Source organism: Vibrio olivae (genome assembly GCF_042428525.1).
Taxonomy (GTDB): Bacteria; Pseudomonadota; Gammaproteobacteria; order Enterobacterales; family Vibrionaceae; genus Vibrio; species Vibrio olivae.
The window spans coordinates 1,851,356-2,082,041 of sequence record NZ_JBHMEP010000001.1 but is presented as its reverse complement, the minus strand read 5'-3'; the positions used below and the strand labels follow the sequence as shown (position 1 = coordinate 2,082,041).

Annotated in this window: 190 protein-coding genes, 2 other RNA genes and 7 pseudogenes (2 of these 199 cut by a window edge); 126 read left to right on the top strand and 73 right to left on the bottom strand. The window is 45.0% G+C overall.

All coding sequences use genetic code 11. From position 1 onward, the window contains the following. The 3 genes from ACFFUV_RS09620 to hldE all read left to right on the top strand — a co-directional run. Positions 1-85, top strand: the 3' portion of a protein-coding gene (locus ACFFUV_RS09620) for a methyl-accepting chemotaxis protein (protein ID WP_390191652.1). Its footprint begins 1,175 nt before the window's first position; 85 of the gene's 1,260 nt are visible here — the last part of the coding sequence; the start codon falls outside the window, past its left edge; it ends in the stop codon at positions 83-85. Positions 86-228: 143 nt separating this feature from the next. Continuing rightward, complete coding sequence (gene glnE / locus ACFFUV_RS09615; RefSeq protein WP_390191649.1) at positions 229-3,066, top strand: bifunctional [glutamate--ammonia ligase]-adenylyl-L-tyrosine phosphorylase/[glutamate--ammonia-ligase] adenylyltransferase; 2,838 nt, start codon at positions 229-231, stop codon at positions 3,064-3,066. 73 nt (positions 3,067-3,139) lie between these two features. Then, a complete protein-coding gene (gene hldE / locus ACFFUV_RS09610; RefSeq protein WP_390191646.1) occupies positions 3,140-4,570 on the top strand; it encodes a bifunctional D-glycero-beta-D-manno-heptose-7-phosphate kinase/D-glycero-beta-D-manno-heptose 1-phosphate adenylyltransferase HldE in 1,431 nt (476 codons plus the stop codon). 72 nt (positions 4,571-4,642) lie between these two features. Here hldE and tolC read toward each other — a convergent pair whose 3' ends face one another. Continuing rightward, complete coding sequence (gene tolC / locus ACFFUV_RS09605) at positions 4,643-5,974, bottom strand: outer membrane channel protein TolC (protein WP_390191643.1); 1,332 nt, start codon at positions 5,972-5,974, stop codon at positions 4,643-4,645. 256 nt (positions 5,975-6,230) lie between these two features. Here tolC and nudF point away from each other — a divergent pair, with 256 nt between their 5' ends. The 6 genes from nudF to parC all read left to right on the top strand — a co-directional run bounded on the left by nudF (position 6,231) and on the right by parC (position 13,093). Continuing rightward, positions 6,231-6,860: an ADP-ribose diphosphatase gene (gene nudF, locus ACFFUV_RS09600; protein ID WP_390191641.1), complete on the top strand. Its 630-nt coding sequence runs from the start codon at positions 6,231-6,233 to the stop codon at positions 6,858-6,860. Beyond that, positions 6,848-7,288: a DUF1249 family protein gene (locus tag ACFFUV_RS09595; RefSeq protein WP_390191639.1), complete on the top strand. Its 441-nt coding sequence runs from the start codon at positions 6,848-6,850 to the stop codon at positions 7,286-7,288. Before nudF ends, ACFFUV_RS09595 begins: the two co-directional genes overlap by 13 nt. Before the next feature lie 14 nt (positions 7,289-7,302). Beyond that, entirely contained in the window at positions 7,303-8,124 is an 822-nt protein-coding gene (cpdA, locus tag ACFFUV_RS09590) for a 3',5'-cyclic-AMP phosphodiesterase (RefSeq protein ID WP_390191637.1), read from the top strand. A 2-nt stretch (positions 8,125-8,126) separates the two neighbouring features. Further along, a complete protein-coding gene (yqiA, locus tag ACFFUV_RS09585; RefSeq protein ID WP_390191634.1) occupies positions 8,127-8,711 on the top strand; it encodes an esterase YqiA in 585 nt (194 codons plus the stop codon). Positions 8,712-8,926: 215 nt separating this feature from the next. Further along, positions 8,927-10,810 carry a DNA topoisomerase IV subunit B gene (parE, locus tag ACFFUV_RS09580; RefSeq protein ID WP_390191632.1) on the top strand — a complete coding sequence of 628 codons (1,884 nt, stop codon included), beginning with the start codon at positions 8,927-8,929 and terminating at the stop codon, positions 10,808-10,810. A 3-nt stretch (positions 10,811-10,813) separates the two neighbouring features. Continuing rightward, positions 10,814-13,093: a DNA topoisomerase IV subunit A gene (gene parC / locus ACFFUV_RS09575; RefSeq protein WP_390191631.1), complete on the top strand. Its 2,280-nt coding sequence runs from the start codon at positions 10,814-10,816 to the stop codon at positions 13,091-13,093. A gap of 69 nt (positions 13,094-13,162) precedes the next feature. Here the strand turns inward: parC and degS are convergent, their stop codons facing one another. The 3 genes from degS to zapG form a co-directional block, all read right to left on the bottom strand. Next, positions 13,163-14,227 (bottom strand): outer membrane-stress sensor serine endopeptidase DegS, encoded by a 1,065-nt coding sequence (gene degS / locus ACFFUV_RS09570; RefSeq protein WP_390191628.1) that lies wholly within the window; start codon positions 14,225-14,227, stop codon positions 13,163-13,165. A gap of 138 nt (positions 14,228-14,365) precedes the next feature. Continuing rightward, positions 14,366-15,733: a Do family serine endopeptidase gene (locus tag ACFFUV_RS09565; protein WP_390191625.1), complete on the bottom strand. Its 1,368-nt coding sequence runs from the start codon at positions 15,731-15,733 to the stop codon at positions 14,366-14,368. A 127-nt stretch (positions 15,734-15,860) separates the two neighbouring features. Further along, positions 15,861-16,328, bottom strand: coding sequence for a Z-ring associated protein ZapG (zapG, locus tag ACFFUV_RS09560; RefSeq protein ID WP_390191623.1), 468 nt, complete (start codon positions 16,326-16,328; stop codon positions 15,861-15,863). A gap of 152 nt (positions 16,329-16,480) precedes the next feature. Here zapG and zapE point away from each other — a divergent pair, with 152 nt between their 5' ends. The 8 genes from zapE to sspB all read left to right on the top strand — a co-directional run bounded on the left by zapE (position 16,481) and on the right by sspB (position 22,814). Beyond that, the gene (gene zapE, locus ACFFUV_RS09555; RefSeq protein WP_390191621.1) at positions 16,481-17,584 is read left to right on the top strand and encodes a cell division protein ZapE; all 1,104 of its coding nucleotides are present in this window, start codon (positions 16,481-16,483) and stop codon (positions 17,582-17,584) included. Positions 17,585-17,813: 229 nt separating this feature from the next. Continuing rightward, entirely contained in the window at positions 17,814-18,242 is a 429-nt protein-coding gene (rplM, locus tag ACFFUV_RS09550) for a 50S ribosomal protein L13 (RefSeq protein ID WP_390191618.1), read from the top strand. 15 nt (positions 18,243-18,257) lie between these two features. After that, positions 18,258-18,650 (top strand): 30S ribosomal protein S9, encoded by a 393-nt coding sequence (gene rpsI, locus ACFFUV_RS09545; RefSeq protein WP_136483334.1) that lies wholly within the window; start codon positions 18,258-18,260, stop codon positions 18,648-18,650. Positions 18,651-18,987: 337 nt separating this feature from the next. Continuing rightward, positions 18,988-19,581: a ubiquinol-cytochrome c reductase iron-sulfur subunit gene (gene petA / locus ACFFUV_RS09540; RefSeq protein ID WP_390191615.1), complete on the top strand. Its 594-nt coding sequence runs from the start codon at positions 18,988-18,990 to the stop codon at positions 19,579-19,581. After that, positions 19,581-20,846: a cytochrome b gene (locus tag ACFFUV_RS09535; RefSeq protein ID WP_390191613.1), complete on the top strand. Its 1,266-nt coding sequence runs from the start codon at positions 19,581-19,583 to the stop codon at positions 20,844-20,846. Before petA ends, ACFFUV_RS09535 begins: the two co-directional genes overlap by 1 nt. Beyond that, on the top strand, positions 20,843-21,580 hold the full coding sequence (locus ACFFUV_RS09530) for a cytochrome c1 (RefSeq protein ID WP_390191610.1): 738 nt from the start codon (positions 20,843-20,845) through the stop codon (positions 21,578-21,580). Before ACFFUV_RS09535 ends, ACFFUV_RS09530 begins: the two co-directional genes overlap by 4 nt. A 94-nt stretch (positions 21,581-21,674) precedes the next feature. Further along, a complete protein-coding gene (gene sspA / locus ACFFUV_RS09525) occupies positions 21,675-22,310 on the top strand; it encodes a stringent starvation protein SspA (protein ID WP_390191608.1) in 636 nt (211 codons plus the stop codon). 12 nt (positions 22,311-22,322) lie between these two features. Beyond that, entirely contained in the window at positions 22,323-22,814 is a 492-nt protein-coding gene (sspB, locus tag ACFFUV_RS09520; protein ID WP_390191606.1) for a ClpXP protease specificity-enhancing factor, read from the top strand. A 58-nt stretch (positions 22,815-22,872) separates the two neighbouring features. Here the strand turns inward: sspB and ACFFUV_RS09515 are convergent, their stop codons facing one another. The 4 genes from ACFFUV_RS09515 to ACFFUV_RS09500 are packed head-to-tail and all read right to left on the bottom strand — an operon-like array spanning position 22,873 to position 26,207. Further along, positions 22,873-23,448 (bottom strand): BON domain-containing protein, encoded by a 576-nt coding sequence (locus ACFFUV_RS09515; RefSeq protein WP_390191605.1) that lies wholly within the window; start codon positions 23,446-23,448, stop codon positions 22,873-22,875. Positions 23,449-23,452: 4 nt separating this feature from the next. Further along, positions 23,453-24,043: a phosphoheptose isomerase gene (locus tag ACFFUV_RS09510; RefSeq protein ID WP_390191602.1), complete on the bottom strand. Its 591-nt coding sequence runs from the start codon at positions 24,041-24,043 to the stop codon at positions 23,453-23,455. A 3-nt stretch (positions 24,044-24,046) separates the two neighbouring features. Next, positions 24,047-24,415, bottom strand: coding sequence for a YraN family protein (locus ACFFUV_RS09505; protein ID WP_390191600.1), 369 nt, complete (start codon positions 24,413-24,415; stop codon positions 24,047-24,049). Further along, positions 24,402-26,207 (bottom strand): penicillin-binding protein activator, encoded by a 1,806-nt coding sequence (locus tag ACFFUV_RS09500; RefSeq protein WP_390191598.1) that lies wholly within the window; start codon positions 26,205-26,207, stop codon positions 24,402-24,404. Before ACFFUV_RS09500 ends, ACFFUV_RS09505 begins: the two co-directional genes overlap by 14 nt. 69 nt (positions 26,208-26,276) lie before the next feature. On the opposite strand from ACFFUV_RS09500, the gene rsmI reads away from it, so the two are divergent. The 16 genes from rsmI (at position 26,277) to lpxC (ending at position 44,486) form a co-directional block, all read left to right on the top strand. Next, positions 26,277-27,140, top strand: coding sequence for a 16S rRNA (cytidine(1402)-2'-O)-methyltransferase (rsmI, locus tag ACFFUV_RS09495; RefSeq protein ID WP_390191596.1), 864 nt, complete (start codon positions 26,277-26,279; stop codon positions 27,138-27,140). A gap of 128 nt (positions 27,141-27,268) precedes the next feature. Further along, positions 27,269-27,660: RNase P RNA component class A (gene rnpB / locus ACFFUV_RS09490), an RNA gene on the top strand. Between the two features lie 189 nt (positions 27,661-27,849). After that, positions 27,850-28,800, top strand: a complete 951-nt coding sequence (gene rsmH / locus ACFFUV_RS09485; protein ID WP_390191594.1) for a 16S rRNA (cytosine(1402)-N(4))-methyltransferase RsmH — start codon at positions 27,850-27,852, stop codon at positions 28,798-28,800. Between the two features lie 3 nt (positions 28,801-28,803). Then, positions 28,804-29,121 carry a cell division protein FtsL gene (ftsL, locus tag ACFFUV_RS09480; RefSeq protein WP_390191591.1) on the top strand — a complete coding sequence of 106 codons (318 nt, stop codon included), beginning with the start codon at positions 28,804-28,806 and terminating at the stop codon, positions 29,119-29,121. Next, positions 29,118-30,872 (top strand): penicillin-binding transpeptidase domain-containing protein, encoded by a 1,755-nt coding sequence (locus ACFFUV_RS09475; protein ID WP_390191590.1) that lies wholly within the window; start codon positions 29,118-29,120, stop codon positions 30,870-30,872. The genes ftsL and ACFFUV_RS09475 overlap by 4 nt, the downstream gene beginning before the upstream one ends. Before the next feature lie 11 nt (positions 30,873-30,883). Beyond that, positions 30,884-32,383 carry a UDP-N-acetylmuramoyl-L-alanyl-D-glutamate--2,6-diaminopimelate ligase gene (gene murE, locus ACFFUV_RS09470; RefSeq protein WP_390191586.1) on the top strand — a complete coding sequence of 500 codons (1,500 nt, stop codon included), beginning with the start codon at positions 30,884-30,886 and terminating at the stop codon, positions 32,381-32,383. Then, on the top strand, positions 32,380-33,744 hold the full coding sequence (locus ACFFUV_RS09465; RefSeq protein ID WP_390191583.1) for a UDP-N-acetylmuramoyl-tripeptide--D-alanyl-D-alanine ligase: 1,365 nt from the start codon (positions 32,380-32,382) through the stop codon (positions 33,742-33,744). The genes murE and ACFFUV_RS09465 overlap by 4 nt, the downstream gene beginning before the upstream one ends. After that, the gene (gene mraY / locus ACFFUV_RS09460) at positions 33,741-34,823 is read left to right on the top strand and encodes a phospho-N-acetylmuramoyl-pentapeptide-transferase (protein ID WP_390191581.1); all 1,083 of its coding nucleotides are present in this window, start codon (positions 33,741-33,743) and stop codon (positions 34,821-34,823) included. The genes ACFFUV_RS09465 and mraY overlap by 4 nt, the downstream gene beginning before the upstream one ends. A 79-nt stretch (positions 34,824-34,902) precedes the next feature. Further along, positions 34,903-36,219: a UDP-N-acetylmuramoyl-L-alanine--D-glutamate ligase gene (gene murD, locus ACFFUV_RS09455; protein ID WP_390191927.1), complete on the top strand. Its 1,317-nt coding sequence runs from the start codon at positions 34,903-34,905 to the stop codon at positions 36,217-36,219. Between the two features lie 22 nt (positions 36,220-36,241). Continuing rightward, complete coding sequence (ftsW, locus tag ACFFUV_RS09450) at positions 36,242-37,456, top strand: cell division protein FtsW (RefSeq protein ID WP_390191579.1); 1,215 nt, start codon at positions 36,242-36,244, stop codon at positions 37,454-37,456. Next, complete coding sequence (gene murG, locus ACFFUV_RS09445; RefSeq protein ID WP_390191577.1) at positions 37,443-38,516, top strand: undecaprenyldiphospho-muramoylpentapeptide beta-N-acetylglucosaminyltransferase; 1,074 nt, start codon at positions 37,443-37,445, stop codon at positions 38,514-38,516. The genes ftsW and murG overlap by 14 nt, the downstream gene beginning before the upstream one ends. Further along, positions 38,516-39,976, top strand: coding sequence for a UDP-N-acetylmuramate--L-alanine ligase (murC, locus tag ACFFUV_RS09440; protein WP_390191574.1), 1,461 nt, complete (start codon positions 38,516-38,518; stop codon positions 39,974-39,976). Before murG ends, murC begins: the two co-directional genes overlap by 1 nt. A gap of 183 nt (positions 39,977-40,159) precedes the next feature. Then, positions 40,160-40,951 (top strand): cell division protein FtsQ/DivIB, encoded by a 792-nt coding sequence (locus ACFFUV_RS09435; protein WP_390191571.1) that lies wholly within the window; start codon positions 40,160-40,162, stop codon positions 40,949-40,951. Continuing rightward, positions 40,935-42,197, top strand: coding sequence for a cell division protein FtsA (ftsA, locus tag ACFFUV_RS09430; RefSeq protein WP_390191568.1), 1,263 nt, complete (start codon positions 40,935-40,937; stop codon positions 42,195-42,197). Before ACFFUV_RS09435 ends, ftsA begins: the two co-directional genes overlap by 17 nt. A 30-nt stretch (positions 42,198-42,227) precedes the next feature. After that, on the top strand, positions 42,228-43,469 hold the full coding sequence (gene ftsZ / locus ACFFUV_RS09425; RefSeq protein WP_390191565.1) for a cell division protein FtsZ: 1,242 nt from the start codon (positions 42,228-42,230) through the stop codon (positions 43,467-43,469). Between the two features lie 99 nt (positions 43,470-43,568). Then, positions 43,569-44,486, top strand: coding sequence for a UDP-3-O-acyl-N-acetylglucosamine deacetylase (gene lpxC, locus ACFFUV_RS09420; RefSeq protein WP_390191562.1), 918 nt, complete (start codon positions 43,569-43,571; stop codon positions 44,484-44,486). A gap of 48 nt (positions 44,487-44,534) precedes the next feature. On the opposite strand, the gene ACFFUV_RS09415 is transcribed toward lpxC, so the two are convergent. Continuing rightward, on the bottom strand, positions 44,535-45,002 hold the full coding sequence (locus tag ACFFUV_RS09415) for a DUF721 domain-containing protein (protein ID WP_390191560.1): 468 nt from the start codon (positions 45,000-45,002) through the stop codon (positions 44,535-44,537). A gap of 317 nt (positions 45,003-45,319) precedes the next feature. On the opposite strand from ACFFUV_RS09415, the gene secA reads away from it, so the two are divergent. From secA to ACFFUV_RS09385, 6 genes are all read left to right on the top strand, one after another. After that, positions 45,320-48,049, top strand: a complete 2,730-nt coding sequence (gene secA / locus ACFFUV_RS09410; RefSeq protein WP_390191925.1) for a preprotein translocase subunit SecA — start codon at positions 45,320-45,322, stop codon at positions 48,047-48,049. 98 nt (positions 48,050-48,147) lie between these two features. Next, on the top strand, positions 48,148-48,546 hold the full coding sequence (gene mutT / locus ACFFUV_RS09405) for an 8-oxo-dGTP diphosphatase MutT (protein ID WP_390191557.1): 399 nt from the start codon (positions 48,148-48,150) through the stop codon (positions 48,544-48,546). A 96-nt stretch (positions 48,547-48,642) separates the two neighbouring features. Beyond that, positions 48,643-49,452 carry a 4-hydroxy-tetrahydrodipicolinate reductase gene (gene dapB, locus ACFFUV_RS09400; protein WP_390191554.1) on the top strand — a complete coding sequence of 270 codons (810 nt, stop codon included), beginning with the start codon at positions 48,643-48,645 and terminating at the stop codon, positions 49,450-49,452. A gap of 483 nt (positions 49,453-49,935) precedes the next feature. Further along, positions 49,936-51,075, top strand: a complete 1,140-nt coding sequence (carA, locus tag ACFFUV_RS09395) for a glutamine-hydrolyzing carbamoyl-phosphate synthase small subunit (protein WP_390191551.1) — start codon at positions 49,936-49,938, stop codon at positions 51,073-51,075. A gap of 16 nt (positions 51,076-51,091) precedes the next feature. Then, complete coding sequence (carB, locus tag ACFFUV_RS09390; RefSeq protein WP_390191548.1) at positions 51,092-54,322, top strand: carbamoyl-phosphate synthase large subunit; 3,231 nt, start codon at positions 51,092-51,094, stop codon at positions 54,320-54,322. A gap of 207 nt (positions 54,323-54,529) precedes the next feature. Beyond that, positions 54,530-55,309: a TSUP family transporter gene (locus ACFFUV_RS09385; RefSeq protein ID WP_390191546.1), complete on the top strand. Its 780-nt coding sequence runs from the start codon at positions 54,530-54,532 to the stop codon at positions 55,307-55,309. On the opposite strand, the gene ACFFUV_RS09380 is transcribed toward ACFFUV_RS09385, so the two are convergent. From ACFFUV_RS09380 to grcA, 4 genes are all read right to left on the bottom strand, one after another. Further along, positions 55,239-56,105, bottom strand: coding sequence for a LysR family transcriptional regulator (locus ACFFUV_RS09380; protein WP_390191543.1), 867 nt, complete (start codon positions 56,103-56,105; stop codon positions 55,239-55,241). The genes ACFFUV_RS09385 and ACFFUV_RS09380 overlap by 71 nt on opposite strands. A gap of 66 nt (positions 56,106-56,171) precedes the next feature. Next, positions 56,172-56,732 carry a flavodoxin family protein gene (locus ACFFUV_RS09375; protein ID WP_390191541.1) on the bottom strand — a complete coding sequence of 187 codons (561 nt, stop codon included), beginning with the start codon at positions 56,730-56,732 and terminating at the stop codon, positions 56,172-56,174. Next, complete coding sequence (locus ACFFUV_RS09370) at positions 56,719-57,138, bottom strand: VOC family protein (protein ID WP_390191538.1); 420 nt, start codon at positions 57,136-57,138, stop codon at positions 56,719-56,721. Before ACFFUV_RS09370 ends, ACFFUV_RS09375 begins: the two co-directional genes overlap by 14 nt. A gap of 269 nt (positions 57,139-57,407) precedes the next feature. Then, the gene (gene grcA / locus ACFFUV_RS09365; RefSeq protein WP_390191535.1) at positions 57,408-57,785 is read right to left on the bottom strand and encodes an autonomous glycyl radical cofactor GrcA; all 378 of its coding nucleotides are present in this window, start codon (positions 57,783-57,785) and stop codon (positions 57,408-57,410) included. Between the two features lie 321 nt (positions 57,786-58,106). On the opposite strand from grcA, the gene nfo reads away from it, so the two are divergent. The 3 genes from nfo (at position 58,107) to ACFFUV_RS09350 (ending at position 60,559) form a co-directional block, all read left to right on the top strand. Next, complete coding sequence (gene nfo / locus ACFFUV_RS09360; protein ID WP_390191533.1) at positions 58,107-58,979, top strand: deoxyribonuclease IV; 873 nt, start codon at positions 58,107-58,109, stop codon at positions 58,977-58,979. 252 nt (positions 58,980-59,231) lie between these two features. After that, the gene (ung, locus tag ACFFUV_RS09355) at positions 59,232-59,924 is read left to right on the top strand and encodes a uracil-DNA glycosylase (RefSeq protein ID WP_390191530.1); all 693 of its coding nucleotides are present in this window, start codon (positions 59,232-59,234) and stop codon (positions 59,922-59,924) included. Positions 59,925-60,007: 83 nt separating this feature from the next. Further along, on the top strand, positions 60,008-60,559 hold the full coding sequence (locus tag ACFFUV_RS09350; protein WP_390191529.1) for a hemerythrin domain-containing protein: 552 nt from the start codon (positions 60,008-60,010) through the stop codon (positions 60,557-60,559). Between the two features lie 69 nt (positions 60,560-60,628). Here ACFFUV_RS09350 and ACFFUV_RS09345 read toward each other — a convergent pair whose 3' ends face one another. Beyond that, the gene (locus ACFFUV_RS09345; protein ID WP_390191526.1) at positions 60,629-60,811 is read right to left on the bottom strand and encodes a DUF3545 family protein; all 183 of its coding nucleotides are present in this window, start codon (positions 60,809-60,811) and stop codon (positions 60,629-60,631) included. A gap of 702 nt (positions 60,812-61,513) precedes the next feature. On the opposite strand from ACFFUV_RS09345, the gene ACFFUV_RS09340 reads away from it, so the two are divergent. The 4 genes from ACFFUV_RS09340 (at position 61,514) to ACFFUV_RS09325 (ending at position 64,755) form a co-directional block, all read left to right on the top strand. Then, positions 61,514-62,944: an alanine/glycine:cation symporter family protein gene (locus tag ACFFUV_RS09340; protein WP_390191523.1), complete on the top strand. Its 1,431-nt coding sequence runs from the start codon at positions 61,514-61,516 to the stop codon at positions 62,942-62,944. 103 nt (positions 62,945-63,047) lie between these two features. Then, the gene (gene yaaA, locus ACFFUV_RS09335) at positions 63,048-63,824 is read left to right on the top strand and encodes a peroxide stress protein YaaA (RefSeq protein ID WP_390191520.1); all 777 of its coding nucleotides are present in this window, start codon (positions 63,048-63,050) and stop codon (positions 63,822-63,824) included. Between the two features lie 9 nt (positions 63,825-63,833). After that, positions 63,834-63,974: a DUF5363 family protein gene (locus tag ACFFUV_RS09330; RefSeq protein WP_390191518.1), complete on the top strand. Its 141-nt coding sequence runs from the start codon at positions 63,834-63,836 to the stop codon at positions 63,972-63,974. Position 63,975: 1 nt separating this feature from the next. After that, positions 63,976-64,755, top strand: a complete 780-nt coding sequence (locus tag ACFFUV_RS09325; protein ID WP_390191517.1) for a TatD family hydrolase — start codon at positions 63,976-63,978, stop codon at positions 64,753-64,755. A 52-nt stretch (positions 64,756-64,807) separates the two neighbouring features. On the opposite strand, the gene ACFFUV_RS09320 is transcribed toward ACFFUV_RS09325, so the two are convergent. The 4 genes from ACFFUV_RS09320 to ACFFUV_RS09305 all read right to left on the bottom strand — a co-directional run bounded on the left by ACFFUV_RS09320 (position 64,808) and on the right by ACFFUV_RS09305 (position 69,614). Further along, positions 64,808-65,773 carry an ABC transporter permease gene (locus ACFFUV_RS09320; protein ID WP_390191516.1) on the bottom strand — a complete coding sequence of 322 codons (966 nt, stop codon included), beginning with the start codon at positions 65,771-65,773 and terminating at the stop codon, positions 64,808-64,810. A gap of 1 nt (position 65,774) precedes the next feature. Next, positions 65,775-66,899 carry an ABC transporter permease gene (locus tag ACFFUV_RS09315; protein ID WP_390191514.1) on the bottom strand — a complete coding sequence of 375 codons (1,125 nt, stop codon included), beginning with the start codon at positions 66,897-66,899 and terminating at the stop codon, positions 65,775-65,777. Further along, a complete protein-coding gene (locus ACFFUV_RS09310) occupies positions 66,896-68,464 on the bottom strand; it encodes an ABC transporter ATP-binding protein (protein WP_390191511.1) in 1,569 nt (522 codons plus the stop codon). Before ACFFUV_RS09310 ends, ACFFUV_RS09315 begins: the two co-directional genes overlap by 4 nt. 154 nt (positions 68,465-68,618) lie before the next feature. After that, on the bottom strand, positions 68,619-69,614 hold the full coding sequence (locus ACFFUV_RS09305) for a BMP family lipoprotein (protein ID WP_390191508.1): 996 nt from the start codon (positions 69,612-69,614) through the stop codon (positions 68,619-68,621). Between the two features lie 767 nt (positions 69,615-70,381). Between ACFFUV_RS09305 and ACFFUV_RS09300 the strand changes: the two genes are divergently transcribed. The 5 genes from ACFFUV_RS09300 to deoD all read left to right on the top strand — a co-directional run bounded on the left by ACFFUV_RS09300 (position 70,382) and on the right by deoD (position 76,417). Further along, the gene (locus ACFFUV_RS09300) at positions 70,382-71,665 is read left to right on the top strand and encodes a NupC/NupG family nucleoside CNT transporter (protein WP_390191505.1); all 1,284 of its coding nucleotides are present in this window, start codon (positions 70,382-70,384) and stop codon (positions 71,663-71,665) included. A gap of 496 nt (positions 71,666-72,161) precedes the next feature. After that, positions 72,162-72,938 carry a deoxyribose-phosphate aldolase gene (gene deoC, locus ACFFUV_RS09295; protein ID WP_390191504.1) on the top strand — a complete coding sequence of 259 codons (777 nt, stop codon included), beginning with the start codon at positions 72,162-72,164 and terminating at the stop codon, positions 72,936-72,938. A gap of 85 nt (positions 72,939-73,023) precedes the next feature. After that, positions 73,024-74,352 carry a thymidine phosphorylase gene (gene deoA / locus ACFFUV_RS09290; protein WP_390191503.1) on the top strand — a complete coding sequence of 443 codons (1,329 nt, stop codon included), beginning with the start codon at positions 73,024-73,026 and terminating at the stop codon, positions 74,350-74,352. Between the two features lie 49 nt (positions 74,353-74,401). After that, complete coding sequence (locus tag ACFFUV_RS09285; protein ID WP_390191499.1) at positions 74,402-75,622, top strand: phosphopentomutase; 1,221 nt, start codon at positions 74,402-74,404, stop codon at positions 75,620-75,622. Positions 75,623-75,700: 78 nt separating this feature from the next. Next, on the top strand, positions 75,701-76,417 hold the full coding sequence (deoD, locus tag ACFFUV_RS09280; protein ID WP_390191496.1) for a purine-nucleoside phosphorylase: 717 nt from the start codon (positions 75,701-75,703) through the stop codon (positions 76,415-76,417). A 63-nt stretch (positions 76,418-76,480) separates the two neighbouring features. Here the strand turns inward: deoD and ACFFUV_RS09275 are convergent, their stop codons facing one another. After that, positions 76,481-77,095 carry a YtjB family periplasmic protein gene (locus ACFFUV_RS09275; RefSeq protein WP_390191495.1) on the bottom strand — a complete coding sequence of 205 codons (615 nt, stop codon included), beginning with the start codon at positions 77,093-77,095 and terminating at the stop codon, positions 76,481-76,483. 103 nt (positions 77,096-77,198) lie between these two features. Between ACFFUV_RS09275 and serB the strand changes: the two genes are divergently transcribed. Continuing rightward, positions 77,199-78,179, top strand: a complete 981-nt coding sequence (gene serB / locus ACFFUV_RS09270; protein WP_390191492.1) for a phosphoserine phosphatase — start codon at positions 77,199-77,201, stop codon at positions 78,177-78,179. Between the two features lie 50 nt (positions 78,180-78,229). Here the strand turns inward: serB and ACFFUV_RS09265 are convergent, their stop codons facing one another. Next, entirely contained in the window at positions 78,230-80,572 is a 2,343-nt protein-coding gene (locus ACFFUV_RS09265; protein WP_390191490.1) for a PilZ domain-containing protein, read from the bottom strand. Between the two features lie 185 nt (positions 80,573-80,757). Here ACFFUV_RS09265 and radA point away from each other — a divergent pair, with 185 nt between their 5' ends. Further along, positions 80,758-82,140 (top strand): DNA repair protein RadA, encoded by a 1,383-nt coding sequence (gene radA / locus ACFFUV_RS09260; RefSeq protein ID WP_390191487.1) that lies wholly within the window; start codon positions 80,758-80,760, stop codon positions 82,138-82,140. Between the two features lie 198 nt (positions 82,141-82,338). Then, positions 82,339-84,426, top strand: a complete 2,088-nt coding sequence (gene fusA, locus ACFFUV_RS09255; protein ID WP_390191485.1) for an elongation factor G — start codon at positions 82,339-82,341, stop codon at positions 84,424-84,426. 80 nt (positions 84,427-84,506) lie between these two features. Here fusA and ACFFUV_RS09250 read toward each other — a convergent pair whose 3' ends face one another. Continuing rightward, positions 84,507-85,451, bottom strand: coding sequence for a LysR substrate-binding domain-containing protein (locus ACFFUV_RS09250; RefSeq protein ID WP_390191482.1), 945 nt, complete (start codon positions 85,449-85,451; stop codon positions 84,507-84,509). 98 nt (positions 85,452-85,549) lie between these two features. Between ACFFUV_RS09250 and ACFFUV_RS09245 the strand changes: the two genes are divergently transcribed. Beyond that, on the top strand, positions 85,550-85,756 hold the full coding sequence (locus tag ACFFUV_RS09245) for a DUF1127 domain-containing protein (protein ID WP_390191479.1): 207 nt from the start codon (positions 85,550-85,552) through the stop codon (positions 85,754-85,756). Positions 85,757-85,957: 201 nt separating this feature from the next. On the opposite strand, the gene ACFFUV_RS09240 is transcribed toward ACFFUV_RS09245, so the two are convergent. Next, on the bottom strand, positions 85,958-87,643 hold the full coding sequence (locus tag ACFFUV_RS09240; protein ID WP_390191475.1) for an AMP-binding protein: 1,686 nt from the start codon (positions 87,641-87,643) through the stop codon (positions 85,958-85,960). A 122-nt stretch (positions 87,644-87,765) separates the two neighbouring features. Next, positions 87,766-88,494, bottom strand: coding sequence for a helix-turn-helix domain-containing protein (locus ACFFUV_RS09235; RefSeq protein WP_390191470.1), 729 nt, complete (start codon positions 88,492-88,494; stop codon positions 87,766-87,768). Positions 88,495-88,919: 425 nt separating this feature from the next. On the opposite strand from ACFFUV_RS09235, the gene ACFFUV_RS09230 reads away from it, so the two are divergent. From ACFFUV_RS09230 to ACFFUV_RS09165, 14 genes and pseudogenes are all read left to right on the top strand, one after another. Beyond that, entirely contained in the window at positions 88,920-89,129 is a 210-nt protein-coding gene (locus ACFFUV_RS09230; protein WP_390191467.1) for a Flp family type IVb pilin, read from the top strand. 92 nt (positions 89,130-89,221) lie between these two features. Next, the gene (locus ACFFUV_RS09225) at positions 89,222-89,731 is read left to right on the top strand and encodes a prepilin peptidase (RefSeq protein WP_390191466.1); all 510 of its coding nucleotides are present in this window, start codon (positions 89,222-89,224) and stop codon (positions 89,729-89,731) included. 27 nt (positions 89,732-89,758) lie between these two features. Beyond that, on the top strand, positions 89,759-91,105 hold the full coding sequence (locus ACFFUV_RS09220; protein ID WP_390191463.1) for an ATP-binding protein: 1,347 nt from the start codon (positions 89,759-89,761) through the stop codon (positions 91,103-91,105). Beyond that, the gene (cpaB, locus tag ACFFUV_RS09215; RefSeq protein ID WP_390191460.1) at positions 91,102-91,848 is read left to right on the top strand and encodes a Flp pilus assembly protein CpaB; all 747 of its coding nucleotides are present in this window, start codon (positions 91,102-91,104) and stop codon (positions 91,846-91,848) included. The genes ACFFUV_RS09220 and cpaB overlap by 4 nt, the downstream gene beginning before the upstream one ends. Before the next feature lie 8 nt (positions 91,849-91,856). After that, on the top strand, positions 91,857-93,329 hold the full coding sequence (locus tag ACFFUV_RS09210) for a type II and III secretion system protein family protein (RefSeq protein ID WP_390191458.1): 1,473 nt from the start codon (positions 91,857-91,859) through the stop codon (positions 93,327-93,329). A 9-nt stretch (positions 93,330-93,338) separates the two neighbouring features. Further along, positions 93,339-93,608: a hypothetical protein gene (locus tag ACFFUV_RS09205; protein WP_390191455.1), complete on the top strand. Its 270-nt coding sequence runs from the start codon at positions 93,339-93,341 to the stop codon at positions 93,606-93,608. Between the two features lie 17 nt (positions 93,609-93,625). Then, on the top strand, positions 93,626-94,900 hold the full coding sequence (locus tag ACFFUV_RS09200) for a pilus assembly protein TadG-related protein (RefSeq protein WP_390191453.1): 1,275 nt from the start codon (positions 93,626-93,628) through the stop codon (positions 94,898-94,900). Next, positions 94,897-95,328 (top strand): TadE/TadG family type IV pilus assembly protein, encoded by a 432-nt coding sequence (locus ACFFUV_RS09195; RefSeq protein ID WP_390191451.1) that lies wholly within the window; start codon positions 94,897-94,899, stop codon positions 95,326-95,328. Before ACFFUV_RS09200 ends, ACFFUV_RS09195 begins: the two co-directional genes overlap by 4 nt. After that, positions 95,325-95,831 carry a TadE family protein gene (locus tag ACFFUV_RS09190; RefSeq protein WP_390191449.1) on the top strand — a complete coding sequence of 169 codons (507 nt, stop codon included), beginning with the start codon at positions 95,325-95,327 and terminating at the stop codon, positions 95,829-95,831. Before ACFFUV_RS09195 ends, ACFFUV_RS09190 begins: the two co-directional genes overlap by 4 nt. A gap of 9 nt (positions 95,832-95,840) precedes the next feature. Then, positions 95,841-97,064 (top strand): CpaE/TadZ family protein, encoded by a 1,224-nt coding sequence (locus ACFFUV_RS09185; RefSeq protein WP_390191447.1) that lies wholly within the window; start codon positions 95,841-95,843, stop codon positions 97,062-97,064. A 17-nt stretch (positions 97,065-97,081) separates the two neighbouring features. Next, entirely contained in the window at positions 97,082-98,551 is a 1,470-nt protein-coding gene (locus tag ACFFUV_RS09180) for a TadA family conjugal transfer-associated ATPase (RefSeq protein WP_390191445.1), read from the top strand. A gap of 11 nt (positions 98,552-98,562) precedes the next feature. Further along, positions 98,563-99,530: pseudogene (locus ACFFUV_RS09175) on the top strand (type II secretion system F family protein). Between the two features lies 1 nt (position 99,531). Then, positions 99,532-100,479: a type II secretion system F family protein gene (locus ACFFUV_RS09170; protein ID WP_390191443.1), complete on the top strand. Its 948-nt coding sequence runs from the start codon at positions 99,532-99,534 to the stop codon at positions 100,477-100,479. A 9-nt stretch (positions 100,480-100,488) separates the two neighbouring features. Next, positions 100,489-101,499, top strand: a complete 1,011-nt coding sequence (locus tag ACFFUV_RS09165) for a tetratricopeptide repeat protein (RefSeq protein WP_390191441.1) — start codon at positions 100,489-100,491, stop codon at positions 101,497-101,499. 32 nt (positions 101,500-101,531) lie between these two features. Here the strand turns inward: ACFFUV_RS09165 and chrA are convergent, their stop codons facing one another. The 4 genes from chrA to ACFFUV_RS09145 all read right to left on the bottom strand — a co-directional run bounded on the left by chrA (position 101,532) and on the right by ACFFUV_RS09145 (position 105,602). Next, on the bottom strand, positions 101,532-102,677 hold the full coding sequence (chrA, locus tag ACFFUV_RS09160) for a chromate efflux transporter (RefSeq protein WP_390191440.1): 1,146 nt from the start codon (positions 102,675-102,677) through the stop codon (positions 101,532-101,534). A 291-nt stretch (positions 102,678-102,968) separates the two neighbouring features. Further along, a complete protein-coding gene (locus ACFFUV_RS09155) occupies positions 102,969-103,526 on the bottom strand; it encodes a gamma-glutamylcyclotransferase family protein (protein ID WP_390191438.1) in 558 nt (185 codons plus the stop codon). A gap of 121 nt (positions 103,527-103,647) precedes the next feature. Continuing rightward, entirely contained in the window at positions 103,648-104,679 is a 1,032-nt protein-coding gene (gene dapD, locus ACFFUV_RS09150) for a 2,3,4,5-tetrahydropyridine-2,6-dicarboxylate N-succinyltransferase (RefSeq protein ID WP_390191436.1), read from the bottom strand. Between the two features lie 308 nt (positions 104,680-104,987). Beyond that, positions 104,988-105,602 (bottom strand): peroxiredoxin, encoded by a 615-nt coding sequence (locus ACFFUV_RS09145; RefSeq protein ID WP_390191434.1) that lies wholly within the window; start codon positions 105,600-105,602, stop codon positions 104,988-104,990. A 202-nt stretch (positions 105,603-105,804) separates the two neighbouring features. On the opposite strand from ACFFUV_RS09145, the gene ACFFUV_RS09140 reads away from it, so the two are divergent. From ACFFUV_RS09140 to aceA, 3 genes are all read left to right on the top strand, one after another. Next, a complete protein-coding gene (locus tag ACFFUV_RS09140; protein ID WP_390191432.1) occupies positions 105,805-106,710 on the top strand; it encodes a hydrogen peroxide-inducible genes activator in 906 nt (301 codons plus the stop codon). 646 nt (positions 106,711-107,356) lie between these two features. Then, on the top strand, positions 107,357-108,949 hold the full coding sequence (aceB, locus tag ACFFUV_RS09135) for a malate synthase A (RefSeq protein ID WP_390191923.1): 1,593 nt from the start codon (positions 107,357-107,359) through the stop codon (positions 108,947-108,949). Between the two features lie 110 nt (positions 108,950-109,059). Continuing rightward, positions 109,060-110,370 carry an isocitrate lyase gene (aceA, locus tag ACFFUV_RS09130; protein WP_390191429.1) on the top strand — a complete coding sequence of 437 codons (1,311 nt, stop codon included), beginning with the start codon at positions 109,060-109,062 and terminating at the stop codon, positions 110,368-110,370. Between the two features lie 38 nt (positions 110,371-110,408). Here the strand turns inward: aceA and ACFFUV_RS09125 are convergent, their stop codons facing one another. From ACFFUV_RS09125 to ACFFUV_RS09100, 6 genes are all read right to left on the bottom strand, one after another. Next, entirely contained in the window at positions 110,409-111,179 is a 771-nt protein-coding gene (locus ACFFUV_RS09125) for a GGDEF domain-containing protein (RefSeq protein ID WP_390191427.1), read from the bottom strand. Next, positions 111,115-111,786, bottom strand: a complete 672-nt coding sequence (locus ACFFUV_RS09120) for a PDC sensor domain-containing protein (protein ID WP_390191426.1) — start codon at positions 111,784-111,786, stop codon at positions 111,115-111,117. The genes ACFFUV_RS09125 and ACFFUV_RS09120 overlap by 65 nt, the downstream gene beginning before the upstream one ends. 9 nt (positions 111,787-111,795) lie before the next feature. Further along, the gene (locus ACFFUV_RS09115; RefSeq protein WP_390191423.1) at positions 111,796-112,956 is read right to left on the bottom strand and encodes an EAL domain-containing response regulator; all 1,161 of its coding nucleotides are present in this window, start codon (positions 112,954-112,956) and stop codon (positions 111,796-111,798) included. Between the two features lie 95 nt (positions 112,957-113,051). After that, a complete protein-coding gene (locus ACFFUV_RS09110) occupies positions 113,052-113,957 on the bottom strand; it encodes a methyl-accepting chemotaxis protein (protein ID WP_390191421.1) in 906 nt (301 codons plus the stop codon). Between the two features lie 13 nt (positions 113,958-113,970). After that, a complete protein-coding gene (locus ACFFUV_RS09105) occupies positions 113,971-115,011 on the bottom strand; it encodes a hypothetical protein (protein WP_390191418.1) in 1,041 nt (346 codons plus the stop codon). A gap of 241 nt (positions 115,012-115,252) precedes the next feature. Then, entirely contained in the window at positions 115,253-115,702 is a 450-nt protein-coding gene (locus ACFFUV_RS09100) for a CBS domain-containing protein (protein ID WP_390191416.1), read from the bottom strand. A gap of 277 nt (positions 115,703-115,979) precedes the next feature. Here ACFFUV_RS09100 and queA point away from each other — a divergent pair, with 277 nt between their 5' ends. The 7 genes from queA to mepA all read left to right on the top strand — a co-directional run bounded on the left by queA (position 115,980) and on the right by mepA (position 122,938). Beyond that, positions 115,980-117,038, top strand: a complete 1,059-nt coding sequence (queA, locus tag ACFFUV_RS09095) for a tRNA preQ1(34) S-adenosylmethionine ribosyltransferase-isomerase QueA (RefSeq protein ID WP_390191413.1) — start codon at positions 115,980-115,982, stop codon at positions 117,036-117,038. A gap of 146 nt (positions 117,039-117,184) precedes the next feature. Beyond that, entirely contained in the window at positions 117,185-118,315 is a 1,131-nt protein-coding gene (gene tgt, locus ACFFUV_RS09090; protein ID WP_390191410.1) for a tRNA guanosine(34) transglycosylase Tgt, read from the top strand. Positions 118,316-118,432: 117 nt separating this feature from the next. Continuing rightward, positions 118,433-118,762, top strand: coding sequence for a preprotein translocase subunit YajC (yajC, locus tag ACFFUV_RS09085; protein WP_390191407.1), 330 nt, complete (start codon positions 118,433-118,435; stop codon positions 118,760-118,762). Between the two features lie 21 nt (positions 118,763-118,783). Next, positions 118,784-120,640: a protein translocase subunit SecD gene (secD, locus tag ACFFUV_RS09080; RefSeq protein ID WP_390191406.1), complete on the top strand. Its 1,857-nt coding sequence runs from the start codon at positions 118,784-118,786 to the stop codon at positions 120,638-120,640. Positions 120,641-120,655: 15 nt separating this feature from the next. Next, positions 120,656-121,603, top strand: a complete 948-nt coding sequence (secF, locus tag ACFFUV_RS09075) for a protein translocase subunit SecF (RefSeq protein WP_390191404.1) — start codon at positions 120,656-120,658, stop codon at positions 121,601-121,603. A 123-nt stretch (positions 121,604-121,726) separates the two neighbouring features. Next, positions 121,727-122,065 (top strand): tautomerase family protein, encoded by a 339-nt coding sequence (locus ACFFUV_RS09070; protein ID WP_390191401.1) that lies wholly within the window; start codon positions 121,727-121,729, stop codon positions 122,063-122,065. Between the two features lie 9 nt (positions 122,066-122,074). Beyond that, positions 122,075-122,938 carry a penicillin-insensitive murein endopeptidase gene (gene mepA / locus ACFFUV_RS09065; protein WP_390191400.1) on the top strand — a complete coding sequence of 288 codons (864 nt, stop codon included), beginning with the start codon at positions 122,075-122,077 and terminating at the stop codon, positions 122,936-122,938. A 52-nt stretch (positions 122,939-122,990) separates the two neighbouring features. On the opposite strand, the gene ACFFUV_RS09060 is transcribed toward mepA, so the two are convergent. The 3 genes from ACFFUV_RS09060 to rdgC form a co-directional block, all read right to left on the bottom strand. Next, positions 122,991-123,245: a YfhL family 4Fe-4S dicluster ferredoxin gene (locus ACFFUV_RS09060; RefSeq protein ID WP_390191398.1), complete on the bottom strand. Its 255-nt coding sequence runs from the start codon at positions 123,243-123,245 to the stop codon at positions 122,991-122,993. A 2-nt stretch (positions 123,246-123,247) separates the two neighbouring features. Next, positions 123,248-124,648, bottom strand: coding sequence for a prephenate-dependent tRNA uridine(34) hydroxylase TrhP (trhP, locus tag ACFFUV_RS09055; RefSeq protein WP_390191396.1), 1,401 nt, complete (start codon positions 124,646-124,648; stop codon positions 123,248-123,250). Positions 124,649-124,826: 178 nt separating this feature from the next. Next, positions 124,827-125,741 carry a recombination-associated protein RdgC gene (rdgC, locus tag ACFFUV_RS09050; protein ID WP_390191395.1) on the bottom strand — a complete coding sequence of 305 codons (915 nt, stop codon included), beginning with the start codon at positions 125,739-125,741 and terminating at the stop codon, positions 124,827-124,829. 291 nt (positions 125,742-126,032) lie between these two features. Here rdgC and phoB point away from each other — a divergent pair, with 291 nt between their 5' ends. The 3 genes from phoB to ACFFUV_RS09035 are packed head-to-tail and all read left to right on the top strand — an operon-like array spanning position 126,033 to position 129,011. After that, the gene (gene phoB / locus ACFFUV_RS09045) at positions 126,033-126,722 is read left to right on the top strand and encodes a phosphate regulon transcriptional regulator PhoB (protein ID WP_390191394.1); all 690 of its coding nucleotides are present in this window, start codon (positions 126,033-126,035) and stop codon (positions 126,720-126,722) included. A gap of 18 nt (positions 126,723-126,740) precedes the next feature. Further along, the gene (gene phoR, locus ACFFUV_RS09040) at positions 126,741-128,042 is read left to right on the top strand and encodes a phosphate regulon sensor histidine kinase PhoR (protein WP_390191391.1); all 1,302 of its coding nucleotides are present in this window, start codon (positions 126,741-126,743) and stop codon (positions 128,040-128,042) included. Between the two features lie 48 nt (positions 128,043-128,090). Further along, a complete protein-coding gene (locus ACFFUV_RS09035) occupies positions 128,091-129,011 on the top strand; it encodes a PstS family phosphate ABC transporter substrate-binding protein (RefSeq protein WP_390191921.1) in 921 nt (306 codons plus the stop codon). A gap of 12 nt (positions 129,012-129,023) precedes the next feature. Here ACFFUV_RS09035 and ppx read toward each other — a convergent pair whose 3' ends face one another. Together ppx and ppk1 are read right to left on the bottom strand one after the other, a co-directional pair. Beyond that, entirely contained in the window at positions 129,024-130,523 is a 1,500-nt protein-coding gene (gene ppx / locus ACFFUV_RS09030) for an exopolyphosphatase (RefSeq protein WP_390191388.1), read from the bottom strand. Continuing rightward, complete coding sequence (gene ppk1 / locus ACFFUV_RS09025) at positions 130,513-132,609, bottom strand: polyphosphate kinase 1 (RefSeq protein WP_390191385.1); 2,097 nt, start codon at positions 132,607-132,609, stop codon at positions 130,513-130,515. The genes ppx and ppk1 overlap by 11 nt, the downstream gene beginning before the upstream one ends. Before the next feature lie 361 nt (positions 132,610-132,970). Here ppk1 and ACFFUV_RS09020 point away from each other — a divergent pair, with 361 nt between their 5' ends. From ACFFUV_RS09020 to phoU, 4 genes are read left to right on the top strand one after another with little or no spacing between them, the layout of a single operon-like run. Further along, positions 132,971-135,166, top strand: a complete 2,196-nt coding sequence (locus tag ACFFUV_RS09020) for an ABC transporter permease subunit (RefSeq protein WP_390191383.1) — start codon at positions 132,971-132,973, stop codon at positions 135,164-135,166. A 29-nt stretch (positions 135,167-135,195) separates the two neighbouring features. Then, positions 135,196-136,842, top strand: coding sequence for a phosphate ABC transporter permease PstA (gene pstA / locus ACFFUV_RS09015; RefSeq protein WP_390191381.1), 1,647 nt, complete (start codon positions 135,196-135,198; stop codon positions 136,840-136,842). Positions 136,843-136,844: 2 nt separating this feature from the next. After that, a complete protein-coding gene (pstB, locus tag ACFFUV_RS09010; RefSeq protein ID WP_390191379.1) occupies positions 136,845-137,663 on the top strand; it encodes a phosphate ABC transporter ATP-binding protein PstB in 819 nt (272 codons plus the stop codon). A gap of 50 nt (positions 137,664-137,713) precedes the next feature. Then, complete coding sequence (gene phoU / locus ACFFUV_RS09005; protein ID WP_390191377.1) at positions 137,714-138,415, top strand: phosphate signaling complex protein PhoU; 702 nt, start codon at positions 137,714-137,716, stop codon at positions 138,413-138,415. 54 nt (positions 138,416-138,469) lie between these two features. On the opposite strand, the gene ACFFUV_RS09000 is transcribed toward phoU, so the two are convergent. From ACFFUV_RS09000 to ACFFUV_RS08990, 3 genes are all read right to left on the bottom strand, one after another. After that, the gene (locus ACFFUV_RS09000) at positions 138,470-139,219 is read right to left on the bottom strand and encodes a copper homeostasis protein CutC (protein ID WP_390191375.1); all 750 of its coding nucleotides are present in this window, start codon (positions 139,217-139,219) and stop codon (positions 138,470-138,472) included. Between the two features lie 87 nt (positions 139,220-139,306). Then, positions 139,307-139,603, bottom strand: a complete 297-nt coding sequence (locus ACFFUV_RS08995) for a YebG family protein (RefSeq protein ID WP_390191374.1) — start codon at positions 139,601-139,603, stop codon at positions 139,307-139,309. Between the two features lie 105 nt (positions 139,604-139,708). Further along, positions 139,709-140,599 carry a LysR family transcriptional regulator gene (locus ACFFUV_RS08990; protein WP_390191919.1) on the bottom strand — a complete coding sequence of 297 codons (891 nt, stop codon included), beginning with the start codon at positions 140,597-140,599 and terminating at the stop codon, positions 139,709-139,711. Between the two features lie 243 nt (positions 140,600-140,842). On the opposite strand from ACFFUV_RS08990, the gene recC reads away from it, so the two are divergent. From recC to recD, 3 genes are all read left to right on the top strand, one after another. After that, positions 140,843-144,304: an exodeoxyribonuclease V subunit gamma gene (recC, locus tag ACFFUV_RS08985; protein WP_390191373.1), complete on the top strand. Its 3,462-nt coding sequence runs from the start codon at positions 140,843-140,845 to the stop codon at positions 144,302-144,304. Between the two features lie 248 nt (positions 144,305-144,552). Further along, positions 144,553-148,170 (top strand): exodeoxyribonuclease V subunit beta, encoded by a 3,618-nt coding sequence (gene recB, locus ACFFUV_RS08980; protein ID WP_390191372.1) that lies wholly within the window; start codon positions 144,553-144,555, stop codon positions 148,168-148,170. Then, complete coding sequence (gene recD / locus ACFFUV_RS08975) at positions 148,167-150,281, top strand: exodeoxyribonuclease V subunit alpha (RefSeq protein WP_390191370.1); 2,115 nt, start codon at positions 148,167-148,169, stop codon at positions 150,279-150,281. The genes recB and recD overlap by 4 nt, the downstream gene beginning before the upstream one ends. 24 nt (positions 150,282-150,305) lie before the next feature. Here recD and ACFFUV_RS08970 read toward each other — a convergent pair whose 3' ends face one another. Next, entirely contained in the window at positions 150,306-150,494 is a 189-nt protein-coding gene (locus ACFFUV_RS08970) for a hypothetical protein (RefSeq protein ID WP_390191368.1), read from the bottom strand. Between the two features lie 198 nt (positions 150,495-150,692). Beyond that, positions 150,693-152,030 (bottom strand): amino-acid N-acetyltransferase, encoded by a 1,338-nt coding sequence (gene argA, locus ACFFUV_RS08965; protein ID WP_390191365.1) that lies wholly within the window; start codon positions 152,028-152,030, stop codon positions 150,693-150,695. A 176-nt stretch (positions 152,031-152,206) separates the two neighbouring features. Between argA and ACFFUV_RS08960 the strand changes: the two genes are divergently transcribed. From ACFFUV_RS08960 to ACFFUV_RS08900, 13 genes are all read left to right on the top strand, one after another. Then, positions 152,207-152,638 (top strand): DUF2850 domain-containing protein, encoded by a 432-nt coding sequence (locus ACFFUV_RS08960; protein ID WP_390191363.1) that lies wholly within the window; start codon positions 152,207-152,209, stop codon positions 152,636-152,638. 72 nt (positions 152,639-152,710) lie between these two features. Next, complete coding sequence (gene mltA, locus ACFFUV_RS08955; protein WP_390191362.1) at positions 152,711-153,829, top strand: murein transglycosylase A; 1,119 nt, start codon at positions 152,711-152,713, stop codon at positions 153,827-153,829. 79 nt (positions 153,830-153,908) lie between these two features. Further along, positions 153,909-154,721 carry a tRNA cyclic N6-threonylcarbamoyladenosine(37) synthase TcdA gene (tcdA, locus tag ACFFUV_RS08950; RefSeq protein WP_390191360.1) on the top strand — a complete coding sequence of 271 codons (813 nt, stop codon included), beginning with the start codon at positions 153,909-153,911 and terminating at the stop codon, positions 154,719-154,721. A gap of 10 nt (positions 154,722-154,731) precedes the next feature. Beyond that, a complete protein-coding gene (gene csdE, locus ACFFUV_RS08945; protein ID WP_390191358.1) occupies positions 154,732-155,163 on the top strand; it encodes a cysteine desulfurase sulfur acceptor subunit CsdE in 432 nt (143 codons plus the stop codon). 167 nt (positions 155,164-155,330) lie between these two features. Then, entirely contained in the window at positions 155,331-156,458 is a 1,128-nt protein-coding gene (rlmN, locus tag ACFFUV_RS08940) for a dual-specificity RNA methyltransferase RlmN (RefSeq protein ID WP_390191356.1), read from the top strand. Positions 156,459-156,777: 319 nt separating this feature from the next. Beyond that, positions 156,778-157,713, top strand: a complete 936-nt coding sequence (gene rodZ / locus ACFFUV_RS08935; RefSeq protein ID WP_390191354.1) for a cytoskeleton protein RodZ — start codon at positions 156,778-156,780, stop codon at positions 157,711-157,713. Between the two features lie 8 nt (positions 157,714-157,721). Continuing rightward, positions 157,722-158,840 (top strand): flavodoxin-dependent (E)-4-hydroxy-3-methylbut-2-enyl-diphosphate synthase, encoded by a 1,119-nt coding sequence (gene ispG, locus ACFFUV_RS08930; RefSeq protein WP_390191353.1) that lies wholly within the window; start codon positions 157,722-157,724, stop codon positions 158,838-158,840. Positions 158,841-158,869: 29 nt separating this feature from the next. Continuing rightward, positions 158,870-160,138 carry a histidine--tRNA ligase gene (gene hisS, locus ACFFUV_RS08925; RefSeq protein ID WP_390191351.1) on the top strand — a complete coding sequence of 423 codons (1,269 nt, stop codon included), beginning with the start codon at positions 158,870-158,872 and terminating at the stop codon, positions 160,136-160,138. 66 nt (positions 160,139-160,204) lie between these two features. After that, positions 160,205-160,819 carry a YfgM family protein gene (locus ACFFUV_RS08920; RefSeq protein WP_390191350.1) on the top strand — a complete coding sequence of 205 codons (615 nt, stop codon included), beginning with the start codon at positions 160,205-160,207 and terminating at the stop codon, positions 160,817-160,819. A 13-nt stretch (positions 160,820-160,832) separates the two neighbouring features. Beyond that, the gene (bamB, locus tag ACFFUV_RS08915) at positions 160,833-161,993 is read left to right on the top strand and encodes an outer membrane protein assembly factor BamB (protein WP_390191348.1); all 1,161 of its coding nucleotides are present in this window, start codon (positions 160,833-160,835) and stop codon (positions 161,991-161,993) included. A gap of 155 nt (positions 161,994-162,148) precedes the next feature. Continuing rightward, positions 162,149-163,633, top strand: a complete 1,485-nt coding sequence (gene der / locus ACFFUV_RS08910; protein ID WP_390191345.1) for a ribosome biogenesis GTPase Der — start codon at positions 162,149-162,151, stop codon at positions 163,631-163,633. An 88-nt stretch (positions 163,634-163,721) separates the two neighbouring features. Further along, positions 163,722-164,600: an alanyl-tRNA editing protein gene (locus tag ACFFUV_RS08905; RefSeq protein WP_390191343.1), complete on the top strand. Its 879-nt coding sequence runs from the start codon at positions 163,722-163,724 to the stop codon at positions 164,598-164,600. Positions 164,601-164,953: 353 nt separating this feature from the next. Further along, positions 164,954-165,181 (top strand): zinc ribbon domain-containing protein, encoded by a 228-nt coding sequence (locus tag ACFFUV_RS08900; RefSeq protein ID WP_390191917.1) that lies wholly within the window; start codon positions 164,954-164,956, stop codon positions 165,179-165,181. On the opposite strand, the gene xseA is transcribed toward ACFFUV_RS08900, so the two are convergent. Next, positions 165,178-166,500 carry an exodeoxyribonuclease VII large subunit gene (xseA, locus tag ACFFUV_RS08895; RefSeq protein ID WP_390191340.1) on the bottom strand — a complete coding sequence of 441 codons (1,323 nt, stop codon included), beginning with the start codon at positions 166,498-166,500 and terminating at the stop codon, positions 165,178-165,180. The two genes, ACFFUV_RS08900 and xseA, sit on opposite strands and share 4 nt — an antisense overlap. Before the next feature lie 216 nt (positions 166,501-166,716). Here xseA and guaB point away from each other — a divergent pair, with 216 nt between their 5' ends. Continuing rightward, positions 166,717-168,180 carry an IMP dehydrogenase gene (guaB, locus tag ACFFUV_RS08890; RefSeq protein ID WP_390191337.1) on the top strand — a complete coding sequence of 488 codons (1,464 nt, stop codon included), beginning with the start codon at positions 166,717-166,719 and terminating at the stop codon, positions 168,178-168,180. Positions 168,181-168,282: 102 nt separating this feature from the next. Further along, complete coding sequence (guaA, locus tag ACFFUV_RS08885; RefSeq protein WP_390191335.1) at positions 168,283-169,833, top strand: glutamine-hydrolyzing GMP synthase; 1,551 nt, start codon at positions 168,283-168,285, stop codon at positions 169,831-169,833. Between the two features lie 70 nt (positions 169,834-169,903). Here the strand turns inward: guaA and cls are convergent, their stop codons facing one another. After that, on the bottom strand, positions 169,904-171,313 hold the full coding sequence (gene cls, locus ACFFUV_RS08880; RefSeq protein ID WP_390191332.1) for a cardiolipin synthase: 1,410 nt from the start codon (positions 171,311-171,313) through the stop codon (positions 169,904-169,906). A gap of 647 nt (positions 171,314-171,960) precedes the next feature. On the opposite strand from cls, the gene ACFFUV_RS08875 reads away from it, so the two are divergent. From ACFFUV_RS08875 to ACFFUV_RS08865, 3 genes are all read left to right on the top strand, one after another. Next, complete coding sequence (locus ACFFUV_RS08875; RefSeq protein WP_390191330.1) at positions 171,961-172,686, top strand: outer membrane protein OmpK; 726 nt, start codon at positions 171,961-171,963, stop codon at positions 172,684-172,686. A 250-nt stretch (positions 172,687-172,936) separates the two neighbouring features. Continuing rightward, positions 172,937-173,530 carry an acetate uptake transporter gene (locus tag ACFFUV_RS08870; protein ID WP_390191327.1) on the top strand — a complete coding sequence of 198 codons (594 nt, stop codon included), beginning with the start codon at positions 172,937-172,939 and terminating at the stop codon, positions 173,528-173,530. Between the two features lie 192 nt (positions 173,531-173,722). Continuing rightward, positions 173,723-174,721, top strand: a complete 999-nt coding sequence (locus ACFFUV_RS08865) for an HAD family hydrolase (protein ID WP_390191325.1) — start codon at positions 173,723-173,725, stop codon at positions 174,719-174,721. Between the two features lie 70 nt (positions 174,722-174,791). Here ACFFUV_RS08865 and ACFFUV_RS08860 read toward each other — a convergent pair whose 3' ends face one another. The 4 genes from ACFFUV_RS08860 to ACFFUV_RS08845 form a co-directional block, all read right to left on the bottom strand. Next, positions 174,792-176,336 carry an alanine/glycine:cation symporter family protein gene (locus ACFFUV_RS08860; protein WP_390191324.1) on the bottom strand — a complete coding sequence of 515 codons (1,545 nt, stop codon included), beginning with the start codon at positions 176,334-176,336 and terminating at the stop codon, positions 174,792-174,794. Positions 176,337-176,729: 393 nt separating this feature from the next. Then, positions 176,730-177,839, bottom strand: a complete 1,110-nt coding sequence (locus ACFFUV_RS08855) for an AI-2E family transporter (RefSeq protein WP_390191322.1) — start codon at positions 177,837-177,839, stop codon at positions 176,730-176,732. Further along, positions 177,832-178,533 carry a potassium channel family protein gene (locus tag ACFFUV_RS08850; RefSeq protein ID WP_390191321.1) on the bottom strand — a complete coding sequence of 234 codons (702 nt, stop codon included), beginning with the start codon at positions 178,531-178,533 and terminating at the stop codon, positions 177,832-177,834. The genes ACFFUV_RS08855 and ACFFUV_RS08850 overlap by 8 nt, the downstream gene beginning before the upstream one ends. Positions 178,534-178,864: 331 nt before the next feature. After that, entirely contained in the window at positions 178,865-179,185 is a 321-nt protein-coding gene (locus tag ACFFUV_RS08845; RefSeq protein ID WP_390191319.1) for a hypothetical protein, read from the bottom strand. Between the two features lie 517 nt (positions 179,186-179,702). On the opposite strand from ACFFUV_RS08845, the gene ACFFUV_RS08840 reads away from it, so the two are divergent. The 3 genes from ACFFUV_RS08840 (at position 179,703) to ACFFUV_RS08830 (ending at position 184,887) form a co-directional block, all read left to right on the top strand. Then, on the top strand, positions 179,703-180,488 hold the full coding sequence (locus ACFFUV_RS08840) for an ABC transporter ATP-binding protein (protein WP_390191318.1): 786 nt from the start codon (positions 179,703-179,705) through the stop codon (positions 180,486-180,488). Positions 180,489-180,549: 61 nt separating this feature from the next. Continuing rightward, positions 180,550-182,538: a Fe(3+)-hydroxamate ABC transporter permease FhuB gene (gene fhuB, locus ACFFUV_RS08835; RefSeq protein ID WP_390191913.1), complete on the top strand. Its 1,989-nt coding sequence runs from the start codon at positions 180,550-180,552 to the stop codon at positions 182,536-182,538. Between the two features lie 129 nt (positions 182,539-182,667). Further along, complete coding sequence (locus ACFFUV_RS08830) at positions 182,668-184,887, top strand: TonB-dependent receptor (RefSeq protein WP_390191317.1); 2,220 nt, start codon at positions 182,668-182,670, stop codon at positions 184,885-184,887. A gap of 88 nt (positions 184,888-184,975) precedes the next feature. Here ACFFUV_RS08830 and ehuR read toward each other — a convergent pair whose 3' ends face one another. Next, a complete protein-coding gene (ehuR, locus tag ACFFUV_RS08825) occupies positions 184,976-186,409 on the bottom strand; it encodes a MocR-like ectoine utilization transcription factor EhuR (protein WP_390191314.1) in 1,434 nt (477 codons plus the stop codon). A 272-nt stretch (positions 186,410-186,681) separates the two neighbouring features. On the opposite strand from ehuR, the gene doeA reads away from it, so the two are divergent. From doeA to ACFFUV_RS08790, 7 genes are all read left to right on the top strand, one after another. Continuing rightward, positions 186,682-187,869 carry an ectoine hydrolase DoeA gene (doeA, locus tag ACFFUV_RS08820; protein WP_390191313.1) on the top strand — a complete coding sequence of 396 codons (1,188 nt, stop codon included), beginning with the start codon at positions 186,682-186,684 and terminating at the stop codon, positions 187,867-187,869. 8 nt (positions 187,870-187,877) lie between these two features. Continuing rightward, the gene (doeB, locus tag ACFFUV_RS08815; protein WP_390191310.1) at positions 187,878-188,885 is read left to right on the top strand and encodes a N(2)-acetyl-L-2,4-diaminobutanoate deacetylase DoeB; all 1,008 of its coding nucleotides are present in this window, start codon (positions 187,878-187,880) and stop codon (positions 188,883-188,885) included. Positions 188,886-188,939: 54 nt separating this feature from the next. After that, a complete protein-coding gene (locus tag ACFFUV_RS08810; protein ID WP_390191308.1) occupies positions 188,940-189,428 on the top strand; it encodes an Lrp/AsnC family transcriptional regulator in 489 nt (162 codons plus the stop codon). 215 nt (positions 189,429-189,643) lie between these two features. After that, positions 189,644-191,182 carry an NAD-dependent succinate-semialdehyde dehydrogenase gene (locus tag ACFFUV_RS08805; protein WP_390191305.1) on the top strand — a complete coding sequence of 513 codons (1,539 nt, stop codon included), beginning with the start codon at positions 189,644-189,646 and terminating at the stop codon, positions 191,180-191,182. A 37-nt stretch (positions 191,183-191,219) separates the two neighbouring features. Beyond that, positions 191,220-192,626, top strand: coding sequence for an aspartate aminotransferase family protein (locus tag ACFFUV_RS08800; protein ID WP_390191303.1), 1,407 nt, complete (start codon positions 191,220-191,222; stop codon positions 192,624-192,626). A gap of 265 nt (positions 192,627-192,891) precedes the next feature. After that, positions 192,892-195,003, top strand: a complete 2,112-nt coding sequence (locus tag ACFFUV_RS08795) for a TonB-dependent siderophore receptor (protein WP_390191300.1) — start codon at positions 192,892-192,894, stop codon at positions 195,001-195,003. A 227-nt stretch (positions 195,004-195,230) separates the two neighbouring features. Then, positions 195,231-196,148 carry an ABC transporter substrate-binding protein gene (locus ACFFUV_RS08790; RefSeq protein WP_446697910.1) on the top strand — a complete coding sequence of 306 codons (918 nt, stop codon included), beginning with the start codon at positions 195,231-195,233 and terminating at the stop codon, positions 196,146-196,148. Between the two features lie 28 nt (positions 196,149-196,176). Here the strand turns inward: ACFFUV_RS08790 and ACFFUV_RS08785 are convergent, their stop codons facing one another. From ACFFUV_RS08785 to ACFFUV_RS08735, 11 genes and pseudogenes are all read right to left on the bottom strand, one after another. Then, positions 196,177-196,515: a DUF5329 family protein gene (locus ACFFUV_RS08785; protein WP_390191297.1), complete on the bottom strand. Its 339-nt coding sequence runs from the start codon at positions 196,513-196,515 to the stop codon at positions 196,177-196,179. Then, entirely contained in the window at positions 196,512-197,567 is a 1,056-nt protein-coding gene (locus ACFFUV_RS08780) for an MBL fold metallo-hydrolase (protein WP_390191295.1), read from the bottom strand. Before ACFFUV_RS08780 ends, ACFFUV_RS08785 begins: the two co-directional genes overlap by 4 nt. A 31-nt stretch (positions 197,568-197,598) precedes the next feature. Then, positions 197,599-197,955 carry a cyclophilin-like fold protein gene (locus ACFFUV_RS08775; RefSeq protein WP_390191294.1) on the bottom strand — a complete coding sequence of 119 codons (357 nt, stop codon included), beginning with the start codon at positions 197,953-197,955 and terminating at the stop codon, positions 197,599-197,601. A gap of 228 nt (positions 197,956-198,183) precedes the next feature. Then, on the bottom strand, positions 198,184-199,680 hold the full coding sequence (locus ACFFUV_RS08770; RefSeq protein WP_390191292.1) for an alpha/beta hydrolase fold domain-containing protein: 1,497 nt from the start codon (positions 199,678-199,680) through the stop codon (positions 198,184-198,186). 263 nt (positions 199,681-199,943) lie between these two features. Continuing rightward, positions 199,944-201,248: a colanic acid biosynthesis pyruvyl transferase WcaK gene (gene wcaK, locus ACFFUV_RS08765; protein ID WP_390191291.1), complete on the bottom strand. Its 1,305-nt coding sequence runs from the start codon at positions 201,246-201,248 to the stop codon at positions 199,944-199,946. A 154-nt stretch (positions 201,249-201,402) separates the two neighbouring features. Then, a complete protein-coding gene (locus tag ACFFUV_RS08760) occupies positions 201,403-202,254 on the bottom strand; it encodes a glycosyltransferase (protein ID WP_390191290.1) in 852 nt (283 codons plus the stop codon). Between the two features lie 37 nt (positions 202,255-202,291). Continuing rightward, positions 202,292-203,524 carry a glycosyltransferase gene (locus tag ACFFUV_RS08755; RefSeq protein ID WP_390191288.1) on the bottom strand — a complete coding sequence of 411 codons (1,233 nt, stop codon included), beginning with the start codon at positions 203,522-203,524 and terminating at the stop codon, positions 202,292-202,294. 16 nt (positions 203,525-203,540) lie between these two features. Further along, positions 203,541-204,992 (bottom strand): oligosaccharide flippase family protein, encoded by a 1,452-nt coding sequence (locus tag ACFFUV_RS08750; protein ID WP_390191286.1) that lies wholly within the window; start codon positions 204,990-204,992, stop codon positions 203,541-203,543. Positions 204,993-205,795: 803 nt separating this feature from the next. Next, the gene (locus ACFFUV_RS08745; RefSeq protein WP_390191283.1) at positions 205,796-206,563 is read right to left on the bottom strand and encodes a glucose 1-dehydrogenase; all 768 of its coding nucleotides are present in this window, start codon (positions 206,561-206,563) and stop codon (positions 205,796-205,798) included. A gap of 1,411 nt (positions 206,564-207,974) precedes the next feature. Next, a pseudogene (locus ACFFUV_RS08740) lies at positions 207,975-208,337 on the bottom strand (DUF2787 domain-containing protein); the annotation flags it as partial. Next, a pseudogene (locus tag ACFFUV_RS08735) lies at positions 208,336-208,623 on the bottom strand (JAB domain-containing protein); the annotation flags it as partial. The pseudogenes ACFFUV_RS08735 and ACFFUV_RS08740, both read right to left, overlap by 2 nt. 282 nt (positions 208,624-208,905) lie before the next feature. On the opposite strand from ACFFUV_RS08735, the gene ACFFUV_RS08730 reads away from it, so the two are divergent. Together ACFFUV_RS08730 and ACFFUV_RS08725 are read left to right on the top strand one after the other, a co-directional pair. After that, a complete protein-coding gene (locus tag ACFFUV_RS08730) occupies positions 208,906-209,979 on the top strand; it encodes an HPP family protein (RefSeq protein WP_390191281.1) in 1,074 nt (357 codons plus the stop codon). A gap of 640 nt (positions 209,980-210,619) precedes the next feature. Next, a complete protein-coding gene (locus ACFFUV_RS08725; RefSeq protein WP_390191280.1) occupies positions 210,620-212,365 on the top strand; it encodes an EAL domain-containing protein in 1,746 nt (581 codons plus the stop codon). Here ACFFUV_RS08725 and ACFFUV_RS08720 read toward each other — a convergent pair. The 6 genes and pseudogenes from ACFFUV_RS08720 to norV all read right to left on the bottom strand — a co-directional run. Beyond that, the gene (locus ACFFUV_RS08720; RefSeq protein WP_390191278.1) at positions 212,352-213,326 is read right to left on the bottom strand and encodes a methyl-accepting chemotaxis protein; all 975 of its coding nucleotides are present in this window, start codon (positions 213,324-213,326) and stop codon (positions 212,352-212,354) included. The genes ACFFUV_RS08725 and ACFFUV_RS08720 overlap by 14 nt on opposite strands. Positions 213,327-213,586: 260 nt before the next feature. Continuing rightward, entirely contained in the window at positions 213,587-213,925 is a 339-nt protein-coding gene (locus ACFFUV_RS08715; RefSeq protein ID WP_390191276.1) for a TehB family protein, read from the bottom strand. Continuing rightward, a pseudogene (locus ACFFUV_RS08710) lies at positions 213,903-214,699 on the bottom strand (ferredoxin--NADP reductase). Before ACFFUV_RS08710 ends, ACFFUV_RS08715 begins: the two are co-directional and overlap by 23 nt. An 81-nt stretch (positions 214,700-214,780) precedes the next feature. Then, positions 214,781-215,924, bottom strand: a pseudogene (norW, locus tag ACFFUV_RS08705) (NADH:flavorubredoxin reductase NorW). 11 nt (positions 215,925-215,935) lie between these two features. Continuing rightward, positions 215,936-216,112, bottom strand: a pseudogene (locus ACFFUV_RS08700) (rubredoxin); the annotation flags it as partial. 78 nt (positions 216,113-216,190) lie between these two features. Beyond that, positions 216,191-217,397: pseudogene (norV, locus tag ACFFUV_RS08695) on the bottom strand (anaerobic nitric oxide reductase flavorubredoxin); the annotation flags it as partial. A gap of 188 nt (positions 217,398-217,585) precedes the next feature. On the opposite strand from norV, the gene norR reads away from it, so the two are divergent. Then, positions 217,586-219,112: a nitric oxide reductase transcriptional regulator NorR gene (gene norR / locus ACFFUV_RS08690; RefSeq protein ID WP_390191908.1), complete on the top strand. Its 1,527-nt coding sequence runs from the start codon at positions 217,586-217,588 to the stop codon at positions 219,110-219,112. Between the two features lie 383 nt (positions 219,113-219,495). Here the strand turns inward: norR and ACFFUV_RS08685 are convergent, their stop codons facing one another. From ACFFUV_RS08685 to smpB, 3 genes are all read right to left on the bottom strand, one after another. Then, entirely contained in the window at positions 219,496-220,737 is a 1,242-nt protein-coding gene (locus ACFFUV_RS08685) for an integrase domain-containing protein (protein ID WP_053037317.1), read from the bottom strand. A gap of 165 nt (positions 220,738-220,902) precedes the next feature. Continuing rightward, positions 220,903-221,269: a transfer-messenger RNA gene (gene ssrA, locus ACFFUV_RS08680) on the bottom strand. Between the two features lie 67 nt (positions 221,270-221,336). Next, positions 221,337-221,822: an SsrA-binding protein SmpB gene (gene smpB / locus ACFFUV_RS08675; RefSeq protein ID WP_390191273.1), complete on the bottom strand. Its 486-nt coding sequence runs from the start codon at positions 221,820-221,822 to the stop codon at positions 221,337-221,339. A gap of 117 nt (positions 221,823-221,939) precedes the next feature. On the opposite strand from smpB, the gene ACFFUV_RS08670 reads away from it, so the two are divergent. Both ACFFUV_RS08670 and ACFFUV_RS08665 read left to right on the top strand, forming a co-directional pair. Continuing rightward, complete coding sequence (locus ACFFUV_RS08670) at positions 221,940-222,398, top strand: SRPBCC family protein (protein ID WP_390191271.1); 459 nt, start codon at positions 221,940-221,942, stop codon at positions 222,396-222,398. Beyond that, positions 222,395-222,757: an RnfH family protein gene (locus tag ACFFUV_RS08665; protein WP_390191269.1), complete on the top strand. Its 363-nt coding sequence runs from the start codon at positions 222,395-222,397 to the stop codon at positions 222,755-222,757. Before ACFFUV_RS08670 ends, ACFFUV_RS08665 begins: the two co-directional genes overlap by 4 nt. A gap of 84 nt (positions 222,758-222,841) precedes the next feature. Here ACFFUV_RS08665 and bamE read toward each other — a convergent pair whose 3' ends face one another. From bamE to nadK, 3 genes are all read right to left on the bottom strand, one after another. Continuing rightward, positions 222,842-223,201, bottom strand: a complete 360-nt coding sequence (bamE, locus tag ACFFUV_RS08660) for an outer membrane protein assembly factor BamE (protein WP_390191267.1) — start codon at positions 223,199-223,201, stop codon at positions 222,842-222,844. A 145-nt stretch (positions 223,202-223,346) separates the two neighbouring features. Further along, on the bottom strand, positions 223,347-225,011 hold the full coding sequence (gene recN / locus ACFFUV_RS08655) for a DNA repair protein RecN (RefSeq protein WP_390191266.1): 1,665 nt from the start codon (positions 225,009-225,011) through the stop codon (positions 223,347-223,349). Between the two features lie 112 nt (positions 225,012-225,123). Then, positions 225,124-226,008, bottom strand: coding sequence for an NAD(+) kinase (gene nadK / locus ACFFUV_RS08650; protein WP_390191265.1), 885 nt, complete (start codon positions 226,006-226,008; stop codon positions 225,124-225,126). Between the two features lie 143 nt (positions 226,009-226,151). Here nadK and grpE point away from each other — a divergent pair, with 143 nt between their 5' ends. From grpE to ACFFUV_RS08630, 4 genes are all read left to right on the top strand, one after another. Beyond that, on the top strand, positions 226,152-226,757 hold the full coding sequence (gene grpE / locus ACFFUV_RS08645) for a nucleotide exchange factor GrpE (protein WP_390191263.1): 606 nt from the start codon (positions 226,152-226,154) through the stop codon (positions 226,755-226,757). A 281-nt stretch (positions 226,758-227,038) separates the two neighbouring features. After that, complete coding sequence (dnaK, locus tag ACFFUV_RS08640) at positions 227,039-228,955, top strand: molecular chaperone DnaK (protein WP_390191260.1); 1,917 nt, start codon at positions 227,039-227,041, stop codon at positions 228,953-228,955. Positions 228,956-229,179: 224 nt separating this feature from the next. Beyond that, positions 229,180-230,328, top strand: coding sequence for a molecular chaperone DnaJ (gene dnaJ / locus ACFFUV_RS08635; RefSeq protein WP_390191259.1), 1,149 nt, complete (start codon positions 229,180-229,182; stop codon positions 230,326-230,328). A 222-nt stretch (positions 230,329-230,550) separates the two neighbouring features. Next, positions 230,551-230,686 carry the start of a MurR/RpiR family transcriptional regulator gene (locus ACFFUV_RS08630; RefSeq protein WP_390191257.1) on the top strand. The gene runs 716 nt beyond the window's last position, so 136 of the gene's 852 nt are visible here — the first part of the coding sequence; its start codon is at positions 230,551-230,553; the stop codon falls past the right edge of the window.

Below are 230,686 nucleotides of genomic sequence, written 5' to 3'. Positions count from 1 at the left end.
CGGTGAATTGCTGGAAACATCAGAAATTATGCAATCCAATGCGGATGCATTAGATAAGAAAATCACTTCGTTCAAGGTGGATTAGTCCTCTCAAGCGTTTAGCTTTTGATAAAAGTGTCTAACTCTTTATATCAACGCCCACAAATCGTCAGTGGGCGTTTTTTATTTCTGCAACTTTGTATAGAGTAAATCTAATATCTACATGTCGTGCTAGCACAAGGAATCTACATGCAATTGCCCGCTTCTTTATCTTCAGTGTCGCAATCGGCGCTTGAGCCGATCCTTCAATCCGAAGAGATGCAGCATTGGCCATCTAACCGTTTGGATGAGCTAAGTTATATCGCTGGTATGAGCCAGTTTGTTACTTTAACTTTAGAAAGGGATAGTCTTCTTCGTCAGCGTCTGCCACATATGTTGGAATTTGACCGTCGCTGGGAAGAGTATCGTTTGCAGCTGAAAAACCTACTTAAGGGCTGCAAAAACGAACAGCAAGGCATGCAAGTGTTGCGACAGTTTCGTAACCGGGAAATGGTGTATATCGCGTGGCGTGATTTTCTCCATACTTGGAGTCTGGAAGAGAGCTTAAAGCATCTTTCGGAACTCGCCGAGGCGCTGATATTCGAAGCCTACTCATGGCAATATGATCTTTGCTGCCGAGAATTTGGAACACCCTGTAATAGTCAGGGAGAACCGCAGCCAATGTTGATTATTGGTATGGGGAAATTGGGTGGTGGAGAGTTAAATTTCTCTTCCGATATTGATTTGATTTTCACCTACCCTGAAAACGGAGAGACACAAGGAGCGCGCCGCAGCCTGTCAAATGCACAATTCTTTACGCGCTTAGGTCAGCGAATTATCAAAGTGCTTGATCTGCAGACCATTGATGGTTTTTGCTATCGCGTCGACATGCGCTTACGCCCGTTTGGTGATAGTGGGCCACTGGTCATGAGTTACGCAGCACTTGAAGACTATTACCAAGAGCAGGGGCGTGATTGGGAGCGTTACGCCATGATTAAAGCGCGAGTAATGGGCAGTGAAATGTACGCTCAGTATGATGAGCTCCGTCGTCTTCTGTTGCCGTTTGTTTTTCGTCGCTATATTGATTTCAGTGCGATTCAATCACTGCGACGTATGAAATCGATGATCAGCAGTGAAATCCGTCGCCGTGGTTTAACTAATAACATTAAACTCGGAGCGGGCGGGATTCGTGAAATTGAGTTTATTGCTCAGTCGTTTCAATTAATTCGTGGTGGACGTGAACCGAGCTTGCGTCGTAAAAGTTTGCTTGAAGTGCTCAAAGCCGTTCGTGACCTGAATCTTCTGCCTTACCAAGACGTTTCTCAGCTGCGCAGCTCATATTGTTTTTTACGCCAAGTGGAAAACTTGCTTCAGGCGCTGGGCGATAAACAGACTCAAACCTTACCAGAGACTGAGATTGAGCAGCTGCAATTGGCAACAGCAATGCGTTATGAGAGTTGGTCTGAGTTAACCGCCGAAATCGATCAGCATATGAGCCGAGTTCACGACATTTTCAATAACCTCGTCGGGGATGAAGATGAGTCGACTGATGACGTGGAGATCCATTTCCATGAATTGTGGGATATGGCCCAGAAAGAGGAAGTGATCGAAGTCATTTTGCAAGATCTTGAGGTGCAAGATGCCTTGCGCTGCGCGGAAAGTATTCGTCATTTTAAACGTGATCTGGCGAAGAAAACCTTAGGCCCTCGCGGGCGAGAAGTGCTCAATCATTTAATGCCGAAGATCTTTAAAGCGGTATTTGAAAATAAAGATGCGCTGTATGGATTGCCTCGCGTTCTTACCTTGATCTATCAAATCTCGACACGTACCACCTACCTTGAATTGCTTGATGAGCATAAAGGTGCGTTGTATCAATTGGTTCGTCTGTGTATCGCCAGTCCCATGATCTCCGAACAGTTAGGGCGTTTCCCTATCTTACTGGATGAGTTGATCGACCCTCAGCACCTGTATAACCCGATTCAGCTTGACGATTATCAGGTTGAGTTACGGGATTTTCTGGCACGCATTCCTGAAGATGATATGGAGCAGCAGATGGAAGGTCTGCGTCAGTTTAAGCAGATTAGCATTCTGCGCATTGCCGCGGCCGACATCGCTGGCGCTTTGCCCGTGATGAAAGTCAGCGATCATTTAACGCGTCTTGCTGAAGTTACCGTTGAATCCGTAGTTAACTTGGCCTGGCGTCAACTGAGTGAAAAATACGGTGAGCCGAGCCATCTGGATCAACGAGGCGGAAAAGGCTTTGCTGTGATCGGTTATGGCAAGTTAGGGGGATGGGAGCTCGGTTATAACTCCGATCTGGATCTGGTATTTATGCATGACTGCCCAGTTGATGTGGTAACGAATGGCGTCAAGCAGATTGATGGTCGACAGTTTTACCTGCGCCTTGCTCAACGTATTATCCATATTTTCTCGACGCGCACCCCTTCGGGCATCTTATATGAAGCGGATACGCGGCTGCGCCCGTCTGGCGCTTCAGGCTTGCTAGTGAGCCCAACCGATGCGTTTGCTGAGTATCAGTTCAATGAAGCTTGGACGTGGGAGCACCAAGCGCTGGTGCGCGCACGAATCATCTATGGTGACCAACCCTTAGTTGAGAGGTTTGAGCAAACTCGCCATCGCGTTCTTACCCAAGCGCGTGACCAAGAAACACTCAAGCAAGAAGTGGTCGATATGCGCCTTAAGATGCAGCAACACTTAGGTGGGAAAAAAAGTGGTCGCTTTATGATTAAGCAAGACAGCGGCGGCATCACTGATATTGAGTTTTTGGCCCAGTATCTGGTACTGATGTTTAGTCATGACAAGCCCAAGCTAACTCAGTGGTCGGATAATGTACGGATTTTTGAGTCGCTGATGAATGAAGGCATCATCTCTGAGTCTGACAGCCAAGGAATCACTCATGCCTATACAACGATGCGTGATCAAATCCACCATCGTAACTTACTGAACTTATCGGCGGATGTGGATGAAGAGAAGCTGGTGGCAGAACGTGATCTAGTGACAAAAGTTTGGCAACAATGGCTGGAATAACCGTATGACGGGAGTTTTGGCTTCGTATTGGCTGTGCTAAAATTCGCGCAGAACAATACTTTGGAGATCAACAATGAAACCAATTCTACCTGACTACAGCGATTCAGGCGTACTGATTGTCGGTGATGTCATGCTTGACCGCTATTGGTATGGACCGACGGGCCGAATCTCACCAGAAGCGCCTGTCCCCGTGGTTAAAGTAGAAAACAATGAAGAACGTCCAGGTGGTGCAGCGAACGTTGCGATGAACATTGCGTCACTGGGCGGACGAGCACACATTGTTGGTCTAACCGGGGTGGATGAACCCGCAGCGGTATTAAATGACACGCTATCGTCGCTCGGCGTTGAGTGTGATTTTGTTGGTTTGAGTGATTATCCCACCATCACTAAATTACGAGTGTTAAGCCGAGGCCAGCAACTGATTCGACTCGATTTTGAAGATGAGTTTGAGAACATCGATCCTCAGTTGATGTTAAGCCGTATGGACAAAGTGTTACCAACGGTTCGTGCGGTTGTGCTTTCCGATTATGGAAAAGGCGCGCTTGAGCATGTTCAGCAGTACATTCAACAAGCTCGATCAGCCAACGTTCCCGTGTTTATTGACCCGAAAGGTGCCGATTTTGAACGTTATCGTGGTGCCACACTACTCACTCCTAACATGGCGGAATTTGAACTCGTTGTTGGACGTGTCAAAACAGAACAAGAGCTAGTCGAAAAAGGGCTTGCGCTGATCGACAAATATGACTTTGAAGCCTTGCTTGTTACGCGCAGTGAACATGGCATGACGTTACTGCGTAAAGGGCAAGTACCGTTTAATCTCGCTACCCAAGCCAAAGAGGTGTTTGATGTTACGGGGGCGGGCGATACCGTAATTTCAGTGTTGGCTGCGTCTGTATCTGCGGGGAAACCGCTTGATGAAGCATGTGCATTGGCCAACGCGGCAGCCGGCGTCGTTGTCGGGAAATTGGGCACCTCGACGTTGTCGACCATTGAATTGGCAGAAGCGGTACACGGCAGTCGCGATACTGACTTTGGCGTGATTAGCGAAGACAAGCTTGTCGAAGCGGTGAAACAGGCACAAGCAAAAGGTGAGAAAGTCGTGATGACCAATGGCTGCTTTGACATTTTGCATGCCGGCCATGTTTCCTATCTCAATCATGCCGCGAAATTAGGCGACCGCTTAATTGTTGCGGTTAATACTGATGAATCGGTGAAGCGTCTTAAAGGGCCTGGTCGCCCTGTTAACCCAACCGATCGCCGTATGGCGGTGTTAGCGGGCTTAGGTGCTGTCGACTGGGTGGTTCCGTTTGGCGAAGAGACGCCTCAGCGTTTAATTGCCTCAGTCTTGCCTGATTTGCTGGTTAAAGGAGGCGACTACCAACCAGAGCAAATCGCTGGCGGGAAAGAAGTGATTGCTAATGGCGGGGAAGTGAAAGTGCTTAACTTTGAAGATGGGTGCTCCACATCTGAAATCATTAACGCGATTAAAGGTGGCAAAGGTTAAGCGCCTTAACCTTGTTTGAATAAAAAAACCGCTGCGAAAGCAGCGGTTTTTTGTTTCCGTCAGATGAAGCCCTTAGCCCGTCACAGGTTGTAGACTGCTGCTAATGTCGACAATATCTTGCTCGCTAAGTGTGCCTACAGCTTGGCGCAGTTGCAGCACACTTACAATGTAGTCGTAACGAGCGTTGGATAAACTACGGTTCGCATCGTATAAACGGCGAGTCGCATCAAGTACATCAACGATAGTACGTGTACCTACATCAAAACCTGCTTCAGTGGCTTCCAGTGCAGAGCGTGCGGAAACAACAGTTTGTTCGTACGCGCGAATGGCGCCAATCGAAGCGACGATGTTGTTGTTATAGGCACGAACATTACGTACCACGGTGCGGTAAGTGCTTTCTAACTGTTGGCTTGCGGCGACGTAGTTGTATTCGGCCTGTTTGGTCAGTGACGTCAGGTTTCCACCAGTGTATAGAGGAACGGAGAGGTTCAAGCCAACACTAAAGTCGCTGATATTCTCACCAGATAGCGAGTTATCATCGTTATTTTCAGACATATAGTTGTAACCGCCATCCAGCGTTAACTGTGGTAGGCGACCTGAACTGGCCAAGGTGATGTTATCGCGCGCAATATCTTGTTCAATACGTGCGGTTAGTAGCTCAAGGTTCTTTTGCTGCGCTTGATCGACTAGACGTTGAACGGTTTCATCTGGACGACTTGCGGCGAAACGCTTGGTGTCTAATTCGCTCAGGTTAGCGTGTGACTGACCCGTAATTTCGCGCAACCCTTCATAGCTGTTTGCCAGTTCATTTTCTGCCAAAACTTCATCAGCGAGAACAGTATCATACTGAGCTTGTGCGTCATGAACGTCTGTAATAGCAGACAGACCCACTTCAAAACGTTGTTTGGTTTGTTCTAGCTGACGCGCAACGGCGGCTTTCTCTGCGCGGACAAACTCCAAGCTTTCTTTGGCTTTTAGTACATCAAAGTATGCTTGGGCGACGCGTAGAATCAAAGATTGCTGAGCAGAAGCATAGGAAGAGTCGGCACGACGTGCAGTTTTTTCTGCAGTGTCTAAACTTATCCAACTGGAACGGTTATAAAGTTCTTGGGAAAAACTGACACCGGCAGCAAGACGATCGCTGTCACGTGTTGAGCGGCCAAGAGCTTCATAATCACTACGGGTTAAATCGTAACTTGCCGTTAAATTAATCTGAGGAAGCAATGAGCTACGACTAGAATTAATGGCTTCAAAAGCGGCATCGCGTTGGGCGGCTGAATTTAACAATGTAGGATCGTTTTCTTTCGCTTGGCTATAGATTTCTGCAAGCGTATCTGCCAAAGCAGATGTCGTGTAAAGCCCGCTTAGCGCGGCGCTAATCACGAGGGGAAGCAGTTTTTTCATGGGTCCTATTCCTGCCTAATGCTTGTAAATTATCGATTTAACGAGAGTTTACCTTATATTGACGTGAATTTACGCAAAAGTTTGTAAATTTTTACACTTTATTGTCCAGTTGTACAGTATGATTGTTGCTCGATATTATAAATTTATTGTGATGGATTTAAATATTCTTATAAAAAATATATAAAAAGTTGAGCCAATGCTTGGCAGCAAAAGCGGTAACTAAGTAGACTATAACGTTCACTCAATGAGGTATTCAATGCAACAGTCTGACAAGCAAGCTATGAGGTTCACGCCACAAGATGTGGAAGTTCTCTCAAAAGATACATTATTTAAAGGGTTCTTCCAGATGGTGAAGTACCGCTTTAAGCACAAATTGTTTGCGGGTGGCTGGAGCGATACCATTGAGCGAGAGATGTTTGTACGTGGTCACGCGGCAGCATTGCTGCCTTACGATCCGGTGCGTGACCAAGTTGTTGTGGTCGAACAGATCCGAGTAGGTGCATTAGAGCATCAAAGTCCTTGGCAAATGGAGATCGTTGCGGGCATTATTGATACTCAAGAATCGGCAGAACAAGTGGTTCGCCGTGAAGCCATGGAAGAGGCGGGTGTCGAGATCGGCCTAGTCGAAAAGGTGACGTCCTATTATCCGTCATCAGGTGGATGCTCAGAACGACTTGATGTTTTTGTGGGTCAGGTAGATTCATCATTGGCTCAAGGGATTCATGGCCTTGAAGATGAAGGTGAAGATATTCGTGTTCACGTGATGAGCCGAGACCAGGCTTATCAATGGGTGCAAGACGGGACGTTTGAAAATGGCGCGTCGATTATCGCTTTGCAATGGTTACAACTCAACCACCAACGACTGAGAGAGCAATGGCTGAAGTAGCAACTAAAAAACCTTATCACGTTGATTTCCCAGAGCTAATGCGTGTTTATGAAACAAATTACGCAAAGTTGAGTGCTCTGCTTCCTAGCCGACCAAGTGTTGGCGATATTCGTTGTTATCAAGCGGCGAGTATGGCTTATCAATTAGAAGTGGAAGAAGTCACAAAGTACACAACGCTTGTGGACATCTGTCAAAGTGATGATGTTGCTGTCTTTCCATTGCCTAAAATGTCTGTCAGGCTCTACCACGATGCACGTGTGGCAGAAGTTTGCAGCAGTGAACATCTCAAACGAGTAAAAGCTCGTTATGATTATCCCAACGAAAAAATGGTTCAAAAAGATGAAAAAGCTCAGTTAAACCGTTTTTTAGGTGATTGGCTTTCGTTTTGTTTAAGACACGGCATTAGCCGGACATCCTTAGGAATTTAGTCAGGTTTTTAGTTTTGAAAGTATCGTCAAGCACATCACAAAATAGCAGCATTAAGTTGCTGCAAATAACAGATACTCATCTTTTTGCGCCCAGTGATGGAAGCTTATTGAGCGTCAATACCTATGAAAGCTTTTTGGCGGTTGTCGACGCCATCAAGACAGAGCACGTTGAGTTTGATGCTATTCTTGCGACAGGTGATATCTCCCAAGATCATAGTGAGCAATCCTATCGAAAGTTCGAGCAGGGCATTGCTCCTCTGCAAAAGCCCTGCTTCTGGTTGCCAGGAAATCACGATTACAAGCCCAACATGGGCTCGGTGATTCCTTCTGCACAAATTGAACCGATTGACCATGTATTACTGGGCGAGCATTGGCAAATGATCTTGCTGGATTCTCAAGTTGTCGGTGTGCCCCATGGGCGATTAAGCGATCAGCAACTGGCTCTACTGGATAGTAAATTAGCGGAGTATCCAGAAAAACATACGCTGGTGTTGCTGCATCATCATCCTTTATTGGTTGGTAGCCATTGGCTGGATCAGCATTCATTAAAAGACGCCGATGATTTTTGGCAAGTGGTCGACAAGCACAACAATGTAAAAGCGGTGCTGTGTGGGCATATTCATCAAGATATGGATAAAAGCCATCATGGGGTTCGAGTATTGGCTACGCCATCAACCTGTGTTCAATTTAAACCCAACTCAGATGACTTTGCTCTCGATCATCAAGCACCTGGATGGCGAGAATTAGAGTTACTGGATAATGGCGATATCGTTACCCAAGTTAAACGCTTAAAAGCGGGTAGCTTTCAACCTGATTTTAACTCTGCAGGCTACTGAGAATGAGCAAACCCTCACTGCTCATATACATTCACGGTTTCAACAGCTCAGCTAAATCTCACAAAGCAATGGTGATGCAGGAGTACTGTCGGCAATACCGACCCGATATTAAGGTTGTGGTGCCTGATTTGCCTGCCTACCCACAAGATGCAGCAATCGCGCTCACGTCGCTGATTGAACGCTACCTTACGCAGTATCAAATTGGTTTGGTGGGCAGCTCACTCGGTGGGTATTTCTCTTTATGGCTCAACCATAAGTTTGGTTTACGTGCGGTGGTGGTTAACCCAGCCGTCAAGCCCTATGATCTATTAACTGACTATCTTGGGGTTCAAACCAATCCCTATACTCAACAGCAATATTTGCTAGAGTGGCATCATATGGATGAACTCAAAGCGCTGGATATTGCAAATATTCGAAATCCGGATACGATTTGGCTGCTGCAGCAACAAGACGATGAAGTTCTTGATTACCGTCAAGCCGTTGAAAAACTCAATGGTGTAAAACAGACAGTAGAAGCGGGAGGCGACCATAGTTTTGTCGATTTTGAACGCTATCCGGAATCCATCATCCAATTCCTTCAACTTTAATGAGCCTTGAGGGAAAAGTCATAAATTTGTGAAGTACTCGCGTCTCTCTCTTGACATAAGCCAGTCTCTTCCAGACTATGTTTCTCCTATACTTTCGCAGCGACTTGTGCTGAAACAATCAGCACTTTTGTGTCAATTTTTAATCGAAATCTTAAAAAGCTTCATAATCGCACTGCGAAGTAACCATTTTTGTTTCTACGACGATAATCCGTACTATGACTGAACAATATAATGCTGGAGCCATTGAGGTTCTTAATGGCTTGGAGCCAGTACGCCGCCGTCCTGGTATGTACACGGATACCGCAAGACCGAACCACTTAGGTCAAGAAGTCATCGATAACAGCGTCGATGAAGCGTTAGCCGGACACGCCAGTAAGGTGCAAGTAATTTTGCATGCAGACCAGTCGCTTGAAGTGATTGACGATGGTCGAGGCATGCCAGTGGATATTCACCCAGAAGAAAAAGTGTCTGGGGTTGAATTGATCCTCTGCAAATTGCACGCCGGTGGTAAATTCTCCAATAAAAACTATCAGTTCTCTGGTGGTCTTCACGGGGTGGGGATTTCCGTAGTTAATGCACTATCTAAACGTGTCGAAGTCACGGTACGCCGTGATGGGCAGGTGTATGAAATCGCTTTTGAGCATGGTGACAAGGTTCAAGACTTAACTGTTACGGGCACTTGTGGGCGTCGAAATCGCGGTACCAGCGTTCATTTTTGGCCTGAAGCCAAATACTTTGATTCGGCCAACTTTTCTGTTACTCGCCTTATTAACAATTTGCGCGCGAAAGCCGTGTTGTGTCCCGGGCTTGAAATCACCTTTAGCGATAAAGTCAACGGTAATGAGCATCGCTGGTTTTATGAAGATGGCCTTAAAGACTATCTCGCAGAAGGGGTAAAAGGCTTCCCCGTTTTACCTGAAGAACCGTTTACGGGTGAATTTTTAGCAGAAACGGAAGCGGCAACGTGGGCTGTTATCTGGCAGCCAGAAGGTGGTGAGATGATCACCGAAAGTTACGTCAACCTGATTCCGACCGCTCAGGGTGGTACCCACGTCAATGGTTTACGTCAAGGTTTGCTGGATGCAATGCGAGAGTTCTGTGAATTCCGTAATTTGCTACCTCGTGGCGTCAAACTGACCGGAGATGATGTATTTGATCGTTGTTCTTATGTTCTTTCGGTGAAAATGCAGGATCCGCAATTTGCTGGGCAAACCAAAGAGCGTTTGTCTTCGCGCCAAGCGTCGGCGTTTGTGTCTGGTGTGGTCAAAGATGCGTTTAGCTTGTGGCTCAATGAGAAGCCGCAATTATCAGAAATGCTAGCGGAAGTGTGTATTGCTAACGCGCATCGACGTATGCGTGCAGCAAAGAAAGTGGTACGGAAGAAAGTGGCCTCGGGCCCAGCACTACCGGGAAAACTGACAGATTGTTCGCAACAAGATTTGAGCCGCACAGAACTGTTCTTAGTGGAAGGGGACTCGGCGGGAGGCAGCGCGAAACAAGCGCGTGATCGCGAATTCCAAGCCATCATGCCGCTGCGCGGTAAAATCCTCAATACTTGGGAAGTCTCTGCTGACCAAGTCCTAGCCTCGCAAGAAGTTCATGATATTTCTGTGGCTCTGGGCATCGACCCTGATAGCGATAATCTTGAGTCTCTACGTTACGGTAAGGTGTGTATCCTTGCCGATGCGGACTCGGATGGCCTGCATATCGCAACCCTATTGTGTGCGCTCTTTACTAAGCATTTCCCTTCCTTGGTGGCGGCGGGTCATGTGTATGTTGCTATGCCTCCACTGTATCGTATTGATTGCGGCAAAGAAGTTTATTACGCACTGGACGATGGCGAAAAAGACGGCATTGTTGAGCGTTTAAGTAAGAAAAAAGCCAAGATCAATGTACAACGATTCAAAGGCCTTGGTGAAATGAACCCACTGCAACTGCGTGAGACAACGATGGATCCAAACACTCGTCGTTTGGTGCAATTGACCATTGACGATGGGGATGCGACCAACGAAATGATGGATATGCTGCTTGGTAAAAAACGTGCAGATGATCGTCGTAGTTGGCTACAACAGTACGGCGACATGGCAGAGGTACAATAATAGATGGCTAACGAAATTACTTACGATGGCGTTGAGCAGTTACCACTGCGAAAATTTACCGAAGACGCTTATCTCAACTACTCGATGTACGTCATCATGGACCGAGCCTTACCTTATATTGGTGATGGTCTTAAACCGGTTCAGCGACGTATTATCTACGCGATGTCGGAACTTGGGCTTTCGGCGGCCGCGAAATATAAAAAATCCGCGCGTACGGTTGGTGACGTATTGGGTAAATACCACCCACACGGCGACTCGGCTTGTTATGAAGCCATGGTATTGATGGCGCAACCGTTCTCTTATCGCTATCCGTTGGTCGATGGCCAAGGTAACTGGGGTGCTCCAGATGATCCCAAATCCTTCGCAGCAATGCGTTATACCGAAGCGAAACTGTCTAAATTCGCAGAAATTCTTCTGGGTGAATTAGGTCAGGGCACCGTTGAGTGGCAGCCTAACTTTGATGGCACTATGAAAGAGCCGCAAATGTTGCCAGCACGCTTGCCTCATATCTTACTCAACGGTGTGACAGGTATTGCGGTCGGTATGGCGACCGATATCCCGCCACATAACGTGCGTGAGGTAGCGGATGCCGCCATTCATCTAATTGAACAACCAAAAGCCGAATTGAGCGATGTGATGGACTTTATTAAAGGTCCTGACTATCCAACGGAAGCAGAAATTATCTCGCCGAAGACGGACATAGAGAAAATTTATCGCACTGGTCGTGGCAGCATCAAAATGCGCGCGGTATGGCACAAAGAGGGCAGTGATGTAGTGATCACCGCGCTGCCTCATCAAGTGTCCGGTGCGAAATTGCTTGAGCAAATTGCCGCGCAGATGCGAGCCAAGAAATTGCCAATGGTTGAAGATTTACGTGACGAATCTGACCATGAAAATCCAACACGCATTGTGATTGTGCCACGCTCAAATCGAGTGGACTGTGATTTGCTGATGAATCACCTGTTTGCCTCGACTGATCTTGAGCGTAACTATCGCGTGAACTTAAACATGATTGGCCTTGATAATCGTCCTCAAGTGAAAGGCTTGGTGCAGATCCTTAATGAATGGATTGAGTTTCGTCGCAGCACAGTACGTCGTCGCTTACAACATCGTCTAGATAAGGTGTTGGCTCGCCTACACATTCTTGAAGGTTTGTTGGTCGCCTATCTAAACTTAGATGAAGTGATTGAAATTATCCGTACCGAGGATGAGCCTAAAGCGGTTCTGATGGCACGTTTTGGTATCACGGATATTCAAGCGGACGCGATTCTCGATACACGTTTGCGCCACCTTGCCAAACTCGAAGAGATGAAGATTCGTGGTGAGCAAGATGAGCTTGAGAAAGAGCGCGAGAAGCTAGAACAATTGCTCGGTTCAGAGCGTCGTTTGAATACGCTATTGAAGAAAGAAATCAAAGCGGATGCGGATAAGTACGGTGATGATCGCCGCTCTCCTTTGGTTGAGCGTGCAGAAGCCAAAGCGATGACCGAGCGCGATTTGGTGCCAAGTGAACCGATTACAGTGGTACTGTCTGAAAAAGGTTGGATCCGCCATGCCAAAGGGCATGAGGTTGATCCGGCCAGTCTCAATTACAAATCCGGAGACAGTTATCTCTCCCACGCTCGCGGTAAGAGTAATTTACCTGCTGTTTTCCTTGGCAGTGATGGGCGCAGTTACTCACTTGAGTCTCACTCGCTACCATCTGCTCGCAGCCAAGGTGAGCCGATTACCGGGCGATTGAACCTGAATGCTGGTTCGCATATTCGCCACGTTGTTATGGGTGAAGAAGACCAACTGTGGCTGGTGGGTTCTGATGCCGGTTACGGTTTTGTGTGTAAAGGCAGTGATTTGTTGTCGAAAAACCGCAGTGGTAAGGCGTTAGTGACTTTGCCTCAAAATGCGGAAGTCATGACGCCAAACCCGATTGGCAATTTGGACAGCGATGAAATCTTAGCCATTACTAATCAAGGGCGTATGCTGTTATTCCCAATTAAAGATTTACCACAATTGGGTAAAGGCAAAGGTAACAAAATCATCAATATTCCAGCGGCAAAGGCCAAAGAGCGAGAAGAAGTTGTGTCTCATCTTATGGCGTTGCCAAGTGGTTGTTCAATAACCCTTTATGCAGGAAAGCGTAAGTTAGGATTGAAACCGTCTGACTTAGATAACTTCCGAGGTGAACGTGGTCGTCGTGGTAGCTTATTGCCAAGAGGGTTACAACGCGTGACGGCAATTGATGTTGAACCTGTTGCTAGCGAAGACGATACCAACAGTGAGTCGTAATCGATTTAACTGAGCAAAAAAAGCCCCGCGATAATCGCGGGGCTTTTTATTTCATAAAGCATGAAGACATTAATCCCGAGGATCTTCTCCGACAGTCACGGTCAGGGTTTTCTGCTTACCTTTGCGCACAACCAATACATCAATGGTGGTGCCAGGGCGTAGATCGGTGACGAGGTCCATCACACTCTGGCGACCATGAATTTTTTGCCCGTCAATTTTCAAGATGATGTCTTTTTCCATAAAGCCAGCATCGGCAGCCGGGCCGTTAGGATCAACGCCCATTACCTCGATGCCACCTAAGTGCTCATTGCCCAAAATACGTTCAGCCATCGCACTAATATCTTGCCCATCAATCCCAATGTAGCCACGGATAACGCGCCCATCGGCAATGATTTTCTCCATGATTTTGTTCGCTAACTTAAATGGAATCGCGAAAGAAATGCCGTACGTTTCCAGTTCCGTCGCTTGCTGAAACGAGGCCGTGTTAATTCCCACTAACTCGCCACGAGTATTAACTAATGCGCCGCCGGAGTTACCTTCGTTGATCGCCGCATCGGTTTGAATAAACGCCTGACGACCATCCGCGCTAATCGAGGAACGACCTGTTGCTGAAATAATCCCAAACGTCGTGGTTTGCCCTAAGTTATAAGGGTTACCAATCGCCAAGACCACATCACCGACTTTCGGGTCATAGTTAGGGTTGAGGGGAATAACGGGCAAATTGGTGCCTTCGACACGCAGTATGGCGATATCGGTACGGCGATCTTTACCGACTAAATGCGCCGCTGCTGCTCGCCCGTCTTGCAAAGCAACAATAATTTGATCGGCTTGAGCAACTACGTGGTAGTTAGTAATGATGTAGCCTTTATCGCTGACAATCACGCCAGAGCCCAATCCTTGAGTGGACAGTTTAGTGCGATCACTTTCCGTATATTTACGGCTATATATGTTAACCACGGCAGGCGCTGCGCGACGCACCGCCGTATTAAATGAAATCTGTAAGGACTCGATATTATTACTGGTTTCAGCAGTGCCTGCTGGAATGATATGCGAGCGAAGGGAAGGTACCGATATCAACAGTACGGCTGCGGTGGCCAAGCCTAATAAGACGGATCGCAGAAGAAAATTTAACATACCTTCCTCAAAATCATGGGTAATCTAATGAATGCAGAAGAATAGCATTAGTTCTTAAAATAACAAAAGAGCAGCGAATGTTTCGCTGCTCTTGATGGTAGAGATAAGATTGCGTCAATGACGCGAATTCGGTGAAAATTAACGAACGACCAAGTAAATCGTGCGATCGCCACGTTGGATGTTAAGCGCCAGAATATTCGGTTTTTGTTCGAGAATCTTACGCAGCTCCGCTAAGTTTTTAACCCGTTGGCGGTTAAGGCCAATAATAATATCGCCTTTTTTCAACTGGTAAGCTTCTGCCATTGACCCTTTTTCGACCGAAGCGACTTTCACACCTTCGATACGATCACTCGACGTCGTGTTGGTTAACTCTGCACCAGCTAAACCTTCATGAAGTTTATCCGCAGTGGTCTTCACATCGGTTTGTTCGCCTAAGGTCACATCAAATTCTTCTTTATCACCATCACGAATCACACCGAGTTTGACCTCTTTACCCGCGCCAAGAGTCGCGACTTTCGCACGCAGTTCACCGAAAGTATCAATGGATTTACCATTGACAGAAACGATGATATCGCCAGCTTCTAAGCCGGCTTTATCTGCCGCACTATCTGGAATCACTTGGCTAACGAAGGCGCCTTTACTTGATTTGTAGTTCATCGCTTTAGCGAGTTCTGCTGTTATTTCGCTACCTTGAACCCCAAGCATGCCGCGTTTAACTTCACCAAATTCATCGATTTGTTCGGTGAGGTTTTTCATCATATTAGATGGTATGGCAAAGCCAATACCAATATTTCCACCATTAGGGCCAAGAATAGCGGTGTTGATACCCACCAATTCCCCATTTAGGTTAACAAGGGCACCGCCAGAGTTACCGCTGTTAATGGCGGCATCTGTTTGGATAAAGTTTTCAAAGTTTTCGATATTTAATCCACTGCGGCCCAGCGCTGAAACGATACCGGAGGTCACTGTTTGACCTAAACCAAACGGATTACCAATCGCGACAGTAAAATCACCGACCCGCAATTTATCCGAATCTGCAATCTTGATTTGCGTGAGGTTTTCAGCTTTTTCGAGCTTGAGTAGCGCGATGTCAGACATCTGGTCGCCGCCGATCAGTTCTGCTTTGTATTCACGTCCGTCATGTAATTGAACACGAATTTTCTCCGCGCCATTAATGACATGGTAGTTGGTTACGACATAGCCTTTATCAGCATCAATCACCACGCCTGAGCCTAAGCCTTTAAACGGACGCTCTTGAAGCTGTTCGGTTGGAAAGTCTGGACCAAAAAAGAAGCGAAATTGCTCCGGGATTTGGCGTTTAGAAACTTGAGTTCCTTCAACGGCGATACTCACTACCGCTGGAGTTACTTTTTCTAGCATTGGCGCTAAGCTGGGAATTTGTTCGCCATTCACCGCTAACGGCAATGCCGCAGATGCAGGTAAGGGAGCAAGAATTGAGCTTAAACTAAGGGATAGGACGGTTAAAGCAAGCAAAGGTTTTTTCATCTGATAACTCCTATACAGTTAATGCTTTGTATCTAATATTTGCTCAAAAAATTAGATTTCAATCAGCACCGACGTGAGTTATGACTCAAAAACCTTTGCAAAGTTCACGTAAAATTTTTAACTTCGATTAAGAAGCTTTGGCAGTAACCACTTCATCCGAATGAAGAATCTGCTTTTCTTGCTCTTTGAAAAGCCCTGTAGACCCATTTGCGTAGTCTTTCGGGGCTTCATCAAGAACCTCATCTAAATAGCTGGCTTTTTCTTCCGCATTATCGGCTGAGGGAACCGTGTATTCAGCAATCTTCTTAGCGAATGGATTATCTTGCTCTGGTAGTTCTGGAAGCAGTTCTCCCGAGGTTTTAACCATATGTTGATAAAGCTTGGTGTAATCTTTACCGAGGTTATCCAGCATCTCTGCGGTTTGTGCAAAGTGATCAGCAAGCTCTTGGCGTTGCTGCTCTAGCTGAAATTTTGCAGTGTCGAGTTCTTTTTGCGTACTTTTTTGCTTTTTATAGTCTGGCGTAGTTAGACGAGAAATGACTACACCCAAAAAAGCGCCAATAACTAGACCTAAAACAGCATATATCCAAGGCATAGTTGCTCCTTATCATTGTTATTTAACATGTTTTTTACCTGTTGGTTACACATGTTGAGTTCACATGGTACTATGACAACCATAGCCAATAAAGAAAAATAGACGTGCTCTACTTAGCATATTTTTCTTTATCTACTCTAGGTACGTGACTCATGACCCCACTAGAAAAATATCAAATTGATCTAAAACAGTCAGGTTTTCAAAAAGATAAAGCGCAACAAGATGCTGTAGAAGCATTAGATCGTCTCTACCACCAATGTATTGAGTATACACAACAGCCTGTTGCATCTGTGAGTCGATGGACAAAATGGTTTACAAAAACGCCGTCAGTACCTGAAGCTCCACAAGGTCTTTACTTCTGGGGGGGCGTCGGGCGAGGCAAGACCTACTTGATGGACTGCTTTTATGAGGTTTTGCCGATTGAAAAGAAAATGCGTGTCCATTTTCACCGTTTTATGCATCGAGTCCATGAAGAGCTGAAAAAATTAAATGATGTCAGCGACCCGCTTGAACATATAGCTGATACGTTCAAAGCTGAAGCGGACATCATCTGCTTTGATGAATTTTTTGTGTCAGATATTACCGATGCCATGATCCTTGGGACGCTTTTTCAGGCCTTATTCCAACGCGGCATTATTTTAGTGGCAACCTCCAATATTCCGCCCAATGAGCTTTATCGCAATGGATTGCAAAGAGCTCGGTTTATTCCTGCCATTGAATTGATTGAAAAGCATTGCCACATTATTAATGTTGACAGTGGCATTGATTATCGCCTTCGTACTCTGGAGCAAGCCGAAATTTACCATCATCCGCATGATGAGAGCGCAAAACGAAATTTGCAGCGCTACTATCAGCAGTTAGTTGGCGAAGACAAGCCCGCGGTACAAATTATTGACATTAATCATCGCCAGATTCCGGTTATAAAATCGGCAGATGGATTACTGTTTGCGAGCTTTGCCCAGCTTTGCCAAACGCCACGTAGCCAAAATGACTACATTGAATTATCTCGTCTGTATCACACGGTGTTATTGGCCGATGTTCAACAGATGGGGCGATTGTCGGATGATGCAGCGCGGCGATTTATTGCATTGGTGGATGAGTTCTACGAGCGCCACGTGACGCTGATTATTTCTGCACAAGTGGCTCTTGAAGACTTGTATACAGAAGGTCAGCTCAACTTTGAATTTCAACGTTGTCAGTCACGTCTTATTGAGATGCAGAGCCGAGAATATTTAGCGCGAGAGCATTTGAGTTAAGCAAATCTTTATTGACGAAAAAAAAGACAAAAAACTTGCGGATTTACTCGAAAAGGGGGTGATTTTTTCATCTGACTTCTCTATAATCCTGCGACCCACCGTTACTGCAGACCAATTTAAGGTTGGTCGAGAGTGCCATCCACTCGAAGGGGTGATGACTGGGCTCTTAGTCAGTGGGAGCGTTAAGCTCCTTAAGTGTAAATTTGATTATTAACGGGTTATTATTAGCATGAAAACTTTCGTTGCTAAACCAGAAACTGTAAAACGCGACTGGTATGTTGTAGACGCTGAAGGTAAAACTCTTGGCCGTCTAGCAAGTGAAATTGCATCTCGCCTACGTGGCAAACATAAAGCTGAATACACTCCACACGTTGACACTGGTGATTACATCATCGTTGTAAACGCGGAGAAAGTTGCTGTAACAGGTAACAAGGCGAAAAACAAAGTTTACTACCGTCACTCAGAGTTCCCAGGTGGTCTTAAATCTATCACTTTTGAAAAGTTGATCGATCGTAAACCTGAAATGGCGCTTGAACTAGCGGTTAAAGGTATGCTTCCACGTGGTCCTCTAGGCCGTGCTATGTACCGTAAGCTTAAAGTTTACGCTGGCGCTGAGCACAACCATGCTGCTCAACAACCACAAGTACTAGACATCTAATCGGGGATTTCGAAAATGGCAGAGAATCAATACTACGGCACTGGCCGTCGCAAAAGCTCAGCTGCACGTGTTTTTATCAAACCAGGCAGCGGCAACATCGTAATCAACAAGCGTAGCCTTGATGAGTACTTCGGTCGTCCAACTTCTCGTATGGTTGTTAAACAACCTCTAGAGCTTGTTGAGATGGTAGAAAAACTTGACCTTTACATCACTGTTTCTGGTGGTGGTATTTCTGGTCAAGCGGGTGCAATCCGTCACGGTATCACTCGTGCTCTAATGGAATACGATGAATCTCTACGTCCTGCTCTACGTGCAGCTGGCTACGTTACTCGTGACGCTCGTCGCGTTGAACGTAAGAAAGTTGGTCTACGTAAAGCACGTCGTCGTCCACAGTTCTCTAAGCGTTAATTTTCTTTCGAGAAAATTCGCAAAGTTTGGTTCTGTTTTTCAGAACGACTTGTGGTTCCAAAGCCTGGCTCAATGCCAGGCTTTTTTGTATTTTCATTATTTATCCTTTCCTGCATCCCGCCTTTGAAATTGAGTTTACTTACAGTTATGTGCCTTTTGTGACAGCATAGGCGAATTCCTCTACAAATGTTACTAAAAAGTAGCTTTATCTTGTCAAAAAGTAGGGTTTTATTTATGCTCTTTAATCAAATAAATACAATTAAATCCGTAATTTTGTAGCCATGTTCCTTGAAGAAAAATAGGACTTTTTCGATGGGACAAATGGGAGAATGTTTGGATGAGCAATGCGCCTTTAAATAACGGCCGCAGACGTTTCTTGACAGCCACAACCGCGGTTGTGGGTGGCTTGGGAGCTGCTGCTGTTGCCGTGCCTTTTATAAAATCGTGGAACCCAAGTGCCAGAGCGAAAGCCGCTGGAGCACCGGTTGAAGTTGATGTCAGCAAACTCGAAGAAGGCCAGATGGTTCGAGTTGAATGGCGAGGAAAACCGGTGTGGATCGTTCGCCGTCCCCAAGCCATTTTGGATGGTCTGAATGATATCGGAGATCAACTTCGAGACCCTTCCTCAGAGCAGGCTCAGCAGCCTGAATACGCTCAAAATGCTTACCGTTCCATCAAACCTGAATATTTTGTTGCCGTTGGAATTTGTACTCACCTTGGTTGTTCGCCTACCTATTTACCCGACAGTTTTAGTGAACAAGTCCAAGGCGTAAAATCGGGGTTCTTCTGTCCGTGTCATGGTTCGAAGTTTGATATGGCTGGTCGTGTATTCCAAGGCGTTCCTGCACCGCTGAATCTTGTGGTGCCTAAGCATATGTACTTGAGTGATACGCGAATCATCGTCGGTGTCGACGAAGGAGGGGAGGCGTAATGCAAGCGTTACTTGATTGGGTGGAAAAACGCATTCCAGCAATGAATGCCTACAAAAAACACCTTTCTGAATACCCAATGCCGAAGAACTTTAACTTTTGGTACTTGTTTGGCTCTCTCGCCATGTTGGTGCTGGTTAACCAATTATTGACCGGGATCTGGCTAACCATGAACTACGTGCCGTCTGGCGATGGTGCTTTTGCTTCGGTTGAATACATCATGCGTGATGTAGAGTACGGTTGGTTGCTGCGTTATATGCATTCAACTGGTGCCTCAGCGTTTTTTATTGTTGTCTATTTACACATGTTCCGCGGTTTGATTTATGGCTCGTATCAAAAGCCGCGTGAACTGCTGTGGATCTTCGGAATGCTGATCTTCTTAGTGCTGATGGCTGAAGCTTTTATGGGCTACCTTTTACCTTGGGGACAAATGTCTTACTGGGGCGCGCAGGTGATTATCTCCCTATTTGGGGCGATTCCTGTGATTGGTGATGACCTGACTCTGTGGATTCGTGGTGACTATGTTATCTCCGGAGCAACGCTAAACCGTTTCTTTGCTCTGCATGTGATTGCGTTGCCTATCGTATTGTTATTGCTGATCGTTTTGCACGTATTAGCTCTGCATGAAGTTGGCTCAAACAACCCTGATGGCATCGAAACCAAACTGCCAAAAGGCACCATGGGTGACGATTACAAAACGCAGTTCAAGTTCCACGATTATTACACCAAGAAATACGACATCATCGATTCGATACCCTTCCATCCATATGGCACGGTTAAGGACCTCATCGGTGTTGCGGGCTTCTTATTCTTGTTCTGTTATGTGCTGTTTTTCAATCCAGAGATGGGAGGCTACTTCCTCGAGCCGCCTAACTTTGAGGCCGCAAACCCATTGAAAACGCCAGAACATATCGCGCCCGTTTGGTATTTCACTCCGTTCTACGCCATTTTGCGTGCGGTGCCTGATAAACTCATTGGGGTGATCGCGATGGGGCTGTCGATTGCCGTACTGTTTGTTCTCCCTTGGCTAGATCGTTGTAAAGTACGTTCATACCGTTATCGCAGTAAATTCCACTTAATTAATATTATTCAATTCACCATTTGCTTTATTGCTCTTGGTATTTTGGGGGCGTTGCCTGCAACACCTACTTATACCTTGCTCGCACGTATTTTCAGCTTGGGCTATTTCATGTTCTTTGTACTGTTGTTCTTCTACAGTAAAAATGAAAAAACCAAACCATTACCAGAGAGGGTGACATTCAAATGAAGAAGTGGATTGTAATGTTATTTGCACTGCTGCCATCTCTGGCGATGGCGGCAGGCGCTAATGTTCCGCTTGATGCTGCGAACAATGACTTGAGTGATAAGGCGTCACTACAAAATGGTGCCAAGCTGTTTATGAACTACTGCTTTGGTTGTCATTCAACTCAGTATCAGCGTTATGGTCGCGTAGCCCAAGATTTGGGTATCCCTGATGACTTAATGAAACAAAACCTGATCTTTGATCCGGCGGTAAAAATCGGCAGCTTAATGGAAAATGCGATTCCTGATGAGTCTGCAGCCAAGTGGTTTGGTGCGCCACCACCTGATTTAACCTTGGTGGCTCGTGTCCGTGGAACTGACTGGTTATATACCTATTTACGCTCGTTTTATGCCGACCCTTCTCGTCCGTTTGGTGTGAACAATATCGTCTTCCCAAGCGTTGGTATGCCTCATGTATTAGAAGAGTTGCAAGGTGTACCGCAACCTGTCTATGAAACGCACATGGTCGACGGTGAAGAACACCGTGTTGTGGTTGGTACGCAAAGTGATGGTCGTGGAGAGCTCAACCAAGAGGAATTTGATACGGCAGTACGCGACTTGGTTAATTTCCTAGAATATTCTGGTGATCCGGTGAAGCTTGAGCGTCATGCGCTAGGGTGGTGGGTCATGGCCTTCTTAGTGATATTCACTATCGTTGTGGTGTTTCTTAAGAAAGAATATTGGCGTGATGTGCACTAATTATGCTATTATACCGTGCTGATTTCTCAATATAACTTGACAATGGAGGCGTAGCCTCCATTGTTTTTTATCTGTAAGTGTGCTGGAGGGCTCCATGGCTGTAGCTGCCAATAAACGTTCTGTGATGACTCTATTTTCAAGTTCATCTGATATGTATAGCCATCAGGTTCGTATTGTTCTGGCTGAAAAAGGTGTAAGTGTTGAAGTTGAGCTTGTGGATGAAGCAAATCTACCCGCTGAACTGGTTGAGCTAAACCCTTATAAGACAGTTCCAACCCTAGTTGATCGCGAGCTCGCGCTTTACGATTCAAAAATCATCATGGAATACCTTGATGAGCGATTCCCGCATCCACCTTTGATGCCAGTATATCCTGTTGCTCGTGGTAATAGCCGTCTGATGATCTACCGTATCGAAACTAACTGGTACTCTTTGGCAGATAAAGTCGCAAATGGGACTGCCGATGAAGCAGAATCAGCACGTAATAAGCTGCGTAATGATCTTCTCACGTTGGCCCCTGTTTTTGCTGAGTATGAATACTTCATGAGTGAAGAGTTCAGCCTGATTGACTGTTATCTGGCACCGCTATTATGGCGTCTACCAGTGTTGGGTATCGAATTGGTTGGTCCGGGCTCTAAAGAGCTTAAAGTTTATATGAACCGCGTATTTGAGCGTGATTCATTCCTTGCTTCATTGACTGAAGCAGAGCGTGAAATGCGCCTTGTTCGCTAATTTTTGAGTGTCATGGATATTTCACAAATGACTCCTCGTCGTCCTTATCTGCTTCGAGCGTTTTATGATTGGTTAGTGGATAACGATCTCACGCCACATTTAGTCGTAGATGCAACATTACCGGGTGTGCGTGTTCCTCTTGAATTTGTTCAAGATGGGCAGATTATTCTTAACATTGTCCCTCGTGCTGTGGGCAATCTTGAGTTAGGAAATGAAGCGGTCACATTCAACGCGCGTTTTGGTGGAAAACCACATTCGGTCATTGTGCCTCTATATGCCGTGCAAGCGATTTATGCACGTGAGAATGGGGCAGGTACAATGTTTGAAGCTGAAGATGCTTATCAAGAACCGAGTGAGCAAGAAGACGACGTTCAAGAGACGGAGCATCTGTCACTGACTTCTGCGCCAGAAATAGATTCTAGTGAGGAAGAGACTTCAGAACCTGATGGTGATGATGAACCGCCGAGGCCGAAAGGTAAGCCTAGCCTTCGAGTGGTTAAATAGGACACTAATAAAAAGCAGCGTATCAACGCTGCTTTTTTGTATTGAACCCAATGACTTGTTATGACTCGTCACCATATTGAAACGCTTTAATCACGCGCTTTACCCCGGAGATGTTTCTGGCAATATCGACGGCTAAATCGGCGTGGCGATGAGAAACATACCCTAGCAGAAAGACTTCTTTGTCTTCAGTGATGACTTTAATTTTGATGCCTGAGAGCTCGGAATTAGCCAACAACGCTGATTTTACTTTGGTTGTCAGCCAGCTGTCGTGACTGATTTCTCCAAGCGACAAAGGTTCTTTAATATGAACTTGGTTATAGATGGTGTTCACGCCTTTGACTTTTCTCGCTCGGGCCTCAAATTCGTCAAGTAATGTTTGTTCAGACGACTGACCTATCAGTATCACCGTGCCGTTGTATGAACTTGCGGTAATGCGTGTATGTTCGGCAAACGGGGCCTTATTCGCGATACCAGCGATTTGCAGTTCGATATTGTTATCATCCCAAATCTCTTGTGTCGTTCGAGTATCGGTGACGATATTGGCTGTCGTTGCAGCCCCAGCGACTAAAAACCCAGCACAACCACTAAGTATGAGTGGGGTCAATATTATCAATAACCGTGTTACCAGTTTCATAGCGTTACTCTTCGTGAGTGGGGAACAAAACCTGATCAATCAAATCGCATAAGCAATGGAGTGTTACCATGTGTACTTCGTGAATGCGCGCAGTACGATGGGAAGGAATACGAATTTCGACATCATTTTCACCAAGCAATCCAGCCATTTCTCCGCCATCTTTACCCGTGAGGGCGATGATGGTCATATCGCGAGTCACAGCGGCTTCCATCGCTTTGATGATATTTTTGCTATTACCACTGGTTGAAATCGCAAGCAAAATATCGCCAGGTTGTCCGAGCGCCCGCACTTGCTTTGAAAAGATTTCCTGGTAGTGGTAATCATTCGCGACCGCTGTCAGTGTAGTGATATCTGCAGTGAGCGCCATCGCTGGTAAACTTGGACGCTCGGTTTCGAAGCGGTTTAGCAAACAAGAGACATATTGCTGAGCGTTTGACGATGAGCCTCCATTACCACAACAGAGTATTTTGTTGCCTTTCAATAGGCTGCTAACCATGGCTTGTGCGGCATGAGTGATGGCATCAGGGAGCGCTTCAGCCGCCGCGATTTGAATTTGAATACTTTCTTTAAAGCTATCTTTAATGCTTTCGAGCATCGGTTATCCTTGCGTAATCACATTTTTTATCCATTCAATCTGCTTACCTTGTTGGTGAATAGCGACCAGATCAAATCGAAAATCCGTAGAGTGGACTGAAAGCCCTTGTTTCATCAGCCATAGGGTGGCTGTTTTCATTAGGCGTTTTATTTTGGCGGGCGTGACCGTTTCTGCCGCATGTCCGTATTGCTGGCTATTACGATATCTGACTTCGACAAACACCGTGGTGGTGCCATCGCGCATAATTAAATCAAGCTCGCCTCCGCGTACTTGGAAGTTTCTCTCAATTATGACTAAGCCGCAACCTTGTAAATACTTTTCGGCTGCGGCTTCGTAAGCTTGTCCAGTGGCTCGGCGGCTAAAGAGCTTCATGCTCCGTCCAGCTTAACTGGCGGTTAATTACGCAGTTATCGTCAATGCTGAGGACGCCTGTCTCACCTTGAATGGTATAGCCTGATACCACTTTCATTTGTGGTAATTGTTCAAGCAAGCGGTAGGCATCAATACCAAGAGCTTGTAAACGTTTCTCGGCATTCGAGTCTTTAGGCCATAGCTCTTCCATTTGCGCTTCAAGTTCCGGTTCGGGATCAATCAAGATAGGAAGATCACTGTAGGCAACGCCGGAGAGATCTTCATACTGAGTTTCACCACTGTTGCTTCGTGAATTTGAAAACAGTTTTGGAGGTGTGGTATCTGGATTAATCGCGACTTCAATAAAGGGTTTAATTAGCGTCAGTTCAGCGCTGTTGGCTACGATGTAGACAGAATCTACGTCACGGCGACTTCGAGGCTGGCTCTCTAAATTCATGCCCAATAATGATTCCATCTGAGCAATGTGTTGCTGACTGTCTTGCAGACCAAACACTTCGTTAATGTTGCGCTGCAACTGGCGTTTATCACCGAACAAACTGACGGCGACTTTGTTGTCGCTGTACTGTTTCCACTCTTTATTGAACGCTTCGACGACACGGTTTCCTAAGTGGCCTGCAGGGGCAAGAATTAACGGGTAGCGGTAACCCTTATCAAAAAGGTGGCTCGCGGCTTGAGCTACTTCCTGCTCTGGCGAAAGCGCGACGTAGCAAGTATTAATACCTGGCTCTAGCTCTTCTGGAATATTCAGTGCCAACGTGGGAATCGGTGTTGAGAAGTGAGATTGTGCGGATTGGAGTTTCTCAACATTTTCTTTGATCAATGGCCCTACGATAAAATCGATATTTTTCTCAATGATCTTATCTTCAATATCTTGCGCGGTTGACGCATTGGTATCAATCACCGTTAAGGTGGCGTTTTCATCGCGCTGTTTATCGTTCATCATTTCAAGGATAAAACCGTCACGAATGAGTTTGGCTTGCGGTGCAAACTTACCAGAAAGTGGCAGCAATAACGCAGTGTTCATTGGTTTAACGATTTCAAGCGATAGAATGTCGTCAATCGATTTTGGTGTGTACGTCGCCGCAGGATGTTGCGGGTTCTCATCTAACCAGTTTTTCAATGAATTACGCAATTGAGGAATGTCACTGGCCAATGACTTGTTGTACAAAGCCAGTTGAATCCAACCATCAAATACCGCTTCGTCTGGGGAGACGTTTTGGCTTGATAATTGTTGCTCAGAATATTGGTTCAGGTTGTTCCAAATATTCTCTGAAAGAGATTGACGCTCAGCAACAGGCGCGTATTGCTGAAGAGAAGAAAGCTGACGTGCTGCTTCAAAATACTCTTCACGATTGGCGTAGATCGACGCTTGTAATTGGTAATATTCTTGCCACTGGGCATCGTCCAAATTCCAGGTATCATCGAAGCTTAATGCGCTCAGAGCTTGCTGCTCTTGACCTTGCTTGACGTATTGCTGTGCGCGAATCAATTGCCACTGTGCCTGTTGACGGTGGGTCATCTCTGATCGTGATAGGCGTCGAGATAAGTTATCCGCTTGGGCAAAGTCATTGGCGTCGACAGAGGCTTTGTACGCCATGATTAACCAGTCGACTTGCAAAGCGCCTTGGCTGCTGTCAGCCTGCATAAGATAGCTTTGTGCCGACTCAGTCGGAGCAAGGGTAATATCCACTGATGTGGGGGTCGAAGGACCGGTTGAACATGCCGCTAACGTAATCGCTAATGCTACAGGCGTTAAGATGCGTGGTACACTGAGTCTCTTATGGTGTTTCATGGCCATGAGTTCTATCGCTATTAAGTGTAAAATTGTCTCTATATTAATCGTTGAAGTGATGCTAAACAAATGACAGATAACAAAACATTACCTGCCGAGGTTCCAACTTTGTACATTGTACCCACTCCTATTGGCAATTTGGGGGATATAACTCAACGTGCCTTGGAAGTGTTGTCTAATGTCGACATGATTGCCGCAGAGGATACTCGCCACACAGGTAAGTTGCTCTCTCACTTCAATATTCAGACTAAAACTTTTGCATTGCATGATCACAATGAACAGCAAAAAGCTCAAGTTTTAGTGGAAAAACTTCTACAGGGCGCAACCATTGCTTTGGTTTCTGATGCTGGTACCCCGTTAATTAGTGATCCAGGGTATCACTTGGTGAGTCAATGTCGTCATGCGGGCGTCAAAGTTGTGCCATTACCTGGTGCGTGTGCGGTGATTACCGCTTTAAGTGCCTCAGGACTTCCGTCAGACAGTTTTAGTTTTGAAGGCTTTCTGCCACCGAAAAGCAAAGGGCGTAAAGATAAATTCCTCGAGATCGCCAAAGCGGCACGTACCAGTATCTTCTATGAGTCACCGCATCGAATTGTCGACTCTTTAAAAGATATGTTGGATATTCTCGGCTCTGATCGTCAAGTGGTGTTAGCCCGGGAGCTGACTAAAACTTTTGAAACCATTCAGTCCTTACCTTTAGGCGAACTCATCGATTGGGTTACCAGTGATGGCAACCAGCAACGTGGTGAAATGGTCCTGTTGATTCATGGTTATCGAGCGGCCAGTGAAGAGTTGGTGCCTGAAGAGGCGCAGCGGACTTTAGGTATTTTAATCAAAGAGCTGCCTTTAAAAAAAGCGGCAGGGTTAACGGCGGAAATTTACAACTTGAAAAAAAATGCGCTGTATAAGTGGGGTTTAGAGCATCTTGAATAAGTGAACTTGTCAAAAAAACAGCGATATAGCTCTGGCAAATGGCTAGAGTTTAAGCAGATGAGGGCAAAATAGGCGCCAATACTTAATCTACCTAGACACTGCCTGCGCTTATCTATACAATCCGCCTCGGAGCTGACCGGGTAGTCGCTGCCTTATTGATGTCCTTCGGGAGACTGATAAGGGGGAGGAAAGTCCGGGCTCCATAGAGCAGGGTGCCAGGTAACGCCTGGGGGGCGCAAGCCCACGACAAGTGCAGCAGAGAGAAAACCGCCGATGGCCTATCTTTTTCGAAAGGGGCACAGGTAAGGGTGAAAGGGTGCGGTAAGAGCGCACCGTGCGTCTGGCAACAGTTCGTAGCAAGGTAAACTCCACCCGGAGCAAGACCAAATAGGCCTCCACATTGCGTTGCTCGCGTAAGGAGGCGGGTAGGTTGCTGGAGCCAGTGAGCGATTGCTGGCCTAGAGGAATGGCTACCGCCGTGAAAGCGGAACAGAACCCGGCTTACAGGTCGGCTCCTCCACTTTTATAAAGACCCATCGTAACAAGCCGTTATGATGGGTTTTTTGCTTTTTACTGACGTAAATAATTTTGTAAGCAATAAACTTAGCGCAATGTCACGTGTTACTAGCCCCGAGAGGTGGCGATTATACTGCAAATCGGTACACTGAAGACATGAGCGCTTGCTGCGATAGTTTAGACGAGATACTCAATGACGGAATCATTCAAACATATATCGGTCCTGCTCAATGAATCTATTGACGGATTAAACATTAAGCCTGATGGCACCTACATTGATGGCACTTTTGGTCGAGGTGGTCATAGCCGAACGATTCTATCAAAATTGGGTGAAAAAGGGCGTCTTTACAGCATTGATCGTGATCCTCAAGCGATTGAAGAAGCAAGTAAAATCGATGATCCCCGCTTTACCATCATTCATGGCCCTTTCTCTGGTATTGCAGAGTATGCCGAGCAATATCAGTTGCAAGGCGAAGTGGACGGCGTGTTATTTGATTTAGGTGTTTCTTCTCCACAGTTAGACGATGCCGAACGTGGCTTCAGTTTTATGAAAGACGGCCCACTCGACATGCGAATGGATCCGACTTCTGGTATTCCTGTCTCTGAGTGGCTAGCAAAAGCCGATCTTGATGACATCACTTGGGTTATTCGCGAGTTTGGAGAAGACAAACATGCTCGACGTATTGCCCGTGCGATCGTTGAATATTGTGCCAATGAAGAAAATGAACCTCTGACACGGACTTCTCAACTCGCTAAGTTGATTTCCGATGCCGCACCGAAAAGCTTCAAAGAGAAGAAACATCCCGCGACTCGAGCGTTCCAAGCATTTCGTATTTATATCAACAGTGAACTTGAAGAAATTGATAAAGCCTTGGTTGGCGCCAGTTCTATTTTGGCACCGCAAGGACGCTTATCGGTGATCAGTTTCCACTCGCTGGAAGACCGTATGGTAAAACGCTTTATGCGCAAAGAGAGTAAAGGGCCGCAAGTTCCTCACGGTATTCCGATGACTGAAGCGCAAATTCAAGCTCTGGGGAGCGCCAATCTTAAGACCATCGGCAAAGCCATCAAACCGACAGAACAAGAAATAGAACTTAACCCGCGTTCACGCAGTTCTGTGCTTCGTATCGCCGAAAAACTGTAAGTTATGAGCCAGTCTACACCGAATCTCGCCAAACTGATTGTTCATGACCTGTTTACCACAGGTCGTGTGCCATTGATTTTACTCACTTTGATCTTTACTTCAGCCATGGGGGTCGTGTTCATGACCCATCACACACGTGAAGCGATCACTGAAAAAGATCAAGCGTTAGTCGAGCGAGACCGTTTAGATGGCGAATGGCGTAACTTACTGCTGGAAGAAACTGCGCTCTCTGAACACAGTCGTGTGCAAAACATCGCCAAAGATGAGTTGGATATGAAACGTCCAGATGCAGACAAAGAAGTGGTGATTACGCTCAAATGACAACCAAAAAAACCGCGCCGAAGAAAAATAGCGGCAAGAAAACGTCAACTAAAACACAACCAAAGCAACCCACCTCTGGACCAATACTGATTCAGTGGCGCTTCTACCTGATTCTCTTCTTCGTATTTTGTGCGTTTGCGCTGCTGGTTGGGCGTATCGCTTATATTCAAATTATTGAACCTGACAATCTTATTCGTCAGGGAGATTTACGTTCGGTTCGCGCGAAGACGCTGCACTCAGCGCGCGGGATTATCTCTGACCGGAATGATGAGCCCTTGGCGGTCAGTGTTCCTGTCGATGCGGTCTGGGCGGACCCGGTGACCATCTTTAAGCAAGGTGGCTTAAAAAACATTGACCGCTGGCATGCTCTCGCCGATGTTTTAGGGCTGAAACGTGATGATCTCATTAACAAAATCAGTGCTAACAAAAACCGTCGTTTTATCTATTTGCAACGTCAAGTCAGTGCGGCGATGTCCAAGTATGTTCATGAACTCAAACTGCCCGGCATCGGCTTGAAATCTGAGTCACGCCGTTATTATCCCGCAGGGGAAGTCAGTGCACACCTAGTCGGTGTTACAGGGATTGACGGACATGGTTTAGAAGGTGTTGAACGGAGTTATGATAAGTGGCTAACAGGTGAAGCAGGTAAGCGGATTATTCGCAAAGATCGCTACGGACGTGTGGTGGAAAATATCTCTCTTGAAGAACGCGAAGAGGGCAAATCACTCCAGCTAACCATCGACCAGCGTATTCAAGCGATCGCCTACCGAGCGATTAAGCAAGCGGTGGCCGATTATCGTGCAACATCTGGCTCTGCAGTGATTTTGGATGTCAAAACGGGTGCGGTGCTTGCCATGGTCAATGCGCCTTCCTACAACCCCAACAATCGTTCTGATTTACAGTCATTTAAGATGCGTAACCGCGTTATTACCGACGCCCTTGAGCCAGGCTCAACGGTGAAACCCTTTGTGGTTCTTGCCGCTCTCGAGAACGGTACCGCGGATGAAAACACCATTATCGATACTGGTAACGGCATTATGCGTATTGGTGGTAGCCGCGTGCGAGACTCATCAAAAGTCGGTAAAGCATCACTGACCAAAATCTTGAAAAAGTCCAGTAACATCGGGGTCGCACATTTGGCACTCGGTATGCCTCTAGACTCTTTATTAGGCATGTACAGCTCGGTCGGATTTGGTGAATTATCAGGGCTGAACTTAGTGGGAGAAACAACGGGGATTTTCCCCAACCGCCGTCGTTGGTCAAAATTTGAAATCGCCACATTGGCGTTTGGTTATGGTATTTCCGTTACGCCACTGCAACTGGTACATGCTTACGCGACACTTGGCAACTTAGGCAAATATCAACCCATTCACATTATTGAAAACAATAAAGAAGATTTATCGCGTCAGGTTTTTGATCATGATAAAGCGGAAAAAGTACTTAAGATGCTTGAAACCGTGACTCAACCCGGCGGTACAGCAACCCAAGCGGCAGTCCCTGGTTATCGCATTGCAGCCAAAACGGGGACGTCACGCAAAGCCAATGCTGGCGGTTATAGTGATGAATATGTGGCGGTTACGGCGGGCATTGCGCCAGTTAGTGACCCAAAAGTCGCGCTGGTGGTGATTGTCAATGAGCCGCAAGGGGACTTGTATTACGGTGGTTCAGTTGCAGGGCCGGTATTTTCAGAAATTATGAAAGGTACCCTGCAAATTCTGAACGTGGCACCGGACGAAAATCGGTTTAATTAGAGAGAACAAACATGACAGACACATATCCGCTTACCTTAGGTGAATTGATTGCCCCTTGGTGTGATATCTCAACGAGTGAGGCTGCGCATATCGCGGTGTGTGATTTACAGCTTGATAGCCGACAGGTCAGGCCGCAGAGCATTTTTGTCGCCATCAAAGGTCATGCCAGTGATGGGCGAGCATTTATTCCTGCCGCGGTAGAAAAAGGCGCGAGCGCGGTGCTTGCTCAAGCTGATGATAAGCATCTTCACGGCACCATCGATAGGACTTACCCTCATACTCCCATCATCTATATTGAGAAGCTTAATCGGTGTCTCTCTGCGCTGGCTTTACGCTGTTACCCTTTAACGTCAAATCAGCTTATTGCGGTGACTGGCACCAATGGCAAAACCACCATCACCCAATTGATTGCCCAATGGCTAGAATTAGTCGACAAAAAAGCCGCGGTAATGGGGACCACGGGTAATGGTTTTCTCAGCGATTTACAACCTGCAGTGAACACCACCGGAAGCGCGATTGACATTGCCCAAACGCTATCACACCTTCAAGATTGCGGAGCGCAATATACCGCGCTTGAAGTCTCTTCTCATGGCTTGGTTCAAGGGCGAGTAAGTGCTTTGCCTTTTAAAGTTGGCCTATTTTCAAATCTCAGCCGTGATCACCTCGATTATCATGGGTCGATGCAAGAGTATGCGAAAGCCAAAATGAGCTTGTTTACCGAGCACCATTGTCAGCAAGCCGTGATCAATTTAGATGATAAAGTCGGGCTCGAATGGGCGACCCACCTCAGAGAGGTTATCGGCGTATCATTAACCGAGCCACACCCTAAACTCGAGAGCCAAGTATATGCAACCTCTGTTGAGTACAGCGAGCAAGGGATCAGCCTGTCATTTTCTGGTTGTTTTGGTGACGGCACGCTGACAGCCCCGCTGATAGGTCAATTTAACGCGAGTAATCTCTTGATGGCGTTGACGAGTCTAATGGCCTTGGGGTTCAATAAGTCTCAGTTATTAGCTTGTGCCACTCAATTAAAACCCGTGATTGGTCGTATGGAGCTGTTTCAAGCGCCGAGCAAAGCCAAAGTTGTGATTGATTATGCGCATACACCCGATGCTCTCGAGAAAGCGCTATCTGCGTTGAGAGTGCATTGCCAAGGGCAGTTATGGGTTATTTTTGGCTGTGGTGGTGATCGCGATCGAGGTAAGCGACCTATGATGGCAGAGATTGCCGAGCGCCTCGCAGACCGTACGATCTTAACCGATGATAACCCACGCAGTGAATCGCCAGCGGCCATCATTGAAGACATGAAACAAGGTCTAAACGCGCCACATAAAGCCGTTGTTGAACACAACCGATTCCGCGCATTGGCTTTCGCTCTTGAACAAGCATCAGAAAACGACATCGTTTTACTTGCAGGTAAAGGTCACGAGGATTATCAAGTTATTGGGAATCAAACCGTGCACTACTCAGACCGTGAGAGTGCAGCTCAGTTGTTGGAGATAATGTTGTGATGAAATTAAAACTGAGCGAAATTGCGACCATCGTCCACGGCCAACTAATCGGTGACGATGAAGAAATCATATCGGTGTCTACGGATACGCGTGCTCTTGAACCGGGAGCGTTGTTTATTGCCCTTGTTGGGGAGCGCTTTGATGCCCATGATATGGCCGAGAAAGCCATTGATAGCGGTGCATCGGCTCTCATTGTCAGCCGTGAATTATCTGCTCTCAACATACCACAGGTTTTAGTCAGTGATACCAAACAGGCGCTGGGTTTACTGGGAGCTTATGTTCATAAAATGAGCCAAACACCCACCGTCGCGATTACCGGCAGTTGTGGCAAGACAACCGTGAAAGAGATGGTTGCGAGTATCTTAGGTCTGCAAGGTCAGGTGCTGTATACCGCCGGTAATTTTAACAATGATATTGGCGTTCCTCTCACTTTGCTTCGTTCGACGTCGCAAGATGACTTTGCAGTCTTAGAGCTTGGGGCTAACCATATTGGTGAGATTGCCTACACAACTCAATTGGTGCGCCCAAACGTGGCTATTGTCAACAATGTCGATGCCGCGCATTTGGAAGGGTTCGGCAGTCTCGATGGGGTTAAGCAAGCTAAAGGTGAGATATATCAAGGTCTCGAGCCTGGCTCTGTCGCGATCGTTAATCAAGAAAGTCACGGCGGTGTGTTTTGGAGTGATGTTTTAGCCGATAAACACGTCAAAACATTTTCTGTTGAAGATGCCAATGCTCACTACTTTGCGTCTGATATCGTGTTAAACCCGAAAGGGGAAGCCTTTTTTGTTTTGCACACGCCAGTTGGAGAAACTTCGATTCAGCTCGGTATTGTTGGTAAGCATAATGTCGCCAATGCACTAGCTGCTACGGCTTTAGCGATGGAGATGGGAGCAACGCTTCAGCAAGTGAGTGCTGGGCTAACCTCGTTAAGTAAAGTGAAAGGCAGAGTCGAAGTCCAGGCACTCAGTGAGCACGTTACGGTGATTGATGATAGCTACAATGCCAGCGTGCCAGCGATGAAAGCGGCCGTCGATTTATTGGCAAACTATCAAGGTGAACGTTGGTTAGTACTGGGTTACATGGCCGAGCTTGGCGAGGAAAGTCTTGCACTTCATCGTCAAGTCGGGGAACATGCTGCCCCATTCCACTTTGAGCATGTACTCACTTACGGTGAGGACGCGCGACAAATTAGCGCGGCGTGCCAAGGAAAACATTTTGATAACCACCAAGCCATGGTGGAATTTATTCTGCAGCAACTGAATCAATCCGATAACAAAAAGCATACTTTGCTCGTCAAAGGGGCGAATAGCGCGGGTATGAGCAAGATTGTTGCTGCTTTGAAGGAGAACTTTAAATGATTATTTGGCTTGCCGAACTGCTACAGCCATACTTTTCTTTCTTTCGTTTGTTTGAGTATTTGTCATTTCGCGCCATTGTGAGTGTTTTGACGGCGCTGGCACTCTCTTTATGGATGGGGCCGCGGTTGATCAAGCGCTTGCAACTGCTACAGATAGGCCAAGTCGTTCGTAATGACGGTCCTGAGTCGCACTATAGCAAACGAGGCACACCCACCATGGGCGGAATTATGATTCTCGCCTCAATCGTGATTACCGTGTTGCTGTGGACGGATTTATCCAACCCATACGTATGGGCTGTGCTGGCGGTACTTGTCGGTTACGGAATTGTTGGCTTTGTGGATGATTACCGTAAAGTCGTGCGCAAGAACACCGATGGACTCATTGCGCGTTGGAAGTATTTCTGGCAGTCGGCCATTGCTCTGGTTGTTGCATTCGCTATGTACGCCTACGGTAAAGATACTGCGGCAACGCAGTTAGTGGTGCCCTTTTTCAAAGATGTGATGCCGCAACTTGGCGTCATGTATATCGTGCTAAGTTACTTCGTGATCGTCGGCACCAGTAATGCCGTAAACCTCACGGATGGCCTCGATGGTCTAGCAATCATGCCCACGGTATTAGTGTCTGCGGGTTTTGCCGCCATTGCTTGGGCTACGGGGAACGTCAATTACGCCAACTACCTACACATTCCTTATGTCCCTCACGCCTCTGAACTTGTGGTGTTTTGTACCGCGATGGTGGGCGCTGGTCTTGGTTTCTTATGGTTTAATACCTACCCAGCCCAAGTATTTATGGGTGATGTCGGTTCATTAGCCCTTGGCGGTGCGTTAGGAACCATTGCAGTCTTGGTTCGTCAAGAGTTTGTCTTGGTGATCATGGGCGGCGTCTTCGTTATGGAAACCATGTCGGTCATTCTTCAGGTTGGGTCATACAAACTCCGTGGACAACGGATTTTTAGAATGGCGCCGATTCATCACCATTACGAACTGAAAGGGTGGCCAGAGCCGCGCGTTATCGTGCGTTTTTGGATTATTTCTATCATGTTGGTATTGATTGGTTTAGCCACTTTAAAAGTGCGCTAATCTCACACCTTAAGATAGATGAGTTTCCTTGGCCGAGTATTGCACTCGGCCCAACTGATTTTAGGAGCGTTCAATGTCCATTGAAGGTTGGCAACACGTAAAACAAGTGGTGGTTGTCGGTTTAGGGATCACAGGGTTGTCCGTGGTGAATTATATTCAGCGCCAGCACCCGACAGTGTCCGTTAAGGTCATTGATACGCGAGCTAACCCGCCCGGTGTCGAAAAGCTGGGTAATGACATTGAAGTGCATACGGGGGGATGGAAGCTTGAGTGGTTACTGAGTGCGGATTTGATTGTGGCTAATCCGGGGATTGCCCTAGCGACGCCGGAAATCAATACGGCACTTGAGGCTGGAGTGGCCGTAGTGGGCGACATTGAACTGTTTGCTTGGCATGTCGATAAACCGGTTATTGCGATTACAGGTTCAAACGGCAAAAGTACCGTTACCGACTTAACAGGGGTTATGGCTAAAGCCTGCGGATTGAATGTCGGCGTGGGCGGTAATATCGGTGTTCCTGCGCTGGATTTACTTGGTGCTGACCACGATCTCTATGTGCTTGAGTTATCGAGTTTCCAGCTCGAAACGACATCTAGCCTTAAACTGGTTGCGGCGGCCTTTCTGAATCTTTCTGAAGACCATATGGATCGCTACCAGGGGATGGAAGACTACCGCCAAGCTAAACTTCGTATTTTTGACCATGCACAGCACTGCGTTGTCAATCTCGACGATAAAGCTACTTATCCACCTCAAGAGATGAACCTCATCTCATTTGGGTTAACGCCTGAAGCTGACTTTGGTGTGGTTGAGCATCAGGGGCAAGAGTGGATTTCTGCGCATCAATCGCCAATTCTTCCTAGCGCTGAATTGATTCTGGTTGGCCGTCATAACCTTGCGAATGTGTTGGTGGTCTTGGCATTACTCGATGGTGCTGGAATCGCGTATCAAAACGGTTTACAGGCGTTAAGAAATTACAGTGGACTGACACATCGCTGCCAACTTGTTGCGGATAATCAAGGCATTAAGTGGATCAATGATTCAAAGGCAACCAATGTGGCGAGCACATTGGCCGCACTCTCGGGTTTAGAGTGTCAGGGCACATTATATTTGCTGGTTGGTGGTGTGGGTAAAGGCGCGGATTTCTCCGAATTAGCGCCAGCACTGGCTGCACTTAACGTTCAGTTATGTTGTTTTGGACGCGATGGTGAGCAGTTCTTACCGCTTCACTCATCGGCAACACTGTATCAAACGATGGAGCAAGTCGTCGCATCCATTGCCCCTCGTTTATCATCCGGGGACATGGTCATGCTCTCGCCAGCGTGTGCGAGTTTTGACCAGTTTAGTAATTTTATGGCTCGGGGTGACGCATTTGCGGCGCTTGCGCAGCAATATGCTTAATCCCAGAGCAGGTAGTGTTTGAATGGGCGTTCGTGATTCCATCAGTGACTTGAAATATTGGGTGACCAGACCGTCACCTCGAGCCTTATTTGATCGCCAGCTGGTGTGGATTTCACTTGGTTTGATGTTAATTGGTTTGGTGATGGTGACCTCAGCGTCTTTTCCCATTAGCTCTCGTTTAACCAATGAACCGTTCCATTTTATGTTTCGCCATGGGGTGTTTTTATTGCTGGCTTTGGCGGCTTCGTCGGTGATTTTGCAAGTCCCAACAGAGCGTTGGATGCGGCACAGCACATTGATGCTTGGTGTGTCATTCTTCTTGTTGGTGGTGGTTCTGGTTGCCGGTAAATCAGTTAATGGCGCATCACGTTGGATTCCGTTAGGGCTCTTTAACTTGCAGCCAGCGGAAGTGGCAAAATTGTCACTGTTTATTTTTATGTCCGGTTATTTAGTGCGTAAAAATGACGAAGTACGACAAACGTTCTTTGGTGGCTTTATTAAGCCCATTATGGTGTTTGGAACACTCGCCAGTTTGCTGTTAATGCAGCCCGATTTAGGGACTGTGATTGTGATGCTGGTTACGCTGTTTGGCATGCTATTCATCGCCGGTGCGAAACTGACTCAATTTTTGGCGCTGATGGTCGTTGGCATTGCTGCAGTGGTTGGGCTCATTTTGATTGAGCCTTATCGAATGCGCCGTGTGACGTCGTTCCTTGATCCTTGGGAAGACCCATTTGGTAGTGGTTACCAGCTAACCCAGTCTCTGATGGCGTTTGGGCGCGGGGAATGGTTTGGTCAAGGGCTTGGTAATTCGATTCAAAAGCTTGAGTATCTTCCTGAAGCGCATACTGACTTTGTCTTTGCTGTGGTCGCGGAAGAACTTGGCTTCGTTGGCGTAACGCTGATTTTAATGCTGATTTTTGCTTTAGTCCTAAAGGCGATTCTTATTGGTAAAAAAGCGTTTGAACATCAGATGAATTTCGGTGGGTATCTCGCTTTTGGTATTGGCATTTGGTTTGCCTTTCAAACCTTGGTTAATGTTGGAGCTGCTGCGGGCATCGTTCCGACCAAAGGTCTTACACTGCCACTCATCAGTTATGGTGGCTCGAGTTTAATTATTATGTCTGTAGCGGTGTCCATTTTGCTGCGAATCGACTTTGAGTGTCGGCTTAAGCAGCGCAGCGTCAGCGCAGATGACTCACAAATAACGACACAATCGAATAATGACCAAGAATAAACGTTTAATGGTGATGGCTGGCGGAACAGGCGGACATGTCTTTCCCGGCCTCGCGGTTGCTAAGCAGCTTCAATCCCAAGGTTGGGAGATTCGCTGGTTAGGTACAGAAGATCGTATGGAAGCGGATTTGGTGCCAAAGCATGGTATCGAGATTGATTTTATCCGTGTGAAAGGATTGCGTGGCCAAAGCGTGACCAAATTGCTGAAAGCACCTTTTCAAATTTTGAGTGCCATCGGGCAAGCTCGTCGTCATCTGAAAGCTTGGCAACCAGATGCGGTGTTGGGAATGGGCGGTTACGTCAGTGGGCCTGGGGGCATTGCTGCATGGACACTTGGCATTCCGGTCGTACTGCATGAGCAGAATGCGGTTGCTGGGTTAACCAATCGGTGGCTAGCTAAAATCGCCAAAAAGGTTTTTCAGGCTTTTCCTGGTGCTTTTAAAGACGCAGAAGTGGTTGGAAACCCGGTTAGAGAAGATGTGGTTAGCCTGCCCGAGCCACAGGTGCGTATGGCTGATCGTCAAGGTGCGCTGCGCATTCTCGTCATGGGGGGCAGTCAAGGGGCGCGTATTTTGAACCAGACGCTACCACAAACCTCAGGCTTACTCGGTGATGGGTTTGAAATTCGTCATCAAGCAGGAAAAAACAATGCCCAACAAGTCACCGCTGACTATCAATCGTCAGGTTTTGACTCCGTTGAAGTGACCGAATTTATTGATGATGTCGCACAGGCTTATGCGTGGGCGGATATCTTAGTCTGCCGCTCTGGTGCGTTAACCGTTTCGGAAGTATCGGCGGCTGGTGTTGGCGCTATTTTTGTCCCCTTTATGCATAAAGATCGTCAGCAAGCACTCAATGCTGATCATCTGGTAGAATGCGGAGCAGCTTTAATGATTGAACAGCCAGATCTCACTGCTAAAACGTTGGCTGAACAGCTACTTCAACTCGATCGAGCCAGTTTAAAAACCATGGCGATGAGTGCCAGACATGCGGCCAAGCTGCATGCTGACCAAACCGTTGCTAACGCGATTATCGACATCAGTAACCACGAGAAAAATTGATGACCATTGAACACAAACAAAACTTAGCCCAAATTCGCGCCATTGTGCCTGAAATGCGCCGTGTTAATTCCATTCATTTTGTCGGAATTGGTGGGGCGGGGATGAGTGGCATTGCTGAAGTCTTACTTAATGAAGGTTATCAGATTACTGGGTCAGATATTGCCAATAATGTTGTGACGGAACGGCTTAAAGGTAAAGGCGCTCAAATCTATATTGGTCATCATGAGCAAAATATTGAGAATGCCAGTGTGGTCGTTGTATCGACAGCAATTAATGAAGAAAACCCAGAAGTGGCAGCCGCCAGACGCGCACGTATTCCCGTGGTTCGCCGAGCGGAGATGTTAGCGGAATTGATGCGTTTTCGACATGGTATTGCCGTGGCTGGTACCCATGGTAAAACCACCACCACTGCGCTCGTGACACAAATTTACTTTGAAGCTGGGCTTGACCCGACTTTTGTCAACGGTGGGCTTGTCAAAAGTGCTGGCACCAACGCGCGATTAGGCTCAAGCCGAATTTTGATTGCTGAAGCGGATGAAAGTGACGCTTCATTTCTCCACCTTCAACCGATGGTCAGTATCGTTACAAATATTGAAGCAGACCATATGGACACCTACGGCGGTGACTTCAATACTTTGAAGCAAACGTTTATCGACTTTTTGCACAAGCTGCCGTTTTATGGCCAAGCGATTTTATGTATTGATGATCCGGTTGTGCGCGAGTTAATACCACGAGTCAGTCGACAAGTGATCACCTATGGTTTCTCGCAAGACGCCGATGTGCGTATTGAAAACTATCGCCAAATTGGCCAACAAGGCTTGTTTACCGTGGTGCGTCAAGGCCGGCCTAATCTCGACATTACGCTTAATATTCCTGGCCGTCATAATGCATTGAACGCATCGGCGGCGATTGCTGTCGCGACGGAAGATGACATCAGTGATGAAGCCATTCTAACCGCCATGGCCGGTACTCAAGGCACCGGGCGCCGGTTTGACCAACTGGGTGAATTTGAAACGGGTAAGGGCAAAGCGATGCTGGTGGACGATTATGGCCATCACCCTACTGAAGTCGATGTCACAATTAAAGCGGCGCGTAGTGGTTGGCAACAACGCCGTTTGGTCATGATTTTTCAGCCTCACCGTTACAGTCGAACTCGTGATCTTTATGATGACTTTGCCAATGTTCTGGAACAAGTCGACGTTTTACTGATGTTGGATGTTTATCCTGCCGGAGAACAGCCGATTGCCGGCGCTGATGGTCGAGCATTGTGTCGAACTATTCGAAGCCGAGGGAAGCTGGATCCGATTTTTGTGCCGGATGGAAGTGCTCTACCGGCAGTATTGGCAAATGTTTTACAAGATGGTGACTTAGTACTTACTCAAGGTGCTGGTGATGTTGGCAAAGTAGCGAAACATTTAGCTAGCCTGAAACTCAATATCGAACAAATGCAAAAGCAGTAAAAGTGCGTAAGTGAGTGGTTGGTCAAATTGATTATCTGAGTTGTGAAGACATTTCTCGCTTTCAATATTTGATACTTTTAATGACCTCAGTATAATCCGAAGGTTAAAGCAAAGGTTTTGCCTCTTTATTGAGACTAAATAAATGAGAGACAAGGTGCCCGTGGAGTGTAGGAATAACGAACTTTGATTAAAAGTGCTTTAAATGAAAGTCGTCGTATCTCTGAATCTCCAGTGATAAAACAGCACGCAGCAGGTGGTGTCTTTTTACTTGCTGTGGTGTTGTTGATAGGGTCTCTTATCTATTCAACGCTTTCTTGGATGTGGGATGACCAACGTCTTCCCTTATCAAAAATCGTGTTACAAGGTGAACTGGAATACGTGGCTGCCCCAGATATACAAAAAGTTATCGGGCGGCTTGATCATATTGGTACGTTTATGTCTCAGGATATAAATGTACTGCAAAATGCGGTTCAGCAAGTGCCTTGGGTCGAACATGCGTCAATTCGCAAACAGTGGCCTAATACGATAAAAATATTCTTAACCGAATATCACGCAGCTGCGATTTGGAACGGGAATGAATTAATTAATGAAAAAGGAGTGGTGTTTGACGGGGATATTGGCCGCTTAAAAGGCGAACACGTCAAATTATATGGTCCAGAGGGAACCAGTGAACAGGTACTCTCGGTGTGGCAGGAAATGACGCCGCGCTTTAAACAAATTGGGCTTAAAATCACTTCTTTAGTACTGAATGATCGCCGAGCATGGCAAATTATCTTAGATAATGGCATTCGTTTAGAATTAGGAAAGGAATCGCTGGATGAACGTATCGCTCGATTCTTTTCTCTTTACCGACATTTAGGTAGTGATACCGAAAAAGTCAGTTACATTGACCTCAGGTACGATACGGGAGCCGCAATTGGGTGGTTTCCTGAGCAAGAGTTAGAACAAGAGAATTCTGATGACGAAGACCGCTGATGACAACATTATAGTCGGCCTTGATATAGGTACAGCAAGCGTTTCAGCGTTGGTAGGCGAAATATTGCCAGATGGTCAAATTAACATAATTGGCGCTGGTACCAGCCCATCTCGCGGTATGGATAAAGGTGGCGTTAATGACTTAGAGTCGGTGGTAAAATCGGTTCAACGAGCCATCGACCAAGCTGAGTTAATGGCGGAATGTCAGATTAGCCGTGTGTATATGTCGTTGTCAGGTAAGCATATTGCCAGCCGAATCGAAAAAGGCATGGGAACTATTTCTGACGAAGAAGTCTCTCAAGAAGATATGGATCGAGCGATTCATACTGCGAAATCGATTAAAATTGGTGACGAACAAGGCATTCTTCACGTTATTCCCCAAGAATTTACCATCGATTATCAAGAAGGGATTAAAAATCCGCTAGGTTTATCAGGTGTACGCATGGAAGTGAGCGTGCATCTTATTTCTTGCCACAACGACATGGCGAGAAACATTATTAAGGCCGTTGAGCGTTGTGGGCTCAAAGTTAACCAACTTGTGTATTCAGGTTTAGCGGCCAGTAACGCAGTAATTACTGAAGACGAACGTGAACTGGGCGTATGTGTTGTTGATATTGGCGCTGGTACAATGGATGTTGCGATTTGGACTGGCGGGGCACTGCGTCATACCGAAGTTTTTTCCTACGCCGGTAATGCAGTTACCAGTGATATCGCGTTCGCATTTGGTACACCATTGAGTGATGCAGAAGAGATAAAAGTGAAATACGGCTGCGCACTGAGTGAGTTAGTAAGCAAGGACGATACCGTTAATGTTCCAAGTGTTGGAGGGCGTCCTTCAAGAAGTTTACAAAGACAAACCTTGTCGGAGGTCATTGAACCTCGCTACACTGAATTAATGGGTTTAGTTAATCAAACTATCGATACAGTTCAAGAAAAGCTGCGAGAAGAAGGGATTAAACATCATCTTGCCGCTGGAGTGGTTCTCACTGGAGGTGCTGCTCAAATTGAAGGTTTGGTTGAGTGTGCGGAGCGTGTGTTCCGCAATCAAGTTCGAGTCGGTAAGCCTCTTGAGGTGAGCGGGCTAACAGATTACGTTAAAGAGCCGTATCATTCTACGGCAGTTGGTTTACTCCATTATGCAAGAGACAGCCAAATCAATGATGAGGCTGAATATAGCGAACCAAAGCGCCAAGTAACGGCAAACTGGTTTGAACGCTTGCGTAATTGGATACAAAAAGAGTTTTAACCTGAGCAGCAGGAAAAACGGAGATAACACATGTTTGAACCGATGATGGAAATGTCTGACGATGCAGTAATTAAAGTCGTTGGAGTAGGTGGCGGTGGCGGTAACGCCGTAGAACACATGGTGCGTGAATCCATCGAAGGTGTGGAATTCATCAGCGTCAACACTGATGCACAAGCTTTACGTAAAACCAGTGTCAGCAGTGTCATTCAGATTGGCGGCGATATTACGAAAGGTTTAGGCGCTGGCGCGAATCCACAAGTTGGCCGTGATGCCGCTCTGGAAGATAAAGAACGCATTAAAGAATATTTGACCGGTGCCGATATGGTATTTATCGCAGCCGGAATGGGCGGTGGTACAGGTACCGGAGCAGCGCCAGTGATTGCTGAAGTTGCTAAAGAACTGGGTGTTCTTACGGTCGCTGTGGTCACCAAACCATTTAGCTTCGAAGGAAAGAAGCGTTTAGCGTTTGCTGAACAAGGTATTGAAGAGCTGTCTAAACATGTGGACTCTCTAATTACGATTCCAAATGAGAAGTTACTTAAAGTTCTGGGACGTGGTATTACCTTATTAGAAGCCTTTGCTAGCGCAAATGATGTACTAAAAAATGCCGTACAGGGTATTGCTGAGTTGATTACTCGTCCTGGCATGATCAACGTCGACTTTGCGGATGTTCGCACCGTGATGTCGGAAATGGGTCATGCAATGATGGGGAGCGGAGTGGCAAAAGGTGAGGACCGTGCAGAAGAAGCTGCAGAAATGGCGATCTCCAGTCCACTTTTAGAAGACATCGATTTAGCAGGCGCTCGTGGCGTGTTAGTAAATATTACTGCTGGTCTCGACATGCGTCTGGACGAATTCGAAACGGTGGGTAATACCGTTAAAGCTTTCGCTTCTGACAATGCGACTGTGGTAATTGGTACATCACTCGATCCGGATATGGCTGATGAAATTCGAGTCACAGTCGTTGCGACGGGTATTGGTAACGAAAGAAAACCTGATATTACCTTAGTCGCCGGCGGTAAAAGTAAAGTTGCCCCTGTTGCCCAGCAGCAACAACCGCAACCTGTTGCTACTCAGCAGCAACAGCCAGCTACGGTGAAAACGGAAGAAAAAGCGGCACACACTTTGCAAGAAAAAACTCAGACGACGGCTCAACCTTCGCCATCTACAGCGGCGTCAGGTTCTGCAGGAAATCAGAGTACAGCACCTAAAGCTGATAAAGAGAGTGGCTACTTAGATATTCCCGCATTTTTGCGCCGTCAAGCTGACTAATTTTTCATCAGAATTTGACAAGGTTCAAATTTGTGGTACGATCCGCGGTCAATAAATCTCGTTGACCGTGATTTGTAGCACTTACTAAGAGGCAAGCAGATGATCAGACAAAGAACTCTGAAGGAAATAGTGAAAACAACTGGTGTGGGTCTCCACTCTGGTCGTAAAGTCACGTTGACTCTTCGCCCTGCTGCTGCAAATACCGGTGTAATTTATCGTCGTACTGACTTAAATCCACCCGTGGATTTTCCAGCTGACCCAGCCGCAGTTCGTGACACTATGTTATGTACCGCGTTGGTGAACGATGATGGTATTCGTATTTCGACAGTAGAGCACTTGAGCTCTGCGCTGTCAGGTATGGGTATCGACAACGTGATTATCGAAGTGGACGCACCTGAAATCCCAATTATGGATGGTAGTGCCAGTCCGTTTGTCTTCCTGCTACAACAAGCAGGTATTGAAGAGCAGAACGCGCTTAAGCGTTTTATTCGCATCAAGAAACCTGTGCGTTTTGAAGATGGCGACAAATGGGCCGAGTTCAAACCGTATAACGGTTTCCGTATGGACTTCGAAATTGAGTTTAACCATCCGGCGATCGAAGCTGACGAACAGCATTTGGTTTTTGACTTCTCTTCTCAAGGTTTTGTGAAAGAGATTTCCCGTGCTCGTACGTTCGGTTTTATGCGTGATATTGAATACCTTCAATCACAAAACTTGGTGCTTGGCGGTAGTTTTGATAATGCGATTGTTCTGGATGATTACCGAATTCTTAACGAAGAAGGCCTGCGCTTTGAAAATGAGTTTGTGACTCATAAAGTGTTGGATGCCATTGGTGACTTGTACATGTGTGGTCACCCCATTCTTGGTGAATTCCGTGCCTTTAAATCAGGTCATGGTCTAAATAACCAGTTGCTACGTAAAGTACTGGCAACCCAAGATGCATGGGAATGGGCAACATTTGAAGAAGAAGTCGTTTCTCCTGTTGCATTTGCTGATCCAAATATGGTTCTCGCTTAAGATATAGATTGTATAAAACCAGGCTTCGGCCTGGTTTTTTTATGGCTGTTATTTACTGTTTTCAGGCTGGTTATCTGCCATGTTTGCCAGTTGCTCTAAGCGTTTTTTTACTTTGGGCGATGCATTGCTCGCAATCATATGGAGATAGCTCGCTGCATTTTTTGAGATCGGTGGACGTGGCGTTGATGTCTTTTCTGGGGATGACTTTTGTGCATAAAGTCGAGGATTGATGACCACAGTAACTGCAATCAGCCTTGCATAGCCGAGCGTTCTTAATTGATTCAGGATGTGCAAACGATCGTAATCGATCTTCATTTTGATCGCGGCGCTCGCCACTTCCAGGATCAATTGGCCATCGCGGATATTGGCTGCGCGGCAATGATTTTCCGTTCCGCGTGGCAAGATCTTCCGCAGATCCTTATTCAACTTCAGGATCTCTGAAGCTTGCTGTTGTAGTTCGGCAAAGCGGCTTTGAGAAATGATCTCGTTGCCAAGAGTGGGGCGATGATCTCTCATGATGAACCTTAATAAACGCTGTTGAATGGATTGTAATCGATAATGGATAGCATCACAGCCTGATTATCGCCAAACCGTAAAATATTGATAGAAAAAATTAAAAGTGGTTCAAACAAATGACTTTGTTGTTGGTCGTTAGCAAAAAAATTCCTTACACTAGTGGCCACTTGTAACCTGAAGCCTTGAAAATCTAAGTTTGAGTCACAATATCAGAGTGATAAATGACTTATCTCAGTATTCTTAGTTCAAAACTGGTAGAGACTGAAGGCATTGAGATCAGATCACAACCGATCGAAGTAAAGAGAGATTCACAACACATGATAGCTAAGCTACTGACAAAAGTGATTGGCAGTCGCAATGATCGCACATTACGCCGCCTTAGAAAGATTGTTAAAGAAATAAATAATTACGAGCCTACCTTTGAAGCGCTTTCCGATGATGAACTAAAAGCCAAAACGATTGAATTTCGTCAACGCTTGGAAAAGGGTGAAACGCTAGATCAGTTGCTTCCTGAAGCGTTCGCAACCGTCCGTGAAGCTTCAAAACGTGTGTTTGGCATGCGTCATTTTGACGTTCAGCTCATTGGTGGCATGGTGTTAAATGCTGGTCAAATTGCTGAAATGCGTACTGGTGAAGGTAAAACACTCACCGCGACTTTGCCTGCTTATTTAAATGCTCTACCAGGACACGGTGTTCATGTGGTCACCGTCAACGATTACCTTGCTGCTCGTGATGCCGAAACCAACAGACCACTGTTCGAATTCTTGGGGATGACCGTCGGTGTTAATGTACCGAACATGCCTCCACAAGAGAAAAAACAAGCTTACCTAGCTGATATTCTTTACGGTACAAACAACGAATTTGGTTTCGATTATCTGCGTGACAACATGGCATTTCGCGCGGAAGACCGCGTGCAACGAGCCCGCTTTTTTGCCATTGTCGATGAAGTTGACTCGATTTTAATTGATGAGGCACGTACGCCACTTATCATCTCTGGCCCCGCTGAAGACAGTTCTGATCTTTATACTCGTGTGAACACCTTGATTCCTCATCTTCAACAGCAAGACCAAGAAGATTCAGAAGAATATCGCGGTGACGGCCATTACACGGTTGATGAAAAATCAAAGCAAGTGTATTTGACGGAGAATGGTCAAGAATTTGTCGAAGAGCTATTGGTCAGTAATGGCCTGATGCAAGAAGGTGAAACTCTATACTCTCCCGCTAACATCAGCTTACTGCATCACGTAAACGCTGCATTACGTGCTCATGTGTTGTTTGAACGTAACGTTGACTACATTGTTACTGACGATGGTGATGTGGTTATCGTTGATGAGCATACCGGACGTACCATGCCGGGACGCCGTTGGTCAGAAGGCTTACATCAAGCGGTTGAAGCCAAAGAAGGCGTTAAGATTCAAAACGAAAACCAAACACTGGCTTCGATTACCTTCCAGAATTTCTTCCGTCTATACGACAAGCTGTCTGGTATGACAGGTACTGCTGACACGGAAGCGTTTGAGTTCCAACAAATCTACGGTCTAGAAACGGTGGTTATTCCGACTAACCGTCCGATGATCCGTAATGATATGCCGGATGTGGTGTACCGTACAGAAGCGGAAAAATTTGCCGCCATCATTGAAGATATTAAAGAGCGTGTTGAGCAAGGACAGCCAGTTTTGGTTGGTACCGTATCGATTGAAAAATCAGAACTGCTTTCTAACGCGTTGAAAAAAGCCAAAGTTAAGCACAATGTTCTGAACGCTAAATTCCATGAAAAAGAAGCTGAAATTGTCGCTGAAGCAGGTAAACCTGGCTCGGTGACGATTGCGACTAACATGGCGGGTCGTGGTACCGATATCGTGTTGGGCGGCAGCTGGCAAAGCAAAGTCGAAACACTTGAAAATCCTACTCAGCAACAAATCGATGAAATCAAAGCTGAGTGGCGTGAAGTGCACGATCAAGTATTAGCATCTGGCGGTTTGCATATTATTGGTACTGAACGCCATGAATCTCGCCGTATTGATAACCAGCTACGTGGTCGTTCTGGTCGTCAAGGGGATGCAGGTTCTTCACGTTTCTACCTTTCTATGGAAGACTCACTGCTTCGAATCTTTACCTCTGATCGTATGGCAAGCTTGATTCAAAGCGGTATGGAAGAGGGAGAAGCGATTGAAAGTAAGATGCTTTCTCGCTCTATCGAAAAAGCGCAACGTAAGGTGGAAGGCCGTAACTTTGATATTCGTAAACAGCTACTGGAATACGATGACGTCGCGAACGATCAACGTAAAGTGGTTTATGAATTGCGTGATGAGCTCATGAATGCGCCAGACATCAGTGAAATGATCGAACAAAACCGTGTTGATGTTTTGACATCGGTTATTGATGAATATGTACCGCCGCAATCTTTGGAAGACATGTGGGATGTGAAAGGGCTTGAGGATCGTCTGAAAAATGATTTCGATTTAGAGCTCCCCATTGCTCAGTGGTTGGAAGAAGACGACAAGCTGTATGAAGAAGCATTGCGTGAGAAAATCATTGATGCGGCAGTTGAAGTCTATAAAGCGAAAGAAGAAGTGGTCGGTAGCGAAGTACTGCGCAACTTTGAAAAATCCGTGATGTTGCAGACTCTAGATACGTTGTGGAAAGAGCACTTAGCCGCAATGGATCATTTACGTCAAGGTATTCATCTGCGTGGTTATGCTCAAAAGAACCCGAAACAAGAGTACAAGCGTGAGTCGTTTGAACTGTTTGAAGGACTGCTGGATTCATTGAAATCTGACGTAATTACTATCTTGTCGAAAGTACGTGTACAGCAGCAAGAAGAAGTTGAACGTATGGAAGCCCAGCGTCAAGCGCAAGCAGAAGAAGCGGCGCGCTTAGCCCAAGCCCAACATGCTTCAGCAGAAAACCCACTGGGTGAAGAGGAAGCGGCGGAGGATGCGCATGCTCAACCTATGGTTCGTGAAGAACGCAAAGTTGGCCGCAACGAGCCATGTCCTTGTGGGAGTGGTAAGAAATACAAACAGTGCCATGGTAAGATTGAATAAACCAGTGGTAAGGTAATCAATTAAAAGAGTCGCTTGGGCGACTCTTTTTTGTATCTGTAACAGCCTCGTTCCACACGAGTGATTTAAAGGGAAAAGACATGAAACGTACTCACATCGTCGCGGCGATCATTTTTAATCCAGACCAAAGCGAAGTGTTTATAACCAAGCGCCCAAGTGATAAGCACAAAGGTGGATTTTGGGAATTTCCTGGTGGCAAAGTTGAAGCGCAAGAGAGTATTGAGCAAGCCATGTGCCGAGAGTTGGATGAAGAAATCGGTATTGAAGTTACAAAGCAAAGCCTGTTTGAACACCTCGAGTATGACTATTCAGATAAATCACTGACGTTTGATTTTATTGTGGTCAGTGAATTTCGCGGGCAACCATACGGCAAAGAAGGTCAAGAAGGGCAATGGGTTAAGCTCCATCAACTGACGGATTACGCCTTTCCTGAAGCAAATGTACCGATTCTGAAGCGAGTCATAGCAGAGTTTGCTTAAACACTGGTGGTTGGTAAAGAATCTTGTTAGTTTAACTGGATGAAATGAGTAAGCAGCAATGGGAACTGCCCGTTGCCGAAAGATGGAGATAGAGCAATGGTTAGAATTGCGATAGCAGGAGCAGCTGGACGAATGGGGCGCAATTTAGTGAAAGCGACGCTTCATCATCCTCAAGCCGAATTAGGAGCAGGATCGGAACGTCCTGAATCATCATTAGTCGGTGTGGATATCGGTGAGTTATGTGGCGAACGCAAACTCAGTGTTGCTGTGGTTGATGATCTTGAAAAGCATGTCGATGACTACGACGTCATTATTGATTTCACTGCGCCTTCAAGCACCTTAGCTAACCTTGAACTGTGTAAAAACTACAACAAGAAAATCGTGATCGGCACTACTGGGTTTAGTGAGCAAGAACGTCAGCAGATCGATGAGTATGCTCAATCGGTAGCGATCGTAATGGCACCAAATTATAGCGTCGGTGTGAACTTAGTCTTTAAGTTGCTTGAGAAAGCGGCCAAAGTCATGGGGGATTATTGCGATATTGAAGTGATTGAAGCCCATCATCGCCATAAAGTCGATGCGCCGTCAGGCACTGCTATCGGTATGGGAGAGGCCATTGCTGGAGCGATGGGGAATCAGCTTAGTGACGTTGCTGTCTATGCTCGTGAGGGAATTACTGGCGAGCGTAAGCGAGAAGAGATTGGTTTTGCGACGATTCGCGCCGGCGATATTGTTGGTGAACACACCGCGATGTTTGCGGATATTGGTGAACGAGTAGAAATTACTCACAAAGCGACAGACCGCATGACTTTTGCCAATGGAGCAGTGAAAGCCGCTGTGTGGTTAGACACGCATTCCTCCGGTTTTTATACCATGACCGACGTGCTCGGATTAAATGAGCTATAAATGGATAATTATGCGCTAACTTAGGTTGGCGCTTTTTTTTTAGCCAAAAACTGGGCTGAATATTTTTAGTGGCTAAAAATAGGTGTTTTTAAGCTACTTTTCTTTTATTTATGTCGCTCTGTACTCTATTTGTTTATAACCTCATTAAAATTCAATGGAAAGTAAGTAAGCGTAACGTTTGCTTCGGTAACTAAATAAAAACTCATCTATTACGCCCCCTTATAATTCCCTTAATGATTAAAGGTGCTCTGATTTTGGCTATTTGGCCAACTTAAGTTGCCTTTTTAGGCGTTACTTTGTATTTTTTGCTCATATCCAATTAAATAAAGAATATATTTTTTATCGGTTATTGACAGAATATACTGGCGTAATTAGAATACCGCCAATTTGTCTAAACCCCCTGAATTCGATTATACTGCGAGTCATGGAAGGCAAGTTTGCAATTTAATTTATAATTTATGCATTTTTATTCCGGAGGTTGTCTTGAGTAAATCAGCACTGTTAGTCCTAGAAGATGGGACAGTGTTCCACGGAGTTTCCATTGGAGCAGATGGTATATCCGTTGGTGAAGTTGTTTTTAATACCTCGATGACGGGGTACCAAGAAATTCTCACTGACCCTTCCTATTCCCAACAAATTGTCACCCTGACTTACCCACATATTGGTAATACTGGTACCAATAATGAAGATGAAGAATCCACTTCAATTCATGCACAAGGCCTTGTGATTCGCGATCTCCCTCTTATCGCTTCTAACTTCCGCAGTGAACAAACCCTCTCTGATTACCTTAAATCGCAAAACATTGTCGGTATTGCCGATATTGATACACGTAAACTGACGCGTATTTTGCGAGAGAAAGGGGCGCAGAATGGTTGCATTATGGCCGGTGACAACCTTGACCAAGCGCTAGCGTTAACGAAAGCGCAGGAGTTTCCGGGTCTAAAAGGCATGGATTTGGCAAAAGAAGTAACGACGCAAGAGACGTATGCTTGGCAACAAGGCTCTTGGACTCTAGAAGGCGGCTTACCTGAAGCGAAAGCGGATGCTGACTTGCCTTATCACGTCGTCGCTTACGATTTCGGCGCAAAGCGCAACATTCTACGCATGCTGGTTGACCGCGGCTGCCGTTTAACGGTTGTGCCTGCACAAACGTCTGCAGAAGAGGTTCTGGCGCTCAACCCCGATGGCATTTTCTTATCTAACGGCCCTGGTGACCCAGAACCATGTACTTACGCAATTGAAGCAACCAAAACATTCTTAGATAAGAACATTCCGCTGTTTGGTATCTGCTTAGGGCATCAAATTCTTGCTCTGGCCTCAGGGGTACAAACAGTGAAGATGAAGTTTGGTCATCACGGCGCAAACCATCCAGTGAAAGATCTTGACCGTGGTGTGGTTATGATTACTTCGCAAAACCATGGGTTTGCCGCAGACGAGAAAACGCTGCCAGATAACCTTCGTGCCACTCACGTGTCATTATTCGATGGGTCACTACAAGGAATTCATCGTACCGATAAGCCTGCATTTAGTTTCCAAGGTCACCCAGAAGCGAGCCCTGGCCCTCATGATGCAGCGCCACTTTTTGACCACTTCATTGACTTGATTAAACAACACAGCGCTTAATTTCGGAGTAGTAAAGATGCCAAAACGTACTGATATTAAAAGCATTCTTATTTTAGGTGCTGGTCCGATTGTTATCGGTCAAGCCTGTGAGTTTGATTATTCAGGAGCGCAAGCGTGTAAAGCGCTGCGCGAAGAGGGTTACCGAGTTATTTTGGTCAACTCAAACCCGGCTACCATCATGACGGATCCTGAAATGGCGGATGCGACTTACATTGAGCCAATCAACTGGCAAGTCGTACGCAAAATCATTGAAAAAGAACGTCCAGATGCCGTGCTGCCAACCATGGGTGGGCAAACTGCACTGAACTGTGCATTAGAACTTGAAAAACAAGGTGTGCTGGCTGAGTTTGGCGTTGAAATGATCGGTGCAACTGCCGATGCGATAGATAAAGCTGAAGACCGTTCTCGCTTTGATAAAGCGATGAAATCGATTGGCCTTGAGTGCCCTCGCGCAGATACCGCGAAAAGCATGGAAGAAGCTTATAGCGTACTCGAAAAAGTCGGCTTCCCATGTATTATCCGTCCTTCATTTACTATGGGTGGTACCGGTGGCGGTATCGCGTATAACAAAGAAGAGTTTGATGAAATTTGTCATCGTGGCTTGGATCTTTCACCAACCAATGAACTGCTTATTGATGAATCATTGATTGGTTGGAAAGAGTATGAGATGGAAGTGGTTCGTGACAAAGCCGACAACTGTATCATCGTCTGCTCAATTGAAAACTTTGATGCGATGGGCATTCATACTGGTGATTCAATCACCGTGGCGCCAGCACAAACCCTGACAGATAAAGAGTACCAATTGATGCGTAATGCATCTTTGGCGGTTTTGCGTGAAATCGGCGTTGAAACCGGTGGCTCCAACGTACAGTTTGGTATCAACCCAGAAGATGGGCGTATGGTTATCATTGAGATGAACCCTCGTGTTTCTCGCTCTTCGGCGTTGGCGTCAAAAGCCACAGGCTTCCCTATTGCCAAAGTCGCGGCGAAGTTGGCGGTTGGCTTTACGCTTGACGAATTGATGAACGACATCACTGGCGGAGCTACGCCAGCTTCTTTTGAACCGACAATCGACTATGTCGTTACTAAGATTCCTCGCTTCAACTTTGAAAAATTTGCTGGCGCCAATGACCGTTTGACTACGCAGATGAAGTCAGTCGGTGAGGTGATGGCCATTGGTCGTAACCAACAAGAGTCTCTACAAAAAGCACTCCGTGGCTTGGAAGTTGGCTCCAACGGTTTTGATGAAATGGTTGACCTTGAAGCACCCGATGCGCTCTCTAAAATTCGTTATGAGCTTAAAGAAGCGGGCGCTGAACGCATTTGGTACATCGCTGACGCATTCCGAGCGGGTTTGTCGGTAGATGGTGTGTTCAACTTAACCAACATTGACCGTTGGTTCTTGGTTCAAATTGAAGAGTTAGTCAGACTGGAAGAGCAGGTAAAAGCGGGCGGCTTTGCCGGTTTAACCAAAGACGTACTGCGCACCATGAAGCGTAAAGGTTTCTCTGACGCACGTTTGTCGACGCTACTTGGCGTGTCAGAAAATGAAATTCGTCGTCTTCGTGACCAATTTGATATTCACCCTGTCTACAAGCGTGTTGACACCTGTGCGGCTGAATTCTCTTCAGATACTGCTTACATGTACTCATCGTACGATGAAGAGTGTGAAGCCAATCCAACGGACAAAGACAAAATCATGGTACTTGGCGGCGGTCCAAACCGTATCGGTCAAGGCATTGAATTTGACTACTGCTGTGTTCACGCTTCCCTTGCGTTACGTGAAGACGGTTACGAAACCATCATGGTTAACTGTAATCCTGAAACCGTATCTACTGACTACGATACATCAGACCGCCTCTACTTTGAGCCTGTGACTCTGGAAGATGTTCTGGCAATTGTACGTGTTGAAAAACCCAAAGGCGTGATTGTCCAATACGGTGGTCAAACGCCACTGAAATTGGCGCGAGCCCTGGAAGCTGCGGGTGTGCCAGTGATTGGTACGAGCCCTGATGCGATTGACCGTGCCGAAGACCGTGAGCGTTTCCAACAAGCGGTTGAGCGTCTTGGGCTAAAACAGCCAGAAAATGCAACGGTGACTGCGATTGAACAAGCGGTCGAGAAATCTCGTGAAATTGGTTTCCCTCTGGTTGTACGTCCTTCATACGTTCTAGGTGGACGTGCGATGGAGATTGTTTATGATGAGAGCGACCTACGCCGTTACTTCAATGAAGCAGTCAGTGTCTCAAATGAGTCTCCAGTTCTATTAGACCGTTTCCTTGATGACGCCACTGAAGTTGATATCGACGCGATTTGTGATGGTGAACGCGTGGTGATTGGCGGCATCATGGAACATATTGAACAGGCAGGTGTTCACTCTGGTGATTCAGCATGTTCACTTCCTGCTTATACGCTTAGCCAAGAGATCCAAGATGTGATGCGTGAGCAAGTGGAGAAGCTGGCGTTTGAACTTGGTGTCCGTGGCTTGATGAATACTCAGTTTGCGGTTAAAGATGATGAAGTCTACCTCATCGAAGTTAACCCTCGCGCAGCTCGTACAGTGCCGTTTGTTTCTAAAGCAACGGGGGCGCCGCTCGCAAAAATTGCAGCGCGTGTTATGGCTGGGCAAAGCCTAGAGTCTCAAGGGTTCACTAAAGAGATCATTCCACCGTACTACTCAGTAAAAGAAGTGGTCTTGCCGTTTAACAAATTCCCTGGTGTTGACCCGCTACTAGGTCCTGAAATGCGTTCTACTGGTGAAGTGATGGGCGTTGGAGCGACTTTTGCTGAAGCGTACGCAAAAGCCGAACTGGGTTCAGGCAGCGTTTACCCTGAGGGTGGACGAGCTCTGCTTTCAGTCCGTGAGGGCGATAAACAGCGCGTGGTCGACTTAGCGTCAAAATTGGTGAAACTGGGGTATCAGCTCGATGCGACTCATGGTACCGCGGTAATTCTTGGAGAGGCAGGGATTAACCCTCGTTTGGTGAATAAGGTTCATGAAGGTCGTCCTCATATTCTTGACCGTATCAAGAACAATGAATACACCTACATCGTGAATACGGCCGCTGGTCGTCAAGCGATTGAAGACTCCAAAGTGCTTCGCCGTGGTGCGCTGGCTGAGAAGGTTAACTACACCACCACGCTTAATGCAGCGTTTGCTACTTGTATGGCTCACACCTCTGATGCCACTGCGAGTGTCATGTCGGTTCAAGAGCTGCACGCTAAAGTACAACAAGGCCAAGCTTAATCACTTGGCAATATAACGACAGTAAGCGCTAAAGCTTATCTGACAACCTCATTACCCGCTCATTGAGCGGGTTTTTTTATCTCTTATTATCATCCATAGAAATGATGAATATTTGGAAAGGGTTTCAGTCTTAGCTTTCGCTAACTCAATCCGTAAGTACAGTGATAGTGTCTGTTTATTCAAGTCGTTAAAGGATGTTGTAACACCATGGAGCTCTCGGTTGAGATCATATTGATGCTGTTTTTTGTCGCTGGCGTCGCAGGGTTTATTGATGCGATGGCGGGAGGCGGTGGGTTAATTACGCTGCCTGCATTGTTAGCTGCGGGCATTCCTCCGACTCAAGCGCTGGCGACCAATAAGTTACAAAGCTCCTTTGGTAGCTTTTCAGCCAGTTGGTATTTTGTGCGCAGCGGTATTGTTAAATTGAGCGAAATGAAGCTAGCGATTGGTTGTACCTTTGTGGGGGCTGCCCTCGGCGCTGAAGCGGTGCAATTCATTGATGCTGGGGTGCTTACTAGCCTGATTCCTATACTGCTGGTCGCCATTTCACTCTATTTTTTACTCGCGCCTTCAACCCGTCAGGTCAAAGGTAAGGCTTCACTGTCTGAAGGCATGTTTGCTTTGTGCGTGGGTGGCGGCGTTGGGTTTTACGATGGCTTTTTTGGGCCTGGAACTGGTTCTATCTTTGCCGTGTGTTTTGTGGCTATTGCTCAGTTGTCTTTAGTTGAAGCCACGGCTAGAACCAAAATACTCAATTTTACCTCTAATATTGCGGCCTTACTGTTTTTCGTTCTCGCTGGGTTACCCATTTGGAAGCTCGGTTTAACCATGGCAATCGGTGGTTTTCTTGGCGCACGTCTAGGGGCAAAAGTCGTGGTTACTCAAGGACAAAAATGGATTCGACCTTTAGTGATCATTATGTCGATGGCCATGGCGCTGAAATTGCTTTGGGAACAGCATCATCAATGGCTGTTATCAAGCTTCTGATCCGTGGGTTCTTATACGAGTGTGGTCGTAAACAGATGTGAAGTGGACGGTAGAGACCGCGCAATTCTTCGAACTGAAAACAGTATTGTCTCGATATTTTTAAGGTGTTGACCATGGATAACGGCACGATGGCAGGCGCAACACCGGCTAACGCTAATTGCGCAGCAGCAGAGTAGGAGTCCATTTCCATTAACGGTGCGATACCTAATTGGTTAAGGACCAGACGTTGATAGCTATTAGCTGGATTATTGAGATCGTTGGTGATGACACAAGCTGGTAGCTGAGTAAGTGGTTGCTTACTGATGGTGTAGAAAGGTTCGTCAGTAAGATGTATCGCCTTCAAGCCATGATGGCTTGGAATGTGACCGGCACAAATTCCTAATGTTGCCTGACCGGATTGAACATTTTCTACGATGCGAGGTGTATGATTAGTGGTGATGTTAAGGTGCGGATCTTGGTGTAAATGATGACTAAAGACATCACTTAAAAAACCCGCCACTAAGGTTTCAGAGCAGTCAATGCGTAGTGGTGTACTGTCAGGCAGCGTTTGCTGATCAAAAATCAGCCCTTGCAGTTCATTAAAACTCGGACCGATATTCTCAATCAGGGCTACAGCGTCCGCAGTAAGGCGTACTTGACGGCCATCTGGTTCAATCAAACGCTTACCTAATTTCCGCTCAAGGTTCGCAATCCGTTTACTGACCGCCGACGCGCTAATATATAGCTGGCTGCCAGTTCGGCTCATGGTTTTATGTTTGCTGAGAATCAGCAGGGTTTCGATACCTTCAAGTAACACGTATTAATCATGAACATTAGGAAACAATAGGTTTAAATTAACCGATGTTTAACGAGGTGACTAGCGTCATTTCACCAACTTGGCGATACGTTGACCAAAATAGAACGCGGTCGCTAAATCATTGTCTTCGATTTGTTGATGATTGGGCAGAGGGCTCGCAACTAAGCCCAAACTCGACCCTGTACGATTAAGGTTGAGTGTGTCGGTAAACTGTGAAACATCAAGGCCTGCCCAAAGCATGCCATGCTGACAAGCTAAAGCAAACATGGCGAGTAGCGTTTGTTGTTGCTCGCCGTTGAGACTTCCGCCTGAAGTAAAGCCCGCCGCTATTTTATTTCTCCAAGCTTTCGCAACATAGCAATCACTGCTGGCATCCATAAAGGCTTTGAACTGTGCGGCAGGTGAGCCCATATAAGTTGGACTACCAAACACAATCGCATCGCAACCAACGAGCATGTCAAAGATCGCCGAGTTTTGATAACGTCCGGCGACAATATCGTTGTCTTGTATCTTGATACTCATGACGGGTATATCCTGACTTTGAATACCTTCCTCGATATGCTTAGCCAGTGAGCTTGTGTTTCCTTGTTTGGAATAAAAAACGATGCCAATCTTAGGTTGCTTCATAGTGATTTCTCTGTTGCGGATTGCGTGTTAAATATTCGATAAACTCCCACTCAATGCCATCGTCATCATAGAAGTAGATACGCTTTCGAAATGCTTCTCGACGTTCCATATTCTTACGATAACCTGCCACCGTTAACCGCTGAGCAACCTCTTCGACGTTGTCAACGACGAGCCCGATGTGATTGACCCCGACATCAAAATAAGGTGTACGAACCACATGGGGTTTGGACTTGGGTTCACGCTCTTGTATGGCAAGATAACTGCTGTCTGTGCCAATATGGCACCAGCGTTTGGTGTCGGTTCCTTGGTGGCGAACTTGGAATTCAGGCATCGCGGTAGAGATAAACAGCACCGTGCTCTCAAGGTTTTTTACTGTCAAATTGACGTGTTCAACATAAGCATTCATCTCTGCTCCTTAGTCAATTGGATTCAAGACACACGCGATGAAGCCCCCAGACTCTGGTTTTCATGCTCCATGGTGTTATTAAGTAAAGTTAATTGCTTATTAACTTAGCCGATGATCTAATTAAGTAAATAAAAAACTTTATTTAAACCGATAGGAGAGGTGAAATAGTGATCGAAATCGCTATTTTGATCGTGATGGGTCGAACGGAAAGCAAAAAAACGGTGCTTAATTAAGCACCGTTTGGTAGAAACTGAAAGTGTAATCAGCGATTATAGCGACTCAGTAAAGGTACGAGCGATAACATCGCGTTGTTGTTCTGGAGTCAGTGAGTTAAAACGCACTGCGTAACCAGAAACACGAATCGTTAGTTGTGGGTATTTATCCGGGTTTGCTACTGCATCTTCTAACGTTTCACGTTTTAGAACGTTAACGTTCAGGTGCTGACCGCCTTCAATAAGAGGTTGAGTTTGAATCTCAACAGGACGGCTCTCGTAGTCACCTAGGTCACTCAGAGTCACAACTTGGTCGGTTTCGAAGCCTTTAGTGGCGGCCACACAACGAGCTTCTTTCGCTTCATCATCAAGAAGCCAAATGGTATTAAGTAGGTCGTCGTTAGCTGCTTTTGTAATTTGAATACCTTGGATCATTACAATCTCCTAGTCCACAGAGTGGGCGTTGTGGGTGTTAACTGCTTAGAGTATTGAACTACACCAGTTACTGCGTAGCGAATAACCACTATTTTAATATTGATTTGAGTCAAAAGACAACTTAAAACATTTATTTTTTTAAGGTTATTTTGATGTTGAGTGGGTATTTTTCTTTTTAAATTAATGCTTTAAATTATTTTTTATTAATTAAAATAATTTTTAATTAAACTAATGTTGTAAATTTACAACATTATTGTGTCATTTAATCTACTCGTTTATGAACGGAGTACTCACGAATTTAGAGGATGAATGGGTAAAGCAATGCCAAAATTTGGAAATAAATACATTGGTGCGCATGTCTCTGCTGCAGGTGGCGTCGATAATGCCCCTTTGAGAGCGGCGGAAATTGGTGCTAACGCATTTGCACTGTTTACCAAAAATCAGCGTCAGTGGGCGGCTAAGCCTCTCGATCCTGAGGTCATTGCGCGCTTCAAAAACCATTGTCGGCAATATGGCTTTGGGCCTGAGCAAATATTGCCCCATGATTCGTACTTAATTAACTTAGGTGCCCCAGATGACGAAAAACTCAGTAAATCTCGTGCTGCATTTATTGATGAGTTTGAGCGTTGTTTTCAACTTGGACTTAGTTTGTTGAATTTTCATCCTGGCAGTCACTTAAAACAAATTTCCGAATCCGATTGCCTAACACGCATTGCGGAGTCAATTAATCTGGCTCATCAACGGGTTCCGGATGTGATTGCGGTGATTGAAAATACCGCTGGTCAAGGCAGTAATTTAGGTTGGCGATTTGAACAGTTGGCGGAAATTATTGATCAAGTTGAGGATAAAAACCGGGTCGGAGTTTGCCTCGATACATGCCACGCTTTTGCCGCAGGTTACGATCTTGGCAGTGAACAAGGGTGTGAGCAGGTATTTGCGGAATTTGAAAGGATCGTTGGTATGCACTATTTACGTGCAATGCATGTAAATGATTCAAAAGGCGCTCGAGGATCTCGTCTGGATCGTCATCACTCACTTGGGCAAGGAGAGATAGGTTGGCCTTGTTTCGAATATATCGCTAAAGATCCTCGATTTGATAATATTCCGTTGATTTTAGAGACGATCAACCCCGAAATATGGCCTGATGAGATCGCTCACCTAAGAACAATTCACTGTAAAACACTCGCAAATTAGATAAGTTGGCATCTTTTTTTCATGTTGTGATCTTGAGCATCAAGAAGTCTGTAGTGAAAGGAGGATGCCATGTCATACACACATTCAGTTAATACGATTCGACCTACCCGTTTTCCGGTACCTAACCGTCCTATTACTGGACGTGGGCATCACCGAACGCCGCAGACTCGTTAAGTTTTCAGACCAATAACGAGTTGTTATTGAGTGAGTTTTTGAGAAAATACCCTTATACATTTGATGAGGGTAGCAGCGATGGAACACACGCTAACATGGCACGACGTTATTGGGGATGAAAAGCGACAAAGTTACTTTGTCGACACTCTGACATTTGTTGAATCTGAGCGCAGAGCAGGGAAAGCGATTTTTCCTCCGGAAAAAGACGTGTTCAACGCCTTTCGAGCTACAGAGTTCAACCAAGTTAAAGTCGTGATGCTAGGGCAAGATCCTTACCATGGACCTAACCAAGCTCACGGCCTTTGCTTCTCGGTGTTGCCTGGGGTGAAAACGCCTCCATCGCTGGTCAATATGTATAAGGAGCTCGCTGCGGATATTGATGGCTTTGAGATTCCTCGCCATGGATATTTGCAGCACTGGGCAGAGCAAGGGGTGTTAATGCTTAATACCGTGCTGACGGTCGAGCAGGGTAAGGCCCATTCGCATGCTAAAACCGGTTGGGAAACGTTTACCGATAAAGTCATTGAGTCGATCAACCAGCATCAAGAAGGGGTGGTATTCCTACTCTGGGGATCGCATGCTCAGAAAAAAGGCCGCTTTATTAATCGTGCGAAGCACCATGTACTGGCGGCGCCACATCCGTCTCCGCTATCAGCCCACCGTGGATTCTTAGGGTGCCGACACTTTTCAAAGGCGAATGAGCTGCTTGTTCAGCAGGGAAAAACACCGATTGATTGGCGGTTACCAATGGATATTCAGCCTGTGGCATAAATGGTCAAATTTCGACCTCATTCAAAGCAAGAGTAGTGACTCTCATATACACTTAGAGAAAGTAAGTGTTAAGGAGAGGCACTATGATGATCGAGCGTATTCGAAGAGAGCATGGTTACATGGTCCGTTTACTGGCGATTTTACGCCGTAAATTGGTGCTATTGCAGCAAGAAATGCCAGTAAACTACAATTTGGTCCACGATATAGTTGATTATTTAGCAACCCATTCAGAGCGGGTGCATCATCCAAAAGAAGATATTTTGTATCTGTATTTTTTAGAAAAATATGGTCACGAAGCCAATGTCGCTAATTTGGAGTTAGAGCATCAAGAGTTGTCTGAAAAAACGCATCATTTTCTTAATACCATCGATATGGTATTGCAAGACGCGGTTGTGCCGCAGCATGTGCTGATAGAACAGCTAGAAAACTTTATCTTGCAGCAAAAACGCCATTTGGATATGGAGGAACAGTCAATCTTGCCGCTTATCCAACAATCTTTTACCGCTTCTGATTGGCAAGCCGTCGAAGGCTTATGGAACGTCGATGAAGATGATCCAGTCTTTGGTGACACCATCGCTGAGCAATATCAGCAATTGGCTCAGAGAGTTCGCCAAACAGAAGATGAGTGTGTTTAACACGCTAAATGTGCGAGTGTATAGATACAAAAAGAAAAGGCGCTCGATAAGTCGAGCGCCTTTTCTTTATTAAAACTCTAGTTTGTCGAGGTCCTCAAAGCCAATATCCATATCCATTAGCTCCTTTTGTAGCCGTTGGCGATCCTTGATAGCTTCGATTTCACGCCATTTACGTTTGACTGGTTTAGAACGAGTTGCACGTAGTTTAGGAAACTCTGTGTCCATGATTTCATCAAAATTTAAGCCTTCCATAAGCACCTCTTGTTATTTCGTCACTCCTCGAAAGGAATTTTTAAATACCACTCTACGAAGATCGTATCCTTGATTGATTTCTCATTTGTTGCATTTCCATGAAGTTTTTATGCAAAACGCGTACCTCGTTCAGCTTGCTATTGGACGGTTTGGATAAAAAGTAGTCAACTGGTGTTAACCAAAGTGTGAGTTTGGAAAAATTGTGATGTTAATGAGGTGTGGTCAAAATCACGTTTTTAGCGTGTTTCATTCTTTAAACGCCAATGAAAAATAGTATCTGTTGATGATGTGAATGGAAAAACCAGAGGGAGGAATTGACAACCTTTACCACTCAAGGGGTTAGTCGAGTACATCGATTTTACCAACTAGAGGAAATACACTCTGCTAGAGTTACAAGTTTGGGGTTATATTGTTTTGGTTATGTGCTGTTAATGTAACTTAATCTGTTAACGTTTGGTGACTTTATAGTGAAAAATAGGAATTGAAAGCATATTATTGCATATTGATTTTTGTCTTGAGTGGCTGCATTATCCGCCGGTCAAAAAACACAGACTCGTAAAATGGAAGCATGAGGCGATATTTTACAAGTTCAAACTGCCAAACCTATTAATAAAAATTGACTAAGCCTTGTTGACACTTAGTCGTGCAGTTTGAGGGAAGGCTAGGAAGCAGAGGTCAGTGTAAACTCACTATGAGGATCGTATGACAGATATTATCAATTTGATGAATAGCCTACTTTGGGGCTCTATTCTGGTTTATCTATTGGTGGGCGTGGGAATTTACTTCACGTTCCGTCTCGGATTTATTCAATTCCGCCATTTTACGCATATGTTTAAAGTGTTGAAAAACAGCCGTAAAGCGGACAATTCTGGTATTTCTTCTTTTCAAGCACTTTGTACCAGTCTTGCGGCACGTGTCGGTACCGGAAACATGGCAGGGGTGGCCGTTGCCCTGACTGCTGGTGGCCCTGGCGCTATCTTCTGGATGTGGATGATTGCGATGCTTGGTATGGCGACATCGTTTGCTGAAAGCACTTTGGCGCAGCTCTACAAGACCAAAGATGAGGATGGTAACTACCGAGGCGGTCCGGCTTACTATATTGAAAAAGGGCTTGGCATGCGCTGGATGGGCGTGCTTTTCTCTGTACTGCTGTTGATTGCTTTTGGTTTGGTGTTTAACGCAGTGCAAGCCAACTCAATCGCGAATGCAATGAACCACGCTTTTGGCTGGCAAGAGAACTATGTCGGTATCGGTGTTGTGGTACTATCAGCGATTGTTATCTTTGGTGGGATTAAGCGTATTGCAAAGACCGCAGAGATGATTGTACCTATCATGGCGCTTGCGTATCTTGCACTGGCGCTCATCATCATGTTTAGTAACATCGAAAAACTGCCAGCGGTATTAGCGCTTATCTTTAAGAGTGCATTTGGCTTCCAAGAAGCGGCGGCAGGCGGCCTAGGCTACGCAATAGCACAAGCGATGATTAACGGTGTTAAACGTGGCTTGTTCTCAAACGAAGCAGGTATGGGGTCTGCGCCGAACGCGGCGGCTTCTGCTACACCTTATCCACCACATCCAGCCTCGCAAGGTTATGTGCAGATGCTGGGCGTATTTATGGATACCATCGTCATCTGTTCATCAACGGTTGCGATTATTTTGATGTCTGGTGAATATGTACCTCATAGCGAGATCACTGGGATTGAGTTGACTCAGGCAGCGCTGAGTTCACAAGTTGGTGATTGGGGCGGCATGTTTGTCGCGGTGGCGATCTTCTTCTTTGCTTTTACGTCGATTATCGCTAACTATTCGTACGCTGAAACAAACCTGATCTTCCTTGAACGAAATCATAAAGCGGGCATCAGTCTTTTCCGTTTGGTGTTCTTGGCGATGGTCATGTTTGGCGCGGTGGCTTCTTTACCGACGGTTTGGTCATTGGCCGATGTATCGATGGGCTTGATGGCGATTGTTAACTTGGTGGCGATTCTCCTTCTTTCTGGCATCGTGATTAAACTCGCCAAAGATTACAATCAGCAATTGAAGGCTGGTAAAGTTCCCAGTTTTGACCCGGATAAATTTCCTGAACTGAAGTCGCAGTTGGAAGAGGGGATTTGGGATAAAAATTCTCGCTCATAGGTCGAAACTATCGACATGATTCTTAAAGCCATGCAGACAATGCATGGCTTTTTTTGTACTCTAGAAACATAAAGATAATCGGATTAAGTAAAGAGAAGCCAACATGTTAATTGTCGTATCACCTGCAAAAACACTGGACTACGAATCATCGTTACCGACCGATAAGCATACCTTACCTGAGTTAACGGACTACTCTAAGCAATTGATTGACGTATGTCGTAAGCTCACGCCTGCAGATGTCTCTTCGCTGATGAAAGTCAGTGATAAGATCGCCGCGCTCAATGTCGCTCGTTTCGAGCAATGGAGTGAAACCTTTACCCAAGAGAATGCTCGCCAAGCGATTTTTGCGTTTAAAGGGGACGTATATACCGGGCTAGATGCCCTATCTCTTTCTCAAGACGATTTAGACTATGCTCAGAAACATTTACGAATGCTGTCTGGATTATACGGTCTCTTGAAGCCGCTGGACTTGATGCAACCTTACCGTTTAGAGATGGGAACCAAGCTGAGCAACCCAAAAGGGAGCAACCTCTACCAATTTTGGGGCAACATCATCACTGAAAAGTTAAACCAAGCGATTCAAGCGCAAGGGGATAACGTTCTGGTGAATTTAGCGTCGAACGAATATTTTAAATCGGTCAAACCTAAAAGCTTAGATGCGCAGATTATTACGCCTATTTTCAAAGATTGTAAAAATGGCCAGTATAAAGTCATCAGCTTCTATGCCAAAAAGGCTCGCGGAATGATGGCGCGCTACATCATTGAAAATCGCATTGAAAGTGTGGCTGACTTAACTAAGTTTGATACGGCTGGCTATTACTTTTGCGAACAAGAGTCAACGCCGACCGATTTGGTGTTTAAGCGTGAAGAGCAAAAATAGGTAACGATTATGTGGCAACGTTTCAAGCAATGGCTCGCTCGCTATGATGCTTGGTGTCAGTCTATGGGGTTAACACCTGAGCAGAAGCGCAGTTGTGTGCCGTATCGAAAAGAGTGGCAAGCGGACGATCACCAAAACAAGCGACACTGACATGCAACTGTTTGATACCCATTGCCACTTGGATTTTGCCGCCTTCGGGAAGGATTTTGCAAACCAATGGCAACAGGCAAATCAAGCGGGCATTGAGCGGGTTTTACTTCCTGCGATTGGCGCTGAAAACTGGGGACGTATCGAGCAATTAAGTCAGCGTTTTTCTGGCGTTTACTATGCATTAGGCTGCCATCCTTATTTTTTGAATGGCCAACCTGGTGGTGCGTTAAACCAATTGGTCGATACGTTAGATGCGAGAAGTGAGCGTTGCGTTGCTATTGGTGAATGTGGGCTTGATGTCGCCATTGATGTGGATAGCAAGCTACAAGAGCGATTTTTTGTTCAGCAAATAGAACTCGCGCAAAGTTATCAACTGCCTTTGATTATACATAGCCGTAAAGCGGATAACCGCATTCTTCAACTTCTCAAACAGGCTCAGTATACCCAGGGGGGCGTCTGGCATGGGTTCTCAGGTAGTGAGCAACAGGCTCATAATTTTATTGAGCGTGGATTCTATCTTGGTATCGGTGGCGTGATTACTTATGAGCGCGCAAAGAAAACCCGGCAAGCGGTCACATCCCTGCCTATTGAGCGTTTAGTGTTGGAAACCGACGCACCGGATATGCCACTGAGCGGCTTTCAAGGCCAGCCTAATCACCCTAAGCGATTACCTCTGGTTCTCGAGACTCTCGCCCAACTGCGTGGGTTGCCTGAGAAACAGATGGCGGCAGAGACTTGGGCCAATAGCTCGCGATTATTTGGCTTGAATACGCATGAGTGACGAATAAAAAAGGCGACCATTGAGTCGCCTTTTTTTAACATTGTCATTGTGACTATTCGCGCTCTTTGGTGTACGGAACTCCAATGGCTTTTGGTGCAATGGCTTTACCGATAAAGCCTGCCAATAGGAATACGGTTAAAATGTATGGCATTGCCTCAATCGCTTGGACAGGAATGGCGACATCACCGATGGTGACCCCTTGCAGACGGATCGCGAGCGCATCCAAGAACCCAAACAGTAAACATGCTGCCATGGCCGTAAAGGGGCGCCATTTACCAAAAATCAGTGCAGCAAGCGCCATATAGCCTTTACCTGCGCTCATATTCGGAATGAACTGCGCGGTTTGGCCTACTGACAGGTAAACACCGCCAAGGCCGACTAAGAGTCCACAAATCACCATAGCCGAATAGCGCATGCCCACGACTGAAATCCCCGCCGTATCGACAGCTGCAGGTGATTCGCCTACAGCACGCAGTCGTAAACCAAAGCGTGTTTTGAAAAGGACATACCAAGCGACGGGGACAATAATAAAGGCGAGGTATTCAATCACCGAGTGGCCACTGAGCAGCTCAGAATACAGCAAGCCAATGACCGGAACATCTTGCACAGCGTCTGCGCCTGGGAAGTTTAGTGGAGCAAAACGTGCGTCTCCACTCAGTGCTGGCGTTTGTCCTCCTTGATGGAACCAGTAACGACCGAGGGTAATGGTTAGCCCTGCAGCCAGAATATTGATTGCCATGCCACTGACAACTTGATCACCGCGATGGGTAATGGAAGCAAACCCATGCAGTAGCGCCAATAATATCGAGACAAAACAGCCCGCAAAAACACCTAACCAAGCTGAACCTGTGACGTGTGCCGTTGCTGCGCCAGCAAAGGCGGCTGCTAATAGCTTACCTTCAAGAGCGATGTTAACCACACCGGAACGCTCACTGAACATGCCAGCTAGCGCGGCAAGAATCAGAGGTGTAGACATGCGAATAGTTGCATCAAGCATCAAAATAATGGTTTCAAACATATCAAGCCACTCCCTGTGCTTTCTGCTGTTTTTTACTGGCAAATAGTTTCAAATACAGACGTTCGATATTTGGCCTGAACATGTGCTCTAAAGCACCGGAAAACAGAATGACTAACCCTTGTAATACCACAACGATGTTGCGGTCTACGCCGTATTCAAAGCTAAGTTCTGCCCCGCCTTGATATAAGAAACCAAACAGTAAGCTTGCAAGTAAGACTCCCACAGGATGGTTGCGGCCCATTAAAGCGACGGCAATACCAGTAAAGCCAAAGCCTTCGACAAAGTTCAGTTTGATTTGATGAAGTTCACCTTGAAGGACATTGATGCCAAAGAACCCGGCTAACATGCCAGAAAGCAACATGGTCAGGATAATGATTTTTACATAGTTGATTCCAGCATATGAAGCGGCTGATGCATTAGCTCCAATCGCGCGAATTTCATAACCCCAGCGAGATTTCCAGATAAATAGCCAGACAAACACGCAGCACAAGAGCGCAAAAATAAAACTCAGGTTAAGAGGGCTCGGAGCGACATTCACGCCAAAAACAGCCAGAATTTCATGCATTTTAGGTAGCCAACTGCCAGCCGCAAAGACACGGCTTTCAGTTGCCATGGTGGTTTCCGGTTTGAGGATGTCAACGAGGAGATAGGCCATCAACGAAGCCGCGATGAAGTTAAACATAATAGTGGTGATGACGATGTGCGATCCGCGTTTGGCTTGTAGATAGGCGGGAATAAACGCCCAAGCCGCACCAAATAGACCGCCAACAATCACCGCAACAGGGAAGACCACATACCAAGGTGCGTATTCGCCGAGCGTCAAACAGATAAGGCCGACACCTAATCCGCCAATATAAGATTGTCCTTCCACCCCGATATTAAATAAACCAGCATGGTAGGCGACAGCCACTGCAAGGCCGGTAAAGACGAACCCCGTTGTGTAATAAAGGGTATAACCAAAGCCTTCTGCATAGCCAAATGCGCCGGTCCACATCACTTCAATCGCATCTAAAGGATTGATCTCAATGTATAAAAACAGCAATGCGGAGACTAAAAATGCCACAAAAACATTCACGGCTGGCAGCAGGCCAATGGTTACCCATGTTGGTACTTTTGCCTGACTCATGCGTTTTCTCCTTGGGTAATATGCGGCTTAATATGATCGGGAACGATGTTGGCCATCATCAGACCCAGCGTACGTTCATCCGCTTGGGAAGCATCCAATTCACCGACAATCGCGCCGTCAAAGACCACGATAATTCGATCCGCCAGCGTGAGGATCTCATCGAGCTCCACCGAGACTAAGAGCACCGCTTTTCCTGCATCTCGGCTGGCAATAATTTGCTGGTGGATGTATTCAATTGCCCCAATATCAACGCCGCGCGTTGGTTGACCGATGAGCAGAACATCCGGGTCTTCTTCCATTTCACGGGCGATCACTAACTTTTGCTGGTTACCACCGGAGAAATTGGCGGTTTTTAGGTCGATGTCGTTAGGGCGAACATCCCATTTGTCCATGCTGGTTTGGCACAAGGTGTCGATCGCTTGTTGATCTTGAAGAATGCCTTTGTTGTATTTTTCTAAATGGTGGTAACCAAGGATATAGGCTTCTTTCGCTGCGAACTTGTTGATCAATCCTTGCTTATGACGATCTTCGGGGATATGCCCAACCCCCATTGCCCGCACATCACGCGGATTGACCGCATTTTGCGCTGTAATGGTGCTGCCATTAAGAGTGATTGAACCTGAACTTGGCGGCAATATACCGGAAAGTAAGCTTAAAATTTCAGATTGCCCATTGCCAGATACCCCTGCAATGGCGACCAACTCACCAGCACGGACATTGAAACTGATCTCTTTGACGCGCTGTACGCCACTGGCATCAACGTAACTGAGGTTTTCTACACGAATACGCTCATTATCTGGTTTCGCCTCTTGCTTATCGATTTTTAGCCGTACCTTACGGCCAACCATGGATTCTGCCAACTGCTCTTTAGTTGCGCTACTTGTAGCTAAGTGTTCTACCATTTGTCCTTGGCGCATAACCGAGATGTTGTCTGTGATCGCCAAGACTTCACGCAGCTTGTGGGTGATGATCATGACCGTGGTGCCTTGGGCACGCAGTTTGTCCAAGATTGCGAATAGATGATCCGCTTCTTGTGGGGTAAGAACGCCTGTCGGCTCGTCAAGAATAAGAATATTCGCATTGCGGTAGAGGGCTTTGAGGATCTCTACTCGCTGCTGAAGACCAACGGGAAGATCACCAACTAATGCATCGAGAGGGACTTCTAAACCGTAATCTTGCTCGATTTGGACTAGACGGCGGCGAGCTTCAGCAAGACTGACATCAAGCTGCCAGCCGTTTTCAGCGCCGAGAATGATGTTTTCTAATACAGTGAAGGTATCGACCAACATAAAGTGTTGATGAACCATGCCAATTCCCGCGCGAATGGCATCTTGAGAGTTGTTTGGGCTGTAGCTTTTACCATCAACGAGCATAGAACCGGAATCTGGTTGGTAAAAGCCATAGATAATGCTCATTAAAGTGGATTTACCAGCGCCGTTTTCGCCAATAATTCCGTGAATAGTGCCTTTGGGAACTTGCAGATCGATGGTGTTGTTCGCGTGAACCGCTCCAAAGCGTTTATCGATTTTGCTCAGTTCTATGGCGTAGTCTTGACGTTCGGTCACGAGAATACTTCCTAGAATGACTTAGACAGAGGGCTAGGGTTGATCGTTGACTAAATGTGGTTAGGCAATTAGCAAGATCATCAATACCCCACCGCGAGATCAGTCAAATCACGCCATACCTAAGTATGACGTGATTGTGCACGATATATCGGGTTTAGTAGTTACAAGAGTTGTCTGACATATAGTCGTGTACTTTGATCTTACCGGCGATGATGTCTGCTTTAAGAGAGTCCATATAGGCTTTCATCTCTTCAGAAATCAGTGCTTTGTTGTTGTCATCTAAGGCCCAGTCGATAGCATTCTCTTTCAGACCCAGCGCCTTGATTCCTGGTTTCCAGTCGCCGTTGATATCGGCCATCCAAGATTCTTTTGCGGCTTTACCCACTAATTTAACCATTGAAGTTAGCATGGTGCCTGGTTGTAGGTGGTTTTGGTTTGAGTCAACGCCGATTGCGTATTTACCCGCATCTTTCGCCGCTTGATAGACACCAAGTCCGGTACCGCCCGCAGCCGCGTAAATTACATCGGCACCTTTCGAGAATTGAGATTTCGCGAGCTCAGAGCCTTTGGCTGGGTCAGCAAATGCAGCAGGCGTTGAGCCAGTCATGTTCTCAAGCACGGTGACATCAGCATTGGCATAGTTCGCGCCTTGCTCATAACCACACTCAAACTTACGAATAAGTGGAATATCCATACCACCAATAAACCCAATCGTGCCTGTTTTAGAGGTTTTCGCCGCAAGTGCACCGACAAGGAATGAGCCTTCTTGTTCCTTGAAGACAATCGACTGAACGTTTGGTTTATCAACCACCATGTCGAGAATGGTGAAGTGTATATCAGGGTATTCAGTGGCGACTTTTTCAACGGCAGATGCCATGTTGAAACCAACCGCGACGATTGGACTAAAGCCACGACTGGCTAGACGGCGCAATCCTTGTTCGCGTTGCGCTTCGTTTTGGGGCTCAAATTCGCGGACTTTGTAGCCGTCAGCTTGCATTGATTTCACACCATTTTGATAAACCGCTTCATTAAATGACTTGTCAAATTTGCCTGCAGTGTCGTAGATAACCGCTGGTTTTGATTCAGCAAATACGGCTGTTGAAGCCAAGGCTAGGGTGAGTGCTGATAGCTTGAGTATTGTTTTTTTCACACTTAAATCCTTTTAATAATGTGTTGTCCAAGAGCATGTATCGCCCAAAAAGAGTAGGCAATACAGAAATAAATAACGCATCAGTTTATCGATTGCGAAAGAAAAAAAATTCGTACACTTCACATCAAATCACATTTTCTGACGTTTGTTAGGGCGTGCATGAAAGTTCTGTTGAATTTTTGCTCTAATTTGTGCCGCATGTCAAATTTGTTAATTAAATAAATGTGATCTAAACAGTTAAAAAAGGTGCAAATAGAGCAAGATACGCACTTTTTTCGTTGTGTTTTTAGTCTAATGGCGATTATCTCGCGCCGATAATGTGAACTCGATCTGTTTTTTATTTGGCTTAAGCCGTTGAGAGCGTCAATTCGAACGAAATTTGTAATTCTTTGCTGAGTGAAATGTGACCACTTGCTCAGTAAATGATCTACGTTTAAAGACATGGTTTTTGCTGATAAACAGTGAAAACGCGTAAATTTGTCGCTAAAAACCGATTGCGCTGCGCTATCTTTCCATACGTAAACGGTTGCTTAGAAATTCTGGTTTTGTTTTTATTTGGTTTCCTTATGGTTGGTATTTTGTTAATAAAATAGATGGTTCCATCTATCTTTGTGACTAAATTCTCAATTAAGAATGAATCATTGATAACTCGTGCACTATTTCGTGATGTGGACATTACTTTTTGTGTACTGAATACGTATAATCGCCCCGCTTCAACAAACCAGTGTTTTACACGCCAACAAACAACTATAAGGAAATCATAAACTATGAGCCTGTTTATGAGCCTAGTCGGTATGGTTGTGCTACTTGCTATCGCATATGCACTATCCTCAAACCGCAAAGCTATCAATTTCAGAACTGTAGGTGGCGCATTTGCTATCCAATTTATTCTTGGTGCATTCGTGCTTTACGTTCCTTGGGGTCGTGACTTATTAAACGGCTTCTCTAGTGGTGTCTCTAACGTTATCAACTATGGTAACGATGGTGCCTCTTTCCTATTCGGTGGTCTTGTTTCTGACAAGATGTTTGAAGTCTTCGGCGGCGGCGGTTTTATCTTCGCGTTCAAAGTTCTTCCTACACTGATCTTCTTCTCATCACTGATTTCTGTACTTTACTACCTCGGCATAATGCAGTGGGTTATCAAGATTCTTGGTGGCGGTCTGCAAAAAGCATTGGGGACTTCACGTGCGGAATCAATGTCTGCGGCAGCTAACATTTTTGTAGGCCAAACTGAAGCACCACTTGTGGTTCGTCCGTTTGTTCCTCGCATGACTCAATCTGAGCTGTTTGCGGTAATGTGTGGTGGTCTAGCATCTGTTGCTGGTGGTGTACTTGCTGGTTACGCATCAATGGGTGTACCGCTTGAGTATCTTGTTGCGGCTTCTTTCATGGCAGCACCTGGTGGTCTTCTATTTGCTAAAATTCTTTTCCCTGAAACTGAACAGCCTCATGAAGACATCGAAGAAGCATTGGATGGTGGTGATGATAAACCGACCAATGTCATCGATGCAGCAGCAGGTGGCGCAGCTTCTGGTTTACAGCTTGCGCTTAACGTTGGTGCAATGCTTATCGCGTTTGTTGGTTTGATTGCTCTTGTCAACGGTATCCTAGGTGGTGTTGGCGGTTGGTTCGGTATGCCAGAACTAACACTTGAACTGATTCTGGGTTACGCGTTCTCTCCTCTTGCATTCTTGATTGGTGTGCCATGGGCGGAAGCCGTGACTGCAGGTTCTTTCATCGGTCAGAAGATCGTTGTGAACGAATTTGTCGCGTACCTAAACTTTACGCCATACATTGGTGACAACGCACAAATTATTGCAAGCACAGGTCAAGTCATGTCTGAGAAGACAGTGGCAATCATCTCGTTTGCTCTATGTGGTTTCGCGAACCTTTCATCTATCGCGATTCTACTTGGTGGTCTTGGCAGCCTAGCGCCAAGTCGCCGTCACGATATTGCACGCATGGGGATTAAAGCGGTACTTGCAGGTACGTTATCTAACCTTATGGCGGCAACAATTGCTGGCTTCTGTCTAAGCCTTACCGGCCTGTAATAAGGACTCGTTGTATATAGACGCCAGTTTACTCAATCTGCCCCGTAGCATGTATTTGCTGCGGGGCATTTTTGTTTTAGAGCCGAGAAAAAGTGGTTTTCTGGCTGAGCATGGTGGTGAGATGTTCACCCCGTGGGTATTTTTTGAGATACAAACCGTTTGCGCTTTGTAGCCAATGATAGTTTTGCGGTAAATACCTATACTCTATACAAGCAAAAACGCAGTGATACACCGTTGCTTCATTATTCGTTTAGGCCAAAGCATGATGCAAAGCGCCGTGAGAATAGAGGCGGGGAAACACTGATGCTTTTTAGACACCGCAATTGTGATTGTTGTGCCACAGACCAAACCGGACTGTGCGGTGACAAGGATAGCAATTGATGTAGTGCTTTCGCCTACATTGAGTCTTCAAGGAACCAAGTCCGTTCATTAATGACCGCTTAGCCATCGTTATGGTTAAGCAGTAAATGTTTATGAATATTGATCGGAGAAAGAAATGAGCGATTTAAAAGCAGCAGCGCTACGCGCCCTAAAATTGATGGATCTAACGACGTTAAATGACGACGATACAGACCAGAAAGTGGTCCAACTTTGCCATGATGCAAAGACAGCCGTTGGTAACACGGCAGCGATCTGTATTTACCCACGCTTTATTCCAATCGCTAAGAAGACACTACGCGAACAAGGAACGCCTGATGTTCGTATCGCTACCGTGACTAACTTCCCACACGGCAACGATGATATCGAGATTGCTGTTGCAGAAACGAAAGCGGCCGTTGCGTATGGTGCTGATGAAGTGGATGTCGTTTTCCCATACCGCGCATTGATTGCTGGTAACGAACAAGTGGGTTTTGACCTAGTCAAACAGTGTAAACAAGCTTGTGGTGATATTTTGCTGAAAGTCATCATTGAAACGGGTGAACTTAAAGAAGAAGCGCTGATCAAAAAGGCATCACAAATCTCGATCGAAGCGGGAGCGGACTTCATCAAAACATCAACGGGTAAAGTGCCAGTGAACGCAACACCTGAATACGCACGCATGATGCTTGAAGTGATTCGTGATTTGAACGTCGCTGAAAGCGTCGGCTTCAAACCTGCTGGAGGGGTTCGCACAGCAGAAGATGCAGCGCAATACCTCGCTATGGCTGATGACATTCTCGGTGATAACTGGGTTGATGCTCGTCACTACCGTTTTGGTGCGTCAAGCTTGTTGACCAGCCTGCTCAATACGCTTGAGGTTTCAGACCAAGTCGCGGATCCAAACGCGTACTAATCCGAACTGATAGGAAAGAGCGTTCTGCTCTTTCCTATTCCATCTCTGACATTCTACCAAGGCGTTTAGCGCTTGGGAGGCTTTCATGTTTTTAGCTCAAGAGATCATTCGCAAAAAGCGCGACGGTGAAACACTGAGTAATGAAGAAATCCAATTCTTTATTCAAGGCGTGGCTGATGACTCGATTTCCGAAGGTCAAATCGCTGCTTTTGCGATGACCATCTTTTTTAATGAAATGACCATGGACGAGCGTATCGCCTTAACTTGTGCGATGCGTGATTCCGGTATGGTTATCGATTGGAGCCAGATGAATTTTGGTGGCCCCATTGTCGACAAACATTCAACAGGCGGTGTCGGAGATGTTACCTCGTTGATGCTAGGTCCTATGGTGGCGGCTTGTGGTGGTTTTGTACCAATGATTTCTGGCCGTGGGTTAGGTCACACGGGTGGTACGCTTGATAAGCTCGAATCTATCCCTGGTTACAATATTACGCCAAATAACGAAACGTTCGGACAAGTCACGAAAGAGGCTGGCGTTGCGATTATTGGTCAAACGGGTGACCTCGCTCCTGCTGATAAACGTGTCTATGCAACGCGTGATATTACCGCTACTGTCGACAATATCTCACTGATCACGGCGTCTATATTATCGAAAAAACTCGCCGCAGGTCTCGAGTCTCTTGTGATGGACGTTAAAGTTGGTTCTGGTGCTTTTATGCCAACATTTGAAGCATCGGAAGAGCTGGCCAAGTCTATAGTGGCTGTCGCCAATGGGGCGGGGACGAAAACCACCGCTATTTTAACCGATATGAACCAAGTGTTGGCTTCTTCGGCAGGGAATGCGCTCGAAGTCCGTGAGGCGGTACAGTTCCTAACTGGTGAATATCGTAATCCACGCTTGTACGAGGTGACCATGGCGCTATGCGCGGAAATGCTCGTACTGGGTAACCTAGCATCAAACACTGCGCAAGCTCGTGAGCAATTGCAAACCGTATTAGATAACGGTAAAGCCGCACAATGCTTTGGCCAAATGGTTGCTGGGCTTGGTGGGCCGGTAGATTTTATTGAGAACTACGATGACTACCTTGAAGTTGCGCCACTGGTTCGCCCTGTATACGCCAAAGAACATGGTGTGGTTTCGGCAATGGACACTCGCGGCATCGGTATGGCGGTTGTTGGAATGGGCGGTGGTCGCCGAGTAGCTTCAGACAAAATTGATTACGCGGTAGGTTTCGAGCAGTTTATTCGTCTTGGGCAAGAGGCCGATGATAAGACGCCGTTAGCGGTGATTCACGCTCGTGATGAAGCGCAATGGCAGCAAGCCGCCAATGCCTTACAACAGGTGATCACCGTTGGTGGAGAATATCAGCCAACGCCAGAGGTTTATCGTCAAATTCGCGCAGACGATTTGTAATAATACTTTGCTCGCTGATGTATTCCTTTGGTGAGCGTGAGAGCAAGCAATGAAAAGAGCATTTATTTTAGTCCTTGACTCATTTGGGGTTGGGGCAACACAAGACGCAGTTAAATTTGGTGATGTGGGCTCTGATACACTCGGACATATCGCCGATCACTGTGTTCAAGGTTTGGCTGATAACGAGCGACGTCAAGGTGCATTGAGTTTGCCTAATCTATCCAAATTAGGGTTAGCGATGGCGCATAAAGAGTCAACAGGTCGACTCGCGCCAGGGTTAGATGAAAGCGTCGAGATCATAGGCGCCTATGCTCATGCGGCTGAATTGTCTTCAGGAAAAGATACGCCATCGGGGCACTGGGAGATTGCCGGTGTTCCTGTATTGTTCGATTGGGGCTACTTTAGTGATAAGCAAAACAGTTTTCCTAAAGTCTTGACTGATCGCATTCTTGAGCGAGCAGGACTTGAGGGCTTTCTGGGTAACTGCCACGCATCAGGAACTCAGGTATTGGATGATTTGGGCGAAGAGCATATGCGAACGGGCCTACCTATCTTCTATACATCAGCGGATTCGGTGTTCCAAATAGCGTGTCATGAAGAGACCTTTGGCTTAGATAAACTGTTGGAGCTTTGCCAAATTGCGCGTGAAGAGCTGGAAGATTACAACATTGGCCGCGTGATCGCTCGTCCATTCATTGGGCCGAGAGCGGGTGAGTTTGTCCGCACGGGTAATCGTCGAGATCTTTCGGTTGAGCCGCCATCGGCGACGGTGTTGCAAAAGTTGGTCGATGAAAAGCAAGGACGTGTGGTCTCTATTGGTAAAATTGCTGATATTTATGCTCACTGCGGAATTACCGATAAAGTCAAAGCCAACGGAATTAAAGCCCTGTTTGATGCCACTCTTGAACAGGTGAAAGCTGCAGGCGACAATACGATTGTTTTCACTAACTTTGTTGATTTCGATTCTGCGTATGGCCATCGCCGTGATGTGGCGGGTTATGCTGCGGCACTGGAATATTTCGATAAGCGTCTGCCTGAGCTTCTGAACATCATGGAGCAAGACGATGTGCTTATCCTCACGGCCGATCATGGCTGCGATCCAACTTGGGCGGGGACTGATCATACTCGTGAGCATATTCCGGTGTTGGTTTATGGGCCGCAAGTGAAAGCTGGCTCATTGGGTCGACGCGAAACGTTTGCCGACATTGGACAGAGCCTTGCGAGTTATTTTGCAACCACGCCAATGGATTTCGGTAAGAATTTTCTATAATTGAATACTAGCGCTTGGGCTTCATTGTTTTGATAAGCCCACTCTTTATTTAGCCTAAGTCACGAGAAGGAAAGTATTATGGCTACTCCTCATATTAATGCAGAAGCTGGCGCTTTTGCTGATGTCGTTTTAATGCCGGGTGATCCACTACGTGCTCAATACATTGCTGAAACCTTTCTTCAAGATGTAGAAAAAGTGTGTGATGTTCGAAATATGTTCGGCTTTACTGGGACCTATAAAGGTCGCAAAGTTTCGGTGATGGGCCACGGTATGGGGATTCCATCGTGCTCAATCTATGCAACAGAACTTATCAAAGATTACGGCGTGAAGAAGATCATTCGCGTGGGTAGCTGCGGTGCGGTAAGTGAAGATATCAAAGTCCGTGATGTTGTGATTGGGATGGGGGCATGTACCGATTCTAAAGTGAACCGCATTCGTTTTAAAGGCCATGACTTCGCTGCGATTGCCGATTACCGCATGGTAAAGGCTGCAGAAGAAGCGGCAGCAGCGCGCGGTGTCGATGTGAAAGTCGGTAACTTGTTCTCTGCTGAGCTGTTCTATACGCCAGATCCTGAAATGTTCGATGTGATGGACAAATACGGCATCGTTGGTGTGGAAATGGAAGCTGCAGGTATCTACGGTGTGGCTGCAGAATACGGCGCGAAAGCACTAACCATTTGTACCGTATCTGACCACATCAAAACCGGTGAGCAAACCACATCTGAAGAGCGTCAAACCACGTTTAACGACATGATTGAAATTGCCCTGGATTCCGTGCTGCTTGATGATAAGTAAGCGATAAATAGAAAAAAACCTCAGCCTTGGCTGAGGTTTTTTGTATCTGATGAAATCGCGGTGTTACTCGGTTTCTCCGACATTTTGTAGCAGCAGGTTCGGACCGCGTTTTTTTGGACGACGGCGAATGATGATGGTCAACAGCACTCCACCAATAAAGCTCATTGCCACCATGGTGTACATATAGCGATCACTTTTACGGTAATAGTGATCAGAGAAGGCGGTCAGAAGCCCTGTTTCAAAGGTGATTCGCACATAGCCGATAATACTGCCATCGTACATTACCGGTTCTACCAGTTGTTGCTTGCCGATTCTTGCGGTTTCAAGTGGCGTATCGAGACCAAGAATTTCCCGTACCGATTTGGCACTGTCACTAGAGGCTAAGCGAATACCTTCCGAATCGTAAATCGCGGCATCAAACACCAGTTTGTCTTGAGCAAGTTGATTGGTCAGCTTTAATAAACGTTCTTGATCTTGCTGAGCGATCATTTCACTCGCAGAGAGAGAGGCTTGAGAAATTAGGACTTTGGTCAAGGTTTCAAGCTGGTTGGCTTGAATCTCTTCATTACCTTTTGTGATTTTGACACTGTTAATGCCAATGACCACCACCATCACAGCGAGCAACAGGATGACAATGACCCTTAAAACCATGCGAAAAGAGAATAAAGAGGCGTTCATACCTTAACCTAAAAGAAGCTTATTTTAACAACGTCCATATTGATACTTGCCTAAGTAAATTGCAATAGGGTAACGTGAGGGGGATTCAGTGAGGAAGAACTACATGGATAAGTTAAAGACGTTACCAATACGCCGACATACCACCCTTTTATCTCGTCTGCCAGAGATTCTCGACACCACTCAACATCAATGCAGCCAAGCCAATTGGATTGTTTATGGAGAGTATTTATCGCCGCGTTACTTTGAAGATATCGACTTTTTCTTAGGGTATTTGAACCCCATCGTCGATGCATGGAAAGTCGGAGGCTATGAAGTCGCGCTGATGGCTGGTGAGTTGACCCCTCAGCACGAAAAGATTTTACAGAGCCTTCAACTCGATTACGCACGCCTAACGGAAGTCCCTGATCTGTCTAAACCAGGACTGATTGTTATGGATATGGATTCCACGGCAATTCAAATAGAATGTATTGATGAAATCGCCAAATTGGCGGGAGTTGGAGACGAAGTTGCAGAAGTAACCGAACGTGCGATGCAGGGTGAGCTGGATTTTGAGCAAAGCCTGAGACAACGAGTTGGCAAGCTTGCTGGCGCCGATGAAAGTATTTTAACCACCGTTCGCGACGTTTTACCCTTGATGAATGATCTTGAGGTTATGGTGGCGACACTTCAACAGTTTGGCTGGAAAACCGCGATAGCCTCTGGTGGCTTCACGTATTTTTCTGATCATTTGAAACAGATGCTGAGATTAGATTTTGCCCAGTCCAATCAACTTGAAATTATTGATGGTAAGCTCACAGGGCAAGTGAAGGGTGAGATTGTCACGGCGCAAATTAAAGCCGATATTCTGCAAGCATTAGCCGAAGAGCACGATATAGAACTCCATAATACGGTTGCGATTGGCGATGGGGCTAATGACCTGATCATGATGAATGCCGCTGGCCTTGGTATTGCGTATCATGCCAAACCGAAAGTTGAGGCGGCTTCGCAAGTTGCGATTCGTTACTCAGGGTTGGGCGGCGTTGTTTGTGTCTTGTCGGCAATGCTGGCTAAACACCAGAAATTGAGTTGGCAAAGTAAGCCTTAGATAATAAAAAAGCGCCGTATATGGCGCTTTTTTATAGCGTCGATGAGGTGTTAACGAGTGAGTTGCAAACGAACTAATACTTCTTCGGTGATATCCGTAATTTCGCTGTAACCGATGATTGACGCGATCTCTTTCTCCAATTTTTTTGCTTGCGGCATGCTGATCGTCGCCAACTCCTCAAGATCTTTTCTCAGTAGCGTTGTCATCGGGTCAAACACCGGGGTACCACAAATGCGTAGCACAAAACATTCGCCAACAGATTGAGCATTTTTGATAAAGGCAATGCGCTCTTTAATGTGCGTAAACTCTTCTCGCAGTTTGGCTTCGACTGACTGAATCCGCTTGCCAAATTTAAAAGCGCAGATATAAAGCTCATGGTATTGAGGAATGGCACCGTCAATCCGCTTCATCGGCTGAGCCAAGAGGGTATTGGTGTGCCCTTTATATATTGGTGCAAGAGAAAATTGCTCACTATTACCGAGTTGGGCGAAAAGAGCCAAGTGAGGTAATAATGGGTAATTCACGCCCATCACTTTCGGTCTTAAATTGGCGCCCGGTTTATCAACAAAAATCGGGGTACTCACCATTTTATCCAACAAAATGTCGTGGAGCCCTTCAAGCAATGCATCACTAGGCAGAATTTCTGTTTTTGGTTTGAGTTTCGCCTGATTGTGTTCAATCAACGTATTAAAGAAGGCAATGGTTTTAATGGTTTTACTGTCTTCGAGCATCACCATCTGCAGTTGTTTCCCATTGGGGCTAACGCGTATAACACGGTAAGGTACCGTATTGAGTGGTAAGTTTTTATCGTAAAGCTGTAGTTCTAGGAAGTTGATTAGGCATTCGTCGCCGCTTTTAAGTGCGCAAGGGGTTTCCAGCTTTAGGTTTAAGCCTCGCTTGGAGAAATCAAAGCTTTTCCCCGCGATTGTTTGCTGGTTGGCCGTTAATTCGACGGGAGTTTGCAGTGGATAGCGTGGCTCTTTTCTTCGCGAAACGGCATCAAAATATAAGCACCTTGGCTCGTAGGCTTGGTTTCGTGGATGACGAAAAGCGTTCAGTTCACTGCTCGCCAACTTTGGTTTTTCACTGAGCAAGTAATCATGGCTCGCTGTATCGTCGGCAATCTCTTGCAAAATGCCGCAGTGAGTTAATGTATTGGTGTCTACGGCGAGTTCTTCAGCGTGGTCGATTAATTCGCGACACTCTTCTTTGTTCAGTTCAAAAATATGCAGGCGAAAAACTTTCCAGCTTGGTTTTTTGGCTCCGATGTGCCAGAAAAACTGGCGCTGCTCTCGGGTTGCCTCCGGCATCATCATTGAAAAAAACAGTGTTTTGTCTTGGTGCTCATGAGTAAAGGTATAAAGCACATTATTGGTTGCGCGAACGCCAGGGCTGGTAAGCAGAGACAGACGTTGAGGGTTCAGTAAGCTGGTCAGCGATTGTTGATTCCGTTCATCGTGCCAATATTGCCAAATAGGCTGATTATTTTCGGTCATCAGCGCCAACTTTAGTTCACTGCCACTAAAAAACAGCGGTAACGCACAGGTATGTTTGAGATAGGCATGTTCAAAGCTTCGAGTACGTGCACGAATGACTTTATCTTGATTATCGTGTTTGGTGCGCTGAGTATCATTGCGCAGCGATTCGTCAATCAGTTGGTCTATGGTATCGTCGTTGTCGAGCTTCAGCAGACGTAAATATTTCACCGCATCATTATCATAGCTTTCATCGACCGCTAGAATTCGATAAGTCATTGGCGACTGTAGCCCTATGACTTCAGAAGTTTTTGCCAACTCACTAAACAACATGGTGAGCGTATCGCCAAGCTTGTACTCAAAGGCACTAGGGACTTTGATTTTGGCACCGGAAGGCGAAAGGTCTAACGTCAATCCATGCACCAATTGTGAACCGCGAAGCGTCATTTCAACTTGCGAGCTGACTTTGAGACGATTCTCTTTACGCTTGAGATCATAACCTAAGGTCAGCGGCTCAACGTCATACTGATTTTCTTTGGCGGTAACCTCGCGGCCGAGAGGTTTACCGCGCTGTTGCATCACGCGAAAATTATTACGAGTGTTGGACAAGGCTTCCCATACCCCTTCGGTATAGCCGCCAAACTTACGGGTGTTTTTATGGTAAGCGTTAAACGCGACGTCATCTAGCCAGTGGGTGAGTCCATCGAGTTCATATTCTCGACATTCTCCTTGCACGCGACCACGGAGATCGATGACCTTCTGACAAGGCGCCATAATACGATTTAATTCCATTTTCAGAAGGATTTTGACCGAAGGAGGCTCGTCCGCAGTAATTTGATTCAGAAGCTTTTCAAAGTCACCTGAATGGTATGCGGGGATGAGTCTTTCTGCTAAAGAGAGAATATCGGATTGCTGCATATTTTCTGTTAGAGTATCTCACTCTCAATAATTAAGGCTGGTTATCCAAGATAACGGCGATTCAATCGGTCGCTCTTGTTATCGGCTACGATGCGATAATCTTTAGATATTTGGAACGCATGATCAACTTGAATATGACTTCAAAAAGATAGCGTTGTCACAGAGTTGAATTTAATCGAGGTAGTATGGCAAAGGCAAAGCGAGCTTATGTCTGTAATGATTGTGGAGCGGATTTCCCGCGTTGGCAAGGACAATGTAATGCCTGTGGCGCATGGAATACGATAACTGAAGTCAGAATTGCTGCCTCGCCAACCGTCGCGCGCAATGAGCGTCTAAGCGGTTATGCGGGTGGGGCAACCACTGAAGCGCAAGTGCAAACACTGTCAGAGATCGATCTCCAAGAAGTGCCGCGCTTTTCTAGTGGTTTTAAAGAGCTAGATCGCGTACTGGGTGGTGGTATTGTTCCTGGAGCGGCGATTTTGATTGGCGGTAGCCCAGGCGCAGGTAAGTCAACCTTACTATTGCAAACCATGTGTTTGCTTTCGTCGCAAATGCCTGCGTTGTATGTGACCGGGGAAGAGTCTTTACAGCAAGTGGCACTTCGGGCTTCTCGATTAGGACTACCGAAAGATAACCTAAAGATGTTATCGGAAACCAATGTCGATCGCATTTGCCAAATCGCAGAAAAAGAGCAGCCACGCATTATGGTGATTGACTCGATTCAAGTGATGCATGTGTCAGATGTTCAGTCATCTCCTGGTAGTGTCGCCCAAGTCCGTGAATCGGCAACGGCGCTAACACGCTACGCCAAGCAAAATAATGTCTCGGTATTTATCGTTGGTCATGTTACCAAAGATGGAACCTTGGCTGGGCCTAAAGTTCTTGAGCACATTATTGACTGTTCGGTATTGCTTGATGGGGGAACTGACAGCCGTTTTCGTACGTTGCGCAGCCATAAGAACCGTTTTGGTGCGGTGAATGAGTTAGGTGTGTTCGCTATGACGGGGCAAGGTTTGCGTGAAGTCAGCAACCCATCGGCAATTTTCTTGTCTCGCGGCGAAGAGGAGACGTCGGGCAGTTCCGTCATGGTCGTGTGGGAGGGGACCCGCCCATTGCTGGTGGAAATTCAGGCGTTGGTTGATTATTCCCAACTGGCTAATCCTCGTCGGGTGGCGGTTGGGCTTGAACAAAACCGTTTGTCTCTATTATTAGCGGTGCTGCATAAACACGGTGGTTTACAAATGGCCGACCAAGATGTGTTTGTGAATGTCGTTGGTGGTGTTAAAGTAACCGAAACCAGCGCAGATTTAGCTTTGGTCATGGCGCTACTGTCGAGTTTTCGAGACCGTCCTTTGCCTAAAGACGTCGTCGTATTTGGCGAAGTGGGGTTGGCCGGTGAAATTCGCCCGGTACCAAGTGGACAAGAGCGTCTCAACGAAGCATTTAAGCATGGCTTTAAAAAAGCCATCGTGCCGATGGCGAATATGCCCAAAGGGGGCATTCCCGGAATGCAAATTCACGGGGTTAAAAAACTTTCCGAAGCGATTGAAGCTTTTGATGAGTTGTAATAATCATCATTAAAGTGTGTCACAATAGAGCCTAAGCTTAGGTAAATAAACGTCCTACCCTAATATCGTCTATGATTTTTTGGGGGTGGGGATGTTATCCCTAAATATTTTTTATACGAACAGCTCGCAAGGGTATCAGTCTTTTTAGATTGTGATATACTCTGCGCGCAATTTATACCTTATAAACAGAGTAAGACAATGGCAGATTTATCGAAATACAGAAACATTGGTATTTTCGCGCACGTTGACGCGGGTAAAACCACTACCACTGAGCGTATTCTAAAGCTTACTGGTAAAATCCATAAAACGGGTGAAGTTCATGACGGTGAGTCTACAACTGACTTCATGGATCAAGAAGCTGAGCGCGGTATTACTATCCAGTCAGCAGCTGTAACGTGTGAGTGGAAAAACCACCGTCTAAACGTTATCGATACTCCTGGACACGTTGACTTCACAGTAGAAGTGTACCGTTCTCTGAAAGTACTTGATGGCGGTATCGGTGTATTCTGTGGTTCTGGTGGTGTTGAGCCTCAGTCAGAAACTAACTGGCGCTACGCAAACGAATCTGAAGTTTCTCGTATCATTTTCGTGAACAAACTAGACCGTATGGGTGCAGACTTCTACAACGTTGTTGACCAAGTTAAGAACGTGCTAGCTGCTAACCCACTAGTTATGGTTCTTCCAATCGGTCGTGAAGATGACTTCGTTGGTGTTGTTGATCTACTATCTCGTAAAGCATACGTATGGGATGACACTGGTCTTCCAGAAAACTACGAAGTTCAAGACGTTCCTGCAGACATGGTTGATGATGTTGAAGCTTACCGTGAAGAGCTAATCGAAACGGCAGTTGAGCAAGACGACGATCTAATGGAAGCTTACATGGAAGGTGAAGAGCCTTCTATCGAAGACCTAAAACGTTGTATCCGTAAAGGTACTCGTGATCTAGCATTCTTCCCAACATACTGTGGTTCTGCATTTAAGAACAAAGGTGTTCAACTTGTACTAGACGCGGTTGTAGATTACCTACCTTCGCCAACTGAAGTAGACCCACAAGATCTTACTGATCCTGAAACGGGTGAGCCAACAGGCGAAAAAGCGATTGTTTCTGCTGATGAGCCACTACGTGCTCTAGCATTTAAGATCATGGATGACCGTTTTGGTGCACTAACCTTCATCCGTATTTACTCTGGTCGTCTGAAGAAGGGTGACACCATCCTTAACTCTGCGACAGGTAAAACTGAACGTATCGGCCGTATGTGTGAAATGCAAGCGGACGACCGTAACGAGATCACTGAAGCTCAAGCGGGTGACATCATCGCTGTTGTCGGTATGAAGAACGTTCAAACTGGTCACACTCTATGTGATCCGAAACACGAATGTACTCTAGAACCAATGATCTTCCCTGAGCCTGTAATCTCTATTGCAGTTACTCCAAAAGACAAAGGTTCAACTGAGAAAATGGGTATCGCGATCGGTAAAATGGTTGCAGAAGATCCATCATTCCAAGTTGAAACTGACGAAGATTCAGGTGAAACCATCCTTAAAGGTATGGGTGAACTTCACCTAGACATCAAAGTTGACATCCTAAAACGTACTTACGGTGTTGAACTTGAAGTTGGTGCACCACAAGTTGCTTACCGTGAAACTATCACTCAAGCAGTTGAAGATAGCTACACGCATAAGAAACAGTCTGGTGGTTCTGGTCAGTTCGGTAAGATTGACTACCGTATCAAACCAGGTGAGCCAAACTCTGGCTTCACGTTCAAATCAACGGTTGTTGGTGGTAACGTACCGAAAGAATTCTGGCCTGCAGTTGAAAAAGGCTTTGAATCAATGATGAATGAAGGTGTTCTAGCTGGCTTCCCAACGCTAGACGTTGAAGTTGAATTGTTCGACGGTGGTTTCCACGCAGTTGACTCATCAGCAATCGCTTACGAAATCGCAGCGAAAGGCGCATTCCGCCAATCTATGCCTAAAGCGGGTGCACAGCTTCTTGAGCCTATCATGCACGTTGATGTTTTCTCTCCAGAAGACAACGTGGGTGACGTAATCGGTGACCTTAACCGTCGTCGTGGTATGATCAAAGACCAACAAGCTGGTGCAACTGGTGTTCGTATTAAAGCTGACGTTCCTCTATCAGAAATGTTTGGCTACATCGGTCACCTACGTACTATCACTTCTGGTCGTGGTCAGTTCTCTATGGAGTTCGCACACTACGCAGCATGTCCAGCAAACGTTGCTGAGCAAGTTATTGCTGAAGTGAAAGAGCGTAACGCTAAGAAGTAATTATCACTGATAATTCTTTGATAAAAAGCCCCATATTTGGGGCTTTTTTTATGTCTAATAAGATGATTTAGTCTCTGTATTTAAGGTGATTCACGTGCGTAGCTCGCTTCCAATGTCATAAAATCACAGGGTGAAGATTGTTGGAATTGGGCAATTTCTCTTTTCATCCAGTGCATAAACTGAATCACTTTTTCGCGTTTAAAATAGCCTTTTGGTGCACATGCGTAATAGCCAAAATGAGGCTTAATCGCTACGTCACCAATGCGAACTAACTTTTCTTCCTTGAGATAACGCTGAACAATTGAGTGTTTAACCAAGGCCACTCCTTGTAATGATAGAGCCCCCTCAAGCACATACAATGAGCCGTTATAGCGCATTGTGGAGCGGTCATTATGGATAATACCGACGTTATCTAACCATGTATGCCAATCGATATCAGGCCAAATATCTTCAAGAAGATCAGCTTTAGAGAGGTCTTCTAACTCATAGATCTGCTTTTCTTTTTGATAGATCGGATGGCAAACCGGATAAAGCACCTCATCCATCAACCATTCTGACTCCAAATTATCATATTCTCCACGACCGTAACGAATACACAGATCAATACTCGAATCTTGAAATTTTACCAGTTGATCTGTGGGTTCAATGAGCATCGCAAGGTCTGGATACTGTTCGCGAAACTGGCGGATTCTGGGTACCAACCAATGCTGTGCAAAAGAGGGCACAGTAGAGATTGAGAGTTGATTGGGCGTGGGATCTTGGTTGATGAGTCGTATTCCATCCTGAATGTAGGAAAAGCCTTTTTCTGCTTGTCGATACAGTGTTTGACCTTCATGAGTGAGCCGGATCTCTCTATGATGTCGGGTGAAAAGATCGACCCCTAACCACTCCTCCAATTGACGTATCTGTTGACTCACTGCTGCGGGGGTCACGAACAGTTTGTGGGCGGCGAGCTTAAAGCTTCCTTGCTGCGCGGCCATATAAAAGTAATACACACCCTGTAATGGTGGAAGACGCTCACTCACATTAGTTTTCCTTAACTGAAGAATAGAATCTATCGTTTGTCGAATAAGTGGTATTGGTTGATTATTGCCCTAAGAACGAGATAAAACAGGAGAATAACATGGTTGAATTGGTATTACGGCAACGACATCCATCACACAATACATTTAAACGTATCATTAGGATTAGTTTAGCTAAACTTAAACAGTGGCGTCAAAATTCAAGAACACGCCATCAATTATCTCAACTTTCCGCGCAGCAGCTACGTGATATTGGTATCGAATCGAATATCGCTGAACGAGAAGCAAAGAAATGGTTCTGGCAATAAGCATTCAACCCTCTGAGCTATTGTTGCGTTGCCAGTAATAGCTCTTTTTTCAGCCACAAATTAATTTCGTTAATTCTTCAGAGACGATGTCGACCCAGCCGTTGTCAAAACGAAACACGACACGAACTTTTATCTTTACTAATAATTAAAGGAGCGCAAAGCACTCCTTTAATTAAAGACAATAATCGAAATCAGAAAAAGTTACTCTTCCCATATGACCAATTTATCTTTCGGCCATTGTTGGCCCATGTCGTGATATTTTTGCTCTAGAACATGGCGTTTGATCTTGAGCGTCGGCGTCAAAATGCCATTCTCAATACTCCAAGGATCTTTGATCATTAACACGCCTTTAATCTGCTCATGGGATTCAAGTTCTGAATTCATTCGATTTATGATCTTACGTGTGGTTTTTTCATAGCGGTTCCGATCAAAGTTTTTAAACTGGTGCGGAACAACCAACAAAATAGGAGCGGGTAATCCAAGGCCTATCAAGCACATCATTTCAACTCGGCTATATTCAAATAGCTTTTTCTCGATAGGGACAGGGGAGACAAATTTCCCTTTGGCTGTTTTAAACGTGTCTTTTTTCCGTCCTTGTATCGTGAGATAACCGTCTTGATCAAGCGAACCAATGTCACCAGTATGCAACCAACCTTCACTGTTAAAAGATTCTTTGGTGGCTTCGTCATTATGATAATAACCGGAGAACATTCCTTGGCTATGGACCAGAATTTCGCCATCGTCCGCTATTTTGACTTTTACACCAGGCCCTGCATTTCCTACGGTTCCAATCTTATCGGGATTAAATGGATAATTAATGGTGCTGTAGGCAAAGGATTCGGTCATTCCCCAAGCCTCTGTAATATTTAATCCGATAGAGTGATACCATTTTAATAATGCAGGCGAGACCGGAGCTGAACCACAACCTAAAATGCGAGCCTGACTCAGCCCTAAACCATCTGCGATTTTCTTTTTGACAAGGGTATTCACAAACGGAATTTTTAACAGAAGATTGAGCTTTCTCTGTGGCATCTTATCTTGAATGCGCTGCTGGAAAAGCGTCCATAACCTGGGTACCGAAATAAAAAATGTCGGTTGATGACGTTTTACATCCTCAATGAAGGTATCTAGGGATTCCGAAAAAGCCGTCGGCACCGCGCCCGTAATTGAGGTACCAAATACATAAACCCGTTCCGTAATGTGGGCTAATGGAAGGTAGGAAAAGAGCCGGTCGTCATCTCTCAGACCAATCAGTTCTACTAACTGTTTCACCGACCACGAAAAAGCGCCGTAGCTGAGCATTGCCCCTTTTGGTTTTCCTGACGTTCCGGATGTATAAACCAAAGACATGATCTTGTTGTCGCTGTGCTGTGGCCGCGCGTCGCTGGGTGAAGATTGAGCGATTAATTGATCAAAATTGTATTGCGCGTTAGGGGCGGAAGGGTAAGAAAAGGCGATAGAGGTAATATCACTGTTGGCTTTTAAAGCTAACTCTGTTGCCTCTTTATTATCTAACTTCCCAACAACCACGGCTCGACTTGAGCTGTGTTTCAAACAGTAGTCAATGGTGTCGTCACCCGCGGTTGGGAAGATAGGTACGCTGATATAGTCTCCCAACATCAGTGCTAGGTCGGTGACGAACCATTCAGCACAGTTTTTTGAAATCAGTGCGACCCGCTCTCCTGGTTGAATCCCTAAATCTCTTAGAGCAGTGACTAAGCGCAGTGCTTTGTCCGCAACTTCAGCAAATGTCCATTCAATAAATTCACCATTCACGCTCTGCTTTAAATACACAGAGTTTGGTTGTTCTTCTGCCCATTTCAGAATCAATTCATTTGGTGGTGGCAGGGTACAAGAGAGCTCTTGAGTTTCATTTGGCAACATCATATGCAAACTCCATTTAATATATTTTGTAATTATAATGTTAAATCAATGTTAAGTTAGCATGCTGACGTCGCTTATGAAAAGAGTTTCGCTCTAAACAGAGAGCTCAATAGCAGATATTTAGTTTATACAGAATGCCTGTAACTCGCAGGCGTGACCCCAGTTTTCTTTTTAAAGATACGAGTAAAGTAGGAAACATCCTTGTAGCCACACTGGAACGCGATAAAGGCAACTTTAGTCTTTTTATCTTCTCTTAGCAGTTGTTTGGCTAAGCCTATGCGTTTCTGGATCAGATAATCCCTAAAGGTCATCCCGATGGAATGATGAAAAATTTTGGAAAAATAACTGACAGAATAGTGGCAGTAGTCAGCGATATCCTCCTCACGAATCGTGCGAGATAGGTTGTTATCGATGTAACGTAAAATTTCGATGAGATCTTTATTGATAGCTTGATCTTGCTGTTCACCCTCTTCGAGAGAAAGGGTCGTTTCACCAAGTAAGTAGGTCAGTTGGGTCGAAAGTTTATCTAGCCAAGGAAGGATATTGTTTTCCTTGAGGTTGTAACTGGCAATGATGCTCTCATGGTTAAGTTTGTTTGAATCTAATAATCCTGTATGGATGACAACTAGGTTCTTTTTAAGAAACTCACAAATCTTGAGTGATCTATTGAGGAGTCCACTTTCACTCTCTTTTTCATGGAAGAAAAAACAGTATTGAGTGTTTGGATCGCTCAGAATGGATACATCGAATCCAAATTCATTGATTTTAAAATTGTTTTCAATGCTTAGCATTGTATCTCTAGGAATAAATGAGAGAGATTGGCCTAGCCAGTTCCCTCTGTGCCTTAAACCCATTGTTTATCCATCAATCAAAAGTTTGCTTTAAAGCTTAGATGAGCATTTGACGATTTCAATGCTCTATTCATGATTTTGTTACTTGCGCAAATGATAATGAAGGCATTAGTGAGCCTTTTTTTATGAATCGATATCACAAATATTCCATAAGTATTTTTTGTCAAGTTTCATGAATAAGAGTGACTTAATTCTGTTTTGGAAGAGCTTGTCTTTGTATTTTTGTTTTTGTTTTTCAATTATTTATTTGTAGTTCTGTTTGTGCTTCTCTTTGCAATTTTTCTTCTTTTGATGCTTTTGGAGTTGTTATGAGTTTAGATTCATAACAAGAAAGTGCTATTCATTAATACATAAATACTAACCGTTAAGGGGTTTTGGTTGTAATTTTTAATTAGGCGTTTAAACAGCCATTACCCAAGGAGAAGTTTATGGATAAGTTTTTGAAATCTGTTAAGTCCTTTATGCAAGATGAAGAGGGGTTGACAATTGTGGAGTATGTTATTGGTGGTGCGATGGTTGTCGCTGCTATTGCCACACTGTTCAGTACTTTTGGTACAGATTTGAGCACACGTTTAGCCACGTTTTTCTCTGGCGGTGCCGACGCTGCTGGTAATGCGGGTGGCGGTACTCCCGAATGAGTTTACTTGAAATCTAGACGCTATGAGTGGCTTTCATAATGGATAAGCCACTCATTACTAATGGATGGAATTGCTAATGAGTACATACTCCCATGAGCTTTATTTATTGGATTCTTTTCAGTGTCTTGGCCATTTTTGATGCTAGAGAAAATCGCATACCTAATCAGTATTTATGCCTTCTACTTTGCGCAGCGATATTAGAAATATTTCTCTCCTCTGACGTTCCAGTTGGGATGAGTTCAGCAATTTTAGGCGGTAGCTTTTTCTTCGGTTTGGGTTTGACGATGTATTTATCTAAAGCAATGTCAGCTGGGGATGTAAAGTTACTTGCTGTTGTTGGTTTTATCGTTGGCTGGGGGAGTCTGGCTCCGGTATTCGTTTCAATATGCTTTGCGACGGTAGTGGTTGGTAGTTTCTACTGTTTTCAATACTTGGCTTACAAGCCTACGTTGCTCAAACAGACATTAACTCGCTACCAATTAGCTGCTTATGGTGGACTGCAGGCTTTAAAACAATCCGGGGGGAAATCAAAAGACAAAATGAGAATGCCTTTTGCGCCTATCGTCGTTATCGGTTTAGCGTGGTATCAGTATTTCTATTAACTTTATTAAATGTCAAGGAAGCAAGTGATGGAAACAAGCTCTGAGGAAACCCAAGAAAAAGCCACAACACTTAAGCCTCAAGCTCTCGCGCCAAGCGTGCCGACGTCTATTGATCTTTTGCAGGTTCCTCGTGCGGTTTTAGAAAATTTGCTTCTTAAACAGCTTGCTGCATTCCCAAAATCCGACTTGCTTCAAGTCACCAAATTGATGGGCATCAACAGTCACTTGGTTGAAGAGTTGATTGCTACGCTGCGTAAAAAATCCCTCGTTGAAGTGTTTCAGTCAGACGCCTCTCCTTCACACACGCATGCTGGGCGAGTTGTTTATGCGCTTTCTGATATGGGAAGCCAAGAAGCAGATGTCGCGTTTAAAAAAGATGCTTACATAGGCCCTGCCCCTGTTTCTCTGCAGCAATATAACGAAATGGTCCAAGCTCAAGATGTTAGAGCAAACTTAGTAACACGAAGTGACGTCACGGCAGCACTGAATGAAGTTTATGGCGCCGAGAGACTGATCTCTTTGCTAGGTCCCGCGATTAATTCAGGAAGAGCGCTTTTACTGTATGGTGATGCGGGCACAGGTAAAACCTTTGTCGCCACGCGGCTTTTAAACTCTTTGAATACATCTGTTTACATACCCTACGCCGTGTATGCCGCTGGAAATATTATCAAGGTCTATTCCCCACAGCACCATCGAAAAGTACATCAAGAACAAAGTCAAAGTATCATTTTTAAAGGACAGTATGACCAGCGATGGGCACTATGTGAGCGCCCTAGTATTCAAGTCGGTGGCGAATTAACAATGGATATGCTTGAAGTTAACCACTCTGAGCATAACCGGGTGTGGATGGCACCTCTGCAAATGATGGCAAACAATGGCATCTTTATTATTGATGACTTGGGGCGTCAGCCCATGCCTGTCGCAACATTGCTTAACCGTTGGATTGTGCCCATGGAGTACTTCTTTGACCATCTTAATCTCCCTAACGGTCAACAGATTACGATCCCCTTCATTCTGACACTTGCATTTTCAACCAATCTCGATCCCGAAAAAATCAGTGATCCGGCCTTCCTAAGACGACTAGGTTATAAGATTCAGTTTCAACCTTTGCTTGAACAGGAATATACGGCTCTCTGGGATAAATTAGCACAAGGACGTCAATTGGAAATCGCATCGACTTCATTTGACACTCTTCTTTCTTTACATCGCCAACATGAAGTCGGTTTTTATCCGTGCTTACCTAAAGATATTGTTGGCATCAGCCGCGATATTATTGCTTTTGAACAGACTGAGCCGGTAATTACTTCCGAGATTTTATCTCGGGCATGGGAAGTGTATTTTACTGCCGATGGAAAAGGCGGAGGTAAACGATGAGCCGCAACCAGATTATTTTATTGTTTTTCCTTTCTATTCTATTTGGCTTAGGAGCGGTATTTTTTTCTAAGCAATGGATGGATAGTCAGACCCACCCCCAGGTGGAAGTTGAAGTGGTTGAGCGAGAACCTGTGGTGATCGCGAGCCAGGAGATTAAGGCGGGAACTATCGTTGACTCCGCTCACCTCTCAACAAAATTGCTCGAAAAGAGCTGGAGAACGGAAGAGCAATACACAAGCGCCGATGATCTTGTTGGTCAGGTTGTTGAAAATACGATATTTCCTGGAGAGATTATTACGCTAAATCGTGTTACGACCCCCGGTGAAGGGGCGACACTCGCCGCGTTGATTCCGGAAAACAAACGAGCAGTGACGATTCGAGTTAATGACGTTATTGGTGTCGCGGGATTTTTGTTGCCGGGAAATAAGGTCGATGTACTAAACACCATCAAATATGGACAAACTTCTGCCAATACTCGAACGGTTTTAAAAGATATTAAGGTATTGGCCGTAGACCAAACGGCGAAAACCGATGAAAACAAACCAATCATTGTTCGCGCAGTAACGTTAGAAGTTTCTCCTTCAGAGGCTGAAAAATTGCTGTCTGCAAAAAGCCGAGGAGAGATTCAACTCACTTTAAGAAACCCTCATGAAAAACCAAAACCAGTAGTACGGCGCTATGTGGCGCCAAGTGTGACCATTATTAAGGGCACAGAGTCTTCTAATATTCGAGTTTCGGACTGAGGTGAAAAATGAAAAGAGTCAATGTTTGGGTTGTTAGCCTTTTTATTCTGTGCTTTGGCGGGGGGGCTTACGCTGCTCCTCAGACCGGAAAAATTGTGACGGTGCCCCATCATAAATCCACTCACGTTACATTAGTCGGAAAAGCCAAAAGAGTCTCGTTGGGGGATCCTAGTGTATTAGATATTGTGATGCTGAAATCTGACGAGCTATTTTTAATTGGTAAGAAGCTTGGTTCAACAAACCTCATGGCTTGGGATCGTAATGGTCGCTTGATTGAATCGATCAATATTCAGGTTACTCATGATCTAAATAGTTTGAAAGCCAAGCTTTTCGAATTTATGCCTGATGAAGTGATTAAAGTGCATAGTTCACAACAGCGTTTAGTATTAAGCGGTCAAATTAGTTCTCAGTCAGCGATGAATATGGCGTTAAGAATTGCAGAGACCTACGCTTCAGGGGTTGCTGTGGATAAGCAAACCGAGTCATTGAGTGAACAAGTAGGTCAGACAGGCGTCATTAACCTGATGACCATCGGAGGTGCTCAACAAGTTATGTTGGAAGTTACTGTGGCAGAAGTTCAACGCAGCTTGGTTCGTCGTTTCGATGCCAACTTTCATTTCTTTGAGCAAAACGGAAGCTTTTCTTGGGGGGGAACTTCTGCTGGAGGTCTTATTGATGACGTCAACGGCGTTATTGGGCCGATATTTAATTCGCCCTCTATTCAAGATACCGGATTATTAGGTTCTTTTATCGACAGTGATACTTTATTCACTTTCGCTTTAGATATCGCCAAACAAAATGGGTCAGCAAAAATATTAGCCGAGCCTAATTTAACCGCGTTGAGCGGAGCTAAAGCCGAGTTTTTGGCTGGTGGAGAGTTTCCGATACCGGTGCCAGATGATGATGGCATTACGATTGAATACAAAGAGTACGGTGTTGGCCTCAAATTTATTCCTACCGTACTGAGTGACAAAAAAATCAATTTAAACCTCGCGGTTGATGTTAGTGAGATAGCTAACTCTAACTCTTTAACGCTTTCTCCCGGTTCGACTAATGGAACATACGTGATCCCTCCTATTACTCGGAGAAGTGCATCTTCAACGTTAGAGTTGGCCGATGGCCAAACGATCGGAATTGCTGGACTATTAAGTGAAAACGTTCGTGATGCTATTAGTGAAATGCCTGGGTTTAGTGACATCCCAATTATCGGTCAGCTTTTCAATAGCCAGGAGTTTGTGTCTGGCGAAACGGAACTCGTTATCCTCGTAACCCCACGCTTAGCTCAGCCTATCGATAGAAACGCTGTCAGGTTACCTACCGATGCTTATATCAAACCCAGCGATATTGAGTTTTATTTGCTTGGCAAAGGTTCGTATATTGCACCATCTTCAGACTTTAAACCTCGTTATTCTAACGCGGAAGAGACAAGCGCAGGATCTAATAAAGGCGGTGCTGAAGGGGTATTTGGTCATGGTTTATAGGAAAGCATTATGATGAAAAAACGATTTCAACTTGTGTCTTTGACCTTTGTTAGCTCAATGATTGTTGGGTGTAGCAGTGAACCATTACCTTTAGGACAACATGTTGTCGTGGTAAAAGAGCTGCAGACTTTCAACCCGAAAGCAAGCCAAGATAATTTGGGGTATATCCCTTCAGGAAGTGGGGAAAGAATGGAGTCCGCATACCAAGTATATACAGGGAAGCAGAGCGAGGATTTATCAAGCTCTGATAGTCAATTTATTGAAGGGTTTAGTGATTAGCCCTTAAGGATGGTGGTATGCGCGTTTCGATGTATACCCAACACCGGCATCATCAATCAGGATTGGTTGTCGCGATCGTAACCTTAGCTATGTTTTCTTTAATTGGCATAGCAGCCCTCGCCATTGATGTTAACCATGCGTTGATGAATAAAAGCCGCCTGCAAAATAGTGTGGATGCAGCGGCGCTTGCGGCTGCAATTGTACTGGATAATGAGGGCACATCTGAGTCTGCCAAGTCGGCAGCCGAAGAGACTTTAACCAAGATGGCCTTATCCGATGGTAATGATGAAATGGAGTTTGATTTTACCAATCTTGAGGTTCTATTTTCTGACAATGCGAAAGTTTTCTCTTCGGACTCTACTGTTACTTCACCTCGCTTTGTTCGAGTCTCGATCAATGACTACCCTCTCTATGGTTTCTTTACCGATATCTTTGATATAGCTAAAAGCATTACTGCGAGCGCCGTTGCCGGACCAAGCCCAGGGGCGGTCGTTGCTAATGTGGTGCCTATGGCTGTGTGTGAAGGAAAGGAAATTAATGACAGTTTTTATGGATATTCAAGTTCTACGATTTATGCATTAAAACTTCCATCATCTTCTGGTCATGATGATCCTGAAGGTGAATCTATGGGGCCTGGTAACTTTCAGTTACTTGACCTGAGCAGTACTGATGGTGAAGGGAACATTATTGATATTGATTATAAGACAAATTCTGGAGCATCTTCCGTCAGAAATGGATTAGCTGGACATTTCTACGGCCAAGTAAAGATTGGAGGCACGGTAGATACAAAACCTGGTGCATCCACGGGACCCGTTGGTCAAGGGTTAAATACTCGTTTAGATAGTGATGATGATATGACCCCTCCGGACCAGTACATAAAAGAGCCTACGACAAAAGCTCGCTTAGATAACAATGGTGAAGTGGTATACGAAGGAGAGTGGTATTACGCCGATTATCTGAGTGAGCGACAAACCTGTTTTGGGGAATCTCAAGATACCTCGTTATGTCCCGTAAATGGCCAACCAGACCGTAGAATTCTACCTGTGCCCATTGTTGACTGTTCAAGCGGAGTCGATGATAGCGAAAACGGAAAAACAACGTATCGCGTAACGGCTATTGGGTGCTTTTTTATGCTTCAGAAGGCACCGACTAACAATAGTGGTAAAGATGCCGTTTATGGCGAGTTTATCTCTGAGTGTGAAGTCACTGGCGGTATGCCGGGTAGTGATTCTAACAACGATGGACCATATCGAATTGTTTTGTATGAAGACCCATATTCGGAGGATTCATGAAACGATTAACTAATCAGCGTGGTATTGCTGCTGTAGAGTTTTTAACCGTTTTACCTCTGCTGCTTTTTATTCTTCTTGCTGTTGCTGAGTTTGGGCAGGCGTTTATCACGTTTAATGTATTGAACAAGCAGGCTCAGAATGGGATTAGGTATGCAACGTCCGCAATTCAGGGGACGGCAAGTTATGATCAAATTGCCAATGAAACAAACATTAAAAATATGGTTGTGTATGGCAAGGTTACCCCAAATTTCGATGATGAGAGTTCGGTAAAAAATCTCACAACGAACAATGTTACTGTGGATCATAGTAATGGATACGTCACTATATCGATTAACTATAATTACATTCCAATCATCGATTTTATTCCTACTTCCCTAGATTTAGAGTTTCCACTTAATACCTCTGTCGTTATGAGGACTCTACCATGAAAAAAAGGAATAAAAGCCACCATGGTCTCAGCATTATCGAATTTACATTTGTTGTTACTGCTCTGTTTTTGATCATGTTTTGGGTGATGGAAGCGGGTCGTTATATGTATTCGCTTCAGCTTATCAATAATGCGACTCGAGTTAGCGCTCGGCTAGCCGTCGTTTGTCGAGTTCAAGACCAAGCCGATATTCCTCTTCTTGCAGTCCCTAAGCCTTTGCTTGGAGGGTTTAGTGCGAATGATATTGATATTGAGTATTTAGATAGTAATGGTTCGAAAATTGATATTGATGTGTCATCTAAAAGTGCAGAAATGGAAACCTATTCTAAGATTAATTATGTACGAGCCAAAGTTAATGAAAGTTTCAAATATCAACTTTCTGGCTTACTTAGTCTCTTTGGAGTTGAGGGGGCCATAAGTATTCCGAGTTTTGAAACTATCAGGCCTAGAGAGAATTTGGGTTATCACAGCTCAGATAGTGAAGATGTTTATACTGATTGTTAAGGAGTAACAATGGGAGAAGCGGTGACCTTAAACTCAAACAGTCATAATCATTTTCGTTTAAAAACGAACTTAACGGTTTGGGTATTCTATTCTTCAGATAGATTTCATCTTCATATCAGTCAAGAGTTAGCGAACTGTGACAACTTGAGTTTTGAAACAATCTCTTTACACAGTTTAGTCGTTGCTAACCTCGCCCATTTTTCCCCACCGGATCTTATTTTTGTTGAGACCGGACCGAATTGGGCCCAGAAAGTGATGGAGCTTCAACACTATGAGGCTCCTCAGGAACAGCAAGATAACCACGAAGCGTCCCTAATTGTTTTTGGGAATGAAAATGATAATGGTGCATTAAAAATCGCTTTAAAAATTGGTGCTGCGGATTTCATTTCGGATAGGGTTGTACTCTCTGAAATGATGCCTATGTTCAAAAATGCGGTTGAAGATAAACTCGCTAGTCGCAGCATTGGAGATATGTACGCCTTTGTTAATACAAAAGGTGGGGCAGGTGCCTCTATGCTAGCGGTAAATACGGCGATTGAAATGGCTAAAGTATACCCAGAGAAAGTGTTATTACTCGATCTTGATCTTCAATTTGGTGTAGCAAATGATTATTTGAATATTAGTTCTTCGTATGGGCTCGCAGATGCAATAGCTAATGTGTCTGATATGGATGAGATGTCTCTAGCTAGCTATGTGACCAAGCATAAGTCCGGACTTCACATGCTGACATTTAAGCCTGAAAATGGTCACGATAATTACGATAAAGCTAAGAATTTTAATAAATTATTACCAGTTCTTAGAGAGGTTTACCCTTATGTTATTGTGGATTTGTCTCGCGGATTAGATCGCATATTTGCGTCCGTCATTGTTCCTGCTAACAAAGTATTTTTAGTTACTCAACAGAACTTGGTTGCGGTTAAAAACAGTGCTCGAATCATAAAAACACTGACATTCGAATTTGGTCTTGGTAGAGAGCAAATTGAATTAGTTGTTAACCGCTATGAAAAAAGGCAAAGCATAAAATTAAAAGATATTTCAGAGACGTTACCTGGCGTTAAAGTGCATATGATTCCCAATGATTTTAAGGCTGCAGTCGAAAGTGCCAATTTGGGTAAACCGTATGTTCAGTCAAAGAAAAACTCTTCTCTAGCTAAATCTGTTATTCAGTTTACACGTACTTTAGTCCCTGAAACTGAGCAGAAATTAAGTTGGATAAAGCGCTTGTTTAGCTAATTCAGAGAGGGCGAATAATGTTATTCAAAAGAAAAAATATTAACTCAGACTTGCAGGAAAAAGTAGAAGCTGCAGACAGAGATAATATGGCCGTTGAAAACGAGAAAATACAGCCGTTAGTTGGTGAACCCCAAGTAGACCCTCCTTCAACCAAAGAACTTAGGCTCAGAGAACTCGAAGCGAAAGAGAAAGCAATAGATGATGCTCGAAAGCAGCTTGAGCAGGAACTTTCTACTAAGCACTACTATCATCAGCGTTTATTAGAGACGCTTGACCTTGGACTTTTGGCAAGTTTAGAGAAGGAAAAAGCGAAACAGGATCTCCACGAGGCTATCGTTCAACTGATGGCTGAAGACCAAAGTCATGTCTTGAGTGCTGAGGGAAGAAAACGTGTTATCCAACAAATCGAAGACGAAGTATTTGGTCTTGGTCCGCTTGAGCCGTTACTCCACGATCCAACGGTGTCCGATATCCTGGTTAATGGTCCTAAAAGCGTTTACGTTGAACGCCGAGGAAAATTAGAACGAACACCATACACTTTTTTAGATGGTCGCCATCTTAGAAATATTATTGATCGTATTGTTAGCCAAGTTGGCCGTCGTATTGATGAAGCGTCACCCATGGTCGATGCTCGTTTGGCTGACGGGTCTCGTGTGAATGCGATCATTCCACCTTTAGCGCTTGATGGCGCATCGGTATCTATTCGTCGCTTTGCTGTCGATAAACTGACCATGGAAAATCTACTTGGCTATAACTCTTTATCTGAAGCGATGGCTCAGTTCGTTGAAGCGGCAGTGAAGGGGGAGCTGAATGTATTAATTTCGGGGGGGACAGGTTCAGGAAAAACAACCACACTAAATATATTTTCAGGGTTTATACCTTCAGATGACCGCATCATTACGATTGAAGACTCTGCAGAACTGCAACTTCAACAGCCACATGTGGTTAGATTAGAAACTCGTCCCGCTAATCTAGAAGGAAAAGGAGAAATCACCCAGCGTGATTTGGTAAAAAATTCATTACGTATGCGACCTGATCGCATTGTTCTGGGTGAGGTTCGTGGTAGTGAGGCTGTCGATATGTTGGCTGCAATGAATACTGGGCATGATGGCTCATTGGCAACCATTCACGCTAATACTCCGAGAGATGCCCTGAGCCGTGTTGAAAATATGTTTGCGATGGCAGGTTGGAACATGTCGGCGAAAAATCTACGCGCACAAATTGCTTCGGCCATTCATCTTGTGGTGCAAATGGAACGGCAAGAAGATGGTAAAAGACGGATGGTCAGCATATGTGAGATTAATGGCATGGAAGGTGAAATTATAACGATGTCTGAAATATTTCGCTTTAAACGCCAAGGAATGGATGAAGAAGGGAATGTCATCGGTTATTACAGTGCAACAGGTATTGTTCCTGCTTGCCATGACCAATTAAATAAAAGAGGTATGTATTTACCTTTTGAAATTTTTAATGAAACTCATTTATAAGGAGATTTATTATGCCGCAAGATGCCACACTGTTTTTTGTTTTATTATTTTTTGCGGTTGTATTTATTTCTCAGGCATTGATTCTTCCTGCCGCTGGTAGCAAAGCGAAACACAAGCAGCTATCTGAACGCTTGAAAGAAACTCAGAATAGTCTTGATGAGGAAGCACGCTCTATTCTTAATGAACAATACTTGAAAAACTTGTCACCTTTGGATCGAAAACTTGTTGCCTTTAAATGGTTTTCTGTACTTAAAAAAATATAGAGCTCTCCGGATTAGACTGGGCTTTAAGTCAAACATTAGCTGTTACGAGCATAATTGCTTTTTCTTCTTCCATTTTATTTGTTCTTTTTAATCAACCGTTTTACACATCAATAGCTAGCTTTATTTTTACTTGGGTTAGTTTGCATTTTTATCTACAAAGCAGGATCGCAAAGCGTCTTTCGCTTTTCGAAGAGCAACTACCGGATGCCCTAGATATTATGCGTAGAATGCTACAAGCTGGACAACCCATAACTCAAACATTTAATGAAGTTGGCAATGAAATGCCCGATCCGATTGGTGTTGAGTTCAAAAATACCTTTAATCTATTAAATTACGGTTACGATATGCGCTTAGCTATTATGCAGATGGCAGAAAGAACGCCGACAGTCTCTATGCTGGCATTTTCTAGTGCAGTTTTATTACAAAAAGAAACGGGTGGAAACTTATCTGAAAACTTGGAAAAAGTATCTCATTTATTAAGAGCTAGATTTAAACTACAACGGAAAATCAAAACTATTTCTGCGGAAAGTCGTTTATCTGCTTGGATTCTGGTGCTTTCTCCATTTGGATTATTTGTAATGCTTTGGTTTACGAATTCAAACTATGTTGAACCTTTGTATTCAACCACGAATGGAATGAATATGGTTGGGTTTGGTTTAATATGTTTGTTCCTAGGATCGTTATGGATTCGAAATATCATTAATTTCGAGGTGTAACATGGAGAGTATGTTGAGTTTTATTTCTGGATTTCAAGTCAGTTCTCAAATGATCTTTTTAATCATGTTGCTTATTTCTACGATATTAATCGTAATTACAGTTGTTTTACTTGTCGTAGGAAAAAGATCGCCATTAAAGGTAAAACTAGAGCAAATAAAAAGTACACAAGGTTTACCTTCAGGAAAAAAAACACATAGATTTGAAAATACATTAGAGTCTTTGGCGCCAGTAATGACACCAAAGAGTTTAAAAGAAAGAGAAAGTGTTCGTCACCAACTCATGCATGCTGGGTTTCATGATGCAAGTGCATTGACGACTTTCTATGCTTTAAAAGGCAGTTCATTGGCGCTTGGGTTCGGAGTTGCCGCAGGCATTTATTTTATTTATCCAAATTTGGACAACATGCTTTGGTTTATCATGTGTACCTCAATTGCTGCTGGTACCTTTGTTCCCAATATTATTTTGCATAACATGGTAAAAAAAAGGAAATTTCGATTAAGAGGTGGGGTTCCGGATGCACTCGACTTGTTGGTGGTTTGTACCGAGTCAGGTCTTGGATTTAATGCAGCATTAAGACGAGTTGCTGATGAATTAGCCCTCTCTCACCCCGACTTTGCTGATGAGCTGGATACTGTTTGCGCCAAGATAAAAGCGGGTGTTGATATTTCTGATGCATTTAATGACTTGATAGAAAGAACAGGCGTTGTAGAAATCTCTGGTTTAGTGACGATGCTTTCTCATGCCTCCAGAATTGGCGGGAGTTTATCTCAGAGCTTACGTGAATACACTGAAGATTATAGAGATAAACGAAACCAAGAAATAGAAGAGCTGGCAGCAAAAATACCAACAAAAATGATATTTCCGATGTTGATATTTATTTGGCCTTGTTTTTTTATCGTTGCAATAGGCCCCTCTCTACTGATGCTAGCTGATGCTTTTGGAAAATAGGATAGACTTATGAAGTTGAAAATTTTCACTACAATGCTGACTAGTTTTTTCCTAGTTTTGGGATGCTCAAATAGTAATCCTAAAAGGGATAAATTTGATACAACACTTTATGATGGTAGGCCCATAGAGACGTTATCTACTGATGTTCCGCCTTTGAGTGAAAAAGAGGCGATTACTCGTGGTGATATCGCCTTAACGAATAACAACCTTGATTTGGCTCTTTATGAATATATTCGCTCGCTCTCGTTTGAAGAGGCCCGTTTTCAGGATAAGACTTTATACAATATAGGTCGAATTCATCAGTCTAGAAACAATAATTTATTGGCTGAAAAAGCGTATTTAATGGCAGTAAAAAGTAACCCAAACCATATTCCTTCTTTGACTAAGTTAGGTGTTGAATATAGCAAGTCGGGAAGTATCGAACTTGGAGAAAGTTACTTACTCAGAGCGGTTAATGCTGATCAGGCCCGACTAAGTAGCCAGTTGAGAGTAAATAAAGACAAAAAAATAGACAACAAGTTGATACAAGCTTTATTAGTCGATAATCAATCCCCAGAAGAGGCTTTGATGGCTCTAGGAGTGTTAGCGGATGTAAGAGAGCAGCATGATCTTGCTCAGGCTTGGTACAGTAAAGCGCTTATGGTGGATGGCAGCTCTGCTAAGACGTTAATGAATTTAGGATACTCTTATTATATGTCGGGTGATTACACCACTGCGCAGCGTTTTACTTTGGCTTCACTAGAAAAGCAGCCTGAGAATGACAAGGCTTTAAATAACCTTGCTCTGATATATCTTGCGAAAGGTGAGGTGCGCAGGGGGTTAAGCGTTTTTCAGCAAAAAATGGAAACGCCGGAGGCATTAAATAATGTTGGATATATTCTTATGATCCAAGGCAAGCCAGATAAAGCAATACCTTATTTACAACAGGCCATCAATATGAAGCCAAACTATTATAAAGTGGCGAATGAAAACCTTGAACGAGCTTTGGCTTTGGTCAAAGAAGAAAAGGGTGAAAATTAAAGGGAAAAAGAGAGCTTATCGCTCTCTTTTTGTTAAATAACTAAGTATTGAACGACACCGCTAATAATAAAAAAGGCGACTAATGCCAAAATGGGCAGCTTCAATACTTTCAATAAAAACCATCCAATGAGTATTAAAGCCATATCAATAGGAGAGAGGACTGAGCTGGAGAATATTGGCTGATAGAGCGCAGCGATAAGCAGTCCAACGACGGCTGCGTTTACACCGCTGAGAGCTCCGGCTACAGCTGGATATTCAGAAAGCGTCGTCCATTTTTTTAGCACTACAAGTAGCAGAAGAAATCCAGGTAAAAATACGGCAACCGTTGCCACGGCGGCACCGAGTAATGGGGCTTCATTAGAAAGCTGATAGCCTAAAAAGGTTGCTAAGCTAAACATTGGCCCTGGGACTGCTTGGGCTGCGGCGTATCCGGTAATAAACATATCCGGTTGTAGTTGGTCACCCACAATGTTTTGTAGTAGCGGAACGACCACATGCCCCCCTCCAAACACTAAACTGCCCGCTTGGAAAAAAGCATTGAAGATAGGAATAGTCGATGAGACGGAGTTGAAAAGGGGTGGAACGATAAGCAGTCCAATAAACAGAATCAGAGGCCAATAGTTTGGAGTAAAGCGCTGATGAGGCTTTGCGTGATGTTTGTCTCGGGTCAGGAATCCGATCAAAGCCGTCGCGGCGAGTAATGCCATTTGGGTCAGCATTGAAGGAAAAATAAGAATGGCCACCGCTGTACTAATGCACAATGTCACTTTAGTTGTGGTGGTACAAAAGCTTCGATACATACCCCATATCGCATCAGCAACCACTACCACAGCAAGCAGTTTTAGCCCGTGAATAATACAGTCAAACAAGGGGGTATCGATAAACTGATGACTGATAATCGCAAGCAGTAGCATCAGTAGAACAGAAGGTAGTGTAAAGCCTAAAAATGCGCTTATGGCGCCAGAAAGCCCACCTTTGTGATAGCCAATGGCAAAACCAACTTGGCTTGAGCCTGGCCCAGGAAGAAATTGACTTAACGCGACCAGCTGTGCGTACTCATCATCAGAGAGCCATTGCTTCTGCTCGACAAATGTTCGTCGAAAGTAGCCGATATGCGCCGCAGGCCCACCAAAGCTAACCCATCCAAGCGCAAAAAATATTTTAAATATTGAGAGCATATACATCGTTCGATAAGAAGTTTGAACCTAAGTTAGGCAGAGTTTGCGATAACTGCAAACGGAGTGTTTTACTAATTGTTACTTGGACTATTTCACAGGTTTGTTACAGCTGAAATATTGCAACGATTTTATCGCTTGACGTATTAGGAAGGCTTTATTGGAAGGGATTGGTCGAATATTTGAAGTGTCCAATATTCCGTCAATGTCTTCATCCGTACATACTCTGTTACTAAAGTTTAGTTGAATGAAGACAACGCTGCTTGGCGTGTTATTGACTTTTGAGTGCTGTCACTATTTGAGTTGTTGCAACAACGCATCCACTTGGCTTTGGTGAATTTCATTAACACCAGCAAAATTGCCATATTTTGGGGAGTGGCGATCATTTTCTCGTGGAAAGTGCCAGCCGATGGTTTGTTCTACAAACTGTTTGGCAAACGCATCAGAGATCTCGAGGCATCCTGCTAAGACAGTATCAACGTAAGTTTGCATGATAGGGACGAGATTGCATGGCGGCTCAGGTGTCTCTTTCACATAGACCCAAATATCATCGCTTTCATTTAAAGCAAATTCACATTCGATATCGTTAGGAGAAACCCGCAATCGATGGTAGCCACGCTCCCTTGTATCAAAATCACTTAACGCCGCTTGTTCAATCGCAAGCAACACACCGTTAACTTGCCCATCGCCTTGGTTCACAATAAGCGGAGATAAAACGTAGGAGTCATCAATCTTGCTCCAATAGCGAACAAGGCCTTTGACATTGGCTGGAATAGCAGGAGAAGTTTGCCCTGTGAGTTGGCGTGATGCAGAGTTCATGAGGCTTCCATAGCCAAAGATGTAAGTCGTCATTCCGTGCTCCTTATTTTTTACTCAAAGTAATCGTTTTTGTAATAAAAAGAAAGAGAGTGTGGGGGGATTTGGTTATAAAAAAAGCCTCGCATTGGCGAGGCTTTGTACGGGATATAAAGTATTAGTTATTGCTGTGCAATTCGCTATTGAGTTCCACTGCTGTCTTGTTGGCAAGGCATTCAATCTGTCCAGTGACTGAGTTGCGACGGAATAGAAGGTCAGACACACCGGCGAGGTCGCGAGCTTTAACGACTTCTACTTCGTGGCCATCAGAATCTAACATGCGCACTTTCGTGCCTGCCGTTACGTACAAACCTGATTCAACAGTACAACGATCACCAAGAGGGAAACCTAAACCAGCGTTTGCGCCAAGTAGTGAGTTTTCACCAATTGAGATCACGACTTTACCACCGCCAGAAAGCGTACCCATGATTGATGCGCCGCCACCGATATCTGAACCGTTACCAACCAGTACACCTGCTGAGATACGGCCTTCAACCATGCTAACGCCAGTTGTGCCAGCATTGAAGTTGATGAAACCTTCATGCATAACGGTGGTGCCTTCACCGACGTGAGCACCAAGACGTACACGTGACGTATCAGCGATACGTACACCCGTTGGTACTACGTAGTCGACCATTTTAGGGAATTTATCGACGCAATCTACGCTTAGCGCACGGCCAGCTAGACGTGCTTCAATTTGACGCTCCGCAAGTTCAGGCAAATCGATAGGGCCTTCATTGGTCCAAGCGATGTTGTGTAGCAAGCCAAAGATACCATCAAGTACGATGGTGTGTGGTTTAGCTAAGCGATTAGAAATCAACTGCAGTTTTAAGAAACCTTCTGCAACACTTTGTGGCTGTTCATCCGTTGCAAGAATAACAACGACTAAAGACTGAGTTGATTGTGCCGCTTTGTTCGCAAATGATGCATTTTGGGTATCGCCATTTGCTTCAAATGCCGTGGCCAGTTCAGCACTTTGAGCGGCGGAGATTTCAATTGCTTGGTTACCTTGTTCGTAACCTGAAATAGCTGCGACAGCTTTTACCAATTCATCACTTGGGTTAAGAAGCGGGTTTGGAAAAAATGCTTCAATGATTTTTCCGTCGCGGTTTTTTGTTGCGCTACCAAAGGCTAAAGAAAAGTAAGCCATAGTCTATCTCCATCTAAAATGTTCAATGACCGCAAAGTGCAGTTAATGTGTTGGTTGAGAGTCATCATAATGACACTGTCTTAGCGAGAAAAGAGCAAATCAAGATAAAGTCCGTAAGACGATACCGTTTGTCTTTTTAAAGATATATTTTTCTATTAAGAAAAGATTTGAGTCACTGGTGATAAAAAAGCCCAAGACCTAAGTCTTGGGCTTTGTGACTTCACTTTCACTGATTGGCGCTGCGTTTATTACGCTATTACTTTAATTCATTAACCAACCATTGCCTGTTGAGCGAGGCTGAAAGTCGATTATTTTTTCGCTAGGTCTGAAGAGTGTTCAGATAGGAATGCTGCAACACCGTCTGGAGATGCTTGCATACCTGCTTTACCTTCTTCCCATTGCGCTGGACAAACTTCACCGTGTTTTTGGTGGAAGTTTAGAGCGTCAACCATGCGTAGCATTTCGTCGATGTTACGACCAAGAGGACCATCGTTGATCACTTGGTGACGAACAACACCGTCTTCGTCGATTAGGAAAGAACCACGTAGTGCAATGCCAGGGCCGTTTGGATCAACCACGTCGTACGCTTTTACGATATCGTGAGTAGTATCTGCAACCAGTGGGTATTTCACTTGACCGATACCGCCGTTTTCAACAGCAGTGTTACGCCATGCGTTGTGAGAGAAAACAGAGTCAATTGATACGCCGATAACTTCCGCGCCTTTCGCTTGGAAATCTTCTAGACGTTGATCGAATGCAATGATTTCTGATGGGCAAACGAATGTGAAGTCTAGTGGGTAGAAGAATACAACTGCTTTCTTACCTTTAGTAAACTCTTTCAGATTGAAGTTATCTACGATTTCACCGTTACCAAGAACAGCTCCAGAGGTAAAATCAGGGGCTTGACGACCTACTAGTACCATTTTTTATTGCTCCTAAATCAATAATAAATTCCCGAGCTCAAAATCCTATATGGAGAGCTCAGTTCGTGTTGTACGGGACAAACTATAGTACAGACTGTAGTATAGAAAAAAGCGAAATAAATAGATTAAGCTAATCGAAAAAAGCGATAAAAGAACTAAGTATAAAGACGCATCAATTTAATGCTCAGAAAGAACAAATACTATGAATAAATGGCCAAGTTTGAAGCAGTTACATTATCTTGTGACCCTATATGAAACGCGACATTTTAGTGAAGCCGCCAGTCGTTGTTACGTCAGTCAATCAACCCTAAGTAAGGGAATTCAAAATCTCGAAGCGCTGATTGGTTGCCCCTTGTATGAAAAATTAGACAAAAAAAGCCCGTTGGTTTTCACTCATGCTGGCGAACTTGTGGTCCAACAAGGGCGAGAGCTACTTGCCAAAGGGCAAGACATCGTTGAGCTTGGTCGAGTTTGCCAAGAAAGTCATATGAGCGGTCAATTGAAAGTCGGCTGTATTCCGACCATTGCTCCCTTTTTGTTGGGGGATATGGTTCAAGAAGTGAATATGCGTTTTCCTAAACTTCATCTCCTGTTACGAGAAGATACGACCACCAATCTTCTCGACGCGCTTAAGCATGGTGAGCTAGATGTCTTGATCTTGGCTTTGCCTGTCGATATCGAGGGGATGCAGAGTCAAATTGTTGGGAGAGATCCATTTAGGATGATCATAAGCCGTGATCAAGCCAATCATATCCGTGTACCCATTAAATATGATGACTTACCTGATGAATCTGTTTTTTTGTTGGAAAGAGAGCATTGTTTAACCGATCACGCAGTTTCTGCATGCGAACTCACGGGGAAAGAAAAGATCAATCCATTTACCGCAACCAGCCTACACACTCTGGTGCAAATGGTTGCCAATGGTTTGGGAACCACATTTATTCCGCAAATGGCGATCGATCATGGTTTGCTCGACAATCAAAACTTGGTAGTGGTGGATCCGCCAGGGCATAAGGCTTATCGAAATATTGGTCTCGTTTGGCGCCCAAGTTCATCAAAAATCAGTACGTTTGAACGGCTTTCAGAGCTTGTCGTCGAGCTATTGTGAATTTTATAAGTAATGATACTAGTTTTTTATGCTGGTTAGTGTTTTATTTTATTGTATTTATGGTTTTTTATTCTGTTGGTGTTTTTTAACTTGTAAAATTTTACACAAAAAATTCGAGTGAAGGTTTCATTAAATTATGAAACTTCACACTGTCAATTTTACAATAGGGAACCAAAGCCTGCGTATTTTGCGTAGGCTTTTTTGGTTTTAAGCCCCGTCATATATGGGGTGAATGTCCATTCCTCTGTGAATCACAGCTCAAACAATCTATTTTACTCATCCAATTTTACTGTAATTTTATTACGTAAATCATTACATCTTTGGGGTGAGCATTATCCACTCACCACTGACCGAATAAAACTTTGAATTTTCTGTTTTTAAGTCTTGCCCATTTCATGATTTGGCTTGTTGTTATAAGTTAATTAAACACTTTTTGAACATTTTGGTCTTTGTCGAGAAGAGTGAAGAACTACCAATAAATTATATGTTTTGGTCTGGTCGACATTATGTTTTTAGCGAGATAAGTAGTTTTATAGTTACAAATGTAATTGTCGGTGATGAGCCTAATCAAAATAACCTGATCAAGGATGAGACTATGCTTGCCCCTTTAAAAGAAACCGTCACCCCATTGTATGAAACACCACCAATGAACGCGCTGAATAAACTGAAAATCAATGCGCCGATCTCTCCACAGCAACAAGGTATTTTTTCTACTGAGGCGCAAACTTTCTTGGCGCATTTGTGTGGGCGGTTTATCCCTAGCCTTGAAGCATTGATGGCCGAACGTGACGTTTTTCAGCAGAGAATAGACCGTGGTCAACTGCCTCATTTTCTTGAACATACGCGTGAAATACGCGAAGGAAGTTGGAAAATCCAAAGTATTCCTCACGACCTGCAAGACCGACGCGTCGAAATTACGGGGCCAACCGACCGAAAAATGGTGATCAATGCACTGAATGCGAACGTTAAAGTCTTTATGGCGGATTTTGAAGATTCGATGTCGCCAGGCTGGGCCCAAGTGTTAGATGGGCAGATTAATTTACGTGATGCGATCAATGGCACTATCGAATACACCAATCCTCAATCCGGGAAGCGCTATCAACTCCGTTCTGATCCTGCGGTGCTCATTTGCCGAGTTAGAGGCCTACATCTAAAAGAAAAGCATGTCACCTTTGAAGGCTATGAGATTCCTGGCTCACTGTTTGATTTTGCGCTGTATTTTATTAACAACTATGATTCGCTGCTTAAAAAAGGCTCTGGACCTTATTTTTATCTGCCAAAACTCCAGTCTCATCGAGAGGCACAATGGTGGAGTGACGTTTTCCACTTAACCGAGGAATATTTTGGTTTAGATGTCGGCACAATTAAAGCCACAGTATTGATAGAAACGCTCCCAGCAGTATTTGAAATGGATGAAATTCTGTTTGCTCTCAAAGAGCATATCGTTGGCTTAAATTGTGGACGTTGGGATTATATTTTTAGCTATATCAAAACGTTAAAAAATCATCCTGATCGTGTGTTGCCCGATCGACAAGTGGTGACCATGGAGAAACCTTTTCTCAGCGCTTATTCCCGATTGTTAATCAAAACGTGTCATCGCCGTGGTGCTTTTGCCATGGGAGGCATGGCTGCGTTTATTCCTGCCAAAGATCCACAACAAAACCAGCAAGTACTCGACAAAATACATCATGACAAATTACTTGAAGCCACCAATGGACATGATGGCACTTGGGTTGCTCATCCTGGCTTAGCCGATACCGCTAAGGCCGTGTTTGATGAAGTCCTTGGTGACCGAAAAAATCAGTTGGATGTGATGCGAGAAGAGGATTCACCCATAGAGCCGAGCCAGCTGCTGGAAGCGTGCGACGGTGAAAGGACCGAAGCTGGTATGAGACATAACATCCGTGTTGCTTTGCAATATATTGAGGCGTGGATTTCGGGTAATGGCTGTGTGCCTATCTATGGATTGATGGAAGATGCTGCGACTGCAGAGATCTCAAGAGCCTCTATTTGGCAATGGATTCAACACCAAAAGACGCTGGATAACGGCGAAGTGGTGACTAAATCACTGTTTGAACGCTATCTACAGCAGGAAATTGAAGTCGTGAAGCAGGAGCTAGGAGAGGAACGTTTTGATCAAGGCCGATTTGACCAAGCGGCTGCACTGATGAGCCAACTGACGACTAGTGACGACTTATGCGACTTTTTAACACTACCTGGTTACGACTATTTGGAGTAACTAACCCGTTCCACCCAACAACCAATAACGTGAACTATTTAAGGCTGATAGGGAAGTACAGCCTCATAAGAATCGACCGCGCTTGCGCGAATCTATAAGAGGGAAAGACCATGACATTAACTCGCCGCCAACAAATTGAAGCTTTAGAGAAAGACTGGGCCACTAATCCACGCTGGAAACAGGTTAAACGACCATACAGTGCAGAAGAAGTTGTTGCACTACGTGGTTCGGTCATTCCTGCCAACACCCTTGCTCAGCGAGGGGCTGATAAGCTTTGGTCCTTGGTTAACGGCCAAGCAACAAAAGGGTATGTAAACTGCCTCGGTGCACTCACTGGTGGGCAGGCCGTCCAGCAAGCTAAGGCTGGCATCGAAGCGATTTATTTATCAGGTTGGCAAGTGGCAGCGGATAACAATACCGCATCAACCATGTATCCAGATCAATCATTGTACCCTGTTGATTCTGTCCCTTCAGTAGTAAAGCGTATTAATAATGCCTTTCGCCGCGCTGACCAAATTCAATGGTCTTCAGGCGTAACACCACAAGATGAAAACGGTGTTGATTATTTTTTACCGATTGTTGCCGACGCTGAAGCGGGATTTGGGGGCGTACTGAATGCCTATGAGTTAATGAAATCGATGATTGAGGCCGGTGCGGCTGGGGTTCACTTTGAAGACCAACTCGCATCGGTGAAAAAGTGTGGCCATATGGGAGGAAAAGTATTGGTTCCTACCCAAGAGGCGGTACAAAAGTTGGTGGCGGCGCGCTTAGCGGCAGATGTCGCGGGCACGACCACATTAGTGATTGCGCGCACTGATGCGAATGCAGCGGACCTATTAACATCGGATTGCGATCCGTATGACAAAGATTTTATTGTCGGAGAGCGCACCAGCGAAGGCTTCTATCGTGTGCGTGCTGGTATTGACCAAGCGATTGCTCGTGGCTTGGCGTATGCACCTTATGCTGACCTCGTATGGTGTGAAACAGCGAAACCTTGTTTGGAAGAAGCGCGTAAATTTGCTGAGGCGATTCATGCACAGTATCCGGATCAGTTGTTGGCTTATAACTGTTCCCCATCTTTCAACTGGGAGAAAAACCTTGATGCCGACACCATTGCTAAATTCCAGCAGGAATTGTCTGACATGGGGTATAAATATCAATTCATTACCTTGGCGGGTATTCACAATATGTGGTTCAACATGTTTGACCTTGCGCACGCTTATGCTCAAGGGGAAGGAATGCGCCATTATGTAGAGAAAGTGCAGCGTCCTGAGTTTGAGGCGGCGGAGCAAGGGTATACCTTCGTGGCGCATCAGCAAGAAGTGGGAACCGGTTATTTTGATAAGATGACCAACACCATTCAGGGCGGGCAATCATCAGTGACGGCATTAACGGGGTCAACAGAAGAGGACCAGTTTTAAATCAACATTTACTTAGCCCCCGAGAATGGGGGCTTGGTTTATTCCGGCCGATCACTGTGCCTATGGTTGAGTTTATCTTGATATAACACTTCGTCTGCACGGACTATCGCTTCTTGAATATTTTCATAGTTACTTTTTGAGACAATCCCCGCGCTAATTGTCACTCTAATATCGTCTTTTTTGGTAATTGGTTGAGTGGCGATTTGATATCTTAGCTCTTCCGTTAAATTACTGGCTTTCTGTAAATTACAGCCAGGCAATACCGCGATAAATTCGTCACCACCACAACGAATCAGGTAATCGGTTTTGCGAAATGTCAGCTTCATTTTTTCAGCAATGAGCTTGATCGCTTTGTCTCCAGTCGCGTGCCCATAGGTATCGTTGATTTTTTTGATACGATTACCATCGATGGCAATAATACTTGCACCTTCTGATGCTACGCGAGTGAGGAAGTCATGATCCCTAAAAATCTTACGATTATAAAGGTCGGTGAGTTCGTCATGGCTAGAGGTTTTTTCAGCGGCATAAAACTTACTTTTGTGAAACTTTGATTCATCCCATTTCCAAAATATGATAGAAAAGAGAATGATAAAGACCAATAGTAACCACGAGTTTTTAATAAGTAGGCTGCTTAATGATATTTTATAGATAAACTTAGTCTTATTATCAATAAACCGTTCAATCGAGTAAAAATAATTTTCAAACTTCCACTTTTCCGTTTCTATAATATTGTATTTATAGTTATTATCTCGATACGTAAAAAAAACGATGCTTATCTGCAAATGACTCTGGAAGGGTAATATCGACAACAAAATCTCCTAAAATGGTTTCTGAATTAAAAGCGTAGACAGGAGAGGATATTGATATGATTCGTTTGTTTGTTAAGAGGTCTCTATAAACAGGCGAAACGATAACACGGTCTTCTAATTGGTCATTATTCGCATAAATTGAGCAAGTTTCATGTGTATCACAACGTTCGTGGTTAAATAAAGACTCAGAAATAGGAAAGTCTTTGACTTCTCGGTTTAATAAATAACTTTTACCTTCATAAGAACGGTAATAAATAAAAGTATAACTCGATGAAAAAAGTCTCGGCGTATAATGTTGAGCAAGTTGCATCAGTTCGACAATGATGTCTTCTTGATCGGTTAACTCTTCATTATAAAGTGACTTCTTATATATCTTTCTATTGCTAGGGTTATTTCTCTTTGCAAAGACAGGTCTTGATGTCTCTGATTCGCTGAGCAAAGCCAGAGACACAATCTTTTGCTTATAAATTTCAATAGTACTTATGATCTCATTATACTTTGATGTTTCTTGTTTTAAGATATTTTTTATAAATAGGTATGAAAGCGATGAGTATAAAATAATCGCGATTAGTATTCCTTTTACAATGGATGTGATGATCGTTTTCATCGTATATCCTTAATATGAAATTTCTTGTATTTTCTCAAGCGGCATTGGCTTTCCAGTAAAGTAGCCTTGGCAGATATCAACGCCATAGTCTTTGACTAGGTTCCAAGTGACTTCATCTTCTACACCTTCAGCCACAAGCTTTACATTAAGGTCTTTGGATAACATGCAAATAGACTTAACGATTGACTTACTCGTCTCATCGTTAAAGCAGTCACTAATAAAACTACGATCTATTTTTATTTCAGTAACCGGGATTTTAGACAATTGAAAATACGAGGTTTTACCGATGCCAAAATCATCGATAGAGATACCAAAGTTATTTAGCCTTAATCGAGAGATATTAGTTACTAGATCAACAGAATCACTGTAAATACCATGTTCAGACAATTCCAATGTTAATTTGGAATGTTCTACATTATAAAATTTACAAATTTTTATTAATTTGTCAGTGAAGTCTGGATCTTCTAAATCAATTTGAGTTAAGTTCACGGAAACATTGTATGTGATTAACCCAAGGCTAATGTCACGCAGTATTTGATCAAGTACAACATCAAAGAGCTCTTTTTCTAAATGATGAGCTTCAATCATAGGAATAAAAATATTCGGATAAATAAGACCATGCTCCGGATGATTCCAGCGAGCAAGTGCCTCGACACCAATGATTTCTCTATTATCAAAACTCACTTGAGGTTGGTAGTAAGTAGAGATTTGTCTATTTTTTAGACCAAACAAAAGATCTTTAATCGTGAGTGAAGGAAGAAGTGTATCACTGTCTATTTTTTTCTGCTTTTTAGCTCGCATATCGAAAATAATGTCTTCTATTTGCTGTTGGCTAATCGGTTTTTTTACCGCGTAATCGGTTTTTATATGGAGTAGTTTGCATAAATGATTGGCCACCGAAACAATATCACTTTTCGCACTGCTCATAATCGCAATTTGCCCTTGGTAATCTAATCGGGCTAAGTTGTTTATAAATTCAATGCCGTCCATATTCGGCATAATGAGATCGCTCAGAACAAGGTCAATATGATTGTTCTTTATAATATCTAAAGCCTGTGTTGCTTGGTGACAACAGTAAATGTCAGTGACGTTGTTTTTTTTAAGTATTAGGCTGACCATATTTAGAGTGATTGGCTGGTCATCTAAAATAAGCACAGTAAGTGCAGTCATAAAATTCTCGTTATTAAAATTTTGAACGTTGTAATCCACGATGAGTGATATAGAGAAGAGGCCTTAATGATTCATTCCTCTTCTCTGATTTATTTTTAATTGGTGTTTTTAGCAACGTCTAAGTTAAAGAAACTCGTCATATCAGACAGTGATGTTGCCATTTTGGCGAGCTCTTCTGACGCCTGATTGCTGTCATTGATCATGTTCACGGTTTGGTCGACGTTATCTCGCACACTGGTAATACTTTCGCTGATCATTTCTGCCGTTGCGCTTTGTTCTTCGGTAGCAGCTGCAATTTGGGTGTTGAGGTTGTTGGTTTCCGTTACACTGTGAGTAATGACCTCAAAGGAGGATTTGGCGGATTCGGCTTGTTCGACGGTTTGCTGCAAAATCAGTTGGCTGGCATCAATGGATTCCACCACTTGCGCCGTATTGTGTTGAAGCGTTGCGATTTGACCTTCGATCTGCTCAACGGCCTTTTGTGTTTGCTGTGCTAACTGACGCACTTCATCAGCAACAACCGCAAAGCCACGTCCTTGCTCACCAGCTCGCGCGGCTTCAATCGCGGCGTTAAGTGCTAATAAGTTGGTTTGTTCTGCAATCTTTTGAATCACACTCATAACATTGCCCACTTCCTCGGTCCCGGATTTTAGGGTCGAGATTTCGGTGCTCAGCTCGCCCATTTGTGATGCCAATGAGCTGACTTTCGTCATTGCATTGTGCATGACATGGTTTCCGTTGTCGGCTTGAGAAGTCGCGGCCTCGGCTTCGCGTGATGCGTTGTTTGCACCTTGTGCGACCTCACTAATGGCCGCAGACATCTCGTTCATTGCTGTCGCAACTTGATCCGTCTCTTGTTGCTGATTGAGCGCGCCACGCAATACCTCACCATTAATTGAGGAAAGCTCTTCAGAAGCAGACGCTAGCAGGTCACTGCATTGAGTGATCTCTTGAATGGTCTCAAAAAACTTTTTCTCCATTTGTTCCAGTGATACCTGCATCGCGGCAACTTCATCATTGCCCTCCGCGAAGTGCGGTTTGCACAAAGTGGCCACGTGCCATATTTTCGATTTTGGCTTTCGCCTGAGAAATCGGCTTGGTCAGGCTTTTGGTGATCAAGTGGCACAAAACCAAAATCATCGGCATGGAGATAAGCCAAGCCAAGAGCACCGTCGTAAGAGCTTTATCGGCCACGGACTCGACATGGTTGGCTAGGGTTGCTTGAGTATGAAAGGCATCGGATTTAATTTGTTGCAACTGGTCGCTAATTGAGCGGCCAAGCTTTGCTAGCTCGATATTCCAAATTTTGTTGCGCTGGATGATGGTGTTATGAATCTGTTCGGTGATTGATTCCAGCGTTTCTAAGTCATGTTCAAATTGTTGTTTAAGACGAGTTTGCACACTGTTGCGGCGGTCAGAGGGTAAAGGCGCGGCGTTGAGCGTAGCGATTTGCGCATTAAAAGTCGTGAAGTTGACCTCACTATTATCCAGCAGGTAATTGGTGAGTTGCTGGATAGCTTGGTTAAAGTGCATTTCTGTCGCAATGACCTTACTGATCTGAACGCTATCTGAAGCCTCTGCGCTGTTTTTAAAATCGATCAACGTTTGTTTCATGCCCTCGGTTAATCTGAGCTGCTGATTCACCAGTTGATCACGTTGCGTCATGAGATTTTCAACTTGCGTCAGATTATCACTGTAAGCGTTGGTATCTTGCTCCACTTGGATAAAGACACGTTTGAGGTTCTGCTCGCTGGTCTCGAGGATCAATTGTGCAAGTTGCTCGTGTGTTTGTGCTAACTGGTTCTGAGCCGCTTGATAATCTTGCTCAGAGTGGGTGGCGCGAAAGGTCAGAGCAAGAGTTCGAGTCATCAGTAAGCTTTCTTGAACATCGGTTGCCGTTAATGCGTTGCGGTTAATCTGACGAAATTGATCAAAACCACTTTGGATTGAGCGAATACCCATCCATGAAATCGCTACGATCAGTAAGGTGACTAACGTAGTGACCCCCAAAATTAGATAGAGCTTATACGAAACTTTCGAAATTTTATTTAGCATCGTGACAAAATATCTCGGTGATGAAATGTATGACCGAATATTATCCTGCTAGCGCGGGTTCACCAAAATGACCTTAAATTTAAAGTATTTTAAGCTATTGAAATTTAATGGTTTTTGTTGTGAGGTAAAACTGGTCGGATTAGCGTGGTTTCTGATGGCAAGATCAGGCATACCTGACAGCCGCTGATGGTATTTCTGCCAGATAAAGAGGAAGGCTGCTACAGTGGTGGCAGCCTTGGGGTTAGAAATCGGAAATATTTTCTTCAGGTTCCACTTCTTCCTGTAATTCCAATAAATTAATCGCAATAGCGACAAAGTCACTGTCTGTAATGATGCCGACTAACTCACCATGCTCGACGACGGGTAAGCAGCCAATTTTATGCTTTTGCATATACAGCGCACTCTCTTTTAACCCTGCACGTGGCGTGACGGTCATGATTTTTGAACGCATGACATCACCAAGGGGCGTACTTAATGTGTACTCTTGATTATTTGGCACCTTATGCAGGCTAGATTCTTGAGCGGCAAGAACGTCACGATGGGTGACGATGCCGAGCAGTTTTTTATCGGCATCAATAATCGGAATGTGGCGAATATCGAGCTTATTCATACTTGCTTTGGCATCTTCAAGGGTGTTTGACCGCAAGAGCGTGTGTGGATGACGGGTCATCATGTCTTCAATTTTGATCATGGCAGACTCCTGTGCTTCTTTATGTTTTTATTTATTCTTAATATAGCCTCGCACACCGAGCAAAGTTGGGACTTAGTTCGTTTTTACGGGCAATGATATGGATAAACCCGCCTTGATTGAGGTGGGTCAATTTTCCTTTCGCTTACAATAAATCTGTGGCCGATTCTTGCTATTGTATGCGGCGTGCCTATACTAGTCGGCTGCGAAAAGCATCGCGAAACCACGGCCCTTCATGTGAAGAAAAGCCAATCCGTTGTAACCAAACAAGATGAATACCATGCAAGTATCCGATTTTCATTTTGATCTCCCTGATGAGCTCATAGCCCGCTACCCGCAACCTGAAAGAACCGCGAGTCGATTATTACAGCTTGATGGCAACACCGGGGCGCTCACGGATGGCACCTTCAAAGACGTATTGAATCAAGTTCAGCCGGGTGACTTAATGGTATTTAACAACACGCGAGTGATCCCAGCGCGTTTGTTTGGCCGTAAAGCTTCAGGCGGAAAATTGGAAGTGCTGGTCGAGCGTATGCTTGATGAGCATTCGATTTTGGCGCACGTTCGATGTTCAAAATCCCCTAAACCAGGCTCGATGATTCTGCTTGGCGAAAATGATGAATATGAAGCGCAAATGGTGGCTCGTCACGATGCGCTATTTGAACTGCGATTTACCAGTGATAAAGCAGTATTAGATATTCTCAATGAAGTTGGTCACATGCCGCTTCCGCCTTATATCGACCGTCCTGATGAAGATGCAGATAAAGAGCGCTATCAAACGGTATACAACCAAAAACCAGGTGCTGTAGCCGCCCCGACTGCCGGATTGCATTTTGATGATGCCTTACTTGAACAAATCAAAGCCAAAGGTGTCGAATTTGCTTACGTGACGCTACACGTGGGTGCGGGCACTTTCCAACCGGTACGCGTTGAGAACATTAACGACCATCACATGCATGCTGAATATGTTGAAGTCTCACAAGAGGTGGTGGACGCTATTCACGCGACAAAAGCACGCGGTGGGCGCATTATCGCTGTGGGGACGACATCCGTGCGTTCTTTAGAAAGTGCGGCGCAACATGCGAAGCAACAAGGGGCCGATTTACAACCCTTTTTTGACGATACCGAAATCTTTATTTACCCCGGTTATGAATACCAATTGGTTGATTGTTTAATTACCAATTTTCATTTGCCCGAATCAACTTTGATTATGTTGGTCAGTGCATTTGCTGGCTATGATCACACCATGGCGGCTTACCATCATGCCGTGGAGCAACAATATCGCTTCTTTAGTTATGGTGATGCGATGTTTATTAATAAGCAGACGACAGCTGCTTAGTCAGCGTTAACGCGCAGAGATATCGAGTGCTAGCAGTAGGCTAGAAAAAGGACACTCCTTTTTTCGCATGGAATTGGCGACCGCTCTTCATGGGCTCACTACCCACTAAATAGACTGTCAGACTGTTTCTCTGACACGGAGGCTTCGTGAAGTTACAATTTACATTGAATAAAAAAGACGGCAATGCACGTCGCGGCCAGTTAAAGTTTGAACGCGGCACAGTGCAAACGCCAGCGTTTATGCCTGTTGGTACTTACGGTACGGTGAAAGGCATGACACCAGAAGAAGTCAAAGGCACTGGTGCTGAAATTCTTTTGGGAAATACCTTCCACCTTTGGCTGCGTCCTGGTCAAGAAGTGATGAAAATGCACGGCGACTTGCATGATTTTATGAATTGGCAAGGTCCTATCTTGACGGACTCGGGCGGTTTCCAAGTTTTTAGTCTCGGTGATATTCGTAAGATCACTGAAGAAGGTGTGCATTTCCGTAATCCAGTCAATGGTGACAAAATCTTTATGGATGCCGAGAAATCGATGGAAATCCAAAAAGATTTAGGCTCTGACATCGTGATGATTTTTGATGAGTGTACGCCGTATCCAGCCACTCATGATGAAGCAAAGAAATCGATGGAGATGTCTTTGCGCTGGGCACAACGCTCACGTGATCATTTCGACAAACTGGAAAACCCAAATAACTTGTTCGGAATAGTTCAAGGTGGCGTATACGAAGATTTACGTGATATTTCGGTAAAAGGCCTAACTGAAATAGACTTTGACGGTTACGCAGTCGGCGGACTGGCTGTCGGTGAACCCAAAGAAGACATGCACCGCATTCTTGAACATACTTGTCCTCAGCTTCCTGAAGATAAGCCGCGTTACCTTATGGGCGTGGGCAAACCAGAAGATCTGGTTGAAGGGGTGCGCCGTGGTATTGACATGTTTGATTGTGTGATGCCAACCCGTAATGCGCGTAATGGCCATCTGTTTGTGACAGGGGGTGTGATCAAGATCCGTAATGCGACACATAAAACCGATACTTCGCCTCTGGATCCGCACTGTGACTGTTACACTTGCCAGAATTATTCGAAGTCGTATCTTCATCATTTGGATCGTTGTAATGAAATTCTTGGCGCGCGCTTGAATACCATCCATAACCTGCGTTACTACCAACGCGTGATGGAAGGCATTCGTCAAGCGATTGATGAAGACCGTTTCGATGAATTTGTGACTGAATTTTATGCTCGTCGTGGCCGTGAAGTGCCACCTCTTGGCAAATAATTAATCGATAGCACGTTATTTTTGAGAGTTCGATCTCTAATCGATACACTGACGATTGAAAGCAACGTGCTTCTCCCCAACTTGTTGGATTATCAATAAATAATAGAGGATGTTTTAATGTTTATTTCTCAAGCTCATGCAGCGGCTGAGGGTGCTGCACCTGGTGGTGGTTTTGAAATGTTGATCATGTTGGCGATGTTCGCTGTGATCTTCTACTTCATGATTTACCGTCCTCAAGCAAAACGCGTTAAAGAGCATAAAAACCTAATGGCTTCAATGGCTAAAGGTGATGAAGTGCTTACTACGGGTGGCTTAGTGGGTAAAATCACTAAAATTGCAGAAGACAATGACTACCTAAGCATTGAGCTAAACCCAAATAATGAAATCGTCGTTAAGAAAGATTTTGTTACTGCCGTGCTGCCTAAAGGTACACTTAAATCTCTATAAAACAGCTAGAGGATCCTCGCTGTGCTAAACCGTTATCCATTGTGGAAGTATTTGATGGTGGTGTTTGCCATCGCCATTGCTGCACTTTATGCACTTCCAAATCTATACGGTGAAGATCCGGCTATTCAAGTTACAGGGGCGCGTGGCGCCTCTGTAGATATGTCAACGCTGGATGCTGTCACCCAAGCTCTTGATGAAAAGAGCCTTTCTCATAAATCCATTGCTCTCGAAAATGGATCGATTCTTGTCCGCTTTAACGATACAGACACTCAAATCAGTGCGCGTGACGTCATCAGCGAAGCACTGGGCCAAGATACAATTGTTGCTTTAAACTTAGCGCCTTCTACTCCTAACTGGCTTGAATCTGTCGGCGCCGCGCCGATGAAGCTGGGTCTTGACCTTCGTGGTGGTGTACATTTCTTGATGGAAGTGGACATGGATGCTGCGATGGAAAAATTGGTTAGTCAGCAAGAAGAAGCGTTTCGTTCTGAATTGCGTGATGAACGTATTCGCTATCGTGCCATTCGTCCGTCTGGCTCTGATGCGGTTGAAATTGTTCTGCGCAATCGTGAACAAATGGAGCAAGCCAAAGACATTCTGGTCGATAAACACCGCGATATGACGTTTGTTGAATCCAGCGCTGGTGGACGTGCGGCATTAGTCGCCAACTTTACTGAAGAGCGTCTGCAAGAAATCCGTAACTACGCCGTTGAGCAAAACATTACGATTTTACGTAACCGTGTTAACGAGCTTGGTGTCGCTGAGCCATTGGTTCAGCGTCAAGGTGCGAGCCGTATTGTGGTTGAGCTGCCTGGTGTTCAAGACACGGCGCGCGCGAAAGAAATTTTGGGTGCGACCGCAACGCTTGAGTTCCGTGAAGTCGATTCCAAAGCGGATCTGTCTGCGGCTGCCAGTGGCCGAGCGCCAGCCGGTAGTGAAATCAAGCAAGATCGCGATGGGCGCCCTGTTGTGCTGAAAAAACGCGTGATTCTTGGTGGTTCAAGCATTACCGATGCTAGCTCCAGTACCGATGAATATGGTCGCCCACAAGTGAACATCTCGCTCGATAGCGAAGGTGGTAGCAAGATGTCAGCGTTCTCTAAAAAGAACATTGGCAAGCTTATGGCAACCGTATTTGCTGAGTACAAAGACAGTGGCAAGCGTACCAAAGAAGGTAAAGTCATTCTTACTAAGCATGAAGAAGTGATCAACCAAGCCACGATTCAATCGGCGCTGGGACGCAACTTCCGCATCACGGGTATCGATTCTGTTGCTGAAGCGCATAACTTAGCCTTGCTGCTACGCGCGGGTGCATTGATTGCGCCTATCTCGATTGTTGAAGAGCGTACTATTGGTCCTTCAATGGGTCAGCAAAACATTGATATGGGTATTCAAGCGTGTGTTTGGGGCATGGTCGCAGTTATGCTGTTTACGCTGCTGTACTACCGTAAATTTGGTTTGATTGCCAATATGGCACTGGTCGCGAACTTAGTGTTGATTATTGGTGTGATGTCGATGATTCCCGGCGCGACGATGACGCTACCAGGTATTGCCGGTATTGTTTTGACCGTCGGTATGGCGGTGGATGCTAACGTGCTGATCTTTGAGCGGATTCGTGAAGAGCTTCGTGATGGACGCAACCCACAACAAGCGATTCATCAAGGTTATGCGAACGCCTTTAGTACCATTGCGGATGCCAATATCACCACATTAATCACGGCAATCATTCTATTTGCTGTGGGCACTGGTGCGATCAAAGGCTTCGCCGTGACTCTGTCTATCGGTATTCTTACATCCATGTTTACCGCTATTATCGGCACCCGTTGTGTGGTGAACTTGATGTATGGCGGCAAGCGCGTCGATAAACTGTCGATCTAAGGCTAGGAATTTATTATGTTTCAGATTCTAAAACCGGGCAAAATGATCGACTTTATGCGTTGGTCTAAGTTTGCCTTCTTCTTCTCAATCCTGATGATTGCCGCGTCGATCTTTACCCTTTCCACGAAGTGGTTGAACTGGGGGTTGGATTTTACAGGTGGTACTCTGATTGAAGTGCGCTTTGACCAACCTGCTCAGCTTGAAGATATTCGTAGTGCGCTAGAAGTTGAAGGCTTTGGCGATGCAACGGTACAAAACTTTGGCTCTGCGCGTGACGTTATGGTCCGTATGCGCCCACGTGAAGATGTGTCAGGGGAAACTCTGGGTAACCAAATCATTACGGCAATTCACCAAGGAACAGGTAAAGACGTTGAGATGCGTCGTATCGAGTTTGTAGGGCCGAATGTCGGAGATGAGTTAACAGAAGCGGGCGGCCTCGCGATTCTGGTCTCTTTAATCTGTATTTTGATTTATGTTTCGATGCGTTTTGAGTGGCGTTTAGCTGCTGGGGCTGTGTTGGCTTTGGCGCACGACGTGATCATTACGTTAGGCGTATTCTCATTAATGCAGATTGAAGTCGATTTGACGATTGTCGCGGCGCTACTCACGGTTGTTGGTTACTCACTCAACGATACCATCGTTGTCTTTGACCGAATTCGTGAGAACTTCCGCAAGATGCGCAAAGGTGAACCCGCTGACATTATGAACAGCTCAATCACCCAAACCTTAAGCCGTACTTTGATTACTTCGGGAACAACCTTATTTGTTGTTATCGCGTTGTTTACTCAAGGTGGCGCGATGATCCATGGCTTTGCGGCTGCATTATTAATGGGTATTACAGTCGGTACATACTCATCTATTTATGTTGCATCGGCCTTGGCATTGAAACTGGGTATCACCAAAGAGCACTTGATGCCTCCACAAGTGGAGAAAGAAGGTGCTGAATTTGATGAAATGCCTTAATGCTATTTAGGTGATAAAAAACCGCAGTCTCGGCTGCGGTTTTTTTATATCTGCGAATATCGCACTTTGAATAAGTGCTTGTTACTATGAATAAAATGATAAAAATTTAAAAGGAAGCTTGTCATGCCACATCTACGTTTTCGCGCAGTTGAGCCACAAATGGTTCAACTTCTTTCTAAATCTCTCATTGATGAGCTTGAGCCGCATATGCAGTGCCCACGTGAGGATTTTACCTTTGAATACATCTACACTACGTTTTATCACGAAGGGAAAGTGACTCAAGCTTATCCTTTTGTTGAAATTTTATGGTTTGACCGCGGGCAAAAGACGAAAAACGCGGTCGCCGAAATAGTAACGCGCCAAGTACGTGATGTGTTTGGCAGTGATCTCGATGTTGCGGTTATTTTCACGCCCTTAAATGGCAGTGACTACTACGATAATGGCCAACACTACGGCTCATAAGGAGACAACATGGCAAGGTGGAAATGCGCGAGTGTAGTGTGGGGCGCCTTGTCATGGTTTAGCTTTGCTCATGCGGCAGATACGCCGTGGGAGCATATGAGCGCTCCGTCCGATGACAAACTACAAGCGATCGGTGGTTACGCCAATGGCTGCATAGCTGGTGCTCAACGTTTGCCTTTGAAAGGCGAGGGGTATCAAGTTTTGCGCCCTCAACATCACCGTTATTATGGGCATGCTTCAACCATTGCTCTGGTTGAGAAACTGGCCAAACAAGCTCAGCAGCAGCTTGGCGTACAAATTTTGGTGGGGGATATGTCACTGGCGCAAGGGGGGCGTTTTTCATCTGGACACTCCAGTCACCAAACGGGGCTTGATGTCGATATTTGGCTGCGCCTTGCCTCCAAACCGCTTAGTGTAAATCAACTTGCCGTTCCAACCCCTTACAGTGTCGTCAATGTGCCCGCTTACCAATTGCGATCAGATAAATGGCAGTCCCAGCATTTTGAATTAATTAAAATGGCAGCCAGTGAGCCTCAAGTGGCGCGAATTTTCGTTCATCCGGTGATCAAACAGCAATTATGTGCTGAGGAAAGCGCCACCGGGGGCGAGCGGTTGTGGCTGCGTAAGGTACGACCGTGGTGGGGGCATAATTACCATTTCCATGTAAGGCTGACCTGTCCGAAAGGGGATTTTTTATGTCACAACCAAGCTCCTCCCCCTAAGGGAGATGGTTGTGGAGCGGAGCTTGCTAGCTGGAAACCTAAGCCAAAGATTGAATCGCCACCGAAAGTTGTGACCGCCAAACCGAAAAAGCGAAAACCGCCAACCCTGCCAGCGATGTGTCGAGCGTTATTGAGTCGAGTTGCCCATTAAGCATAAAAAAAGCGCCAGTAGAAACTGGCGCTTTTTACGAGTGAGGATGGCGTTAAGCGAGGCCCTGAATAATCACAAATTTCTCAAGCAATTGCTCTTCGGTTTCCAAATGATTGGGATCGGTGATAATACATTTGCTAATAGGGCACACCGATTGGCACGTTGGCTTTTCATAGTGACCTTTGCATTCAGTACACAGGTCAGGGTCTATTTCAAAGATAGAGTCACCCATAGAGATCGCGCCATTCGGACATTCCGGATCGCACATATCGCAGTTGGTGCATTTATCGGTAATCAACAATGCCATAATTATTTGCCTGTTGGGTTACGCGTATCCTGACCTAAGTTGAGGTTACGCATCAATAATGCATATTCCAAGTCCAACTCTTGTGGAACAGGAATAAACACAAAGTGGCCGTTGCCTTTGGCGTCCTCGACCGCTTGTGATTTGCGGTTCTCCATCGCTTCTAGCGTGAAGATTACGTTACCTTTTGGTGTCATTAACTCAAGGCTATCACCCACCAAAAATTTATTCTTCACTTCAACTTCGGCCAAATCACCACGGCGCTTGCCTGTAAACTCACCGACAAACTGCTGAGAGTCTGAAACGGAATAACCGTAATCGTAGTTTTGGTACGTATCATGAGTATGACGACGTAAGAAACCTTCGGTATATCCGCGGTGAGCAAGGCTTTCCAGTGTACTCATTAGGCTTTCATCAAATGGTTTGCCTGCAACGGCATCATCAATTGCCTGACGATACACTTGCGCAGTACGAGCACAGTAGTAGAACGACTTGGTACGGCCTTCAATTTTGAGTGAGTGAACCCCCATTTTTGTCAAACGGTCTACGTGTTGAATTGCACGTAAATCTTTAGAGTTCATGATGTAAGTGCCGTGTTCATCTTCAAACGCCGCCATTTTTTCTTCTGGGCGATGGCTTTCTGAAAGCAATACCACTTCATCACTTGGTTTACCAAGGCCGATGGTATTGTCTGGACGCTGTTCTTGCACTTCAATCGCTTGTGCTGCAGAGGGATCAAACTGCTCGACAATTTGACCAGCGTCGTCTTCTTTGCCTTTTTCTACTTTGTATTCCCAGCGACACGCGTTGGTGCAAGTTCCTTGGTTTGGATCTCGTTTGTTGATGTAACCTGAGAGTAAGCAACGGCCAGAGTAGGCCATACAAAGCGCACCATGAACGAACACTTCGAGTTCGGTTTCAGGACAGTGCTGACGAATTTCTTCGATTTCTTCAAGTGAGAGTTCACGAGAGACAATCACACGTTCAACACCATTCGCCGCCCAGAATTTTACCGTTGCCCAGTTCACCGCGTTGGCTTGTACGGACAGGTGAATTGACATATCAGGGAAGGCTTCACGAACCATCATGATAAGACCAGGATCGGACATAATCAGGGCATCTGGACCCATATCAACAACAGGTTTTAGGTCGCGAATGAACGTTTTGAGCTTTGAGTTATGTGGCTGAATGTTACACACCACGTAAAACTTCTTACCTAAAGCGTGGGCTTCATCGATGCCGATCTGTAGGTTTTCGTGGTTGAATTCGTTGTTACGTACACGCAAGCTGTAACGTGGTTGCCCGGCGTAAACCGCATCAGCACCATAGGCAAACGCGTAACGCATGTTTTTTAAGCTGCCTGCCGGAGACAATAGCTCAGGCACAAAAGGAGTTTGGGTTGTCATTGTGGTATCTCTAATCTGATCTCAAGTCAGGCTAATCCCACCTAATGGGATTAGAAAGGGCGCAAATTTTACGTCAAAACGTGACCGCTGACCAGATTAAACACGGACTAATTTTAAGGCTTTGTGGCGGTAAGAAACAAAAAAGCCCGCGTTGGCGGGCTTTGGAGAAGGTCAGGTATTATTCACTTTGAGCAGGCAATCCACCCAACGCTTGATACAAGCTCGGCAAGAAAGCGCTAAACTCGCCACACATCAAAGACAAATCGGCATCGAGGCGTGCCGCTTGATCTTCACGGGGAATATCTTCATTTTGGTCTTTGATGTCATCTGAGAATTTCAGGCGCTTGATGCTGCCATCTTCAGTAAGTACGAACTCTAGACGATCTTCCCAACTCAAAGCCAATTTGGTGACGACTTTATCTGCATGGATGTGGCTCAAAATTTCATCACAGGTCAATTCTTGATTCTTACAGCGAATCACACCACCATCTTCTAGCAAGGATTTGAGTTCGGCTTCATCTTGAAGCGTTAAACCAGTTGGTGCATCACCCGTTTTGACCCACTCTGTGAGGGTGGTTTCGATCGCTTGTTCCGGAATCGCAGGAACGACAGGCAGGCTTCCCATGGTTTTACGCAACAGCGCTAAGACTTCTTCCGCTTTTTTAAAGCTGCCTGCATCCACCAAGATAAACCCTTGTTCAGGCATAATTAACACAAAGCTGTGGCTGCTACGGCTAAAGGCGCGTGGCAACAAGTCCATGATGATGTCTTCTTTTAGCGTATCTTTCTCGGTTTTTTTAAGAGGGCGGCCTTCCTCTGCTTCCATAGCATCGACTTTCGTCGAGAGTGACTCTTTAATTACCTGTGCTGGCAGCATTTTCTCTTCTTTTTTGGCACAGATAAGAATGCGGTTTTCTGACACATGCGTCATCATGTCGCCGTGTTTACCCAATGCGGTCACCCAACCGAATTTTTGTTTGTCTTGGCTACCACAAGGCGTAAAGCGAAATTCTTCTAACTGCTTTTCTAGTTGCTCAGCATTAAATTCAATATCGCGATTAAAACGATATACCAGACAATTTTTAAACCACATAATTCTTCTCATAGCGAAATACAGAAGCGCAATGATAGGCAATTTTGACGGTCATGTGTTAATGGAATTTCAAATTCTGGGCTTAACACTCAAAGTTACCAACGCAGAAAAAACTCGGTAAATTACTGATGAAAAGATGTGAAGTTTGTTGGTACTCGTGACGACAGTTATATGAAAATTTGTTTGCAAAGGTCACAAAAGTGTCATAATTGCTAGTGATAATGCGTAGTGTTGGCAAAGGCTTATAACTGAAAGAAATTCAGAACACTTAACTAAAAAGGTTCCTTAATTATGTCGAGAAGGATTCTGGTCGTTGAAGATGAAGCACCTATCCGTGAAATGTTGTGCTTTGTTCTTGAACAGAAAGGTTATCACGCAATCGAAGCGGAAGATTATGACAGCGCGGTGACCAAACTTGCTGAACCCTTTCCTGATCTGGTTTTACTTGACTGGATGTTACCTGGTGGTAGTGGGATTAACTTTATCAAGCACATGAAACGTGAAGAGCTAACGCGCAACATTCCTGTTGTTATGCTAACGGCTCGTGGTGAAGAAGAAGATAAAGTTCGTGGGCTCGAAGTGGGAGCCGATGACTACATCACCAAGCCATTCTCACCCAAAGAGCTGGTGGCCCGTTTAAAAGCCGTGATTCGCCGCGTAACGCCAACCGCACTTGAAGATGTTATTGATGTGCAAGGTTTGAAATTGGATCCTGTCTCTCATCGCGTTACAGCAAATGAGTCGCCTCTTGATATGGGGCCGACTGAATTCAAAATGCTGCATTTCTTCATGACTCACCAAGAGCGTGTCTACAGTCGCGAACAGCTGCTGAATAATGTGTGGGGCACCAATGTTTACGTCGAAGATCGCACGGTTGATGTTCATATTCGGCGCTTACGCAAAGCGCTAGAATTGGCGGGACATAATAAATTGATTCAAACGGTACGCGGCGCAGGCTACCGTTTTTCGACAAAAGCTTAACCATCAATGGAGAGGTAAGTGGTTGAAAGGTTAACTTGGAAAAAGCTGGCCTGGGGGCTGGCTTTTTTTTACGCCCCTTGGGTTATCGTTGGGTGGTTGTTCGGGTACATGCCTTGGCTTTTGCTGACGGCAACGGTGATTCAGTTGATTTGGCACTTGAGCAATCAAGTGCGCCTTTCTGCATGGCTATGGGATGAAAAACGCCTAACTCCGCCGTCAGGCAGTGGCAACTGGGAACATCTGTTCAATGGCATATACCGATTACAGCAGCGTCAACGTCGCAAGCGTAAAGAACTCACCAACTTAATTCGTCGCTTTCGTAATGGTGCAGAATCCTTACCCGATGCTGTCGTGGTGTTTCGCAGTGAAGGTAACATCGTATGGTGTAACCGTTTGGCGCAACATTTACTTGGTTTTCATTGGCCTGATGATTCAGGTCAGCCAATTTCCAACCTGATTCGCACGCCCGATTTCATTAAGTACCTGAGCAAACAAGACTACTCTCAGCCGCTGGAAATGCGCTCGCCGCTTAATGTCGAGCGATCGCTAGAGCTGCGAATTGTTCCGTATACCGAAGGGGAACATTTGATGGTTGTGCGTGATGTTACTCAGGTGAAGCAGCTTGAAGGCATGCGACGCAACTTCTTTGCTAATGTCTCACATGAATTACGTACCCCAATGACGGTACTGCAAGGTTATTTAGAAATGACCGAAGATCCCGAAATGGTGGTCGGGCCGATGTGGCCCAAAGCCCATGGTGTGATGACAGAACAATTAAACCGAATGAACAGCTTGGTGAATCAACTTCTGACGTTGTCAAAAATTGAAGCGGCACCAATGCATGAATTGGAAGATGTGGTGGATGTTCCGGCCATGCTTGAAGTGTTGGAAAAAGAGGCGATAAGCTTAAGCGGCGAACATCAGCATCAGATTCATTTTGATATTGATGATGAATTGAAGGTTTTAGCGGATGAAGATCAGCTGCGTAGCGCTATCTCGAATTTGGTGTATAACGCAGTCAAGTACACGCCTTCAGGTGCCAATATTCATGTTCGCTGGTTTAAAGGTCCGCAAGGCGCTTGTCTTGAAGTGAAGGACAGCGGCGATGGTATTGAACCACAACATATTCATCGTTTAACCGAGCGTTTTTATCGGGTTGATAAAGCGCGGTCAAGAGATACCGGTGGCAGCGGGTTGGGGTTAGCGATTGTGAAACATGCGCTATCCCATCATGATTCTCACCTTGAAATTCACAGTGAAGTGGGCGTGGGGAGTCAGTTTTCATTTGTACTGCCGCGTCGCTTAATCGTCAACCAATAAGGGGATGGCTTGAAGTATCGTCACCGTCGTGCAGCGGCACTTGTCGCCCTGATTTGCTCAGCACCTTTTGCTCAAGCTAAATTTTTAACTGATTACCAGAAAGTGCCGGGTATTTCGGGCAGCTTAACCAGTGTTGGTTCAGACACCTTAGCTGGCATGACAACATTATGGGTTGAAGAGTTTAAACACCTCTATCCGAGTATTAATGGTCAAGTGCAAGCCTCTGGGTCGTCAACGGCGCCGCCAGCGCTAACGGAAGGTACCGCGCAGTTTGGCCCGATGAGTCGGCCAATGAAGCACCGTGAAATCGAAGCTTTCGAGCGTGAGCATGGCTACAAGCCAACGGCGTTACGTGTGGCGATTGACGCCATTGGCGTCTTTGTTCACCGAGACAACCCGATTAAAGGGCTTAACTTTAAGCAATTGGACGGTTTATTCTCGGCCACGCTGCGCTGCGGCGCGGTCAAACCGATTGAGCATTGGTCACAACTGGGTGTTGATCTCGAGTGGGCCAAACGCAGCGTGCAGCTCTTTGGCCGTAATTCGGTATCCGGCACGTATGGGTATTTTAAACAAAATGCGTTGTGTGGCGGGGATTTCAAAGCTAACGTCAACGAACAGCCCGGTTCTGCGTCAGTAGTGCAGTCCGTTGCGTCTTCGATAAACAGTATCGGTTACTCAGGCGTTGGGTATAAAGTGACTGGCGTAAAATTGCTGCCTATCGCCAAGCAGGGAAATCAATACGTGAAACCAACACGCAAGCATATTTTATCCGGGGAATACCCGCTCGCTCGCTACCTGTATGTGTATGTGAATAAACATCCTAATCAACCTTTAACGCCCATTCAGCGTGAATTTATTCGGTTTATCTTTTCAAACCAAGGCCAGGCTTTGGTTGAAAAGGATGGTTATGTGTCGGTGTCTGGCGACTTTGCTCAGCAAGAACTCAGTAAAGTAGGCATTGAGTAATCGCATGGCGGTTTAAAACTTCAGTGTCCACTCAACATTGCGCCAATATTCTTGCTCGGTTTGTAAGTCCGCGTTGAGCAATTTGTTGTTTTCAAGCCAATTTTCGTCGGTGCTGGTTAAGGTCCACTGATCACCATCCACTTTCAGTTTTAAGGGCGGTAAAGGGTCGTCATTACGTTGACCATTGAGCAAAATGGCCAAGCGTAAAATGCGAATCAGATTAATGATGTCCTTTTTCTTGTAGAGGGAAAAATCATCCATCTCTTTTAACTTGAGGGACTTACGCTGAAAGCGCACAAGCATGGCTAACACGCGCTGTTGCTCGCGGTTAAAACCTGGCATCGTAGTATGTTGCAAGATATAGGCAGAGTGACGATGAAACGCCTGTAAACTGATACTCAAGCCAACTTCATGCAACAGTGCGCTCCACTGCAATAAGTCCGAAAGTTGATTCTTTTTACTGATGCCAATTTTTTTATGAATTTGTTCAAAGAACTCACTGGCTTGGCCTTTGATTTTGGCGGCATGATCTAAATCGACAAAGTGTTTATTGGCTAAAGATTCTGTGGTTCGCATACGAATGTCAGTGCGTTTAAAGCGATCTTCCATCTCGTACAGCAAACCTTCACGCAATGCGCCTTCTGAGAAGTGCAGAGTGTCGATTTTTAAACTGCTGAATATCGCCTGTAAAATCGCGACACCGGCGGCAAAAACAGGCTTACGCTCTGGGGTTAACCCATCGAGTTCAATCTCCTCGATGGTGGACCACTTACACAGTGTATCGATTAACTCTTCGAGTCGCTTTGCGGTAATTTGGCCGTCTTCATGACCAAGCCCGATGAGTACATCGCGAATGGCTTTTGCCGTACCTGAAGAGCCAAAAGCAATATCCCAACCATGTTTTCGATATTGATGCGCTAAGGATTCAAGCTTTTGCTCGGCGGCGAGTGAGGCTTTTGCAAAGTTCTTTTTCGACAGTTTTTCATTGGCAAAAAAGCGGTTAGTGTAACTGACGCAACCCATCTGCTTGCTGTTCACCAACTCGGCTTCAAATCCTTGACCAATGACAATCTCAGTACTGCCACCACCAATGTCGATGACCAACTTTGAGTCCGATTCTGGCTGCGTATGGGCCACACCAGAATAGATAAGCCGTCCTTCCTCTACGCCGGGAATGATTTCGATCGCAAAGGGCAATACTTGTTGTGCTCGCTGAATAAACAGATGGGCATTACTGGCTTGGCGCAAGGTGTGCGTTGCCGCAATACGAACGTTCTCTTCATCAAAGCCTTGCAGCCTCTCGGCAAACATGGCGAGGCACTCTAAACCACGCTCTATCGCGGCATTGTCGAGGTTATTCTGTGCATCTAAGCCCGATGCAAGGCGGACACGTTGTTTGTGACGACTTATGAGTTGCAAGTCTTGACCAACGACACGCGCAACCACCATATGAAAGCTATTTGAGCCAAGATCGATGGCGGCGATGTAACGGGGTTCTGAATCAGATGTCATGCTTTTGCGATTGCTCTCTGAGTTTTAATGTCTGTTTTTCTACCTGTTTGAGGTAGTCATAAATGGCCATTTGTGAACGCACTTTTTTACGGTTGCCACGAGGAACGTAACGATTGGTCATCTCTTTATCAATGTAGCGAGCTTTAACCGTATCAATAAAGTGTAAGTTGATAATATCAATAATGCGTTGTTTTAATAATGGATCTCGTACTGGCGCTGCGACTTCGATCCGATAATCGATGTTGCGAGTCATCCAATCCGCTGAGGAAATATAGACAATCGGGTCGCCGTTGTTATGAGTTATTAGCACTCGCGGATGCTCGAGAAAGCGATCAACAATACTGATGACTTTGATGTTTTCACTAAAGCCTTCGACGCCGGGTACTAAAGAACACATGCCGCGTACGATCATCTTGATTTTGACGCCTGCACTGCTGGCTGAATACAGTTTGTTGATCAGCCCCTTATCAACTAAGTTATTGACTTTAAGCGTTATCGCTGATTTTTTCCCTGCGCGAGCATTGGCGGTTTCGGAATCAATCAAATGGTAAAGCTGCATTCTGGAATTGCGTGGTGACACAATCAGATGGTTAAAATGTACTGGCTGATAGGGGTTTTCGATGTAGCCAAAGACGTTACGTACTTCGCTGGTAATTTCAGGATCAGCTGTTAGCAACGAAAAATCAGTGTAGATACGTGCGGTTTTCTCGTGAAAGTTCCCTGTCCCTATGTGTGCGTAACGCTTAATTTGGTCGTCTTCACGTCGACTGATTAGTAGTAACTTAGAATGAATTTTGAGCCCCGGAGCTCCGAACACAACGTGCACGCCTGCGTCGGTGAGAATACGAGCCCATTCGATGTTGGCTTCTTCATCAAAGCGCGCCTGAAGCTCGACCACCACGGTGACTTTTTTTCCATTGTGCGCGGCATCGATCAGGGAGTTCATTAGCCGTGAATCTTTGGCCACGCGATACACATTGATTTTAATTCCGAGCACTCTCGGGTCAAATGAGGCTTGGCGAACAAGCTCTGTGATGTGTTCAAAGGTATGGTATGGATAGTGGAGTAAAATATCGCGAGCGCTGATGGCATCAAAGCTGTTGGCGTAGCCAATGAAGTCACTGCAACGTAATGGCGGAATCGGTTTGTACTCTAGGTAGTCTCGGCCGACATTAGGAAACCCGATGAAATCTTTAAAATTATGGTAACGCCCGCCGGGAATGAGGCTGTCGTAGTGAGAGATCTGCAATTTCTCACACAGGAAAGCCAACATTTCACTGGGCATTTCACGTTCATAGATAAAGCGTACAGGCATCGCTGTCAGTCGCTGGCTTAACCCTTCAGACATTTGTTCAAGCAGACTATGTTCAACTTCGTTGCTTAAGTCGTACTCCGCATCACGGGTCATTTTGATGGCATAGCCGTTAAGCTGCTGATAGTCAAAGAAAGCCCTGAACAGTTCATCGAGACAGTAGCGAATGATGTTATCCAGCAAGATGATGGTTTTGCGTCGCCGTCCTTTCGGTTCAGGCACCATAACAAACCGGGGCAGGTGGTCGGTTGGAATCTCGACTAAGGCGTATTGCGAGTGATCCTGATGCTGCAAGTCGACGGCGATGTAGGCATATTCGTCTTTGAGAAATTGCAGAACATCAGTATCTTTGTTGATCAGCAAAGGAGTAATGTGCGGGATAACCTCACGGCGAAAGTAGTCACGCACCCATTGCTGCTGATACTCGTTTAACTGGGTTTCGTTAACCAAAAAAATTCGGCGGCGTGCCATTTCCCGAATCAGCTCTGAATAGAGTTCATCAAATCGCTCATTTAATTTAAATGCTTTTGACTGCATTTTACTCAGCAAGTGCTTGGCGCTATTGCTTCCACCGCGCTCTTGGCTGATCATGATGCGCCTTTTTACATCGGCAAAACGGACTTTGTAGAATTCATCAAGGTTGTTAGAAAAAATGCCTAAAAATCGAATACGGTCAATGATCGGCACACTTTTGTCTGCCGCCTCTTGTAACACGCGTTCGTTAAACGATAGCCAGCTTAGCTCTTTTTCTATGTATAATTTTTCCGTACTCATGCCTGTCCTTGCCTGAAGACGTTCAAGGAGGTGATGCCTCCGCATTGATGGTGAAGAATTTTTCATGATGATAAACCACCAATTTGTATGACACTTGGTGGTTGGGCACGACTGTTGGCAGAAAAATGTCTGCTTGAAAGTTTGGAACCGAACTATCAAGTTAAGAGCTTTATGTGACAATTTTATTTCAATTCGTTATTGCATGATTTTCAGATGTTTAATGCGATCTGTAATATAATTGTCACTTTATCGACATATTATATTGTAGGCAGTTTTATACGCTGTCTGTCTCGATCTTGAGGATTTTAATAATCAAGTCATTGTGACATCGAGCAACGCTTTATTTGAGGTACCGCATTTCATGGCCAACGCCAACTTTTCACTGCAGGAGAAAGATCGCAAACGGCTAATCAAAGACCGTTTAGTGAGAGTGGCAGTGACAATGGGGGGCGCAACCGTTCTTGGTGCCTTGCTACTGATATTTATCTACCTTTTGTTGATGGTGCTGCCTCTGTTTGGGGATGCAACATTAACCCCTCGGCAAGGAACGCATCCTGTTTCTACTTCGGCGCCCAGCGCTATGGGGATCGACGACTATGGCGAAAATGCGTATGTGATTTCTCAACAAGGCCAACTGGATTTTTGGTCGTTAAATTCTTCGTCATCCCAGCCAGTGAAATCAGTACAAATCACAAATGATGCGTATTTATTGAGTCAAACAACGCCGGACAGAGGCTGGTTTGCGTTTGCTGATAATACGGGCAAGGTGACACTGTTTGCCCCTCGGCTTCGCAGTGTTTTGAGCCAGGAAACGCGTCATTTCTCCCCCTCGGTTGATATTGTAGAGCTAGGGAACAACTTGTCTCTGTATGTCGAAGGAAGCCAACTTAAGCAATTTAGCTTTGCCTATAGTCAGCAACGTGTCGCGTTGGTTGGTTGGTATAACGATCATTATTTGCGTTTCAAATGGCAAGATGCTCAGGGCGCAATCAAGTCTTATACCGTGTCTAAGCCACTGGCTAAGGTTGATCAGTTATTAATGACGCCAGATGCGCAAACGCTATATGTGCGTCAAGGTGATCAACTATTGGTATTTAAACAGCAAGCAGACCAGTACCGAGTACGAGAGATTGTTGATTTGAGCTTAGGCAATCGCAAACATTCGGTGACGGAGCTGCATTTATTATCCGGCGCATATTCGTTATTGGTGTCTCATTCTGATGGTCTGGTTTCACAATGGTTCGACGTTTTAACATCGGGGCAGCGTGAACTGACTCATATTCGTGAGTTTCATCTGGCTTCAGAACTGAAATTGCTATTATCTGATACCTATCGTAAAGGTTTTTACAGCTTCTACCAAAATGGCACGATACAAAGCCATTACACCACCAGTGAAAAGTTAGTGCTGTTTAAGCGCGCGTATCAAAAAGCGCCGCAACTGGCGGCGATGTCGAGCAACGAGGAATACTTGCTGACACTGACCGATGGCCAGTTGAATGTCGCTTATATTGATAATCCTTTCCCTGAAGTCTCCTTATCATCATTGTGGCAAAAGGTTTGGTACGAAGGCTATCCTGAAGCGGATTATGTTTGGCAAACGTCGTCGGCGAGCGAGCAGTTCGAAGCTAAATTCAGTTTGATTCCTATTGCGTTTGGTACGTTTAAAGCAGCGATGTTTGCTATGTTGTTTGCTGTACCCACGGCGGTGTTTGGCGCTATTTACACCGCCTATTTTATGAGCCCGAAAATGCGCCGCGTCGTCAAACCATCGATTGAGCTTATGGAAGCTTTGCCAACCGTGATCATCGGCTTTCTTGCTGGGTTGTGGTTCGCCCCTTTTGTGGAAAGTCATTTAGCGGCAGTCATGAGTTTACTGGTGGTATTACCCATTGCCATGATTGCGCTAGGGGCGCTTTGGCAATGTTTACCAACGATGTGGTTAAACCGTCTGCCTAAAGGTTGGCATGCGGCGATATTAATGCCTGTGCTGTGTGTCGTGGTCGCAACGGTCGTCGCTTATAGCGGTGAGATTGAGTATTGTCTGTTTGATGGCGATGTTCGCGTCTTTTTGGCTGAAAGCGGAATAAACTTTGATCAACGTAATGCGCTAGTGGTGGGCTTTGCCATGGGGTTTGCGGTGATTCCAACGATTTTTACTATCGCTGAAGATGCGATTTTTTCAGTACCGAAACATCTTTCTGATGGCTCTCTGGCGCTTGGAGCGACCCCTTGGCAAACACTGATTCATGTTGTGCTTCTCACCGCCAGTCCGGGGATCTTTTCAGCCATTATGATGGGGCTTGGCCGAGCGGTTGGAGAAACCATGATAGTGCTGATGGCGACAGGCAATACTCCAATCATGGATTGGAATATTCTTGAAGGAATGCGCACTCTGTCGGCAACCATTGCCGTTGAGATGCCAGAGTCGGAAGTGGGCAGTTCACATTATCGAATTCTATTTCTCGCCGCACTTTTATTATTGGTATTCACTTTTGCCGTTAACTCATTGGCCGAGTGGGTGCGACAGCGGTTAAGGGAGCGGTATCGTGCGTTATAACATGAGCAACCAACGAGGAGTGATGCTCCGTGTTTAAATGGTTTAAGTCAGGCGCGCCTTGGATCTGGTTAACGGGAGGCGCAGTGAGCGTCAGCTTGCTTTCGGTGATGGGGTTGATCCTGCTTATCGGCTGGAAAGGGCTATCGTTTTTCTGGCCGGCTCCGCTGTACCAGTGGCAAAACAGCGACGGCGATACCTTAATTGGCCAGCTATATGCAGAAGAAGATGTGCCAATTAGCCATTTACGAGAAATGAATATCGCGCTTCCTAAAGCTATCGAAGAGAAGGGATTGGCCACACGGCTAAGTATTAAGGTTGCTAACCGAGAGCTCTACAACAGTGACTTTGTATCTTTATTGGCTTTTGAAGTGACTCAGGTATCGACGCCAGAGGCGTGGGCCGTCATTGAACGAAACCGTGACGGTGATTTTTATGGCCTACCGATAGAGTATCGAGATGCGAAAGGAAAGTCTCATCAAGATATTGTCGCGGCGATGAAGGCTGGATTAGCGTATGCTGATGTGATTCGAGCGGAAGTTGAGCGAGTGATCAACCAAGACATCGAAGTGGTCAGCCATCAGCTTGAGACATTGCGTTTACAAAAACGGCGCCGAGAATTAAATGATAATTTAACCCCCGAATATCAAGCTCAATACCAGCAACAACTTGCGACTTACACTGAGCAATTGATTGGTTTTGAACGCCAAGTGGATGACCTACGCAGTGAGCTTGAAAAGCAAGTGCTGGTGGTTAAAGACATGCATGGTCAGCGTGTAAACATCGCGCTTGAGAATATCTTGGACATTTGGTTCCCAAACCAGATGTCGGGGATGGAAAAAGTGGCCCACTGGGGAAAACAAGTCTGGAAGTTTTTGTCTCAACCTCCGCGTGAATCGAATTCCGAAGGCGGTGTCTTCCCGGCCATGTTTGGCACTGTGCTGCTGGTGTTGATTATGTCGATTATCGTGATGCCACTTGGTGTGGTTGCAGCGATCTATCTTCATGAATATGCGCGTAATACGTTGATGACGCGAATTATTCGAGTGGCGGTGATTAACTTGGCTGGTGTTCCTTCCATTGTTTACGGTGTCTTTGGGCTTGGATTTTTTGTCTATACCCTTGGCGGCAGCATTGATGATCTGTTTTATGCCGAAAGGCTGCCGGCTCCAACGTTTGGTACCCCTGGCTTGCTATGGTCGGCATTAACCTTGGCGGTATTAACACTGCCCGTCGTTATTGTCTCGACAGAAGAAGGGTTAACTCGCATTCCGTCCTCGGTGCGTCACGGTTCGTTGGCGCTGGGGGCGACGCAGTTTGAAACCATGTGGCGCATCGTACTGCCGATGGCAAGCCCTGCGATCATCACCGGGCTCATCTTGGCGATTGCTCGAGCTGCCGGTGAAGTCGCGCCTTTAATGCTGGTTGGCGTGGTCAAACTGGCCTCAAGTCTGCCCGTCGACGGACAATTTCCCTACTTGCACTTGGAGCGTAAGTTCATGCATTTGGGGTTTCACATTTATGATGTCGGTTTTCAAACCACTAATATTGAGGCAGCACGGCCATTAGTGTACGCCACATCATTTTTATTAGTTACGGTGATCATCAGTTTGAACCTCACCGCTATCAGTATTCGCAACAATTTGCGCGAGAAATATCGAACGCTAGGGCAAGATTAACCATGTTTTCTGTCAATCAAGCATTGGGCTACGGCGCCCTATTAGATGTGAATAATTTAAGTGATGAGCAAACCGCGATTGCGATTGAAGACCTTAGCTTGTTCTATAAAAGTAGCCAGGCATTGAGTGATATCTCGATGCGTATTCCCAAAGGGCAGGTGACCGCATTTATTGGCCCTTCAGGGTGTGGGAAGTCGACGCTGCTGCGCTGCATTAATCGTATGAATGATTTGGTGGAAGGTTGTCGCGTCCAAGGTAAAGTCAAACTGCACGGTAAAAATGTGTATCACCCCAATGTCGATGTTGCCACATTAAGGCGTCGAGTGGGGATGGTCTTTCAACGCCCAAACCCATTTCCTAAATCGATCTACGAAAATGTTGTTTATGGCTTACGCTTACAAGGGATAAAGAATAGTCGAGCGTTGGACGATGCCGTTGAACGCGCTTTACGGGCAGCGGCTCTATGGGATGAGGTGAAAGATCGCTTACATGAAAATGCTTTTGGGTTGTCAGGTGGTCAGCAGCAGCGTTTAGTGATTGCCAGAGCGATTGCCATTGAGCCGGAAGTTTTGCTTCTTGATGAACCCACATCCGCCTTGGACCCGATTTCAACGTTAACCATCGAAGAGTTGATTAACGATCTCAAAACCAAATATACGGTGGTGATTGTGACTCACAACATGCAACAAGCCGCACGGGTGAGTGACCATACTGCCTTTATTCATATGGGAAAGTTGATCGAGTACTCAGATACGGACTCTATCTTTACTTCGCCATTGAAAAAACAAACAGAAGACTACATTACTGGTCGATACGGTTAAGCTTTTCGCCGCCGTCACCTCGTACATTGTTGAAGGAGTCGCAAACGAGAATGAATTTTGGTCGCCATATTTCCGGACAATTTAACGTCGAACTAGAATCGATTCGCACGCATGTTTTAACCATGGGGGGATTGGTCGAGCAGCAACTGTCGTTTGCAATGCAAGCCTTGCATAAAGAAGATGTCGAATTGGCGAGAAAAGTGGTACGTGATGATCATAAAGTCAACAGTATGGAAGTGTCGATTGATGAAGCGTGTACACGAATCATCGCTAAACGCCAGCCGACAGCCAAAGATCTAAGGCTGATCATGGCGATCATCAAAACCATTACTGATCTTGAGCGAATTGGTGATGTCGCGACTAAAATCGCTTACGTGGCGATTGAAAGCCCCGCATCGAAAGAGCGGCAGTTTAATGTTTCCCTTGAACCCCTTTGTCGTCAAGCGATTGATATGCTTCATCAAGTCTTGGATGCTTTTGCTCGAATGGATGTGGATGCAGCAGCCGAGGTTTACAAAATTGACGATAAAATTGATGCCGAATATGAAGCGGTGATTCGTCAACTCATGACCTTTATGATGGAAGACCCAAAGAATATCCCTCACATTCTGCAAGTTATGTGGTCTGCGCGAGCGATAGAGCGTGTTGGTGACCGATGTCAAAATATCTGTGAGTACATCATCTACTTCGTAAAGGGGAAAGACGTGCGCCATCTTAGTCACAATCAAAGCATTGATGACGCACTTAAGTAAGTATGCTTTGATGTGATCAAAAACGCCGGGCTTTGCTCGGCGTTTTAAGTTTTATCATAGTGTGTTGAGAACACTGGCAACGCCATTGATCAGACGAGGATTTGTCACGGGGATTTTATAGTCATCAATACCATCTTGCCCCATATGAGTATGCTGCACACGATAAATCATCTCAGAGTCTCGAGTGCTTTTGCCTGATAGATGGACTTCACGCACACCGCACTGCTTGACGATGGTTTCAACATTCTGCTGTGAAAGCCCTGCGCCCGCCATCACGATAATGCGGCCTGCCGCTTGCTCAACGAACTGGCTAAGCATCATTTGGCCCTCATTGACGTCTTGCGCTAGGCCAGACGTCAATACTCGCTCGCATCCTAAGCTAATGATGGCCTCTAACGCTTGTGGGCCGTTACGGCAGTGATCGATCGCACGATGAAAAGTGACCCCAAGGTTAAGCGCATGGGCTTTTGCAACCAAAGCACTTGCATTGTGTGAATCGATGTTTCCTTCTGGGGTGAGAAGACCAAGCACAACACCTTGTAGTCCAGCATCGCTCGCGGCTTGGATGTCATCAGCCATCATGTCGAGGTCATCTTGGTCGTACACAAAGTCGCCTTGGCGCGGGCGAATCATCGCGTAGACCGGTACATTGCTATGTTTTGCTGCTTGTTTCATCATGCCTACACTTGGGGTTAGGCCGCCAAGTGCCAGTGAAGAGCAAAGTTCAATACGAGTCGCGCCGCCTTTAAGCGCACGATGCAAAGATTCTAAATTATCAATACAAACTTCGAGCTGGTAGGTCATTGTTTGCCTTAATTGGGGTTAGGGAAAGAGAGTCAATCAGCCACAAAAAAGCCCTCGCAGTCGAGGGCTTAGAGAATTATCTCGTATTTATGCAGCGTCGTCTTGTTGCTCAGGTTCAACAGCGGCTACTTTTTTGGCTTTCTTTGGCGTCGGCTTACGTTTTGCTCCCAGCGCGTAGAGTAAATCTTCTTTGTTTTGCGCAAGGAACATGGCTAAATCTTCTTGTTTAGTCTCGTCTTCGATCAGTTCACTTTTTCCTAGTAAGCTAAACAGTTCATCAGCCGTATCCAGCATTTTGTCATAGGCGTCTGCTTCCGCTTTAGAGGTAAAAGTCATTTTCTCTTCTCCGTTACGTTCTACCACGTACTTGACGATTACAGCCATGGTGCATCCTCTGATTTTAAATTCGTGAGTTAATTACTGTCTTTTTATACAGTTTTGGTGACCAAAAGTCCAGCCGAAGTCTGAATAATGAGAACCCGCTGAGGGTTAATTCCCCCATTGCTGACAAAACTCAATAAACCGTTTAAGCAGTGGACTTTGGTATTTTTCCTTGTGCACCAGCAGCCAATAGCGACGTTTCATGTCCAGCGGGACATTAAGCCGAGTCACACGGCCGTCATTGAGCGCTGCTTCTGCTGCCAACGTTGACAAACAGGCTAAACCAAGCCCGGCGCTGACACTATTAATGATCGCTTCGGTAGTATTTAATTCAAAAGCTTCATGCCAATGTTCTAGCCGAGGTGCGACGGTGCGTAGAAAAAACTCACGAGTGCCAGAGCCTGGCTCTCGTAGTATCCATTGGCTGGCTTCAAGTTGATCGACCGTGATCGTCTCTAATCCTGCTAACGGATGCTTTAAGCTACAGATAATACACATTTCATCGCTACTAAACTGGGTGGAGATTAATTCAGAGTGGAGTGTTTTACCTTCAATAAGTGCAAGATCGAGTTCATAGTCTACCAGTTTTTGACAAATCAACGCAGAATTGGAGATAAACACGCTTTGCGACAAATGTTGAGTTTCTCGGCGAAAGTCACTCAGCAAATAAGGCGCAACTTGATTGCCTATGGTATCGCTTGCGCCAATATGCAGTTGTCCTGCCAGAGTATGAGTGTTGTCAAATAAGTGGGTAAGGTCATCACTGCGCTGCAGTAATTCGTCGGCCAGCGGAAGTAATTTTTGACCTTCTTGATTGAGAATGAGCCGATTGTTGACGCGATCAAACAGCGCATGACCAATTTGTTTTTCCAATTCTGCCAGTGCCATACTTACTGCGGCCTTGGATAAAAACAGCGTTTGTGCCGCTGCTGTCATGGTTTTATGTTGAGTAATGGCGGTAAAGACTTTGAGCTGTTTAAAAGAGATGTTGTTTGCCATGCTGTTTAGATATTCTGAACGTATTGCGTTCATAATTAGGTAATTAAGAACATAATACAAGTGTAACCCAATTCTTAGTTGGTTTTATGACTCTGGTTTGATTGAAGATCAAACGCGTTCAAGATGGGGTAGTAACTGAGTAGGGCTTAACCTTTTGCGAGGTTCATCAATGGTTTTTGCTCTGGAAACTAGGCGCGCTATGCTAACCTTGAGCTAATTTTGGTCATGAGGCATCAAGCTACTGTGTTTACGGTTTATCACTCAAATCAAGTCGACATTCTCAAATCTTTGCTGGTGGAGTTGATTCGCTTGAATCCTCTGCAAAACCCTTTTGAGCCCGAGCGAATTTTGGTGCAAAGTCCTGGTATGTCGCAGTGGCTGAAAATGGAACTCGCCAATGAATTTGGAGTGGCGGCAAATATTGAATTTCCTCTGCCTGCGACGTTTATTTGGCAAATGTTTACGCATGTTCTCCCTGATGTGCCTGAGCGTAGTGCTTTCAATAAAGAGGCGATGACTTGGAAACTCATGCACGTTTTGCCTCCACTGCTCAAGCATAGTGAGTTTGCTCCTCTTGAGCGCTATCTGCGTGACGATCAAGACGATGGCAAACTGTATCAACTAGCGGAAAAAATTGCCGATATTTTCGATGGTTACCTCGTTTATCGACCAGAATGGATCGCGCAGTGGGAAGCGGGTAAGAGTGTTGCTGAGCTCGAAGACCAACATCCATGGCAGCCGATTTTATGGCAAGCGCTTTATGACCATACCGTGGCGCAAGGACAATCGCCTTATCACCGCGCGAATCTGTACGAAGATTTTATCGAGAGTTTACAACAAGGGGCGATTCCCCCTAGCGCCTTCCCTGAAAGATTGTTTGTTTTTGGTATTACGTCTCTACCTCCGCGCTACATGGATGCGTTAAAGGCCATGGGCGAGCATATCGATGTCCATCTGATGTTCACTAACCCTTGCCGTTACTACTGGGGAGAAGTGCGAGATCGTAAGTATTTAGCGCGTTTGGCCGCCAAACATCGTCAACACTTGGTGTGGCAACAGGATCACTCACAACTTGATGGACACAGTGAGCAGCTTAAAGGGTCATTAGAAGCGAATATAACGGATGAACTGCATACCGATGCGGTCGGCAATAGTTTACTGGCCTCAATGGGGAAGCTTGGTCGTGACAATATGTATTTGTTGTCACAGTTGGAGTCTCACGAAATTGAAGCGTTTGTCGATGTCAGTCGTGATTGTTTATTGCATCAGTTGCAAGCCGATATTCTCAACTTAGAACAGCATCAAGACGATAGTCTTTTGCTGTCTAGCGAGCATAAGCAAATTATCGCGGAAGAAGATCGCTCATTAACACTCCATGCTTGCCATTCGCCAATGCGTGAAGTCGAAGTCTTACACGATCAACTCTTGGCGATGTTTGATCGTGACTCTAGCCTCAAACCGCGCGATATTATTGTCATGGTCGCGGATATCAATGCTTACAGTCCTGCAATCCAAGCGGTATTTGGTAATGCGCCAGGTGAGCGTTTTATTCCTTATTCGATTTCCGATCGCAGCGCCGATCAAGAAAGCCCGATTCTCAATGCTTTTTTGCAACTTGTGGCTTTGCCACAGAGTCGTTGCCTGGCTTCTGAGTTACTGGAGCTACTTGAAATTCCTGCGGTAATGGCGCGCTTTGCTTTGAGTGAAGAGGAATTTTTACTGGCCAAACAATGGGTGGAAGCATCAGGTATCCGCTGGGGACTGAATGCTCAAACGGCGGAAGAGTTTGATTTGCCGGCAAATCGTCACAACACGTGGCAATTTGGTATTGAACGCATGTTGCTCGGTTACGCGATGCCGGAATCTGCTGGGCTTTTTGAAACGCGTGAAGGTGAAAAAATTGCGCCATATAATGAAGTACAAGGCCTCGGCGCAGAGCTGGCAGGTAAATTGGCTCATTTTATAGAGACTGTCAGTCACTACCATCAAGCTCTGGCGATGAGTCAGTCTGTTGAGGAATGGCGCGATAAGCTCTACCAAATGCTGGATGATTTTTTTGCTGTTGAACTGGAAGGTGAGCTGGCGTTAAAAAATATAACTGATACGTTATCCCAGCTTAAACAGCAGCTTAGCGATGCGGGCTATCAACAACCGTTATCACCTACGGTTGTGACTCAATACCTACAAGATAAACTTTCTGGCACACGAGTGAGTCAACGTTTCCTCGCGGGACAAGTCAACTTTTGTACCTTAATGCCAATGCGTTCTATTCCATTTCGCGTCGTTTGCTTGTTGGGAATGAATGATGGGGTGTACCCGCGCTCCATGCCGCCTGAAAGCTTTGATTTGATGACAGGAAGAACGCGTCCGGGCGACCGCTCTCGCCGTGATGATGACCGCTACCTCTTTCTTGAAGCCATGCTGTCTGCTCAGCAGGCGCTGTACATCAGTTATGTCGGGCGCTCAATTCAAGACAACACGGAACGCGTACCCTCCGTGCTGGTGTCTGAGCTGATGGAGTATTGTCAGCAGAACTATTGTTTACCAAGCGATACATCGCTGGATGTTGACCGCTCAGGGCATAAGCTTGTTACGCACCTCACCACCCACCATCCGATGACGCCTTTTAGTCCAGACGCATTTCGCGGTGATGGTGCGAGTTATGCCAAAGAGTGGTTACCAGCGGTTAATCGCCGCGGAGAAAAGAGTGGTGAGTTTCAACAGCCCGTTGATGATTTTACGCTCGAGGCAAGCTTCCCGTTCGAACTGGATTTAGTCGAGTTACAACGTTTTTGGCGTTTGCCTGTTCAATATTTCTTTAACCGCCGCTTAAAAGTGGTGTTTGAACCTCCGTTACCAGTGATGGAAGATGAAGAGCCATTCGCTCTCGATGGTTTACAAAGCTACCAAATTCGAGATGCTTTGCTTGAGCGTTTTTTGCAAAGTGCAGAACAAACCCCACAAGCTTTGAATGATGTGGCTAAGCAGTTCGTTGAGCAGCAGCGCGCCCAAGGCAAGTTGCCTTATGGTGCATTTGGTGAGATTGAGTTTGAAACGAATCAGGTCCAGATTCAGGACTTGCTCAATGAACTGCTGTTTATTACTCAAGCTCCGCAAGAGGACGTAGATATCGACCTTGAGTTTGACTTTTTAGGGGCGGATAAACCGGTACGTTTACAAGGTTGGTTAACTCAACATTATCAGTCTGGGTTGGTGCGCTACCGAACCGGAGGCATTCGTTCACAAGATATTCTCTCAGCGTGGATTGATCACTTATCGATGGCTGCATCAGGGGTTGTAAAACCGACCCATATTCTCGGTTATTCGCGTAAAGAAGGCGTCGAGCATCTTCGTTATCCACCGCTTAGTGATAGCCAGCAAGCGAAAATGTGGTTACAAGCTTTGATTGAACTGTATTTCCAAGGCATGAGTGAGCCGCTGCCTTATTTTCCCAAAACAGCACTGGCGTCAGTGGAAGCGGGATTTAGTCGTGGAAAATGGGTCGATGACCAAGGCAAATCACTCAAGAAAATGGCGGATACATTTAACGATAGCTATTTATTCGCTGGGGAAGGGAGTAATAGTTATATTCAACGAATCTGGCCACAATGGAATGACACACTGGCCAGTCAAGCCTATACCTTGGCAAGTTTGGTCTTACAGAACCCGCGCTTACTGCTGCAGGATAATGAGGAGGAGAAATAATGGCCGCCAGAAAATCATTATTGTGTGTAGGGCGTTCGCTGTGCGGCCATAGGTCAGAGGGACCGTTATAGGGTGACGATGATACTTAGCTCATCGAAGTTGCGGCGATAGTAAAGGCTGACTTCGGTGACGTCCGTGAGTCAGATCTCACTACTTAGCAAATTAAAATTAGGTGTGAGCTTAGGAGTTAAATAATCTGGCCTAACTCACAATTAGAACAGCGTATTGCAATGAAAGGTCTCAATACTATGACAGTTAAGGCACAGCCAAAAGCCTTGGATATGATGACATTCCCTCTTCACGGTGCTCGTCTCATCGAAGCGTCGGCAGGAACAGGGAAAACATTTACCATTGCTGGGCTTTATCTGCGTTTATTGTTAGGGCATGGTGCAGATAAGCAGCGCCATGCTAAACCGCTGACGGTGGATCAAATTTTAGTTGTGACGTTTACGGAAGCCGCGACCGCGGAACTGCGTGATAGAATTCGTCGCCGGATCCACGATGCGCGAATGGCCTTTGCTCGTGGTCACAGTGATGATCCAGTGATTAGACCGTTATTGGACTCAGTGACTGATCACCGTGAAGCGGCAAAAACCTTACTGCAAGCAGAACGTCAAATGGATGAAGCCGCAGTCTATACGATACATGGTTTTTGCCAGCGGATGCTGACTCAAAATGCCTTTGAATCAGGCAGCCGGTTTAATAACGAGTTTGTGACGGATGAAAGCCACCTTAAAGCGCAAGTGGTAGCCGATTATTGGCGACGTTATTTTTATCCTTTGGGATTAACACTGGCCGGTGAGGTCAGGCAGATTTGGTCTTCACCACACGCGTTACTCAAAGACATTAGCCAATATTTGAGCGGTCAAGCTCTGACGCTTTCTGAACCTGAAATGGACAGCGAGCTTGCCGAACTCCATGAACACAATTTGCAGCAAGTTCAATCGCTGAAAAATCGTTGGCTTGAGCACAGCCATGAGTTTCTCGAGCTGATTTCAAATTCCGATATCAACAAGCGCAGCTATAGCAAAAAGTCGTTGCCAAATTGGCTTGAAGCGGTGGACCTTTGGGCGAACAGTGACACGCATGATTACCATACACCAGAAGCGCTTGGAAAATTTGCTCAGAATGTGCTGCTTGAGAAAACCCCAAAAGGTGAAGCGCCAACTCACTCGGTCTTTGAGTTAATTGAAACGTTTCTTGCTGCAGATGTGTCGCTCAAAAGCCCATTAATGGCGCATGCCATTCGTGAATGTCGAACCATGTTGATAAAAGCCAAACAGCAAAAGCAATGGCTATCGTTTGATGATCTTCTTGCCCAGTTATCGGCGGCGATTGATCAAGATGATCAGCAGCAATTGGTCGCCCGCATTCGAGAGTTATATCCGGTGGCGATGATTGACGAATTCCAAGATACCGATCCGTTGCAATATTCGATCTTTAGCCGAGTGTATCTTAACCACCCCGAGTGCGGGTTGTTTATGATCGGAGATCCGAAACAGGCGATATATGCGTTTCGCGGTGCAGACATTTTTACTTATATTAAGGCGCGAAACCAAGTTTCTCAACATTACACTCTAGGGACAAACTGGCGATCGAGCGCTGAAATGGTTGCCGCTGTGAACCAAGTTTTTTCAGCCGCAGACAGCCCATTTATCTACGATGAAGATATTCCATTTTATCCGGTCAATGCTAGCCCAAATGCCAATCAACGCTTTTGGGCTATCGGTGACCAAAAACAGCCAGCCCTCACTTATTGGTTGCAACCTGCCGATGATAAACCACTAAGCAAAGGGGGTTACTTACAAGTCATGGCGTCGGCAACCGCCAGTCAAATCCAAACTATTCTCACCGCCTCTCAGCAAGGTATGGCATCGCTGTGTAATGGCGATAAACGCACGGCGATTAAAGCGGGCGATATCGCGGTTTTAGTTCGTACCGGAAGTGAAGGTCGATTAATCAAGCAAGCACTTGCTGAGCAGGGGATTGCCAGTGTGTATTTGTCAAATCGAGACAGCGTGTTTGTTAGTTCGGTCGCTCAAGACGTTCAGCGTTTATTGCAGGCAGTGTTAACTCCAGAGCAAGACCGTGCGCTGCGCGCGGCATTGGCTTGCGAAATGTTTGCGCTGAATGCGGCGCAACTTGATGCGCTTAATAACGATGAAAACGCGTGGGAAAATGCGGTTGAAGAGTTTAAAGAGTATCGCAAACTCTGGCAGCAGCGAGGCGTATTACCCATGCTGCGTAGTGTCATGAGCAAAAGACACATTGCCGAGCGCTGGTTAGCCGAAGAAAAAGAGCGCCAACTGACGGATATGATGCACCTCGGGGAATTACTGCAACAGGCAAGCAGTGAGCTTGAAAGTGATCATGGGTTACTACGCTGGTTAGCGCAAGCAATCAGTGAGGCTGAACAAGGGCTTAGCGGTAGCGACGAGCAAATTCAGCGTTTGGAGTCAGAACGTAACTTAGTACAGATTGTGACTATCCATAAATCCAAAGGACTGGAATATGATTTGGTGTTTTTGCCGTTTGTCTGTGCGTATCGGGAAGCATCGGAAGCTAAGTACTACGACAGCGAGCATGATCGAATTATGCTTGATATATCAGCCAATTCAGCATCGCTTAAGCAAGCAGATAAAGAACGTTTAGCAGAAGATCTTCGTTTAATTTACGTCGCCCTCACGCGTGCTGTCTACGGCTGTTTTATTGGGGCGGCGCCGCTGCGTAACGGGCGCTCAACCAAAGAGCCAACAGGTGTGCATTTAAGTGCGATTGGCTATCTGCTGCAAAACGGAGAGCCAGGAACGATTTCTGATTTAAGTGCTGCCATCGGTCAGCACGCATCGCAATTGTCATGTGTCAGTTATACCGAGCCGCCCGAGTTAACTTCCGAGCGTTATCAGGCGATATCTTCAGAATCCAATGATTATCAAGCCAGTGAGCTTAGCCAAGCGGTGGATCGCTTATGGCGTATTACCAGTTATTCTGGGTTAATTAAGCAAAGTCACCACAATGATTATGATGCGACGATGGAAGTTTCTGGCTTTGATATTGATTCAGCGCAAGAGCAGGGTGAGCAAGAACTGATTGAGCCGCAGCAGAGTATTTTTACGTTTCCCAAAGGCGCTCGCCCGGGGACGTTCTTACATACTTTATTTGAAGAGGTTCGGTTTACTGAGAGTGCCGACAGTGACTATAACCATCAAGTGATTCGCGAGTTGCTTGTCGAGGAGCAGTTGGATGAATCTTGGTTGCCAATTCTCCAATCATTAGTCGATACGGTGTTAAGTACCCCGTTGGATGGTAAAAATCTTCGTCTCAATACTAAAGATGATCGGCAAAAACTGGTCGAAATGGAGTTTCTTTTACCCATCAAAGTACTCTCTTCTGCGGCGTTAAATCGTGTTGTTCAGCGCCACGATAACCTTTCTGCCCGCGCAGGCGATCTCGGTTTTCAAACGGTGCAAGGTATGCTCAAGGGCTTTATTGATTTAGTCTTCGTCGATCAAGGTAAATATTATGTTCTCGACTGGAAGTCTAACTATTTGGGTGATCGAGTTGAGTGCTATCACGGTGAGGCGCTGAACTCGGCCATGGCAGAGCATCGTTACGACCTACAGTATCAAATTTACGCATTGGCGCTACACCGTTTTTTGCGGAGTCGTTTGGCCAATTATGATTACCAGCAACATTTTGGCGGCGTTTATTATCTTTTCCTACGTGGTATGGATGGGCACAGTGAGCATGGGATTTTCTCTGCAAAACCGAGTGCTGAATTTTTAGATGAAATGGACAAATTAATTGATGGCTTGGAAGTGGACCATCGTGATCAGCAACACGGTCAGATGGAGTTGGGGTTATGAGGGATTTTCGCTGGGAACAGGCACTGAAACAGCTGACTGCGCAAGGTTATCTCCGTCAGCTCGACCATCAATTTGGGCAATTTATTTACCACCAAAGTGATGACTGGACGCTGGCGTTTATTGCCGCGCTGGTCAGCAGTGAGGTGGGAAAAGGGCACATCTGCATGGTGCTTGACCAGAAGGCTCAGACACCATTTGACCCATCAGCGAGTCTAGGTCTGTATGGCGAGATAGCGCAAGCGTTACGTCATCAATGGCAACAGGTTGATTGGCGTGAGCGGCTTTCCTCGTCGCCGATGGTGGCCAGTGAACAATCTGCGTTGCCACTTATTTTTGATGGTAAGCGATTGTATTTAAATCGCTATTGGCACTATGAATGTCAGCTGGCTTCGCGTTTAGTTAGCTTTGGGACACCAGTGAGCTTAGAGCTTCCCATGATCCAAAAGCTTAAATCGCTGCTCGACCATCTTTTTGCGCGTGAATATCGTTATTTATTTAGTGCGCTGAATCAGGCCAAACAACAAGGCCGAGATAACCAAGTAAGCCGTCAGCAATTAGTATGCGATATGTTGGATGTGATAACGCCACATACACTAGACTGGCAGGCGATTGATCAGGTATTGGTGAAGGCGTCTCGGGTAGACGCGCTGACGGAGTTGGATGATTTGATTCCTAACGCCGTGTGTCTGAACTGGCAAAAAGTGGCGGCAGCAATGGCGCTAACAAGACGTTTTGCTGTGATTTCAGGTGGGCCTGGCACAGGGAAAACCACCACGGTGGCGAAACTATTAGCCGCGTTGGTGGCGCAAGAAAAGCAGCAAGGAGCGTTGCCCAATATTAAATTGGTGGCCCCCACCGGCAAAGCCGCTGCACGGTTAACCGAATCCATCGCTAAAGCGGTTGATTCACTGGCAGTCAGTCCAGACGTTAAGCAACATATCCCCACAGAATCAAGTACTTTGCATCGTTTATTAGGCGTCATTCCTGGTAGTGCCGAATTTCGTCATCACCAAAAAAATCCGCTGCATTTAGATGTATTAGTTGTCGATGAAGCCTCGATGGTGGATTTATCGATGATGTATAAATTGGTCGATGCGTTGCCTGCGCATGCTCGATTGATTTTACTTGGTGATAAAGATCAGCTTTCTTCCGTTGAAGCCGGAGCGGTACTTGGTGACATTTGCTCATTTCATCGATTTGGTTATAGCCAGACGCAAAGTACAAGACTCGCCGAATTGACAGGGTTTGAAAGTTTAGCCAACACCAATGGCCATAATCGCGACATAGCGGATAGCCTGTGCATGCTGCAAAAGAGTTACCGTTTTGATGGTCGTTCGGGAATAGGGCAATTAGCTAAGGCGGTCAATGCAGGTGATAGCACGCAGATCGATGCCGTATTTGCCAATGCCGCTTTTGATGATATCGCGCATTTTGACTTAGATAGCCATCACTACCATCAGATGCTTCAAACCTTGGTTAGCGAATATCGTCATTACCTCGAGCTGCTTAAGATTGATAAATCGGATATCAATCATTCACAAATATCCCCTCAGCAGCAGCAAAACATCGCAAAACAAGCGCTAGAAGCCTTTAATCGCTGCCGATTGTTATGCGCTATTCGTGAAGGTGATTTTGGTGTAAAAGGGCTTAATCAGCGAATTGAAAAGGCGCTCGCGGCGCGGCGTCTAATTCGTACTCAAGATGAAGTTTGGTACTCAGGCAGGCCGATTATGATCACTCGTAATGATTACGGGTTGGGGTTGTATAACGGTGATATTGGTATTTGTATTCAAGAGCCTGGAGAGAATGGACGACTTAAGGTCTATTTTGAACAGTCAGATGGCACAATCAAAGCGGTATTACCAAGTCGTGTCCCTGAACATGAAACGGCGTATGCAATGACGATTCATAAGTCGCAAGGCAGCGAATTTGACTTTACGTTAATGATTCTGTCACCTGACTTCACGCCAATTGTCACTCGAGAACTGATCTATACCGGAATTACACGAGCGAAAAAGCAATTGAACGTTTATGCCAATATTGGCTTACTCAAGCGTGGTGTACAAATACAGACTCAGCGCGCAAGTGGATTGGTGGAGAGGTTAAGTTAAGAATGCATGGAAAACTCGGTCGGTTTAACCGACCGAGTTGAATAAACTGCTAAATGAGATTTTTTCGATGTTGTATTTGATTTGGTAGTTGAGAATAAAATTTCTCAATGGTTCAGTAACCGGAAAAACACAATGGACGTGTTGGCCGTGTAGAAGTTCATTGTCAGCCATGTCCCAAAAACTTTGTACTGAATTACAAATAATGGTCTTCATTCAATCGTTGCTCTCAGTGATATTTTATCGACTTAAAAGCAATCCCTGCGTGTTAAATGCTTATTCAATCATAAGATTGATCAATTCGCTTCCTAGGAATTGAGGCGAAATATTATACGATCAATATCACAAAATAAAGGTTAATTTTTAACCTTTATAACTAATTGATTATGAACTTAAATTCCTATCGCTCTCTAATCATACTTGGAGAACAAGGATTTTAGATTTGCGTTGATAGTTATACAGCCCTTGCTTTTTCATCGGTAGACCTTCGACGCCAATCTCGGTAAAGCCCTGTTCTCTGAACCAATGCAAGCTATGAGTTGTTAATACGAAAATTTGTTTAATGCCCTGCGAACGGGATTGGAGCTTCATGTGGTTGAGCAGTAGAAGACCGCGGTCGCCATCTCGATACTCCGGATGAATGGCAACACATGCCATCTCCGCCATATTATCTTCTTTATATGGGTAGAGCGCCGCACAGCCGATGATTAGGCCATCTTTCTCGATGATGGTAAATAGCGTGATTTCTTGTTCGAGTTGCTCACGCGAGCGTCGTACGAGAATACCTTGCTCCTCAAGCGGGCGAATCAGTTCCAGAATGCCGCCGATGTCATCAATATGCGCTTGCCTTACTTGCTCGGCACTAGCGGTAACGATTTGCGAGCCAATACCGTCAAAAGAGAACAGTTCCTGAATCAGGGCGCCATCTTCTTTGTAACTGACTAAATGACCACGCGGTACTCCCGCTAGACATGCGCTGGTCGCAGCACGAATAAATCGTACCGTGCCTGAACTTTGCTCGCTGCTCGGATCATAATCTGCTTCCAACTTCTGCAATACTTTTTCTGCCTCACGAGGGAAGAGCTCCGCAATGACGTGACCATTATCATTCATGATCCCTTGCTCTGAGCAGAAGCCGATGAGTTTATCCGCTTTCAATTTGATCGCGACTTGAGTCGCGACCTCTTCGGAGGTGAGATTAAAAGATTCCCCTGTGACGGAGCTAGCAATAGGGCCAAGCAAAACAATTGAACCTTGGTCTAGCATGCGATTGATTCCTTGACTATCAATGCGCCGAATACGACCACTATGACAATAATCAATGCCATCATCGACACCAAGCGGCTGAGCGATCACAAAGTTACCGCTAACCACATTGAGCTGAGTCCCCGCCATTGGCGTGTTGTTAAGGCTCATTGACAATTGAGCGGTAACCGCCAGTTGTAGGCGACCGGACGCTTGCATCACAAAATTAAGGGCTTTTTCGTCGGTAATGCGAATGCCTTTGTGATATGGAGTTGAATAATTATGTTCTTCTAAAAGCGCATTAATTTGTGGGCGAGCACCATGCACCAAGACAATCTTAACCCCTAAGCTATGAAGCAAAGAAAGATCGCTAATGATATTGGCAAAGTTATTATCGGCGATAGCTTCACCGCCGAGCATGATGACCATGGTTTTATCACGATGCGCATTAACGTAAGGGGCGGATTGACGAAAGCCTTTGACAAGAGCGGTGCTGCGAATTTTCACAAAATACCCATTTATTTTGAATTTATATGTATAAATACTGATGTTTTATTCTTTTGAAGGCAAGTTAATTTTGGAATTAGACAGCCATTTTGTTGTTAGCGTCGTTGTTGGGGCATTTATCACTGAGATAGATTAATTGACTGTAGAGAAATAGAGACAACACTTAGAGAACGCTTGTGAGTAAAGTTGTAGCAGAAAACCAACAAAAGGGTGAGATGAAAACACCGCAGAGAAAACTGGTTGAGCGCATGGTTATTGCCATTGCCGTGGTTGGCACCGTGGTGGTTGTTTCTATATTTGGCAATATTGGTCAACACATCAGTGAGATTATGAATCCTAAGTCATCCGTCTACGGAACTTGGGTGGAGCAGAATGTGGCGACGTATGCGGCAGAGAAAATAGTGCTGTCTAAACATGGAGTGACGATTAAAGGAAGAGTGGTCGCGACTCAGTTTGAGTTTGATGGTACTGAATTGAGTTATCAATTCGGCAACCACACGCTGCGTTACAAAATGAAAGATCACAATAATGCCGAAATGAAGCGGATCTCATCGCCGCATTACCAGCCCGTGTATCGATTGTCAGGAAAAGACCAAAATCGTTACTAATCATAATGGAATGATTGAGATTTGAGACGGAGTTTGTCATCCTCATTACAACTTAACTTGAGGATGTTTTTTGTGTTCAAACAATGCCTGCCTGTCGCAACGTTAGCCTTACTTTTTGGTTGTGCCCAGCCTACTGATCGTGCTCAGCAGTACGACAATAAACAGTTCCCTGAAATCTTAAATCCGACCGTTGCGATTGACTCCAATAAACCACGTGATTACAGCACGTTTTACACTCAAGCCGAGCAAGTTGTTGAAAACTCGCCGTCAATGGCCGCCATTTATCAACCACTCTACGAAAAACTCAATGATTGGGTGTTGGCCAGTGGTGATCCGAAAGAACTCACTCAATATGGAATACAAGCCGCTCAGCTTGGTGGAGGCGACAGTAAAGGCAATGTCCTGTTCACGGGGTACTTTTCACCGGTTATGGAACTGCGTCATACACCTGATGCCAAGTTTAAATATCCCGTTTATGCCAAACCTGAATGTGAGGCGGATTGTCCAACACGAGCTCAGATTTATAACGGCGCGTTGAGTGAGCATGGCCTAGAGCTCGGTTATGCTGCGAACATGATTGACCCATTTATCATGGAAGTTCAGGGCAGCGGTTTTGTTCACTTTGAAGATGATACGCTCGAGTATTTTGCATACGCGGGTAAAAATAACAAAGCCTATGTGAGCATCGGTAAAGTGCTGATTGAACGTGGGCTTGTTGAGCGTGAAAAAATGTCGCTTAAGGCCATAAAAGATTGGGTATTGGCGAATGATGAAGAGACCGTACGCGAACTTTTAGAACAAAACCCCTCATTTGTTTTCTTTGACCCACGCTCTGCAGCACCAGTGACTGGGACGGCGGGCATTCCTTTATTGCCGATGGCTTCGGTGGCGGGAGATCGCACTGTGTTTCCAATGGGAACTCCTATTCTTGCCGAAGTGCCGCTGCTAAATGCGGATGGGACGTGGAGTGGGACGCATCAATTACGTTTGCTGGTGGTTCTTGATACTGGCGGCGCAGTCAAACAAAACCACCTTGATTTATACCATGGTATGGGACCACGAGCGGGGACGGAAGCGGGGCACTATAAGCACTTTGGGCGTGTATGGAAACTTGGCTTACAAAACTCACCCACGGAAGCGCCTTGGGTCATGCCGCCAGAGCGAAAACCGCAAACGGAAGCCAAAGAGTAACGTAGAACGAATCTAGACTTTTTGATCAAGAGTGCGTATAAAACGCACTCTTTGTTTTTGTACGGATTGGGCATTGATTATGCGTGAACTTGAGACGCCAGCTTCTGACAGTTATAACCAGCGATTTGGGGGCACTCGCCGCCTATATGGGGATCAACAAGTCGAGGTTCTTCGTGCGGCACATGTTTGTGTTATCGGTATTGGTGGGGTGGGTTCATGGGCTGCTGAGGCGCTAGCACGCAGCGGTATTGGCCAACTGACTCTGATTGATATGGACGACGTGTGCGTAACGAATATCAATCGCCAAATTCATGCTATGAGCGGCACCGTAGGGCAAAGCAAAATCGAGGTGATGGCTGAGCGCATTGCGCTGATTAACCCAGATTGTAAGGTAAACCTCATCGATGACTTTATTACGCCAAGCAACCAGCACGAGTATTTGTCAAAAGAGTACGACTATGTGCTGGATGCGATTGATAGCGTAAAGGCAAAAGCGTCTCTGCTGGCCTATTGCCGTAGTAATAAAATTAAAGTGATCACCACCGGTGGTGCGGGTGGGCAAACCGATCCGACACAAATTAAAATCGCCGATTTAACTAAAACCATTCAAGATCCATTGGCGAAAAAGCTCAAAGATACCTTGCGCCGTCACCACAACTTCCCGAAGAACCCGCAGCGTAAATTTGGTATTGATTGTGTTTTTTCGACCGAGCAACTGAAATACCCACAAGCGGATGGCAGCGTCTGCGGGGTTAAATCAACCGCAGAAGGGCCTAAGCGTATGGATTGCGCCAGTGGATTTGGTGCCGCAACTGTCGTGACTGCGAGCTTTGGGTTTATCGCCGTCTCGAGAATCATCGAAAAACTGATTCAAAAGCATTATAACGCTTAGGGAGCACTGTATGTCCGCATTGCCTTATTCTCCGTTTGGTCCTGAAATAGACTCCGATTATGTGGTTACCACGATGCAGCCCCTCACCAGTTGGGAAGATCGATATCGCCAAGTGATTCAGTGGGGGAAAAAGCTGCCAGTTATGCCGGATACCCTCAAAACCGAGCAAGTCAAAGTTTCGGGATGTGAAAGCCAGGTTTGGCTCGTGGGAGAGCAACATGACAAACAGTGGTTTTTCTGTGCTGACTCCGATGCGCGTATCGTTCGTGGCCTCATTGCATTGGTGATGGCGGCGTTTAATGGCAAGACGGGCGCTGAAATCGAGCAGTTTGATATTCAACACTACTTTCAACAAACCGGGTTGATTGCGCATTTAAGCCCATCAAGAGGCAACGGCTTGAACGCCATTGTGGCTCAAATCAAGCAGCAAATAATGGAGTGATTGATCGTTTCTTAAGCGACGATTTACACCTTTATTTTGTTGTATAAACTTTAATCATTGCGTTTTTAATGCCTTAGTAATTACAGGGTGTTACACCCCTTGTTGTCGTTGAATAAAGGCTGTACAATTCGCGCCCTTAATTATCGTTCCGTCATTTGTGAGGTTTCATGACCACTGAAAAAATCAATCTACTCGATTTTGATCGCAAAGGTCTGCGTGAATTTTTCGCTGAAGAGCTGGGTGAAAAAGCATTCCGTGCCGATCAAGTTATGAAGTGGATCTACCATTTCGGTGTCGATGACTTCGAAAAGATGACCAACATCAACAAGAAGCTGCAAGCTAAGCTGATTGAGCGTTGTGAAGTCACAGCGCCTACCGTATCAGAAGCGCAGCATTCGTCTGATGGCACCATTAAATGGGCTATGAATGTTGGCGATCAAGATGTTGAGACCGTGTATATTCCAGAAGATGATCGCGCGACGTTATGTATCTCATCTCAAGTCGGATGTGCGCTTGAATGTAAATTCTGCTCAACCGCTCAACAAGGGTTTAACCGTAACCTAAAAGTGTCTGAAATCATTGGTCAGTTATGGCGAGCGGCGCGTGAAATTGGTTTAGAAAAAGAGACGGGTCGTCGTCCAATCACCAACGTGGTGATGATGGGAATGGGTGAGCCACTGCTTAATATGAAAAACCTTTTGCCTGCCCTTGAGTTGATGCTAGATGATAATGCGTTCGGATTATCAAAACGTCGCGTTACCGTTTCAACGTCCGGCGTTGTTTCTGGGCTCGATCAAATGACCGGAAAAATCGATGTTGCTTTGGCTATTTCCTTGCATGCACCAAACGATAAGCTGCGTAGTGAAATTATGCCGATTAACGATCGCTGGGACATTGACGACTTCCTTGGGTCTGTTCGCCGTTATATTGCCTCTTCCAATGCAAACCGCGGTAAAGTAACGGTTGAGTATGTACTTCTAGATCACGTGAACGATGATATGGACCATGCTCGTGAATTGGCACAGCTAATGCAAGATACGCCTTGTAAGATTAACTTGATTCCGTTTAATCCATACCCAGGATCGCCTTACAAGAAACCCAGCAACTCACGCATTGACCGTTTCCAAAAGACGTTGATGCAGCTTGGTCATACTGTTACTGTGCGTAAAACCCGTGGTGATGATATTGATGCAGCCTGTGGTCAGCTGGTCGGCGATGTCATTGATCGTACTAAACGAACTAAAATGCTTGCTGCGGCGAAAGGTGAGACGATCCCAGTTAAAGCCATGCAGTAAAATCAGTTTTATAAGCCGGAGTTGTTACTCCGGCTTTTTTATATGCAAGACGACAGGTTGAAGTCACTCGTTTGTTAATTTTGGGAAAAAGCTTGACCCGTCTGCGATTTCTAAACCTTCCTCGTGTTGTGTATTGACTAATATCTATTAGAATGTTGAATTAACTAATTGATTTATCCTATTTGAGACTATTTCATCAAAATAGGCGGATCTTTATGACCCAATTTCCAAACATTTAGCCTGATCCGGTGTCACTACTAAAGGAAAAGAACAAAAGTGACAAAGCATCTGGCACACAATAAAAGAGATAGCACTCCGTATGAGTATTGAAAGCGAATTAGAACAGACCCAACCATCTCAACTTCAGCCAGGAACTATTTTAAAGCGCAAACGTGAAGAGCTCGGACTGAGCCAAAAGCAGATTGCAGATAGACTACGTTTGCGTTTAACCCTTATTCAAAATATTGAAGAAAATCAATATGAGGACGGTCAGGTTGCCACTTTCACTCGTGGCTATTTACGTTCTTACGCCAAGGCTGTGGGTATTGATGAGAGTGAGGTGTTGGGGGCGCTTGAGAGCACAGGTGGTGTTCGCTCTGAAGAACATGAGATGCAAAGCTTCTCGCGCAAAACCAAGACCGACAAACATGACAGCCGCATTATGTTACTCACTTGGGGGATTTTTGCTGTCATCATTGGTATTTCATCGGTGTGGTGGTGGCAAAACCAAAAAAATGATGATCTCACGCCTCCGCCAGCAGAAAGCCAAGCGCAAGTGGAAGACATACCTGAAAGTGATGCTCCTATGTCTGCGTCAGAGACAGATTTTGTATCGTTAGAAGCGCTAGAAGATGCGGAAGAGACACAAATTGACCCGCAAGAGAGCAGTGCTGCTGAAGAAGATACACCATCTGTCGAAGATAGTCTTGATGCCGCGATCACGGACGAGGAGATTGTTGACGCTCAAGACTCCCAGCAAAACACTGAAATACAAGAAAATACAGCGCCAGTGGTGTCGCCAAATTTATTGGTGATGAACTTTGAAGCGGATTGCTGGATTCAAATTAAAGATGCGTCGGGTCGAACTTTAGCGACAGGCGTAAAAAAAGCCGGACAAAGTCTAGAATTGGATGGTGCTAAGCCGTATCGTGTCGTTTTAGGCGCTCCAGAAAACGTCTCAATGACATTAGCAAGTGAACCTGTCGACCTTTCTGGGTATACTTCAGGCAAAGTAGCACGATTCACCTTACCTTAGATATTACTATGCAACACGAATCTCCGATTAAACGTCGTCCATCTAAACGAATTTATGTGGGCGACGTTCCTATTGGTGATGGCGCACCGATTGCGGTTCAGTCCATGACCAATACTCGAACCACTGATGTAGAAGCAACAGTGGCGCAAATCCGTTCTTTGGAAAAAGTGGGTGCAGACATTGTTCGTGTCTCGGTGCCGACCATGGAAGCGGCGGAAGCGTTTAAGCTGATCAAACAGCAAGTCCAAGTCCCCTTAGTGGCTGATATCCATTTTGACTATCGTATTGCGTTGAAAGTGGCGGAATATGGTGTTGATTGCTTACGTATTAACCCAGGTAATATCGGTAAAGAAGATCGCATTCGCGCAGTCGTTGACTGTGCCCGTGATAAGAACATTCCGATTCGAATTGGGGTTAACGGCGGCTCGCTTGAGAAAGATCTGCAAATGAAATACGGCGAGCCGACACCAGAAGCACTGGTGGAATCGGCGATGCGTCATGTGGATATTCTTGATCGTCTCAATTTTGACCAGTTCAAAGTTAGCGTAAAAGCGTCTGACGTTTTTCTTGCGGTGGATTCTTACCGTTTGCTGGCAAAACAGATTGATCAACCTTTGCATCTTGGTATCACTGAAGCTGGTGGCGCTCGTGCTGGAGCCGTGAAATCTTCCGTCGGTTTAGGTATGCTACTGGCAGAAGGTATTGGTGATACGTTACGTATCTCGTTGGCGGCTAACCCGGTTGAAGAGATCAAAGTGGGTTTCGATATTTTGAAATCGCTGCGTATTCGCTCGCGAGGCATTAACTTCATTGCTTGCCCAAGTTGTTCGAGACAAGAATTTGATGTCATTGGTACAGTGAATGCCCTTGAACAGCGTCTTGAAGACATTCTCACTCCAATGGATGTCTCAATCATCGGGTGTGTGGTCAATGGCCCTGGTGAAGCAGAGGTTTCGCATCTAGGGTTAGCGGGCAGTGCCAGAAAGAGCGCTTTCTATGAAGACGGTAAACGTCAAAAAGAGCGTTTTGACAACAATGATCTTGTGGATCAGCTTGAAGCCAAAATCCGCGCAAAAGCATCGATGATGGACGAGCAAAATCGTATCAGCATCAATATCAAAGATTAATTTTCTCAACCAGAATTACGGTAAGTATTGTGGCAAAAACTATTCAAGCAATTCGAGGCATGAACGACTGCCTCCCAACCCAGTCTCCACTGTGGCAAAAACTCGAAAATACCGCCAAAAATGTCATTAGCGCTTATGGATATAACGAAGTGCGTATGCCGATTGTCGAGATGACGCATCTGTTTAGCCGTGCGATTGGTGAAGTCACTGATGTGGTTGAGAAAGAGATGTACACCTTTGAAGATCGTAACGGTGACAGCCTAACTTTGCGTCCTGAAGGGACAGCAGGTTGTGTTCGTTCTGGTATTGAAAACGGCTTACTGTACAACCAAGAGCAACGCCTTTGGTATATGGGGCCAATGTTCCGCCATGAACGTCCTCAAAAAGGTCGTTATCGTCAATTCCACCAATGCGGTGTTGAGGTGTTTGGTATTGATGGCCCTGACGTCGACGCCGAGCTGATTATGATGACAGCACGTCTATGGCGTGAGTTGGGTATCGATAAATACGTTCGCCTTGAACTTAACTCAATCGGTTCACTAGAGGCTCGTCAAAATTACCGTACGGCGTTGATCGAATACCTTGAACAACATACTGAGGTATTAGACGAAGACGCCAAACGTAGAATGTACACAAACCCTTTGCGTGTACTCGACACTAAGAATCCAGAGATTCAAGCTATTTTGGGGGATGCCCCACGTCTTTCTGATTATTTAGATGATGAATCTAAACAACATTTTTCTGGATTACGTGAACTTCTTGATGCTGCAGGTATCGAATACACAGTTAACGAATGTTTAGTGCGTGGTTTGGATTACTATAACCGCACTGTTTTTGAATGGATCACCGAAAGCCTAGGTGCTCAAGGTACAGTATGTGGCGGTGGACGTTATGACGGCCTTGTTGAACAACTTGGCGGCAAAGCGACGCCAGCCGTTGGTTTTGCCATGGGCCTTGAGCGTTTAGTTCTGATGCTAGAAACGTTAGAACTTAACGATGTCCGCCGTAGTGTCGATGCTTATGTTGTCACTGCTGGCGAAGGCACAATGATGGCGGGAATGAAACTCGCCGAACAATTGCGCGAACAAGTTCCTGGCCTTCGAGTGATGAATCACTTTGGTGGTGGAAACTTTAAGAAACAATTTAAACGTGCGGATAAAGTCGGCGCCGCAGTTGCTTTAGTTCTCGGCGAAAATGAAGTGGCAGATAACACAGTGGTGGTGAAAGACCTCGTCGGTGGTGAGCAAACCACTTATGCACAAAGTGACGTTGCCGCCAAACTGGCAGAACTTATTTAAGTTAACGACTCAAATTCAAAATGGTGATTTGATATCACCATTTTTTTAGATTTAAGAGGGCAGGAAGTGGAACTCTACGATACTGAAGAACAACAAGTTGAACAGATTAAAGAGTGGTTTAAAGAAAATGGCAAACCTGTTGTTGCTGGTTTAGTTATTTGCTTAGGCGGCATTTTTGGTTGGCGTTTTTATCAAGATACAGTCACCGAGGCGCAGGAAGCTGCTTCGAAAGCCTACACGGCGACGATGACCTCACTGCAGGAACAAGGGACTGATGCTCAGTCATCTGTACAAAGCTTTATTGATGCGAATAAAGACACCGAGTACTCGGTTCTGGCTGCTCTGCAATTGGCAAAAGTGCAAGTAGAGGCCGAGCAAGCTGATGCTGCAATTGAGCAGCTAACTTGGGCGAAAGGTGCAACATCGGATGATGCGTTGAAAGCGGTGATTAACTACCGTCTCGCGCGTTTACACGCAGATCAGCAAAACTATCAAGCCGCACTTGATGATCTCAAGCAGATCAGCGCTGAATCTTGGAAAGGTCGCGTTGCCGAATTGCGTGGTGATATTCAATTAAGCCAAGGTAACAATGACGCGGCTTATATTGCATACACCGAAGCTCAACAAGCTCAGGACGCAAGCCAGACGCTGCAAATGAAATTGGATGATTTGGCCAAATAACAAGGCGTGAACAATGAAAACATTGCTTCGTAAAGCTCTAATCTCGGCCGTGGTGATGGGTGTGCTTGCTGGCTGTGCCAGTGAGGAAGACACCATTGTCATGGCACCGGTGCCAAGTGTAGACAACCAATTCACTCCTAAAATGGATTGGGCGACGTCTATCGCTGATGGTGTTGGTGAATATTACTCTAAGCTAAAGCCTGAATACGCGTATGATCATGTGTTTGTCGCGAGTCGAAGTGGACTCGTCAAAGCCCTTGATCCAGAAAACGGGAAAACGGTTTGGCAAATTGATTTAGAAAAAGATGTGCCAGCTCGTTTGTCGGGCGGGATCACCGCTGGCTACGATAAAATTTTTATCGGTAGTGAAAACGGCAGTGTTACGGCGCTCAACGCAGAAAGCGGTGAAGAAGTTTGGCACAGTAATGTCGAAGGTGAAGTACTTGCTGCACCTACGACCGACAGCAATTTGGTTATTGTTAATACCAGCCGTGGCATGCTTGTCGCGCTTGACCAAAATACTGGCGAACAGAAATGGACCATTAGCACCGAGGTGCCGAACCTCACCTTACGCGGTGATAGCCAACCGGTTGCGGCTGGTGGTGGTGTATTTTGGGGAACGGCAAATGGTCGCTTAGCGGCAGCAGTTGTTGACCGTGGCCAGCTTATTTGGCAACAGCCGATAGGCACTCCGCAAGGTGCGACTGAAATCGACCGTTTAGTGGATGTAGACGCAACCCCAGTTGTTATTGGCCCTGTATTATACATTGCCGGTTACAACGGTCAGCTCACCGCCATTGATCTACGTTCTGGTAAGCCAGCGTGGAAACGCCAGTATTCATCGGCCACCGATCTCGCTTCGGATGGCAACCGTATTTTCGTCGTAACGCAAGATGACCATTTAGCGGCGGTAGATGCGCGTAGCGGCACTGAAATTTGGACCAATGATGAACTTGAAAATCGTCTACTAACGGCACCAGCGATTATTGATGGTTACTTAGTGGTTGGCGATAGCGAAGGGTATCTGCATTGGCTTGATCGTGATAGTGGTGAATTTGTTGCTCAGCAACATGTCGATAGCAGCGGTTTTGCCGTGGCACCAATCCAACTCGATGATGGTTATGTGCTGGTAACTCGCGAAGGCGAAGTAAAGAAACTAACGATCAACGAATAATAACGTGATATAATTCACAGTCGGCTCCTGGTTGGTAACAGCTAGGGGCCGTTTTGTTGAGTTAAATCCTAAAGTGTGTGGTTATAGGCAAAGACAGCGCAAAGCCCGCTATCCTTACCTATAACTACATAGAAAGAAATATTGTAGAGGTTACTATGTTACCTGTTGTTGCCCTCGTGGGCCGCCCGAATGTGGGTAAATCGACGCTGTTTAACCGCCTAACGCGCACTCGAGATGCGTTGGTGGCCGATTTCCCGGGCCTCACCCGTGACCGTAAATACGGTCAAGCAAAGCTTGGTGAACACGAGTTTATTGTTATCGATACGGGAGGTATTGATGGCAGTGAAGAAGGCGTTGAAAATGAGATGGCGCGTCAATCGCTAGCGGCAATTGATGAAGCAGATGTCGTCCTATTCCTTGTTGATGGTCGCGCAGGTCTCACCCCATCGGATGTGTCGATAGCCAATCATTTACGTCGCACCGAAAAGCCTAGCTATTTGGTCGTGAATAAAGTCGATGGTATCGATGTTGACGCTGCCAGTGCCGATTTTTGGCAATTGGGGATGGAAAGCATGTACCAGATTGCTGCAGCTCACGGACGTGGTGTTAGCTCGCTGATTGACCGTGTTCTTAACCCATTTGCAGAGAAATTGCTTAAAGAGTCACAGCAGATCGAAGATCTGACTGGTGATGAACAACCAGAGCAAGAGCAACTTGAGTTTACGGAAGAAGAAGCAGAGCAAGAGTTCCAGCGTCTTCAAGACCAACCCATTAAACTGGCGATCATTGGTCGTCCAAATGTTGGTAAGTCAACATTGACCAACCGCATTCTTGGCGAAGAGCGTGTGGTTGTTTACGATATGCCGGGTACAACCCGTGATTCCATCTACATTCCAATGGAACGTGATGGACGTGAATATGTACTTATCGATACTGCGGGTGTTCGTCGTCGTAAGCGTATTAATGAAACCGTAGAAAAGTTCTCAGTGGTTAAAACATTGAAAGCCATTGAAGATGCGAACGTGGTGATGCTGATCATTGATGCACGCGAAAATATCTCTGACCAAGATTTGAGTTTATTAGGTTTTGCTCTTAACGCTGGTCGCTCGATTGTTCTCGCCGTTAATAAGTGGGATGGCTTAGATTCCGAAGTAAAAGAATACGTGAAGAAAGAATTGGATCGCCGTCTTGGCTTTGTTGATTTTGCGCGTATTCACTTTATTTCAGCGTTGCATGGCACTGGGGTTGGGCACTTATTTGAATCAGTACAAGAAGCGTATAAATCGGCAACGACTCGTGTCGGTACGTCCGTGTTGACTCGCATCATGAAGATGGCAACGGAAGATCATCAGCCGCCAATGGTTCGTGGCCGTCGAGTAAAATTAAAATACGCTCACGCTGGAGGGTATAATCCACCGATTATTGTTATCCATGGCAACTTGGTGAATGAACTTCCAGATTCGTATAAACGTTATCTGATGAACTACTATCGCAAGTCTTTGGAGATCATGGGAACGCCAATTCGTATCCAATTCCAAAACAGCGAAAACCCATTTGAGAAGAAAACCACTAAAGCGACATTATCTCAGGAGAGAAAGCGTAAGCGCCTAATGAGTATGATGAAAGATCGCAAGAAATAGTTTTCTTGATTGAATCAAGCGCCGAACGATGAAGATCGTTGGCGCTTTTTTTATCTTTAGGTTTTGTCATCAATCAAAAGGAATGAGCATGACAGTCAGTGCAACCCACATTCGTTTTTGCCATCAAATTTGGCAGTTAGATGCGTCGGTACAATGGATTCAACCCTGCGAGGGAGGCCTAGATATTGTTACCGATATTTCACCTTTTCACCCTGTGAGTCATATATGGCCAGACCATCCAGCGGATAAGGGCGTTATTTGTACCGAAGCTCAATCAGTGGCGGTCGTTGATTGTTTGGTTGGAGCCTTTGAACATCAAAGCCAACAATTATGGATAGGTGAGAATATTCCCGTAAAACGCGATACACCGGGGTGGGAGTTTGTTGTAGTACATCGAGTTTTAGATAATTGTATTGTTAAATTCGGCGATATAGTGAAATTATCTGTTGATGAGAACTACCAACGTGCACTTAGCCGAGGCCATAGCGCAGGACATTTAGCGTATTTAGCCCTTAACAAAGTGCTCGATATAGCCTACTGGCGAAAGGATGCAGAGCGTAAAGATACGCTTGGTCACCGAGATTTCAATAGTTATGCTCAGCAAACAAGTACGGTGACCACCGACCAATGTGTCGATTGTTATCGATTGGGGAAAACGTTGCGTAAGCGAGGTTTAAACAGTGCTGAGGTGATTGAACAGTTATCTTCGATAGAAAACTCTGTTAATCAACAACTTAAAGATTGGCTAGCGCTGGATTCAAAAGTGACAATGCGCTGTGAGGGCCCCAGTCTAACGGATTCTCGCTATTGGCAGTGCGATCTACACGAGCCACAACTCGCGGTTATTCCTTGCGGTGGGACTCATATTGAATCACTCGCAGATATCGCTGAGTGTCAGGTACGATTAGTGAAGGTTGATGAACAAAATCTCGAAATGCACACGCATGTAATTGCGCCATCGCAATAAGCGATCTTTTTATTTAATACTGAATTAAAGATAAAAAATATAAAAGTCAGGATATTTATCTGTATTAAATCCAAATGCAGCACATGTAACTTATGCTTTCGGTATGTGGTTATATAAAAGTTCTTTTAAGGGCAGATCGCTGAACAAAGAGTATTAAGCCTCCGATCGTCAAAGGATCTTTTCGATCAACAGACAGGGGTAGAGGAGTGCGTATGTTTCGCCGACTACGCTCAATCTATCGTCAATATGAGCGCTAATATAGATCGTTACTTGTCTATTGTGATGAAGATCAATGCTGATTAATGATCGCAACGTTTACCATCTGGATATGCGCTTTACTGAGGAACCCAATGATGAGTGACAATCTATGCCCTAACTGTCAGCAGTCTCTTGAATGGGATAATGGGTATGTGTGCAAAGTATGCAGCCAACGTTATCAAAAACAAGCCGATTGCCCAGAGTGCGGTCATCAACTTGAAAAATTACAGGCGTGCGGTGCGGCAAGTTACTTTTGTAATCACTGTAATGAACTTAAATCGAAATCGCGTTTAACTTTTCGATTTATTGCCAAAGCGGACTAATCGACCGTTGACTTGAACTCGCCTGATGCAAGTCGAGTAATGACTTTGTCTCCTGACTGCAACGAGGAGGCATCGGTAATGACATCACCATCTGCTGATTGTGTAATCGAGTAACCACGTTTTAGTGTCGCGAGTGGACTTACGGTATCAAGCTTTTCAGCCGCTAAGGAAAGTTGATGGCGACGGTTGAGTAATTGATGCTTCAGTGCGTCTTGTAAACGACGTGTCGACTGCTGGAGATGATTTTGCTGATGGCTCAATTGATATTGAGGAGAACACAAAGCTAGTCGATGATCTAACCGTTGTAAACCTTGCTTTTTCTGAGAGAGTTGGTGCTGTATACCACGCGCTAAGCGTATTTGTAGATCGTCAAGTTGTTGCGCCTGCTGCATTAAGCGTTGGCGCGGGTGTTGACGTTCCAGGCGGTGCGATAGCATGGAGAGCTGATGCTGCTGTTTAGAAAAATAGTGCAGCATACTGCTCGCTAGATGCTGTTGACGCTGCTGGAATACTTGCTGTTTATGGCTATTATCTCGGCTGACGAGTTCGGCTGCTGCTGAGGGGGTCGGTGCACGAACATCGGCAACGAAATCGGCAATGGTGACATCCACTTCATGGCCAACAGCACTGATGATTGGTATTTGACTCGCCGCGATAGTGCGAGCGACGATTTCATTGTTAAAACACCACAAGTCTTCCAGTGAGCCACCGCCCCGGCCAACGATCAAAACATCACATTCGGCGCGTGCATTTGCGCGACCAATCGCTTGAGCGATTTGAATAGCCGCTTCCTCGCCTTGAACGAGCGTTGGATAAACAACAACAGGCAAACTTGGATCTCGGCGTTTTAACACATCTAAAATATCGTATAAAGCGGCACCGGTTTTAGACGTTATGACCCCGACACGTTGAGGATGCTCGGGAAGCGGTGTCTTGAGAGCTTGAGCAAATAAGCCTTCGGCAGCCAGCTTCATTTTTAATTCGTCAAACTGCTGCTGTAGACGACCATCGCCTTCAGGTTGCATTGATTCGATAATTAACTGGTAATCACCACGAGGTTCATAAAGCGATAAACGCGCTTTGACTAATACTTGATTGCCAGCTTGGGGCTTGAAGGTGACGCGGCGGTTGTTCCCTTTGAACATCGCGCATTTAACCTGCGCACGACTATCTTTTAGTGTGAAGTACCAGTGCCCAGAAACAGGCGCAGAAAAGTTGGAGATTTCGCCAACCAGCCAAACTATTCCCATTTCATTTTCTAGTAACAAACGTACTTCAGCATTTAAACGTGAAACGGTGAATATATTTTGATTGGTCATATGAGAGGGCTAATTCCGAAGACGTGAGTATGGAAATTAGCGGCAATATAATACATATCAAGGGGGATAATGCAAATAAAATATATAAAAATGTGTAGCCAAGCGATTTCGTTCGCCGTATAATCCCTCCGCAATATCTAATCCAAATGACTTTATTACGCGAAACGATAAAGCTTGGATTTACTTTTTTAAACCTCTTGTTGTGAGATATTGCAAATGTTAAGAATTGCCAAAGAAGCGCTGACTTTCGACGACGTATTACTCGTACCAGCACACTCCACCGTTCTCCCAAATACAGCCGATCTTCGCACTCGGTTGACCAAAAACATAAACCTGAACATTCCTATGATTTCCGCGTCCATGGACACGGTCACTGAAGCTCGCCTTGCGATTGCGCTTGCTCAGGAAGGTGGTATTGGTTTTATTCACAAAAACATGTCGATTGAACAACAAGCGGCAGAAGTCAGTAAAGTTAAGAAATTTGAAGCAGGTGTGGTTACAGACCCTGTAACAGTCAGCCCTGATGCGACCATTGCCGATGTGGTTGCGTTAACCGAAAAACATGGCTTTGCTGGTTTTCCTGTGGTGACTGAAAGCAACGAATTGGTCGGTATTATTACCGGGCGTGATGTACGCTTTGTAACAGATTTGAGCAAAAAAGTCGCTTCAGTGATGACGCCGAAAGAGAGCTTGGCTGCCGTTCAAGAAGGTGCTACTCGCGCTGAAGTACAAGAAAAAATGCATGAAGCGCGTGTTGAGAAAGTTCTGGTTGTGAATGATGAATTCCAGCTTACCGGTATGATCACCGCAAAAGACTTCCACAAAGCAGAACGTAAACCAAATGCATGTAAAGATGATCGTGGTCGTTTACGTGTTGGCGCGGCCGTGGGAGCGGGTGCAGGTAACGAAGAACGTGTTGCGGCTCTGGTTGCAGCTGGTATCGATGTGCTTTTGATTGACTCTTCTCACGGGCACTCAGAAGGCGTTCTACAACGCATCCGTGATACCCGCGCTGCTTACCCAGATCTTGATATCATTGGTGGTAACGTGGCAACGGGCGCCGGAGCAAAAGCTCTGATTGAAGCGGGTGTGAGTGCTGTAAAAGTGGGTATCGGCCCAGGCTCTATCTGTACGACTCGCATTGTTACTGGGGTAGGGGTTCCACAAATTACCGCGATTGCTGATGCTGTCGAAGTGGCGAATGAATACGGTATTCCGGTGATTGCTGATGGCGGTATTCGTTTTTCAGGTGATATCTGTAAAGCCATCGTTGCTGGCGCATCGTGTGTGATGGTAGGTTCAATGTTCGCTGGAACGGAAGAATCTCCAGGCGAAGTCATTCTTTACAATGGTCGTTCGTACAAATCATACCGTGGTATGGGATCTCTGGGCGCAATGTCTCAAGGCTCTTCTGATCGCTACTTCCAAACAGACAACGCGGCAGACAAACTTGTGCCTGAAGGTATTGAAGGTCGCATCGCGTACAAAGGCCGCCTAAAAGAGATCGTTCACCAGCAAATGGGTGGTTTGCGTTCAAGCATGGGTCTTACAGGCTCAGCGACTATCGAAGATATGCGAACTAAAGCGGAATTCGTCCGTATTTCTGGTGCGGGCATGCAGGAATCTCATGTCCATGACGTGCAGATCACGAAAGAAGCACCGAACTATCGTTTAGGTTAAGGTATTAGGCTTACGTAAACGTTTGCTTTTTTCCTTGAAGCCTTGATGTGAGGCGGGTACACTCGCCTCCGTTTTCTTCACTTAGCTAAAAGACTGCCCACAATGACGAAAAATATTCATGACCAACGTATTCTGATTCTTGATTTTGGATCTCAGTACACACAATTGGTCGCACGCCGCGTTCGTGAAATCGGTGTTTACTGTGAACTTTGGAGTTGGGATGTAGATGAAGCGGATATTCGTGAATTCAATCCTGACGGCATTATTCTTTCAGGTGGCCCTGAAAGTGTAACCGAACATAACTCACCTCGTGCCCCACAATATGTATTTGATAGTGGCTTACCGGTATTGGGTGTTTGTTACGGCATGCAAACCATGGCAGAGCAGTTAGGCGGGCAAGTTGCCGGTTCTAACGAACGTGAATTTGGTTACGCACAAGTGAACGTCACCGAGTGTTCTCTATTCAAAGATCTTGATGCGATTCAAGACGTTTGGATGAGCCACGGTGACAAAGTTGTCGAAATTCCTGCTGACTTTACTCAAGTTGGCTCAACGGACACCTGCCCATATGCGGCAATGGCTAATGAAGAGAAGAAATACTTCGGTGTTCAGTTCCACCCTGAAGTTACTCATACCAAACAAGGTCTTCAGATGCTGGAGAACTTTGTTCTGGGCGTCTGTGGCTGTGAACGCTTATGGACATCAGAATCCATTATCGAAGATGCAGTTGCTCGTATCAAAGAACAAGTTGGTGATGATGAAGTCATTCTTGGTCTATCGGGTGGGGTAGATTCATCGGTTGTTGCGATGCTGGTTCACCGTGCTATCGGAGATCGCTTAACGTGTGTGTTCGTTGATAACGGGCTACTACGTTTAAACGAAGCTGAGCAAGTGATGGAGATGTTTGGCGATAAATTTGGCCTCAACATCATTCATATTGACGCGGAAGAACGTTTCCTTAAAGCGTTAGAAGGGAAATCAGACCCTGAAGAAAAACGCAAAACCATTGGTCATGTGTTTGTTGAAGTTTTTGATGAAGAGTCGAAGAAACTGAAAAATGCAAAATGGCTTGCTCAAGGAACGATTTATCCTGATGTGATCGAATCGGCAGCATCGAAAACTGGTAAAGCACATGTAATTAAATCTCACCATAACGTCGGCGGTTTGCCAGACGATATGCAAATGGGGTTAGTCGAGCCGTTGCGTGAACTGTTTAAAGACGAAGTGCGTAAGATTGGTCTTGAACTTGGTTTGCCATACAACATGCTTTACCGCCATCCATTCCCTGGGCCTGGTCTTGGTGTCCGCGTGCTAGGTGAAATTAAGAAAGAGTACTGTGATTTACTTCGCCGTGCGGATGCTATCTTCATTGAAGAGCTTCACGCTGCTGATCTGTATAACAAAGTCTCTCAAGCCTTTACGGTATTTTTACCTGTACGTTCTGTTGGCGTTATGGGCGATGGTCGTAAATACGACTGGGTAGTTTCGCTGCGCGCAGTGGAAACCATTGACTTTATGACTGCACATTGGGCGCATTTGCCATACGATTTCCTTGGCCGCGTATCGAACCGTATCATCAACGAAGTCGACGGTATTTCTCGCGTGGTTTACGATATCTCTGGTAAGCCACCAGCGACAATTGAGTGGGAATAATTGTTAGGCCGTAGAGTTTGACACTAGCAATCACTCAGTGATGATTAAGCCCGCATAACAGCGGGCTTTTTTATAGTATTGGAGCGAGTAATCGCGATAATTTCACTCCCAACCACCACCATAAAGGTCGCTGCTTTAGAGCGTCTGGATCTATTGGTTGCGCATTATCGAAATCTTTCTCAAACATTGTTTCTATTTGGTTGGCGAGGTCTGTATCGACAGTTACCACCGATACCTCGAAGTTAAGACGAAACGAGCGGTTGTCGAAGTTATGTGTTCCCACGCTTGAGGTATGCTCATCAATCAACATCGCTTTTTGGTGCAGAAACCCCGGCTTATAGGCATAAAAGCGAATGTTTAGCTCGCACAACTTTTGTATATAGTGGAATGATGCCAAGTACACAGGAAGGCTATCGGGCTTGCCTGTCGTAATTATTCGTACATCCACCCCGCGTAGGGCTGCAAGTTGCAATGCTTTCATGACCGCTTCATCTGGAATGAAATAAGGGGAAGATAACCAGATACGTTGCTTAGCGCTATTGATGGCGGCGACGAAAAACAAGCTGGCGTTTTCTAATGAGCCTGTTGGCGCGGTGGGAAAGACCATCACTTTCTGGTTATTTTGATGGGAGGCGGTGGGAGTCCAGTTGACCGTCGGGATTTTGCGAGTTGCCCAGTACCAATCAGATAATATCGTTAATTGTATTGGTAATACCGCTGGCCCTTCGAGTTTGATATGAGTATCTCGCCATGGGCTTAACTTTGGATTTCGCCCCAAATACTCATCTCCAACATTGTGCCCACCGAGCCAAGCGCTGAGGCCATCGATCACTACCATTTTTCGGTGGTTGCGAAAATTCAATTGAAAACGATTTAACCATCCTTGGTTCGGTTTAAAAGAGCTGACCTCAATACCCTGTGAACGCATTTCTTTGACATACGTTTTGGATAAATCTTGACTGCCAATTTCGTCAAATAAGACGATCACTTTGATGCCTGCTTGGGCGCGTTTTGTGAGTGCAGCTTTGACTTTTTGCCCGAGTTCATCATCTCGAATCATGTAGAACTGAAAAAGAATGTACTGCTTTGCCTGTGCGATCCCTTCGAGGATACTCTCGAACGTCGCGTGCCCATTTATCAGTAATGTCATTGAGTTATTGCTGACGATTGGGTGCTGGGAAATGTCTTGGGTTGCTTGAAACCAATGTGGGCATTGTTTTTCTGGAACTTGCCATGGTCTAAGGTGCTGAGCACAATTGGTCTTCAAATTACTCATTTCTTTGGCTCGCTGCTCAAATGCTTCAACTCTACCTTGAAAGCGATTTCGTCCAAAAACGGCGTACAAAGGAATAGCAATAAAAGGAACGGTGACAAGAGAAATAACCCATGCGACCGCGCCAGTCGGTGTCCGTGCGGTCATGGCGGCATGCAAAGCTGTCACTATACCAAGGATATAAACAACAATGAGTGTTACTACCATCACTGCTCGATACCAATGAGTTTAGGTTTATGAATCATGAGGGTAAAATCTCCTATCTCAGGGTTTTGATGTGTATTTGTCTGATTTATAGGTCAAGCGAATACCTAACCACCACATTAACACTGTTATTCGGCATCTCCTAGGTGGAGAAAAATAGCGTAGTGCCCTTCTAACGCCCCACAGACTGGTCCCAGTTTGATTCCACTCGTCTCATATCAAGGTGTTTGGTCGTCAATGATATGCGTTTGCTCTTAGTGTATTCACTCCCGTATTTCATCCAGGCAATTTCCCCAGTCAACATTACTTATTATTCCTAGATCTATAACAGTCTGTTTTTATGCACAGTTTTGGATAAAAGCAGCGGGAATTTGCACCTAAAGTATGCGTTTAGAACGCTGCCTATCAATAATAAAGGATGATTAATTATTCATATATTATTGATAATCATAATGTTGTTAATTTTTTTTAAATAAATTAACCAAGTGGTCAGCTTTTTGCTACGCGTAGCTTACTTGGGGTGAAGTCATTGCCACCATAAAGCGTCAGGCACCATAGAGCCACATTTGCTTGAGGAAATACATTCAGAGTGAAAGGGCTTCCCCCAAGTTAGGAGATATTAATAAAAATTATGTAAAGGAAGACAGATAATGAAATCTAAACAAGTCACGACGACTTTGCTCATCGGTTTATGCACGGCGGCAACGGCAACAACGGCTAATGCTGAAATGATCTGGCAAGACTTTAGTGTCAGTTATTTGAACGGTAGTGATTATGAAGTCGGCGATAAGGATCGCCAAGTCATCACGTTTGAGCATGCCAGTGGCCACTCTTGGGGCGATACGTTCTTCTTCTTAGACCGTTTGAAATGGGATGATGGGACCACTGAAAACTACAGTGAGTTTTCTCCTCGTGCGAGCTTAAGTCATCTTTCTGGTTCTTCACTTTCTTTTGGTCCAGTAAAAGATGTTTTGATCTCAACAACTTGGGAATCTGGTGAAGGATTTGATAACTTTTTATATGGCGTTGGTTTTGCGCTTGATGTTCCTGGGTTTAACTATTTCAACCTTAACTTTTATCAAGCCGACAACGATGAGTCTGATGATGATCAGCAGTTAACCTGGACGTGGGGATTGCCGGTAGAGATTGGCGGGGCAGAATTCTTATGGGATGGTTTCTTAGACTGGTCCTCTGCATCAGATACCAACTCGGCTGAAATGAACTGGACATCACAGGTTAAGTGGAACGCTGGTAAGTTGCTAGGTTTGTCTTCGCCGCTGTATTTAGGCATTGAGTACTCATTCTGGAACAATAAGTTTGGTATTAAAGATGCGGATGAGCGTAATGCCGCTTTGTTAGTGAAATGGCACTTCTAGAATAACGTACTTTACATTAGGTTAATGATTTAAAAAAGCTCGCAATAGGCGAGCTTTTTGTTTTTAACTATCTGTTAATAATGTATTTTTTATTATTTACTTTCGTTTGTTGAGCTTTTGTTTTTAATCAACCCAATAACTATATAAATGGAATCTTAGTTTTCATAAATACAATCTTATCTTTTGGCGATGAGGCATTTAAAATCCGCGCGTATTTTTTATTCATATTTTTGAAAAAGGGTTTTATTCGATGTCGACAAAACTGGCTAATCCAGCACCTTTAGGTTTAATGGGATTTGGTATGACAACCATTCTCCTCAACATTCACAATGCTGGGTTTTTCCCTATGGATTCTATGATCCTTGCGATGGGCATCTTCTACGGTGGGCTAAGCCAAGTGATTGTCGGTATCATGTGCTTTAAACGTGGTGATACCTTTGGCACTACAGCATTTACTTCATACGGTCTATTTTGGTTGACCTTGGTTGGTCTGATTGTCATGCCTTATATGGGGCTACCTGCGAGCCCGGCTCATTTCATGGGTTGGTACTTAGCATTGTGGGGCGTCTTTACTGGCTTTATGTTTATCGGTACTTTTTGCTACCCTGTGGCGAAACGTGTGGTGTTTGGTTCACTCACAATTTTGTTTGCGTTACTGGCGATTCGTGACTTTACTGGCAGTGAAGCGATTGGTTTTACCGCTGGTGTTGTCGGCATTTTCTGTGGCGCAAGTGCGATTTACTTCGCGATGGCCCAAGTGCTTAACAACGAATTTGGTCGCGTTGTGTTACCTGTCGGCGATAAGAAAAAGCCAGCTTTACAAGCGGTAAAAGCGGCGGCTTAACGCTGAAGGCTTGAAAAGAGAAAGCGAGCAATAAGCTCGCTTTTTTTGTGCGTGAAACGTATTACTTTTAAGATATTTCTTCGGTTTCATCTAAGAAAATACGTTATTAACTTAGCTCTTATTTTTCATATTGGCTGGTGTCCTAAACTGGCTCCGATCCTATTTACATGACCTCAAACAGGAATTGCCAAAATGAAAATATTCGTGACATCCGTGCGCGCCATTTTTATCGCGATGTTAAGTTTGGCTTTGTGCCAAACTGCGATGGCGAAAGAGAGCGATCCGTTGCCTTCTTGGAATGACGGCCCAACTAAGTCTGCTATTATTGAGTTTATGGATAAGGCGACGGATGAATACTCGGAGCAGTATGTCCCACTTGATGAGCGTGTTGCGACGTTTGATAACGATGGAACCTTGTGGTCTGAGAAGCCGCTTTATTTCCAGTTGCTTTTTGCCCTAGATCGTGTCGCTCAGCTGGCCAAAGATCATCCCCAGTGGCCAAAAACCCCCCCTTTCTCTTACGTACTAAACGGGGAAACCGATAAGCTTTCCACACAAGATATTCTGACTATCGTTGAAGCCACGCATTCAGGCATGTCGAGTGATGAGTTTGATAAAATCGTTAAAGACTGGATTAGCACCGCGAAACATCCGACAACGGGTAAGCCTTATACCTCGATGGTGTTTAAACCGATGCTTGAGCTAATGAATTATTTCCGTAGCCATGGATTTAAAACTTTCATTGTTTCTGGTGGAGGCAATGCATTTATGCGAGCTTGGGTTTCATCAACCTATAACATTCCTCCCGAGCAAGTGATTGGGTCGAGAATGGCGGCAGAATACCAACTTATTGATGGAAAACCCCAAATCACGCGTTTGCCTGAGTTAGTGGTAAACAATGATAAAGCCATGAAGCCAGTGGAAATTTATCAAGCGATTGGGCGTAGGCCTGTTGCTGCGTTTGGTAACTCTGATGGTGATTTAGCGATGTTGCAATGGACGATCGCAGGTGAAGGGCCTCGATTGGCTATGTTTGTTCACCATACTGATGCGAAACGGGAGTGGCAGTATGACCGACACTCTTCGGTTGGGAAATTAGACAAAGGACTGGATGAAGCCAAGGCTGGCGGCTGGTTAATCGCGGATATGAAAAAAGACTGGAAGCAAATCTATCCCGGTGACGATAAATAAATGTTTGAAACTAAAAAAGGGTTAGCCATATGGCTAACCCTTTTATTAAAAGACGAAATGCTTGCTACGATTAGTAAGGCACTCGTTCACCATCAGTAGAAGCGGTCGGCGCTTCTTGTTCTGGTGCTTTGCCAGTTCGACGTAAGTATTTTTCTTCCCAATATTTGGCCCCTTTGATACCAAGCTTCACAGGGTTAAAGGTAAATTCTTCAACGCCCGCTTTTTGTTGCTCTTCGTAATCTTTCAGCGCTTTAATTGCAGGCTTCGCCATAAAGAACAGAATTAAGATGCCAACGATATTGAGCCATGCCATCAAGCCTACGCCGACATCACCCATCGCCCATGCGAGGTTTGCGGTTTTAATCGTTCCATAAAAGACAGAGGCAATGATCACCAGTTTAAGTAAGAACATTAAACCGCTGACTTTCACGCTGCGGCGAATGTATGCGATATTGGTTTCTGCGATGTAGTAATATGCCAGTACCGTTGTAAAGGAGAAGAAGAACAACGCAACGGCAATAAACAGTTTGCCGACACCGGGTAGGGCACTTTCAATCGCCATCTGAGTGAAGACTGGGCCATTGGCTCCGATATTCGCAGCTAAGTTTTGAACGATGAAACCATCGTCGCCATGTACGTTATAAGAGCCTGTAATCAAAATCATAAAGGCGGTCGCTGAACACACAAGCAACGTATCAATATAGATGGAGAATGACTGCACTAAACCTTGCTGTGCTGGGTGGTCGACATTAGCGGCTGCGGCTGCGTGAGGACCAGTCCCTTGACCTGCTTCATTTGAATACACACCACGTTTTACCCCCCAACCAATGGCTGCACCGAAGCCTGCCATCGGTGTAAAGGCATCATCGATGATCATAGAGAAAATGCGAGGCAATTCGCCGATATTGAGCAAAATAATGATAAACGCGGTAATGATGTAGGCAAGCGCCATAAATGGCACCACAACTTGAGTGAAGTTTGCGATACGCTTTACACCACCAAAGATAATAAATGCCAGAATGATCGAGATGACGGTTCCTGTGAAGATCTTAGCAAAGCTAAAGGTTCCAATTGCAGTCTCGATCATCGCACCAGTGCCAAAGGCCGCTTCAACCGCATTACCGATACTATTTGATTGAACGCCAGGAAGCAGGACGCCACATGCGAAGATGGTCGCGATGGCAAAAATCCATGCATACCATTTCTGACCCATGGCTTTTTCGATGTAGTAGGCTGGACCACCGCGAAACTCGCCTTTATCTTCTTCTTTGTATATCTGTGCCAGTGTCGATTCAATGTATGAAGTTGCGGCCCCAAAAAACGCGACCATCCACATCCAAAAGATAGCCCCAGGGCCACCAAATCCAATTGCGGCGGCAACGCCAGCAATATTACCGGTACCAACTCGACCAGAAAGCGAAACGGCTAACGCTTGAAAAGAGGAGATGCCTTTGGTTGAGCTTTTTCCGGATAGAAGAAGACGCCACATTTCAAAAAAGTGCCGAATTTGCACAAAACGTGTCATGACGGAATAGAAGAGTCCGGCTCCCAAACATAAATAGATGAGAGCAGGGCTCCAGATGATTCCGTTAAGAAAATCAACGAGTGACTGCATAAGTATTTCCCTGTTTTTTTGTATGTTGTGTTTGTTATTCCAGCGGAATATTACCCTTTTTGTAATTCATTTGTTAAACGTTTTATCTATTTCTGTCATTAAGCGTGATTGATGGCGCAAAACACTTTGATAGAGCCAATAACTAGAGATATAAATTAGAAATGGCTTATATTTTCGAATTTAGAGTAGGTATGTGCTTGGTTTGAGGTTTTATTCAGTTGGTTAAATGTTGGGCGGTTGAACGTTAACGCTGAAAAATGGTTGAAAAATCAGCATATTTATCCCTTTTATAACGCAAATGTGGCGTCAGTATAAAATGGACAAGTAGAATCGTGGGCGTTTTATGTTGGCAAGAAGCTGACTTGCTAAATCGCAAGTCAGCCCGTTAGAGGATTATTCTTGGTCGACGATTTCTGCGATGGAGGCTTTCGCCTCTGGCGATCTTTTTAGCCACAGAACAAATAATTCATACCAGATAGAGAGAATGACCGCGCCTAAGAATAACCCGATAATCCCCGCAAACAACATGCCTCCAATCGCCCCAATGAGAATAATCGGCATCGGAATATCGACTCCGCGCCCCATTAGCATGGGTTTTAATACATTATCAGATAATCCGCCAACCAAAGCCCAAATGACAAATAGTGTGGTGGTTGTGGTATCGCTGGTGGAGTAGACATAAAACATGACTGGCGCCACAACCAGTAACGCAGGGAGTTGGGCAATACACAACACCAAAACTAACAGGGTTAATAACCCTGCACCAGGAATACCAAATACAAAGAATGAGGCTCCAATGATCATCGATTGAATAAACGCAACGCCGATCACCCCAACCAATACACTGCGAATGGTTGCTGCGATCATTTCTGTCCATTCTGTGGCTTGTTCACCGGCAGTGCGGACTGCGACCGTTTGTAAGGTGGCGGTGATTTTCTCGGAGTTCGCCATGAACAGTCCTGAAATGGCTAACGCAATAATAAACACCACCAAACTGGTAAAGGCTCCGCCAAGTATAGAGGCGAGAGTGGTGGCTAATGCTTTAATTTCAGGCAGGAAGTTACTAATTGCCTTTTCTAAATTGGTGGCAAATAACGCCCAAATTTCATAGAGCTTACCGCCAATCAACGGGATATTAGCGACTTTTTCTGTTGGCCTGGGAAGTTCAATGCTACCTTGTTGCAAACTGTGGGTGATGTGCGTTATTCCATCATAAATTGAGCCGGATACAGTTAAAAATGGCGACATCAAAATTAAAATACCGGCAATCGAGACCAACGTTGCCGCGAGTCCACGCCGTCCTTTCAGTAACACTTCGAGCCGGTTGGTCACTGGAAGCAGTGCAACAGCAATGATCGCTCCCCACAGAACAGGAATAATAAAAGGCTTAATGATGTCGTAAGTAAAGACCAACAAGATGATCAGAAGACCGATGCGTATCGCAGACTCCACCATATTATTGACGAAAATTTTATTCTGACGTTGTTCGAATTGTTTATGCATTTTGATTACCTTTATGAGCAATGTGAGCACTCACTAAACTGGAGACGACAATGGCCATGTAAAACAGGCCCGCGATCGCTTCGAGATACGTTAAAACTTGTGATAACGGCGTGATTGGGCTGATATCGCCATAGCCTAAAGTGGTCAAGGTGACGAAACTAAAATAGGCAATGTGAGAAAAGTTATTGACCCATGATTGAGATTTAATACCGGCAAATGCCTCAGGGATAAACTGCAAAATGATTAGATAAGCAAAGGCCCATACTAATCCCAGAAGAAGAAACAGCGCGACTGAGCCAACGATTTGATTTGCGGTGACTTGGTCAGTAAAGAGGATCTGTTTCGCAATCGATTTAAACGTCGATAAGAAAAACACAAAATTTAGGGCGAGCATCCATGGCTCAAGTGGTAGCGTTGAAAAGACTAAGTGAGCAACGTTAAGAGCGAGCCACAAAACCAGTAGTAGTAATAAAAACCGAAACCACTGCGGGTCAAAACGAAGGCTAAACAGACACACTCCCAGAGTTAGGGTGACAAACCCCATAAATAGAGAATCAATCAGTCGGTTTTCAAGTAAAGGGAGGATTGAGCTACTCACTAGCAATGCAATCAAGGCTAGAGTCAGGTAGATAAAATTATTTTGAGGATTAATTTTTTTGATTAACACAGTTTTTTTACCTAAGCCTGATGCCATAGAGAAAAGGCAGACATGCACGCAAATTCGGGTTTGCTTAAAGTGCGCAAAATATAGAGGTGATGCTCTAAAACCTTGTTAGACGTAGGTCAATAATAACGAAAACCATATTGCGATAAATGGCGCGTCACCCTTTGATAAATATAGAATTTACCGAGGTACGCTAATAAATCATTGTGCCTATTCTCAAAGCTGAGTCAGTAAATGAAACAAAGGTAAGTTGTGAAGAGGGGGAGAAAAACAAAACGGCCAGTTCATCATGAACCAGCCGCTTAATTATGCTTTTGTGTAATGCCAATCAGTTCCATTGAGTTGGTTGTCCTTTATGTTATTAGTTTTGAGGACGAGCCAACCATGTTTGAGTGGTTAAGCTTTCACCATCATCTGCTGTTACAGTGAAAGTTGCCTTGCGAAGTTGACGTGTATCATTGCGTACAATTACAGCACCACCAGTTGATGTTTTATACGTATCTTGATCAAGACCTGATACCTGGATGGTTTTGTCTGCAACAGGCTGGCCGTCACGAGTGACCAAAACTGATGCCTCAGAACCGTGTTCGACAACATTCATTTCAATGTCGGATGCAAGTGCGCCAGCAGCAAAAGTAGTTGATACAGCAGCAGTGAAAATTACAGTAGCTAGTTTAAACATAATATTTACCTCATTCGTTAAATTGACGAGTAAATGAAATCGATGTGTTTCGTTTACCTGAGGTCAATATTAGAGGTGGCTCACACTTTTGACTATAGCAAAAACTCGCTCCTCTCATTCGAAAAATTAGAACGTTCTTTCTTTTTTTGTCATTATTTTTATATTATTCAATTTGTTATGTGTGTTTTTTGGTTAAAGAAATGTCACCTCAATTTTTATTTTTTTATATCTTTTATGCTTTATAGAGGTTTGATTAATAATTGACCGCATGAATACTCGGTGTGGGAGTGGGTTGGTATTCTATTCTCAGTGTTTTTTGTGAGTACACCTGCGTAAAAAGCGGTGTGCACGCTAAGTTTGATTTCGGACAAACTGACGACGAATTTCTTTTACTCAACAAAGAATTGGTTTTGCTACTCTTTTCATCACTCTGATTATCAGTAAAATAGCCCTCTTATTAATAAATGATAATTAAAATAGTTCTCAACTAGTTGCAGTGGAGACTGAGGGGCCGCTTATGTTCAAGGTATCGGGTGTCAAAATGGTTCGTAGCCAACGAACGATTCTTGAGATCGATGAACTTACTATTCCAACCGATCAACTGACTGTGGTGCTTGGCCACAATGGCTCTGGGAAATCGACATTAATGAGTTTACTTTCCGGTCAGCAAGCACCAGATAGCGGTAAAATTGAACTCGATACTAAGGATATCAGTCACTACGGGGCTAAAGACTTGGCCAAGCAAGTGGCTTTTTTGCCTCAGAAGTTGCCGGCAAGTGCAGGGCTTACTGTACGTGAATTAGTCCGTTTAGGGCGTTTCCCTTGGCGCGGTGCATTAGGACGCTGGCGCAAAGAAGACGCATCTATTATTGACGCCGCAATGGAAAAAACCGGAGTGAGTTCTTTTGCTGATACGCTGGTAGATGAACTCTCCGGAGGGGAACGTCAGCGCGCATGGGTCGCAATGCTATTAGCACAGGAATCTCCGGTTCTCATTCTCGATGAACCGACCTCAGCGCTGGATATTCAGCACCAATATCAATTAATGGCATTGTTAGCGGAATTAAACCAACAGCAAGGCTGCGGGATTATTGTTATTCTTCATGATCTTAACTTATCACTACGCTATGCGACTCATATTGTGGCGTTAAAGCAAGGTAAAGTGGCATTTTCTGGCCCTGCTGACCAGCAGATGGATGAGCAGAAGCTCTCCGACCTCTATCAAACTCCGATCAAGTTGATTTCTCACCCTCAGCCTCTTGAAGCGGCTCAAGACAAAAAGGTCGCGATTGTATGTGCATAAAGCTACTACCCAAACGTACAAACCCTTGGACACAACAATGACAGGAGATAACAGAAAAGTAATGGGTTGGAAAACTCTGTTTAGTGTCTTTGGGTTACTGGTTGTCGGTGCCGCACTCAGTCTACAGTTGAATCAGACTCTCGCCGTAGAGCAGCAATGGCAACTGATTGTTAATCCATCAAGTGCCGAGTCTTTTGATGACTTTATGTTTGCTTATGCACAGTTACCACGTGCCGTTATAACGCTTGTCGTTGGTGCTATGCTCGGTGTCGTTGGCAGTTTAATGCAACAATTGACTCAAAATACGCTAACGTCCCCATTGACGATGGGGACGTCATCAGGTGCGTGGTTGGCATTGGTGATTCTCAGTATTTGGTGGCCGGATGCGGTCAATGATTACAGTGCTTTTGCTGCGATGGCAGGCGCACTTCTCGCGTTTAGTATGATTCTGTTAATCACAGGTTTGGATAACATGACCGGATTGCCAATGGTGATTTCGGGAATGGTGATTAATATTTTACTCGGTGCGATTGCGGGCGCGGTTATTTTACTTCACCAAGATTATGCACAAAATGTATTTATGTGGGGCGCGGGAGATTTGGCACAAAACGGATGGGAGATGCTCGAGTGGCTTGTTCCTCGCCTCAGTCCTGTGATTATTTTGTTGCTAGTGGCACCAAGAATTCTGACGTTGCTCAGATTGGGTCAGCAAGGCGCTGAAGCTCGTGGCCTCTCGGTTATTCCTGCGTTTTTTGTTTTGATGGTGATCGGGATTTGGTTAGTCTCTGCCGCCATAACTGCCGTCGGTATTATTGGTTTCATCGGCCTCCTAACGCCGAATATAGTGCGTGTTCTTGGGGCGAGAACGCCAAGAATGGAGCTGTTTGCAAGTCTACTGTTTGGGGCATTATTGCTTCTGATGACCGATGTCATTGCTCAGCTTATGAGTTTATGGGCCGGGCAAGTCGTACCTAGCGGGGTGACCGCCGCCGCGGTTGGTGCGCCCGCACTTATCTGGTTCAGCCGTCGCCAATTAAAGGCTCAAGATGGGATGGCGGTTGCCTTGCCGGGGTCTCGTTCATCACTAAGCTCTGGGTTAGCTCTGAGCGTAATTGGCATGCTGATGATTGGTATCGCGGTCTATTTTCTATTCCAAGTTGATGAACAAACGTGGCATTTTGCTATGCCAAGCGATTATCAATGGATGCTACGTTGGCCTCGTGCACTCACCGCATTGTGTACAGGGGTAGGGTTAGCGCTTGCCGGAACGATTCTTCAGCGTTTGATCTACAATCCACTGGCAAGCCCTGACATTTTAGGGGTTTCCTCCGGGGCAACGTTTGCGCTGGTTTTTGCCACCATTTTTTTGGAGCAATCGCTACTTTCGGCGCAGTGGAGCGTTGCGTTTATTGGCAGTATGGCGGTGTTGTTGGTGTTGATCTTTTTGGGGAAACGCCACCAGTTTGCACCATCGAGCGTGATTCTCACTGGGATTGCAATGAGTGCTTTGCTGCAAGCCTTTGTTCAGTTCTGTTTATCGAAAGGCAGCCAAGACAGTTACACGATATTGCAGTGGTTAGCGGGTTCTACATACCGTGTTACCGATACACAGGCTCTACTTCTTAGCGGTTTGGTTTTGGTGATGTTGATATTGAGCCTCTCTGCATCTCGTGGTTTGACTCTGCTTTCCATCAGTCGTGAGTTTGCCAAAGCTCGAGGCTTAAATACTTCATTAATGTCGATGCTGCTATTGGCATTGGTCGCCATGCTGTGTGCCGTCGTGACGGCCACTATGGGGCCTGTCGCGTTCGTGGGCTTAATTGCTCCGCATTTAGCAAGAATGTTGGGCGCTCAGCAAACACGACAACAACTGCTTTTTGGTAGCTTGATTGGTGGGACAACGATGCTGTGGGCGGATTGGCTCGGGCAGGTCTTGTTGTATCCAAATCAAGTTGCAGCAGGAACCCTAGTCGCGATCATCGGTGCGATCTACTTTTTGGGCTTACTCATTTTTAACCGTGTAAAAGCCCGACTCTCCTTTTCTGCATAACCATCAATAATAGGCGGCATTTTGCCGCCGTTATTCCTCTTGTTTGATATTGAAAATTATTATCATTAGCAATAGTATTGATTTTATAACAATATTATTGATTTCATTATTTTTAAGCAGAGGTTTTTTATGGCACCGTATCACCTTTCTCGGGTGGGGCTTAGCGTGATCGCCGCGCTTTCGTATGCTCACTCCACACTATCTTTCGCCGATGACGCAACAAATGTTTCTCAAGATGAGGCAACGGAAGTCGTCACCGTTATTGGTTCACAAGTTGACTTAGGTGATGCGTATCAAGGTGGTCAAGTCGCTCGTACCGGGCGTGCCGGAATGTTTGGGGCTCAAGACCTCATGGATACCCCATTTTCTTCAACCAATTACACGCAAGAGCTGATCGAAAACCAGCAAGCCGCAAGTATTGGTGATGTATTGCAAAATGATCCTACGGCCCGCGTCGCGACGGGGTTTGGTAACTTCCAAGAGCTGTATATGATGCGTGGTTTTCCCGTCTTCTCTGATGATATGACGCTCAACGGGGTATACGGCATTTTACCGCGCCAATATGTCGCGGCAGAAATGCTGGAGCGTGTTGAAGTATTGCGCGGTGCGAACTCTTTTCTGAACGGAGCTTCGCCGGGTGGTACGGCTGGCGGCGGTATCGGCGGCGCAATTAACTTGGTTCCTAAGCGTGCAGGGAGTGAACCATTAACTCGCGTAACGGTGGGGACGCAAACTGGTGATCAAGCCTATGGTGCGATGGACTTTGCTCGTCGATTTGGTGATAACCAAGAAAATGGTCTTCGTATCAACTTGGTAGCGCGTGATGGTGAAGATGGTGTTGATGAGCAAGATACTCAACTTGGCGTATTGACGGTCGGGTTTGATCATCAAGGCGAAAATTTCCGCTTGTCAGCCGATGTGGGCTATCAAGATCACCATATTGACTCTCCACGTCCTTCCGTGACTCCCGGAACTGAAATTCCTTCAGCTCCTGATGCAAGCAGTAATTATGCTCAAGATTGGACATACACAGATGACAAACAACTGTTTGGTGCAGTCCGTGGTGAATATGATCTTAATGATTCTACCAGTATCTGGCTTGCAGGCGGCGCACGGAAAGGGAAAGAGCATAATTTGTTAGCAAATCCAACCGCAGATTCTGATGGTAATTTGAAAACCTACCTCTTTGATAATATTCGTGAGGATACCGTCTTTTCTGCCGACAGTGGTATTCGCCACCAATTTGATACGGGCAGCGTCGCGCATACTGTGGTTTTCTCAGGGTCGCTTTATCAATCTCGTTCCAAAAATGCGTATGTGACGTCAGATTCACAAAATCAGATTCCAGTCGGATTTCTGAATAATTATTCCCAGATTGATAAGCCAAGCGGGATAAATTTTGGCGGTAATATGGACGATCCTAAGGAAACTGAGCGTACAACCTATGGGAGCTTAGCACTCGCAGATCAACTTTCTATGCTTGACGATCAAGTTAAAGTGATGCTTGGCGCGCGCTTACAGCGTATTGAAACCAAGAGCTTTGCTTATGGAACGGCTGAGTTAAATGATGGAGGATATTATGGCGCTACGGAGTTCACACCGTCATTAGGCGTTGTTTATCAGCCAAATTTTGATGTATCGCTTTATGCTAACTATTCTCAAGCCCTGATTCCAGGCGAAGTCGTAGGTAATACTAATTTCTCGAGCGGACATGCAGTGACGAATGCTAAAGAGGTTCTTGATGTACAAAAATCCGAGCAATATGAAGTTGGTGCTAAATATGAAACAGGGGAATATGGCGCAACGCTAACGTTATTCCAAATTAGTAAACCTAGCTATATGTATATTGATAATGGTGATGGGACTGACACTTATGGCGATAACGGCGAACAGCGTCATCGTGGTCTAGAGTTGACAGCCTTTGGTCAACCGATTGACAATGTAACTGTGGTCGGTGGAGTAACTCTGATTGATAGTGAAATGGTTAAGAGTACCTCTAGTGCTGAAAAAGGTAAAAACGCTATTGGTGTGCCAGAAGTTCAGGCCAACCTTAACCTTGAATGGGCAACGCCTTTTGTTCAAGGTTTAACGCTTGAAGGTCGCACCGTTTATACCGGTTCTCAATATGCAAGCTCTGATAACAGCATGGAAATTGGTTCATGGACACGCTTTGATTTAGGTGCTCGCTATGCGATGCAACTGAGTGGACACGAATTAAACTTGCGTGCTCGAGTTAACAACCTAACTGATAAGAGCTATTGGGCATCGGCTGGTGGTTATCCGGGGAGTAACTATTTAGTCCAAGGTGCGCCGCGTACGGTGGTCATTTCAGCGAGCTATGATTTCTAAATAAAGTGATGTTGAAACATAAAAAAAACCAGCCATTGGCTGGTTTTTTTTTGGTAACGTTTTTGTCTTATCAATCAGGGCGCTTTGTTCACACCAAAAATGACGATGTTGGTGGATTGGTAGTAAGAATTTCGGCGATAACAGAGAGACCATGTTTGATGTAACCGCGATTGGTTTCGGCGCCTAAGCTCACACGGACAAACGGCAGAGCTTGATTGACATTGGTTACGAACGGTTTATAGCTGGTGATCTGTACACCTGAGCGTTTGGCTGCGACCACAAGATCGTCACTTTGCCATTGCTCGGGCAGCGATAACCATAGATGCTGACCTTGAGGGTGCGCTTGGTAGTGATAGTCTTTAAGGATGCTCGCGGCTAACCGTTGACGTTTAGCAAATTCATCACGCTGAAAATCAATAAACCGTTCCAAGGTGCCATTTCGAATCCACAGATCGGCGACTTCAAAAGCCAGGGGAGTGGCTGCCCAACTGCTGGCAGCAAGTCTTCCCAATGCATGTTGCAAATAATGGCGTGGTACTGCCAGGTAACCGGTACGTAGCCCAGGTGCCACCACTTTTGTTAAGCTGGTAATGTAGAAGGTCTGCTGAGGAATTAGCGAAGCAATGGGCGGCTCTCGCTGGGGTTCGAGCGCGCCATAGACATCATCTTCAATAACAAGAATATTATAGCGCAGAGCAATGTCGGCAATGGCTTGACGTCGCTCTCGATCCATATGAGAGCTGCACGGATTGGCCATACTTGGGGTGCAACACAGCACTTTGATATTGCGAGTTTGGCAAGCCCATTCAAATGCTTGAGGAGTAATGCCACGCTCATCCATCTCTAAAGGCAGCAGCTTAAACCCCAGCATACGAGAGCGTGAGATTAACCCGTGATCGACACGCTCTCCACATGCAACGACATCGCCATGTTCCACAGTGGTACTCAGAGCGAGCATTAGTCCGTGGCAGGCGCCATTGGTTAAAATTAATAAATCAGATTCTACGTCCAGCCCTTGTGTTTTTAGGTACTGTTGTCCGGATTCTTGATGAACAGGTTGACCCATAATCGGCCGCGCTTTAGCGAGTAGGTGGTGATTATCTGCCTGAGACGCGATGTTGGAGAGTGCTTGATTGAACAGCGTCATATGTCTTTCAGTGATCACTGGATGAGCAATGGACATGTCAATTTCATCTGGCGTTTCTTTCATTTCATGAGCCAGCATGAATTCAATGTCGGTATTGTCATCGACAAATCCCGCTTTGACAAACGTGCCATTGCCGACCCACGATTCCAGTGCCCCCTTCTTTTCTGCATAGGCGTAAGCATGGCTAACAGTTTGAACACTAACACCAATTTGCTCAGCAAACTCACGATGAGTAGGCAGGCGGGTACCGGGCGCCAAGTCACCGCTGCGCACGCATTCCACCAAATATTGGCCAATCGAAAGGTATTTGGCTTGTCCTGAAGAAATGATCGGGTTCAAAGAAATTGTCATGACACAATGTTTTTGTTGCTTCATTTTATGTCCCAACTGTAACTTGAAATTAGGTCTTGGCTAAAATTAATACAATAAATGTGTGATAGAGCACATAAAGTGAACGGTATTGTACTGATTGTCATGAGTGTCTGATTCAGGTAACACTTAATGTTATGACCATTCATTAGCAGCAGACTTATTGTTCCCCTCGTTCGAGAATGGAGGTCGGTAAACCAAGTGGTTTGCTTTTAGGTAGGAATACCTCAACGTCTTCGAGTGTCGTATGGCGCCGTAATGTGAAGAAGGAGAAACTCATGAGAGACGTTGCTATGCACTTTACCCCAGATGAATATCAAGAGCGCTTGCAGAAAGTTCGTTTTTCAATGGAAGAGAAAGAGCTTGATGTGCTGATTATTCATGACCCTTCAAATATGTCTTGGTTAACTGGCTATGATGGTTGGTCGTTCTATGTTCCGCAATGTGTGGTGATAGGAATGAGCGGAGAGCCGGTATGGTTTGGCCGTGTTCAAGATGCCAATGGTGCGTATCGCACCGCTTATATGTCGCCCGAAAATATTACTTTTTATCCTGATCATTACGTAATGAATCCACCATTGCATCCGATGGATTTTCTATTAGAAGCCGTACTGGCGCCAAGGATGTGGGATCGCGGGCGAATTGGTGTGGAGAAGGATAATTATTATTTTAGTGCGACGGCCTATGAATCGTTATTGACTCATCTTCCTAACGCGCAATTGCTTGATGCGACAGGGCTCGTGAATTGGTGTCGCGCTGTAAAATCTGAGCAAGAGCTTATCTATATGTACCGTGCGGCACGTATTGTCGAAAACATGCATCGTGTCGCCTACGAGATGATTGAGCCAGGCTTACCGAAACACCATTTGGTGGCTGAAATCAACCGTCATGCTGTGCTCGGGTGTGACGACCATTTTGGCGACTACACCGCCATCGTACCGCTATTGCCTTCCGGCACGGACGCCTCAGCGCCACATTTAACATGGGATGACCGTCCGTTTAAACGCGGTGAAGGAACGTTCTTTGAAATAGCCGGCGCCCATCGCCGATATCATTGTCCACTATCACGCACCATTTTTCTCGGTGAACCGGACGATAAATTTAAGCGTGCTGACGAGGCATTAAGTCGTGGGCTTGAAGCCGGGCTCGCGGTGGCTAAACCGGGAAATACTTGTGCTGATATTGCTCGTGCTTTACATCATGAGCTGGAGCAAGCAGGGATCTCTCGTCAAGGGGCGCGCTGCGGTTATCCCATCGGGTTGAGTTATCCTCCTGATTGGGGAGAACGCACGATGAGTTTGCGTGATACGGATAACACCATTCTAAAAGAAGGCATGACATTTCATTTTATGCCCGGTTTATGGTTTGAAGACTGGGGGCTAGAAACCACGGAAAGTATCGTTATCACTGCCCAAGGTGCCAAAACATTGTGCGATTTTCCGCGTCACCTGTTTGTGAAGCTTTAGGAGTAATAATGCAGCCAAGTTCTATATCGGCGACTGTCAACTTTGAGCTTGATGGGGTTCAACATGGCTTTCTCACTTTACCTCATTCACATGATGGATCGGCATGGGGGAGCGTTATGATTCCTATCACGGTGATAAAAAATGGCGAAGGGCCTACATCATTATTAACAGGGGGTAATCACGGTGATGAATATGAGGGAATTACGGCTTTATTAAAGCTAAGCCACGAGCTCAATGCGGAAGCAATTAGCGGCCGAGTGATCATTGTGCCAATGATGAATCATCCAGCAGTACAAGCGGGGACCCGAACCTCACCGATTGATGGAGGGAATCTCAATCGCAGTTTCCCGGGTGATCCTACCGGACTTCTCACCGAAAAAATCGCGGATTACTTTACTCGTTATCTGGTTCCGATGTGTGACTTTGCGTTGGACTTACACTCTGGAGGAAAAACCTTAGACATCGTGCCTTTTGCTGCCGCTCATCGTTTAGAGGATCCACTATTAGCGACATCTTGTTTACGGGGAGCCAAATTGTTTGGTGCCCCCTATACCATGTTGATGCATGAATTGGATGCCAGTGCGCTTTACGATACGGTGGTTGAAGAACAAGGTAAGGTTTTTGTGACCACTGAACTTCGGGGTGGAGGAACAACGACGCCGCAGACGATGGCTTATGCTGAGCGCGGCATTCGCAATTTTTTACGTTTTGCGGGTAATTTGGCCGGAGAGTACCAATATCCTGCGGAGCCGACTCGGCTGCTTGATATGCAAGATAGCCAGTGTTACTTGCAAAGTGAGCATGTCGGGATTGCTGAATATCATGTCGAACTCGGCGCCAAAGTGGAAGTGGGAGAGGTGATTGTCAGTCTCTATTCACCACTGAGAAGCGGCGAGGCCAGTATTGATTATCGAGCCAAGCAAATCGGTATATTGGCAGCAAGGCGTTTCCCATCAATGGTGAATATGGGGGATACGATTGCTGTGATCGCTAAGGATTGCGGGCCATTAGCATAAGGTGGTAACCGGCTAAGGTTGGTTCGTGGATTGAGAATACATAGGGAGTTTCTAATGCGATTAGACCGCTATGATGTAAAAATCTTGCAGATCCTTCATCAAAACGGACGGATCACAAAGTCCCATTTGGCGGAAGCCATCAATTTATCGGTGAGTCCATGTTGGGAGCGGGTGAAAAAGCTCGAACAAGCAGGGATTATTGAAGGGTATGGTGCCAAGCTCAATACGGACGCGTTATTTAAACGTACGTCAGTGATGGTCGAAATTTCCCTTAAAGAGCATAACGCTCAGACGTTTCGTCGCTTTGAACAGGTGATGATGCATACCCCGGAGGTGTCAGAGTGCTACGCAACAGGGGGCGGTGTTGACTACATTTTAAAAGTCCAATCACAAGATATTGACCAATATCAGCGGTTGATTGATAACTGGTTGGAATCAGGCTTGGGGATTGAGCGTTATTTTACCTATATCGTCACCAAGACCATCAAGCGGGATGTAGGTGAGTTAGCCATCACGCCACCAGAACAGCAATGGGTAAAATAGTATCAAAGGTGGTTTAAAAAGAGCGGTGATTTTTCACCGCTCTTTTTTGTCATCGGTATTTTTCGAAATATTGACTCGAAAATTAGAGCAGAAAAAATGTGTCGTTTGCGGCTGACAAACAAAAAAAATAGCCGATAAACGAGCTTGGTTAAGAAATTATTGGTGTGATTTGTTGCGTAGAGTTGAAGTACGGACAACGCAGCGAGGATAGCCCAATGACCGCACATTTAAGTATGCACGCCCATCAGTTCAAAGCATCTCATGACATGATGGCGATGATGGATGACGTTCGTCTGGTACGAAACCTAGCTTATGTCAATGGTAAGTGGACCAGCGGCGAGCAATTTCTTGCCGTCGATAATCCAGCCGATGAGCGGGTGATTGGTTATATGACCTTACTCTCTCAACAACAGATCTATCAGGCGATTGATGCGGCGGATAAAGCCTTTGTAACTTGGCGTCAATGGCAAGCCGATGAGCGAGCCCGCATCCTTATGGTTTGGCACGACTTGATCATCGAAGCCAAAACCGATCTCGCCCGGCTTATGGTAATGGAACAAGGTAAAACCTTAGCTGAAGCCATGGGAGAGATCGATTATGGCGCCTCCTTTATTCGCTGGTTCGCTGAAGAAGCTCGGCGCAGTTATGGTGAAACGATTCCTAGCCACATTGCTAATGCGCAACTCGCAACCATTCGTGAACCCATCGGTGTTGCGGCACTAATTACACCGTGGAATTTTCCTTGTGCAATGATCACGAGAAAAGCCGCGGCGGCGCTTGCGATAGGGTGTCCGGTATTGATTAAACCTGCTGGCGAGACCCCCTTTTCCGCATTGGCACTCGCTGAATTGGCTGATCGCGCAGGGTTTCCTCCGGGTGTGTTTAACGTCATAACTGGGGAGCCGGAGATGGTGTCTAAAACGTTATGCCATTCCACCAAAGTAAAGGCGCTATCGTTTACCGGATCGACACGAGTGGGCAAATTGCTACTGCAAGACGCCGCACAAACGGTCAAAAAATGCAGCATGGAATTAGGCGGAAATGCCCCGTTTATTATTCTTGAAGATATGGATGTTGATGCGGCTGTGCAATCCGCTTTAGAGGCTAAATTTCAAACCTCAGGGCAAGATTGTCTCGCCGCAAATCGAATCTTTGTTCCTCAATCGATGTATGAGGCGTTTATTGAACGCTTTGCCGAAAAGATGCGTCAACTCGTGGTTGGGAACGGCTTTGAGAAGGGGGTAGACCTCGGTCCGCTGATTAATCGCAAAGCCGCTCAAAAAGCGCAGAATTTAGTCGTAGATGCGTTAAACAAAGGCGCGAGATTGATCACCTGCGATCAAACTCAATCCACGGATTACCGTCAGCCATGGCCCAGCAACTTTTTTCCCCCCACATTACTGGCTGATGTTACACCCGACATGGATGTTTATCGTGAAGAAAACTTTTGCCCGGTAGCGGGCGTGCTTCCCTATCAAGACCTCGACATCATGCTCGCCATGTGTAATGACACCGAGTATGGCTTAGCCGCGTATGTCTATGGTCATGATATTCACCAAATATGGCACTGCTTACGAGCACTGGAATTCGGTATGGTCAGTGTTAATTCGGTCAAAATGACCGGACATTCCATTCCATTTGGTGGCGTCAAACAGTCCGGTGTGGGCAGAGAAGGCAGTCGTCATGGGTTAGATGAATTCAGTGAGTTGAAATACTACTGCTTAGGCGCGCTACCCACGGTCAGTGGCAGCTAACTTACAGATTGAGAGCGAATAAATAAGGAGAGTTAAGATGGACAATAAAACACAACGTTTACTTGAAATGGATCGCCAGCGTGTATTTCATGCTTCTACGCACCTCAAACAATATGCCCATGGTGAGCTACCAGGACGCATCATTTCTGGCGGTAGCGGCCTTCGTATTACCGACTCAGAAGGCATTGAACTTATTGATGGTTTTGCCGGGCTTTACTGCGTCAATATTGGCTACGGACGCACTGAGATGGCCGATGCAATTTACCAGCAAGCCAAGCAGTTAGCGTATTATCACACCTATGTGGGCCATACCAACGAAGCTCTGGTCACGCTGTCTGATCGCATTATTAATATGGCGCCAGAGGGAATGAGCAAGGTTTACTATGGTATGTCGGGAAGTGATGCCAATGAAACTCAGTTGAAACTGGTATGGTATTACAACAATGTTCGCGGTTTACCTGAGAAAAAGAAAATTATCTCTCGAGATCGTGGTTATCATGGCTCAAGTATCGCATCAGGTTCAATGACTGGGTTGCCTCTGTTCCACGCTCATTTTGATCTTCCCCTTGACCGCATGAAGCACACGGTCGCACCGTATTATTATCGCCGTGAAGACGCCTCGATGAGTGAACTCGAGTTTTCTCAGTACTGCGCGGATCAATTGGAGGCAATGATTCTTGAGGAAGGGCCGGACACCGTTGCTGCGATGATTGCTGAACCAGTGCTTGGAACTGGGGGAATTGTACCGCCACCACAAGGGTATTGGCAGGCAATACGCAAAGTGCTCGATAAATACGATGTGCTATTGATTGCTGATGAAGTCGTGTGTGGTTTTGGTCGTCTAGGCTCGCCATTTGGATCCATCCATTACGATATGCAGCCTGATCTTATTACCATCGCGAAAGGGTTAACTTCGGCGTATCAGCCGCTTTCCGGTGTGATTGTTGGTAATAAAGTATGGTCAGTGCTAGAGCAGGGCACGGATGAATGGGGAGCCATCGGCCATGGTTATACCTATTCTGGTCATCCACTTGGCGCAGCGGCAGCGAACTGCAACCTCGATATTATTGAACGTGAGGGGCTGATAGAAAACGCGGCGCAAACCGGGGCTTACCTTCAACAGCGTATGGCAGACACGTTTGCTGACCATCCATTGGTCGGGGATACGCGAGGTGTTGGTATGCTGCATGCGTTGGAGTTCTCATCCGATAGAAGTCATCGCTCTCTGTTTGATCCAAACCTTAAAGTCGGCGCTCAAATTTCAGCGGCGTGTTTGGAGCAAGGGTTAATAGCGAGAGCCATGCCACATGGGGATATTCTTGGTTTTGCTCCTCCGCTGGTGGCGACTCGCAATGATATTGACACCATCGTTGATAAAACCCATCAAGCAGTGAATCAAGTCATGGATCGGTTAGTGACGTCAAAGCAATGGCAAGCGAAATAACGCCGCTATTGGTCTTTTAGCTCCCCAACGTTCGCTTGGGGAGTTTTGTCTCGACAACACAACGATAAGATATACATCGTTCCCATTATCTTTAAGTTAGGTATTTATGGGGTGTATACCTGACATTTCGCAGCATGATCTAGGTTAAAAGAACGATGGTTTCTCGCTTTTTTATCTATGATTTAATGTTTCGTACGGTAAAATCAACCTCGATACAATTAGAAATAATAATAATTACCAATTCTATTTCGAGGAGTTCATGACTATGCAGGGTCAAACCACGTTCGTTCCCTTTTTTAACACTTCACGTCTTGGCGTATTGATACGTCAAGCCTTACGACTTAGCTTTATACCAGTCGCTTTATTCACTACTCATAATGCTGTTGCCGCTGATGAGCCGCAGGAGACCGTGGTGGTCACTGCGTCAGCGTTAAAAGTGGAAACGCCTTTAAAGGAGACACCGCGCGCGGTCTCTTTAATTGACCAAGAAGCCTTGAAAGTCAAACAGCCAAGTAAACTTGATGAAGCCTTGCGTTATCAGCCGGGGGTAGTGACTCAGCCTTACGGCTCTGATAACGATACGGACTGGTTTAAAATTCGAAGTTTCGATGCAGCAATGTATCTAGATAATAACCGTTTATACGAAACAGGGTATTACGTCTGGACGTTGGAGCCATATGGTTTGCAAAGTGTTGAAGTACTCAAAGGGCCAGCGGCCATTTTATATGGTGAAGCGCCTCCAGGCGGGGTGGTTAATGCGGTTTCTAAGCGTCCGGATGATATCGAATTTGGTGAAGCGCAATTGAAGTTGGGTAACCGGCAGCAGCGCGAGTTGGGTATTGACATTAATCGTTATGTCGATGAAGACGGCGATATGCGCTTTCGGTTTGTTGGCTTGATTGGGGAGCGAGATGGCACTCTCGATCATACTGATAACCAAAGAATTTATCTTGCTCCAAGTTTGACTATCGATTTTTCGCAAGACACCACACTGACATTGCTTGCTTCCTACAAGCAGGATGACGGCACGCCGACCAACCCATTCAAGCCCGCTTACGGTACGCTCATTGATACGCCAAATGGCAAGATTGACCCAAGTACGAACCTAGGTGAGCCAGACTACGACAAAAATGAAAACACTCAGTTTTCATTAGCCTATGAGCTTGAGCATCACATAAATGATACTTGGACCTTTAAGCAAAACACCCGTTATGCCTACACAGACCTGTTGCTGCGCAGTACGTATGCCTTTGGCAGTGAAACTTCCACAGATGTCAGCCGCGGAATCATTTTTCGTGACGGGAAAACCCACTCATTAAGCAGCGATAATAACCTTATCGCCAAGTGGGATACCGCTGGTACCGAGAATGTCACGCTATTTGGCCTTGAATTACAAGGCTTTAAAAATGACAGCAAAGAAGCGGATGATTGGGGGATAGCTTATGGTGGTACGACTGGTGGTATCGATGCGCTGAATCCAGTCTACGGTAATTACACTCCGATTGATGACCGCGCGACCAAGGTCGATATTAAGAAAACCTTGGCAGGTTTCTACGCTCAGCATCAAGTGACTTTAGACGAGCAATGGGTAGCCAAGTTCGGTGGACGTTACGATATTGTTCGTTTGGAAAATGACACCGTGTCAGCAAGCCAAGATATACACAATGATGAGTTCTCTTTCTCTGGTGGTTTGATGTACGTTGCGCAAAATGGGTTATCACCCTACATCAGCTATGACGAGTCTTTCGAGGTTTTAACTTCCGTCGATGAAAACGGTGAAGCTTACAAACCATTGAAAGGTAAGCAGACTGAGGTGGGGGTAAAATATGAACCGGAGTTGGTGAACGGTTACGTGAACTTAGCATGGTTTGATATTACTCAGAAAAACGGCCTGGTGACGACCGGTGGTGCGTATACAACGCAAAGTGGTGAGTTGACATCACAAGGTATTGAAGTCGAGACCAAAATCCAGGCGACCGATGATTTGATGCTCACGGCAAACTATACCTATACCGATGCAAAAACCGACATGACAGCGGACGCAGATCCGACACGCACTCCAATGATCCCACGTCATATGGCTTCTGCGTGGTTAGAGTATGACTTGAGTCATCTCGGTTTGTCGGGCTTTGTCGTCGGTGCGGGGTCACGCTATATGGGAACAACGACAGGCCACAACTCAGCAGGCAATGACACACTGCATGTACCAAGTGTGACTTTGTTTGATGCCATGGCACGTTATGACATTAACCAAAAATGGCGAGCTCAACTCAATATCAATAACTTAACGGATAAAGAATACGTTTCAGCGTGTGATTATTACTGTTACTACGGTGAAGAGATGAGCGCGACAGCCACCATTAACTACATGTGGTAGAACAATAAACATAGGCGTATCCTTGCGATGCGCCCTTTTTTTATTTAATTTATCAGATGGTTAGTTTCGATGCCTCACGATGTCAATGCATGCTTGTGGCGGTTCTTGATACGGGGCTTTCATCAATCAGGCGTTGAGTATCGCGCTGTTGATGTAATAGAAACACGTGTTTTTGGGCAGAGCGGGAGACTCCCATACTGCATTAATTTTTTTAAGGATGAACTTTTATGTCGTTATGTCTTCGCGCACTTGCCCTTGTCAGTGTGGCATTTGCTGGCACGTTAATGGCTGCTCCGATCACCGTTCATGACAGCCGTGGTGAGCATCAATTGGATGGAGTGCCACAGCGAGCTGTAGTGCTCAATTGGGATTTGGTTGAGCAAGTATTAGAACTTGGTGTCACCCCCATCGCAGCCCCAAATATAGAAGGTTACAACACTTGGGTTGTACAACCTTCGGTACCAAAAGGTGTGGAAGATATTGGCACTCGCGCTGAGCCCAATCTTGAGAAAATTGCTGAGTTAAAGCCGGATGTGATTATTACAGCAGTGACGCAAAAAGATTTGCTTCCGCAACTTGAACGCATTGCACCGGTCTTGTATTACCAAAACTTTGAGCAGAGCGATCAGCAAGCCGAAGAGGCGATAAAGCAATTTAAACAGCTTGCACAAGTGTTTGATAAAGAAGAGGTCGCGAAGAAAAAATTGGATAATATGACTCAGCGTTTTGCACAAATGCATCAGCAGTTGGTTGATGCTTTTGGTCAGCCGTTACCCAAAGTCTTGCCATTACGATTTGCTAATGAGACCTCCGCCTTTCTGTTTACCGAAAACTCTACCACCATGTATGCGATGTCTCAGTTAGGTCTGGAGAGTCCATTACCTCTACCTGCGGCTAAGTGGGGAATCAGTCAGCAACGCATCACCGAGCTGCAAAATATCAAAGACGGATACGTTATGTATATTTTGCCTTTTGCACAGGAGAAGAAATTGAATTCTTCCATCTTATGGAAAGCGATGCCATTCGTGAGAAATGGGCATGTGAATGCAATGTCTGCGGTATGGAGCTACGGTGGGGCGATGTCGATTCTCTACAACGGCGAAGCCATCACTCAAAGCTTACTTGAAATGAAAGCCGATAAATAAGAAGAGGGAAGCTTAATGCTTCCCTTTTTTAGCTTTTGCTACGGATGATTTGAAGTTGCTCGGTTAACCATTGCTCACTTGTCGTGGTCGTATCTTGGCACTTCACATGGTATTGATTGCCCAATAACCAACTGCCACTTGCGACCTCTTTAATAAAGGTTTCACTGCTATCGACCTCGTCTTTGGCGTAATCCCATTTGTCTTTTAAATGCTCAGCGGCTCGCTTACCGCTGTACCAAGTGCCACTCCGTTCAAATTGGCAATCAGAGTGGCGAAGTGTATCCAGCATGGTCTCAATTTCTTGTTTCGTGGAGGCCACACATACTGTGCTGACAAGCAGTAGCCCCAAACACAAGATTCGTTTCATTGTGACCACCATTTCTCTTCTGCCCACGGTTCACCAATTTGGTACCGTTCGCCAAATTCTGGAGTGACAACTTCAACCCCCTTCTGCTGACCAATCTCAACCACTTTCTCTAATGGTTCATACCAAGCATGGTCGGCCAGTTGAAATGTGCTGTTGTGAACGGGAAGCATCACTTGGCTTTTCAAATCAAGGCTGGCTTGAACGACTTGCTCTGGAAACATGTGAATATCCGCCCAGCCATGGTTGTACTGCCCATCCTCAAGGAGAGCGACATCGATAGGCCCATATTGCTCCCCAATTTTTTTGAATACATCGTAGTAGCCAGTATCGCCGCTATAGTAGACTTTATGGGTCGCAGAAAGCATTAACCAGCCTCCCCATAGAGTCTCATTTCTATCCACCAGCCCACGTCCTGAGTAATGCTGAGCAGGCGTAAAGACGAATTTAGTCGTACCAATTTGTGTTGTTTCCCACCAGTTCAGAGCCTGAACTTTAGCCGCTGGCACTCCCCATTCTTCTAGTAATGGCGCTATTTGTTTCGGTACCAAGAAGTGTTTGACCTTGGGAGTCAGTTTGACAATCGACGCCTCATCAAGGTGATCAAAGTGGTTATGGCTTATCACGACGGTATCAATGCTCGGAAGCTGATCGATGGTGATTGGGGTTGGATGAAAGCGTTTCGGCCCCATCCATTGCACGGGCGAAGCGCGTTCACTAAACATCGGATCGGTTAAAATCCATTGATTGCCAAGCTTGATGAGCATCGTCGAGTGACCTAGCCGATAAATCACATCAGCATCTTCATTGAGTAATTGCTGTTTGGTCATCGCCGTCATCGGCAGTGGTGAATCCGGTGTTAAGTCAGGCGTGTCAGACGTTAGCATATTCCAAAAACCACTTACAAAGGTGGTAAATCCTGGCTGGTAATCAATCTCCTGATTATGGAATTCTACCGAGCTATTGGCTTGACCTGTGCTACTGCAACCGACTAAAAGCAACAGGCTTAGGCTAAAGCAACGCACAAACATAGGATGGATAGAGAGTTTTTTCATGTCAGTCAGTGTCACTCTAAGTGATTGAGGGCTATGCGAAATCAACAACAAAGGTGACTTGCTGTTCAAGGGCTTTGATGGCAGGTAAGTCTGCACTATCGATATGAGCGATAATCATCATTTGCTCATAGCTTTGCGACACCTCTTCTCCTTCAAATAAAACAGCAAACCAACCGCCCGCCAAGCTGATATCTCCATTTTTCCAGCCCGCTTGCATTTCACTTTCATCATAACGACCACTGCTTGCAGTGCAGCAATAATCGTAGGTTGAGCGATGCCCTGAAACGGTAAAAGGCAGGCGCGATTTAAAATCTTGGGCAGCGACCGTGTCGTTTAATGTTGCGGGAATTCGAATATCATTCACTTGAAGAAAGATCGGGGTCGGCATAAGAGCACTCCATCACCAAAGTCTAAAACCTTATGATTATGGAATGGTGAGTTTTTAGACAGATTGATTCCTACCAAATACTTGCCTAATCGTACATTTTAGGGCGTTGAAGTCTTTGATTTGGGAGCCAAGTTTTAAAAATGGTGTCCATTTTTTCGTGTTTATTATCACTCTCTCCCACTAGGGAATTTAGGCGGGTGGGTCGAGAGTGATATGTGGTGAGCGCCGTTAATTGTTACTCGCGACGACCGCATCAAAAAAGGCGATCATGTCATCCAGCGCGGGTTTGCCAACGGTGTTAAAGGTCTCGCGAACCCCGGCTTCTGGCTTCCAATCAAAGTAAGCGTGACCAACGCCAGGATATTCGACAAATTCAACCTGTTGACCCGCATCTTCAAGTGCCTGAGCGAATTGGCGAACACCTTCAGGCCCAACGGTAGTGTCATTTGATCCGACTTGAAGATAAAACGGAGGTAACAGACGCTGGTTAGATGAAGGAATATTGCTTATGGGTTCAACGGCAGGATCCATATCGCCAACACCGTCTGTTCGATTAAACGCACCATAGCTTGGTGCCACCGCGAGCAGTGAGTTGGAAATCTGCTGCTGGAGTTGCTCTACGCTCATACTGGATGGAATGTAGCTTGGCATAAAGTAGGATTGGCCGATTTCTCCAGTATAGCCTTGCGAACCGATGTAGGGAGTTAATAGCCCAGCACTCGCGCTAAGATGACCGCCAGCGCTGTCTCCAGTGATGATGATTCGAGAGGCGTCGCCGCCGTACACAGCGGCGTTTTCCTGAATATGGGCAATTGCGCCGTAGACATCTTCGATCATGTCAGCGTGAGTTGGTGCTGGCTCGTCAAGGTCAACCAACAGTCGATAGTTAATACTGGCGACCACATAACGACCACTTTCGGCGATATAACGCGCTTGGCCACGCATAATATCTTCAGAGTTTAAACTCCACCCTCCACCATGAACGATGACAACGATGGGTAAATCAACCGCCCCTGGTGGTGTGTAAACATCGTATTTAAGCGCTTTACTTCCTGAAGTGGCGTAGACGACATCTTCTGTGATTTGCAGATCTTGCCATGTATCGTCAGGAATAAAACTCGCGCCAATGGTGTAACTATCAAGGTCTCCGCCGTAGATTTTAAATCGCGCGTCTTGGTTGTCCGTTACGATGGTATGCGGTGAGGAGGTTGATTCATCTAGATAGGCGCTCCAAGTACCAACGACCCAAATCATTTTGTAGATCGAGTCAATCGCATAACCATTATCTGGCAGTGCAGTAATGGTGAACTGACTACCAAAAGGAACCACCGTGCCAGACTCTATCGGTGGATCGATGATGACTTGTCCGTGTTCGGCCTCTGAAAGATTAATCGTTACGCCCAACTCAAAATTAGCTTGAATGGATTGATCACCATCGATCTCTAAGGTTAGAGGGTTTTCGCTGGGGTGATCACCACTCCAACCAGTAAACACGTAGCCTTGCTCTGGCGTTGCCGTTACGGTGACTTGCGTGCCTGCGAGGTAATCTGTTGCCTCAGGAGAGACGTTCACACTGCCATGTTCTGTCGCGTTTACGGTGAACGTGTAGTGGGAATCATCATCGTCACAAGCCGTAATCAGCAGTGCTAATAAAAAGGTAAAGAGAAGAGGGACGAGAGAATTTGTATATCGCCTCAAAACAAAATAAGCAGGATGGTAGGGCATAGTAAACTCCGTTTTGGCGTTTATGCAGGTAATAGCTGTTGATGAAAAACAACGCCCAGCATAAGGCAGATATTAGGAGCAATACTTTTCTTCTCGGTGCGATTATTTAGCCCTAGGTAGCAATGGTGAAAAGTGTGAATAAAAGGAAGTTATCGATGAGATGAGTGATGAGATGTATAAAAAACGGACATCCGAGGATGTCCGTTGTGAAAGGCTATATGCGTTTTAATTACGTTGTGGTCGTGGTACAGAGCCGAAAGGCACTAGACTTCCGAGACAGGATTCGAAACCACTGGGCTTGGGCGCTCAAGTTCTACACTCGAGACCTCAACTTTCGCTAACTCGCTTCGAATAACGCTCTTGCATCGTTCTATTTCGACACTCAACTTTTGGTTCATCGCTTCACGTTCCGACTCGATATTGGCAATTTTGTCCAAAACTCGGTTTTTGAAACTTTCAGTATCTAAGCTGTTGATGTCGATTGAGTAATCACCCATATCTATTTTATTCAGAATCCCTTGAGACTTATGCTCATAATAAACAGCAAAGGCTGGGGTACCAAAACGCATAGATAGAATAGCACTATGTAGACGAGTACCGATGGTTAACACACATTTAGACAACAGCGTGCCGAGTTCGATATCGGTTAACTCGTCCATGACCACAGAGTAATTTTCTGAGTCGTTCACCATTCTTCCCACGCGAAGGGCAGGAATACGATCATCTCGATGGTAGTTATCGAAACCCGTACATGTCGATAATGCGATGACATTATAGCCACTCTCAATGAGAGACTGACATAAGTGTGCAACTTTCGCTTCATACTGTGCTTGGGATACGCCGAGTCGAACATCAAAAGGCGCAAGCTCTCGCATAGTAATCGCAACCGTTGGTTTGTCTTTAATATATCGGCGCTCTAAGTTTTCAATATCCGGATTGTATTTAGTTGGGTCAATTAACCATGCGGTATCACTGCCCAAAACATAATGGTTGGAGTTAACATTTACTTCGTCTAAATGTTCTTCACTAACCGATTCTCTTAGAATTAAAGAGTTCGCTTGCTTGAAGACTTTATTCGCGACCTTAGCAACGTTTGGATCTTTAAAAGGGCCTACGCTATGGCCAATAATAAGGAAGGGCTTTTCTTCACGAATCGCCACTGCTGCGGCTTCAAATTGCGCGACACCATATAAGTCTACAAAAAAAGAGCCCCCGACTTGAATAACCAAATCATAAGGTTGAATGAACTCAGAAAATTCCTTATAGGCTTTTGGAAGCAACTTAGGTGAAGTGATTTTTTTATCGAGATATTTAGGCAGGACAATTCGGTTAACAAGCCTTTTCTCGATTCGACCCCATATTGATGTATATTGCTTTCTGGCCAATGAGAGTGTGTCTTTAAAAACTTTATGGCCGAAAAAAAACTGCGCTCCATCAGTATATCGGGATGTTATATCAATATCGTATTCTTGAAATTCACTTTCCAAGAAATCGATTAGACCACGTAAAATTGCCGCGTCACCTCTGTTTGAGCAAGAGTGATTGCCAACGATTAGTATTTTCTTCATATTGTTTAAACTCAATTTAAATTATAATTTATATTTATATGATAGCCGTATCCATATGCTTGAATTTGGCTTGTGACCCTAATGAATTCTAACCTTGAAATATTGTTAATTTGGTAAGGGTTTTCTCATTTTAGGTTTATATAATGATACTTTATTATTTGAAACCCAGCTTATCTTGAATGCTGTTAGGCAATACTCTTTGTCTGAATGAAATAAAAGATCTTACTATTCTAAACGATGTTTCAGACGAAAGAACATCTTTATATTTTGATAATAATGATTGCAATGAAGTCTGGTAGTATTTTAATCCTTTTTCATATAAGAAATCATTTTTATTAAGCTCGACAACTAACCTTATTTTTTGATTTTTCTTAGATGGTTTAGTCGTTAAACTATTTTTTCGTTGCATGACGCAATAAATTGGCTTGTCAACAGAAGAGATTGACTTTGCGTAATAACCGGTTTTAACAGAAAACATGACATCATTAGAGGCCATAACTTGGTCAAAAGAGATATTGTTATCTTTAACGAGCTGGTGTCTGATTAATTTACCCCAAGGCGGGTAGTAACGATAGCGGATAGATTCATCACCAGTTTGTAAATGCTGATTGACTAAATCCAATAGGTAAGAGTTTCTATCTGAAATTTCGCCTGTCTCTTCTACTAAGCTCAAAGACTTAAAATAAATAATATCATCATTACTTTGGGAAACGGCATCTAAGTAGTTGAAAGCTTCGTCAGTAAAAACATCATCTGAGTCTGCAAAAAGTAACCACTTACCTTTGGCAATTTTAAGTCCTAAATTACGGCATGTTCCCGCACTTTTTTGCTCAGTATTATTGTCTAAAAAAATACATTTAGACTTTATATTAGTCAGTTCATAAGTATCTGTACTTTTATCATCTACAACAATGACTTCAATATCATCTCGGTGAGGTATACTGTCAAGAAGCCTCTCAAGAGATTTAAAGTCATTAAAATGAGGTACAATTATCGAATACTTCATTGGAGACATATACCTTATAGTTATGCTTAAATTTATATCAAACTAAAACTAAATTTGAATAGTTGAAAATGTTTTTATTAAGAGTGATGTTATTAAATTCAGATTCACATTTTTCTCGCGCGTTTCTACGAATACTCTCAACCTTTTCCGGTGATAACTGACTAATTTTAATCAGTGTGTCTGAAAGTTCATTAATACTCGCTTCATTGACTAAGTAACCGGACACGTCATTTTCTATTAATTCAGGGATACCTGAGTGGTAAGTCGATAACGTAATTAACCCTTTGGCCATTGCTTCCATGAGTGCCACGGGTACGCCTTCCATATCACCATCTTTTGCTTTTACACTAGGCAATAGGAATATGTCCGCTTCATCGAGTTTATCTTTAACGACTTTCTGAGGTTGTTTGCCTAATAGGTGAATAAACGAATTTGCATCAGATTTTTCAATGAGCTCTTTGGCTTCGTTGTATAGCTCACCATCACCGATGATTGTAAACTCGATAGGAATTTTTTTAGATGCAAGCAGAACGGCATTAATAGAGTCCAAGATCGCCTTTTTATCTGTAAGGCGTCCGACTTGAATAACTTTTAAAGGTGTTGATAATTCTGAATCAACGTCTCTTAGTGTAAAATCATTCACATCAATGCCCATACGATGTACGCGAATTTTTTCTGGTTTGCAGCCCATTTCGATAAGCTTATCTTTCCATAGATGACTGATAGGTAGCATCAAGTCACCTAATTCAAATAGCTTTTTGTAGTGAGGCTTATTTTCTTTGAGGGTACGATAACGGCTGAGTTCATATCCATGGAATATGGTTGATATTGGTCCACCGATGATCCCGACCTCTCTCATTTTACATACGTAGTAACCGTTAGTACCAAAATGGCAAATGATATTATCATATTGTCTTTTTGGAAGATTAAGGCTTGACCAATATAGTAAGTCTACTTTTTGGTCATTGGTGATCAGTGGATCACGAATAACACTTAATACGGTGCTAAATTTTCCTTGCAATATTAACTTAGTCGCATTCTTGGCTGTTAAAAGCAGACGCTTTAATTTGGGTGTGTCGGACACTTTTTTACATATAACACTATCCATCAAGTTATATTTTTCGACGGTATCATGCATCATGCTATCTCTTAGGACAGTACTCGTGATGACATCAACATCAGCGCCCAAATCAATTAAACCACTTATTTGGTTTATAACAAATGTCTGAGAGATATTTGGAAAGTTATTCGTATACACTGCAATTTTCATTTTTATCTTTCCGTTATTATCCTAGTTTCTTCTTTTTATTGATTAAACCCATTGGTGTAGGGACAGGTGCTGAGCTGTTATGAGTAACGTAATATCCCATGTAGTAGATACCTATCGATATAATTGATATTAGTGTTAAGTACACAAAATTACTGTGAATGAGTGATGCATATGAAACAAAATACTCAGATATGAAAATGGACCCGACGGATATAACGAGGAAAGTTATAATAGGGGTTATATACCAAGAGTATTTAAAATTAATAATATGTTTATAGAAAACCAGGAATACGACGTTTAGCAATAAAGTTTGAAGCACCGCACTGCCCCAAGCGAGATTGTAGGCTCCGTAGCGGGCAAGGACTGAGTACATCACACCAAATAGGCCCAGTACTGATAGGTTCCAATAAAAATCGATTTTGGTTTTGCCTAAACCTTGAGTCAGCGTTCCCACTAATGCACCACCCACAGAGCGTACGCCCCAGAAAATAGCTAATGGCACCATGAAATAAGCGACTTCTAGTTTTCCATCACCGTATACAAAGGAGATCAGTTCTTCGTTCAACATACACATTATTGCGTATGGAAAAATTAAAACTGCAGAGACATAAGTATGGGCTTTTCTTGCTATCTCGTTCATCTTGCCCATGTCTTTTTGCGATGAAGCGAACAGCGGCAAACTGATGCTTCTAGCAATAGGCAGTATAAACTCAGAAGGTTTGCGAGTAAGTTGTTTGGCTAGGTTGAATGCACCTAACTGGTTGCTGCTAATGTAGAAACCTAACAATAGCGTATCTAGGTTTAATATGAATTGGTTAATCAGTTGTGAGCCAATCTGATAAATACCATAACGCCAAGCACCCTTTGCCTCTTCCATTGAAAACGAAAATTTAGGATACCAACTCTTGTCGGCGTAGCCCCAAATTAAAAAGCAACGAACAAAACTGGTAAATACAGAACCAAAGAATATGGAGGCTGCGCCCATACCAAAATAAGCCGTTGATACTGTGAGTACAGTGCCGGCAAATCTGGAAATCATATCGAACTTTGCCAACAGGTTGAGCTTGAAATCACATACATATCGAGCTTGAAGCTGGGCGGATAACGAAAGGGGAACAAAGGTTAGAGCAGCAAAAGGCAGCAAAGATAATATCTCACTATTATCATACATATTTGCTACAAGTGGGGTAATGGCGCAAAGAAAGAGAAACAACAGCAATCCTGATGATGCACAAAACCAAAATACTGTGGAATTAAGAACGCTGGAAACCTTTTGCTTATGTACTAAATAGTTTGCCATGCCCAAATCAGCGAGGATCTGAGAAATGTTGATAACAACCATGACAATAGCTACAACACCAAAGTCTGATAACTCTAGTAATCTAGCTAATATGGCAACTTGCCCCATAGATATAAAAAATATAAAGGCTTTTGACATTGTTTGCCATTTTAAAATATTACCTATCATTTAAGAGTGTTTCCTTGCAACGATATAATTTTTAGAATTGAAGTCAGAACTTTAGTAAGTGCAAAAATTATAGTTTTTTACTAAAAATCTATAATGCTCTAATAAAGAAGATATTTTGTTATTTCCTTATGCCAAGGCTACATTCTTTTTCGGTTTTCAAGCCATTCACTTGACTGAAAGGGCATGAACATATGATGCCCACCCACGCTGCCGCCCTAAGGTTTACCGCTCCCCCAAAGCGTTATCGTTTAGAAAATCTATCAATGAGTAAGTCATCTCAGTAACGACAGAATTAAAACTAAATTCATTTATTTCAGTCGTTTAAGAGTGTTTAAGTCAGAAGGATTAACTCTAAGGGTGACAACCGAATTCCATTTGTACCACTTCCTTTAAGCACGATAAGATACCATAGTGAAAGGAAGTGTGATCTCCAACATGAGGCGAGTCTCGTTAATGAAACTTCTTTTTACTACATGGCCTTATACGAGATTTAATACCTTCATAATGCGAATAATCACGTCATGACAACGACGATCAGTTCTAGCACTAATATCGTATTAATAATGAGAATATTAATTAGAAAGTTGTGTGTGGAGGCAATGATTGAATCGATAGTTAAGAGAGTGAGAATTTAATTTTGATATGTCAGAAACGAGTTTTAATTCCGTAATAAAGCCGTGATAGAAGAAGTGAAACGACATTGTTTAGTGCAATGGGGAATGCTGGAGACGCGATAAATTCAAGGTATAAAATAAGCGAGGAAATTTCCTCGCTTATTCAGTCACGTTAATGGCCATTTGGCTTTAACGAGCGGTTGCTCCGCCGTCTACTGGGAGCGATACGCCTAAAACAAAAGATGCTGCATCGCTGCTTAGCCACAATACCGCTGCCGCAACTTCTTCACCTTTGCCGAGTCGGCTAATGGGCTGGATACCTTCAATGATGTCGTCGGTGAGAACGCCTTTCTCTTTCATGTCCGCGACCATAGGAGTGTCGATTGCGGCAGGGCAAACCGCATTTACACGAATTCCTCGCGTAGCATATTCGAGAGCTGCACTTTTTGTTAAGCCAACGACGCCGTGTTTAGAGGCGTGGTAGGAAGCAAGCTTCCCAAGCCCGACAAGACCGCCAATAGACGCGCAGTTTACAATAGAGCCGTGACCTTGGTCGCGCATGTATTTTAGCTCGTGTTTCATGCTTGCCCAAACACCACGAAGGTTTATCGCGTTGACGCGATCGAAATCTTCCGCTTGCTCATCCGCAGCATCGATAGCAGGTACTTGAATACCCGCGTTATTAAATGCCATATCCAAACCACCGAACTGCTCAACGGTCTGCGCGACTAATGCGGCGACTTGTTCTTCTTTGGTGACGTCACAAACGAATCCCGCCGCTTTTCCTCCGGATTGGTTGATTTCGGTTACCGCAGCATCTAATGCTTGTTGGTTGACATCCGATAGCATCACTGAGGCGCCTGCTTTGGCGTACGCCTGCGCTGTTGAAAAGCCCATTCCAGATGCGGCCCCTGTTACTAAGGCTACCTTTCCAGAAAAATCATAAGAGACTGACATGTTACCTCCTCGAAGATGAAGAATATTGGTGTTAAGACACAGAGAAGGTGCTTTGCACCGTGAATCGAGGCTCCAATCGGATTCAACGAGGTATCACAGTATTAAAGAAGTTTGATAGCACCAACTCTTTATTGGCTGAGTGTGAATGAAATGCTTGGCCAAAATGTGAGTGTGGTTGTGGCCATTTACACTTCAGCTGATCATCAGCAGGGTAGTGATATGTTGAGCATTTTAGTTCACCCAAATCTGATGGCATCCAGTGTATCGGTTATTGGCAAGGGTGTGATGTGGCTAAACTCCACAATGTTTGCTCGATTGTCTAAGCTATTTACGAAGGATGGACTTTTGATGAGCGCATCGCTAGCTTATTCGCTAGAACGTTTGATGATTTCAAAGCGATGAATAGAGGCACTTTGCCAAAAAATGAGTTGTAAGTTATTGATTTTTGTTGTTGCAGGCAAGAAAAAAGACGCCCTAGGACGTCTTTAAACTTAGAATTGGTGGAGCTGGCAGGATGCTCCACCAAACTTTTAAAAATCAATAACTTAACTGTTTTTTTTTGTGATTGTTTTTAGGTGGCTTAGTACCATTTGTTAGTAAACACTTTACCGGAATTATAAGAGCATGAAAACTCAATAATATCCGCTGTTATTACTTTCGGTTCAACTCCCTAATGAGGAGCTGAACTGAGTTGTTTGATTTGCTGTGCCGAAGATTTAAGGCGATTAACCGTTGAGTTTTGTTCTTCAGCTAAGCGGCATGTAGATAGTTCTTTGAGAGTATTAGATATACGATTTTTTTGACGCTTTTCTTGAGAGACCATGCCCGTATTTTTAGCGTCGAGCCATCTATCTATTTGATGTTGTAACTTGAGAATGACCTTTTGTACTTCGAGTGATTCTTTAGCTTGCTGTTGTTGATACCTCCATTCATCTACTCGGGCTCCTCGTGATGGAGTGTTCGGGACGTATAAACGGTGGTCTATTTGGCAGTGTTTCAATACAGCCGCATTAAACGCAGTCTTTTTAACTTGGTAACAGCCTTTTTTTGGAGGTTCTTAAGAACCCTTCCCTCCAAGACTTTCCCTTCCAAGACTTTCCCTATAATTAGGTGGACATGGTCTCCACTACCATTACGTCCATGTTGAGGTTGTTGATGTAATACTGCACGAATTACCTTTTTGAATGCTATCGTTTCACTGTGTGTGAGCTTTAGGTGACGAGCCAACTCTCTACAGCAGTCGCCAATAATCAAGCGCCAATCATTTACGGAGGGTCTAAACCCTCTTGGCAGAGTCAAACAAAACTCCATAGCATAGCTTGATAATGGACGCCCACGAGCTCTAAAGATTAATTTGGACATAGTGAGTCCTCCTTGTTTCAGGATTCAAATAAGAAATACAGAGTGAGAATTATTGGAACGTACCGAGCATTGTCAGTTGCACGTCATCAAAGACGTTTCTGGACAGGTGACGAGCAAAGGCTTTCATCCATACCGAGAGCAGCTCTTGTACCTCTGGGTGGGATAAATCCGTGCTCCCCACATCGGGTTGATAGCACCAGCGATTAGCAAGGTGAAAGTACAACTCAGGCTCAACGGTTGTGCTGTGGTCATCGGGATAAGAGAAGCTGGCAAAGAACACCACCAGCCAAGGGCTTGAGGCTGACTCACGTTTAAGTTGCACCTCAATGGGATGTATACCTTGGCGATGTCGGTAGTAACTCATTTGGCGGCAGCTCAGTACGAGGCGTTCGGCATTCTCTGGGAGAGTGTATCACTGCTTTCACCACTTCTCGCGGGTAGACGCTGGCCGCATCCACCGTTCCTTGAAACAGCTCTTTAAACTCAATCAATCGGTTTTGGTTATCCAGTAGCAATAAGGCAAACACTTCGCGCTCATAGCTGCCTAACTTGCAGCGCACATACTCTTTGGTGGCATCAGGGTTGATTAGAGCATCACCACGCACGTAGCGTGTTGCCAGTATCTCTGCGGCATGCTCTAGGATTTCATTTTCCTGATAGCGTTGCTGCTTTTGGTAATCGGAAGTTTTGGGATTCATTTCAGGCTCCTGTCGGAATCAATGATGGGGTTTCACATTGATGACATATGCCTGAAGATTTTTGGATTGAGGTTCAAGGGGCGTTATTAGGTCGTTGGGCTGTTCTATGCAATGTCCCCAAAATGACTGAGCTCGATACATGGGAGCATCGGCGCCTCTATGTGGGCTTTAATTCTATTTGTACATCTCATAGAATGCCCAACTTATTACTCAACAAATCTGTAAACTTTCTTAAAGCATAATTATATGATGCGTTAAGTTTACTAATATAATCATTACCTTATGATCATAAAAAACGAAATCAGACAAGTTTTATCATTGATTCTACCAGTTTTATTAACGGCATCTATCGTTTCATACCTTGCGACCCTAATGCATCACCTACCCACAACACCATTGATGATCGCTTCGATAGGCGCTTCGATTACAATCGTATTCGTTCTGCCAAGCAGTCCAATGGGGAGAACTTGGCCTGTTTTGGCAGGTCATCTGCTGCCGGCATTAGTTGGTGTATGTCTTACATCTTTGATAGATGATGCGACAATACTTTTCTTAACGACGATAACGCTGAGTATTATTACGATGGTTATTTTCAAGTGCGTTCATCCGCCAGGTGTGGCCACAGCACTGGTGCCAGCAATAAGCCAAAGTACACAGCCAGCAATGGGACTCTCATTTCTTCTAGATCCGGTATTATTTAATATTATCCCGCTTATCATTTGTGGCTATTTTTACCGTTGGTACCTCAACCTCAGGGCATCTAAAAAAGAGTCATCAGGCTCAAAATCAACATCCGCTCACAACAAAAGCTCTATCTTTTTTAGTGAGTTACATGAAACCATTGCAACGAGAAATGAGTGGCTCGATATAGATGAGAGAACGCTAGACGATATTTTCAAACAGACTCATTTACTTGCGCTGGAACATCGGCATCAAAAATTGACTTGTGAGCATATAATGACGAGCCGGTTGATAACATTGAAGCCAAATGACACTATCCATAAAGCATTGGAACTACTTCAGCAGAATCAATTCGCGGCTTTACCTGTGGTTGATGATGAGTATGAGCTTGTGGGGATATTTTCCTTGGTTGATTTTCTAAGAAGTGTTGAGAATAGAAAGTTTGACCCATTTATCGCGCTTTACCTACAAGCAAAGAAAAAAGCTAAGAAAGAGGTAAGCCAGTTTATGAATGTAGCGCCAGTGTTTATGCGCTCGGATACTCATATCGCGCGAATGATTCCTCTTCTAACGTCAGGGTATCACCATATACCTATTGTCGATAATAGAAACCGACTTAAAGGTATGATGACTCAATCAGATCTCATTGAATTCCTTTACAATATCAAGGCGTAACGATGAGTTTGCATAGTGTAAAAGTCAGTTGCGGCATGTTATTGAATCTGTGAAAGAGCGCTCTACAATTAAACTATCTTTTGCTTAAATGACGGTATGAACCCAGTTCTTCGCGTTGATTTTTTTGACGACAGCATTTAAATGAAATTTACAGTTTTCAGGCTTACTCCAAAATGTTCAACGAGCTAAGGGGGGGATTCCTTTTGACATTAGTTTAATCAGCACAGCACTTAGCATTCGGCTAGAGTACAGGGATTTTGTTTCGAAAACGTATGTTGTAGTCCAGAGAGAGCTGCCTGTATAGCCACATTTCCGATCATTTATTTCGTTTATGACCAAACGCACGGTTACTACTTATTAGATTTGAAATTGGTTTATGAATAGAAGAATGTCCGTATACTGTTATGTAACAGTAGCTCTCTGTATAGTCTATTATCTAGATGAATATTCGAATAGATACTCAGAGTGCGTGCGTACGCAGACACTACTGAGACCAGTTGGACACTGCACCGTTGAACGTAAGGTCATGTTACTCGGTAGCTTTACGAGTGAACTGATGACGTCAAAGAGGCATGAGTGAGTTTTATGTCATCAGTTCACCTAGATATTCACGTCTGATTTCAGTACTAAGGAGTCATTAATGGCCTTTAAATCAACGTCAAATGAACCCGATTGCTTACTCACGATGAACCAAGAAACGTTCGTATGTAATGCCGAATCCATAAAACATGGTGCACGTTATCAAAATGTTTCTATCGTCCTTGCCATTAAACCCAGTAATCTTGAACCCAGAGCGTTTGACGCATTTCATAAAGTCATGCAAACCGTTAAAAGCGCACAGGTTGTAGGAAGCTTGAAGCAAAGTTTCTTCTTGGTGTACTTATGTCAGCCTATTTGCATTAGTCAAAACTGCGCCCGAGCAATTCATTTCAGCATTCGTCATTTCTTCTCTGAAGTAAAAAAATCCGATGAGCGTATGTACCGGTATTTAACTTCTGGGAAAGTGGGAGTGTCTGTGTTGGGGATGGACACTCAATCTATGAAGAGGGCTGTTGTACATGCATCTCAAGCAACATTAGTGCAACCAGCAGGGCATAAAAGTCGTATCCAGTTTTACGACACCGATTTGCAATTGACGATTAAACGCTATGTACTTCTAGAAGATCTTGTGCATGACGCTATCGAGAAAGGAGAGGTGGGCGTTCAGTATCAGCCGATTATCAGTTGTCTGGATTGGGAGGTGGCAGGATATGAAGCATTTTGTCGTTTTAATATAGACTCTGCACTTGACGCTACAACCACTGAATTGATAGGAGTAGCAGAGGACTTAGGCCTTATATCGGACTTGGATTTACTCATATATCAGAGTGCATTTTCACAATGTTCACTTCTATTGAAAAAGTCCGGAAATTTTCTGAATCTCAATCTGTCGCCGAATACCCAACAGAATTTGCCAGAAGTATTGGAGTGCATGGTGGTGCTGGCGAAGCAAGAGGAGATTGAACTGCAGCAAATTATTATTGATATAAACGAAGTTAAAAGTCCAGCAGCGACTCTTGACCTTGCAACACTTCTACCAGGGTTTCGCCAGCGCGGCATTCAGTTTGCGTTGGATGACTTATCTAAAGGTTTTCGATTGGCTGACTTGCTCAGCAAAGGAGAGTTTAAATATCTCCGAGTTAGTCGTGAGCTGATTGAACGCAGCCATAAACGCGGTGAATACTATCAAGTCATTAAGTTGCTAGTCAGATTATGCCATCGCTTGGATGTACAGGTGATTGCTGAAGGCATCGAAACACCTGATGAGGCACGTTTGCTGTCTTATCTGGGGGTTGATTATATGCAAGGGTATCTTTTTGCCAAGCCTGTTGATTACAACGAACTGCAGGATACAGAGAAACAGGTTGATATCATACTTCGACAACTGCATACCGATGGGATGACGGATAGCTCAGATGTGGATGAAGAAGCTACCACTTTGCTCCATATTGCTAGTAAAAGCCTACCTCGTTTAGATCCCGGAGACCCACTCGTTCTTGCCAATGAATATTTGAAACCCGACACTATTAACGTTATTCCTGTGATTAACAAAGGTGAGTGTGTTGGATTAGTGGACAAATCGCAGCTTAATCTTCATTTGACGCCAGCGATGGGTACCGAACATGAAACGATGAAAGAAGCGAGTATCTGGAAAAAGCCCGTTGCCAGTATGATGGACACTCAATTCACCGTCATGGATACGGAAATTATGCTTACAGAGGTGTTTCCATTGATTAAAGAGGGTGCCATTTCTCTACCGATCGTATTAGTCACCAACAATCGTTACAAAGGCTTGGTTACGAAAACCGAGGTTATTGATTATCTACTAGAGCTTACTGTGTCTTAAATAGGCTCAAGTGCTCAACAATTTGCTCCGTCACTTTTGTTAGCCTACTACCCTGATTTCTTAGTTCCTGACAGTCTTGAGCGTTAGATCCTGACAGCATTTTAAGTGCATCGGTCTCTACAGCAATATCCTTTACCAATTTATTTATCTGTATAATGTCAATATTATCGCTTGGATTTTCAGTTCCTATCAGAGTCAGTATTCCATCTATGCTACTGCTAACAGTATCCAGTTCATTCTGGCTAGCTTTGGTGTATGTGCTAAGGGTTCCAAGAGATCCAGATTGTGATCTCATCTGATCTCCTGCATCTAGTACAGCAGTTGAGATTCTTGCAATGATCTGATTGATTTGATTAAGGCTGCTCTGAGTTGAAGTCGCTAAGTTTCGTACTTCATCAGCGACTACGGCAAAGCCACGCCCATGTTCTCCAGCTCTTGCTGCTTCTATTGCTGCATTTAGAGCTAATAGATTGGTTTGATCGGCTAGATTACTAATAACCGTGATGACTTGTCCTATAGAACCTGTTTGTTCAGAAAGAGATTGAAATTTAGTTTGCAGCTCATCATTTTTAATAATATAGCCATTTAACTCAGAAACCATGATGTCCATATTTTTATTGAAGCGAAGTAATCTAACCTTGGTGCCTTCCACTTTTTGCCTAGTTTCATCTGCTTTGGATTGAAGGGTTACTGACGACTTATCTAGAATGTCTACGAGCTGTGAAATCTCGCCAACACGCTTATTCTGTTCATTTATGCGCATAGATATATTATGAGTTTTAGATTTCAAATGTTCCGCAATATCATCTGAGGTGGAAGCCTGTTGCTGAATATCTGTTAGTGCTAGTCGGACATTTTCTCGAAAGCTGTTAATCACACCCAACACCTTGCCGATTTCACTGTTATAGCGACTGTTTATTTCGCACGCGATTGATAGGTCTTTCTTTTCAAACAACGTCATATACGAGGTTACATGCCTTAGCGAATCAACACCCCCAGATTTTTTCATCGAAATCGTGAATGATAAGAAATGTCGCCACCAGAAATTGAATGACTTGTGATGTAACAGATTCAGTAAATATAAATGCATTTGTAAATAGAGCTAGGGTGCCAACCCAATGGATCGTGCGCATTCGAAGAAAAAGAGATTTCATGACTATTCCTTAACCACTAGTTGTATTTGACCAGAGGCTACTGATTGATATTTATCTTTTGGGGACGTTACGATTTTGTGTTAAACATGTTCTGATTTTTCTTCTCAGATTCAGACCAGAAGTTAATGTTGAAATGAGCATCGTCACTCATTTCAATACGATGCCAATACAGCGGTGGACTAGTGGCAAAAGTACCTGCGGGTATAAGAAGCTTAATTTCAGGCTCTGTTGCGTGCTCAGAAGCAAACCCATAGTAGATAACAATGCCCTCCATTACACAAAGTTGTCCAAATATACCTTCGGCAGTATTATGATGCGATAGCAATGCTCTTGGTACATTGTCTTGGGTGAAAAACGGCGTTGAACGTTGGATAGTCCAATGTTTAGGAATTCTTTGATGATTCATAATATGTCCTTATTGACCAATAAGTTTCACTACTAAAATGTCCCGACTTACGCCTTAAGTGTTTATTCAGCCCCTTTTCTATTAACGCTTGGACTGACTCTTTTACCATGGCTGGATTGCCATACAGATAGACAAAGCTTTTTTCAGGATTGAGTGAAACTGCTGCGGTGTTTTCAAGTGACCCATCGCGCAGTAGTGCCGGAATTCTTCCAGACAATGTTCCGCTGACTGATTCTCGAGAAACAATTGGTACATATTTCAACCTCCCAGCATAACGCTGTAATTGTGCTTCGATTTGTGCTCGATACACTAAATCTCTTTTTTCTCTGACCGCGTGTACCAATACTATTTTTTCAAAAGATAAAAGGGGGCCATCAATATGGAGAGATAAGGCCCAATAGCCGTACCGCTCGACACTAACCATAGTTGTTTGGCGTATTCAGGAACTTCCTCTATTGTCATAAATCCTGCTGGCTGTTTTGCTACCCATACGGAGTCTCCGCTTTGCAACTGATGCAGTTTGGGCGAAAGCTCTCCCTGAGAGGCTGCAACAATTAGGAACTCCAGATCACCAGTAAGCGAATACTCGGTAGGGGGAGTAACAATCGAATAAGCACGGCGAACCCAATCACCGTGTTCGTTTTGCAGAGCAAGTTTAGTAAACTGACCTGCGACAAAAGGGTCTATATCAGCACGAACGGCAATTGAGAATTGGCTGGGCGTCCAATCAATGCGATGTACCACTTTGCCGGGAATCAAACCATGTGGAACCATACAACCTCCGAAAAGCAATATCCTTGGGGGAAATGCCATCACAAAGTAATGATGACAGATCTTAAAGGGTTAACTCTGTTTTTAGGCGGATGAGACTGCACGCAACAACGGAAAAGCTTGATCAACCTTGTCACAGGTAACAACAAAACCGATCATTCGATTATTATCATCATAAGCTTGCGCAATAACACTTTGCTTTTCATACTCAACCTTCCAAGCTGTTGCGTCATTAACTTGTCCACCGATCTGGATTGGATAAGAGGGGGGGGGTCACCTTCACCATCATCGGTGGCAAAGAAAGCAGTGACTCTTGATTCAACAATTGTTTGGCAAGCACATTGGCACTGAGAACTATCGGTTGTAGGTATGCCATCACTTTTCCGTCAATCTCAGCGCAGTCACCTAGAGCATAGACATGCTCATTTGACGTTCTCAACCTCTTATCAACCACAATGCCACGCTCAGTGACAATACCTGCCTCTCGAGCAAGCCGAGTATTCGGTCTTAGACCTGCCGCCGAAATGACGCAATCAATGCTGCCGTCCAGACTTAAATTGGTAGTGACCTTAAAGCCCGTATCTGTATGAGTGATGTTTTCAACGTGGCTTAGCAACTGAAGTTTGATTCCCTCTTCACGTATCTGATCTTCTAATCGCAATGCCACAAAATCAGGGGTTAGATTAACGAGCAAATGACGGTTAGGCTCAACGATCGTCACTTGCTTACGACTAGCACAAAGATCCATTGCCAGCTCTCCACCAATCAGCCCGCCCCCCCCCATAATTAACACATGATTCGCCGAATCGATCTGCTGTTGCGAGCAACGATATTCATTCAGGCTATTCAAGGTAATAACACTAGATGTACCATTGCCTTTAATGGGTGGAACAAAGGCATTCGTGCCTGTTGCAAAAACCAACTTCGAATATGGATAAGCTTGTCCTTTCGCATGGATACATTGCCGCTTGATATCTACTTGCTCTGCCCAAGTATTAGCAAACAGTTCAACCTTATAATGTTTAGAAAACTCTTCTCCTGAGAGTTGAACTAATTCTTCTGCGGCGCGCTGTGTTGTAAATACATGGCTAAGGTCCGGTTTGTTATATTCATCGCCCTCATCACCAGTAAAAACCTGAATAGGTATTGTTGTATCTTGGCGGCGAAAGTTTTTAATCAATTGGTAAGCGGCGAAACCACTTCCAATGATCACAATAGGTGCTGACATATCATTGTTCCTTAACCGTTATGGGGAATAAACACGTCTTTGTCTAGGTGACACTCTGGGCAAAGAAAGTAGTCAGGAACCTCATCCCAAACAGTACCCGGTTCAACACCTTGATTTGGTTCACCGATAGCAGGATCATAAATCCAATTACATACACTACAGATCATGCATTGACAGCCACGGGGGTGATTTGTGGGAACTACACTTATTGTTGAATACTCCATTGAAGCAGACGCTTCGGAAGTCGGTATTGGCATTACGGATTCTGTCAACAGATGCAAAGCCCATTGCTTAGCTATTTGACGGCCATAATCGCGACATTCTCGCATGGCCTTTCCATCTGGACGCCATTTTGTTTTCAGGCTTAATGCTGTCTCGAAGCCGGCATCCGTCAATCGAGCATGTATTCGATCAACAGCCCCACCATTCCAGCCATAGCTACCAAATGCGGCGGCTTTTTTTCCTTTAAAACGAAGACCTGTGATCTCTTCTAACATCCCTGCAATTTTTGGCATCATCACGTTGTTCATGGTTGATGAACCAACAAAAATGCCTTTTGAGCGGAATATGTGCGATAGAATTTCATTCTTGTCATGTTTAGAAGCATTAAACACTTTGACTGCAACACGCGGATCAATGTCGTGAATACCATTGAGCAATGGCATCAGCCATCATTCGAGTATTGTTAGACATTGAATCGTAAAAGATGGTGATACGGTCTTCTTTATAGTTATCTGCCCACTCTAAATATTGATGAATGATCTGTGTGGGGTTATCGCGCCATACAATACCGTGAGAGGTCGCAATCATATCTACGGGCAAGTTGAAGCTCAGAACCTCTTTTATCTTTGCTGTTACCAAGCTACTAAATGGCGTTAAGATATTCGAGTAGTAACGTAAGCACTGATCCATCAGCTCAATTTGGTCTACTTCGCCGTTAAATAAATGCTCATCACAATAGTGCTGACCAAACGCATCATTACTAAACAGAACCGCGTCGCCCGTCAGGTAAGTCATCATACTGTCTGACCAGTGAAGCATTGGTGCTTCAACAAAGACCAGTTGTTTGCCGTTACCGATATCAATATTGTCACCTGTTTTTACAGTTTTGAAATTCCATTCCGGGTGATGGTGGTGACCGACGATAGAGTCGATTGCGGCTTCCGTACAATAAATAGGTGTACCTGGGATTTTTTCCATCAGAGCTGAAAGTGCGCCAGCGTGATCTTCTTCTGCGTGATTAACAACGATCAAATCGATCTCATTAAGGTCGAGTTCCATCTCCAAGTTTTGAAGAAATTGATGACTGAAGCGGTGGTCTACCGTATCAATAAGAACTGTTTTTTCTTCGCGGATCAGGAAGCTGTTATAGCTGGTTCCTTTGGTTATCTTGTACTCTGTACCATGGAAACCCTGTACTTCCCAATCGCGTTGACCGATCCAGTGGATATTATTTTTTACATGAATTGTCATTGTCTACTACCTAATATCAATTTAATCAAATTAGCTTAACTGTACGAGTATTTGCACAGGATGTGCCAATGTTTAACGTTTTGATACTTATGGTTTTTTATTATTGTTATCATGAGCGTTGTCATAATGACAGTTATAATGTCAATATGACAATTACGGAGATACCTAATGACTTCACTCTTAGTCCAATGGCTGCATATCACACATCCGGTTTTACCAGCCAAGATCGATTTAACCGACTTTTGGCAGCCATTCGGCAGGTGCTCAACTGCGACGCATCGGCCCTTCTATTACTACAAGGCCAGCAATTTACTCCTTTGGCAATTAATGGCTTGGCTGAAGAAGTATTGGGGCGGCGTTTTGAAATTGAAGAACACCCTCGGCTTCAAGCTATTGCTCGAGCAGGGGATATTGTACGCTTTCCTGCTGACAGCGACTTACCTGATCCTTACGACGGCCTGATTCCCAACCACAGCGGGCAGTTGCATGTTCACTCTTGCATTGGACTACCGCTGTTGATTGACGACCATTTGAACGGTGCAATTACTATCGATGCTTTCGACCCAGGTCAATTCGATAAACTGCATAGCGATGAGTTGCGTTTTGTCAGCGCACTGGCTGCTAGTGGGCTTCACACTGCTTTGCTCCTAGAAAAACTGGAAAAGCAGACTGTTGGTAGCAATGAAACGCTTACGGAAAGTCATGGTATTAAACAGGAGATGATCGGAAACTCTGTGGGTATGCTCGATTTGCAAGAGCAGATAGACGCTGTTGCAAACACTGATCTTGCCGTTCTGATCATGGGCGAAACCGGGGTTGGTAAAGAGTTGGTTGCCAGTGCAATTCATCACCGCTCTTCGCGTGCAGAGAAACAATTAGTTTATCTTAACTGTGCTGCACTACCTGAATCAGTGGCTGACAGCGAACTTTTTGGCCATGTAAAAGGGGCATTTACAGGAGCTATCAGTAATCGTAAAGGAAAATTTGAGCAAGCCGATGGGGGAACATTGTTTCTAGATGAAGTGGGTGAACTTTCTCTCGCCTTACAAGCAAAACTACTGCGCGTACTGCAATATGGTGATATTCAGCGTGTGGGGGACGATCGCCATATTACGGTGAATACTCGGATAGTCGCAGCAACCAACAGAATCATGCATGAAGAGGTCACAGCAGGAAGGTTTCGTGCCGACTTATACCATCGATTAAGTGTATTTCCTGTGTTCGGTCCGCCTTTACGTGACAGAGGAAACGACGTGGTTCTGTTGGCTTTTTTTTTTGCTGAGCGCACTCGCCAGAAATTAAATATCAAAAGCATCCGGTTTGATAATCAGTTTATCGATAATATCAAACATTACCAATGGCCGGGCAACGTACGTGAACTCGAGCACGTCATCAGTCGAGCTGCAGTCTTAGCTAATGCGTCCAGCACTGATCTGGATATCGTCCTCACAACACGACACTTAGTGTTACCAAAACATGGTGACTCAATTATGGCTGCGAAAGATATATCTATAAGTTCGGTAACGACGAATCAAAAGCCATTTTTGGTCTATGAAGGAGAGCAAAATTTAAAGCAAGCAACCGAGTCATTTCAAAAGCAGTTCATAGAAGAATGTTATACAAAAAATAATAAAAACTGGGCAGCAACCGCGCGTGAGCTATGTATTGATACAGGAAACTTGCATAGACTGGCGAAACGTCTAGGAATCAAGTAATTTAAGCACGAAGTATATAATCAAGGGCTTTCAATCACAGCAGGTACCGGTAGATATCAGCTATTTAGGTGCTGTTATACAGTAATTAAAACTATCAGTTCGAGTGTGAGCTAGTTCATTTAAGAAGAGGATGCTACTAGCATCCTCTTTTCTTTTTAAGCATGTATAAATGATTAAGTGATTCTCAACTAGCTCGGTGACTGGGGCTATGTGTCAACGCCAAATACTTGAGATACCTCCGTTCAGTTCACACGACCCCGCACCCTGCGCCGTACCCAGAGCTATTTTTTCTATGGGTAAATTCCTTTAAACCACTTATTTTACAAGCTCTAGCAGCACACCTGCTTCCATGTGGTGGGTAGAGGTATAGAGCTATATGGTAATCAACCTGCCAATTTAAGCCCTTTTCGTCTCGCGAGTGATACATTTCCCTCAGCAGAAGCGGTGATATGATCGCTCCACCAGCTCATCATAGGGCGGCGGCGTTCAAGGTAGTCAGTACGGTTATAGGCGCTACGCACTTGGTTATCATCGACGTGTGCTAGTGACGCTTCGATCAAGTCACGGTCAAAGCCTTGTTCATTGAGAGTGGTACTCGCTAGCGATCGTAAACCGTGACTAACAAGTCGACCTGCAAACCCCATACGTTTTAGAGCCATATTTGCCGTTTGGCTGTTACACGGTTTCTTCGGATCGCGATCTGAAGGAAAGATAAATTCACGATGGCCGCTTATCGGCTTCATTACATCTAATAGCGCCAGCATCTGCTCTGTGAGCGGGATGCGGTGCTCTCTTCTTTTTTTCATTCTCTCGGCTGGAATAGTCCATATCTTTTCCTCCCACTCAATCTCATCCCATCTAGCGCCTGCGGCTTCAGAAGGACGAGTCATGGTGTGTAGTTGCCACTCAATTAAACAACGAGTAGTACGCTTTATACTGGCATTGGCGATAGCTCCCATGAGCTCTGGTAATTCATTTGGTGCTAGTGCTGCCATGTTTTCTTTTTTGGGCTTTTTGAAAGCGGCTCGAATACCGGTTAATGGATTAGCTTTTACAAGACCACAGTTTGCCGCGTAGTTCATTATTTCGTTTAAGCGTTGAGATAAGCGTTTAACGGTCTCTAGGCTGCCTTTTGCTTCGATAGGCCTAAGTAGATCAATAACGAGTGGGGCATCGATATCTTTTACTGGTGAATTCGCTATTTGCGGAAATACATGAAGTTCTAGTGAGCGCCAGATATCGACAGCATAGTCTGGAGTGACTTCGTGTTTTTTGAGGTTGAACCAATCTTCAGAGACTTTAGCAAAGGTATGTTCGTAGATTTCTTTGTGAACGAGTTCTTGGCGTTTTCGTTCTTCTTGAGGATCAATCCCCTGAGCTAGCAGCTCTCTGGCTGCCATAGTATTTTTACGAGCATTGGCAAGAGATAAGTCTGGATATCTACCTAGGCTAAGGTTTGCTCGTTTTCCTGTAATGGGTTTGTAGTAGTTAAAGAGCCACTGTTTTGAACCGTTAGGCTTGATACGTAATCGAAGGCCATCACCATCAAACAAGTTGTATTCTTTATCCTTGGGCTTCGCTGATTTGATATCTTTGTCTGTTAGACGAGTAGTTATTTTTGCCATGTTGGGTACACCAGATTAACTCATTAAAATCAGTGTACCCTGTTGTGTACCCAAAGATCAAAGAAGTAGTGAGACGTCCTTGGATGTTGATGGATGCTAAGTTATTGATTTTTCGTTATTGTAGGCACAAAAAAAGACGCCCTTGGACGTCTTTAGATGTTGAATTGGTGGAGCTGGCGGGAGTTGAACCCGCGTCCGGAAACCATTCATCTTCGGTACTACATGCTTAGTCGATCTTTAATTTCACCACCCGACTGCGAACCGACACGCGACCGAATGGCTAACCTGAATTATATCTCACGCTTCATCCCTCAGGTGGGGGAATCCACGCCAGCTTGATTTGGTTTGACCTTCCTGAATCCCCGTCTTACAAGCGGAAGCTAGGGAGGAAGGGCTCTAAGCAGGTTATTAAGCTGCTAGTGCGTAGTTTTCGTCGTTTGCGACTATTTTTTTGCGGTTTGTTAACGAGGCCTACCGCACCTCGGCATGCACCTTAGACTGCAAAATTCCCGTCGAATCCTGAATCAGCCCCAAGGTATGGTGTGCATAGTAACAGATAAGTAGCGGCTGTCTAGCTCTATGCGTCTGATCGGTTAAGATTAACGCAGTGAACTTTTCATCACACGCGCTTTTTGACGTTGCCAATCTTTATCTTTTAAATCAGTACGTTTATCGTGAAGTTTTTTACCTTTAGCCACACCAATTTTCAGCTTCGCCCAAGAGCGAGACCAATAAAGGGATAGAGCGGTTAAAGTCATGCCTTCACGGTTGATTCGACCAAATAGGTTATCGAGTTCACGACGCGAAAGTAGCAGTTTACGAACCCGTGTTGGCTCAGAAACCACATGGGTGGAGGCTTGAGTCAGTGGCGTGATTGTCATCCCACTGATAAAAGCCTCTCCGTCACGCATGAAAACATAGCTTTCAGCGATATTTGCTTTGCCTTGGCGAAGTGATTTGACTTCCCAGCCTTGTAACTCAAGGCCCGCTTCGTACTCATCTTCAATGAAGTACTCGTGGCGAGCTTTTTTATTGAGTGCGATGGTATTGCTACCCGCTTTTTGTTTTGATTTTTTCTTTGCCATAATGGGGGCATTATACGGATCACAAGTGGGTTAGGAAATGCTTTTATTTGCGCAAAGCGTGAATAACAGTAAAATTAACCAAAGCTTGAGAATCAGGCTGTCGTTATAGGAGTTTGTATGAAGCAAGTCACTCGCTCTGCACTGGTCTCTTTTAGTGCTGAGCAGATGTATGACCTCGTCAATGATGTCGCAAAATATCCTGAGTTTTTGCCTGGGTGTTCCGGTTCGAGAGTACTAGAAAGCTCAGCGACTGCGATGGTGGCTTCTGTTGATGTCTCCAAAGCGGGGATTAGCAAGACGTTTACCACGTCCAATACGCTTATTCCTTGCGAAGCCATTTTAATGAATTTGGTCGATGGGCCATTCAAAAGCTTACAAGGTGGATGGTACTTTACGCCACTCGATGAACAAGCATGTAAAGTTGAATTGAAATTAGAATTTGATTTTTCAAGCAAAATGATAGAAATGGCGTTTGGCAAAGTATTTAGTGAACTGACCAATAACATGGTGAACGCGTTCACTCAGCGAGCAAAGCATGTCTATCAACCAGCAAATAAAACCGGTGTTCTTGCATGAGTATTGAATCAGATATGATCCATGTTGAAGTCGTCTATGCGCTTCCACAAGAGCAGCGAGTTTTTACGATGGTGGTGAACAAATCGATGACCGTAGAGGAAATTATATCTGAATCAGGTGTATTAGAACTCTATCCTGAGATAGATTTGTCCAAGAATAAGGTCGGTGTGTTTAGCCGTAATGTGAAGCTTGATGCGACGGTTCGCGACCATGATCGTATTGAAATTTATCGTCCTTTATTAGCTGATCCCAAAGAGATTCGTCGTAAGCGAGCTGAGCAGGCTAAACAAAAAGGGACTGCAGACCCTGTGACTGGCGGTAAACCGAATACCCAGCGCAAAAAAGAAGGCTCGTTGTAACGAGCCTTCTTTTTGTATAGCGAGTTTGAATAACAGAAAACGCGAATATTGTTGGCACACACATTGTGGTTGCGTATTAGCGGATTAATTCAAACCTTCAAAAAACTTATCACTGGCTTCGAAGTCGCCATTGAGGTTAACCAGTTGACCTTTATCATTAAAGTTCACCACTAAGTTTTTTTGAATGGAGTCATGGTGACCTTCGGTATGGTGGTAAATGTAGTACCAAGTGTCAGGGTAGCCATTTTCGATTAACATTGGCGAACCCATAACGTAACGCACCTGTTCCTTTGTCATGCCAAATTTGAGCTGATCAACAGCTTGCTGTTCAACATAGTTTCCTTGATTGATGTCGATACGATAAACCAGTTTCTCTGCCAAAGAGCAACCTGTCAGTATGGTCATCGCGAGCGGTAGGGCTACAAGCCACTTTTTCATTTGCATACTCAAATTCTACTACTGAGAAATCATAAAACTGCGGTGATGATAAACCAAGCAGGGCATGAAAGTAAAAACATGCCCAGCGATTGAATTGTTTCAGACCGTTATTTTTGAATTTGGTTGCAAAGTTAAGCGAATATTTCTGTGTTTACGCGGCGATTAATAGCTCTTTGGCATTGGCAAGCGTTGATTGGGTAATCTCACTTCCACCCAATAAGCGAGCGAGCTCAGAAATACGTTGCTCTTGGTCTAAACAGTGCATTTGTGTTTCGGTATGGCCTTTCTTGGTTTGTTTTGCCACAAACAGTTGTTGATGACCACAGCCTGCAACTTGAGGTAAATGAGTAACACACAATACCTGAGTTGATTCACCAAGTTGGCGAAGCATGCGGCCAACGACGGCAGCTGTTGGTCCGCTGATCCCTACGTCTACTTCATCAAAAATTAGGCTTGGAGTATCGACTTTTTGCGCCGTAATTACTTGAATTGCCAATGAAATTCGTGATAATTCACCACCGGAAGCCACTTTTGAAATTGGCTGCAAGGGTTGGCCTGGGTTGGTTGAGACTAAGAAGCAGACGGAATCCATGCCGAGTGGTGATGGATGTTCGTTATTATTCATCACTTCAATAGAGAACTGTGCTTTCTCCATACTTAACTCATGCATACTCTTGGTGATCAGCTTATTCAGTTCTTTGGCATAGCGACTACGAGATTTATGCAGCTTCTCAGCGCTGACTAGAAAGGCTTGATACAGCGATTCTACTTCAGCTTCGATCATTTCAATTCGCTCATCAGAGCAATCAAGTTGCTCTATTTCTTGGCGCAAATTTTGATGATGCTGATAAAGTTCCTCTGGCATCACACTATGTTTACGAGACACCGACATAACTTTGGAGAAGCGTTCTTCAACAAAGGCCATTCGTGCTGGGTCGACATCAATACTATCAAGGTAGCTGCGTAATTCATTGTTGGCTTCTTCAATCTGAATCATCGCTTCTGAAATTAGGTTTGGAAGCTCGCTCAGTGCGTTGTCCATTTCAGCAATTTGAATCATTGAATGGCTAGCGGTTTGCAAAATACCCAATGCGTTAACTTCTTCGCCTTCATAAAGCTGTTCAATGACCTGTTGGCAGGTTGCCGCCAGTTCACCGCTATTAGCAAGACGCTTATGTTCTTGTTCTAACTCAGTAAACTCTTCTTCGCCAATGGCTAACTCGTTAAGTTCTTTGATTTGATATTCGAGTAGCTGCTTTTGTGCGAGGTTTTGTTGGCTGTTTTCGCGCAGTTGTTTGAGTTGATTATCCGCTTGTCGCCACTTTTGGTACGCCTTACGAGTCGCTGTAGTCAGGTTGACGTGGCCTGCGTACTGGTCAAGCATCGACATTTGATGCTCACTTTTCATCAATTGATGATGGGCATGTTGTCCATGGATGTTGACCAGTAGTTGCCCTAGTGATTTCAATTGAGATAAAGGAACTGGGCTGCCATTAATGAACGCACGAGAACGGCCTTCTTTGGTGATAATACGGCGCAATATGCATTCGCTGCCATCAAGGAGATCGTTATCTTCCAGCCAGCGCGAGGCGTGAATATTATTGTCGAGCAAAAACGCGGCGCTAACCTCGGTTTTTTCCTCACCGGGCCTCACCATACCAGCTTCTGCGCGGCCACCTAAACATAAGCCGAGAGCATCAATGGCGATCGATTTACCCGCACCAGTTTCCCCAGTGATGGTGGTCATTCCTTTAGCAAGTTCCAGTTGTAAGGATTTGACGATAGCGAAATTATTAACACTTAGATGAGCCAGCATTTTTGCACCTGTATAATTGAACAATACTGTATAAGAAAACAGTATATACTGTTTCTTTATACAGTAAAGATCTTGAGGTGCGTTTTTTTTGTTCAGTTGAAAAAATTTGGAACTAGAACAACTTACTTGACCAACCTAATTTATTTCGTAGGACGTGATAGTAGCTGTAATCTTGAGGGTGGATAAGACGCAGAACGTTAGGGCTTTGATAAATAAGCACTTCGTCCCCAGGGGAGACAGGTAAAGAGATTTGCCCATCGCAGCTTACTTCTTGTGTTCCTCGATTATCTGGTGAGACGATGAGTTTAATTTGGCGATTGCCGTCAACCACGAGAGGACGAGAAGACAAGGTATGAGGAAACATAGGAACTAACGAAATAGCATTTAAACTTGGTGATAAAATAGGGCCACCACCAGAGAGAGAATAAGCGGTTGAACCGGTTGGAGTAGAGACGATTATTCCATCCGAGCGTTGAGAGAAAGCAAAGCTGTCATCAATATAAACTTCAAATTCAATCATGTGCGCGATTTTTCCTGGGTGGAGAACCGCTTCGTTGAGTGCCGAGTTATGACTTTTGATTTGCCCATGGCGATGCACTTCCGCTTCGAGTAAAAAGCGTTCTTCTTCGATATACTCACCCTGCAACACTTTTTGCAGCGAGGCTTGAAAGTCTTCAGGGTTGAGATCCGTAAGAAACCCTAGATTGCCACGATTAACCCCAATAACAGACACGTCAAAGCGCGATAGAACACGTGCGGCACCCAGCATATTTCCATCACCGCCCACCACGATCGCCAAATCGGCTTTTTGCCCAAGTTCAAGTAAGCTTGCAAAATGCTCGCGTGGAAGATCGACCAAAATATCGCTTAATCTATCATCAATAAAGACGGAATAACCTTCTTCTGAAAGCCAGCAGTAAAGCTCTTTATGGGTTTGAATTGCTTGCTGATCTCTTGGTTTCCCAATGATGGCGATCGTTTCAAAAGGTGTTTTCATAACTTTTCCACACGAAATAGGCTTGAATCGAGTTTCTTCATCCCCATAATAATGGCAAGTCACGTATTTATGCGAATTTTTATGTGTTTAATTCCGCTGGTCTGAGCGGCAAGCACCTTAACGTTGAATTCTCGGAGATATTCATGAGCAACGAAGAAAACAAACCGAACGAAGAAGAACTACAGCCAGAGAACGTTGAACAACAAGACGATGTCGATGCTGTGGGTATGGAAGCGGATATCGATTGGAACCAAGAATCAGAGCTAGATGACGCAGACAGCAAAATTGCTCAACTTGAAGCCGCGCTGTTGGCCAGCGAAGCGAAAGTGAAAGAGCAACAAGACTCGGTGCTTCGTGCCAAGGCGGAAGTTGAAAATATGCGTCGCCGCACCGAACAAGAGATTGATAAGGCGCGTAAATACGCACTGAACAAATTCTCTGAAGAGTTGTTGCCAGTTATTGATAACTTAGAACGTGCGATTCAAGCGGCAGATGCTGAAAATGAAATTGTGAAGCCAATCCTCGAAGGGGTTGAGCTAACACATAAAACCTTCATTGATGTCGTGACGAAATTTGGTTTGAGCGAAATCAACCCTGAGGGTGAAGCGTTCAACCCAGAATTGCATCAAGCGATGTCAATTCAAGAAAGCCCTGATCATGAGCCGAATACGGTGATGTTTGTGATGCAAAAAGGCTATGAATTGAACGGCCGAGTGATTCGTCCTGCAATGGTTATGGTTTCAAAATAAACAGCCTACATTAATAGTTGAAAAGGAGGCGAGAATCGCCTCCTTTTTCATGCAGTAAGCTGAACAAATTCAACATTTGTTCAAATAACGGCGGAAAAGAAGAAAAAGAACAACTTTTTTTGAATTCCCCCTTGAAAACATATTTGGCGCCCTTATCTAAGGTGCATAAGAGAAGCAAACATTAATGTTTTTGTTTGTGAGCAGGGTTGAATCCCAATTCTCCATCCCCACATAAGGGGATATAAACCAAACGAAAATAGAATTTATTCGGAGATAGCCTGATGGGTAAAATCATTGGTATTGACTTAGGTACTACTAACTCATGTGTTGCTGTATTAGACGGTGACAAGCCACGCGTTATTGAAAATGCGGAAGGCGAGCGTACAACAGCATCAGTAATTGCATATACAGATGGTGAGACGCTAGTAGGTCAGCCTGCAAAACGTCAAGCGGTAACTAACCCAACCAACACGCTATTTGCAATTAAGCGTTTAATCGGTCGTCGTTTTGAAGACGAAGAAGTACAACGTGATATCTCTATCATGCCGTACAAAATCGTTAAAGCAGACAACGGTGATGCTTGGGTTGAAGCTAAAGGCCAACAAATGGCGGCTCCTCAGGTTTCTGCTGAAGTACTGAAAAAAATGAAAAAAACCGCTGAGGATTTCCTTGGTGAAGAAGTAACAGGCGCTGTTATTACCGTTCCTGCTTACTTTAACGATGCACAGCGTCAAGCAACCAAAGATGCGGGTCGTATTGCGGGTCTTGAAGTGAAACGTATCATCAACGAGCCAACAGCAGCAGCGCTGGCTTACGGTCTAGACAAAAAAGGCGGTGATCGCACTATCGCTGTTTATGACCTTGGTGGTGGTACATTCGATATCTCTATTATCGAAATTGATGAAGTTGAAGGCGAGAAAACCTTCGAAGTTCTTGCAACCAACGGTGATACTCACCTAGGTGGTGAAGACTTTGATAACCGTCTAATCAACTACTTGGTTGATGAGTTCAAGAAAGAACAAGGAATCGATCTAAAAACAGACCCACTTGCGATGCAACGTGTGAAAGAAGCGGCTGAAAAAGCGAAAATCGAGCTTTCTTCTGCTTCTCAAACTGACGTTAACTTGCCATACGTGACTGCGGATGCAACTGGTCCTAAACACATGAACGTGAAAGTGACTCGTGCGAAACTAGAATCTCTAGTTGAAGACCTTGTTCAACGTTCACTTGAGCCACTAAAAGTTGCTCTGGCTGATGCGGATCTTTCTGTTGGTGATATCACTGACGTAATCCTTGTTGGTGGTCAAACTCGTATGCCTATGGTTCAAGCTAAGGTTGCTGAGTTCTTTGGTAAAGACGCACGTAAAGACGTGAACCCTGATGAAGCGGTTGCTATCGGCGCTGCAATTCAAGGCGGTGTTCTTGCGGGTGATGTGAAAGACGTTCTTCTTCTTGACGTAACGCCACTGTCATTTGGTATCGAAACCATGGGCGGTGTGATGACCAAGCTTATCGAGAAGAACACCACTATTCCGACTAAAGCGAACCAAGTGTTCTCAACAGCGGAAGATAACCAAAGTGCAGTAACCATTCACGTACTGCAAGGTGAGCGTAAGCAAGCGACTTACAACAAATCTCTAGGTCAATTTAACCTAGAAGGTATTCAGCCTGCACCACGTGGTATGCCGCAAATCGAAGTAACGTTCGACTTGGATGCCGATGGTATTCTGAATGTTTCAGCGAAAGACAAAAACACCGGTAAAGAGCAGAAGATTACGATCCAAGCTTCTGGTGGTCTAAGCGACGAAGAAATCGAGAAAATGGTTCAAGAAGCAGAAGCTAACAAAGAAGCGGACAAAAAGTTCGAAGAGCTAGCAACTGCACGTAACCAAGCTGACCAAATGATTCACGGCACTCGTAAGCAGATGGAAGAAGCGGGTGACGCTCTACCAGCTGATGAGAAAGAGAAAATTGATGCTGCAATCTCTGAGCTAGAAACAGCACGCAATGGCGACGACAAAGAAGCGATTGATGCGAAAACTCAAGCTCTGATGGCTGCGGCTCAAAAGCTGATGGAAATTGCTCAGCAGCAAGCTCAACAAGCTCAGGGCGCTGAAGGTGCTCAACAACAATCTTCACCAGAAGACGACGTTGTTGACGCTGAGTTTGAAGAAGTAAAAGAAGACGGCAAAAAATAATTTTTGAGTCGTTACGCTTGATTTCGTAACGGAAGTGCTCACGAATTTATGTAGCGTGCATTTTCTGGAACAAGTGAAAGCATTTGCGCGGGCGTTTGGGGAGACTCTTACGCCCGCCTATGTGTCAAGCGTGTCCGTATAGCTAAAGTTTTTTGCTTTAGCTATATCGATATAACCACCAAGCGGCAATGGGCCGTTTGCAGTAACATTTGGTGACGAGCAACATGTCAAAACGTGATTTTTACGAAGTATTAGGTGTCGGCCGTGATGCCGCAGAGCGCGATATTAAAAAGGCTTATAAACGCCTTGCTATGAAATATCATCCGGACCGTAATCCAGATGACGCAGGCGCGGCTGACAAATTTAAAGAAGTAAAAGAAGCGTATGAAGTACTGACCGACCCTCAAAAGAGAGCGGCTTATGATCAGTACGGTCATGCTGCCTTTGAACAAGGTGGTGGCGGCTTCGGTGGCGGTGGCGGCTTTGGCGGCGGCGGTGCTGACTTCGGTGATATTTTTGGTGATGTGTTTGGCGATATCTTCGGCGGTGGCCGTCGTGGTGGTGGCCAAGCGCGTGCCCAACGTGGCGCAGATTTGCGCTACAACATGGAATTAACGCTTGAAGAAGCGGTACGTGGCGTATCAAAAGAGATTGAAGTACCAACGCTTGTGCACTGTGACACGTGTAATGGTAGCGGTGCGAAGAAAGGTTCATCGCCTCAAACGTGTTCGACCTGTCATGGGCATGGCCAAGTACAGATGCGTCAAGGCTTCTTTGCGGTACAGCAAACCTGTCCAACCTGTCACGGCAAGGGCCAAATCATTAAAGATCCATGTGATGATTGTCATGGTCATGGCCGTAAACAGAAGAGTAAAACGCTGAATGTTAAAATTCCTGCAGGTGTCGATACGGGTGACCGTATTCGTCTTTCTGGCGAAGGTGAAGCGGGCGAAATGGGCGCACCCGCTGGTGACTTGTATGTGCAAGTTCACGTAAAAGATCACCATATTTTTGAGCGTGACGGTAACAACTTACATTGCGAAGTACCGGTTAGCTTTACCATGGCAGCGCTGGGTGGGGAAGTTGAAGTACCCACTTTAGATGGCCGAGTGAATCTCAAAGTACCTGCAGAAACTCAGACGGGACGCATGTTCCGCATGCGTGGTAAAGGTGTGAAAGGCGTACGTGGCGGCGTGGGTGACTTAATTGTTAAATTGGCAGTAGAAACCCCAGTCAACTTGAGTTCACGCCAAAAAGAGCTATTACGAGAGTTTGAAGAGTCTTGTGGTGGTGATGCCGCGACCAAGCATAAGCCGAAGTCTGAAGGCTTCTTTGAAGGCGTTAAGAAGTTTTTTGATGACCTAACCAGTTAATCTAAACACTCAGCAATTAAGTGGCTCTTAGTAAATAAGGGCCACTTTTTTTATGTCTGTTTCACATCAAGCTTCATGGCGCTGCTTATGCGAGCTTGAGGTGAGTTCTGGTAACATAGCGTATGAGAATGGCACAGTTATTGTAAACTCGCTACAACAAGCTCAGTATTGGGCGAACGGCCATGCTAGGTATAGGGAAATAAAAGTAGTAGGGAAATGTATATGCCCAAGAAATCACTCTCGTTAGAGAACCGTATACGTCAGAATTGGGAAAAATTATCAAGCCATGAGCAGCAACTGGCTGACGTATTGCTTGCTGCACCAGGACAGTTAGCGATGAATACGGCCACCGAACTGG

Coding starts and splice junctions, on each gene's coding strand:
- ACFFUV_RS08760 (WP_390191290.1), bottom strand. CDS start 202,254: ATGAAGTATTCGATAATTGTACCTCATTTTAATGACTTTAAATCTCTT.
- xseA (WP_390191340.1), bottom strand. CDS start 166,500: ATGACCAATCAAAATATATTCACCGTTTCACGTTTAAATGCTGAAGTA.
- chrA (WP_390191440.1), bottom strand. CDS start 102,677: ATGCTCTCAATATTTAAAATATTTTTTGCGCTTGGATGGGTTAGCTTT.
- csdE (WP_390191358.1), top strand. CDS start 154,732: ATGTCCGCATTGCCTTATTCTCCGTTTGGTCCTGAAATAGACTCCGAT.
- fhuB (WP_390191913.1), top strand. CDS start 180,550: ATGGGTTGGAAAACTCTGTTTAGTGTCTTTGGGTTACTGGTTGTCGGT.
- ACFFUV_RS09275 (WP_390191495.1), bottom strand. CDS start 77,095: ATGAACGCCTCTTTATTCTCTTTTCGCATGGTTTTAAGGGTCATTGTC.
- ACFFUV_RS08785 (WP_390191297.1), bottom strand. CDS start 196,515: ATGAAACGAATCTTGTGTTTGGGGCTACTGCTTGTCAGCACAGTATGT.
- murE (WP_390191586.1), top strand. CDS start 30,884: ATGACAGACACATATCCGCTTACCTTAGGTGAATTGATTGCCCCTTGG.
- phoU (WP_390191377.1), top strand. CDS start 137,714: ATGAATTTTGGTCGCCATATTTCCGGACAATTTAACGTCGAACTAGAA.
- lpxC (WP_390191562.1), top strand. CDS start 43,569: ATGATCAGACAAAGAACTCTGAAGGAAATAGTGAAAACAACTGGTGTG.
- ACFFUV_RS08770 (WP_390191292.1), bottom strand. CDS start 199,680: ATGCCCTACCATCCTGCTTATTTTGTTTTGAGGCGATATACAAATTCT.
- ACFFUV_RS09170 (WP_390191443.1), top strand. CDS start 99,532: ATGGAGAGTATGTTGAGTTTTATTTCTGGATTTCAAGTCAGTTCTCAA.
- ACFFUV_RS09345 (WP_390191526.1), bottom strand. CDS start 60,811: ATGGAAGGCTTAAATTTTGATGAAATCATGGACACAGAGTTTCCTAAA.
- ACFFUV_RS09220 (WP_390191463.1), top strand. CDS start 89,759: ATGGAAACAAGCTCTGAGGAAACCCAAGAAAAAGCCACAACACTTAAG.
- ACFFUV_RS09320 (WP_390191516.1), bottom strand. CDS start 65,773: ATGTTTGAAACCATTATTTTGATGCTTGATGCAACTATTCGCATGTCT.
- ACFFUV_RS08900 (WP_390191917.1), top strand. CDS start 164,954: ATGAGTGACAATCTATGCCCTAACTGTCAGCAGTCTCTTGAATGGGAT.
- yaaA (WP_390191520.1), top strand. CDS start 63,048: ATGTTAATTGTCGTATCACCTGCAAAAACACTGGACTACGAATCATCG.
- degS (WP_390191628.1), bottom strand. CDS start 14,227: ATGTTAAATTTTCTTCTGCGATCCGTCTTATTAGGCTTGGCCACCGCA.
- ACFFUV_RS09350 (WP_390191529.1), top strand. CDS start 60,008: ATGATGATCGAGCGTATTCGAAGAGAGCATGGTTACATGGTCCGTTTA.
- ACFFUV_RS09110 (WP_390191421.1), bottom strand. CDS start 113,957: ATGCAGGTATCACTGGAACAAATGGAGAAAAAGTTTTTTGAGACCATT.
- deoC (WP_390191504.1), top strand. CDS start 72,162: ATGAGCGATTTAAAAGCAGCAGCGCTACGCGCCCTAAAATTGATGGAT.
- wcaK (WP_390191291.1), bottom strand. CDS start 201,248: ATGAAGAAAATACTAATCGTTGGCAATCACTCTTGCTCAAACAGAGGT.
- ACFFUV_RS08805 (WP_390191305.1), top strand. CDS start 189,644: ATGACCGCACATTTAAGTATGCACGCCCATCAGTTCAAAGCATCTCAT.
- rpsI (WP_136483334.1), top strand. CDS start 18,258: ATGGCAGAGAATCAATACTACGGCACTGGCCGTCGCAAAAGCTCAGCT.
- carB (WP_390191548.1), top strand. CDS start 51,092: ATGCCAAAACGTACTGATATTAAAAGCATTCTTATTTTAGGTGCTGGT.
- ACFFUV_RS09205 (WP_390191455.1), top strand. CDS start 93,339: ATGATGAAAAAACGATTTCAACTTGTGTCTTTGACCTTTGTTAGCTCA.
- ACFFUV_RS09225 (WP_390191466.1), top strand. CDS start 89,222: ATGAGCTTTATTTATTGGATTCTTTTCAGTGTCTTGGCCATTTTTGAT.
- ppx (WP_390191388.1), bottom strand. CDS start 130,523: ATGACATCTGATTCAGAACCCCGTTACATCGCCGCCATCGATCTTGGC.
- ACFFUV_RS08800 (WP_390191303.1), top strand. CDS start 191,220: ATGGACAATAAAACACAACGTTTACTTGAAATGGATCGCCAGCGTGTA.
- ACFFUV_RS09070 (WP_390191401.1), top strand. CDS start 121,727: ATGCCACATCTACGTTTTCGCGCAGTTGAGCCACAAATGGTTCAACTT.
- serB (WP_390191492.1), top strand. CDS start 77,199: ATGGATAAGTTAAAGACGTTACCAATACGCCGACATACCACCCTTTTA.
- ispG (WP_390191353.1), top strand. CDS start 157,722: ATGCAACACGAATCTCCGATTAAACGTCGTCCATCTAAACGAATTTAT.
- dapD (WP_390191436.1), bottom strand. CDS start 104,679: ATGGCTTACTTTTCTTTAGCCTTTGGTAGCGCAACAAAAAACCGCGAC.
- mraY (WP_390191581.1), top strand. CDS start 33,741: ATGATTATTTGGCTTGCCGAACTGCTACAGCCATACTTTTCTTTCTTT.
- ACFFUV_RS09185 (WP_390191447.1), top strand. CDS start 95,841: ATGGGAGAAGCGGTGACCTTAAACTCAAACAGTCATAATCATTTTCGT.
- hldE (WP_390191646.1), top strand. CDS start 3,140: ATGAAACCAATTCTACCTGACTACAGCGATTCAGGCGTACTGATTGTC.
- ACFFUV_RS09285 (WP_390191499.1), top strand. CDS start 74,402: ATGAAAAGAGCATTTATTTTAGTCCTTGACTCATTTGGGGTTGGGGCA.
- ACFFUV_RS08780 (WP_390191295.1), bottom strand. CDS start 197,567: ATGAAAAAACTCTCTATCCATCCTATGTTTGTGCGTTGCTTTAGCCTA.
- ACFFUV_RS09265 (WP_390191490.1), bottom strand. CDS start 80,572: ATGCAGCAATCCGATATTCTCTCTTTAGCAGAAAGACTCATCCCCGCA.
- murC (WP_390191574.1), top strand. CDS start 38,516: ATGACCATTGAACACAAACAAAACTTAGCCCAAATTCGCGCCATTGTG.
- ACFFUV_RS09100 (WP_390191416.1), bottom strand. CDS start 115,702: ATGATCAAAATTGAAGACATGATGACCCGTCATCCACACACGCTCTTG.
- murG (WP_390191577.1), top strand. CDS start 37,443: ATGACCAAGAATAAACGTTTAATGGTGATGGCTGGCGGAACAGGCGGA.
- ACFFUV_RS09535 (WP_390191613.1), top strand. CDS start 19,581: ATGCAAGCGTTACTTGATTGGGTGGAAAAACGCATTCCAGCAATGAAT.
- yqiA (WP_390191634.1), top strand. CDS start 8,127: ATGAGCAAACCCTCACTGCTCATATACATTCACGGTTTCAACAGCTCA.
- ACFFUV_RS08840 (WP_390191318.1), top strand. CDS start 179,703: ATGTTCAAGGTATCGGGTGTCAAAATGGTTCGTAGCCAACGAACGATT.
- secF (WP_390191404.1), top strand. CDS start 120,656: ATGTTTCAGATTCTAAAACCGGGCAAAATGATCGACTTTATGCGTTGG.
- ACFFUV_RS08850 (WP_390191321.1), bottom strand. CDS start 178,533: ATGGCATCAGGCTTAGGTAAAAAAACTGTGTTAATCAAAAAAATTAAT.
- zapG (WP_390191623.1), bottom strand. CDS start 16,328: ATGCCTTGGATATATGCTGTTTTAGGTCTAGTTATTGGCGCTTTTTTG.
- smpB (WP_390191273.1), bottom strand. CDS start 221,822: ATGGCAAAGAAAAAATCAAAACAAAAAGCGGGTAGCAATACCATCGCA.
- ung (WP_390191530.1), top strand. CDS start 59,232: ATGGAACACACGCTAACATGGCACGACGTTATTGGGGATGAAAAGCGA.
- ACFFUV_RS08995 (WP_390191374.1), bottom strand. CDS start 139,603: ATGGCTGTAATCGTCAAGTACGTGGTAGAACGTAACGGAGAAGAGAAA.
- ACFFUV_RS08870 (WP_390191327.1), top strand. CDS start 172,937: ATGTCGACAAAACTGGCTAATCCAGCACCTTTAGGTTTAATGGGATTT.
- grpE (WP_390191263.1), top strand. CDS start 226,152: ATGAGCAACGAAGAAAACAAACCGAACGAAGAAGAACTACAGCCAGAG.
- ACFFUV_RS08750 (WP_390191286.1), bottom strand. CDS start 204,992: ATGATAGGTAATATTTTAAAATGGCAAACAATGTCAAAAGCCTTTATA.
- ACFFUV_RS09315 (WP_390191514.1), bottom strand. CDS start 66,899: ATGAGTCAGGCAAAAGTACCAACATGGGTAACCATTGGCCTGCTGCCA.
- recD (WP_390191370.1), top strand. CDS start 148,167: ATGAGGGATTTTCGCTGGGAACAGGCACTGAAACAGCTGACTGCGCAA.
- ACFFUV_RS09565 (WP_390191625.1), bottom strand. CDS start 15,733: ATGAAAAAACCTTTGCTTGCTTTAACCGTCCTATCCCTTAGTTTAAGC.
- ACFFUV_RS09475 (WP_390191590.1), top strand. CDS start 29,118: ATGACAACCAAAAAAACCGCGCCGAAGAAAAATAGCGGCAAGAAAACG.
- ACFFUV_RS08830 (WP_390191317.1), top strand. CDS start 182,668: ATGGCACCGTATCACCTTTCTCGGGTGGGGCTTAGCGTGATCGCCGCG.
- ACFFUV_RS09210 (WP_390191458.1), top strand. CDS start 91,857: ATGAAAAGAGTCAATGTTTGGGTTGTTAGCCTTTTTATTCTGTGCTTT.
- pstB (WP_390191379.1), top strand. CDS start 136,845: ATGTTTTCTGTCAATCAAGCATTGGGCTACGGCGCCCTATTAGATGTG.
- ACFFUV_RS09120 (WP_390191426.1), bottom strand. CDS start 111,786: ATGAAAACGATCATCACATCCATTGTAAAAGGAATACTAATCGCGATT.
- dnaJ (WP_390191259.1), top strand. CDS start 229,180: ATGTCAAAACGTGATTTTTACGAAGTATTAGGTGTCGGCCGTGATGCC.
- ACFFUV_RS08745 (WP_390191283.1), bottom strand. CDS start 206,563: ATGTCAGTCTCTTATGATTTTTCTGGAAAGGTAGCCTTAGTAACAGGG.
- deoA (WP_390191503.1), top strand. CDS start 73,024: ATGTTTTTAGCTCAAGAGATCATTCGCAAAAAGCGCGACGGTGAAACA.
- ACFFUV_RS08730 (WP_390191281.1), top strand. CDS start 208,906: ATGATCATAAAAAACGAAATCAGACAAGTTTTATCATTGATTCTACCA.
- ACFFUV_RS09530 (WP_390191610.1), top strand. CDS start 20,843: ATGAAGAAGTGGATTGTAATGTTATTTGCACTGCTGCCATCTCTGGCG.
- ACFFUV_RS09370 (WP_390191538.1), bottom strand. CDS start 57,138: ATGAATGCTTATGTTGAACACGTCAATTTGACAGTAAAAAACCTTGAG.
- ACFFUV_RS08725 (WP_390191280.1), top strand. CDS start 210,620: ATGGCCTTTAAATCAACGTCAAATGAACCCGATTGCTTACTCACGATG.
- ACFFUV_RS09180 (WP_390191445.1), top strand. CDS start 97,082: ATGTTATTCAAAAGAAAAAATATTAACTCAGACTTGCAGGAAAAAGTA.
- ACFFUV_RS08720 (WP_390191278.1), bottom strand. CDS start 213,326: ATGACGTTGTTTGAAAAGAAAGACCTATCAATCGCGTGCGAAATAAAC.
- ACFFUV_RS09240 (WP_390191475.1), bottom strand. CDS start 87,643: ATGATGTTGCCAAATGAAACTCAAGAGCTCTCTTGTACCCTGCCACCA.
- bamE (WP_390191267.1), bottom strand. CDS start 223,201: ATGCAAATGAAAAAGTGGCTTGTAGCCCTACCGCTCGCGATGACCATA.
- grcA (WP_390191535.1), bottom strand. CDS start 57,785: ATGATCCAAGGTATTCAAATTACAAAAGCAGCTAACGACGACCTACTT.
- ACFFUV_RS09195 (WP_390191451.1), top strand. CDS start 94,897: ATGAAACGATTAACTAATCAGCGTGGTATTGCTGCTGTAGAGTTTTTA.
- ACFFUV_RS09415 (WP_390191560.1), bottom strand. CDS start 45,002: ATGAGAGATCATCGCCCCACTCTTGGCAACGAGATCATTTCTCAAAGC.
- ACFFUV_RS09595 (WP_390191639.1), top strand. CDS start 6,848: ATGGCTGAAGTAGCAACTAAAAAACCTTATCACGTTGATTTCCCAGAG.
- radA (WP_390191487.1), top strand. CDS start 80,758: ATGGCAAAGGCAAAGCGAGCTTATGTCTGTAATGATTGTGGAGCGGAT.
- ACFFUV_RS09060 (WP_390191398.1), bottom strand. CDS start 123,245: ATGGCATTGTTGATTACCGATAAATGCACCAACTGCGATATGTGCGAT.
- ACFFUV_RS08810 (WP_390191308.1), top strand. CDS start 188,940: ATGCGATTAGACCGCTATGATGTAAAAATCTTGCAGATCCTTCATCAA.
- cls (WP_390191332.1), bottom strand. CDS start 171,313: ATGGTAGTAACACTCATTGTTGTTTATATCCTTGGTATAGTGACAGCT.
- yajC (WP_390191407.1), top strand. CDS start 118,433: ATGTTTATTTCTCAAGCTCATGCAGCGGCTGAGGGTGCTGCACCTGGT.
- ACFFUV_RS09190 (WP_390191449.1), top strand. CDS start 95,325: ATGAAAAAAAGGAATAAAAGCCACCATGGTCTCAGCATTATCGAATTT.
- ftsW (WP_390191579.1), top strand. CDS start 36,242: ATGGGCGTTCGTGATTCCATCAGTGACTTGAAATATTGGGTGACCAGA.
- guaB (WP_390191337.1), top strand. CDS start 166,717: ATGTTAAGAATTGCCAAAGAAGCGCTGACTTTCGACGACGTATTACTC.
- nfo (WP_390191533.1), top strand. CDS start 58,107: ATGCCAAAATTTGGAAATAAATACATTGGTGCGCATGTCTCTGCTGCA.
- ACFFUV_RS09330 (WP_390191518.1), top strand. CDS start 63,834: ATGTGGCAACGTTTCAAGCAATGGCTCGCTCGCTATGATGCTTGGTGT.
- parC (WP_390191631.1), top strand. CDS start 10,814: ATGGCTAACGAAATTACTTACGATGGCGTTGAGCAGTTACCACTGCGA.
- dnaK (WP_390191260.1), top strand. CDS start 227,039: ATGGGTAAAATCATTGGTATTGACTTAGGTACTACTAACTCATGTGTT.
- recB (WP_390191372.1), top strand. CDS start 144,553: ATGACAGTTAAGGCACAGCCAAAAGCCTTGGATATGATGACATTCCCT.
- ACFFUV_RS09385 (WP_390191546.1), top strand. CDS start 54,530: ATGGAGCTCTCGGTTGAGATCATATTGATGCTGTTTTTTGTCGCTGGC.
- sspA (WP_390191608.1), top strand. CDS start 21,675: ATGGCTGTAGCTGCCAATAAACGTTCTGTGATGACTCTATTTTCAAGT.
- ACFFUV_RS09145 (WP_390191434.1), bottom strand. CDS start 105,602: ATGGTACTAGTAGGTCGTCAAGCCCCTGATTTTACCTCTGGAGCTGTT.
- ACFFUV_RS08860 (WP_390191324.1), bottom strand. CDS start 176,336: ATGCAGTCACTCGTTGATTTTCTTAACGGAATCATCTGGAGCCCTGCT.
- cpaB (WP_390191460.1), top strand. CDS start 91,102: ATGAGCCGCAACCAGATTATTTTATTGTTTTTCCTTTCTATTCTATTT.
- ACFFUV_RS09235 (WP_390191470.1), bottom strand. CDS start 88,494: ATGGGTTTAAGGCACAGAGGGAACTGGCTAGGCCAATCTCTCTCATTT.
- ACFFUV_RS08875 (WP_390191330.1), top strand. CDS start 171,961: ATGAAATCTAAACAAGTCACGACGACTTTGCTCATCGGTTTATGCACG.
- tolC (WP_390191643.1), bottom strand. CDS start 5,974: ATGAAAAAACTGCTTCCCCTCGTGATTAGCGCCGCGCTAAGCGGGCTT.
- ACFFUV_RS08685 (WP_053037317.1), bottom strand. CDS start 220,737: ATGGCAAAAATAACTACTCGTCTAACAGACAAAGATATCAAATCAGCG.
- ACFFUV_RS08670 (WP_390191271.1), top strand. CDS start 221,940: ATGAAGCAAGTCACTCGCTCTGCACTGGTCTCTTTTAGTGCTGAGCAG.
- der (WP_390191345.1), top strand. CDS start 162,149: ATGTTACCTGTTGTTGCCCTCGTGGGCCGCCCGAATGTGGGTAAATCG.
- petA (WP_390191615.1), top strand. CDS start 18,988: ATGAGCAATGCGCCTTTAAATAACGGCCGCAGACGTTTCTTGACAGCC.
- secA (WP_390191925.1), top strand. CDS start 45,320: ATGATAGCTAAGCTACTGACAAAAGTGATTGGCAGTCGCAATGATCGC.
- recN (WP_390191266.1), bottom strand. CDS start 225,011: ATGCTGGCTCATCTAAGTGTTAATAATTTCGCTATCGTCAAATCCTTA.
- ACFFUV_RS08855 (WP_390191322.1), bottom strand. CDS start 177,839: ATGCATAAACAATTCGAACAACGTCAGAATAAAATTTTCGTCAATAAT.
- rsmI (WP_390191596.1), top strand. CDS start 26,277: ATGACAGATAACAAAACATTACCTGCCGAGGTTCCAACTTTGTACATT.
- ACFFUV_RS09245 (WP_390191479.1), top strand. CDS start 85,550: ATGGTTGAATTGGTATTACGGCAACGACATCCATCACACAATACATTT.
- ACFFUV_RS09000 (WP_390191375.1), bottom strand. CDS start 139,219: ATGACCTACCAGCTCGAAGTTTGTATTGATAATTTAGAATCTTTGCAT.
- phoB (WP_390191394.1), top strand. CDS start 126,033: ATGTCGAGAAGGATTCTGGTCGTTGAAGATGAAGCACCTATCCGTGAA.
- ACFFUV_RS09115 (WP_390191423.1), bottom strand. CDS start 112,956: ATGACTGCACTTACTGTGCTTATTTTAGATGACCAGCCAATCACTCTA.
- queA (WP_390191413.1), top strand. CDS start 115,980: ATGCAAGTATCCGATTTTCATTTTGATCTCCCTGATGAGCTCATAGCC.
- aceB (WP_390191923.1), top strand. CDS start 107,357: ATGAACGCGCTGAATAAACTGAAAATCAATGCGCCGATCTCTCCACAG.
- ACFFUV_RS09105 (WP_390191418.1), bottom strand. CDS start 115,011: ATGCTAAATAAAATTTCGAAAGTTTCGTATAAGCTCTATCTAATTTTG.
- ftsZ (WP_390191565.1), top strand. CDS start 42,228: ATGTTTGAACCGATGATGGAAATGTCTGACGATGCAGTAATTAAAGTC.
- ACFFUV_RS09140 (WP_390191432.1), top strand. CDS start 105,805: ATGAATAAATGGCCAAGTTTGAAGCAGTTACATTATCTTGTGACCCTA.
- parE (WP_390191632.1), top strand. CDS start 8,927: ATGACTGAACAATATAATGCTGGAGCCATTGAGGTTCTTAATGGCTTG.
- ACFFUV_RS09165 (WP_390191441.1), top strand. CDS start 100,489: ATGAAGTTGAAAATTTTCACTACAATGCTGACTAGTTTTTTCCTAGTT.
- trhP (WP_390191396.1), bottom strand. CDS start 124,648: ATGACAACCCAAACTCCTTTTGTGCCTGAGCTATTGTCTCCGGCAGGC.
- ACFFUV_RS09300 (WP_390191505.1), top strand. CDS start 70,382: ATGAGCCTGTTTATGAGCCTAGTCGGTATGGTTGTGCTACTTGCTATC.
- glnE (WP_390191649.1), top strand. CDS start 229: ATGCAATTGCCCGCTTCTTTATCTTCAGTGTCGCAATCGGCGCTTGAG.
- bamB (WP_390191348.1), top strand. CDS start 160,833: ATGAAAACATTGCTTCGTAAAGCTCTAATCTCGGCCGTGGTGATGGGT.
- ppk1 (WP_390191385.1), bottom strand. CDS start 132,609: ATGAGTACGGAAAAATTATACATAGAAAAAGAGCTAAGCTGGCTATCG.
- ACFFUV_RS09020 (WP_390191383.1), top strand. CDS start 132,971: ATGGCCAACGCCAACTTTTCACTGCAGGAGAAAGATCGCAAACGGCTA.
- ACFFUV_RS08755 (WP_390191288.1), bottom strand. CDS start 203,524: ATGAAAATTGCAGTGTATACGAATAACTTTCCAAATATCTCTCAGACA.
- rsmH (WP_390191594.1), top strand. CDS start 27,850: ATGACGGAATCATTCAAACATATATCGGTCCTGCTCAATGAATCTATT.
- ACFFUV_RS08970 (WP_390191368.1), bottom strand. CDS start 150,494: ATGAAGACCATTATTTGTAATTCAGTACAAAGTTTTTGGGACATGGCT.
- dapB (WP_390191554.1), top strand. CDS start 48,643: ATGGTTAGAATTGCGATAGCAGGAGCAGCTGGACGAATGGGGCGCAAT.
- doeA (WP_390191313.1), top strand. CDS start 186,682: ATGAGAGACGTTGCTATGCACTTTACCCCAGATGAATATCAAGAGCGC.
- ehuR (WP_390191314.1), bottom strand. CDS start 186,409: ATGAAGCAACAAAAACATTGTGTCATGACAATTTCTTTGAACCCGATC.
- ACFFUV_RS08715 (WP_390191276.1), bottom strand. CDS start 213,925: ATGAATCATCAAAGAATTCCTAAACATTGGACTATCCAACGTTCAACG.
- ACFFUV_RS09505 (WP_390191600.1), bottom strand. CDS start 24,415: ATGAAGCTCTTTAGCCGCCGAGCCACTGGACAAGCTTACGAAGCCGCA.
- mepA (WP_390191400.1), top strand. CDS start 122,075: ATGGCAAGGTGGAAATGCGCGAGTGTAGTGTGGGGCGCCTTGTCATGG.
- ACFFUV_RS09200 (WP_390191453.1), top strand. CDS start 93,626: ATGCGCGTTTCGATGTATACCCAACACCGGCATCATCAATCAGGATTG.
- ftsA (WP_390191568.1), top strand. CDS start 40,935: ATGACGAAGACCGCTGATGACAACATTATAGTCGGCCTTGATATAGGT.
- ACFFUV_RS09375 (WP_390191541.1), bottom strand. CDS start 56,732: ATGAAGCAACCTAAGATTGGCATCGTTTTTTATTCCAAACAAGGAAAC.
- ACFFUV_RS08790 (WP_446697910.1), top strand. CDS start 195,231: ATGTCGTTATGTCTTCGCGCACTTGCCCTTGTCAGTGTGGCATTTGCT.
- ACFFUV_RS08865 (WP_390191325.1), top strand. CDS start 173,723: ATGAAAATATTCGTGACATCCGTGCGCGCCATTTTTATCGCGATGTTA.
- ACFFUV_RS09325 (WP_390191517.1), top strand. CDS start 63,976: ATGCAACTGTTTGATACCCATTGCCACTTGGATTTTGCCGCCTTCGGG.
- ACFFUV_RS09510 (WP_390191602.1), bottom strand. CDS start 24,043: ATGCTCGAAAGCATTAAAGATAGCTTTAAAGAAAGTATTCAAATTCAA.
- ACFFUV_RS09340 (WP_390191523.1), top strand. CDS start 61,514: ATGACAGATATTATCAATTTGATGAATAGCCTACTTTGGGGCTCTATT.
- sspB (WP_390191606.1), top strand. CDS start 22,323: ATGGATATTTCACAAATGACTCCTCGTCGTCCTTATCTGCTTCGAGCG.
- norR (WP_390191908.1), top strand. CDS start 217,586: ATGGCTGCATATCACACATCCGGTTTTACCAGCCAAGATCGATTTAAC.
- ACFFUV_RS08990 (WP_390191919.1), bottom strand. CDS start 140,599: ATGGCAAACAACATCTCTTTTAAACAGCTCAAAGTCTTTACCGCCATT.
- doeB (WP_390191310.1), top strand. CDS start 187,878: ATGCAGCCAAGTTCTATATCGGCGACTGTCAACTTTGAGCTTGATGGG.
- tcdA (WP_390191360.1), top strand. CDS start 153,909: ATGCGTGAACTTGAGACGCCAGCTTCTGACAGTTATAACCAGCGATTT.
- ACFFUV_RS09230 (WP_390191467.1), top strand. CDS start 88,920: ATGGATAAGTTTTTGAAATCTGTTAAGTCCTTTATGCAAGATGAAGAG.
- ACFFUV_RS09515 (WP_390191605.1), bottom strand. CDS start 23,448: ATGAAACTGGTAACACGGTTATTGATAATATTGACCCCACTCATACTT.
- rodZ (WP_390191354.1), top strand. CDS start 156,778: ATGAGTATTGAAAGCGAATTAGAACAGACCCAACCATCTCAACTTCAG.
- fusA (WP_390191485.1), top strand. CDS start 82,339: ATGGCAGATTTATCGAAATACAGAAACATTGGTATTTTCGCGCACGTT.
- guaA (WP_390191335.1), top strand. CDS start 168,283: ATGACGAAAAATATTCATGACCAACGTATTCTGATTCTTGATTTTGGA.
- nadK (WP_390191265.1), bottom strand. CDS start 226,008: ATGAAAACACCTTTTGAAACGATCGCCATCATTGGGAAACCAAGAGAT.
- ftsL (WP_390191591.1), top strand. CDS start 28,804: ATGAGCCAGTCTACACCGAATCTCGCCAAACTGATTGTTCATGACCTG.
- rdgC (WP_390191395.1), bottom strand. CDS start 125,741: ATGTGGTTTAAAAATTGTCTGGTATATCGTTTTAATCGCGATATTGAA.
- aceA (WP_390191429.1), top strand. CDS start 109,060: ATGACATTAACTCGCCGCCAACAAATTGAAGCTTTAGAGAAAGACTGG.
- rlmN (WP_390191356.1), top strand. CDS start 155,331: ATGACCACTGAAAAAATCAATCTACTCGATTTTGATCGCAAAGGTCTG.
- ACFFUV_RS09500 (WP_390191598.1), bottom strand. CDS start 26,207: ATGAAACACCATAAGAGACTCAGTGTACCACGCATCTTAACGCCTGTA.
- nudF (WP_390191641.1), top strand. CDS start 6,231: ATGCAACAGTCTGACAAGCAAGCTATGAGGTTCACGCCACAAGATGTG.
- ACFFUV_RS09155 (WP_390191438.1), bottom strand. CDS start 103,526: ATGACGACTTACATCTTTGGCTATGGAAGCCTCATGAACTCTGCATCA.
- ACFFUV_RS08795 (WP_390191300.1), top strand. CDS start 192,892: ATGCAGGGTCAAACCACGTTCGTTCCCTTTTTTAACACTTCACGTCTT.
- ACFFUV_RS08665 (WP_390191269.1), top strand. CDS start 222,395: ATGAGTATTGAATCAGATATGATCCATGTTGAAGTCGTCTATGCGCTT.
- ACFFUV_RS08775 (WP_390191294.1), bottom strand. CDS start 197,955: ATGCCGACCCCGATCTTTCTTCAAGTGAATGATATTCGAATTCCCGCA.
- mutT (WP_390191557.1), top strand. CDS start 48,148: ATGAAACGTACTCACATCGTCGCGGCGATCATTTTTAATCCAGACCAA.
- deoD (WP_390191496.1), top strand. CDS start 75,701: ATGGCTACTCCTCATATTAATGCAGAAGCTGGCGCTTTTGCTGATGTC.
- zapE (WP_390191621.1), top strand. CDS start 16,481: ATGACCCCACTAGAAAAATATCAAATTGATCTAAAACAGTCAGGTTTT.
- ACFFUV_RS08905 (WP_390191343.1), top strand. CDS start 163,722: ATGACAGTCAGTGCAACCCACATTCGTTTTTGCCATCAAATTTGGCAG.
- rplM (WP_390191618.1), top strand. CDS start 17,814: ATGAAAACTTTCGTTGCTAAACCAGAAACTGTAAAACGCGACTGGTAT.
- ACFFUV_RS08845 (WP_390191319.1), bottom strand. CDS start 179,185: ATGTTTAAACTAGCTACTGTAATTTTCACTGCTGCTGTATCAACTACT.